This is a genomic window from Streptomyces sp. NPDC001822, from assembly GCF_042892135.1.
Classification (GTDB): Bacteria; Actinomycetota; Actinomycetes; order Streptomycetales; family Streptomycetaceae; genus Streptomyces.
In genome coordinates this window covers 1-225909 of record NZ_JBIATW010000011.1, presented here as the reverse complement: position 1 = coordinate 225909, position 225909 = coordinate 1, and the positions used below count along the sequence as shown (strand labels likewise).

At 71.2% G+C, this 225909-nt stretch carries 209 protein-coding genes, 4 tRNA genes, 2 pseudogenes and 1 riboswitch (1 of these 216 only partly in view); of the genes and pseudogenes, 87 read left to right on the top strand and 128 right to left on the bottom strand.

The genetic code is table 11. The annotated features are described in order from the left end of the window. A protein-coding gene (locus ACFYY2_RS24910; RefSeq protein ID WP_388746489.1) for a maleylpyruvate isomerase family mycothiol-dependent enzyme crosses the window boundary here: on the bottom strand, nucleotides 1–259 show its 5' end (the start). Its footprint begins 545 nt before the window's first position; 259 of the gene's 804 nt are visible here — the first part of the coding sequence; it begins with the start codon at nucleotides 257–259; its stop codon lies off the left edge, out of view. A 123-nt stretch (nucleotides 260–382) separates the two neighbouring features. Between ACFYY2_RS24910 and ACFYY2_RS24905 the strand changes: the two genes are divergently transcribed. Beyond that, the gene (locus ACFYY2_RS24905; RefSeq protein ID WP_388746487.1) at nucleotides 383–802 is read left to right on the top strand and encodes a hypothetical protein; all 420 of its coding nucleotides are present in this window, start codon (nucleotides 383–385) and stop codon (nucleotides 800–802) included. 317 nt (nucleotides 803–1119) lie between these two features. On the opposite strand, the gene ACFYY2_RS24900 is transcribed toward ACFYY2_RS24905, so the two are convergent. Next, nucleotides 1120–2523 carry a cystathionine beta-synthase gene (locus ACFYY2_RS24900; protein ID WP_388746612.1) on the bottom strand — a complete coding sequence of 468 codons (1404 nt, stop codon included), beginning with the start codon at nucleotides 2521–2523 and terminating at the stop codon, nucleotides 1120–1122. A 155-nt stretch (nucleotides 2524–2678) separates the two neighbouring features. Here ACFYY2_RS24900 and ACFYY2_RS24895 point away from each other — a divergent pair, with 155 nt between their 5' ends. The 3 genes from ACFYY2_RS24895 to ACFYY2_RS24885 all read left to right on the top strand — a co-directional run bounded on the left by ACFYY2_RS24895 (nucleotide 2679) and on the right by ACFYY2_RS24885 (nucleotide 6370). Then, the gene (locus ACFYY2_RS24895) at nucleotides 2679–3728 is read left to right on the top strand and encodes an SGNH/GDSL hydrolase family protein (RefSeq protein ID WP_388746609.1); all 1050 of its coding nucleotides are present in this window, start codon (nucleotides 2679–2681) and stop codon (nucleotides 3726–3728) included. Nucleotides 3729–3937: 209 nt separating this feature from the next. Further along, a complete protein-coding gene (locus ACFYY2_RS24890) occupies nucleotides 3938–5158 on the top strand; it encodes an acetyl-CoA C-acetyltransferase (protein WP_388746485.1) in 1221 nt (406 codons plus the stop codon). Nucleotides 5159–5530: 372 nt separating this feature from the next. Next, nucleotides 5531–6370 (top strand): hypothetical protein, encoded by an 840-nt coding sequence (locus tag ACFYY2_RS24885; RefSeq protein WP_388746483.1) that lies wholly within the window; start codon nucleotides 5531–5533, stop codon nucleotides 6368–6370. Here ACFYY2_RS24885 and ACFYY2_RS24880 read toward each other — a convergent pair. After that, the gene (locus ACFYY2_RS24880) at nucleotides 6367–6696 is read right to left on the bottom strand and encodes a hypothetical protein (protein WP_388746481.1); all 330 of its coding nucleotides are present in this window, start codon (nucleotides 6694–6696) and stop codon (nucleotides 6367–6369) included. The genes ACFYY2_RS24885 and ACFYY2_RS24880 overlap by 4 nt on opposite strands. Before the next feature lie 101 nt (nucleotides 6697–6797). Here ACFYY2_RS24880 and ACFYY2_RS24875 point away from each other — a divergent pair, with 101 nt between their 5' ends. Further along, nucleotides 6798–7028, top strand: coding sequence for a DUF4287 domain-containing protein (locus tag ACFYY2_RS24875; RefSeq protein ID WP_388746479.1), 231 nt, complete (start codon nucleotides 6798–6800; stop codon nucleotides 7026–7028). Nucleotides 7029–7106: 78 nt separating this feature from the next. Here ACFYY2_RS24875 and ACFYY2_RS24870 read toward each other — a convergent pair whose 3' ends face one another. Together ACFYY2_RS24870 and ACFYY2_RS24865 are read right to left on the bottom strand one after the other, a co-directional pair. Next, nucleotides 7107–7994: a Bax inhibitor-1/YccA family protein gene (locus ACFYY2_RS24870; RefSeq protein ID WP_388746477.1), complete on the bottom strand. Its 888-nt coding sequence runs from the start codon at nucleotides 7992–7994 to the stop codon at nucleotides 7107–7109. A gap of 145 nt (nucleotides 7995–8139) precedes the next feature. Beyond that, nucleotides 8140–8226 (bottom strand) — tRNA-Leu (locus ACFYY2_RS24865). A gap of 741 nt (nucleotides 8227–8967) precedes the next feature. Between ACFYY2_RS24865 and ACFYY2_RS24860 the strand changes: the two genes are divergently transcribed. Continuing rightward, entirely contained in the window at nucleotides 8968–9735 is a 768-nt protein-coding gene (locus ACFYY2_RS24860; RefSeq protein ID WP_388746475.1) for an ABC transporter ATP-binding protein, read from the top strand. Nucleotides 9736–9811: 76 nt separating this feature from the next. Continuing rightward, entirely contained in the window at nucleotides 9812–12346 is a 2535-nt protein-coding gene (locus ACFYY2_RS24855; RefSeq protein WP_388746473.1) for an ABC transporter permease, read from the top strand. 95 nt (nucleotides 12347–12441) lie between these two features. Here ACFYY2_RS24855 and ACFYY2_RS24850 read toward each other — a convergent pair whose 3' ends face one another. The 14 genes from ACFYY2_RS24850 to ACFYY2_RS24785 all read right to left on the bottom strand — a co-directional run bounded on the left by ACFYY2_RS24850 (nucleotide 12442) and on the right by ACFYY2_RS24785 (nucleotide 29400). Beyond that, a complete protein-coding gene (locus ACFYY2_RS24850) occupies nucleotides 12442–13746 on the bottom strand; it encodes a class I SAM-dependent methyltransferase (protein ID WP_388746471.1) in 1305 nt (434 codons plus the stop codon). A 254-nt stretch (nucleotides 13747–14000) separates the two neighbouring features. Further along, nucleotides 14001–15407, bottom strand: a complete 1407-nt coding sequence (locus tag ACFYY2_RS24845; RefSeq protein ID WP_388746469.1) for an NAD(P)/FAD-dependent oxidoreductase — start codon at nucleotides 15405–15407, stop codon at nucleotides 14001–14003. Nucleotides 15408–15855: 448 nt separating this feature from the next. After that, complete coding sequence (locus ACFYY2_RS24840; protein ID WP_388746468.1) at nucleotides 15856–16797, bottom strand: exopolyphosphatase; 942 nt, start codon at nucleotides 16795–16797, stop codon at nucleotides 15856–15858. Between the two features lie 34 nt (nucleotides 16798–16831). Further along, entirely contained in the window at nucleotides 16832–17365 is a 534-nt protein-coding gene (locus tag ACFYY2_RS24835) for a DUF501 domain-containing protein (RefSeq protein WP_388746606.1), read from the bottom strand. A gap of 94 nt (nucleotides 17366–17459) precedes the next feature. Further along, nucleotides 17460–17930, bottom strand: coding sequence for a septum formation initiator family protein (locus tag ACFYY2_RS24830; protein WP_388746466.1), 471 nt, complete (start codon nucleotides 17928–17930; stop codon nucleotides 17460–17462). A 93-nt stretch (nucleotides 17931–18023) separates the two neighbouring features. Continuing rightward, nucleotides 18024–19310: a phosphopyruvate hydratase gene (gene eno / locus ACFYY2_RS24825; protein WP_014155837.1), complete on the bottom strand. Its 1287-nt coding sequence runs from the start codon at nucleotides 19308–19310 to the stop codon at nucleotides 18024–18026. A gap of 325 nt (nucleotides 19311–19635) precedes the next feature. After that, on the bottom strand, nucleotides 19636–20310 hold the full coding sequence (locus tag ACFYY2_RS24820; RefSeq protein WP_388746463.1) for a transglycosylase family protein: 675 nt from the start codon (nucleotides 20308–20310) through the stop codon (nucleotides 19636–19638). Beyond that, a riboswitch (cyclic di-AMP (ydaO/yuaA leader) is annotated at nucleotides 20311–20482 on the bottom strand. It lies immediately after the preceding gene. A gap of 289 nt (nucleotides 20483–20771) precedes the next feature. Continuing rightward, on the bottom strand, nucleotides 20772–21731 hold the full coding sequence (locus ACFYY2_RS24815) for a transglycosylase family protein (RefSeq protein WP_388746461.1): 960 nt from the start codon (nucleotides 21729–21731) through the stop codon (nucleotides 20772–20774). A 105-nt stretch (nucleotides 21732–21836) separates the two neighbouring features. After that, nucleotides 21837–23135, bottom strand: a complete 1299-nt coding sequence (locus ACFYY2_RS24810) for a cytochrome P450 (RefSeq protein WP_388746459.1) — start codon at nucleotides 23133–23135, stop codon at nucleotides 21837–21839. Next, complete coding sequence (locus ACFYY2_RS24805) at nucleotides 23132–24118, bottom strand: nucleoside triphosphate pyrophosphohydrolase (protein ID WP_388746457.1); 987 nt, start codon at nucleotides 24116–24118, stop codon at nucleotides 23132–23134. Before ACFYY2_RS24805 ends, ACFYY2_RS24810 begins: the two co-directional genes overlap by 4 nt. A gap of 83 nt (nucleotides 24119–24201) precedes the next feature. After that, nucleotides 24202–24858, bottom strand: coding sequence for a SurA N-terminal domain-containing protein (locus tag ACFYY2_RS24800; RefSeq protein ID WP_388746455.1), 657 nt, complete (start codon nucleotides 24856–24858; stop codon nucleotides 24202–24204). A gap of 170 nt (nucleotides 24859–25028) precedes the next feature. After that, entirely contained in the window at nucleotides 25029–26585 is a 1557-nt protein-coding gene (locus ACFYY2_RS24795; RefSeq protein WP_388746453.1) for a serine/threonine-protein kinase, read from the bottom strand. Continuing rightward, entirely contained in the window at nucleotides 26582–27202 is a 621-nt protein-coding gene (locus tag ACFYY2_RS24790) for a hypothetical protein (protein ID WP_388746451.1), read from the bottom strand. The genes ACFYY2_RS24795 and ACFYY2_RS24790 overlap by 4 nt, the downstream gene beginning before the upstream one ends. Before the next feature lie 98 nt (nucleotides 27203–27300). Then, nucleotides 27301–29400, bottom strand: coding sequence for an N-6 DNA methylase (locus ACFYY2_RS24785; RefSeq protein ID WP_388746449.1), 2100 nt, complete (start codon nucleotides 29398–29400; stop codon nucleotides 27301–27303). A gap of 209 nt (nucleotides 29401–29609) precedes the next feature. Between ACFYY2_RS24785 and ACFYY2_RS24780 the strand changes: the two genes are divergently transcribed. Together ACFYY2_RS24780 and ACFYY2_RS24775 are read left to right on the top strand one after the other, a co-directional pair. Beyond that, complete coding sequence (locus ACFYY2_RS24780; RefSeq protein ID WP_388746447.1) at nucleotides 29610–30437, top strand: DUF4190 domain-containing protein; 828 nt, start codon at nucleotides 29610–29612, stop codon at nucleotides 30435–30437. 108 nt (nucleotides 30438–30545) lie between these two features. Then, entirely contained in the window at nucleotides 30546–31223 is a 678-nt protein-coding gene (locus tag ACFYY2_RS24775; protein WP_388746445.1) for a HEAT repeat domain-containing protein, read from the top strand. Between the two features lie 70 nt (nucleotides 31224–31293). Here the strand turns inward: ACFYY2_RS24775 and ACFYY2_RS24770 are convergent, their stop codons facing one another. From ACFYY2_RS24770 to ACFYY2_RS24755, 4 genes are read right to left on the bottom strand one after another with little or no spacing between them, the layout of a single operon-like run. Continuing rightward, nucleotides 31294–32040 (bottom strand): N-acetyltransferase, encoded by a 747-nt coding sequence (locus tag ACFYY2_RS24770; protein ID WP_388746443.1) that lies wholly within the window; start codon nucleotides 32038–32040, stop codon nucleotides 31294–31296. A gap of 60 nt (nucleotides 32041–32100) precedes the next feature. Next, nucleotides 32101–32427: a hypothetical protein gene (locus ACFYY2_RS24765; protein WP_388746441.1), complete on the bottom strand. Its 327-nt coding sequence runs from the start codon at nucleotides 32425–32427 to the stop codon at nucleotides 32101–32103. Nucleotides 32428–32476: 49 nt separating this feature from the next. Further along, nucleotides 32477–33214 (bottom strand): HNH endonuclease family protein, encoded by a 738-nt coding sequence (locus ACFYY2_RS24760; RefSeq protein ID WP_388746439.1) that lies wholly within the window; start codon nucleotides 33212–33214, stop codon nucleotides 32477–32479. Between the two features lie 57 nt (nucleotides 33215–33271). Then, a complete protein-coding gene (locus ACFYY2_RS24755) occupies nucleotides 33272–34138 on the bottom strand; it encodes a hypothetical protein (protein WP_388746437.1) in 867 nt (288 codons plus the stop codon). Between the two features lie 106 nt (nucleotides 34139–34244). On the opposite strand from ACFYY2_RS24755, the gene ACFYY2_RS24750 reads away from it, so the two are divergent. Beyond that, complete coding sequence (locus ACFYY2_RS24750) at nucleotides 34245–34826, top strand: TetR/AcrR family transcriptional regulator (protein ID WP_388746435.1); 582 nt, start codon at nucleotides 34245–34247, stop codon at nucleotides 34824–34826. A 40-nt stretch (nucleotides 34827–34866) separates the two neighbouring features. On the opposite strand, the gene ACFYY2_RS24745 is transcribed toward ACFYY2_RS24750, so the two are convergent. Together ACFYY2_RS24745 and ACFYY2_RS24740 are read right to left on the bottom strand one after the other, a co-directional pair. Further along, nucleotides 34867–35652, bottom strand: coding sequence for a GntR family transcriptional regulator (locus ACFYY2_RS24745; RefSeq protein WP_388746433.1), 786 nt, complete (start codon nucleotides 35650–35652; stop codon nucleotides 34867–34869). Next, on the bottom strand, nucleotides 35649–36185 hold the full coding sequence (locus ACFYY2_RS24740) for a GntR family transcriptional regulator (protein ID WP_388746431.1): 537 nt from the start codon (nucleotides 36183–36185) through the stop codon (nucleotides 35649–35651). The genes ACFYY2_RS24745 and ACFYY2_RS24740 overlap by 4 nt, the downstream gene beginning before the upstream one ends. 58 nt (nucleotides 36186–36243) lie before the next feature. Between ACFYY2_RS24740 and ACFYY2_RS24735 the strand changes: the two genes are divergently transcribed. Beyond that, complete coding sequence (locus ACFYY2_RS24735; RefSeq protein WP_388746429.1) at nucleotides 36244–36372, top strand: hypothetical protein; 129 nt, start codon at nucleotides 36244–36246, stop codon at nucleotides 36370–36372. 66 nt (nucleotides 36373–36438) lie between these two features. Here the strand turns inward: ACFYY2_RS24735 and mfd are convergent, their stop codons facing one another. Then, complete coding sequence (mfd, locus tag ACFYY2_RS24730) at nucleotides 36439–39969, bottom strand: transcription-repair coupling factor (protein WP_388746427.1); 3531 nt, start codon at nucleotides 39967–39969, stop codon at nucleotides 36439–36441. Between the two features lie 184 nt (nucleotides 39970–40153). Between mfd and ACFYY2_RS24725 the strand changes: the two genes are divergently transcribed. Together ACFYY2_RS24725 and ACFYY2_RS24720 are read left to right on the top strand one after the other, a co-directional pair. After that, nucleotides 40154–40399 (top strand): type II toxin-antitoxin system Phd/YefM family antitoxin, encoded by a 246-nt coding sequence (locus tag ACFYY2_RS24725; RefSeq protein WP_053929133.1) that lies wholly within the window; start codon nucleotides 40154–40156, stop codon nucleotides 40397–40399. Next, nucleotides 40396–40770: a type II toxin-antitoxin system VapC family toxin gene (locus ACFYY2_RS24720; RefSeq protein ID WP_388746425.1), complete on the top strand. Its 375-nt coding sequence runs from the start codon at nucleotides 40396–40398 to the stop codon at nucleotides 40768–40770. The genes ACFYY2_RS24725 and ACFYY2_RS24720 overlap by 4 nt, the downstream gene beginning before the upstream one ends. Before the next feature lie 88 nt (nucleotides 40771–40858). Here ACFYY2_RS24720 and ACFYY2_RS24715 read toward each other — a convergent pair whose 3' ends face one another. Beyond that, the gene (locus tag ACFYY2_RS24715) at nucleotides 40859–43441 is read right to left on the bottom strand and encodes an ABC transporter permease (RefSeq protein WP_388746423.1); all 2583 of its coding nucleotides are present in this window, start codon (nucleotides 43439–43441) and stop codon (nucleotides 40859–40861) included. Next, a complete protein-coding gene (locus ACFYY2_RS24710; RefSeq protein WP_388746421.1) occupies nucleotides 43438–44226 on the bottom strand; it encodes an ABC transporter ATP-binding protein in 789 nt (262 codons plus the stop codon). Before ACFYY2_RS24710 ends, ACFYY2_RS24715 begins: the two co-directional genes overlap by 4 nt. Before the next feature lie 362 nt (nucleotides 44227–44588). Here ACFYY2_RS24710 and ACFYY2_RS24705 point away from each other — a divergent pair, with 362 nt between their 5' ends. The 3 genes from ACFYY2_RS24705 (at nucleotide 44589) to ACFYY2_RS24695 (ending at nucleotide 48448) form a co-directional block, all read left to right on the top strand. Beyond that, nucleotides 44589–46181: an MFS transporter gene (locus ACFYY2_RS24705; RefSeq protein WP_388746604.1), complete on the top strand. Its 1593-nt coding sequence runs from the start codon at nucleotides 44589–44591 to the stop codon at nucleotides 46179–46181. 144 nt (nucleotides 46182–46325) lie between these two features. Beyond that, the gene (locus tag ACFYY2_RS24700; protein WP_388746419.1) at nucleotides 46326–46844 is read left to right on the top strand and encodes a DUF485 domain-containing protein; all 519 of its coding nucleotides are present in this window, start codon (nucleotides 46326–46328) and stop codon (nucleotides 46842–46844) included. 26 nt (nucleotides 46845–46870) lie between these two features. Then, nucleotides 46871–48448 carry a cation acetate symporter gene (locus ACFYY2_RS24695; protein WP_388746602.1) on the top strand — a complete coding sequence of 526 codons (1578 nt, stop codon included), beginning with the start codon at nucleotides 46871–46873 and terminating at the stop codon, nucleotides 48446–48448. Nucleotides 48449–48476: 28 nt separating this feature from the next. On the opposite strand, the gene ACFYY2_RS24690 is transcribed toward ACFYY2_RS24695, so the two are convergent. From ACFYY2_RS24690 to ACFYY2_RS24680, 3 genes are all read right to left on the bottom strand, one after another. Next, nucleotides 48477–49376 carry a cellulose-binding protein gene (locus tag ACFYY2_RS24690; protein ID WP_388746417.1) on the bottom strand — a complete coding sequence of 300 codons (900 nt, stop codon included), beginning with the start codon at nucleotides 49374–49376 and terminating at the stop codon, nucleotides 48477–48479. 198 nt (nucleotides 49377–49574) lie between these two features. Continuing rightward, the gene (locus ACFYY2_RS24685) at nucleotides 49575–51923 is read right to left on the bottom strand and encodes an SUKH-4 family immunity protein (RefSeq protein ID WP_388746415.1); all 2349 of its coding nucleotides are present in this window, start codon (nucleotides 51921–51923) and stop codon (nucleotides 49575–49577) included. A 5-nt stretch (nucleotides 51924–51928) separates the two neighbouring features. Further along, entirely contained in the window at nucleotides 51929–52906 is a 978-nt protein-coding gene (locus ACFYY2_RS24680; RefSeq protein WP_388746413.1) for an SMI1/KNR4 family protein, read from the bottom strand. Between the two features lie 237 nt (nucleotides 52907–53143). On the opposite strand from ACFYY2_RS24680, the gene ACFYY2_RS24675 reads away from it, so the two are divergent. Both ACFYY2_RS24675 and ACFYY2_RS24670 read left to right on the top strand, forming a co-directional pair. Further along, nucleotides 53144–53668 carry a YwqJ-related putative deaminase gene (locus ACFYY2_RS24675; protein ID WP_388746411.1) on the top strand — a complete coding sequence of 175 codons (525 nt, stop codon included), beginning with the start codon at nucleotides 53144–53146 and terminating at the stop codon, nucleotides 53666–53668. Nucleotides 53669–53678: 10 nt separating this feature from the next. Then, a complete protein-coding gene (locus ACFYY2_RS24670) occupies nucleotides 53679–54197 on the top strand; it encodes an SUKH-3 domain-containing protein (protein WP_388746410.1) in 519 nt (172 codons plus the stop codon). Between the two features lie 93 nt (nucleotides 54198–54290). On the opposite strand, the gene ACFYY2_RS24665 is transcribed toward ACFYY2_RS24670, so the two are convergent. Beyond that, nucleotides 54291–55607, bottom strand: a complete 1317-nt coding sequence (locus tag ACFYY2_RS24665; RefSeq protein WP_388746408.1) for a sensor histidine kinase — start codon at nucleotides 55605–55607, stop codon at nucleotides 54291–54293. Nucleotides 55608–55762: 155 nt separating this feature from the next. On the opposite strand from ACFYY2_RS24665, the gene ACFYY2_RS24660 reads away from it, so the two are divergent. The 7 genes from ACFYY2_RS24660 to ACFYY2_RS24630 all read left to right on the top strand — a co-directional run bounded on the left by ACFYY2_RS24660 (nucleotide 55763) and on the right by ACFYY2_RS24630 (nucleotide 61434). Next, entirely contained in the window at nucleotides 55763–56626 is an 864-nt protein-coding gene (locus ACFYY2_RS24660) for a hypothetical protein (RefSeq protein ID WP_388746406.1), read from the top strand. A 15-nt stretch (nucleotides 56627–56641) separates the two neighbouring features. Further along, nucleotides 56642–56713: transfer RNA gene (locus ACFYY2_RS24655), tRNA-Gln, on the top strand. A 108-nt stretch (nucleotides 56714–56821) separates the two neighbouring features. Then, nucleotides 56822–58267: a bifunctional UDP-N-acetylglucosamine diphosphorylase/glucosamine-1-phosphate N-acetyltransferase GlmU gene (glmU, locus tag ACFYY2_RS24650; RefSeq protein WP_388746404.1), complete on the top strand. Its 1446-nt coding sequence runs from the start codon at nucleotides 56822–56824 to the stop codon at nucleotides 58265–58267. 120 nt (nucleotides 58268–58387) lie between these two features. Continuing rightward, nucleotides 58388–59365, top strand: coding sequence for a ribose-phosphate diphosphokinase (locus ACFYY2_RS24645; RefSeq protein ID WP_388746402.1), 978 nt, complete (start codon nucleotides 58388–58390; stop codon nucleotides 59363–59365). Between the two features lie 210 nt (nucleotides 59366–59575). After that, nucleotides 59576–60169 (top strand): 50S ribosomal protein L25/general stress protein Ctc, encoded by a 594-nt coding sequence (locus ACFYY2_RS24640; protein ID WP_388746400.1) that lies wholly within the window; start codon nucleotides 59576–59578, stop codon nucleotides 60167–60169. Between the two features lie 125 nt (nucleotides 60170–60294). Further along, a complete protein-coding gene (gene pth / locus ACFYY2_RS24635) occupies nucleotides 60295–60888 on the top strand; it encodes an aminoacyl-tRNA hydrolase (protein ID WP_388746398.1) in 594 nt (197 codons plus the stop codon). Between the two features lie 75 nt (nucleotides 60889–60963). After that, nucleotides 60964–61434, top strand: a complete 471-nt coding sequence (locus tag ACFYY2_RS24630) for a hypothetical protein (protein WP_388746396.1) — start codon at nucleotides 60964–60966, stop codon at nucleotides 61432–61434. 33 nt (nucleotides 61435–61467) lie between these two features. Here the strand turns inward: ACFYY2_RS24630 and ppc are convergent, their stop codons facing one another. Continuing rightward, nucleotides 61468–64197, bottom strand: coding sequence for a phosphoenolpyruvate carboxylase (ppc, locus tag ACFYY2_RS24625; protein ID WP_388746394.1), 2730 nt, complete (start codon nucleotides 64195–64197; stop codon nucleotides 61468–61470). A gap of 327 nt (nucleotides 64198–64524) precedes the next feature. On the opposite strand from ppc, the gene ACFYY2_RS24620 reads away from it, so the two are divergent. From ACFYY2_RS24620 to ACFYY2_RS24610, 3 genes are all read left to right on the top strand, one after another. Further along, a complete protein-coding gene (locus ACFYY2_RS24620; protein ID WP_388746392.1) occupies nucleotides 64525–65511 on the top strand; it encodes an acyl-CoA desaturase in 987 nt (328 codons plus the stop codon). Continuing rightward, nucleotides 65508–66194, top strand: coding sequence for a TetR/AcrR family transcriptional regulator (locus ACFYY2_RS24615; protein ID WP_329038119.1), 687 nt, complete (start codon nucleotides 65508–65510; stop codon nucleotides 66192–66194). Before ACFYY2_RS24620 ends, ACFYY2_RS24615 begins: the two co-directional genes overlap by 4 nt. 103 nt (nucleotides 66195–66297) lie before the next feature. Further along, nucleotides 66298–66900: a Uma2 family endonuclease gene (locus tag ACFYY2_RS24610; protein ID WP_388746600.1), complete on the top strand. Its 603-nt coding sequence runs from the start codon at nucleotides 66298–66300 to the stop codon at nucleotides 66898–66900. Between the two features lie 16 nt (nucleotides 66901–66916). Here the strand turns inward: ACFYY2_RS24610 and ACFYY2_RS24605 are convergent, their stop codons facing one another. Then, nucleotides 66917–67714, bottom strand: coding sequence for a trans-aconitate 2-methyltransferase (locus ACFYY2_RS24605; protein ID WP_388746390.1), 798 nt, complete (start codon nucleotides 67712–67714; stop codon nucleotides 66917–66919). An 88-nt stretch (nucleotides 67715–67802) separates the two neighbouring features. On the opposite strand from ACFYY2_RS24605, the gene ACFYY2_RS24600 reads away from it, so the two are divergent. Beyond that, a complete protein-coding gene (locus tag ACFYY2_RS24600) occupies nucleotides 67803–68300 on the top strand; it encodes a MarR family winged helix-turn-helix transcriptional regulator (RefSeq protein WP_388746388.1) in 498 nt (165 codons plus the stop codon). Here the strand turns inward: ACFYY2_RS24600 and ACFYY2_RS24595 are convergent. After that, entirely contained in the window at nucleotides 68256–69041 is a 786-nt protein-coding gene (locus ACFYY2_RS24595; protein WP_388746386.1) for a LuxR C-terminal-related transcriptional regulator, read from the bottom strand. The two genes, ACFYY2_RS24600 and ACFYY2_RS24595, sit on opposite strands and share 45 nt — an antisense overlap. A 270-nt stretch (nucleotides 69042–69311) precedes the next feature. Here ACFYY2_RS24595 and ACFYY2_RS24590 point away from each other — a divergent pair. After that, nucleotides 69312–69749 (top strand): annotated as a pseudogene (locus ACFYY2_RS24590) (GNAT family N-acetyltransferase); the annotation flags it as partial. On the opposite strand, the gene galK reads toward ACFYY2_RS24590, so the two are convergent. The 3 genes from galK to galT are packed head-to-tail and all read right to left on the bottom strand — an operon-like array spanning nucleotide 69739 to nucleotide 72928. Continuing rightward, complete coding sequence (galK, locus tag ACFYY2_RS24585; protein WP_388746384.1) at nucleotides 69739–70911, bottom strand: galactokinase; 1173 nt, start codon at nucleotides 70909–70911, stop codon at nucleotides 69739–69741. The pseudogene ACFYY2_RS24590 and the gene galK overlap by 11 nt on opposite strands. Then, complete coding sequence (galE, locus tag ACFYY2_RS24580) at nucleotides 70908–71888, bottom strand: UDP-glucose 4-epimerase GalE (protein ID WP_388746382.1); 981 nt, start codon at nucleotides 71886–71888, stop codon at nucleotides 70908–70910. The genes galK and galE overlap by 4 nt, the downstream gene beginning before the upstream one ends. Further along, the gene (galT, locus tag ACFYY2_RS24575) at nucleotides 71885–72928 is read right to left on the bottom strand and encodes a galactose-1-phosphate uridylyltransferase (RefSeq protein WP_388746380.1); all 1044 of its coding nucleotides are present in this window, start codon (nucleotides 72926–72928) and stop codon (nucleotides 71885–71887) included. The genes galE and galT overlap by 4 nt, the downstream gene beginning before the upstream one ends. Before the next feature lie 239 nt (nucleotides 72929–73167). Between galT and ACFYY2_RS24570 the strand changes: the two genes are divergently transcribed. Further along, nucleotides 73168–74838 carry a sodium:solute symporter family protein gene (locus ACFYY2_RS24570; protein WP_388746378.1) on the top strand — a complete coding sequence of 557 codons (1671 nt, stop codon included), beginning with the start codon at nucleotides 73168–73170 and terminating at the stop codon, nucleotides 74836–74838. 15 nt (nucleotides 74839–74853) lie between these two features. Next, nucleotides 74854–75150, top strand: coding sequence for a hypothetical protein (locus ACFYY2_RS24565; protein WP_388746376.1), 297 nt, complete (start codon nucleotides 74854–74856; stop codon nucleotides 75148–75150). Between the two features lie 53 nt (nucleotides 75151–75203). Here the strand turns inward: ACFYY2_RS24565 and ACFYY2_RS24560 are convergent, their stop codons facing one another. The 4 genes from ACFYY2_RS24560 to ACFYY2_RS24545 all read right to left on the bottom strand — a co-directional run bounded on the left by ACFYY2_RS24560 (nucleotide 75204) and on the right by ACFYY2_RS24545 (nucleotide 82225). Continuing rightward, entirely contained in the window at nucleotides 75204–75896 is a 693-nt protein-coding gene (locus tag ACFYY2_RS24560; RefSeq protein ID WP_384060034.1) for a LuxR C-terminal-related transcriptional regulator, read from the bottom strand. Nucleotides 75897–76142: 246 nt separating this feature from the next. Then, on the bottom strand, nucleotides 76143–78014 hold the full coding sequence (locus tag ACFYY2_RS24555) for a PQQ-binding-like beta-propeller repeat protein (protein ID WP_388746374.1): 1872 nt from the start codon (nucleotides 78012–78014) through the stop codon (nucleotides 76143–76145). 55 nt (nucleotides 78015–78069) lie between these two features. After that, nucleotides 78070–79953, bottom strand: coding sequence for a PQQ-binding-like beta-propeller repeat protein (locus ACFYY2_RS24550; RefSeq protein WP_388746372.1), 1884 nt, complete (start codon nucleotides 79951–79953; stop codon nucleotides 78070–78072). 454 nt (nucleotides 79954–80407) lie between these two features. Further along, nucleotides 80408–82225 carry an ABC-F family ATP-binding cassette domain-containing protein gene (locus ACFYY2_RS24545; protein ID WP_388746370.1) on the bottom strand — a complete coding sequence of 606 codons (1818 nt, stop codon included), beginning with the start codon at nucleotides 82223–82225 and terminating at the stop codon, nucleotides 80408–80410. Nucleotides 82226–82372: 147 nt separating this feature from the next. Here ACFYY2_RS24545 and ACFYY2_RS24540 point away from each other — a divergent pair, with 147 nt between their 5' ends. From ACFYY2_RS24540 to ACFYY2_RS24530, 3 genes are all read left to right on the top strand, one after another. Continuing rightward, nucleotides 82373–83062 carry a lipoprotein gene (locus ACFYY2_RS24540; protein WP_388746368.1) on the top strand — a complete coding sequence of 230 codons (690 nt, stop codon included), beginning with the start codon at nucleotides 82373–82375 and terminating at the stop codon, nucleotides 83060–83062. 87 nt (nucleotides 83063–83149) lie between these two features. After that, nucleotides 83150–83401, top strand: coding sequence for a type II toxin-antitoxin system Phd/YefM family antitoxin (locus ACFYY2_RS24535; RefSeq protein ID WP_388746366.1), 252 nt, complete (start codon nucleotides 83150–83152; stop codon nucleotides 83399–83401). Continuing rightward, the gene (locus tag ACFYY2_RS24530; RefSeq protein WP_388746364.1) at nucleotides 83398–83658 is read left to right on the top strand and encodes a Txe/YoeB family addiction module toxin; all 261 of its coding nucleotides are present in this window, start codon (nucleotides 83398–83400) and stop codon (nucleotides 83656–83658) included. Before ACFYY2_RS24535 ends, ACFYY2_RS24530 begins: the two co-directional genes overlap by 4 nt. Nucleotides 83659–83743: 85 nt before the next feature. Here the strand turns inward: ACFYY2_RS24530 and ACFYY2_RS24525 are convergent, their stop codons facing one another. The 6 genes from ACFYY2_RS24525 to rsmI form a co-directional block, all read right to left on the bottom strand. After that, nucleotides 83744–84652, bottom strand: coding sequence for a 4-(cytidine 5'-diphospho)-2-C-methyl-D-erythritol kinase (locus ACFYY2_RS24525; protein ID WP_388746362.1), 909 nt, complete (start codon nucleotides 84650–84652; stop codon nucleotides 83744–83746). After that, complete coding sequence (gene rsmA, locus ACFYY2_RS24520) at nucleotides 84649–85569, bottom strand: 16S rRNA (adenine(1518)-N(6)/adenine(1519)-N(6))-dimethyltransferase RsmA (protein ID WP_388746360.1); 921 nt, start codon at nucleotides 85567–85569, stop codon at nucleotides 84649–84651. Before rsmA ends, ACFYY2_RS24525 begins: the two co-directional genes overlap by 4 nt. 9 nt (nucleotides 85570–85578) lie before the next feature. Beyond that, entirely contained in the window at nucleotides 85579–86157 is a 579-nt protein-coding gene (locus ACFYY2_RS24515) for a ubiquitin-like domain-containing protein (protein WP_388746358.1), read from the bottom strand. A 173-nt stretch (nucleotides 86158–86330) separates the two neighbouring features. Then, nucleotides 86331–87197, bottom strand: a complete 867-nt coding sequence (locus ACFYY2_RS24510) for a TatD family hydrolase (protein ID WP_388746356.1) — start codon at nucleotides 87195–87197, stop codon at nucleotides 86331–86333. A 34-nt stretch (nucleotides 87198–87231) separates the two neighbouring features. Continuing rightward, the gene (locus ACFYY2_RS24505) at nucleotides 87232–87624 is read right to left on the bottom strand and encodes a hypothetical protein (RefSeq protein ID WP_388746354.1); all 393 of its coding nucleotides are present in this window, start codon (nucleotides 87622–87624) and stop codon (nucleotides 87232–87234) included. A gap of 170 nt (nucleotides 87625–87794) precedes the next feature. After that, nucleotides 87795–88691 carry a 16S rRNA (cytidine(1402)-2'-O)-methyltransferase gene (gene rsmI, locus ACFYY2_RS24500; RefSeq protein ID WP_388746352.1) on the bottom strand — a complete coding sequence of 299 codons (897 nt, stop codon included), beginning with the start codon at nucleotides 88689–88691 and terminating at the stop codon, nucleotides 87795–87797. Between the two features lie 53 nt (nucleotides 88692–88744). Here rsmI and ACFYY2_RS24495 point away from each other — a divergent pair, with 53 nt between their 5' ends. Further along, on the top strand, nucleotides 88745–90511 hold the full coding sequence (locus ACFYY2_RS24495; protein WP_388746350.1) for a dolichyl-phosphate-mannose--protein mannosyltransferase: 1767 nt from the start codon (nucleotides 88745–88747) through the stop codon (nucleotides 90509–90511). A gap of 139 nt (nucleotides 90512–90650) precedes the next feature. On the opposite strand, the gene ACFYY2_RS24490 is transcribed toward ACFYY2_RS24495, so the two are convergent. Further along, on the bottom strand, nucleotides 90651–91799 hold the full coding sequence (locus ACFYY2_RS24490) for a glycosyltransferase (protein ID WP_388746348.1): 1149 nt from the start codon (nucleotides 91797–91799) through the stop codon (nucleotides 90651–90653). Nucleotides 91800–92010: 211 nt separating this feature from the next. On the opposite strand from ACFYY2_RS24490, the gene ACFYY2_RS24485 reads away from it, so the two are divergent. Then, entirely contained in the window at nucleotides 92011–93636 is a 1626-nt protein-coding gene (locus tag ACFYY2_RS24485) for a penicillin-binding transpeptidase domain-containing protein (protein WP_388746346.1), read from the top strand. A 131-nt stretch (nucleotides 93637–93767) separates the two neighbouring features. Further along, entirely contained in the window at nucleotides 93768–94619 is an 852-nt protein-coding gene (locus ACFYY2_RS24480; protein ID WP_388746598.1) for an EamA family transporter, read from the top strand. Nucleotides 94620–94666: 47 nt separating this feature from the next. Here the strand turns inward: ACFYY2_RS24480 and ACFYY2_RS24475 are convergent, their stop codons facing one another. The 6 genes from ACFYY2_RS24475 to ACFYY2_RS24450 form a co-directional block, all read right to left on the bottom strand. Beyond that, nucleotides 94667–95155 carry a GNAT family N-acetyltransferase gene (locus ACFYY2_RS24475; RefSeq protein ID WP_388746344.1) on the bottom strand — a complete coding sequence of 163 codons (489 nt, stop codon included), beginning with the start codon at nucleotides 95153–95155 and terminating at the stop codon, nucleotides 94667–94669. 40 nt (nucleotides 95156–95195) lie between these two features. After that, entirely contained in the window at nucleotides 95196–95984 is a 789-nt protein-coding gene (locus tag ACFYY2_RS24470) for an SDR family NAD(P)-dependent oxidoreductase (protein ID WP_388746341.1), read from the bottom strand. Then, nucleotides 95981–97141, bottom strand: coding sequence for a serine hydrolase domain-containing protein (locus ACFYY2_RS24465; RefSeq protein ID WP_388746596.1), 1161 nt, complete (start codon nucleotides 97139–97141; stop codon nucleotides 95981–95983). Before ACFYY2_RS24465 ends, ACFYY2_RS24470 begins: the two co-directional genes overlap by 4 nt. Before the next feature lie 77 nt (nucleotides 97142–97218). Further along, nucleotides 97219–97989, bottom strand: coding sequence for an energy-coupling factor ABC transporter ATP-binding protein (locus ACFYY2_RS24460; RefSeq protein ID WP_388746339.1), 771 nt, complete (start codon nucleotides 97987–97989; stop codon nucleotides 97219–97221). Further along, on the bottom strand, nucleotides 97986–98747 hold the full coding sequence (gene cbiQ / locus ACFYY2_RS24455) for a cobalt ECF transporter T component CbiQ (RefSeq protein ID WP_388746337.1): 762 nt from the start codon (nucleotides 98745–98747) through the stop codon (nucleotides 97986–97988). Before cbiQ ends, ACFYY2_RS24460 begins: the two co-directional genes overlap by 4 nt. Before the next feature lies 1 nt (nucleotide 98748). Continuing rightward, nucleotides 98749–99804: an energy-coupling factor ABC transporter permease gene (locus ACFYY2_RS24450; protein WP_388746335.1), complete on the bottom strand. Its 1056-nt coding sequence runs from the start codon at nucleotides 99802–99804 to the stop codon at nucleotides 98749–98751. A gap of 177 nt (nucleotides 99805–99981) precedes the next feature. Here ACFYY2_RS24450 and ACFYY2_RS24445 point away from each other — a divergent pair, with 177 nt between their 5' ends. Beyond that, nucleotides 99982–100362, top strand: coding sequence for an SsgA family sporulation/cell division regulator (locus ACFYY2_RS24445; protein WP_388746333.1), 381 nt, complete (start codon nucleotides 99982–99984; stop codon nucleotides 100360–100362). Nucleotides 100363–100510: 148 nt separating this feature from the next. Here the strand turns inward: ACFYY2_RS24445 and ACFYY2_RS24440 are convergent, their stop codons facing one another. Then, complete coding sequence (locus ACFYY2_RS24440; protein WP_388746331.1) at nucleotides 100511–102724, bottom strand: MMPL family transporter; 2214 nt, start codon at nucleotides 102722–102724, stop codon at nucleotides 100511–100513. A 121-nt stretch (nucleotides 102725–102845) separates the two neighbouring features. After that, nucleotides 102846–103418 (bottom strand): TetR/AcrR family transcriptional regulator, encoded by a 573-nt coding sequence (locus ACFYY2_RS24435; RefSeq protein ID WP_388746329.1) that lies wholly within the window; start codon nucleotides 103416–103418, stop codon nucleotides 102846–102848. A gap of 183 nt (nucleotides 103419–103601) precedes the next feature. On the opposite strand from ACFYY2_RS24435, the gene ACFYY2_RS24430 reads away from it, so the two are divergent. Then, complete coding sequence (locus ACFYY2_RS24430) at nucleotides 103602–107051, top strand: S41 family peptidase (RefSeq protein ID WP_388746327.1); 3450 nt, start codon at nucleotides 103602–103604, stop codon at nucleotides 107049–107051. A 189-nt stretch (nucleotides 107052–107240) separates the two neighbouring features. Here ACFYY2_RS24430 and ACFYY2_RS24425 read toward each other — a convergent pair whose 3' ends face one another. The 4 genes from ACFYY2_RS24425 to ACFYY2_RS24410 all read right to left on the bottom strand — a co-directional run bounded on the left by ACFYY2_RS24425 (nucleotide 107241) and on the right by ACFYY2_RS24410 (nucleotide 110900). Further along, on the bottom strand, nucleotides 107241–107453 hold the full coding sequence (locus tag ACFYY2_RS24425) for a hypothetical protein (RefSeq protein ID WP_388746325.1): 213 nt from the start codon (nucleotides 107451–107453) through the stop codon (nucleotides 107241–107243). A gap of 89 nt (nucleotides 107454–107542) precedes the next feature. After that, nucleotides 107543–108424: an SDR family oxidoreductase gene (locus ACFYY2_RS24420; protein WP_388746323.1), complete on the bottom strand. Its 882-nt coding sequence runs from the start codon at nucleotides 108422–108424 to the stop codon at nucleotides 107543–107545. Next, nucleotides 108421–109383, bottom strand: a complete 963-nt coding sequence (locus ACFYY2_RS24415) for an alpha/beta fold hydrolase (protein WP_388746321.1) — start codon at nucleotides 109381–109383, stop codon at nucleotides 108421–108423. Before ACFYY2_RS24415 ends, ACFYY2_RS24420 begins: the two co-directional genes overlap by 4 nt. Beyond that, the gene (locus ACFYY2_RS24410; protein ID WP_388746319.1) at nucleotides 109380–110900 is read right to left on the bottom strand and encodes a flavin-containing monooxygenase; all 1521 of its coding nucleotides are present in this window, start codon (nucleotides 110898–110900) and stop codon (nucleotides 109380–109382) included. The genes ACFYY2_RS24415 and ACFYY2_RS24410 overlap by 4 nt, the downstream gene beginning before the upstream one ends. Nucleotides 110901–111069: 169 nt before the next feature. Between ACFYY2_RS24410 and ACFYY2_RS24405 the strand changes: the two genes are divergently transcribed. Then, entirely contained in the window at nucleotides 111070–111690 is a 621-nt protein-coding gene (locus ACFYY2_RS24405; RefSeq protein WP_388746594.1) for a MerR family transcriptional regulator, read from the top strand. Nucleotides 111691–111727: 37 nt separating this feature from the next. Here ACFYY2_RS24405 and ACFYY2_RS24400 read toward each other — a convergent pair whose 3' ends face one another. Next, the gene (locus ACFYY2_RS24400) at nucleotides 111728–112543 is read right to left on the bottom strand and encodes an exodeoxyribonuclease III (RefSeq protein ID WP_388746317.1); all 816 of its coding nucleotides are present in this window, start codon (nucleotides 112541–112543) and stop codon (nucleotides 111728–111730) included. Between the two features lie 49 nt (nucleotides 112544–112592). Here ACFYY2_RS24400 and ACFYY2_RS24395 point away from each other — a divergent pair, with 49 nt between their 5' ends. Beyond that, entirely contained in the window at nucleotides 112593–113090 is a 498-nt protein-coding gene (locus ACFYY2_RS24395) for a GNAT family N-acetyltransferase (RefSeq protein ID WP_388746315.1), read from the top strand. Here ACFYY2_RS24395 and ACFYY2_RS24390 read toward each other — a convergent pair. The 9 genes from ACFYY2_RS24390 to galU all read right to left on the bottom strand — a co-directional run bounded on the left by ACFYY2_RS24390 (nucleotide 113078) and on the right by galU (nucleotide 120593). After that, the gene (locus ACFYY2_RS24390) at nucleotides 113078–113872 is read right to left on the bottom strand and encodes an SAM-dependent methyltransferase (protein ID WP_388746313.1); all 795 of its coding nucleotides are present in this window, start codon (nucleotides 113870–113872) and stop codon (nucleotides 113078–113080) included. The genes ACFYY2_RS24395 and ACFYY2_RS24390 overlap by 13 nt on opposite strands. A gap of 175 nt (nucleotides 113873–114047) precedes the next feature. Next, nucleotides 114048–114965 carry a DUF6891 domain-containing protein gene (locus ACFYY2_RS24385; RefSeq protein WP_388746311.1) on the bottom strand — a complete coding sequence of 306 codons (918 nt, stop codon included), beginning with the start codon at nucleotides 114963–114965 and terminating at the stop codon, nucleotides 114048–114050. A 187-nt stretch (nucleotides 114966–115152) separates the two neighbouring features. Next, nucleotides 115153–115226: transfer RNA gene (locus tag ACFYY2_RS24380), tRNA-Ala, on the bottom strand. 85 nt (nucleotides 115227–115311) lie between these two features. Beyond that, nucleotides 115312–116397 carry a gephyrin-like molybdotransferase receptor GlpR gene (glpR, locus tag ACFYY2_RS24375; protein WP_388746309.1) on the bottom strand — a complete coding sequence of 362 codons (1086 nt, stop codon included), beginning with the start codon at nucleotides 116395–116397 and terminating at the stop codon, nucleotides 115312–115314. Between the two features lie 167 nt (nucleotides 116398–116564). Next, complete coding sequence (locus ACFYY2_RS24370; RefSeq protein WP_388746307.1) at nucleotides 116565–117197, bottom strand: GNAT family N-acetyltransferase; 633 nt, start codon at nucleotides 117195–117197, stop codon at nucleotides 116565–116567. A gap of 17 nt (nucleotides 117198–117214) precedes the next feature. Beyond that, nucleotides 117215–117754: a molybdenum cofactor biosynthesis protein B gene (locus ACFYY2_RS24365; protein ID WP_388746305.1), complete on the bottom strand. Its 540-nt coding sequence runs from the start codon at nucleotides 117752–117754 to the stop codon at nucleotides 117215–117217. Further along, nucleotides 117751–118251 carry a cyclic pyranopterin monophosphate synthase MoaC gene (gene moaC / locus ACFYY2_RS24360; RefSeq protein ID WP_388746303.1) on the bottom strand — a complete coding sequence of 167 codons (501 nt, stop codon included), beginning with the start codon at nucleotides 118249–118251 and terminating at the stop codon, nucleotides 117751–117753. The genes ACFYY2_RS24365 and moaC overlap by 4 nt, the downstream gene beginning before the upstream one ends. 124 nt (nucleotides 118252–118375) lie before the next feature. Continuing rightward, nucleotides 118376–119686 carry a gephyrin-like molybdotransferase Glp gene (gene glp / locus ACFYY2_RS24355; protein WP_388746301.1) on the bottom strand — a complete coding sequence of 437 codons (1311 nt, stop codon included), beginning with the start codon at nucleotides 119684–119686 and terminating at the stop codon, nucleotides 118376–118378. Between the two features lie 4 nt (nucleotides 119687–119690). Then, complete coding sequence (gene galU / locus ACFYY2_RS24350; protein ID WP_388746299.1) at nucleotides 119691–120593, bottom strand: UTP--glucose-1-phosphate uridylyltransferase GalU; 903 nt, start codon at nucleotides 120591–120593, stop codon at nucleotides 119691–119693. A gap of 106 nt (nucleotides 120594–120699) precedes the next feature. On the opposite strand from galU, the gene ACFYY2_RS24345 reads away from it, so the two are divergent. Next, nucleotides 120700–121281 (top strand): 5-formyltetrahydrofolate cyclo-ligase, encoded by a 582-nt coding sequence (locus tag ACFYY2_RS24345; RefSeq protein WP_388746297.1) that lies wholly within the window; start codon nucleotides 120700–120702, stop codon nucleotides 121279–121281. On the opposite strand, the gene ACFYY2_RS24340 is transcribed toward ACFYY2_RS24345, so the two are convergent. Then, nucleotides 121278–124028, bottom strand: coding sequence for a penicillin acylase family protein (locus ACFYY2_RS24340; RefSeq protein ID WP_388746295.1), 2751 nt, complete (start codon nucleotides 124026–124028; stop codon nucleotides 121278–121280). The two genes, ACFYY2_RS24345 and ACFYY2_RS24340, sit on opposite strands and share 4 nt — an antisense overlap. Before the next feature lie 244 nt (nucleotides 124029–124272). Between ACFYY2_RS24340 and ACFYY2_RS24335 the strand changes: the two genes are divergently transcribed. The 5 genes from ACFYY2_RS24335 (at nucleotide 124273) to ACFYY2_RS24315 (ending at nucleotide 129839) form a co-directional block, all read left to right on the top strand. Further along, complete coding sequence (locus ACFYY2_RS24335; RefSeq protein WP_388746592.1) at nucleotides 124273–125859, top strand: potassium/proton antiporter; 1587 nt, start codon at nucleotides 124273–124275, stop codon at nucleotides 125857–125859. A 403-nt stretch (nucleotides 125860–126262) separates the two neighbouring features. Beyond that, complete coding sequence (locus tag ACFYY2_RS24330; protein WP_388746293.1) at nucleotides 126263–127543, top strand: MFS transporter; 1281 nt, start codon at nucleotides 126263–126265, stop codon at nucleotides 127541–127543. A gap of 66 nt (nucleotides 127544–127609) precedes the next feature. Next, entirely contained in the window at nucleotides 127610–127957 is a 348-nt protein-coding gene (locus ACFYY2_RS24325; RefSeq protein WP_388746291.1) for an FmdB family zinc ribbon protein, read from the top strand. A 114-nt stretch (nucleotides 127958–128071) separates the two neighbouring features. Continuing rightward, a complete protein-coding gene (locus ACFYY2_RS24320) occupies nucleotides 128072–128920 on the top strand; it encodes an S-methyl-5'-thioadenosine phosphorylase (protein WP_388746289.1) in 849 nt (282 codons plus the stop codon). Between the two features lie 613 nt (nucleotides 128921–129533). Continuing rightward, the gene (locus ACFYY2_RS24315) at nucleotides 129534–129839 is read left to right on the top strand and encodes an RcpC/CpaB family pilus assembly protein (RefSeq protein ID WP_388746287.1); all 306 of its coding nucleotides are present in this window, start codon (nucleotides 129534–129536) and stop codon (nucleotides 129837–129839) included. A 51-nt stretch (nucleotides 129840–129890) separates the two neighbouring features. Here the strand turns inward: ACFYY2_RS24315 and ACFYY2_RS24310 are convergent, their stop codons facing one another. The 6 genes from ACFYY2_RS24310 to ACFYY2_RS24285 are packed head-to-tail and all read right to left on the bottom strand — an operon-like array spanning nucleotide 129891 to nucleotide 135316. Continuing rightward, on the bottom strand, nucleotides 129891–130118 hold the full coding sequence (locus ACFYY2_RS24310; protein WP_388746285.1) for a hypothetical protein: 228 nt from the start codon (nucleotides 130116–130118) through the stop codon (nucleotides 129891–129893). Between the two features lie 22 nt (nucleotides 130119–130140). Then, on the bottom strand, nucleotides 130141–130542 hold the full coding sequence (locus tag ACFYY2_RS24305; protein ID WP_388746283.1) for a hypothetical protein: 402 nt from the start codon (nucleotides 130540–130542) through the stop codon (nucleotides 130141–130143). Continuing rightward, nucleotides 130539–131228 carry a ubiquinol-cytochrome c reductase iron-sulfur subunit gene (locus ACFYY2_RS24300; protein WP_388746281.1) on the bottom strand — a complete coding sequence of 230 codons (690 nt, stop codon included), beginning with the start codon at nucleotides 131226–131228 and terminating at the stop codon, nucleotides 130539–130541. Before ACFYY2_RS24300 ends, ACFYY2_RS24305 begins: the two co-directional genes overlap by 4 nt. Then, nucleotides 131225–131827: a 4Fe-4S dicluster domain-containing protein gene (locus ACFYY2_RS24295; protein ID WP_329038244.1), complete on the bottom strand. Its 603-nt coding sequence runs from the start codon at nucleotides 131825–131827 to the stop codon at nucleotides 131225–131227. The genes ACFYY2_RS24300 and ACFYY2_RS24295 overlap by 4 nt, the downstream gene beginning before the upstream one ends. A 7-nt stretch (nucleotides 131828–131834) precedes the next feature. Further along, nucleotides 131835–134159 (bottom strand): molybdopterin oxidoreductase family protein, encoded by a 2325-nt coding sequence (locus ACFYY2_RS24290; protein WP_388746279.1) that lies wholly within the window; start codon nucleotides 134157–134159, stop codon nucleotides 131835–131837. Further along, on the bottom strand, nucleotides 134156–135316 hold the full coding sequence (locus ACFYY2_RS24285) for an MFS transporter (RefSeq protein ID WP_388746277.1): 1161 nt from the start codon (nucleotides 135314–135316) through the stop codon (nucleotides 134156–134158). Before ACFYY2_RS24285 ends, ACFYY2_RS24290 begins: the two co-directional genes overlap by 4 nt. A 304-nt stretch (nucleotides 135317–135620) precedes the next feature. Here ACFYY2_RS24285 and ACFYY2_RS24280 point away from each other — a divergent pair, with 304 nt between their 5' ends. The 3 genes from ACFYY2_RS24280 (at nucleotide 135621) to ACFYY2_RS24270 (ending at nucleotide 137817) form a co-directional block, all read left to right on the top strand. Then, nucleotides 135621–136694 carry a P1 family peptidase gene (locus tag ACFYY2_RS24280; protein WP_388746275.1) on the top strand — a complete coding sequence of 358 codons (1074 nt, stop codon included), beginning with the start codon at nucleotides 135621–135623 and terminating at the stop codon, nucleotides 136692–136694. 123 nt (nucleotides 136695–136817) lie between these two features. Continuing rightward, a complete protein-coding gene (locus ACFYY2_RS24275; RefSeq protein ID WP_388746273.1) occupies nucleotides 136818–137570 on the top strand; it encodes a DUF6227 family protein in 753 nt (250 codons plus the stop codon). 31 nt (nucleotides 137571–137601) lie between these two features. Beyond that, nucleotides 137602–137817, top strand: coding sequence for a hypothetical protein (locus tag ACFYY2_RS24270; RefSeq protein WP_388746271.1), 216 nt, complete (start codon nucleotides 137602–137604; stop codon nucleotides 137815–137817). 146 nt (nucleotides 137818–137963) lie between these two features. Here the strand turns inward: ACFYY2_RS24270 and ACFYY2_RS24265 are convergent, their stop codons facing one another. Then, nucleotides 137964–138965 (bottom strand): RNA polymerase sigma factor RpoD/SigA, encoded by a 1002-nt coding sequence (locus tag ACFYY2_RS24265; protein ID WP_388746269.1) that lies wholly within the window; start codon nucleotides 138963–138965, stop codon nucleotides 137964–137966. A gap of 147 nt (nucleotides 138966–139112) precedes the next feature. On the opposite strand from ACFYY2_RS24265, the gene ACFYY2_RS24260 reads away from it, so the two are divergent. Next, a complete protein-coding gene (locus ACFYY2_RS24260; protein ID WP_388746267.1) occupies nucleotides 139113–139694 on the top strand; it encodes a GNAT family N-acetyltransferase in 582 nt (193 codons plus the stop codon). On the opposite strand, the gene ACFYY2_RS24255 is transcribed toward ACFYY2_RS24260, so the two are convergent. Beyond that, nucleotides 139642–140424 (bottom strand): dioxygenase, encoded by a 783-nt coding sequence (locus ACFYY2_RS24255; RefSeq protein ID WP_388746265.1) that lies wholly within the window; start codon nucleotides 140422–140424, stop codon nucleotides 139642–139644. The two genes, ACFYY2_RS24260 and ACFYY2_RS24255, sit on opposite strands and share 53 nt — an antisense overlap. Before the next feature lie 202 nt (nucleotides 140425–140626). On the opposite strand from ACFYY2_RS24255, the gene ACFYY2_RS24250 reads away from it, so the two are divergent. After that, entirely contained in the window at nucleotides 140627–141139 is a 513-nt protein-coding gene (locus ACFYY2_RS24250; protein ID WP_388746263.1) for a MarR family winged helix-turn-helix transcriptional regulator, read from the top strand. A gap of 126 nt (nucleotides 141140–141265) precedes the next feature. Here the strand turns inward: ACFYY2_RS24250 and ACFYY2_RS24245 are convergent, their stop codons facing one another. Both ACFYY2_RS24245 and ACFYY2_RS24240 read right to left on the bottom strand, forming a co-directional pair. Next, the gene (locus tag ACFYY2_RS24245; RefSeq protein ID WP_388746261.1) at nucleotides 141266–142786 is read right to left on the bottom strand and encodes an MFS transporter; all 1521 of its coding nucleotides are present in this window, start codon (nucleotides 142784–142786) and stop codon (nucleotides 141266–141268) included. A gap of 235 nt (nucleotides 142787–143021) precedes the next feature. Further along, nucleotides 143022–143684 (bottom strand): TetR/AcrR family transcriptional regulator, encoded by a 663-nt coding sequence (locus ACFYY2_RS24240; RefSeq protein WP_388746259.1) that lies wholly within the window; start codon nucleotides 143682–143684, stop codon nucleotides 143022–143024. A gap of 273 nt (nucleotides 143685–143957) precedes the next feature. Between ACFYY2_RS24240 and ACFYY2_RS24235 the strand changes: the two genes are divergently transcribed. Continuing rightward, on the top strand, nucleotides 143958–145235 hold the full coding sequence (locus ACFYY2_RS24235) for a M6 family metalloprotease domain-containing protein (RefSeq protein WP_388746257.1): 1278 nt from the start codon (nucleotides 143958–143960) through the stop codon (nucleotides 145233–145235). A gap of 108 nt (nucleotides 145236–145343) precedes the next feature. Here ACFYY2_RS24235 and ACFYY2_RS24230 read toward each other — a convergent pair whose 3' ends face one another. Next, the gene (locus ACFYY2_RS24230; RefSeq protein ID WP_388746255.1) at nucleotides 145344–147125 is read right to left on the bottom strand and encodes a class I adenylate-forming enzyme family protein; all 1782 of its coding nucleotides are present in this window, start codon (nucleotides 147123–147125) and stop codon (nucleotides 145344–145346) included. Nucleotides 147126–147352: 227 nt separating this feature from the next. On the opposite strand from ACFYY2_RS24230, the gene ACFYY2_RS24225 reads away from it, so the two are divergent. Continuing rightward, nucleotides 147353–147425, top strand: a tRNA-Arg gene (locus ACFYY2_RS24225). 71 nt (nucleotides 147426–147496) lie between these two features. Here the strand turns inward: ACFYY2_RS24225 and ACFYY2_RS24220 are convergent. Beyond that, nucleotides 147497–147748, bottom strand: a pseudogene (locus tag ACFYY2_RS24220) (tyrosine-type recombinase/integrase); the annotation flags it as partial. 136 nt (nucleotides 147749–147884) lie between these two features. Between ACFYY2_RS24220 and ACFYY2_RS24215 the strand changes: the two are divergent. Continuing rightward, nucleotides 147885–148055, top strand: coding sequence for a hypothetical protein (locus tag ACFYY2_RS24215; RefSeq protein ID WP_388746253.1), 171 nt, complete (start codon nucleotides 147885–147887; stop codon nucleotides 148053–148055). Between the two features lie 189 nt (nucleotides 148056–148244). Here ACFYY2_RS24215 and ACFYY2_RS24210 read toward each other — a convergent pair whose 3' ends face one another. Continuing rightward, on the bottom strand, nucleotides 148245–148712 hold the full coding sequence (locus ACFYY2_RS24210; RefSeq protein ID WP_388746590.1) for a DUF4240 domain-containing protein: 468 nt from the start codon (nucleotides 148710–148712) through the stop codon (nucleotides 148245–148247). A 271-nt stretch (nucleotides 148713–148983) separates the two neighbouring features. Then, nucleotides 148984–149409, bottom strand: a complete 426-nt coding sequence (locus tag ACFYY2_RS24205; RefSeq protein WP_388746251.1) for an arsenate reductase ArsC — start codon at nucleotides 149407–149409, stop codon at nucleotides 148984–148986. Between the two features lie 94 nt (nucleotides 149410–149503). On the opposite strand from ACFYY2_RS24205, the gene ACFYY2_RS24200 reads away from it, so the two are divergent. Then, nucleotides 149504–149812, top strand: coding sequence for an ArsR/SmtB family transcription factor (locus ACFYY2_RS24200; protein WP_388746249.1), 309 nt, complete (start codon nucleotides 149504–149506; stop codon nucleotides 149810–149812). Beyond that, nucleotides 149809–150948: an ACR3 family arsenite efflux transporter gene (gene arsB / locus ACFYY2_RS24195; RefSeq protein WP_388746247.1), complete on the top strand. Its 1140-nt coding sequence runs from the start codon at nucleotides 149809–149811 to the stop codon at nucleotides 150946–150948. Before ACFYY2_RS24200 ends, arsB begins: the two co-directional genes overlap by 4 nt. A gap of 117 nt (nucleotides 150949–151065) precedes the next feature. Here the strand turns inward: arsB and ACFYY2_RS24190 are convergent, their stop codons facing one another. Continuing rightward, a complete protein-coding gene (locus ACFYY2_RS24190; protein ID WP_388746245.1) occupies nucleotides 151066–151431 on the bottom strand; it encodes an ArsR/SmtB family transcription factor in 366 nt (121 codons plus the stop codon). A 104-nt stretch (nucleotides 151432–151535) separates the two neighbouring features. Between ACFYY2_RS24190 and ACFYY2_RS24185 the strand changes: the two genes are divergently transcribed. Further along, complete coding sequence (locus ACFYY2_RS24185) at nucleotides 151536–152966, top strand: FAD-dependent oxidoreductase (protein ID WP_388746243.1); 1431 nt, start codon at nucleotides 151536–151538, stop codon at nucleotides 152964–152966. A 59-nt stretch (nucleotides 152967–153025) separates the two neighbouring features. After that, nucleotides 153026–153508: an ArsI/CadI family heavy metal resistance metalloenzyme gene (locus tag ACFYY2_RS24180; protein ID WP_388746241.1), complete on the top strand. Its 483-nt coding sequence runs from the start codon at nucleotides 153026–153028 to the stop codon at nucleotides 153506–153508. A 194-nt stretch (nucleotides 153509–153702) separates the two neighbouring features. On the opposite strand, the gene ACFYY2_RS24175 is transcribed toward ACFYY2_RS24180, so the two are convergent. The 6 genes from ACFYY2_RS24175 to ACFYY2_RS24150 all read right to left on the bottom strand — a co-directional run bounded on the left by ACFYY2_RS24175 (nucleotide 153703) and on the right by ACFYY2_RS24150 (nucleotide 162763). Next, nucleotides 153703–154467, bottom strand: a complete 765-nt coding sequence (locus ACFYY2_RS24175; protein ID WP_388746239.1) for a hypothetical protein — start codon at nucleotides 154465–154467, stop codon at nucleotides 153703–153705. Then, the gene (locus tag ACFYY2_RS24170; protein WP_388746237.1) at nucleotides 154464–155375 is read right to left on the bottom strand and encodes a hypothetical protein; all 912 of its coding nucleotides are present in this window, start codon (nucleotides 155373–155375) and stop codon (nucleotides 154464–154466) included. The genes ACFYY2_RS24175 and ACFYY2_RS24170 overlap by 4 nt, the downstream gene beginning before the upstream one ends. A gap of 614 nt (nucleotides 155376–155989) precedes the next feature. After that, a complete protein-coding gene (locus ACFYY2_RS24165; protein ID WP_388746235.1) occupies nucleotides 155990–156937 on the bottom strand; it encodes an aminoglycoside phosphotransferase family protein in 948 nt (315 codons plus the stop codon). 50 nt (nucleotides 156938–156987) lie between these two features. Continuing rightward, nucleotides 156988–157917: an adhesin gene (locus ACFYY2_RS24160; protein ID WP_388746233.1), complete on the bottom strand. Its 930-nt coding sequence runs from the start codon at nucleotides 157915–157917 to the stop codon at nucleotides 156988–156990. A 71-nt stretch (nucleotides 157918–157988) separates the two neighbouring features. Beyond that, nucleotides 157989–159812, bottom strand: a complete 1824-nt coding sequence (locus ACFYY2_RS24155; RefSeq protein WP_388746231.1) for an MFS transporter — start codon at nucleotides 159810–159812, stop codon at nucleotides 157989–157991. Nucleotides 159813–159997: 185 nt separating this feature from the next. After that, the gene (locus tag ACFYY2_RS24150) at nucleotides 159998–162763 is read right to left on the bottom strand and encodes a D-alanyl-D-alanine carboxypeptidase (RefSeq protein WP_388746229.1); all 2766 of its coding nucleotides are present in this window, start codon (nucleotides 162761–162763) and stop codon (nucleotides 159998–160000) included. Nucleotides 162764–162958: 195 nt separating this feature from the next. On the opposite strand from ACFYY2_RS24150, the gene ACFYY2_RS24145 reads away from it, so the two are divergent. The 4 genes from ACFYY2_RS24145 (at nucleotide 162959) to ACFYY2_RS24130 (ending at nucleotide 167381) form a co-directional block, all read left to right on the top strand. Then, a complete protein-coding gene (locus ACFYY2_RS24145) occupies nucleotides 162959–163678 on the top strand; it encodes a GPP34 family phosphoprotein (protein ID WP_388746227.1) in 720 nt (239 codons plus the stop codon). A 218-nt stretch (nucleotides 163679–163896) separates the two neighbouring features. Then, nucleotides 163897–164754 carry a helix-turn-helix domain-containing protein gene (locus ACFYY2_RS24140; protein WP_388746225.1) on the top strand — a complete coding sequence of 286 codons (858 nt, stop codon included), beginning with the start codon at nucleotides 163897–163899 and terminating at the stop codon, nucleotides 164752–164754. Between the two features lie 271 nt (nucleotides 164755–165025). After that, nucleotides 165026–165232 carry a DUF397 domain-containing protein gene (locus ACFYY2_RS24135; RefSeq protein ID WP_388746223.1) on the top strand — a complete coding sequence of 69 codons (207 nt, stop codon included), beginning with the start codon at nucleotides 165026–165028 and terminating at the stop codon, nucleotides 165230–165232. A 565-nt stretch (nucleotides 165233–165797) separates the two neighbouring features. Further along, nucleotides 165798–167381, top strand: a complete 1584-nt coding sequence (locus tag ACFYY2_RS24130; protein ID WP_388746221.1) for a sodium:solute symporter family protein — start codon at nucleotides 165798–165800, stop codon at nucleotides 167379–167381. Between the two features lie 100 nt (nucleotides 167382–167481). Here ACFYY2_RS24130 and ACFYY2_RS24125 read toward each other — a convergent pair whose 3' ends face one another. Together ACFYY2_RS24125 and ACFYY2_RS24120 are read right to left on the bottom strand one after the other, a co-directional pair. Beyond that, nucleotides 167482–168597 carry an ADP-ribosylglycohydrolase family protein gene (locus tag ACFYY2_RS24125; protein ID WP_388746219.1) on the bottom strand — a complete coding sequence of 372 codons (1116 nt, stop codon included), beginning with the start codon at nucleotides 168595–168597 and terminating at the stop codon, nucleotides 167482–167484. Nucleotides 168598–168724: 127 nt separating this feature from the next. Then, on the bottom strand, nucleotides 168725–169012 hold the full coding sequence (locus ACFYY2_RS24120; RefSeq protein WP_388746217.1) for a hypothetical protein: 288 nt from the start codon (nucleotides 169010–169012) through the stop codon (nucleotides 168725–168727). Nucleotides 169013–169205: 193 nt separating this feature from the next. Between ACFYY2_RS24120 and ACFYY2_RS24115 the strand changes: the two genes are divergently transcribed. Beyond that, entirely contained in the window at nucleotides 169206–170033 is an 828-nt protein-coding gene (locus ACFYY2_RS24115; RefSeq protein WP_388746215.1) for a helix-turn-helix domain-containing protein, read from the top strand. Then, nucleotides 170030–170230 (top strand): DUF397 domain-containing protein, encoded by a 201-nt coding sequence (locus ACFYY2_RS24110; protein WP_388746211.1) that lies wholly within the window; start codon nucleotides 170030–170032, stop codon nucleotides 170228–170230. Before ACFYY2_RS24115 ends, ACFYY2_RS24110 begins: the two co-directional genes overlap by 4 nt. Nucleotides 170231–170303: 73 nt before the next feature. On the opposite strand, the gene ACFYY2_RS24105 is transcribed toward ACFYY2_RS24110, so the two are convergent. Further along, nucleotides 170304–172880 carry a bifunctional FO biosynthesis protein CofGH gene (locus ACFYY2_RS24105; protein WP_388746206.1) on the bottom strand — a complete coding sequence of 859 codons (2577 nt, stop codon included), beginning with the start codon at nucleotides 172878–172880 and terminating at the stop codon, nucleotides 170304–170306. A 120-nt stretch (nucleotides 172881–173000) separates the two neighbouring features. Between ACFYY2_RS24105 and ACFYY2_RS24100 the strand changes: the two genes are divergently transcribed. After that, on the top strand, nucleotides 173001–173693 hold the full coding sequence (locus ACFYY2_RS24100; RefSeq protein ID WP_388746588.1) for an HAD family hydrolase: 693 nt from the start codon (nucleotides 173001–173003) through the stop codon (nucleotides 173691–173693). 78 nt (nucleotides 173694–173771) lie between these two features. Here the strand turns inward: ACFYY2_RS24100 and ACFYY2_RS24095 are convergent, their stop codons facing one another. From ACFYY2_RS24095 to ACFYY2_RS24075, 5 genes are all read right to left on the bottom strand, one after another. Next, nucleotides 173772–175256 carry a peptidoglycan D,D-transpeptidase FtsI family protein gene (locus ACFYY2_RS24095; protein WP_388746202.1) on the bottom strand — a complete coding sequence of 495 codons (1485 nt, stop codon included), beginning with the start codon at nucleotides 175254–175256 and terminating at the stop codon, nucleotides 173772–173774. A 126-nt stretch (nucleotides 175257–175382) separates the two neighbouring features. Beyond that, nucleotides 175383–176228 (bottom strand): LLM class F420-dependent oxidoreductase, encoded by an 846-nt coding sequence (locus tag ACFYY2_RS24090; protein ID WP_388746197.1) that lies wholly within the window; start codon nucleotides 176226–176228, stop codon nucleotides 175383–175385. A gap of 190 nt (nucleotides 176229–176418) precedes the next feature. After that, entirely contained in the window at nucleotides 176419–177987 is a 1569-nt protein-coding gene (locus ACFYY2_RS24085; RefSeq protein ID WP_388746193.1) for an APC family permease, read from the bottom strand. Between the two features lie 318 nt (nucleotides 177988–178305). After that, a complete protein-coding gene (locus tag ACFYY2_RS24080) occupies nucleotides 178306–180219 on the bottom strand; it encodes an AMP-dependent synthetase/ligase (RefSeq protein ID WP_388746189.1) in 1914 nt (637 codons plus the stop codon). Between the two features lie 207 nt (nucleotides 180220–180426). After that, nucleotides 180427–181704 carry an acetyl-CoA C-acetyltransferase gene (locus ACFYY2_RS24075; protein WP_388746185.1) on the bottom strand — a complete coding sequence of 426 codons (1278 nt, stop codon included), beginning with the start codon at nucleotides 181702–181704 and terminating at the stop codon, nucleotides 180427–180429. A gap of 75 nt (nucleotides 181705–181779) precedes the next feature. Between ACFYY2_RS24075 and ACFYY2_RS24070 the strand changes: the two genes are divergently transcribed. Then, entirely contained in the window at nucleotides 181780–183102 is a 1323-nt protein-coding gene (locus ACFYY2_RS24070; RefSeq protein WP_388746181.1) for a 3-oxoacyl-ACP reductase, read from the top strand. 3 nt (nucleotides 183103–183105) lie between these two features. Then, nucleotides 183106–183978, top strand: a complete 873-nt coding sequence (locus ACFYY2_RS24065) for a MaoC/PaaZ C-terminal domain-containing protein (protein ID WP_388746178.1) — start codon at nucleotides 183106–183108, stop codon at nucleotides 183976–183978. A gap of 65 nt (nucleotides 183979–184043) precedes the next feature. Here the strand turns inward: ACFYY2_RS24065 and ACFYY2_RS24060 are convergent, their stop codons facing one another. From ACFYY2_RS24060 to ACFYY2_RS24035, 6 genes are all read right to left on the bottom strand, one after another. Beyond that, on the bottom strand, nucleotides 184044–184664 hold the full coding sequence (locus ACFYY2_RS24060) for a TetR/AcrR family transcriptional regulator (protein WP_388746586.1): 621 nt from the start codon (nucleotides 184662–184664) through the stop codon (nucleotides 184044–184046). 196 nt (nucleotides 184665–184860) lie between these two features. Beyond that, nucleotides 184861–186216, bottom strand: a complete 1356-nt coding sequence (locus ACFYY2_RS24055; protein ID WP_388746175.1) for a dicarboxylate/amino acid:cation symporter — start codon at nucleotides 186214–186216, stop codon at nucleotides 184861–184863. A 386-nt stretch (nucleotides 186217–186602) separates the two neighbouring features. Further along, nucleotides 186603–186899 carry a DUF4229 domain-containing protein gene (locus ACFYY2_RS24050; protein ID WP_388746173.1) on the bottom strand — a complete coding sequence of 99 codons (297 nt, stop codon included), beginning with the start codon at nucleotides 186897–186899 and terminating at the stop codon, nucleotides 186603–186605. 154 nt (nucleotides 186900–187053) lie between these two features. After that, nucleotides 187054–187581: a GNAT family N-acetyltransferase gene (locus ACFYY2_RS24045; protein WP_388746171.1), complete on the bottom strand. Its 528-nt coding sequence runs from the start codon at nucleotides 187579–187581 to the stop codon at nucleotides 187054–187056. A 130-nt stretch (nucleotides 187582–187711) separates the two neighbouring features. After that, a complete protein-coding gene (gene mqnE, locus ACFYY2_RS24040) occupies nucleotides 187712–188875 on the bottom strand; it encodes an aminofutalosine synthase MqnE (RefSeq protein ID WP_329038325.1) in 1164 nt (387 codons plus the stop codon). Between the two features lie 107 nt (nucleotides 188876–188982). Continuing rightward, entirely contained in the window at nucleotides 188983–189438 is a 456-nt protein-coding gene (locus tag ACFYY2_RS24035; RefSeq protein WP_388746168.1) for an Lrp/AsnC family transcriptional regulator, read from the bottom strand. 122 nt (nucleotides 189439–189560) lie between these two features. On the opposite strand from ACFYY2_RS24035, the gene ACFYY2_RS24030 reads away from it, so the two are divergent. Then, nucleotides 189561–189710 carry a hypothetical protein gene (locus ACFYY2_RS24030; RefSeq protein WP_388746166.1) on the top strand — a complete coding sequence of 50 codons (150 nt, stop codon included), beginning with the start codon at nucleotides 189561–189563 and terminating at the stop codon, nucleotides 189708–189710. Between the two features lie 10 nt (nucleotides 189711–189720). On the opposite strand, the gene ACFYY2_RS24025 is transcribed toward ACFYY2_RS24030, so the two are convergent. Continuing rightward, nucleotides 189721–190386, bottom strand: coding sequence for a UbiX family flavin prenyltransferase (locus ACFYY2_RS24025; RefSeq protein WP_388746164.1), 666 nt, complete (start codon nucleotides 190384–190386; stop codon nucleotides 189721–189723). Nucleotides 190387–190549: 163 nt separating this feature from the next. Between ACFYY2_RS24025 and ACFYY2_RS24020 the strand changes: the two genes are divergently transcribed. Continuing rightward, on the top strand, nucleotides 190550–191152 hold the full coding sequence (locus ACFYY2_RS24020; protein WP_388746162.1) for a rhomboid family intramembrane serine protease: 603 nt from the start codon (nucleotides 190550–190552) through the stop codon (nucleotides 191150–191152). Here ACFYY2_RS24020 and mqnP read toward each other — a convergent pair. Next, nucleotides 191142–192059, bottom strand: coding sequence for a menaquinone biosynthesis prenyltransferase MqnP (gene mqnP, locus ACFYY2_RS24015; protein ID WP_388746160.1), 918 nt, complete (start codon nucleotides 192057–192059; stop codon nucleotides 191142–191144). The genes ACFYY2_RS24020 and mqnP overlap by 11 nt on opposite strands. Beyond that, on the bottom strand, nucleotides 192056–193513 hold the full coding sequence (locus ACFYY2_RS24010; protein WP_388746157.1) for a menaquinone biosynthesis decarboxylase: 1458 nt from the start codon (nucleotides 193511–193513) through the stop codon (nucleotides 192056–192058). Before ACFYY2_RS24010 ends, mqnP begins: the two co-directional genes overlap by 4 nt. Nucleotides 193514–193600: 87 nt before the next feature. Between ACFYY2_RS24010 and ACFYY2_RS24005 the strand changes: the two genes are divergently transcribed. Then, nucleotides 193601–194008: a PLD nuclease N-terminal domain-containing protein gene (locus ACFYY2_RS24005; protein ID WP_388746155.1), complete on the top strand. Its 408-nt coding sequence runs from the start codon at nucleotides 193601–193603 to the stop codon at nucleotides 194006–194008. Between the two features lie 26 nt (nucleotides 194009–194034). On the opposite strand, the gene ACFYY2_RS24000 is transcribed toward ACFYY2_RS24005, so the two are convergent. Next, a complete protein-coding gene (locus tag ACFYY2_RS24000) occupies nucleotides 194035–194475 on the bottom strand; it encodes a MarR family winged helix-turn-helix transcriptional regulator (RefSeq protein WP_388746153.1) in 441 nt (146 codons plus the stop codon). 179 nt (nucleotides 194476–194654) lie between these two features. On the opposite strand from ACFYY2_RS24000, the gene ACFYY2_RS23995 reads away from it, so the two are divergent. Next, the gene (locus ACFYY2_RS23995) at nucleotides 194655–195350 is read left to right on the top strand and encodes a type 1 glutamine amidotransferase domain-containing protein (protein ID WP_388746150.1); all 696 of its coding nucleotides are present in this window, start codon (nucleotides 194655–194657) and stop codon (nucleotides 195348–195350) included. Nucleotides 195351–195486: 136 nt separating this feature from the next. Here the strand turns inward: ACFYY2_RS23995 and ccsB are convergent, their stop codons facing one another. The 7 genes from ccsB to hemL form a co-directional block, all read right to left on the bottom strand. Further along, nucleotides 195487–196569: a c-type cytochrome biogenesis protein CcsB gene (gene ccsB, locus ACFYY2_RS23990; RefSeq protein ID WP_388746148.1), complete on the bottom strand. Its 1083-nt coding sequence runs from the start codon at nucleotides 196567–196569 to the stop codon at nucleotides 195487–195489. Continuing rightward, nucleotides 196566–198272: a cytochrome c biogenesis protein ResB gene (locus ACFYY2_RS23985; RefSeq protein ID WP_388746146.1), complete on the bottom strand. Its 1707-nt coding sequence runs from the start codon at nucleotides 198270–198272 to the stop codon at nucleotides 196566–196568. The genes ccsB and ACFYY2_RS23985 overlap by 4 nt, the downstream gene beginning before the upstream one ends. Before the next feature lie 4 nt (nucleotides 198273–198276). Beyond that, nucleotides 198277–199038 carry a cytochrome c biogenesis CcdA family protein gene (locus tag ACFYY2_RS23980; RefSeq protein ID WP_388746584.1) on the bottom strand — a complete coding sequence of 254 codons (762 nt, stop codon included), beginning with the start codon at nucleotides 199036–199038 and terminating at the stop codon, nucleotides 198277–198279. Nucleotides 199039–199046: 8 nt separating this feature from the next. Continuing rightward, a complete protein-coding gene (locus ACFYY2_RS23975) occupies nucleotides 199047–199652 on the bottom strand; it encodes a TlpA family protein disulfide reductase (RefSeq protein WP_388746144.1) in 606 nt (201 codons plus the stop codon). Between the two features lie 67 nt (nucleotides 199653–199719). Continuing rightward, nucleotides 199720–200979, bottom strand: a complete 1260-nt coding sequence (locus ACFYY2_RS23970; protein ID WP_388746141.1) for a hypothetical protein — start codon at nucleotides 200977–200979, stop codon at nucleotides 199720–199722. Nucleotides 200980–201165: 186 nt separating this feature from the next. After that, complete coding sequence (locus ACFYY2_RS23965) at nucleotides 201166–201855, bottom strand: histidine phosphatase family protein (RefSeq protein ID WP_388746139.1); 690 nt, start codon at nucleotides 201853–201855, stop codon at nucleotides 201166–201168. Continuing rightward, the gene (gene hemL, locus ACFYY2_RS23960; protein ID WP_388746136.1) at nucleotides 201852–203159 is read right to left on the bottom strand and encodes a glutamate-1-semialdehyde 2,1-aminomutase; all 1308 of its coding nucleotides are present in this window, start codon (nucleotides 203157–203159) and stop codon (nucleotides 201852–201854) included. The genes ACFYY2_RS23965 and hemL overlap by 4 nt, the downstream gene beginning before the upstream one ends. A gap of 292 nt (nucleotides 203160–203451) precedes the next feature. Between hemL and ACFYY2_RS23955 the strand changes: the two genes are divergently transcribed. Next, a complete protein-coding gene (locus ACFYY2_RS23955; RefSeq protein ID WP_388746134.1) occupies nucleotides 203452–204048 on the top strand; it encodes a hypothetical protein in 597 nt (198 codons plus the stop codon). Between the two features lie 60 nt (nucleotides 204049–204108). Here ACFYY2_RS23955 and ACFYY2_RS23950 read toward each other — a convergent pair whose 3' ends face one another. Next, nucleotides 204109–204462 carry a hypothetical protein gene (locus tag ACFYY2_RS23950; protein ID WP_388746132.1) on the bottom strand — a complete coding sequence of 118 codons (354 nt, stop codon included), beginning with the start codon at nucleotides 204460–204462 and terminating at the stop codon, nucleotides 204109–204111. 111 nt (nucleotides 204463–204573) lie between these two features. On the opposite strand from ACFYY2_RS23950, the gene ACFYY2_RS23945 reads away from it, so the two are divergent. From ACFYY2_RS23945 to ACFYY2_RS23935, 3 genes are all read left to right on the top strand, one after another. After that, nucleotides 204574–204927 (top strand): STAS domain-containing protein, encoded by a 354-nt coding sequence (locus ACFYY2_RS23945; RefSeq protein WP_388746130.1) that lies wholly within the window; start codon nucleotides 204574–204576, stop codon nucleotides 204925–204927. 184 nt (nucleotides 204928–205111) lie between these two features. Further along, the gene (locus tag ACFYY2_RS23940) at nucleotides 205112–205480 is read left to right on the top strand and encodes an ATP-binding protein (RefSeq protein ID WP_388746128.1); all 369 of its coding nucleotides are present in this window, start codon (nucleotides 205112–205114) and stop codon (nucleotides 205478–205480) included. Between the two features lie 90 nt (nucleotides 205481–205570). Continuing rightward, nucleotides 205571–205936 (top strand): STAS domain-containing protein, encoded by a 366-nt coding sequence (locus ACFYY2_RS23935; RefSeq protein WP_388746126.1) that lies wholly within the window; start codon nucleotides 205571–205573, stop codon nucleotides 205934–205936. A gap of 24 nt (nucleotides 205937–205960) precedes the next feature. Here the strand turns inward: ACFYY2_RS23935 and ACFYY2_RS23930 are convergent, their stop codons facing one another. From ACFYY2_RS23930 to ACFYY2_RS23915, 4 genes are all read right to left on the bottom strand, one after another. Continuing rightward, entirely contained in the window at nucleotides 205961–206365 is a 405-nt protein-coding gene (locus ACFYY2_RS23930) for an STAS domain-containing protein (RefSeq protein WP_388746124.1), read from the bottom strand. Then, a complete protein-coding gene (locus tag ACFYY2_RS23925; protein ID WP_388746122.1) occupies nucleotides 206362–207456 on the bottom strand; it encodes a B12-binding domain-containing protein in 1095 nt (364 codons plus the stop codon). Before ACFYY2_RS23925 ends, ACFYY2_RS23930 begins: the two co-directional genes overlap by 4 nt. Further along, a complete protein-coding gene (locus ACFYY2_RS23920; protein ID WP_388746121.1) occupies nucleotides 207453–209129 on the bottom strand; it encodes a PP2C family protein-serine/threonine phosphatase in 1677 nt (558 codons plus the stop codon). The genes ACFYY2_RS23925 and ACFYY2_RS23920 overlap by 4 nt, the downstream gene beginning before the upstream one ends. 275 nt (nucleotides 209130–209404) lie before the next feature. Then, nucleotides 209405–210586 carry a PP2C family protein-serine/threonine phosphatase gene (locus tag ACFYY2_RS23915; RefSeq protein WP_388746119.1) on the bottom strand — a complete coding sequence of 394 codons (1182 nt, stop codon included), beginning with the start codon at nucleotides 210584–210586 and terminating at the stop codon, nucleotides 209405–209407. Nucleotides 210587–210679: 93 nt separating this feature from the next. Here ACFYY2_RS23915 and ACFYY2_RS23910 point away from each other — a divergent pair, with 93 nt between their 5' ends. Then, nucleotides 210680–211180, top strand: a complete 501-nt coding sequence (locus ACFYY2_RS23910) for a MarR family winged helix-turn-helix transcriptional regulator (RefSeq protein WP_388746117.1) — start codon at nucleotides 210680–210682, stop codon at nucleotides 211178–211180. A gap of 33 nt (nucleotides 211181–211213) precedes the next feature. Here the strand turns inward: ACFYY2_RS23910 and ACFYY2_RS23905 are convergent, their stop codons facing one another. Continuing rightward, nucleotides 211214–212737 carry a SulP family inorganic anion transporter gene (locus ACFYY2_RS23905; RefSeq protein ID WP_388746115.1) on the bottom strand — a complete coding sequence of 508 codons (1524 nt, stop codon included), beginning with the start codon at nucleotides 212735–212737 and terminating at the stop codon, nucleotides 211214–211216. A gap of 361 nt (nucleotides 212738–213098) precedes the next feature. Between ACFYY2_RS23905 and ACFYY2_RS23900 the strand changes: the two genes are divergently transcribed. The 3 genes from ACFYY2_RS23900 (at nucleotide 213099) to ACFYY2_RS23890 (ending at nucleotide 214902) form a co-directional block, all read left to right on the top strand. Beyond that, the gene (locus ACFYY2_RS23900; protein ID WP_388746113.1) at nucleotides 213099–213509 is read left to right on the top strand and encodes a MerR family transcriptional regulator; all 411 of its coding nucleotides are present in this window, start codon (nucleotides 213099–213101) and stop codon (nucleotides 213507–213509) included. Between the two features lie 191 nt (nucleotides 213510–213700). Then, nucleotides 213701–214012, top strand: a complete 312-nt coding sequence (locus ACFYY2_RS23895; RefSeq protein ID WP_388746111.1) for a hypothetical protein — start codon at nucleotides 213701–213703, stop codon at nucleotides 214010–214012. Nucleotides 214013–214152: 140 nt separating this feature from the next. Then, nucleotides 214153–214902, top strand: coding sequence for a Mut7-C RNAse domain-containing protein (locus tag ACFYY2_RS23890; protein WP_388746109.1), 750 nt, complete (start codon nucleotides 214153–214155; stop codon nucleotides 214900–214902). Nucleotides 214903–214986: 84 nt separating this feature from the next. Here the strand turns inward: ACFYY2_RS23890 and ACFYY2_RS23885 are convergent, their stop codons facing one another. Further along, nucleotides 214987–215532: a hypothetical protein gene (locus ACFYY2_RS23885; RefSeq protein WP_388746107.1), complete on the bottom strand. Its 546-nt coding sequence runs from the start codon at nucleotides 215530–215532 to the stop codon at nucleotides 214987–214989. 158 nt (nucleotides 215533–215690) lie between these two features. Here ACFYY2_RS23885 and ACFYY2_RS23880 point away from each other — a divergent pair, with 158 nt between their 5' ends. Continuing rightward, a complete protein-coding gene (locus ACFYY2_RS23880) occupies nucleotides 215691–216026 on the top strand; it encodes a YnfA family protein (RefSeq protein WP_388746105.1) in 336 nt (111 codons plus the stop codon). An 88-nt stretch (nucleotides 216027–216114) separates the two neighbouring features. Further along, a complete protein-coding gene (locus ACFYY2_RS23875; RefSeq protein WP_388746103.1) occupies nucleotides 216115–216873 on the top strand; it encodes an SDR family NAD(P)-dependent oxidoreductase in 759 nt (252 codons plus the stop codon). A gap of 98 nt (nucleotides 216874–216971) precedes the next feature. Here ACFYY2_RS23875 and ACFYY2_RS23870 read toward each other — a convergent pair whose 3' ends face one another. Then, nucleotides 216972–218165, bottom strand: a complete 1194-nt coding sequence (locus ACFYY2_RS23870; protein ID WP_388746101.1) for an RtcB family protein — start codon at nucleotides 218163–218165, stop codon at nucleotides 216972–216974. Nucleotides 218166–218337: 172 nt separating this feature from the next. Here ACFYY2_RS23870 and ACFYY2_RS23865 point away from each other — a divergent pair, with 172 nt between their 5' ends. The 3 genes from ACFYY2_RS23865 (at nucleotide 218338) to ACFYY2_RS23855 (ending at nucleotide 221741) form a co-directional block, all read left to right on the top strand. After that, nucleotides 218338–219126, top strand: a complete 789-nt coding sequence (locus tag ACFYY2_RS23865; RefSeq protein ID WP_388746099.1) for a DUF3558 domain-containing protein — start codon at nucleotides 218338–218340, stop codon at nucleotides 219124–219126. 205 nt (nucleotides 219127–219331) lie between these two features. Beyond that, a complete protein-coding gene (locus ACFYY2_RS23860) occupies nucleotides 219332–220171 on the top strand; it encodes a DUF3558 domain-containing protein (RefSeq protein ID WP_388746097.1) in 840 nt (279 codons plus the stop codon). Between the two features lie 181 nt (nucleotides 220172–220352). Then, on the top strand, nucleotides 220353–221741 hold the full coding sequence (locus ACFYY2_RS23855) for a DUF2637 domain-containing protein (protein WP_388746095.1): 1389 nt from the start codon (nucleotides 220353–220355) through the stop codon (nucleotides 221739–221741). Between the two features lie 67 nt (nucleotides 221742–221808). Here ACFYY2_RS23855 and lysS read toward each other — a convergent pair whose 3' ends face one another. Continuing rightward, nucleotides 221809–223569, bottom strand: coding sequence for a lysine--tRNA ligase (lysS, locus tag ACFYY2_RS23850; RefSeq protein ID WP_388746093.1), 1761 nt, complete (start codon nucleotides 223567–223569; stop codon nucleotides 221809–221811). A gap of 147 nt (nucleotides 223570–223716) precedes the next feature. Between lysS and argS the strand changes: the two genes are divergently transcribed. Further along, nucleotides 223717–225486 carry an arginine--tRNA ligase gene (argS, locus tag ACFYY2_RS23845; protein WP_388746091.1) on the top strand — a complete coding sequence of 590 codons (1770 nt, stop codon included), beginning with the start codon at nucleotides 223717–223719 and terminating at the stop codon, nucleotides 225484–225486. A 69-nt stretch (nucleotides 225487–225555) separates the two neighbouring features. On the opposite strand, the gene ACFYY2_RS23840 is transcribed toward argS, so the two are convergent. Then, nucleotides 225556–225909: phospholipase D-like domain-containing protein (locus ACFYY2_RS23840; protein WP_388746089.1), on the bottom strand; the 354-nt coding region annotated here is incomplete at its 5' end.

The window sequence follows — 225909 nt, the reverse complement described above, 5'->3', positions numbered from 1 at the left end:
GAGCGGGGTGGGTCCGCCGGGCCCACCGGATCCGCCGCGACGCCACCCAGGGGCGGGGCACTTCCTCGTACTGGCCGACGGTGTGCGCGAGCATGTCCCGGACCGTCCAGCCGGCGCACGGGCTCGGCCGCCGCCAGTGCTCGTCGGACACCTCACGGTACGTCGACAGCGTCGCCCGGAGCTCCGCCTCGTTGACCTCGCGGGCCCGGGCCCCCGACGTACGCCGGATCGCGCGGGCGACCGGTGCGGTGACGGACATGACACGCCTCCCAGGTCCCCGCATCCACGCTACGCCGACGCCTCACGCCCCGCCTCGCGCGGGAGCCGGAACAGGGGGGCTAACCCCACTGACCCGGGCGGGCCGGGTTCGTACGGTGGGCGTATGGCAGCCCGTGACCCCGAACTCCGGCGTGAGCTCGACGCGACCTTGCAGGCCCGGAGCGAACTGGGGCCCGAATACGAGTCCGCGCTCGTCGACTCGTTCCTCGACAAGGTCGAGCAGCGGCTCGACGAGACGCTCGACCGGCGGGTGCGGCGGCACCTGGCCGAGCAGCAGACGACGGCGGCCCGGGTCGGCCCGCGGTCCGAGCGCCCGGAGGGGTCCTTCGGTGAGCGGTTCGGCTTCGGGGTCGTCTCGCTGGTGCTGGCCGTCCCGCTGTCCGCGATCGGTGTCGTGCACGCCGGGAGCGGCGGCCTCGTGGTGGCCTGGCTGGGAATCGTCGCGGTCAACGCCGTCCACGCCGCCCGCACATGGCCGTGGTTCCGGGGCGAGCGGCGGACCGCGCCGGGCTGGGACGACTGAGGGGCTCGCGGTCAGCCGGGCGGCGCGAGGGCCCGCCGGCGTCCGCGCAGGGGTATGTCGCGGGGACCGCCGCACCCCCGGTCGCCCGGAGGGCGGGACGACGGCGGTCCCCGCGAGGGACGCGGTCCCGGGTCAGGGCCGGGGGTCGCGTCCTGGCGACGGTGGAGGTCCGGGAGCCGCTCCGTAGTCCGTGTCGCCGTATCTGGTGCCTGCGGGTCTCCCCGCCGACACCCATGACTCTGCCGGAGCCGTGTTAAGCCGGTGCTGCGCCGACGTGTCGCGCTCGTACCGTTTTCGCGAACCAGGAGAACCCGCTGTTACGGCTTCGGGGCCGCGTCCTTCGCGAGGAAGGCCAGCACGTCCTGCCGGCTCACCACGCCCTTCGGCTTGCCCTCGACGAGGACGATCGCCGCATCCGCACCGTCCGTACCGCTGAGCACGGCCATCAGGTCCTCGACCGGCTCACCGGAGCCGACCTGGGGCAGCGGGGCCGACATGTGCTTCTCCAGCGGGTCGGACAGCGTCGCCCGCTGGGTGAACAGGGCGTCCAGCAGCTGCCGCTCCACCACGGAACCGATGACCTCGGCGGCCATCACGTCCGGGTGGCCCGCACCGGGCTTCACGATCGGCATCTGGGAGACGCCGTACTCCCGGAGCACGTCGATGGCCTCGCCGACCGTCTCCTCCGGGTGCATGTGGACGAGCGAGGGGAGCGGCCCCTCCTTGAAGTCGAGCACGGCCCCGACCCGGGCGGACGGGCCGGCGTCCTCCAGGAAGCCGTAGTCGGCCATCCACTCGTCGTTGAAGATCTTGCTCATGTAACCGCGGCCGCTGTCCGGGAGCAGGACGACCACCACGTCGTCGGGACCGAGGCGCGAGGCCACCTCCAGCGCCGCGACGACGGCCATGCCGCAGGAACCGCCGACGAGGAGGCCCTCCTCCTTGGCGAGGCGCCGCGTCATCTGGAAGGAGTCCTTGTCCGAGACCGCGACGATCTCGTCGGTGACCGTGCGGTCGTAGGCGCTCGGCCAGAAGTCCTCGCCGACCCCCTCCACGAGGTACGGGCGCCCGGAGCCGCCGGAGTAGACCGAGCCCTCCGGGTCTGCGCCGACGACCTGCACACGGCCGTCGCTGATCTCCTTGAGATAGCGGCCCGTGCCGGAGATCGTGCCGCCGGTGCCGACACCCGCGACGAAGTGGGTGATCCGCCCCTCGGTCTGCTCCCAGAGCTCGGGACCCGTGGTCTCGTAGTGCGAGCGCGGGTTGTTGGGGTTGGAGTACTGGTCGGGCTTCCAGGCCCCCGGCGTCTCACGGACCAGCCGGTCGGACACGTTGTAGTACGAGTCCGGGTGCTCCGGGTCGACGGCGGTGGGGCAGACGACGACCTCGGCACCGTAGGCACGGAGCACGTTGATCTTGTCCGTGGACACCTTGTCCGGGCAGACGAAGACGCACTTGTAGCCCTTCTGCTGGGCGACGATCGCGAGGCCCACACCGGTGTTGCCACTGGTGGGCTCGACGATCGTGCCGCCGGGCTTCAGCTCACCGCTCTGCTCGGCGGCCTCGATCATGCGCAGCGCGATGCGGTCCTTCACCGACCCGCCGGGGTTGAAGTACTCGACCTTGGCCAGGACCGTCGCCTGAATGCCTGCGGTCACATTGCGCAGCCTGACCAGCGGGGTGTTGCCGACAAGACTGATCATCGAATCGTGGAATTGCACCGTGTACTCCGGGATCTCCGAGATGGTCAAGCAAGACTATGCGTACGTGCGGGAGATTGGGCCAGGCGATTGGGCCGGGCCCCCTACGGGGCAGTTAGTCCTGTGAACGGCTGTGCGGCATGGAGGAGGTGGACCGGACTGTGTCGAGAGCGAGGGTGGCACGGCGGATCGCAGCGGGTGCGGCCTACGGCGGCGGGAGCGTCGGGCTGATCGGTGCGGCGACGGTGGGTCTGGTGCTGGCGGAGGTCCAACTGGCGAAACGGCGGGTGGGCGGGGGAACCGCGCCCGTCCCGCCGAGTGCGGACGGGCGGTACGGCGTGGCGTTCGCCGGCCCCGCCGATCCGCTGCGCTTCGTCATGCTCGGCGACTCGACGGCGGCCGGACAGGGGGTGCGCAGAGCGGGCCAGACACCGGGCGCGCTGCTGGCGTCCGGACTCGCGGCGGTCGCCGAACGGCCGGTCGACCTGCGGAACGCGGCACTTCCGGGCGCACGGTCCGACGACCTGGAGCGTCAGGTGTCGCTCGTGCTCGCCGATCCGTCCGGTGTACCGGACGTGTGCGCGATCATAATCGGCGCGAACGACGTGACCCACCGGATGCCCGCGACGCAGTCGGTGCGCTGTCTCAGCACCGCCGTACGCCGACTGCGCACGGCGGGCGCGGAAGTGGTCGTGGGGACGTGCCCCGACCTGGGCACGATCGAGCCGGTCTACCAGCCGCTGCGCTGGCTGGCCCGGCGGGTCAGCCGGCAGCTCGCGGCGGCCCAGACGATCGGCGCGGTGGAACAGGGCGGCCGGACGGTCTCGCTGGGCGACCTGCTCGGTCCCGAGTTCGAGGCGAACCCCAGGGAGCTCTTCGGCCCCGACAACTACCACCCGTCCGCCGAGGGCTACGCGACGGCGGCGATGGCGATGCTGCCCACCCTGTGCGCGGCGCTGGGGCTGTGGCCCGAGTCCGACCACCTCGACGGCTCGCGCCGGGAGGGCATGCTGCCGGTGGCGAAGGCGGCCTCGCGGGCGGCCCGGGAAGCCGGTACCGAGGTGACGGGCGCGCGCGCACCCTGGGCCCTCCTCAAGCACCGCAGGCGCAGGCGCCTCCCCGCCCACACCGAGCCGGTACGACACGAGGGCACGGGCAAGGGATCGGACACCGCCGGGAAGTGGCTGCCGGGTCACGGATCCGGTGCCACGTGGCGCAGGGCCTGAACGCGCGGCCCCGACGGGGCGCACGGAGACCGGTGCCGGTGCCGGCACCGACTCCCGGGCGCTCGGCCGGGAACATTGCGGGCGACTGAGCGGTTGCTTAGAAAAGAGGCCCGCATCACATCGCCTGTCGGGTGACCTCGGCTGTACGTCCGGGTAACTTCCAAGGCAGCCCAGCCTTTCCAGCCTTCCAGCCCTCATGGAGCCGCGTGATGCCCGAAGCCGTGATCGTCTCTGCTGCCCGTTCGCCCATCGGCCGGGCCTTCAAGGGGTCCCTGAAGGATCTGCGCGCGGACGACCTGACCGCGACCATCATCCAGACCGCGCTGGCCAAGGTCCCGGAGCTGGACCCCAAGGACATCGACGACCTGATGCTCGGCTGCGGCCTCCCCGGCGGCGAGCAGGGCAACAACCTGGGCCGCATCATCGCCGTACAGATGGGGATGGACCACCTCCCCGGCTGTACGGTCACCCGCTACTGCTCCTCCTCGCTGCAGACGAGCCGCATGGCGCTGCACGCCATCAAGGCCGGCGAGGGTGACGTCTTCATCTCCGCCGGTGTCGAGATGGTGTCCCGCTTCGTGAAGGGCAACTCGGACAGCCTCCCGGACACGCACAACCCGCTGTTCGCCGACGCCGAGGCCCGCACCGCGGCCCGCGCCGAGGAGTCGGGGGCGAGCTGGACCGACCCGCGCGAGGAGGGCCTGGTCCCGGACGCGTACATCTCGATGGGGCAGACCGCCGAGAACCTGGCGAGGACCAAGGGCGTCACCCGCCAGGACATGGACGAGTTCGGCGTGCGGTCCCAGAACCTCGCTGAGGAAGCCATCAAGAACGGCTTCTGGGAGCGCGAGATCACCCCTGTGACGACGCCGGACGGCACGGTCGTCTCGAAGGACGACGGCCCGCGCGCCGGGGTCACCCTGGAGGGCGTGCAGGGCCTCAAGCCGGTGTTCCGTCCCGACGGTCTCGTCACCGCGGGGAACTGCTGCCCCCTCAACGACGGCGCCGCCGCCCTGGTGATCATGTCCGACACGAAGGCCCACGAGCTGGGTCTGACCCCGCTGGCCCGCATCGTCTCGACCGGCGTCTCGGGCCTGTCTCCCGAGATCATGGGCTACGGCCCGGTCGAGGCCAGCAAGCAGGCGCTCAAGCGCGCCGGGCTGACCATCGACGACATCGACCTCGCCGAGATCAACGAGGCGTTCGCGGCCCAGGTCATCCCGTCCTACCGGGACCTCGGCCTGCCGCTGGACAAGGTCAACGTCAACGGCGGCGCGATCGCCGTGGGCCACCCCTTCGGCATGACGGGCGCCCGGATCACGGGCACGCTGATCAACAGCCTGCAGTTCCACGACAAGCAGTTCGGGCTGGAGACGATGTGCGTGGGCGGCGGCCAGGGCATGGCCATGGTCATCGAGCGGCTGAGCTGAGCCGGAGCGGAGGGTAGGGGGTGCCCGAGGTACGAGGGCGGCACCTGCCCGCAGCGCAGGCGAAGCTCAGCGCGACCACGGATACCGGCGGCTGAGCTGAGCCGGAGCGGCTGCGGCGCGAGGCCCTGGTCCCGCAGCGGGACCGCCTGAACCGGCACGAGCCCCGATCGTGACCGAATCTCCCCCAGGATGTGATCTGCGTCCCGGGGGAGAGTCGTTTACCCAGGTCACACCAGCCACAGCCCTAAACCTCGGGCCCAAAGACCTGTCCATTTCGTGACGTAATGCACTGACAGCAGGCAGAGGTACAGGACAAGCTGATGTAGGAAGTCGGGGGTGTCGATTGAAACCGGGAGTATGTCAGTGAGCGCCATGCCGTTTGCCCTGTTGCTGACCACCGCCGCTGCCACGGCCGTCGGCGCCGCCGCTCTGCACGCCGCTCACGGGCTGCGCAAGCAGGTGACGGCCCTGCGCACCGAGCTCGCGGAGGGGCGGGCACTCCACGCCTCCCTGCCCGGACAGCAGGACCGCAGCAGCAACACCCCCGCGGAGGAGATACGCACCGCCGTCGCGGAGGCGCTCGCCGAGGAACGGGAGCGCGAGCTCGCGGAGGCCCGCGCCTTCTGGGCGGCACAGGAGGCCCGCGACGCGGCCGACGCCCCGTCCCTGCTGGGCGGGCTCGGCGACGACATCCCGTTCTTCATGCCGCGGCAGACCGACTTCGTGGGCCTGGAGGCGATGGACCTCGACGCCGACGACGCCCTGGACGAGCTGACCGGTCTCGCCGATCTGCCCGGGACCGCCGGTGTCGCCGAGTACGCGGAATTCGCCGAGGACTCGCCCGAGCTGGCCGCGGCCCGTCGCCGCCACCCCTCGCACCCGGATTTCGTCCCCGTGCAGACACCCGTCGTCACCGACCATGAGCGTACCGTCAACCGCCTGGAGCGGCTCGCCGATACCGGCACGGAGCTCACCGACGTGCGGCCCGGCCCTCTCGGGACCCTCGACGTGTACGTCTTCGCCGACGGCACCACGCTGTGCATGACCCCCGGCCACCGGGAGACGGCGGAGCGGCTGGCCGACTCGCTGCGTTCCGGCGAGCAGCCGGTGCTGCTGGGCGGTTCCGGTGTCTCCGGCGCCTACGCTCTGACCTTCTCGTGCGGCGAGGAGAACGTCTACATCCTGGCCGACCGCGTCATCGCCTCGTTCTAACGGGGCCCGGGTGAGAACGCCCGTACCGACGCCTCCTCGACACGGCTCACGGCCTCGTCCAGCTCCTGGGACGGGGCCGTTTCCAGTGCCACCGCCAGGTCGCGGCCCGCGACCGCGAGTTGGTCCCCCACGGCGAATATCCCGGCGTCAGGCATGACCCGGGCCTCCAGGTCCGGCGCCTCGGCGCGCTGCGCCCACGCCGACAGCTCCCGGGCCGTGGCCAGGGCTTCGGCGGCCACACCCTGCTGCAGCCGGCTCTGCGGAGTGCTCCGCAGCCGGTCGGCGAAGCGGTCCACGGCGGTGATCAGAGGAGTCGTATCGAGCACGCCGTGACCCTACGCGCCCCCACCGGATGGTTGCCAACACGGCGCCGCTCGGGCACGGTGTCGGGCAAGGACCAGTTACGCGCTCTGCGTCGGAGGCGCCGATGTCTCAAGTCTTCTCCGAAGAAACCCACCGCAACCTGCTCTCCCGGATTCCTCATTGCACCGGTCGTGACATCGCCGACTGGCTCCGCACCGTCGAAGACGGCCCCTCCCTCGTCCGCTTCGAGGAGAAGGTCAGCTGGCTGCGGAGCGAACACGACCTCACCTACGGCCACGCCAAGGCGATCATCCACGAGTACGACCTGAGACGAGCGGCCAGGAAGTTCCGCTGAGGCTCCACTCCTCCCCGTGACGGCGGACGGCCCGCAGGCGAGTCGCCTGCGGGCCGTCCGTCGTCGTGCGTCTGCGGGTCAGTCGTTCCCGTTGAGGATGGAGAGCAGACGCAGCATCTCCAGGTAGATCCACACCAGGGTCAGCGTGAGGCCGAAGGCCGCCAGCCAGGACTCCTCGCGCGGTGCGCCGAAGGCGATGCCGTCCTCGACCTGCTTGAAGTCGAGAGCCAGGAAGCACGCGCCGAGGATGATCCCGACGACACCGAAGAGGATGCCGAGACCGCCGCTGCGGAAGCCCAGGCCGTCGCCGCCGCCGAACACGCTGAACAGCAGGTTGACCACCAGCAGGAGCACGAAGCCCATGGCCGCGGCCATCACGAAGCCGTAGAAGCGGCGGGTGACACGGATCCAGCGCATCTTGTAGGCGATCAGGACGCCGGCGAAGACACACATGGTGCCGATCACCGCCTGGATCACCGTGCCGGGGCTGATGTAGGTGCTGACCGTGCTGGAGATCACTCCGAGGAAGACACCCTCGAAGGCCGCGTAGGCCAGGATCAGCGCAGGGGACGCCTTGCGCTTGAAGGACTGGATCATCGCGAAGACGAACGCCACCAGGGCGGCGCCGATCGCGATGCCGTACGACTTGCCGAGGTTGGCCTCGTCGACGGGCAGCAGGGCCCATGAGAGCGCGGCGGTGAGCACGACGGTGCCCAGCGACATCGCGGTGCGCGTGACGACGTCGTCGATCGTCATCACGCCGGTGCTCGGCGGCGCCTGCGGCGTGCCGTGCTGGGTGTCCTGCTGGGCGTAGGGGTTCGTGGCGTACGGGTTGGCCGCCGTGCCCTGCGCGTACGGGTTGGCACCCGCTGCGGGGGCCCCGGCCTGCGGTGCCGCGTTGAAGCCCGCGTAACCGTTGTCGCGGCTGAAGCCCCGTCGCGAGAAGACCGGGTTGCTGCTCCTCATCTCACTCCTCCATGGCCACCCTGCGTGGCCTTGCCACAAGAGTAATGGGTAGGCAAAACAAAGGCCCTAGTGCCAGAGGAGGATCTTTCAGGCAAGTTCACAGGTTAACCATCACGCGGTCGCCCGGGTCCCACCGGCGATGCCGTGGTGCCCGGAGCCGGACTCGAACCGGCACGCCCCCGAGGAGGCAGCGAGGTTTAAGCTCGCCGTGTCTGCATTCCACCACCCGGGCGTGGGCGCGCGGCTCCGCGTTGGCACAAGACCCTATCCGGGGGTGTCCCTCGAACAGCGGAACATCCGCTCGATGTTGTCTTATTTTATTGATCGTTTGAGGGTCCGTCAGACACCACCCACCGCGTCAGCACACGCCCGGACGGGGCGAGTGGGACGAACCCCGGCAAACGGGAATGACGGAAAGTCGCCGCACCCGTACGGCCCACGCGCCACGGGCCCGCGCCACCGTTCGCCAGGGCCCGCCACCTCACCCCCGCACGGCGTCACCGACCCACCGCCCGACCGCCCTCCAGCTCGGCGTTTCCGGGCCCTCCGGCTCCGCACCAGGACGCGGAACGCGGCGCTCCCGCCCGGCGTCGGAACGACGGGTCCGTCGCCCCCCGGCCGCCCCGTCCGGCCGGCCGGGGGCGGGCGGCGGGACGGCGGAGGGGACCGCGCAGGCACCGTGGACGGGCGGCCGGCACCCCCGCCCGTCACCCTGGGTGACCGACGGGGCCGGGGGGCGGGCCCCGGCCGAGGACGCCGCGGCCCGCCCCGTACCGCGCCGGCCGGCCGTCCCTCCCCGTCGTACGGGCGACGCCGGTCAGGGTCGGTCTCCTACCTCAGGAGTACGCCACCGGACGGCGGATGCGACTCAAGAGGGCCCCGGGAACGGGCACGGGGACTGACGACCCGGCCCGATCCGGCGGAGAGGATGGGCAGGTCCCCCGAACAAGCCGTCCGAACATGGAGTACCCCTGTGACCACCACCAGCGTTCACCGCACCACCGCGGTCGCCGCCCGCGCCACGGAGCTGTCGAAGGTCTACGGCGAGGGCGAGACCCAGGTGGTCGCCCTGGACCGGGTGACCGTGGACTTCCCGCAGGGCGAGTTCACGGCGATCATGGGCCCCTCCGGTTCGGGCAAGTCCACGCTGATGCACTGCGTGGCCGGCCTCGACAGCTTCAGCAGCGGATCCGTGCGCATCGGCGAGACCGAGCTCGGCACCCTGAAGGACAAGCAGCTCACCCAGCTGCGCCGGGACAAGATCGGCTTCATCTTCCAGGCGTTCAACCTGCTGCCCACGCTGACCGCTCTGGAGAACATCACCCTCCCGATGGACATCGCGGGGCGTAAGCCCGACGCGGCCTGGCTGCAGAAGGTCATCGACATGGTGGGCCTCTCCGACCGGCTCAAGCACCGCCCCACGGAGCTCTCCGGCGGTCAGCAGCAGCGCGTCGCCGTCGCCCGCGCCCTCGCCTCCCGGCCGGAGATCATCTTCGGTGACGAGCCGACCGGGAACCTCGACTCCCGCTCCGGCGCCGAGGTGCTCGGCTTCCTGCGCAACTCGGTGCGCGAGCTCGGGCAGACCGTCGTGATGGTGACCCACGACCCGGTGGCCGCCTCCTACGCCGACCGGGTGGTGTTCCTCGCGGACGGCGCCGTCGTCGACCAGATGCTGAACCCCACGGCCGACGGCGTACTCGACCGGATGAAGGCGTTCGACGCGAAGGGCCGGACCAGCTGAGGCGGGCGGCCGCCGCACCCCGGCCGCCGCTCCCCCGCCCCGACCCCCTCCGGCACCCATCACAGGACACCCACACATGTTCCGTACCGCCCTGCGCAATGTGCTCGCGCACAAGGCCAGGCTGCTGATGACCGTGCTCGCCGTCATGCTCGGCGTAGCCTTCGTCTCCGGCACCCTGGTCTTCACCGACACCCTCGGCAACGCCTTCCGCAACCAGTCGGCCAAGAACTACGACGACGTCGCCGTCGCGGTCTCCACCTACGCCGACGGGCGCGACGAGGACGCCCACGGCATCGACGACGCCACCATGGAGAAGATCCGGGCTCTGGACGGCGTCGCCTCCGCGACCGGGCGGGTCTCCGGCTTCGCCGGCGTCGCCGACCCGGACGGAAAGCTCATCGGCAACGGCTGGTCCAACACCGGCGCCAACTTCTCCCCCGGCAAGAACGGCAAGGACGGCGCGTACACCTTCACCGACGGCACGGGCCCGCTGAGGAACGGCCAGATCGCACTGGACCGGGAGACGGCGAACAAGGGCGAGTACCGCGTGGGCGACCCCGTGCGGGTGGCCACGAACGGCCCGGTGAAGGAGTTCACCCTCTCCGGCGTCTTCACCACCGAGGACGGCGCGGTCAACGCGGGCGGCAGCCTGGTGCTGTTCGACACCGCGACGGCCCAGACGCTCTACCTCAAGCCCGGTGTCTTCAAGGACGCCACCGTGACCGCCACGCCCGGCAGCTCCGACAAGGCGATCCTGGACGCGATCAAGCCGCTGCTCCCCGAGGACGCGACCGCGCAGACCGGCAGTGCCCTCGCCCACGAGGAGGCCGAGCACATCGAGGAGGGGCTCGCCGGCCTGAACGCCATGCTCCTGGCCTTCGCGGGCATCGCGCTGTTCGTCGGCGTCTTCCTCATCGCCAACACCTTCACCATGCTGGTCGCCCAGCGGACCCGTGAACTCGCCCTGATGCGTGCCATCGGCGCCTCCCGCCGTCAGATCAAGCGCTCGGTCCTGATCGAGGCGGCCGTCGTCGGCACTCTCGCCTCCGTCATCGGGTTCGTCCTCGGTGTCGGTCTCGCCACCGGGCTGCGCTCCGCGACGAGCCTCATCGGCGGCAAGATCCCGGCGGGTCCGCTCATCATCTCGCCCGTGGCGGTCGGTGCCGCCTTCGGCGTCGGCATCCTGATCACCGTGCTGGCGGCCTGGCTGCCCGCCCGCCGGGCCGCGAAGATCGCCCCGGTCGCGGCGATGAGCAGCGTGCACGCCGTCGCCACCACCAAGTCCCTGATCGTGCGGAACTCGATCGGCGCGGTCATCGCCCTGATCGGCGCGGCCGGGATCGTCGGCGGCGCCGCGACCGGCGGCGAGGACGGCCGCTATCTCGTCGCGGCCGGCGCCTTCCTGGCCCTCATCGGCATCATCGTGCTGATCCCGCTCCTCTCCCGCCCGGCCGTCGCCGCCGTGCGGCCCCTGCTGCGGAAGCTGTTCGGCGTGTCCGGGAAGCTGGCCGCGCAGAACGCGGTCCGCAACCCCCGCCGTACCGGGGCCACCGCCTCCGCGCTCGCCATCGGCCTGACCCTGGTCACCGGCATCTCAGTGCTCGGTGTGACACTCGGCCAGGCGGTCGACAAGATGACGACGGACAACATCAGGGCCGACTACATGGTCTCGATGGCCAGTGGCGACTCGCTCGACGAGTCGGCGCTCACCGCCCTGTCGAAGGCCGACGGCGTCACCGCCCTGTCACCTCAGCAGTCGGTGTACTTCCAGATCGACGGGGAGTTCCACTCCGCCTCGGGCGTCACCCCGGGCGACGTGGAGAAGGTCTTCTCGCTGAAGACGGTGTCCGGTTCGCTGAGCTCGCTGAAGGACGGCGAGGTCGCCGTCGGGTCGAAGACCGCCCGGTCGAACGGGTGGAAGACCGGCGACACCCTGCCGGTGACCTTCGACGACAAGAAGAAGGCCACGGTCAGGATCGGCGCCCTCTACGAGGAGAACGAGTTCCTCTCGCCCTTCGTGGTCCCGAAGGCGTTCGCCGACGAGCACAGCTCCACCTCCCGCCCCGACATCCGCGAGATCTGGATCAAGACGGACGGCGGAGCGAGCAAGGCCAACGAGCAGGCCGTAGTGAACGCGCTGGGCGACAACCCGGCGATGAGCGTCATGGACCAGCAGGACATCCGCGACACCTTCGGCGGCTTCGTGAACACCGCGCTTAACATCATGTACGGGCTGCTCGCCATGGCCCTCCTGATCGCGGTCCTCGGGGTCGTCAACACCCTCGCGATGTCGGTCTTCGAGCGGCAGCAGGAGATCGGGATGCTCCGCGCCATCGGTCTCGACCGGGGACGCGTGAAGCGGATGATCCGTCTGGAGGCCGTCGTCATCTCGGTCTTCGGCGCGGTGATCGGCGTCGGGCTCGGCGTCTTCCTCGGCTGGGCGATCGGCCGGACGCTGGCCGAGCAGATCCCCGGCTACGCCCTCGTGATCCCCTGGGACCGCATCGCCCTGTTCCTGGTGCTCGCCGGTCTGGTGGGTGTGCTGGCCTCCCTGTGGCCGGCCCGCAGCGGCGCGAGGCTCAACATGCTGACGGCGATCAAGACGGAGTAGGTGTGACGCGAGGAGGGCCGGTGTCCGCGATCGCGGGTACCGGCCCTCCTCGCGTTCCGGGGGTCAGCCGTGTCCGGGGTCGGCCGTTGGCGGGGTCAGCCGTTGGCGGATGCCGTCCAGTCGCGGGTCCGCAGCGGCAGGGCGGACCCGCCACCCTCCTCCGGGCGAACCGCGAGGATCTGGTTGACACCGATCTTGTTGCGCTCGAAGGACAGCGCGGAAGCGGCCATGTAGAGCCGCCACACCCTGGCCCGCCCGGGCGAGGTGGCCCGGACGGCCTCCTTCCAGTGCTTCTCCAGGTTGGCCACCCACTGGCGCAGCGTCAGTGCGTAGTGCTCACGGATCGCCTCGACGTCGCGGGCCTCGAAGCCGGCCTGCTCCAGGGTGTCGACCGTGCGCCCCACCGGGGCGAGTTCACCGTCGGGGAAGACGTAGGCGTCGATGAACTCGTCGATCCGGTACTCCGACTCGTCCTTCTCCGGACGGCGGGCGATCTGGTGGTTCAGCAGCCGGCCGCCGGGCACGAGGAGGGCGTAGAGGTCGTCGGCGTACTCCCGGAACCGGACCGAACCCACGTGCTCCGCCATGCCGATCGAGGAGATGGCGTCGTACGGACCGTCCCTGACGTCCCGGTAGTCCTGGACCCTGATCTCGATCAGGTCGGCGAGGCCCTCCTCCGCGATGCGCTTGCGGGCGAAGGCCGCCTGCTCGGTGGAGAGTGTCACGCCCGTGACCCGGGCGCCGTACTCCCGGGCCGCGTGGATGGCCATCGAACCCCAGCCGCAGCCGACGTCGAGGAGCCGGTCGCCCTTCTTGAGGGCCAGCTTGCGGCAGACGAGGTCGAGTTTGTCGCGCTGCGCCTCCTCCAGGGAGGCACCGTCCCGCCAGTAGGCGCAGGAGTACACCATGGACGGGCCGAGGACCATCGCGTAGAAGTCGTTGCCCACGTCGTAGTGGTGGCTGATCGCCCTCTTGTCGCGGCGTCTGGTGTGCAGCGCGCCGGAGCGGCGGCGGACCTCCTCGGCGGGCGGGGGCGGCGGCGGCCAGGGGCCGGCCAGCTGGACGAGGCCCCGTGCGAAGGCCCGCACCCCGGCGTCCCGGGCGGGGTGGACGCCGTCCTTCGCGTCCGCGCCGCGTTCCCAGAGCAGCGAGGCCACGGCGCCGAGGGCGGCGTACAGGTCCCCGTCGACGTCGATCTCACCGGCCACCCAGGCGCGGGCCAGGCCCAGTTCGCCCGGCTTCCAGAGGAGCCTCCGCAGGGCACGACGGTGGCGCAGGACGAACACGGGCGCGCCCGGCGGCCCGGATTCGCTGCCGTCCCAGGCCCGGATCCGGACGGGCAGGGGTTCTCCCAGCAACTCTTCGGCGAGAGCGGTCAGCCGCGATGCGGCATCGGCCATGGCGCACACCTCCGTGGTGGTGTTTCCGAACGTGCCTAAATTCGCATATACGCACCCGAACCGGGCCGCGACACCTCGGGGCCGCGGCGAGGTACACCGGCGTCAACGCCGCGTGGCCCCTACGCCATCCCTCCCCCGCGCAACGGAACGGCAAAATACCTGCACTTACCATCTACTTGCCCGGGGGGCCGGGCACGCCGAAGGGGCCGCCCGCACCACGGATGGCGGACGGCCCCTTCGGTTTCGTGCCGGGGTCAGGAGGCCTTGGCCTTCTCACCCTCAGACTTACTCTTGTCGCCGTCGGCCTTGGCGGCGACGGGCGCGGGGCTCGGCTTGGCGGCCTCGTAGAACTCCTCGCGGGGAGTCTCCATGGCGCCGAGCGAGACGACCTCGCGCTTCAGGAACATCGCCAGCGTCCAGTCGGCGAAGATCCGGATCTTGCGGTTCCAGGTCGGCATGGCCATGCCGTGGTAGCCGCGGTGCATGTACCAGGCGAGACGGCCCTTGACCTTGATCTTCACCTTGCCCATGACGATCATCGCGACGCCCTTGTGCAGGCCGAGTCCGGCGACCGCACCCTTGTTGGCGTGGCTGTACTCCTTCTGCGGGAAGCCCCGCATGCCGGAGATGACGTTGTCACCGAGGACCTTCGCCTGACGCAGCGCGTGCTGGGCGTTCGGCGGGCACCAGGCGTTCGGGTTGCCGGCGCGGCGGCCGACCATGTCCGGCACCTGGGCGTTGTCGCCCGCGGCCCAGATGTAGTCGGTGCCCTGCACCTGGAGCTTCTCCGAGGTGTCCACGTGACCACGCGGGCCGAGCGGCAGGCCGAAGCGGGCCAGCGCCGGGTTCGGCTTCACACCGGCCGTCCACACGATCGTGCTGGAGTCGACCTCCAGGCCGTTCTTCAGGACGACGTGGCCGTCGACGCAGGAGTCCATCGAGGTCGAGAGGTAGACCTCGACACCGCGGCTCTCCAGGTGCTCCTTGCCGTACGCGCCCAGCTTCGGGCCGACCTCGGGAAGGATCTTGTCGGCGGCGTCGACCAGGATGAAGCGCATGTCCTCGCGCTTCACGCTGGAGTAGTACTTGGCCGCGTCCCGGGCCATGTCCTCGACCTCGCCGATGGTCTCCGCGCCGGCGAAGCCGCCGCCCACGAAGACGAACGTCAGCGCCTTGCGGCGGACGTCCTCATCGGTCGTCGAGTCGGCCTTGTCCAGCTGCTCGAGGACGTGGTTGCGCAGCCCGATGGACTCCTCGATGCCCTTCATGCCGATGCCCTGCTCGGCGAGGCCGGGGATCGGGAAGGTGCGGGAGACCGCGCCCATCGCGATGACCAGGTAGTCGAAGGGCAGCTCGTAGGCCTCGCCGACGAGCGGCGCGACCGTGGCGACCTTGCGGTCCTGATCGATGGTCGTGACTCGGCCGGTGAGGACCTCGGCCTTGGGCAGCACGCGTCGCAGCGGGACGACGACATGCCGAGGCGAGATGCTGCCGGCAGCAGCTTCGGGGAGGAAGGGCTGGTACGTCATGTACGAGCGAGGGTCGACGACCGTGACGGTCGCCTCTCCATACCGCATCTTCTTCAGAATGCGACGAGCTGCGTACAGGCCTACGTACCCACCGCCTACAACGAGGATCCTGGGACGCTCCGTGGTGCTCATGCCATCGAGTATCCACCCCCCTCGGGAGGCATGCTCGTGAGCCCCTTCACAAGGTATGCGCGACCCTCTGCTACACTTCGCCGCCCACGTGACCCAGGTCATGGTCCACCTGGGGAACCAGGAATCGCGGGCGAACGTTGTTCACCGCTTGTGAGCTGGCCCTTGAGCCGCCGGAGCCGGGCGGACACCTGCCCCGGACACACCCCGGCCACACCTCCGCAACATCCCCGCCCGGCGCCTGCGGGTCCCTCCGAGCGGTCCGTACGGCCCCTCGGACGAAGAACTTCGCCCACCGGGGCCGAATTCCTTGTGAAGAAGTTCACGAACTTCGTCGCGGCACTGCGCGGAAGGCCTCCCCGGACGAGCCCGGAGACGCCTTCCGCAGCTCAGAGGTGCAGGCGGGAATGCGTATGAGCGGCATCTCACCGCACCCCCGGCGGCACGGTGATCACGCCGCCGACCAGGCGATCCCGTCCAGGATGTCGTGTTCGCTGACGACGACCTCAGCGGCACCGCTGCGTTCCATCACCGCGAGCAGCGCGAGCGCGCCCGAGGCGATCACGTCGACCCGGCCGGGATGCATCGCGGGGATCGCCGCGCGCTCCTCGTGCGTCGAGGCGAGCAGCCGTTCCGTGATCTCCCGGACCTGCGCGGCCGACACCCGGGAGTGGTGGATGGCCTCGGAGTCGTACTCCTCCAGGCCGAGGGCGATCGCCGCGACCGTGGTCACCGTCCCGGCCAGGCCCACGAGCGTCGCGGCCGAGGCGATCGGCACCGTCTCCTCGACCGTGTCCAGGGCGGCGTCGAGATCGGCCCGGATCGCCGCGACCCGGTCCGGCGTGGGCGGGTCCACGACGGCCCCGTCCACCACGAGATGACGTTCGGTCATACGCACGCAGCCGATGTCCACGGACCGGGCCGCGCGGACCTCGTCGTCACCGACCACGAACTCCGTGGAACCGCCGCCGATGTCCACCACGAGGTACGGCTTGTCCAGGTGGTCACTGCCCGTCAGTTCCTTCGTGGCGCCGTCGAAGGAGAGTTGCGCCTCCTGGTCACCGCTGATGACCTCGGGCTCGATGCCCAGGATGTCCAGGACGCCCCGGACGAACACGTCGCTGTTCTCCGCGTCGCGGGACGCGGACGTGGCGACGAAGCGGGTCCGCTCGGCGCCGAGCTCCTTGATCACGGCCGCGTACTCGCGGCACGCGTCGAAGGTGCGCTCCAGGGCTTCGGGGGCCAGCCGCCCGGTGCGGTCGACACCCTGCCCGAGCCGGACGATCCGCATGCGCCGGTCGAGCTCGGTGAACCGCCCGGTGGACGGCTCCACGTCGGCGACGAGCAGACGGATGGAGTTGGTACCGCAGTCGATGGCGGCAACGCGGGTCATGGGGCTCCTGTGGTTGGACGGGTACCGCGCGGGATCAGGACGCGCCGGCGTCGCCGCACGGCGTGACGCAGGGGCCCTTCGCCCACCACTCCGGCAGCATGGCGATCGCCTCGTCGCCCAGCGGGTTGACCCCGGGGCCGGCCGCCAGCGAGTGGCCGACCAGGACGTGCAGGCACTTCACGCGGTCGGGCATGCCGCCCGCGCTCGGGAAGCCCTCCAGGACCTCGATGGCGTCACGCCGGGCGAGGTAGTCCTCGTGGGCCGCGCGGTAGGCGGCGGCCAGCTCGGGGTCCTCCGCCAGGCGCGCGGTCATCTCCTTCATGACCCCGTTGGCCTCCAGCGTGCCGATCGCGGAGGCGGCACGCGGGCACGAGAGGTAGTACGTCGTCGGGAACGGCGTGCCGTCCTCCAGGCGGGGCTGGGTCTCGACCACGTCCGGATTGCCGCAGGGGCAGCGGTGCGCGATGGCGCGCAGACCGCGCGGCGGGCGGCCGAGCTGGAGCTCGAACGCGGCGATGTCCGCAGCGGTGGGCGTGGTGGATGGGGTCTGCGGAGGGGGCGTGTCCATGCCTGCCTTGAATGTCATCGGTCGGTCTGTATGTATCGGCGCGGGTGCGGGGCACGGTGCGTGCGCCCGGACCAGGGCCGCTGCGGGGGCGGGGTCATTCGCGGTCGGCGCTGTCGACGCCGTCCCAGAGGTTGGAGTGCCAGGGCCGCCCGGTCGCCCCCGGATCGCCGCGGCGCACCTCGCCCGCGTCGGGGTCGATCACCGTGAAGGCGGTCTCCCCCGGCACCACGTAGTGGAGGTGCTCGCGGGCCAGACGGCGGATGTACGCGTCGTCCTTGAGCCGCGCCTTCTCGTCGCGCAGCTCCTCGGTCCGCTGGCGCGCCTCCCTCGACAGCCTCTCCTGATCGGCGATCTGGTCGCGCTGGGAGATGTACTGCCGCATGGGGTACGCCAGGGCCACCACCAGGGAGCAGACGATCAGCGCCAGGAACGCCGCCCGCCCGGTGAGCCTGGAGCGGCGGGCCTGGCGGCGGTTCTGGGACCGGTAGACGCGGGCCGCCGTCTGCTCACCGAGCAGCCGCAGCCTGGTCGCGGTGGAGAACCGGTCGCGGTCCTTCCCGGCCATGTCTCACGCCTCCCGTTACGCACGTACGTCCCCGCACACGGTACGGGACCGGATGCGGGGACGGACGGAGGCTGGTGCTCCGGACTCGGGCCGTCAGCCCTCGAAGCGGAACCGCGGGAACGCCGAACGGCCCGCGTACACCGCGGCGTCGTCGAGGATCTCCTCGATGCGCAGCAGCTGGTTGTACTTGGCGACGCGGTCCGAACGGGCCGGGGCACCGGTCTTGATCTGGCCGCAGTTCACCGCGACCGCGAGGTCGGCGATGGTGACGTCCTCGGTCTCACCGGAGCGGTGCGACATCATGCACTTGAAGCCGTTGCGCTGGGCGAGCTCGACGGCGTCCAGGGTCTCGGTCAGCGAACCGATCTGGTTGACCTTGACGAGCAGGGCGTTGGCCGAGCCCTCCTCGATGCCCCGGGCCAGGCGCTCCGGGTTGGTCACGAAGAGGTCGTCGCCGACGATCTGCACCTTGGAGCCCAGCTTGTCGGTGATGACCTTCCAGCCGGCCCAGTCGTCCTCGTACAGCGGGTCCTCGATGGAGACCAGCGGGTACGCGGAGACGAGCTCCTCGTAGTACTCGGTCATCTCTGCGGCCGAGCGGGACTTGCCCTCGAACTCGTAGACGCCGTCCTTGTAGAACTCGGACGCGGCGACGTCGAGCGCGAGCGCGATGTCGCGGCCCGGGACGTAACCGGCCTCCTTGACGGCCTCCAGGATGAGGTCGAGGGCGGCGCGGTTGGACTCGAGGTTGGGGGCGAAGCCGCCCTCGTCGCCGAGACCGGTGGAGAGGCCCTTGGTCTTCAGGACCTTCTTCAGCGTGTGGTAGATCTCCGCGCCCCAGCGAAGGGCCTCGGAGAAGGACTCGGCGCCGATCGGCGCGATCATGAACTCCTGGATGTCCACGTTGGAGTCGGCGTGCGAGCCGCCGTTCAGGATGTTCATCATCGGAACGGGCAGCAGGTGCGCGTTCGGGCCGCCGAGGTAGCGGAACAGCGGGAGGTCGGAGGCCTCGGACGCGGCGTGCGCCACGGCCAGCGAGACACCGAGGATGGCGTTGGCGCCGAGGGAGCCCTTGTTCTCGGTGGCGTCCAGGTCGAACATCGCCTGGTCGATGAGGCGCTGCTCGGTGGCGTCGTAACCGACGAGCTCCGGGCCGATCTGCTCGATCACGGCGAGGACGGCCTTCTCGACGCCCTTGCCCTGGTAGCGGTTGGGGTCGCCGTCGCGAAGCTCAATGGCCTCGAACGCACCGGTGGAGGCGCCGGACGGAACAGCAGCACGTCCCGTGCTGCCGTCGTCGAGGCCAACCTCGACCTCGACCGTGGGGTTGCCCCGGGAGTCGAGGATTTCCCTGGCTACGACGACGTCGATGGACGGCACGAGGCATCTCCTTCTGGGATATGACACTGGATGTGCAGGGTCACTGTGGCCTTGCGCCACGAGCCTAACCGGCTCGGCCCGCTCCGTCGGCCGTCCGCCCGTCCCCTGGGACGAAAAAGGGCCCAAGGACCTGCATTACGGGCAAATCTCCAGATATTTACTGGTCAGTAACTACAACAGTTGAACGCTTCCCCCCGCAGGAGTCCCCACGGGCCCCGCCGAGGAGGCACCCGGGAACCCCGGGCACGGCCCGGCCCGGCGCGCAGGGGGGTGGGCGCGCCGGGCCGGGCCGTCGGGGCGGAGGAGGACCCCGTACCGCTCGTGACTACTTCAGGTGGAGCTGCTGGCCCGGGAAGATCAGGTCGGCCTTCTCGACGATGTCGTCGTTCAGCTTGAACAGCTTCTGCCAGCCGCCCTTGACCTTCTCCGCCTCGGCGATGCTGCTGAGGGTGTCGCCGGGCTTCACCTTGTACTCGCCGTCGCCCTTCTCGACCTTCTGGCCGGTCGGGGTGGTGACGGTCTCGCGCTTCTCGCTGCGCGAGACGGGCTGCTCGGCCTTGCGCTCCGGCTGCGCCTTCGTCTCGGCCTTCGGCGCGGAGCCGGTGTCCACACCCGGGTCCACACCGTCGTTGGTCAGGCCGCCGGCGCCGGCACAGGCCCAGGCGCCCGGGCCCTGCAGGTCGAGGAGCTTCTCGGCGACGGCGATCTGCTGGTCCTTGGTGGCCAGGTCGGCGCGGGCCGCGTACTGCGTACCACCGGCGGCCGCCCAGCTGGAGGCCGAGAACTGCAGGCCGCCGTAGTAGCCGTTGCCGGTGTTGATGGACCAGTTGCCACCGGACTCGCACTGGGCGACGGCGTCCCAGGTCGCGACGGAGGCGGCGGAAGCACCGGTCGCGCCCATCAGCGGCACGGCCACGGCCGCACCGGCGACGCCCGCCAGGGTGGCTATGCGGACGGCCTTGGACGGGCGGCGGTGCTTGCCCTTGCTGGAAAGCAGCATGGTTCTCCTCACCGACGCCTACGAGGTGAGCTGTCGGGTTCGGGCCTGTGAGTTGCCCGGCCGACCGCACTCGCGGACGACTTCACCCCCAGCCGGTCCTCAGCCGTCTTCCGACAGCCGGGCTCCGGCACTTACCTGGGTCCCCCGCTCCTGCCTACGGCGCTTTACGCGTCGTTCCCCCCGACCGACGGCAGGATTCGGCGTGACGGTCGAAGGTGCCCGCGGTGCGAGCGGCTCCGACCGTAATCACACACAACCCCTACATTCAAAAATGGGCATAGCGGTCAATCGTCGCGTTACCGCTCGGCCCGGCGATCCGTTCGCGCAGGTCGGAGCGGATATGGACAGACCGGGCGTACATGACACGCGAGTTGAAGCAAAGAGACCCATGTCTCACTTACACATAAGTGGACATAGGCCTCTGAACTACCCCTGATTTCGGGGTGTTTTCCCGCTTTTGATCAGTTGGCGGCCGGGGTCTCCGCCTGCGCCCCGCCCGCGTCCGCACCGAGGGCGAGGCCGAGGTCCAGACTCTGGCCGGGAAGGATCAGGTCGGGGTCGGAGCCGAGCTCGTCCTTGTTGGCCTCGTAGAGAGCGGGCCAGCCGCCGGGGAGCTCCTCCGTGTCGGCGATCGCCCAGAGGTTGTCGCCCTCCTGGACGGTGTAGGTCCCCTCCGCGCTCTGACGCCCCTCGGCGGCACCGCGCGAGGCGTGCCTGCCCGACTCGCGGCCCTCGGCCGCCGAGGAGGACGACTCCTCGGCCGTCTCGGGGGCGGGTGTGCCGCGGTGCTTCCCGGCCTTCGTCCCCTCCTGCTTCGAGGCTGCGGAGGTCTCGGACGCCTCGGGCGACGGCGTGGCGGAGGACGAAGCGCCGGACGCGTCCGCCTTCCCGCCCTTGCCCGTCGCGCCGCCGGACTTGGCCTTCCCTGCCTTGCCCTTCGCGTCCGCCTCGTCCGGCACCTCGGCGGAGGGGGTCGCGGACGGGGTCGCGGTGCCCGTCGCCTCGGCGGACGGCCCGTCGCCCGGGTCCACACCCGGCAGCGTTCCGTCGAGTGCGAGCCCGGAGATCACCGAGCAGCTGGGCCACGCCTGGGGGCCCTTGTCGTCCAGCACCTTCTCGGCGATGGCGATCTGCTGCGAGCGGCTCGCGAGGTCGGCTCGGGACGCGTACGCCGTGCCGCCGTAGGCCGACCAGGTGGCCTCGGAGAACTGCAGGCCTCCGTAGTAGCCGTTGCCGAGGTCGGCGCTCCATATGCCACCGCTCTCGCACTCGGCGACGCGGTCCCACGTCGAGGCGTCTGCGGCCTGTGCGCCGCCGGCGCCGAGCAGCGGGATGGCAATCGCCGATCCTGTGACGCCTGCGGCGACGACGATGGCGGGTGCCTGACGAGGGCGACGGTGTCTGCCGTTCGCGGAGCCCATGGGATTGCCTTCCGTGTGACTGACATGTGACGGGTGAGTCGAACGGTGAACCTAGCCGTACTCGAACGTGTGTCACAAGTCGATGCAGCGGAGATCACGTGAAAGTCACGGAGTTGACAGAATGTCACCTTCCGGCGCCGTATGGCCGGGAACGAACTCCACAGGGAGTGTGCGCAGTCCACGCATGATGAGTCCACCGCGCCATCGCAAATCGGCATGTTCGGCAGCGAGCCGCAGGTCAGGGAGCCGTTTCAGCAGGGTCGCCAGGGCGACCCGCCCCTCCAGACGGGCCAGCGGCGCACCCAGGCAGTAGTGGATGCCGTGCCCGTAACCGAGGTGCTGGTTGTCACTCCGAGCGAGATCCAGGGTGTCCGCATTCTGGAATCGCCCGGGGTCGCGGTCGGCCGCGGCGAGCACCACGAGGACGGGGTCGCCCGCCGCGATGACCTGTCCTCCCAGCGCCACGGGTTCGGTGGCGTAGCGCCATGTGGCGAGCTCCACCGGCCCGTCGTAGCGCAGCAGCTCCTCGACGCCCGTGGCGAGCAGTCCGGTCTCCCCCGCCTCCAGCGAGCGCTCCAGGCGCTCGCGCTGCGCCGGGTTGCGCAGCAGCGCGTAGATCCCGTTGCCGATCAGGTTGACGGTGGTCTCGAAACCGGCGAAGAGAAGGATGAAGGCCATCGCCGCGGCCTCGTTCTCGGTGAGGTGCTCACCGTGGTCACTGGCCTTGATCAGGCCGGAGATGAGATCGTCGCCGGGATTCTCCCTTTTGCGGTGGATGAGTTCGGCGAGGTAACCGCGCATCTTCTTGACCGACCTGGCCACCCCGCCCCGGGGGCCGCCACCGTGGCGGATCATCATGCCCGCCCAGTCCCGGAAGTCGTCCTGGTCCTCCCGGGGCACCCCCAGCAGGTCGCAGATCGCGTAGATGGGCAGCGGGAAGGCGAAGTCGTGGATGAGGTCCGCCTTCCCCTCCTCGATGAAGGCGTCGATGAGGGAGTCCGTCAGTTCCTGCACGCGCGGCGCGAACTCGGCGACCCGGCGCGGCGTGAACGCCTTGGACACGAGCCGGCGCAGCCGGGTGTGGTCCGGCGGATCGATGTTCAGCAGATGCGTCATCAGCTCCGCCTTGCGCTCACCCGGGATGCCCGTCTTCCCCTTGGCGTTCGCCGGCCCGGCGTGGTGGGCCGGGTTCTTGGAGAGCCGGGTGTCCGCGAGGGCCTGCCGGGCATCCGCGTACCGGGTCACCAGCCAGGCCTCCACTCCGCTCGGCAGCGCCGTGCGGTGCACGGGACTGTTCTCGCGCAGCCAGGCGTAGGCGGGGTACGGGTCGGTGGCGAACTCCCAGGTGAAGAGCTCGGGTCCGGCGTCGGGGCCGGAAGGGGTCGCGGGGCAGCCGTCACTCACTCCTGGACGCCGTCCGCCGCGCCGTCGAGCCCTTCGGCGGCCCTGATGGCGTCACGGTAGGCGCGCGCTGCGGCGCGCAGGGCGGCCTCCGGATCGACACCGTCGCGTTCCGCCCGCACGGCGAGGGCGAGCAGCTGGTAACCGATCCCGTCGCCCTCGGGGAGGCCGGCGTCGAGTCCCGCCGCGCGGACCCTGCTGCCCAGCTTGGCGGCGAGCGCCAGGCCGGGCTGACCGAGCGGCACGCCGTCGGTGACGGAGGCGCGCTGCTTCTCGATGGCCTTCGTGCGCAGCCAGTGGGCGCGGACGTCCTCCGGGGTCTCGGCGGTCTCGTCGCCGAACACGTGCGGATGGCGGTGGATCAGCTTCTCGACGATCGTCGCCGCGACGTCGTCGATCCCGAACGGCTCCTGGGCGTCCTCCTCGGCGATGCGGGCGTGGAAGACGACCTGGAGCAGCACGTCGCCGAGTTCCTCCCGCAGTTCCCCGCGGTCGCCGTCCTCGATGGCCTCGACCAGCTCGTACGCCTCCTCGATGGCGTACTTCGCCAGGCCCTCGTGGGTCTTCTGCGACGTCCACGGGCATGCGAGACGGATCCGGTCCATCACCTGGACCAGGTCCAGGAGCCGCGCCCCGGGCAGGTCGTACGAACCTGGCAGCAGCTCCAGGTCCGGCATCCGCACCCGGCCCGAGCCGCCCAGCCGGGCGAGCCCGTCCGTGAGGGCCTGATCGCCCTCGCCACCGACCATCACCACCACGGTCCGGCCGCCCGCGCAGTCGTCCACCAGCTCCCCGGCCGACGGCGAGGCGTGCTCGGCGGCGACCCCCGCCTCCCGCAGGTACGGCAGCTGCGGGTGGTCGGACTCGGGGCACAGCACCCGGTCGGCGGCCCGCAGCGTCTGCCAGGCGGGCCAGGACAGCAGACCGGGGGCGACCCGGTGGCTGGCGGTGAGCAGGACGATACGGCCGGGGTCTTCAGCGTTCACACCTCGAACCTACCCCCGGCCGGGGGCACCCCTCGTCCGGACCGGGTGTGAGACCCGCCCCGCCAGGACGAGGTGTCCCGGGGTCAGGCGCCCGCCGCGGGCTCCTGGCCCGGGAAGGTGGTGACCTGCTTGATCCACGCCGTCTTGTACGTGCTGAGCTGCACCTTCTTGTCGTCCCAACTGCCGTAGCGCGGGTTGACGTCGATGTGCAGCGCCTTCGACGCCTCGGTGAGCGCCTTGCTCACGGCCTGCTGGCCGGCCGGAGTCTGCAGGTCGGCGCCGAGCGCACGGGCCAGCTTCGGGAGCTGGACCTCCTTGCGCAGGTCCTCCTCGATCTGGCCGGGGGCGACCCAGCGCTGTTCCAGCATCACCGTACGCAGGCCCTCGTCCCCGCCGGACTGCGCCGCGGCCGCCGCGTGGATCTCCTGGACCTCCTTGCGGCTGACGGTCACCCCGGCGTCCTTCGCGGCCCGGTCCAGGACCCGCCCGAAGATGAGGCTGTGCAGCTTGGCCCGGTTCAGCTGCCCGGTCTTCTTGACCAGTTCCTCGGACTGTCCGGCGCTCTGCTGCGCCGTGCGCACGTCGGCCGCCTGCGCCTGGACGGTCGCCACGTCGATCCGGTCGCCGCCCACGACGGCCGCGGCACCCGGATGGGCCTCGCTGCCGCAGGCGGTCAGAAGGGGTGCCGCGAGGAGCGTTGCGGCGGAGAGGGCGAGCGCGGTACGACGGCGGCGGTGCAAAGGAGCCTCCCGGGGAGAGTTTGTGCATCAGTGCACAAAGCCTTGCGGTGATCGATGTTAGGCAGTGGACGTGATTCGGGCCACTGCTTCGACCAACGATTTCCGGACCGGTCAGTGTGGGGTCGGGGACGAAAACCCGCCCGCGTCGCCACGTCGGACGGCAGCGCGCCTCAGAACGACCCGCGCACGTCCTGATGGTGGGTGAGTTGCCGGCGGAGCTCCGTGGGCAGCGGGTGGTGCGGGCCGTAGGCACGCTCCGTGTCGTACAGCAGAGCCTGCAGCTGGGCGCGGCCCGCCGAGTGGTCCCCCATGCCGAGCAGCAGGTGGCCGATGCGCTGCCGGATGTCGAACGCCCGCCCGGGACCTGTGGAGTTGGCGTAGCCGTTCTCGTAGTACGGCAGGAGCGCCCGGTATTCGGCGAGAGCCGCCGCGGCCTCGCCCAGCTGCTCCAGGCACTGTGCCGCGTCGTAACGGAACTGGAGCGTCCCGGCGTCGCCGGGGCCGGCCTCCGCCATGCGGTCGTCGGCGAGGCGGCGCAGCTCGGGGAGGGCGCGGCGGTACTGCCCGTCGTCCATCAGCGTGGCGGCGTACTGCTTGCGCAGGATCCGCACGACCGGGGAGTGCTCGCCGTGTTCCGCCGCGGCGGCGGGCAGGATGCCGCCGAGGATGTCGACGGCCTGGGTGATCCGGCCCTCGCCGAGGAGCCGCTTCACCTCGTCGACGGCCTGCGCGACGTCCGGCCGCGAGGGTGGCTCGAAGGTCGTGGGGGGCGCCTGCTGCGCGGGGACGGGGGCCGGGGCCGGGGTGGCCGCCCGGTCGGGCCAGGGCGCGTGCGGGCGGAGGAACGGGCGGGTCGGGTCGAGCGGCCCCGAGGGCTGCCCGCCCGAGGGCAGCAGGGGCCGCAGGGACTCGTAGACCTCCTGGGCGGAGGCGGGGCGGTGCTGCGGGTCCTTGGAGAGCAGCCGCAGGACGAGGGCTTCCAGTGCCTCGGGGACCTCGGGCCTGAGCCGGCGGACCGGGAGCGGCGGCTCGTAGAGATGGCGGTGGAGCACCCCGAGGGCGGTGGAACCGGCGAACGGCACGTCACCGCTGAGGAGTTCGTGGAGGAGGGCCCCGAGGGCGTACAGGTCGGTGTACGGGCCGACGGCGCCGCCCATCGCCTGCTCGGGGGCCATGTAGGCCGGGGAGCCGATGGGTGAACCCGTGTGCGTGAGGCGGGTGGTGTCGGTGTCCATGACGGAGGCGATGCCGAGGTCGAGCACCGTGAGGGTGCCGTCGGGCTTGATCATGGCGTTCCGCGGCTTCAGGTCGCGGTGCACGATCGGGACCGCGTGCACGGCCGAGAGCACCGCGCAGAGCTGGGCCGCGACGGCGACCGCCCAGGTCCACGGGTAGGGGTCGTGCTCGGCGAGGTGGTCGGCGAGGTCGGCCCCCTCGACGTACTGCATGACGAGGTAGAGGTCGTCGCCGTCGCTCCCCGCGTCGTGGACGGTGACGAGACCCGGGTGGTCGACCTGCGCGGTGACCCGGCACTCGCGGACGAACCTGCGCCGCAGGTCGTCTGCGGCCTCACTGTCGGAGGGACCCGCGACCCGGTCGGGGCGCAGCAGTTTCACCGCGACCCTGCGGTCGAGCCGCTGGTCGTACGCCGTCCACACCTGGCCCATGCCGCCCTGGCCGAGAATGGTCGCCAGCTCGTAACGGCCCGCGATGACACGGCCGTTCACCTGCCGTCACCCTCCTTGCGGAGGTAGTCGCTGAGCTCGTCGAGCTCGGCGCGCACCTGGTCGAGGCGCGGAGGGGTGGCGAGCCTCGGCGGATCCGCCAGGGGCGGCGGAACGGCGGAGGACCGCTGCTGGGCGGGCGGGCGTACGGAGTCGGCCGGGGGCGGCGGGTAGCCGTACCCGGGGGTGGGCCTGGCGGGCGGGACGGCGGGGACGTGCGGCACGCCGTGGGCCGCGTACGGCGCCGGGCCGCCGGGGATCGCCTGCTGGGGGCCGTAGTGCCGGATCTCCGCGTAGAGGTAGTAGGTGATCGTGCCGATCACGGTGCAGAGCAGCCAGCCGAGGAACACGAGCGCCTGCGCATCCGTCAGTTCCTCCTCGCTGTCGGGCGTGGAGACGATGTACGCGAACATGCCCGCGTTGAGCGCGATGACCACCGCCATCAGCGTCCAGTCCAGCCCCTTGCGGGTGACGGTGGCCAGCCGCAGCAGCGCTGCCCAGGACAGGAACCCGCAGCTCATGAGCGTGAGTGCCACGAAGAGCACGCGCAGCGCGGTCAGCGTCGCCGAGGACGGCCGCCGCTTGGGTAGCTGCGGCGGCGGATAGCCGTAGCCGTGCATGTGCTGCTCCCGGGAGGGTCTGAGTCGGACGTTGCTGCGAGCGTATACACCGACACGGACAACCGGTCCCGGGTTGTGCACAACCGTTGTGCTTCAGGTCACTTCGGGGCCACCGTCCCGTCCGTGAGCCCGTCGTACATCCCCTGGACCAGCTGCCCGCCGAGCCGTCCCGCCGTGCGCAGCGCCTCCTCGAAGGCGGCCAGGGCGCTGAACTGCGCGCCGTACTTACGCTGTTCGTCCAGCGGAAGGCGCGGTACCTGGAGGCGGCGGGCGTCGAGCCGCGTCGCCGTGGAGGCGTAGCTGCTGGCCTGCCGGTTGTTGGCGGTCCCGCGCAGGAAGCCGGCGAGGAACCAGGGGTCCAGGGCGGCCGGATCGGGGCGCAGCAGCTGGAGGTTGCGGCCGAGCGCGGCCCCCGCAGTGGCGTCGTCGACGACCCGGGCCACCGCGCCGCCGCCGAGCACGGGCACCACCACGTCGCCCGTCTCCAGCAGCACCGGCTCGTCCTGGGGGCTGCTCGCGGGGGCCGTGGGCGTCCCGCTGGGGGCCGTGCCGGCGAGGACGTCGTGCTCGGTGAGGACCGCCACCCGGCCGGTCGCCGCGCCCGTGCCCGTGCGCAGGTGCAGGGCGCCGGCGCGGGCCAGTTCGCCGACCGTGGTGTGAGGCCGCCTGGCGGCCTCGCCGGGCACAGCGGGGGCCGGGGCGAGCCGGGAGACCAGTTTCAGGGTGTCCTGCAGGCGCTCCCGTACGGCCGCCAGCTCCGCCGCGCCGCCGCCGGACGCCGCGGGCGGGAGGTGACGGGCGGGGGTCAGGTCGACGTCGTCGTCGAGCAGTTCGATGACGGGGACGGCGCGGCTCGCCCCCGGGCGCCCCTCGAAGGCCCCCCGGCGGCCGGCCGCGTCGAAGCGCTTCCAGGCGTCGTGGACCTCCGCGCGCAGTGCGGGCCAGTCGAGCCGGTCGCGGCCCGACGCGGCGCCCGGCGCCTCGGGGTCGGCGGTGTCCACGACCAGCAGTTCGGGCGCGGGCCTCGACTCGGCACCCGGCTTGCGGAGCACCCAGAGATGAAGGGGGATGCCGTACGGGGGCGCGGCTCCGGCCGGGAGGGCGATGACGGCGCGCAGCGCTCCGCGGCGCAGCAGGTCGGCGCGGATGCGGCGGCCCGAGCGGCGGGACGCGGAGGCGGGGGGCATCAGCAGCACGGCGGTGCCGCCCTCGCGGAGACGGGCGAGTGCGTGCTGCACCCAGGCGAGTTCCGACTCGGTGCGGGCCGGGAACCCGTACTCCCAGCGCGGGTCGTAGGCGAGCTCGTCATGGCCCCAGTTGCGTTCGTTGAACGGCGGGTGGCAGAGCACGGCGTCCACCGTCAGCCGCGCGAACGCGTCCGTACGCAGGGTGTCGCCGGTCCGCACCTCGATGGCGGGCTCACCGGCCCCGCTCGTCGGTGCCTGGAGAGCGAGCCGGAGCGCGGTGAGCGCCGCGAGGTCGGCGTCCGCCTCCTGCGCGTACAGCGCCGTGGGCCGGCCGACCGCGCGCAGCAGGGCGCCGGTTCCGGCAGCGGGGTCGAGGACCGTGCGCGTGACCCGCTTCCCGCCGTGCGGCTTCTCCGCTTCGGCGAGGGAGGCCATGAGGTCGGCGAGCCCCGGGGGCGTGAGCGTGTACTGACGCGGGTTGGCGTCGAGCTGGCGGCCGAAGAGGAAGTCGAAGGCCTGCCGTACGCCGGTCTCCGCGGCCAGCTCGGCGACGCCGCGCAGGAGCGGGACGGACGGCAGAAGCGCGGAGGCCGTGGGCGTGGGCACGACGTGACCCGGCCCGAAACGGTCGGCCAGCACCCGGTCCAGGGCGTCCGGGAGCACTCCCGCCATACGGGCGTCCGAGACCGCGGTGATCTCCAGCCACGCGGTGGGCCTGTCCCGGACCAGGATCAGGGCACTGCCGGCGTGGACGAGAGCGGTGACGGCGCCGCCGGGGTGCCCGGCCAGCTGCTGCCAGACCTTTTCGCGCAGCGGGACCCGGGCGAGTTTGCCCTGGTCCCGCAGCCACTGCTCGACCTGGTGAAGGGCGAACGAAGGACTCGCCTCGGTGCCACCGACAGGCTTCGGGAAGTCGTCGTGACGGCGGCGCCAGTTGCTGACGGCGGCGCGGCCCACACCCGCGAGCCGGGCGATTCCGGCCGCGGTCACCTCTGTCGAGCTCTCCGGCACTGGCCTGTCTCCCGTTCCACGCACGTCGGTGTCGCCCGTTGTGGGTGAGCATACCGATCACACGCACACAGCGGTTCACGCATGAGACGACTCGAAACAATGGATCACGTGTTGACCCGGTTCACAGGCTCTGCTCTTATTGACCCATCGCACAACGGGGCGGCGCTTCTCGCCGCTCACATCCCCGTCATTCGCCGAAGGGCACACCCATGTCTCAGTACACGCAGTCGCCTCAGCCCCAGCAGCCGTACGCCCCCGCCCAGGCTCCCGGCACGCGGCCCGCCCGCAACGGGCTCGGTGTCGCCGCCCTCGTCCTCGGCATCATCGGGACGGTCTCCGGTCTGGTGCCGCTGCTCTTCTGGCTGGCGGGCATCCTCGGAGTCATCGCCCTGATCCTGGGCCTCGCGGCACGGGGCCGCGCCAAGCGCGGGGAGGCGACCAACAAGGGCGTGGCGACGTTCGGCGCGGTGCTCGGCCTGGTCTCGCTCATCCTGTCGGTGGTCGGAGGCGTCCTGACGTTCAAGGCCGTGGACGACGTGGTGAAGGACATCAACAAGGAGGTGTCGGGGAGCGCGGCCTCCGCGAAGCCGGGGACGGCCACGGGTGGCACGGGTGGCGCGGAGAAGGACACCGCCGAGGAGAAGGCCGTGAGCCTGGACGAAGCGGACACGGCCGTGTACGACGACGGCCTGGAGGTCACGGTCGGACCCGCGAACGCCTACACGCCGGACGCGATCGCAGCCGGACACACCAAGGGCAACAGCGCGTACAAGGTGACCGTCGTCCTGGAGAACAAGGGCAAGGAGAAGTTCGACGCGAGTCTGGCCACCGTGGACGCCCGCGCCGGCAAGGACGGCGTCAACGCCGAGCAGATCTTCGACGGCAAGGTCGGCAAGGGCTTCAGCGGAACGGTCCTCCCGGGCAAGAAGATCACCGCACAGTTCGCCTTCGACGCACCGGCGGACGCGAAGAACCTCACCGTCGAGGTCAGCCCGGGCCTCGAATGGGACGCCGACCAGTGGGACCTGAAGCTCTGACACACCGTGGGCCGCGCACGACGGCCCACGCACGACGGCGCACGGTCCACGGCTCCACGAGGCAGGCAGGCGCCCGGAGATGCGGGCGCCTCCCCGGGGGAGGGCACCATGCCTCTTCCGGAGCACGACACCAGGCCGCGGCAGCAGGTCGGCAGGTCCAACCTCAGGAGAGCAGGAAAGACGTTGTCGCTTACCAGGGAGACAGTGGTCGCGCAGCTGGGCGACAAGGCGTCGGCCAAGCGCCGTTCCGCCGCGAGGCGACTGGGCAGGTCGCCGGACGTGACGGCCGGCCCGGCGCTGCTCGACGCGCTCCGCCGCGAGACCGGCGACCCCCGCACCTGGGAAACGCAGTACGAGATGGTCATGGCCCTCGGGGCGTGCGCCTACGGGCCCGCCGTCGGATTCCTGTCGGAACTGGCCCGGCGGCCCACCGAACACACCGCACTCCACGTGGCCGTCGGCGATGCGCTCCTCCGGCTGCGCGGCCCTGGAGAAGGCGCCGCCGCACTGGAATGGTGCCTGGGACACCGGAACCCCGCGCTTGCCGACGGTGCCCTTCGGGCCGTCGCCGCCCTCGCACCGCCCCTGGACGCCACGACCGTCGACCGGGTCCTGGACTTCCTCGACCCGCTCGATCGGTTCGACGGCCTGCGCTACTGGGCCGCGGTCGCCGCACGGGACTGGCCCGGTGACCGGGTCCGCGCGTTCCTCGACTCGTGCGCGGCAGGCCCCAGGGCGGACGTGGCCGACGCCGCGGCCGCCGCCCTGGAGCGCCGGCGACGATGACCCTCGGGCGACCGCGTGAACGGGTCCCCGGCCGGCCGCCGTGCCGGCCTCGGCAGGCCCGCCCCCGGGCTCACGTCCGGTGGCGCACCCACACGTTCGGTTCGACGTACACCGCGTAGCCGTGCCGGACCGAGCACAGCACCGGCACCAGGGCTCCCGGCACGTCCACGGGGCCCTCGGTGTCGAACGGCAGCCCCGTCCAGGCGCGCCACCGGTCGAGCGGTGCGCTCACGGTCATCGACGTCGGCGCGACCGAGTCGATGACCCCGCCCGCCCGCACATGAACCCGCAGCCAGGGATCCACCGGCAGGCCGTCCCCGTCCCGGGTCAGCCGGGCGTACTCCTCCATCGGCGTCGCCGGGTCCGTGTGCTTGGCGCTCGGCCGCACCGGGGCCACGACCTCGCGGAAGCCGAGCCGCCGGGCGTTCTCCCGCATGGCGGCCAGCATCCGCCCGGACACGCCCCGGCCCTGCAGCCCCGTGGCCACCGCGATCTCGATGGCGCTGACCGTGTCCGGGGTACGCCCGTGCCGCAGGTCGGAGAACGCCCACAGCAGCACCTGGTCCCAGCCGCTCGCGGGCAGGGAGCCCCGTCCCGGGACGTCCAGGGCGAAGGGCACGCTGTAGGCCCGGGACACCACGGAGCCGTCGGGACCGGTGGCGACCAGCACGTACTCGGGGAACTCGACGGCCAGGCGGGGGAAGTTCGCCCAGCCCACCAGGTCCTCCAGCACGAAGACCGGCCAGGTGACGGGCATCCCGTCGATCGCGCCCGCCAGCTCGGGTCGCTCGGCGAGCGTGGTGATCTTCAGGTCCATGGGCGTCACGGTAGGCGCCGGGCACCGGCCGGCCAAGCGAATTCACCGACGCCGCACACGTCATGCGCAGGTGGTGGCAACGCGCACCGCGGTCGGCACGAGCGTCAGCAGCACCACGGCCGGCCAGTACGCGCGCGGGTCGAGCGCCGCCCTCCGGCGCACCGGGCCGTTGGCGAGCCACCAGCTGATCCCGAAGACCGCGACCACCGGCACGACGATCACCAGCCAGAGCAGCATGCCGTCGTTCTCCGTGGGTTCGCGCCGGGTCCAGCCGGCGTCGGCGAGCGGCCCGTTCGTCAGGAAGTACCAGACCAGCCACACCGGGACGATGCCCGGCACGCCGAGCGCCAGGTTGGCCCCCGCGGCCGTCAGCCGCCATCTCCACATCCGCCCAGTATCCACAGGGCGGCATCCGGGCCCGCCGTGCGCACGGGGCTCAACGCGCCGGGGCGTCCGTCGGGTTGCCGCCCGCGAGCAGCTTCTCCTGCGGGCAGGTCCTCAGCACGTCCGTCATGGCGTCCTGCTCCGCCTGCGTCACCCACAGTCCGTACTTCTTCTTCACCGAGACCTGCCCCGCGACATACGCGCAGCGGTAGTCCTTGTTGGGCGGCAGCCAGGTCGCGGTGTCCCCGTCGCCCTTGCGCCGGTTGGTGGAGGAGTCGGCCGCCACCAGATTCAGCGGATCGTTGGCGAACGCACGCCGTTTGCCGTCGCTCCACTTCTGGGCGCCCTTCTGCCAGGCGTCGGACAGGGCGACGAGATGGTCTATGTCCACCTTGCTGCGTCCGCGCTGGAACTGGATGCGGGTCCCGGTGTACGGGTCCGGGTCCAGGACCCCGCTGAGCACCGTGCAGCCGTCGGAGTCCCGGGAGACGTCGTCGAGCTGGTCTGCGAGGATGTCGTCACGGGTGCCGCAGCCGTTGTGGTCGGTGTCGGCCCAGGCGGACCCGAACTCGCTGCGGTCGTAACCGGTCTTCGGCGCCCGGCCCTTGACCGTGAGGCCCTCGACCGCCTGCAGTGCGCTGCCGCCGGGGGCGGGTGCCGCTTCGGACCGCGCGGGGTCGGGCAGTTCGTCGAGGGAGTCACACCCGGTCAGGACCAGAGAACCCGTCAGGGCCACGGTCACGAGGGCGAGGAGGCGGTTTCGGGGGCTCACTGTGTCAGATGGCTTCACAGCGAACCAGGTTAGGCGCCGGGCCGGAATCGCGGCACGGGGCGGGCCCGCGCAGGCTCACACCTTGCCGATGCCCAGCGTCGTCTCGGACGGCAGCAGCCCCGAGCCGAGCACCCCCACCCACACCGGCCCCAGCAGCTCCACGAGCCGATCCCGCTCATCGGCTGCGAGCGCCTCCCAGGGCTGCGCCGCGCTCTCGTCCGTACGGCGCTCGACCTCGGCGCGCAGCGCGCGGCCCTCGACCGTCGCCGTGCCGTCCGCCTCCACCAGCCCTCGCGCGGCGAGACGACCACGGGCCGACTCCCACTCCCCGGCGCTCCATCCCCGGCTCGCGAACACCTCGGGCCGGGCGGCGCCGACGGCCGCGAAGGAGACCAGCGACTCCACCGGGTCGAGGCCCGCCGCGACGAGCGCCGCCACGTGGCCGTCGCCCCGGTGCTCCCGCAGGATCGTTGCCGCGTGCCACAACACCAGGTGGGGCTCCTCCGGCCACGGCAGGGCGGCGGCCGCCGCCGCGAGGGGGCGCCCGGTCACGTCGGCGGCCAGCGCGGCCCGGCGGGCGAGCGCGGCGGCTCCGGCGAACCCGGGGCCGTCAACGGCGTCCCCGAACAGCGCCCGGTACGCCCGGCCGACGGCCCTCGTCCTGGCCGCGAGCACCTCGTCCGGCGTCGCGACGGACCAGCCGGCCGGCAGGTGGCCGCCGATCATCCGGGGGCTGAAGCTGTAGAAGGTCCCGGTCACCCGCTCGGCGTCCACCGCCCCGAGCGGTGCGGCGCGCCACGCGAAGTAGGAGGGCCACCGCTCGTCCGTCCCGTATCCCAGCGCGGCGGCTTCCTCGAAGGCCTCCGGTGCGTAGTAGACGACGGCGTGCAAGGGCTCCAGCAGGTGCCACATCTGACGCACCCGACCCGATTCGTCGGACATCTGCCGACCTCCCGCTCCCCGGTCCATCTTGTCAGTGACTAGATGTTCAGGGTGCACCTCTCCCCTTGAACTTGTCAATGACTAGATTGCGCGTACGGTACGTCCCATGACCAGCGAACGCGCCTACCACCACGGCGACCTGCGACGGACCCTGCTCGCCGCCGCCCTCGACGCCATCGCCGAGGACGGCCCCGACGCCCTGTCCCTGCGCGACCTGGCCCGCCGGGCGGGCGTCTCCCACGCCGCACCGGCCCACCACTTCAAGGACCGCACCGGCCTGCTCACCGCCGTCGCCGCCGAGGGCTACGCGCTCTTCGCGGACGCCCTGGCCGAGGCCCCCGACCTCAGGGAACGGGGCGTGGCCTACGTACGGTTCGCCGCCCGGCACCCCGCGCACTTCCAGGTGATGTTCCGCCCCGAGCTCCACCGCGCCGACGACCCCGGCCTGCTCGCCGCGAAGGCCCGCGCCACCGGGGAACTGCGCGCGGGGGTCGGCGACCTGCCCGAGGAGGCCCGGGGCGAGGACGCCCGGCTCGCGGGCATCGCCGCATGGTCCCTCGCCCACGGCTTCGCCACGCTGCTGCTGAGCGGCAACCTCTCCGACGCCCTGGAAGGCCGCACCCCGGAATCCGCCTTCCGCGCACTGGCAGGCGCGGTCTTCACGCGGCGCAGCGGCGACGCCGGGTGACATGGCGGGCCCGCCGGGTCACCGTATGCCCGAGGAGCTGTCAGGCGGAACCCGACGAGAACTCGTACTGCACCTCGTAGAGATGCCCCGCCTTCACCATGACCGTGGCCTCGATCGGCCGGTCGTGATCGCTGAAGACGACACGCAAGGTGCGCAGTACGGGAAGGTCGCCGGGGAGCCCGAGCAGCCGGTACTGCTCCTGCGTGGCCACACGCGCGGACACCCGGTCCACGCTGAGCCTGGGCGGGTAACCGAGCGAGGCCAGCAGAGTGGGTGTCCCGCCGGGAATCCGTCGCTGTCCGGTGATCGCGGTCTCGCGAGCAATCTCCAGCGGGTAGTACGACGCGACCAGTTCCGCCGGCTCGCCGTCGATCGACAGCACCTGACGCCGAAGGGCAGCGGCCTCTCCGCGCCGCAGGCCCAGCGCGTCGGCCACGTCCGTCGGAGGCACCGCCTCGGCGACCTCCACCAGCGCGCTGTGCGCACGGGCACCGGAGCGCGACGCCTCGGTCAACCAGCGGTACGGCTCACCGGAAGCCGCAGGCGCCATGTACGACGCGGGGCGCATCGTCCGCTGCCGATGATCACGCACGGTGACCGATGCCCCAGCCCTGCCGATCACCAGCCGCTCCTCCTTCAAGAGATGCAGCGCCTTCTGGACCGTGGCGTTCGACGCGCCGAACCGCTCCTTCAACCGCACCGTGGACGGAAGACTGACTCCGGGCTCCAGGTCCCCCGACATGATCTCGTCCCGCAGATCGGCCGCGATGCGCTCGTGGAGCGAGCGACGGTCTGCAGCCTCCTCTTCGTTTCCGGACACGCTCATCCGATCCTGATCTCGTACCTCAGCCGCTGACCACCCGGCGGCATGACCATCACGTCGGCCTGGACCGGCCGGTCGCGCGCGTCCAGCGTGAGCCGCAGCACCTCCAGGACGGGTCCGTCCGCATCCATGGCCAGAGCGGTCCGCTCGTCCGCCGTGGGCATGCGGGCGGCCACCTCCTCCACCACCCTGACGCCGACGTGACCGAGCTCCGCCAGGAGCCGCACGGCTCCTCCCCGGATCCTGGCAGTCCCTGCCAGCTTCGTGCCCCGTGCGATCCGAACCGGGTAGTAGCTGTCGGTCAACTCGCAGGGCACCCCGTCGAGGTACATGACCCTGCGCCGCTCGACGACCTGCCGGCCCTTCTCCAGACCGAGAAGCGCGGCCACCCGGTCCGGAGCGACCGCCTCACCCGCCCGCACGATCTCCTGCGTTCCCCGACGTCCGTCGACCGCCGCCTCGGCCGCCCACGCGTCACCGCCCTCGGAGGGCGCGAGGTAACGGGCCGACGTGGTGACCGGATCTCCCTGGGCCATGGTTCCTCCTCGTCGCCGCCCCGCCCTGTCGAGCACACGGTAGGTGAAGGCATCCGGAGTGAGCGAGGAGAGCAGTTCGGGCCGCGGGCTCTTCCTCGCTCAACGGGTGGCCGCGGAACTGGGCGTCGACCACCACGTCGTCGGCAAGACGGTCTGGGTCGCCTTCGACCGCCCCACCGTGCCGTAGGGCCAGGGAAGACGCGCGGGCCCCGCCGGACAGTCCGGCGGGGCCCGCGCGCGAAACGTCTCGGCCCTACGACCCCAGGATCGTCGTAAGGAACTCCCCGGTCCACGAGAGGAGTTCGCGGCCCACCACCGGCTTCCCGCCGATCCGGCCCGCGGTCGGGCGCGGCACCAGGATCTGCTGCGCGGCCGGCTTGAAGATCGTCTTCGGGTGCAGCCGCTTCAGCCGCAGCTCCTGCGACTCGCGCAGCTCCACCGGCGCGAAGCGGATGTTCGGGCCCTGGAGCACGATCTCGCCCACCCCGCAGGCCCGCGCGAGCATCCGCAGGCCCGCGACCAGCAGGAGGTTCTCCACCGGCTCCGGCAGCTTGCCGTAGCGGTCGGTGAGCTCCTCGCGCACCGCCCTGATGTCCTCCTCCGAGTTCGCGGAGGCGATGGAGCGGTACGCCTGCAGGCGCAGCCGCTCCCCGGGGGCGTAGTCGTGCGGGATGTGCGCGTCCACCGGCAGCTCGATCTTGACCTCCAGCGGCGGCTCCTCCTCGGCCGCGCCGTCCACGGCGGCCCGGTAGTCGGCCACCGCCTCGCCGACCATCCGGATGTACAGGTCGAAGCCGACCCCGGCGATGTGGCCGGACTGCTCGCCGCCCAGGAGGTTTCCGGCGCCGCGGATCTCCAGGTCCTTCATCGCCACGTACATGCCCGCGCCCATCTCGGTGTGCTGGGCGATCGTCGCCAGGCGCTCGTGCGCGGTCTCCGTCAGCGGCTTCTCCGGCGGGTACAGGAAGTAGGAGTACCCCCGGTCCCGGCCACGGCCGACACGGCCGCGCAGCTGGTGCAGCTGGGACAGGCCGAAGTTGTCGCCGCGCTCCACGATCAGCGTGTTGGCGTTGGAGATGTCGATGCCGGACTCGACGATCGTCGTCGAGACCAGCACGTCGAACCGCTTCTCCCAGAAGTCGACGACGACCTGCTCCAGCTGGCTCTCGCCCATCTGTCCGTGCGCCGTCGCGATCCGCGCCTCGGGCACGATCTCGCGCAGCCTGGCCGCCGCCCGGTCGATGGACTCGACCCGGTTGTGGATGTAGAACACCTGGCCCTCACGCAGGAGTTCGCGCCGCACGGCCGCGCCGATCTGCTTCTCCTCGTACGGCCCGACGAAGGTGAGGACGGGGTGCCGCTCCTCCGGGGGCGTCGTGATCGTCGACATCTCGCGGATGCCCGTGACGGCCATTTCGAGCGTACGGGGAATGGGCGTCGCCGACATGGTGAGCACGTCCACGTTGGCCCGGAGCTTCTTCAGCTGCTCTTTGTGCTCGACGCCGAAGCGCTGCTCCTCGTCGACGATGACCAGGCCCAGGTCCTTGAACTTCGTCTCCGACGAGAACAGCCGGTGCGTACCGATGACCAGGTCGACGGACCCGTCCTTCAGCCCCTCCAGCGTCGCCTTCGACTCGGTGTCCGACTGGAAGCGGCTCAGCGCCCGCACGTTGACGGGGAACTGGGCGTACCGCTCGGTGAAGGTGCCGAAGTGCTGCTGCACGAGGAGCGTCGTCGGCACGAGCACGGCGACCTGCTTGCCGTCCTGGACCGCCTTGAAGGCCGCCCGCACCGCGATCTCCGTCTTGCCGTAACCGACGTCGCCGCAGATCAGCCGGTCCATCGGGACGGACTTCTCCATGTCCTCCTTGACCTCGGCGATCGTGGACAGCTGGTCGGGCGTCTCGGCGTACGGGAAGGCGTCCTCCAGCTCGCGCTGCCACGGGGTGTCCGGGCCGAACGCATGCCCGGGAGCCGCCATGCGCGCGGAGTACAGCTTGATCAGGTCGGCGGCGATCTCCTTGACCGCCTTCTTGGCGCGCTGCTTCGTCTTCGTCCAGTCGGCGCCGCCGAGCCGGTGCAGGGTGGGCGCCTCACCGCCGACGTACTTCGTGACCTGCTCCAGCTGGTCGGTCGGGATGTACAGCCGGTCACCGGGCTGCCCGCGCTTGGCGGGGGCGTACTCGACGAGCAGGTACTCGCGGGTCGCGCCCTGCACGGCGCGCTGCACCATCTCGATGTAGCGGCCCACGCCGTGCTGCTCGTGGACGATGTAGTCGCCGGTCTGCAGGGTGAGCGGGTCGACGGACTTGCGGCGCTTGGCCGGCATCCGCCCCAGGTCCTTCGTGGCCGTGCGCTGCCCGGTCAGGTCCGTCTCCGTCAGCACGGCGAGCTTCAGACCGGGGTCGACGAAACCGTGGTCGATGGCACCGCACGAGACGTGGACGAGCGAGGGCGCGATCTCCGTCAGGTTCGCGTCGAGCCGCGCCGCGATGCCCTCCCCGCCGAGGACCTCGACCGTGCGGGAGGCGGGGCCCTGGCCCTCGGTGACGTACACCGTGCGCCACCCCTCGGCCAGCCACCCCTTGGTGTCGGCGAGCGCCCGGGCGGTGTCGCCCCGGTACGCCTCCGGGGCGTGCATCCCGAGCTTCAGGGTGTCCCCGTCCAGCTCCTCGTCGGCGGCGAAGGGGGAGGTGGACCACCACATCATGCCCAGCTCGCGGGCCCGGTCGCGGACGTCCGCGATACCCCGCAGCGAGGCCGCGCCGACGTCGATCGGGGCCTCGCCGCCGCCCGCCGTGGCCGCCCAGGACGCCTGGAGGAACTCCTGGCTGGTCGCGACGAGGTCCGCCGCCCTGGTCCGCACCCGCTCGGGGTCGCAGACCAGCGCCATCGAGCCCTTCGGCAGGACGTCGATCAGCAGCTCCATCTCGTCGACGAGCACCGGGGCCAGGGACTCCATGCCCTCGACGGCGATCCCCTCGGCGATCTTCCCCAGCAGCTCGCCCAGCTCCGGGTGCGCCTCCGCGAGGGCTGCCGCCCGCTCGCGTACGTCATCCGTGAGCAGCAGCTCCCGGCACGGCGGGGCCCACAGCCCGTGCTCGGCGACCTCCAGGGAGCGCTGGTCGGCGATCTTGAAGTAGCGGATCTCCTCGACGTCGTCGCCCCAGAACTCCACCCGCAGCGGGTGCTCCTCGGTCGGCGGGAAGACGTCCAGGATGCCGCCGCGCACGGCGAACTCGCCCCGCTTCTCGACCAGCTCCACACGGGCGTACGCCGCCGCCGCGAGCGCCTCCACGACCTCGCCCAGATCCGCGCTCTGTCCGTTGCGCAGCGCCACCGGTTCCAGGTCGCCGAGCCCCTTGACCTGCGGCTGGAGCACGGACCGGACCGGTGCGACGATCACCTTGACCGGGCCGGTCTCCGGGTCGTCCGCCCGAGGGTGCGCCAGTCGGCGCAGCACGGCGATACGGCGGCCGACCGTGTCGGAGCGGGGCGAGAGCCGCTCGTGGGGCAGGGTCTCCCAGGAGGGGAACTCCGCCACGCTGTCGGGGGGCAGCAGGGTCCGCAGCGCGGCGGCCAGGTCCTCGGCCTCGCGCCCGGTCGCGGTGACGGCGAGCACGGTCCGGCCGGCCTCGCGGGCCAGCGCGGCGACGGCGAAGGGGCGGGCGGCGGGCGGGCCGACCAGGTCGACATGGGCCCGGTGGCCGTCGGAGGCGGCCTTCACCGCTTCGGAGAGCGCCGGGTCGGTGACGACGACGTCCAGCAGACCGTGCAGGCTCATGAAGGGATTCCGTCCGGTGTGGCGAGTGAGCAACGCGAAGGGCCCGACACGTGGGACGGGCCGGGGTCTCCAGCGTACGACGCCGGTATGTCACCCGCGCGAGGGAATGGCGTTGTCCGTACGGCGGCAGCGGGACTAGCCTTAGTCCAGCAGCTAGTCCATTTCCGGCCCGAGCGAGGCGATCATGGAAGCAGCCCGGCAGTACAACGTGCACGAGGCGAAGACGCACTTCTCCCGGATACTGCAGCAGGTCGAGACCGGCGAGGAGGTCGTCATCAGCCGGGCCGGCGAGCCCATCGCGAAGGTCGTGCCCCTGAGGTCCAAGGTCAACCGGACGGACTACGGCGCCCTCCGCGGACAGATCCACATCCCGGACGACTTCGATGAACTGCCGGACGACATCGCCGAGGCATTCGGGATGCGCGGATGAAGCTCCTCCTCGACACCCATGTCGCCCTCTGGTGGCTGAACGCCTCACCGGAGCTGTCCGACGACCTGAAGGTCATCCTGCGCACCGAGGCAGATGTGTACCTCAGCGCCGCGACCCCCTGGGAGATCGCGATCAAGCAGGAGCTCGGGAAGCTGAAAGGCGAAGCAGATCTCGCCGAACGCGCCCGGGACCTGCAGTTCAAGGGGCTGCCCATCACCGCGGAACACGGCGTCAAGGCCGGCCGCCTCCCGCCGCTCCACCGCGACCCCTTCGACCGCATCCTCGTCGCCCAGGCCCAGACCGAGGGGCTGACGGTCGTCACCCGCGACAAGTGGATCCCCCAGTACGACGTGCCGGTCATGCACGCCTGACCGGAGCGGCGCGGACGGAGGCGAACCGGCCCCGGGACGTTTGGAGGAACGTCCCGGGGCCGGTTCGGTCATCCTACGGCGGGCTCCGTCACCCGTCCGTGGCGATGGCGTTCAGGACGTTCATCCGGCCCGCCCGGAAGGCCGGGACCAAGGCGGCGAACAGTCCGACGAAGGCCGAGGCGACGAACACCGTGAGGATCGTCGGCCACGGGATCTCCAGGACCCCGAGCCCTTCGAGAGCCAGCAGCTTCTGGGCCGAGGTGCCCCAGCCCATGCCCAGGCCGAGTCCGAGCAGGGCACCGAAGAGGGCGATGACCACGGACTCCAGCCGGATCATCCGGCGCAGCTGGCGGCGGGAGAGGCCGATCGCCCGCATCAGGCCGATCTCGCGGGTCCGCTCGACGACCGACAGGGCCAGGGTGTTCACCACACCCAGCACCGCCACGATGATCGCCAGGGCGAGCAGGCCGTAGACGATGTTCAGCAGCTGGCCGATCTGGTCCTTCAGGTCCTCCTTGAAGTCGGCCTGGTTCTGCACCTTGTACTGCGGGTAGGGGGCGAGGGCGCTCTTGAGCGCGGCGTACGCCTCCTTCTCCTTGCCGTCCTCGGCCGAGGCGAACATGATCATGTTCGTGGGCATCCTGTCGGCGGAGACGTAGCGCTCGGCGGTCGTGACGTTGATGTACATCGCGCCCTTGTCGACGTTCGTCTCGTCCGAGGTGATCGCGGCGACCTTCAGCTTCGCGGTCTCACCGGCCTTGAACGCGACGGTGATCTCGTCCCCGGCCTTGATCTTGTGGAGCGCGGCGTAGTCCGAGCCGACCGACATCGAGTCCGCGCCGTACGCCTTCGCCAGGTCGCCGGCCACGGTCTTGCGCCGCAGGTCCTGCGGGTACGTCGGGTCCGCCGCGGTGACGTCCTCGTCGACGGTCGAGCCGTCGGGGTTGGTGAGCTTCGCGGAGAGGACCTTGTAGTCGGTGACGTGCGCGATGCCCGGCACCTTCTCCATGGCCTGCGCGGCCTGCGGCACGATCAGCTGGCCGGTGTTCGACTGGACGATGAAGTCCGTGCCGACCGACTTGTCGAGCTCGTCGGTGGCCGAGGCGACCATGGAGGAGCCGACGACCGAGAGGCAGGCGACCAGGGCCAGGCCGATCATCAGGGCGGCGCCCGTCGCTCCCGTACGGCGCGGGTTGCGCAGTGCGTTGCGCTCCGCCAGCCGGCCGACCGGGCCGAACAGCCGCAGGACGACGGCACCGAGCACCCGTACGATCCCGCCGGCGAGCAGCGGGCCGATCACGATGAAGCCGATCAGGGTGAGGACCACGCCGAGGCCGAGGTAGAGCGAGCCCTCGGTCGCGTCGTCGACCCGGGTCGTCGCCCAGAGGCCGGCGGCGCCCGCACCGGTGAGGACGAGCCCCAGGGCCGCACGGACCCAGCCGGACCTGGCGTCGGCGGGGGTCCCGGCGTCGCGCAGCGCGGCCATCGGGGAGACCTTGCCGGCCCGGCGGGCCGGGATGTAGGCGGCGAGGACGGTGACGACGATGCCGAGCACCAGCCCGATCACCGGCGTCGTCCAGGCGATGGTGAGGTCCCTGGTCGACAGTTCCATGCCCATGGCGCCCATGAGCTTCATCAGCCCGACGGCGAGGCCGATGCCCGCCCCGACACCCAGGACCGATCCGACGATGCCCAGGAGGACCGCCTCGATGAGCACGGACCGGTTGACCTGCTTGCGGCTGGAGCCGATGGCCCGCATCAGGCCGATCTCGCGGGTGCGCTGGGCGACGAGCATCGAGAAGGTGTTGACGATCAGGAAGATGCCGACGAGGAACGCGATCCCGGCGAACCCGAGCATCGCGTACTTCATGACGTCCAGGAACGAGCCCATGGAGTCCTTGTTGTCCGCCGCGCTCTCCTTCTGGGTCCGGAGCTTGTACGCCCCCTGGTCGCCCAGGACCGCGCCGACGTTCCGCTTCAACTGCTCGTCGCTCACACCGGGTTCGGCGGTGACGGCGATGTGCGTGAACACGCCGGGGGCGCCCAGGAGCTTCTGCTGGGCGGTGGCCGTGTCGAGGTAGACGACGGCCGCACCGGGGTTGGTCACGGTGAACGAGGCGATGCCGGTGACCTTCGCCCGGATGTCCCCGGTGACGGCGATGGTGCGCACCTCGTCACCGATCTCCAGGTGGTGCTTCTCCGCCGTGTCCGCGTCGATCATCGCCTCGGTGGGGCCGCGCGGGGCGTGGCCGGAGGTGATCTCCATGGACCGCAGGTCGTTCTCGGTCCAGTTGCCCGCGATGGTCGGGGCGCCGGTGTCCGAACCGAGGTTCTTGTCGTGGCTGTCGACCAGTGTGACGGCCATGCTCGTGACGGCGCCCTCGGCCTTCTTCACACCGTCGGCGCCCGCGACCTCGGCCACGACGGACTGCGGCAGTGCCGCGGGCTTGCCGTTCTCCGGGATGTCGTCGGCGCCGCCGGCCGCCTTGGGACTGACCGTCACATCGGCGGAGGTCGCGGCGAAGAGCTTGTCGAAGGTGGTGTTCATGGTGTCGGTGAAGACGAGCGTGCCGCACACGAACGCCACCGACAGCAGGACCGCGACGGCCGACAGCGCCATCCGCCCCTTGTGCGCCAGGAAGTTGCGCATCGAGGTCTTCCACACGGTCATGACGTCCGCCCGCGCGCGTCGAAGTCCTTCATGCGGTCGAGGACCTGCTCGGCCGTGGGGTTCTGCATCTCGTCGACGATCGACCCGTCCGCGAGGTACAGCACCCGGTCCGCGTACGAGGCGGCCACCGGGTCGTGGGTGACCATGACGATGGTCTGGCCCAGTTCGTCCACGGACTTGCGCAGGAACGACAGCACCTCGGCGCCGGCCCGTGAGTCGAGGTTCCCGGTCGGCTCGTCGCCGAAGATGATCTCGGGCCGGGCCGCGAGCGCCCTGGCCACCGCGACGCGCTGCTGCTGGCCGCCGGAGAGCTGGGTGGGCCGGTGCTTCAGCCGCTCGGCGAGACCGACGGTCTCCACGACCTGCCGCAGCCACTCCGCGTCCGGCTTCCGGCCGGCGATGTCCATCGGCAGCGTGATGTTCTCGATCGCGTTGAGCGTCGGGAGCAGGTTGAACGCCTGGAAGATGAACCCGATCCGGTCCCGGCGCAGCTGGGTGAGCTTCTTGTCCTTGAGGCCGGTGATCTCGGTGTCGGCCAGGTGGATCTGACCGGAGGTCACCGTGTCCAGGCCCGCGAGGCAGTGCATCAGGGTCGACTTGCCCGAACCGGACGGACCCATGATCGCGGTGAACTGCCCCCGGGCGATGTCCACGTCGACGTGGTCGAGGGCCACCACCCTGGTCTCCCCCGCCCCGTACGCCTTGACGACCTGGCGCGCCCGCGCGGCGACGGCCGTGCGCCCTCCGGTGTCCCCGTGCCTGGGAATGGTCACAGCCGTTGTCACGGTTTCTCTCCTATGTCGGTCAATGCCTGGACGTCTCGGTGTACGTGTCGAGTCTCGTGTGCGGGGGCCTCGCGCGCCCTGGTGCCCGGCGCAGTCTTCGCCTGGGGGTTTTCCCCACCCCTCCCCCTGCGGCGGGCCACATCAGCGATGCAAGAACACGTTAAGGAACGGGGTCCGCCGCTCTCGTCCTCCGGCGGGAGGAACGATCCCTGGGCCGCAGTACGGAGCTCCCCCTAGGGGTCCGGGTCCCGCGGACGAGCCCCGGGTAGGGGTGGTCTCACCCCTCGGCCCGCGTCTGCCCTTCCCGCGCCACTGGTGGGACAGTGGCCCCCAGGAGATACGTGCATAGGGAAGGGACCCCGGTGGGCGGCACGGAGAGCGTCGGCGGTACGGACAGCCCGGAAGCGGTACGCGGCACGGCCCCCCGGGGCGTGCCGGATTCCGACCGGGCCCGCCGCCCGGTCGCGGCGGCCCTCATGCTGGGCATGGGTCTCGCCGCCATCGACGGCACCATCGTCGCCACCGCCGTCCCCCAGATCGTCGGCGACCTCGGCGGCTTCTCCGTCTTCTCCTGGCTCTTCTCCGGCTATCTGCTGGCGGTGACCGTCACGCTGCCGGTGTACGGGAAACTCTCCGACACCTTCGGCCGCAAGCCCGTCCTGATCGCCGGCATCGTCCTGTTCCTCGCCGGTTCTCTTCTGTGCGCCGCGGCCTGGAACATGGCGGCCCTGATCGCCTTCCGCGTCGTCCAGGGCCTCGGCGGCGGCGCCCTCCAGGGCACGGTGCAGACCATCGCCGCCGACCTGTACCCGCTGAAGGAACGCCCGAAGATCCAGGCGAAGCTGTCCACGGTCTGGGCCACGTCCGCCGTGGCGGGGCCGGCGGCAGGCGGACTGCTCGCCGCGTACGCCGACTGGCGCTGGATCTTCCTGATCAACCTGCCGGTCGGCGCCGTCGCCCTCTGGCTGGTGGTCCGTCACCTCCACGAACCGGCCCGGCCGCGCCCCGCGGTCCGTCCCCGCGTCGACTGGGCGGGCGCGCTCGCCGTCTTCGCCACCGGTGCGCTCCTGCTGACCGCCCTGGTCCAGGGAGGAGTCGCCTGGCCGTGGCTCTCGGCGCCCTCGCTCGGCCTGCTGGCGGGGAGCGCCGCACTGGCCGCCCTGACCGTCGTCATCGAGCGGCGCGCCGCCGAACCGGTCATCCCCGGCTGGGTCTGGCGGCGCCGCACCATCGCCTCGGTGAACCTCGCCCTCGGCGCGATGGGGCTGCTGATGGTCGCGCCGACCGTCTTCCTGCCGACCTACGCCCAGTCCGTCCTCGGGCTCGGCCCGATCGCCGCCGGGTTCGTCCTGTCCGTGATGACCCTGAGCTGGCCCGTCTCCGCCGCCCTGTCCGACCGGGTCTACAACCGCATCGGCTTCCGCCGCACCGCGATCACCGGCATGTCCGGCGCCCTGCTGGTCCTCCTCTGCTTCCCGCTGCTCCCCTACCCCGGCTCCGCCTGGCAGCCCGCCCTGCTGATGCTGCTGCTCGGGGCGACGCTCGGCCTGTTCCAGCTCCCGCTGATCGTCGGCGTCCAGTCGACGGTCGGGTGGACGGAGCGCGGGACGACGACGGCCTCCGTGCTCTTCTGCCGCCAGGTCGGGCAGAGCCTGGGCGCGGCCCTCTTCGGCGCCGTCGCGAACGGGGTGCTCGCCTCCCGGCTGTCCGACGCCCCCGTCCCGGGTCTGCCCGGCGACCTGGACGCCGTCTCGCACGCTCTGGAGAATCCGGCAGCCCTCTCCGCCGCCGCGACGGACTACCTGCGCAGAGCCGTCGACACCGCCGTCGACCACGTGTTCACGGGCGCCGCGGTCGCCGCGGCCCTCGCCCTGCTGGTGCTCGTCGTCGTGGCTCCGCGCCGCTTTCCCGTGCTGGCCGAGCACGAGAGCGCTCCCCCGGCGCCCAAGGACTAGACAACTGGCGAGTTACCGAAGGTAGTTCGCCCGTAACCCTCCCCCTTCGCGATACCCGCGAGTAACGTACGCGCTCCCGACAGCGCACCCGCGCTCCTGCCTTGCAGCCCGTCCCCGGGCCCGAGCCATGCAAGGAGCACCGCCTTGCCGTACGACGCGCAGCCGCCCCCGTACCCGCCCCGGCGTCCCCCGCACCCGCGCCCCCACCGGCCACCGCCGCCGCCCCGGCGGCCGCCCTACCCCGGCGACTACCTGCTGCCCTGGCAGAGTTCACCACCCCCGCGGCCGCCCCGGCACCGGCCGCCCGCCCCGCGCCGGACATCCGCCCCCGGCCACCACGGCGACCTCCGCCGGCTCCGCACCGCCTACCGCCTGCTGCGCCGCGTCTCGACCCTCACCGCGCTCGGCTACTTCACCCTCTTCCTCCTGCTCTCCGGCTACGCCCCCGCCCTCATGACCCGCCCCGTGGGCGGCAGCGGACTCACCACCGGCCTCCTCCTCGGCCTCTGCCAGCTCCCCGTGGCCCTCGCCGCCATCGCCGTGTACGAGTGGACGGCGCGGCGCACCGTCGACCCCCTCTGCGCCGGACTGCGCGAACGGGCCGCCGGCGACAGCAGGGGCACCTGGCCGGCCGCGGGACGCGGGACGGGAGCGGGCCGGTGAACGGGTTCGACGAGTCCGCCCAGACGATGTCCCTGACCGCCTTCATCGCCGTCGCCAGCGTCACCCTGCTGCTCTGCGTCATGACCGGACCCGACCGCGACGACCTCGACGAGTACTACACCGGCTACCGCTCGCTGTCCCCCCTGCGCAACGGCCTCGCCGTCGCCGGCGACTACCTCTCCGCCGCCACGGTCCTCGGCACCACCGGGGTCATCGCCCTCACCGGCCACGACGGCCTCGTCCTCGCCCTCAGCACGGCGCTCTCCCTCGTCCTGCTGATGTTCCTGCTGGCCGAACCCCTGCGCAACGCGGGCCGGTTCACCATGGGGGACATGCTCACCCGCCGGACCCCCGGCCGGGCCGCGCGCATCGCCTCCTGCACGGTCACCCTCGCCGCGCTGCTGCCGCTCATGGTCGTCCAGCTCGCCGGCAGCGGAAACCTGCTGTCCTTCATCCTCGGCTTCGACAGCTCCGGATTCCGCACCGGAGCCATCATCACCCTCGGCGTCGTCATGACCGGCTACGCGGCCATCGGCGGCATGAAGGGCACCGCCCTCATCCAGATCGTCAAGACCGTCGTCCTGCTCGGGGCCGGGCTCCTCGTCTCCGTCCTCGTCCTCGACCGCTTCGACTGGGACACCGGCGCGCTCCTGCGCGCAGCGGAGACCGGCAGCGGCGCGGGCGCCGCCTATCTGCACGCCGGACTGCAGTTCGGCGGCAACGACCTCGACATGATCAGCTCCGAACTGACCGTCGTCCTCGGCGCCGCCTGCCTGCCGCACATCACCATGCGGATGACCGGGGTCCGCGACGCCCGGGCCGTCCGCCGCTCCATGTCCTGGGCGGTCTGCGTCGTCGTGGGCCTCTGCCTCCTGCTCACCGTCATCGGCTTCGGCGCCGCGGCCCTCGTCGGGCACGACCGCATCACCGCCGCGGGCGCCCAGGGAAACAGCGCGATCCTCCAGGTGTCCGGAGCCGTCGCGGGAGGCGGGGAGACCGGCGCGCTCGTCGTCACCACCATGACCACGGCGATCTTCCTCACCCTGCTGGCCTCCGTCGCCGGAATGATCCTGGCGTGCGCCAACTCCCTCGCCCACGACCTGTTCCACCACGGAGTGCGCGCCCGCACCCCCATGGACACCCGCACCGAACTGGTCACCGCACGGGGCTCGGCCGTCGCCGTCGGCACCCTGGCCGTCACCCTCGCCGTCCTCGCCCGCCACTGGAACGTCCAGGCCCTGGTGACCCTGTCCTTCTGCATCGGCGCGTCCGCCATCGCCCCGGCCCTCGTCTACAGCATGTTCTGGCGCCGCTACACCCGCACCGGCCTGCTCTGGACCCTCCTCGGCGGCACGGCGTGCGTCCTCGTCCTCATCACCGGCACCGACCTGGTCTCCGGATCACCCGGATCCGTCTTCCCCCACCGCGACTTCAACTGGTTCCCGCTCACCACGACCGGCCTGGTCTCCATCCCCTTCGGCTTCCTCGCCGGCTGGCTCGGGAGCGTACGGGGCCGCGACGACGACAGCGCCGCACAGCGCCGCCGGTACGAAGCGGTCGAGCCCTGGATCCTGGCCGGAGCCCCGCCCGCCGGACGCCGGTGAAAGCCCCCGCCCCGGGCGCGCCCCCGCGTCAGTCCCGCGCCGGGCCCGCCGTCACACGCCCGGTCAGCGCCGCCAGCGAATTGCGCACGTGCGTCATGTGCGCCTGGACCTCCTCGCGGCTCTCCAGGTGTTCCCGCAGCACCCGGTCCGTCTCCCGGCCCACTCGCTCCTCCGCCGCCCTCGCCTCCGACAGCAGCTCCGCGGCCCGCGCCTGCGCGTCCTCCTGGCGGTGCCGGGCCGCCTCCTCCGCCTCCGCCGACCGCCTGCGCCCCTGCGCGAGCAGCGCCTCCCCGCGCGCCGCCAGCTCGGCCTCGCGCTCCGCCGCCGCGGCCTCGGCGGCCGCGATCTCCGCGTCCAACGCCTTGCCCCGCTCGATGTGCTCCTGCTCCTGGTGCGCCAGCACACCGGCGGTACGGCGGCGCGTCTCCGCCATCTCCGCGTCCGCCGTGCCCCGCACCTCACCGGCCTCCCGGCGCGCGTCCTCCACCAACGACCCGGCCCGGTCCCGCGCCGCGGCCAGCCCCTCCTCCGCACCGGCGTCCGCAGCCGCCCGCACCTCACCGGAACGTTCCCGCGCCGCCTCGCGGGCCACCCGCCCCGCCTCGTCCGCCGCGTCCCGCAGCGCCTGCGCCTCCTCCAGCGCCGCACCCCGGGCCGCCTCCGCCTCGGCCTCCGCCAGGGCCAGGATCCGCTGCGCCCGCTCCCCCAGCGACACGTACGTCTGCGGCGCCAGCGCGGCCACCACCTCACGCAGCCGGGCCGACTCGGCGGCCAGTTCCTCCGCCAGTCCGGTCAGCCGCGAGATCCGGTCCAGGGCCGCGTCCCGCTCCGCCGACAGCGAGGCCACCGCCCGGTCCACCTGCTCAGGGCTGTAGCCACGCCCCCGTACGCCGACAAAACCGTGCGCGGACACCGGTCCACCACTCATCCCTGAAGCCCTCTTCCCGCTCTCCGACTCCCCGACCATGAAGCAATACGTCAAGGATGCGGTAATTGGCCCGGAAGTCGGAATCGATCAGCTCCATTCAGGACGGAAGCGGCCGACATCACAAAGCGCACACGAAAGGCGCCCGTCCCCGACTGGGGCCGGACGCCTCACGCACACAACAGGCCAGAACCGATCAGATCAGAGCAGGCCGTCCCACATCTGCTCCAGCAGAACCGACCACCAGCTCTCCGGCGACGCCAGCGCCGCCGGATCCAGCGCCACCAACTGCGCCTGGAAATCGACCGTCCAACGGCCCGCCTGCTCCGGATTCAAGCCGAACCGGAGACGCCACATCCGCCCCAGCAGCGCCATCGACCGCACGAACTCCGGCAGCCCCGTGTTCACGAACTGCGGCGGCACCGGCTGACCACCCGGGCCCGCCTCCACGGGCACGGCCACGATGTTCGCCGTCCCGTACTGCACACAGACCGCCCGGCCGAAGTCCGAACCCATCACCAGATACGAACCCGCGTCCGACGCCGCCGGCACCCCCCGCTGCGCCGCGAGTTCCGCCAGCGTCGGCACCACCGGATGCCCCGGCTGCGCCCAGAAGAACGGCCCGAAGTCAGCGGGCAGCCCCGCCCAGACCAGCGTCCGCGCCACGACCTCCGGCACCCCCTGACGGGACACCGCACGCTGGTCGAACCGCAGCACACCGCTCGGTCCGAACGCCCCGTGCATCTCCTCCGCCAGCGCCTCCGGCGGCAACGCCGGCGCCGGCGGCACCTGCGGCAGCGGCGCCCGCACCGGAGCGGGCCGCGCCGGCCCGTCCGCCACCTGGTGCAACTCGCCCTGATGCGTCAGCAGATGCTGCATCCCCTGCTGCCGGCTCGCATGATCGGTGCCGTACGGCGCCACACTCGTGATCCGCACCTGCGGCCACGTCTCCCGGATCATCCGCGCGCAGTAACCACCCGGCAGCTCACAGGACTCGAGCTCCGTGTGCAGCTCGATGACCTGCTGCGGCGGCACGTTCATCCCGCGCAGCTCGTGCAGCATCCGCCATTCCGGATGCGGGGTGCCCGGCTCCGAACGCCGGATCAGCTGCTGCTCGCTGCCGTCGGCCGCACGGAACCTCAGCACGGCCTGGTAGCCCGGACCGACCATGGGCCGGCCCGTCGGCTGCTGCGGATACCCGTACGCCCCGGGCGGCGGCGGGGTGTGCGGGCCCGGAACACCGGGAGCACCCGGAACACCGGGAGGACCCGGAGGACCCGGCGGCTGCGGCGCACCCGGGCCCGCCAGCATCGTCGCGGCATGGTGCGCCCCACCGCCCGGAGGCGGTGTCGCACCCGGCGGCGGGCCGGGAGGCGCGGGCGGCTGCGGGACACCGGGCGGACCGGGAGGCCCCGGAGGGCGCGGCGCGCTCGGGCCACCGACGCCCGCGAACACCGTCGCGGCATGGTGCGCCCCGCCGCCCGCGGGCGGCGGGGAACCCGGAGGACCGGGAGGCGCGGGCGGCTGCGGCGCACCCGGAGGCGGCGTCGCACCGGGCGGACCCGGCTGCGAGACCAGCTGCGTCGGTGCGTAACCGCCCGGTGCACCCGGACCCGGCGGCGGCGGAACGGCACCCGGCCGCACCCCGGGCGTGCCCGGCGCCCCCGGGGGCGGCGGAGTCGTCGCCCCCGCACCGCGCGCACCCCTCGGGGGCACCACGGCCTTGCTCGTCGCGGCGTCCGCGATGTCCCCGGGCCCCGGCCCGGCCGGCGCCGCGGGAGCACCGGGCCCGGCCGTCCCCGGCGGCGGAGCCTGCGGATCCAGCCCGGGGACCACCGCGGTCGCCGGCAGCCCGCTGCCCCCCGACATCAACGCCGTCGGTGCCTCCGCGGAGACGACCGGAGGCGGAGTCCCGTCGTCGTCGGAACCCGACAGCGGCGGCGCGAACACCGTCGCGGGCAACGGCACCCCGGCCCCGTCGCCCCGCGCGTTCGTGTCCGTGCCCGCCCACGGGGTGGCCCCGGCCGGCACACCGTCCTGAGCCGTCGGCTCGTGGTCCTCCTCACCGCCGGCAGCCGGCCACGCGGCCCCGCTCCCGGCGCCCGCGGCTCCGGCGCCCGCGGAAGGGGCGGCGGCAGCGGCGGGCGAAGACTCCTCCGCACCCGCACGCCGGTCCGGAATCCCGAGCTTGTCCGCCGCCTCCTGCAGCCACTCCGGCGGACTCAGCAGGAACGACGTCTGATTCAGATCGATGCGCCGCGGCGGCTCCGGAACATCCCCCGCCCCGGACGGGACCCCGTACTCCTCCTCGTACCGCCGTATCACCTCGCCCACGGGCAGCCCCGGCCACAGCGTCGCCTCACCGCTGTCCCGGGCGATCACCAGACGCTGGCGACCACCGTCCGACACGGGACCCTCGGCCCGGTCCTCGGCCCACACCACGAAACCCAGCTCGAACTCACGGACCCGGACCTCACGGTGCTGATACGGGGGCACATCACCGTTGACCCACTCATCCGCACGCTCCTGCGCCTGCGCGAACGTCACCACCGCGCTCACCCCTCCACCGGGACGGCCCGCGCGAAGCCGCCGTCCACCATCAGGTTCGCCACCGTCTCCAACTCCGGCGGACTGCCCGCGAGACGCTGCAGGAAGGCGTCGAAGTCCTCACCGCACGGCAGCAGAAGCCGGTCCACCCGCTCCTGCACACCCCAGCCGTCCCGGTCCCGCGCATCGTCGTACGGGCAGAACCACACGGACCCCGCCCCGGAGCCCCGCACCTTCAACGCCAGAATGCCGCCCTGGACGAAACCCACGCCCAGGAAATCCTTCGTGAAGTGGTCCCGCAGACACTTGTTCACGTACACCAGGTCGTTCACGGCCGCCTCCTCGCGCACCGTGAAGAACGGCTGGTCCACCAGCAGCCCCAGCTCCGCGTCCAGCGCCACACCCACCGGGGCCGACCCGCCGGCCGCCTTCAGGAACGACCGGTACGCACCCGGAAGGCGGTAGCCCAGATCCTCCTCGACACCCAGGATCTGCTGCTCGCCCACCGCCACCGACCCCTTGGGAAGCCGGAAATGAGCCGGACGCGTCTCCTGCAGCGGCCGCGTACCCCGACGGTCCTGGTCCACCGAAGCCGTCGCCAGACCACCGTGATGACGCAGCAGCGCCTTCACCTCGATCGGCACCAGCTCCATCCGCCGGCCACCCGCCACGTGGTGCCACGTCCAGCCGTGCGGCGTCGCCACCGCCGGGATGGTCTCCCACAGCTCGTGACCGCTCGCCGCCGACGCCGCGTTCGCCGAGACGTAGTCCGTCAGCCGCAACTCGTCGACACCGAACCCCGGAGGCGGATCCGCGATCTCCGCGGCCGCACGCGCGTACGGCGAGAGCACCGGATAGCCGTCCCCGTCCACACGGACACCCTTCGGGTGCCGGGACGCCCGGACCGGATCCGGGAAGTGAACGACCTGTCCCGCATAAGCCGCGTTCGGTGGCGCGGCTTGCTGCCCGAGCCGACCTGAAGTCATGGCGGTTGCCCCCTGCTGCGTCCGGTGTTCCGCACAGCCTATGCGGTGACGCAACACGGCCCCCCGCCCCCGCACCACCACTCACCGAACGTCACCGGCGCGTGACGGACACGCGACAACACGGCCACCGAGCCGCGACACGCAGACACGTTTCCCCGCCCCAGCTTCCCCACCACCCTGCACATTTGGCAGGCTGTCCCCCGCAACTCGGGGGATTGCACGGGAGGGACGATCGTCATGCACACAGCACAAGCAGTCACATCCGGAGATCCGCGACTCAGTTGGAGCACCACCGAACCCAGCCGCGCACCCCGACTCCAGCACCGCCGCGACGGCATCCTGCCCGCGGTGGCCGCGGCCCTGTCCGTACGCGGAGAAACCCTCACCTGCACCGCGGGCAAGGGGGACCAGCCACCTGCCCTGCACCCACTCGTGCAGGACTTCCTCGACACCCTCACCAGCATCCAGCGCGAACGCTTCACCGGACGCTGCCCCGAGGCCATACTCCTGTCACGGCAACTCAACGCCGCCGACGAGAGCCGCTCCAAAAGAGCCCAGCGCAAACCCCTCACCAACGGTGAGGCCCGCCGCGCGCTCAAACACGGCCGGCTCACCGCCCGCCACATCCGCGAGGACGGCGACCCCCTCCACGGCAGCTACGCACCCCCCTGCCGCTCCTGCACGGCGATGCTCGCCCACTTCGGTGTGCGCCCCGTCGACCTCGCCGGCACAGGCACGGCGACCACGGCCGAGAAGGGCTGAACACACCACCATGCACGACCGCACCGGCCTGCCCGCCCAACAGCAGCACGCGCCCACCACCCGCTTCTCGCTCAACGTCGACACGGCACTGCGCAACGCCGGATGGCTGCCCGGACGCTGGGACATCCGGCAGGCCGAGGAATGGGCGGACGCCCTGCGCTCCCACGCCTCCCCCGCAGGCCACCAGCACGCCGTCTTCCCCGCCGCAGTCGAGGCCTGGGCCGAATTCGGCGGCCTCCGCATCACCGCGATCGCCCCCGGCCGGCAGATCGCCGCCGCCACCGTGGCCATCGACCCGCTCAACGGACTCCACCTCGCCCGCACCCTCGGCGACCTCGGCCGCGCACTGGAGACCGAAGTCGCACCCCTCGGCGACGAGGGCGACGGCCAGGCGGTCCTCGCCATCGACAGCGAAGGACGCGTCTACTCCATCGACCACACCGGCGACTGGTACCTCGGCTCCGACATCGACCGGGCCCTCGAAGCCCTCATCACCGGCGCACAGCCCACCCGCCTCACCCCCGGCTGAGCCCCGAACACCCCACCCGGCCCGGGCACCCCCCACCCGGGCCCCGGAACCGTCCCGGAACACCGGCCCCGGACCTGCCCCCGCACGACCGCCTCACGCCACCCCGGCGTCCGGCAGCACCGCCGACACCCGGAAACCCCCCGCGTCCGTCGGCCCCGACACGAACACACCCCCGAGCCCCAGCACCCGCTCCCGCATCCCCACCAGACCGTTGCCCCCGCTCGGCAGCCCCGCATCCGCCGCCGCCCCGTCCGACGGACCGTTCTCCACCTGCATCGCCACCTCCGCACCCCGATGCGCCAGCCGCACCCACGTCCTCGCACCCGCCGCATGCTTGTGCACGTTCGTCAGCGCCTCCTGCACCACCCGGTACGCCGTCTGCTCCACCTCCGGCGCATACGGCCGCAGCTCCCCCTCCACCGACAGCTCCACCGTCATCCCCGCCTCACGGGACTGCGCCACCAGCGCCTCCACCTCGCACAGGCGCGGCCCCTCCTCCACCACGGCAGCCGCAGCGGCCGCCGCCGCCCGGCCCACCGAAGCCAGCGGCACGGCCCCCGCCGGCGACGCGATCAGCGCGTCACCGCTCCGCAGCACCCCGAGCATCTCCCGCAGCTCCGTCAGCGCCTGCCGGCCCATGTCACCCACCAGCGCCGCGTTGCGCACCGCCTTCGCCGGATCCTTCGGAGCCACCGCCTGCAGCGCCGCGGCGTGCACCACCATCAGGCTCACCCGGTGGGCGACGACGTCGTGCATCTCCCGGGCGATCCGCGTCCGCTCCTCCGTACGCGCCCACTCCGCCCGCTCCTCGGCCCGGTCCGCCAGCAGCGACAGCTCCCGCTCCAGCGAGTCCGCGCGCTCCCGGAGGCTCTCCATCAGCCTGCGCCTGGCCCCGATGTACAGGCCGAAGAGCACCGACGGCGCCGTCAGCCCCAGGGACATGAACAGGGACACGACCGGGACGTACCAGACCCCCGGCCCGAAGTCCGCATCGGCGTCCACCGTCTGCCGCAGCCGCACGTACGACACGATGAAGGTGCCGACCAGCGTCATCCCCGTCAGCACGACGGTGATCCTGCGCGGCACGTCCGAGGCCGCCAGCGTGTAGAGCCCGACGATCGCCATCAGGAAGCCCATCTCGGCGGGCGTCGTCGCGATCGACACCAGCACCACCGCGATCGGCCACCGCCTGCGCAGCACCAGCACCGACCCGGCGAGCAGGCCGAACAGCACCCCGAAGGGCACCGGAAGCCCGGTGTCCCCGGCGAACGACACCCCCTCCAGCGCGCACTCCAGCGCCGAGACCAGCGCGAGTCCCACGTCCAGTGCGACGCTCCGTCGCCGCCCCCACCACCAGTAGCCGCGGGTGGTCGGGCCCGCCGCTTCCCGGTCTGCCCCCGTTACGGTCATGGCATCCAGCCTACGGGCGGCCGCATCCCATTTTCCGGAGAGTCCGCCACCACGGAAAGTCACTGGTCGTACCGCGAAGGCCGGCACATCCCACGATCCGGTGAACCGGGCCCCCTTCCATGCCGGACGTCCGCATTCCGGACGAATCTCTTCGTATGACACATGCCAGTGACAAGTACGCGGACTTCGAGGGGTTGCGGGAGCAAGCCGTCGCGCTGCGGCGGGCGGGGCTCAGCCGCCGTCAGATCCGGGACCGCCTGCACGTCGACAACAACGACATCCTCAACCGCCTGCTGGAGGGCGAGCCGGCGCCGGAGTGGACGAAGCGCCCGCGCGCGAAGGACGACCTGCGCGCGAAGGCCCGGGAACTGCGGCTCCGGGGGATGACCTACGACGCGATCCAGGTGGAGCTGGGGTGCTCGAAGAGCTCGATCTCGCTGTGGGTGCGGGACCTGCCGAGGCCGGAGCGCGGCCGAAGCGCCGTCGAACAGGCAAAGCTCGCCGGGCGCATGCGCTGGGATCACGAACTGGCCGTGCGCGACAGCGAACGACAGCGGACGAAGACCACCGCTCGGGCCGAGATCGGGGACCTCACCGACCGAGAACTCCTTCTGATCGGCGTAGGGCTCTATTGGGCCGAGGGAACGAAGGACAAGCCGTACGACCGCCGGGAGAACCTCACGTTCGTCAACAGCGATCCGGGCATGATCAAGACCTACCTGGCCTGGTTGGCCGTGGTGGGGGTCACGCGCGACCGCATCTGCTTCCGGGTCATGATCCACCGGACGGCAGACGTCGTGGCTGCGGAACGCTTCTGGGCGGAGCTCGTGGGCATCGAAGCCTCCGCCCTCCAGAAGACGACGCTGAAGAAGCACAACCCCAGAACGGTGCGGAAGAACACCGGCGAGTCCTACCGCGGGTGTCTGGTGATCCGTGTTTCTCAGGGTGCGGAGTTGTACCGTCGAGTTGAGGGCTGGTGGCGCGGAATCGTGGAACGGGCCCAACTCCACCTCAGGTAGGGTCTGACGCAGTGATCCGCCGTGGGGTAGCGGCATCCCGCAGGCCTTTGGAGCCTTGAGACGCTGGTTCGAATCCAGCCGGCGGAGCTCACGCATCGGGCCCCGACCTCACAGGTCGGGGCCCGCGTTCGTTTCGGGCATTTACGCCCCCGGTATCCTGCGGGGGTCCACCACCCGAAGCCGAAGGGCACATCCGTGAGCGCCAACAGCCTGGCCGTCGTCGTCCTCGCAGCGGGTGAGGGCACCCGTATGAAGTCGAAGACCCCCAAGGTCCTGCACGAGATCTCCGGACGCTCCCTCGTCGGGCATGTCGTCGCCGCCGCCGGCCGGCTGAACCCCGAACACCTCGTCGTGGTCGTCGGCCACGCCGGCGAGCAGGTCACCGCGCATCTGTCCGCCGGGGACACCCCTGTGCGCACCGCCTTCCAGGCCGAGCAGAACGGCACCGGCCACGCGGTCCGCATGGGGCTCGAAGAGCTCGGCGGGACCGTCGACGGCACCGTGATCGTCCTGTGCGGGGACACGCCGCTGCTCTCCGGCGAGACCCTCTCCGTGCTGGCCGCCACCCATGCCGCCGACGCCAACGCGGTCACCGTGCTGACCGCCGAGGTCCCGGACTCGACCGGTTACGGCCGGATCGTCCGCGACCCGGCCACCGGGGCGGTCAGGGAGATCGTCGAGCACAAGGACGCGACCGACGCGCAGCGCGCGATCCGGGAGATCAACTCCGGGGTCTTCGCGTTCGACGGCCGTCTGCTGAGCGAGGCCCTGGGCAAGGTGCGCACGGACAACAGCCAGGGCGAGGAGTACCTCACCGACGTGCTGTCGATCCTGCGCGAGGCCGGCCACCGCGTGGGGGCCTCGGTCACGGGTGACCACCGGGAGATCCTGGGCATCAACAACCGGCTCCAGCTGGCCGAGGCGCGCCGGCTGCTCAACGAGCGCCTGCTGGAGCGCGCGATGCTGGCGGGTGTGACGGTCGTGGAGCCGGCGTCGACGCTGATCGACGCGACGGTGACGTACGAGCGGGACGCGATCGTGCACCCGGGGACGCAGCTGCTGGGGACGACGCACCTGGCGGAGGACGCGGAGGTGGGTCCGAACTCGCGGCTGAAGGACACGGTCGTGCACGCGGGCGCGCGGGTGGACAACACGGTGGCGGACGGGGCCGAGGTGGGTCCGGGGGCGACGGTGGGTCCGTTCGCCTATCTGCGGCCGGGCACGCGCATGGGCGCGAAGTCCAAGGCGGGTACGTACGTCGAGATGAAGAACGCGACGATCGGCGAGGGCACGAAGGTGCCGCACCTGAGTTACGTGGGTGACGCGACGATCGGTGACCACACCAACATCGGCGCGGCGAGCGTCTTCGTGAACTACGACGGGGTGGCCAAGCACCACACCACGATCGGGTCCCACTGCCGGACCGGGTCGGACAATATGTTTGTGGCGCCCGTCACGGTCGGGGACGGCGTTTACACCGCGGCCGGTTCGGTCATCACCAAGGACGTGCCGTCCGGTTCGCTGGCCGTGGCCCGGGGCCAGCAGCGGAATATCGAGGGCTGGGTGGCCCGGAAGCGTCCCGGGAGCGCGGCGGCCAGGGCGGCTGAGGCGGCCGCACCGGAGTCCGGCGGCGAAAGCTGACCGGAAACAGGCGCACCCACGTCTGGCGTACCGTGATAGATGCTCACCCATTTCGGCTGGCTCGTCGCACATCGGGACACATGCGCGCGGAGCCGGATACACGTCTGAGGAGACTGTGCTGTGACCGGGATCAAGACGACCGGCGAGAAGAAGCTGATGCTCTTCTCCGGCCGCGCCCACCCCGAGCTGGCCGAGGAGGTCGCACATCAACTGGGTGTCGGTCTCGTGCCGACGAAGGCCTTCGATTTCGCCAACGGTGAGATCTACGTGCGTTTCCAGGAGTCGGCCCGTGGGGCCGACTGCTTCCTGATCCAGAGCCACACGGCTCCGATCAACAAGTGGATCATGGAGCAGCTGATCATGCTGGACGCGCTCAAGCGCGCCTCGGCCCGGTCGGTGACGGTGATCGTGCCGTTCTACGGTTACGCCCGCCAGGACAAGAAGCACCGCGGTCGTGAGCCGATCTCGGCCCGTCTGGTGGCGGACCTGATGAAGACGGCGGGTGCGGACCGCGTCCTCACGGTCGATCTGCACACGGACCAGATCCAGGGCTTCTTCGACGGCCCGGTGGACCACCTGTTCGCGCTGCCGATCCTGGCGGACTACGTGGGCGCGAAGGTGGACCGGTCGAAGCTGACGATCGTGTCGCCGGACGCCGGACGCGTGCGGGTCGCGGACCGCTGGTGCGACCGGCTGGACGCGCCGCTGGCGATCGTGCACAAGCGCCGCGACAAGGACGTGCCGAACCAGGTCAGCGTCCACGAGGTCGTGGGCAACGTCGAGGGCCGGGTGTGCGTGCTGGTCGACGACATGATCGACACGGGTGGCACGATCTGTGCGGCCGCGGACGCGCTGTTCGCGCACGGTGCGGAGGACGTCATAGTGACGGCGACGCACGGTGTGCTGTCGGGTCCGGCCGCGGACCGTCTGAAGAACTCGAAGGTCAGCGAGTTCGTGTTCACGGACACGCTGCCGACTCCGGGTGAGCTGGAGATCGACAAGATCACGGTGCTGTCGATCGCGCCGACGATCGCGCGTGCGGTGCGCGAGGTGTTCGAGGACGGTTCGGTGACGAGCCTCTTCGAGGAGAACGAGTGACCGCCTCCGGGTGACCGCCTCCGGGTGACCACTTGATCCACTTTGGGTACGGCCTCCCGGCCGGGTAGACTCTTGGAGTTGCTCGGCGAGGGAGGCCGTTCTCATGTCTCGGACATGGGCCGGTGGTCCGTTATCGACGCGCTCTTCGTAGCAGGCCTGTCGTGGGCCGGGTGACCAACGGTTTCTTTCGTCACCTACGAGGAGTGCAGCATGGCTGAGATCAAGCTCGACGCAACGGTCCGTACGGAGTTCGGCAAGGGCGCCGCCCGTCGCACCCGTCGCGCCAACCTGGTTCCCGGAGTCGTCTACGGCCACGGTGCTGAGCCGGTTCACATCAACCTGCCGGGCCACGAGCTGCTTCTCGCGCTGCGTACCGCCAACGTCCTGATCGGTCTGGAGATCGACGGCAAGGACGCCCTGGTGATCCCGAAGGCCGTGCAGCGCAACGCCCTCAAGGGCAACATCGAGCACGTCGACCTGCTCACCGTGAAGCGCGGCGAGAAGGTCAACGTCGAGATCGCGGTGCACGCCGAGGGCGACCTGGCCCCGGGCGCCAACCTGCTGGAGTTCGTGCAGAACACGCTCCTGGTCGAGGCCGAGGCCACCCACATCCCCGAGTCGGTCACGGTTTCCGTGGCGGGCCTGGACGCCGGTGCCTCGATCCTCGCGAAGGACATCGAGCTGCCGAAGGGCGCCACGCTGGCCGGTGACGAGGACGCCATCGTGCTGCAGGTCGTCGCCGCGCAGGCCGAGGAGCCGGCCGCCGACGCCGAGGCCACCGAGGACGCGGCTGCCGAGGCCTGAGCCTCGCCCCACCTGTTCGGCTGAGTGACGGGGTGGCGGTTCCCTTCCGGGGTGCCGCCGCCCCGTTTCCCTGTATCCAAGCCGTATCGACCGGCTTGTCGGCACCGCGAGGAGAGCGAGCTGTGATGTCCGATCCCACCGACCCGTGGCTGATCGTGGGCCTCGGCAATCCGGGCCCCGACTATGCGGCGAATCGCCACAACGTCGGTTTCATGGTCGCCGATCTGCTGGCGGAGCGGATCGGCGGGAAGTTCAAGCGGGCGCAGAAGGCGCAGGCGCAGGTGCTCGAGGGGCGGATGGGTCCGCCCGGGCCCGCGAGCCGGCGGGTGGTGCTGGCGAAGCCGATGTCGTACATGAACCTGTCGGGCGGGCCGGTGACGGCGTTGCGTGACTTCTACAAGGTGCCGCTGGATCACGTCGTGGCGGTGCATGACGAGCTGGACGTCGATTTCGGGATGCTGCGGCTGAAGCTGGGCGGTGGCGACAACGGCCACAACGGGTTGAAGTCGATGACGAAGTCGATGGGCGCGGACTACCACCGGGTGCGGTTCGGGATCGGCCGGCCGCCGGGCCGGATGCAGGTGGCGGACTTCGTGCTGAAGGACTTCTCGTCGACGGAGCGCAAGGAGCTCGCGTTCCTGGTGGACCGGTCGGCGGATGCGGTGGAGTCGTTGCTGGCGGAGGGGCTGGAGCGGGCCCAGTCCGCGTACAACTCCTGACATTCGTGGTGCTACCCGGTCCTTTTCCGGCCGCAGGTTGACCTTGGGCAGGGCTCTGCCCAAGGATCTGCCTCCATGAAGCGGAAGTCCTCCCCCCGGGTGCTGGCCCATGGCCGTTCGTTCGCCGCGGGCTGCGTCGTCCTGTTGCTGCTGGTCGCGGGCGGGTGGTCGTCGTGGAACACCGCGCATCACATCGTGCTGGCCAAGGGCCGTGAGCACGGGGCCGTGGTGGTGACGGGGTGCGGTGAGGACACGTGCACGGGGTCGTTCTCGCCGGACGCGGATTCGCGGAGGCGTGGCGGGGTGACGATCGACAAGTCGGTCGCGGTGCGCAAGGGCGACCGTTTTCCCGTGGTGGTGAAGCCGGGTTCGGATGCTGTCGTGCGGACGGGTGTGCCCGGCTTTCTGCATGCCTGGGTGCCGTTCGGCGGCGCGTTGCTGCTGTCGTCCCTGCTGATCGGTGGCGGTCTGCGGATGACGCGGACGGCCTGGGTCACGGGGATCGCGGGTGCGGCCCAGCTGACGGCGACGTTCGTCGCCCTCTGAGGGGCCGCACCCGCGCGGTTCTCCGGGTGCGGGTCAGCCGGTGTTGCGGAGTCCGGCGGCCACGCCGTTGACGGTGAGCAGGAGGGCGCGGGAGAGCAGCGGGTCGGCTTCCTCGCCGCGTTCGGCCGCCTGGCGCTGGCGGGCGAGGAGCGATACCTGGAGGTAGGAGATCGGGTCCAGGTAGGCGTCGCGGATGGCGAAGGTCTGCTGGAGCACCGGGTTGGTGCCGAGGAGTTCCTTGCCGCCGGTGACCTTGAGGACTTCCTGCACGGTGAGTTCGTGCTCGGCCCGGATGACGTCGAAGACGTGCTTGAGCTCGTCGGGCACGAGGGTGTCGACGTAGTGCCGGGCGATGCGCAGGTCGGTCTTGGCGAGGGTCATCTCGACGTTGGAGAGGAAGTTCTGGAAGAAGTGCCACTGTTCGTGCATTTCGTCCAGGACGGTGTCGAGGCCGGCTTCGCGCAGTGCCTTGAGGCCGGAGCCGACGCCGAACCAGCCGGGGACGATCTGCCGTGACTGGGTCCAGCCGAAGACCCAGGGGATGGCGCGCAGGCCGTCGAGCGAGACGCCGGAGCCGGGGCGGCGGGAGGGCCGCGAGCCGAGGTGCAGGTCGGCGAGCTGGTCCACCGGGGTGGAGGCGAGGAAGTACGCGGGCAGGTCCGGGTCCTCGACGAGCTTGCGGTAGGCCTGGTGGGCGGCGTCGGAGACGGTGTCCATGGCCGCGTCCCAGCGGGCGAGGGCTTCGTCGGACTGGCGGGGCGCGGTGTGGAGCGCGGAGGCCTGGAGGGTGGCCGCGACGGTCAGTTCGAGGTTCTCCCGGGCGAGGGCGGGGATGAGGTACTTGTCGGAGATGACCTCGCCCTGCTCGGTCACCTTGATCTCGCCTTCGAGCGTGCCCCAGGGCTGCGCGAGGATCGCGTCGTGCGAGGGGCCGCCACCGCGGCCGACGGTGCCGCCGCGGCCGTGGAAGAGGCGCAGGCGGACGCCGTAGCGGTGGGCGACGTCGCGGAGGCGGCGCTGGGCGCGGTGGATCTCCCACTGGGAGGTGGTGATGCCGCCGAACTTGGAGGAGTCGGAGTAGCCGAGCATGACCTCCTGGACGTCGCCGCGGAGCGACACGAGCCGGCGGTAGGAGGGGTCGGCGAGCATCTCGTCGAGGATGACGTCGGCGGCCTTGAGCTCGTCGGTGGTCTCCAGGAGCGGCACGATGCCGATCTTGGCCCAGCCGCCGTGCAGGTCGAGGAGGCCGGCTTCGCGGGCGAGGACGGCGGCGGCGAAGACGTCGTCGGCGCCCTGGCACATCGAGATGATGTAGGACTCGATGACCTCGGGGCCGAAGCGCTCGAAGGCCTGGCCGATGGTGTGGAAGACCCCGAGGGTCTTCTCCCCCGCGGCGTCCAGCGGGGCCGGGGTCGGGGCGAGGGGGCGACGGGAGCGGAGTTCCTTGGCGAGGAGCTTCTGCCGGTAGTCGCGGGGCATGTCGGTGTAGCGCCAGGACTCCTCGCCGAGGCGGTCGAAGAGCTGTCCGAGCGCGTGGTGGTGGGCGTCGGCGTGTTCGCGGACGTCCATGGTGGCGAGCTGGAGGCCGAACGCGGTGAGCGTGCGGATGGTGCGGTCCATGCGGCCGTCGGCGAAGAGCCCGCCGCGGTGCTCGCGCAGGGACGTCTGGATGAGCGCCAGGTCGGCGATGAGCTCGGAGGTGCCGAGGTAGTCGCAGCCGGGGCGGTGGGGGGTGCCGTTGGCGAGGCGTTCGCGGGTGTTGACGAGCTTCTGGCGGACGCAGGTGGCCTTGAGGCGGTAGGGCTCCTCGGCGTTCAGCCGCTTGTAGCGTGGGCTGATCTCGGGGAGGCGCTCCAGGTCGGTCTGGAGTGAGGTGAGGAGCTCGTCGGTGGCTCCGGTGTAGCGGATGGAGTTGGAGAGCAGTCCGCGCAGCTGGTCGACCAGTTCGAGGGCGTCGGTGATGCCGTGCTCGTGCTGGAGGATGAGGACGTCCCAGGTGACGGTGGGTGTCACGTTGGGGTTGCCGTCGCGGTCGCCGCCGATCCAGGTGCCGAAGGTGAGCGGGCGGGTGCCGGCGGGGAGTTCGACGCCGACGCGCTCCAGTTCCGCGGCCAGGTCCTCCAGGACGTCGCCCACGGCGTTGGCGTGGAGTTCGTCGAGGTAGTAGATGGCGTTGCGGGCCTCGTCGGCGGGCTCCGGGCGGACGACGCGGAGTTCGTCGGTCTGCCAGATGAGGTCGATGTTCTCGGCCAGCCGGATGTCCTGGCGGCGGCGGTCGGCCTCGATGACGGGGGTTTCGAGGAGTTCGGCGATGCGGCGGAGCTTGTTGAGCACGGAGCGGCGGGCGGCTTCGGTGGGATGTGCGGTGAAGACGGGCCGTACGTTGAGGTTCTTGACGGTCTGGCGCAGGTGCTCGGGGTCGGCGTCCTTGAGGCGGTCCGCGGTGCGGGCGAGGAGCCCGCCCTCGGCGGCGCGGCGGTCGCGCATCTCGTGGGCGCGGTGGACCTGCTCGGTGACGTTGGCGAGGTGGAAGTAGGTGGAGAAGGCGCGCACGAGCTGTGCGGCGGTCTCCAGGTCCGTGTCGCCGAGAAGCTCGGCCGCGGCCTCGCCGTCGGTGCGGGTCAGGGCGCGGACGCGCTCGACGAGGTCGAGGAGCTCCTGGCCTTCCTGGCGTACGAGGGTTTCGCCCAGCAGGTCTCCGAGGCGGCGGATGTCCGCGCGGAGCTCGGTGTTGGCGGCAGGGGTCTGGTCGGCACTGCTCACAGTGTGCGGCTCCTTGCAGTGGTTGAGCACGTCTGTCAGGGGGGCCGGGGCGCTGGTGGTGCTGACGGCTCGCCCCGGGTATGCAGAGTGCGGACCGCGCTGTCCGACGCCCCCAGGATAGGTGTCCGGGGGTTCGGCGTGCTCGCTGCCCTGCGGGGCGGTCCCGTTCGGGGGTACACGAGAGCGGGGGGCCCTGTCGCACAAGGGTTGCCACGGCGGCGCTCTCGTGTCGCGGGCCTCTTCGCTGCCATACTTACGTTGCCGTAGGTTACGGAAGCGTAGCCCGCTCATTCCGTCATATTTCCTCACCTCACGGGGGACTCCCCAATGCCCACCAGCCCCGATGTGCTCGACGACGGCCTGCCGACGGCGGCAGGCGACACCGCAATCCCCTCCGCCACGCTCGGCGGCGACAAGAAGCGTTCGGTGGAGCAGATCGCACTGCTCCTGTTCATCGTGGTGCCGTTCGCCGCCCTGGTCGCGGCGGTGCCGCTGGCCTGGGGGCGCGGTGTCAGCTGGCTCGACCTCGGTCTGCTGGTCGCCATGTACTACTGGGGCTGCCACGGCGTGACGATCGGTTTCCACCGCTACTTCACCCACGGATCGTTCAAGGCGAAGCGTCCGCTCGTCATCGTCATGGCCGTCGCCGGCTCGATGGCGGTGGAGGGCCCGCTCGTGCGCTGGGTGGCCGACCACCGCAAGCACCACCGGTTCTCCGACGCCGAGGGCGACCCGCACTCGCCGTGGAGGTTCGGCGAGAACCTGCCGGCGCTGATGAAGGGCCTGTGGTGGGCCCACATCGGCTGGATGTTCAACGAGGAGCAGACCCCGCAGCAGAAGTACGCCCCCGACCTCGTCCGGGACCCGGCGCTCCGCGCGATCTCGCGTCACTTCCTGAGCTTCACGATCCTGTCGCTGGCGATCCCGCCGCTGGTGGGCGGGCTGGTCACGATGTCGTGGTGGGGTGCGTTCACGGCGTTCTTCTGGGGTTCGCTGGTCCGCGTCGCACTCCTGCACCACGTGACGTGGTCGATCAACTCGATCTGCCACGCGGTCGGCAAGCGGCCGTTCAAGTCCCGCGACCGGTCGGGGAACGTGTGGTGGCTGGCCGTCCTGTCGTGCGGCGAGTCGTGGCACAACCTGCACCACGCGGACCCGACGAGCGCGCGTCACGGGGTGCTGCGCGGCCAGATCGACTCCAGTGCGCGGCTGATCCGCTGGTTCGAGCAGCTGGGCTGGGCACGCGACGTGCGGTGGCCCGATGCCTCCCGTATCGCCTCCCGACGCAAGTCCGCGGCCGCCGACCCGGCATGATTGACGACGTGGCGACCGACTCAAGCACCAGCGGCGAGAAGAGCATGCCTGCCCCCACCCGGCGGACCCGCAGGGTCCGGATGACGGGGAAGGAGCGCCGCGAGCAACTGCTCGACATCGGCCGCACCCTGTTCGCCGACAAGGGCTTCGAGGGCACTTCGGTGGAGGAGATCGCGGCACGCGCCGGGGTCTCCAAGCCGGTGGTGTACGAGCACTTCGGCGGCAAGGAGGGCCTGTACGCCGTCGTGGTCGACCGCGAGATGCGCCAGTTGCTGGACCTGGTGACGGGGGCGCTCACGGCAGGTCATCCGCGTGAGCTGCTGGAGCAGGCGGCGTTCGCGCTGCTCGACTACATCGAGAAGTACACGGACGGTTTCCGGATCCTGGTCCGCGACTCCCCGGTCGCGCAGTCCACGGGCACGTTCGCCTCGCTGATCAGTGACATCGCCACGCAGGTCGAGGACATCCTGGGCCTGGAGTTCAAGGCCCGGGGCTTCGACCCGAAGCTCGCGCCGCTGTACGCGCAGGCCCTGGTCGGGATGGTGGCGCTGACCGGGCAGTGGTGGCTGGACGTGCGGAAGCCGAAGAAGGCCGAGGTCGCCGCCCATCTGGTGAATCTGGCGTGGCACGGGCTGGAGAACCTGGAGTCGAAGCCGCGGCTGATAGGGCACCGGAAGAGCTGAGCCCGGACGCTGCTCCCGGCACGTCACCCGTTGTGATGACGCCTGTGGATTGCCGGCCGTAGTGTGGTCGGCAGGGCACAGAATCCCGTCCATGGGAGGAACCATGACCGCCGAGCCGACCACCGCGCACAGTTCCCGCTGGCCGGTGCCCCCGCAGGACGGATACACCGTGGACGACCTGTTCACGTTGCCCGATCTCCCGCCGCACACGGAATTGCTCGACGGGAGCCTGATCTTCGCGAGTCCGCAGCGCCGCTTCCATTCCAAGACCATTGACCTGCTGGTGAACGGGCTGCGCAGCAGCGTTCCGAAGGACCTGAAGGTCGAACGTGAGATGACGGTGGTGCTGGACCGGCGCAACGGCCCGGAACCCGATGTATCCGTTGTGCGTGCCTCAGCCGCCACCGGTCTCGAGCAGACCCGTTTCCAGGCCGCCGACGTCCTCCTCGCCGTCGAGGTGGTCTCGCCCGACTCCGAGGCCCGCGACCGCGAGACCAAGCCGAACAAGTACGCGACCGCCGGAATCGAACACTTCTGGCTGGTCGAGATGGCCGGAAGCGACCAGCACCCGGCGGTGCGGGTGTACGAGCTGGATCCGGTGACGAAGGCGTACGCCCTGACCGGAATCCATCACGACCGGCTCAAGACAGGGGTCCCGTTCTCCGTCGACCTCGACATCTCGGCGGAGGCCCTGGACGCCCTCTGACGTCCTGCCGGGTCACTCACCCGGCGGTGCGGGCGACGGCGAAGATCCGGCGGAACGGGAAGACCGTGCCGTGCGGGCCGGCCGGGTAGGCGGTGCGCAGCAGGTCGCGGTATTCGCCGAGGAAGGTGTCGTGGGCCTCGGGGTCGTCGGCGAGGGCGTCGAGGAGGGGGCGCAGGCCGGTGCCCTTCACCCAGTCGAGGACGGCGTCCTCGCCCTGGAGCAGGTGCAGGTAGGTGGTCTCCCAGACGTCGACGGTGCGGCCGGGTGCGGTGAGGTGTCCGAGGTAGTCCGTGGGGGTGAGTACGGCGTCGGCGTGGCGCAGGAGGCCGCCGAGGCGGCCGGCCCAGCGCGGGGATCCGGCGAGTTCGCGCATGAGGGTGTGGCTCGGGGCGTCGAAGTTGCCGGGGACCTGGAAGGCGAGGGTGCCGCCGGGGGCGAGGGCGCCGAGCCAGTGGGGGAAGCGGGCGGTGTGGCCGGGCACCCACTGGAGCAGGGCGTTGGAGACGATGAGGTCGTAGGTCTCGGCGGGCTCCCAGGTGGCGGCGTCGGCTTCGGCGAAGTCGAGGAGGGGGCCGGTGTGGGCGCGGGCGCGTTCGAGCATGTGGGGCGAGCTGTCGTAGCCGGTGACGCGGGCGCCGGGCCAGCGTGCGGCGAGAAGTGCGGTGACGTTGCCGGCGCCGCACCCGAGGTCGGCGATGCGGGGTGCGGGTTCGTGCGGCAGGGGTCCGACGCGGGCCAGGAGGTCGTGGAAGGGGCGGGTGCGGTGGTCGGCGTGCCGGAGGTACTGGCTCGGGTCCCAGGTCGGCGAGGTCATGGTGCCAGGATCACAAGCTCAATCTCTTGATGTCAAGACACTTGAATTCAAGAGACTTCATGTCGAGGGACCCTCTACACTGATCGACATGGAGGACGAGGTCGACCGACTGGTCGCTGCATGGCGCCGCGAGCGCCCGGACCTCGACGTGGAACCGCTCGAGGTGCTGAGCCGCGTCTCACGCCTGGCCCGTCACCTGGACCGGGCCCGCAGGATCGCCTTCGCCGAGCACCAGCTGGAGCCCTGGGAATTCGACGTCCTGACCTCGCTGCGCCGCGCGGGTGCGCCGTACCAGCTCTCCCCCGGTCAGCTCCTCACCCAGACCCTGGTCACCTCGGGCACGATGACGAACCGCATCGACCGGCTGACCAAGAAGAACCTCGTGGAGCGGCTGCCGGACCCCAGCGACCGGCGCGGTGTCCTCGTCCGGCTCACCGACCGGGGCCGCGACAAGGCGGACCAGTCGCTGGCCGGGCTGCTCGACCAGGAGCGGGCGATCCTGGGCGAGCTCTCCCGTCGGCAGCGGTCCGAACTGGCCGGACTACTGCGCCAGTTGACCGCCCCGTTCGACAACATCCCCGGTTAGGGCCGCCGGGCCGACCCCGGCCCGCCTCGCCAGAGCCACCGCGGCGAGGGTCGAGTGCACCCCGAGCTTCCCCAGCACGTTCTGCATGTGCGTGCGCACCGTGTGCGGGGAGAGGAAGAGCCGCTCCGCGACGGCCTTGCGCCCCAGGCCGGCCACCATGCAGCGCAGCACCTCGCGCTCGCGCGGCGTCAGCGACTCCACGAGCTGTTCGGACTCGGTCCGGTGCTTGCGCTCCGCGGTGAGTTCCCGCAGGACACCGGTCAGCAGCGCGGCCGGCAGATGCGTCTCGTCCCGCAGCACGCCCCGGATGACCGTCAGCAGACGCTGCAGAGAACAGTCCTTGGCGACCCAGCCGGACGCACCCGCCTGCAGTGCCGCCGCGGCGCGGCGCGGGTCGTCCTTCTCGGCGAGCACCACCGTGCGGATGTGCGGATGGGTCGAGCGGACCCCGCCAACGAGCGATATGCCGTCACCACCGCCTGCGTCGCCCTCGGCGCGCGGAGCGGGGATCGTCCGGACGCCGCCCGGAGCGAGTATGCCCAGCTCGGCGTCGACCAGCATCACGTCGTAACGGCGGCCTTCCGCGGCCGCGCGTTCCAGACAGCGCAGTGCGGCGGGACCACTGCCCGCCGCCGACACGTCGACGTCCGGCTCCGCCGCGAGCGCCGCGGCGAGGGACTCGGCAAAGATGCGGTGGTCGTCGACCACCAGAACCCGGATACGCGCCACAGACACCCCCATGCTGTGTGAGCTCCTGGGGCGCCCCCGTCCATGGCCGGCCCCGACGGGGACGGACCGCTTCGGATGCGGCGCCCGGAACACTCCGGTGGCCTTCGGCGCACGGCCGCCGCCGTGTGCCGGCCGCCACCCGCCCCGGGCGTCGCATCCGACCGTCTCGTCCCCTGAAACGACACCGGCCCCCACCGGTGCTGAGCATCAGCGTACGGGGGGCGGTGGGCGGCGGTAGGAGATTCGCGGAACTGATCGCTCAAGGTGTTTAGGGTGTGATTCATGTTCCGTCTTGAGACAGAAGTAGACAAGGAACGTCGCGTTCTGCTGGGCCGTCGGCTGCACGACGACAACTGGGACGGCTCACCGGAACTGCGTGCCCTGCACACGACCCCCGCCGAACACGAAGTGCCCCTGGAGGTCTGGCTCCTGGACGAGGAGGGAGGCCTGGCCGGCGGACTGAGCGGACGGACCTGGGCCTACTGGCTCCACGTGGACCTGCTGTGGGTGGACGGCCGCCACCGCGGCCTCGGCCTCGGCTCGCAGCTGCTCGCCGAGGCGGAACGCCTGGCCCGCGACGACCGGGCGTGCACCCGCTCCCGGCTGGAGACCTGGGACTTCCAGGCCCCCGCGTTCTACCGGAAGCAGGGGTACGAGGTGGTCGGGGAGATCCCCGACTACCCGCCCGGCGTCGCCGAGTTCATCCTGGTCAAGCAGCTGGAGCGACCCGCCGGGCCCCCGCCGAAGGAACGGCGGGGAAGATTCCGGGGGTGGCGTAGCCGGCCGAGGTGAAGGCCTCCGACACCGCCTTGGCGACGGTGTCCGCCATCGCCTCCTCCACCAGCACGATCGCGGAGCCGCCGAAGCCACCTCCGGTCATCCGGGCCCCGAGCGCGCCGGCCGCGTTCGCCGAGGAGACGACGAGGTCCAGCTCCGGGCAGGAGACCCGCAGGTCGTCGCGGAGCGATACGTGGCCCGCGTTGAGCACCGGTCCCGCCGCGCGCACGTCCCCGGCGTCGAGCAGCGCGATGACCTGCTCCACCCGGTGGTTGTCGCTGACGACGTGGCGGACGTAGCGCACGACCGACTCGTCCTCGCCTGCCGCCAGGGTGGCGAGCGCGGCGTCCAGGTCCTCGAAGGGCAGGTCGCGAAGGGTCTCGATGCCCAGTGCCCGGGCACCCGCCTCGCAACCGGCCCGGCGTTCCGCGTAGGCCCCGTCGCCGAGGGCGTGCTTGACGCGGGTGTCGACGACCAGCAGCTGGAGGCCGTGCGCGGTCAGGTCGAAGGGGACCTGACGCATGCCGAGGTCGCGCGTGTCGAGGTGCAGCGCGTGCCCCTCGGTGCAGCAGGCCGAGGCCATCTGGTCCATGACTCCGCAGGGCACGCCGACGAAGTCGTTCTCGGCGCGCTGGCCGAGCACCGCGATCTCCGGTGCGCTCAGGCCGAGTTCGAACAGGTCGTTGAGGGCGAGGGCCGTGACGACCTCCAGGGCCGCCGACGAGGACAGGCCCGCGCCGACCGGGACGGTGGAGGTGAGCTGGATGTCCGCGCCGGTGATCCGGTGCCCGGCCTCGCGCAGCGCCCAGACCACACCGGCCGGGTAGGCGGCCCAGCCGTGACCGGAGTGCGGGGCCAGTTCCTCGACGCGCAGGGAGACGACTCCGCCCGGCACGTCGGTGGAGTGCAGGCGCAGCCGTCCGTCGGTGCGGCGGGCGACCGCGGCGCGGGCGTGGTGCGGGAGGGCGAGCGGCATGACGAAGCCGCCGTTGAAGTCGGTGTACTCACCGATCAGGTTCACTCGTCCGGGTGCCGCCCAGACACCGTCGGGTGCGGTCCCGTACAGCTCGGCGAAGGAGGCCGTCAGCTCGGCGTTGTCGGTCATGGTGCGGTGGGTTCCTCTCGGCGGGCGAACGTCCACGCGTCGGCGACGATGGCGGCCAGGTCGGCGCGCGACGGCTGCCAGCCGAGCCGCTCCCTGGCGGTGGCGGCGGAGGCGACCAGGACGGCCGGGTCGCCGGCGCGCCGGGGCGCGGGGGTCTCGGGGACCGGGTGGCCGGTCACCTTGCGGACGGTCTCGATGACCTCGCGCACGGAGAAACCGTTGCCGTTGCCGAGGTTGCAGATGAGGTGCTCGCCCGCGGTAGCCGCTCCCAGGGCCAGCAGGTGGGCCTCGGCGAGGTCGGCGACGTGGATGTAGTCGCGTACGCAGGTGCCGTCCGGGGTCGGGTAGTCGTCGCCGTACACGGAGATCGACTCGCGCCGGCCGAGGGCGACCTGGAGCACCAGTGGGATGAGGTGCGACTCCGGGTCGTGGCGTTCGCCGCAACTGCCGTGGGCACCGGCGACGTTGAAGTACCGGAGGGAGACGGCGGCCAGCCCGTGGGCCCGGGCCTCACCGCTGATCATGTGGTCCACGGCGAGCTTGGAGGCGCCGTAGGGGTTGGTGGGGGCGGTCGGGTCGGTCTCCGTGATGGGGCTGGAGACGGGCTCGCCGTAGGTCGCGGCAGTGGAGGAGAAGACGAGCGTGCGCACGCCCGCGTCGCGCATGGCGGCGAGCAGGGCGGTGGTCCCGCCGACGTTGTTGACCCAGTACTTCTCGGGATCGACGACGGACTCGCCGACCTGGGAGAACGCGGCGAAGTGCAGGACTCCGTCGTAGGAGGGGTCCAGCCACTTGGCGGCGTCCTGAATGCGGCCCTCGATGAACTCCGCGCCCTCGGGGACGCCCTCCCGGAAGCCGGTCGACAGGTCGTCGAGGACGGTGACGGCGTGCCCCGCCTCCAGCAGGTGCGCCGTCACGACACTGCCGACGTATCCCGCCCCGCCCGTCACCAGGTACTTCTTGCCGGTGCTGCTCACTCGCTCGCTACCTCTCGCAGTCGCTGGGCCGCGGCCTCCGGCGGCACGTCGTTGATGAACACGCTCATGCCGGACTCCGAGCCCGCGAGGAACTTCAGTTTGCCGGAGGTCCGCCGGATGGTGAAAAGTTCGAGATGCAGCCCGAACTCCTCGCGGTCCGGGGCCCGGAAGGGTGCCTGGTGCCAGGCCGAGATGTACGGGGTCGGCGGCTCCCCGGGCCCGAAGATCCGGTCGAACCGCCTCAGGAGTTCCAGATAGACCTGTGGGAACTCCGTGCGCGCGCCCTCGTCGAGTTCCCGCAGGTCGGGGACGCGGCGGCGCGGGTGGAGGTGGACCTCGTAGGGCCAGTGCGCGGCGTACGGCACGAAGGCGACCCAGTGCTCGCTCTCCAGGACGACGCGGTCCCCGTCGGCCAGCTCCCGTGCGACGACGTCGTCGAAGAGGTTGCGGCCGGTCTCGGCGCGGTGGCTCCGGACCGAGCGCAGCATCAGCTCGGTGCGCGGGGTGACGAAGGGGTAGCCGTAGATCTGGCCGTGCGGGTGGCCGAGGGTCACACCGATCTCGGCGCCCCGGTTCTCGAAGCAGAAGACCTGGGCGACCTGGGGGAGCTCGGCGAGGTCGGCGGTCCGGTCGGTCCAGGCGTCGAGGACGAGGGCCGCCTGGTCCTCGGTGAGGCCGGCGAAGGACACGTCGTGGTCGGAGGTGAAGCAGACGACCTCGCAGCGGCCGGAGTCACCGGCGAGGGAGGGGAAGCGGTTCTCGAACACGGCGACGTCGTAGTCGGTGTCGGGGATCTCGCTGTGCCGGCCGTCGCGCGAGGGGCAGAGCGGGCACTCGTCCGCCGGCGGGTGGTAGGTGCGTCCCTGCCGGTGCGAGGCGATGGCCACCGAGTCGCCGAGGAGCGGATCGCGGCGGATCTCGGAGGACGTCGACACGGGGTCCAGCGGCCGCGGGTCGACGGCGTCGCGGACGGTGTCGTCCGCGGAGTCGTAGTAGATCAGCTCACGGCCGTCGGCGAGGGTCGTAACCGTCTTCTTCACCAGGCTCCTCCATGTAACGCCCTCTAAACAGAACCGCACATAACTAATCACAAGTAAACATGCTCCGTCAATGTCTCCAGAACGTGTGAATGAACCGCGTTCACGCGGGGCTCAAACGGGGCATTTCACCTCTTCCGATCACGATCAAACAAAGAACGGCAACCAAACTGTTCATTTTCTGAACACATGGGCGTAGGTTCCGACGGGTTCAGTTCGCGCAACGAAGCGAGTAACCCCCCATGCACTATCTGGCCGAAGGGCTCCGACTCCCCACGAACGGGCTCGACTACACAATCCTGGCGATCTACTTCGTCGTGGTGCTCGGCATCGGCTTCGCCGCCCGGGCCAGCGTGAAGACGAGCCTCGACTTCTTCCTGTCCGGCCGGTCACTGCCCGCCTGGGTGACGGGTCTGGCCTTCGTCGCGGCGAATCTCGGCGCCACCGAGATCCTCGGCATGGCGGCGACCGGCGCGCAGTACGGCGTCGCGGTCGTCCACTGGTACTGGATCGGCGCCATCCCCGCCATGGTCTTCCTCGGCCTGGTGATGATGCCCTTCTACTACCGGTCGAAGGTCCGCTCCGTACCGGAGTTCCTGCTGCACCGCTTCGACAAGTCGGCGCACCTGCTGAGCTCCATACTCTTCGCCTTCTCGGCGATCCTGATCGCGGGCGTGAACCTCTACGCCCTGTCGATCGTCGTGGAGGCGCTCCTGGGCTGGCCGCAGTGGGTGGCGATCGTCGTCGCGGGGCTCTTCGTCCTCGTCTACATCACCATCGGCGGCCTCTCCTCCGCGATCTACAACGAGGTGCTGCAGTTCTTCGTCATCCTCGCGGCGCTGATCCCGCTGACCCTGCTGGGCCTCAAGCGCGTCGGCGGCTGGGACGGGCTGAGCGGCTCCCTGGAGAAGCAGCACGGCGCGGACTTCATGACCGCCTGGGGCGGCACCGGCATCGGTGACGCCAACCCGCTGGGCGCCAACTGGCTGACGATCATCCTCGGCCTGGGCTTCGTCCTCTCCTTCGGCTACTGGACCACCAACTTCGCCGAGGTGCAGCGCGCCCTGTCCGCGAAGAACCTCTCGGCCGCCCAGCGCACCCCGCTGATCGCCGCCTTCCCGAAGATCTTCATCGTCTTCGCCGTGATGATCCCGGGTCTCGTCGCGGCCGTGCTGGTGCCGAAGATCGGGACGCCCGGCTCCGACCTCACGTACAACGACGCCATCCCGCTGCTCATGCAGGAGCTCCTGCCCAACGGTGTGCTCGGCATCGCGGTGACCGGTCTGCTCGCCGCGTTCATGGCCGGCATGGCCGCCAACGTGTCGTCGTTCAACACGGTGTTCACCACGGACATCTGGCAGCGGTACGTCAAGAAGGACCAGCCCGACGCGTACTACCTGCGCTTCGGACGGCTGATCACAGCGGTGGGTGTGCTGGCCTCGATCGGCACCGCGTTCATCGCCGCCAGCTTCTCCAACATCATGACGTACCTGCAGACGCTGTTCTCGTTCTTCAACGTCCCGCTCTTCGTCGTCTTCATCATCGGCATGTTCTGGAAGCGCGCCTCGATGAAGTCCGGCGTCTGGGGCCTGCTGGCAGGCACCACGGCCGCGATGGTCAACTACTTCGTCATCTACAAGCAGGGCATCATCGACATCCCGTCCGACCAGGGAGCCAACTTCGTCTCCGCGATCGTCGGATTCGTCGCCGGCGCGGTCGTCATGGTCGCCGTCACCCTCTTCACCGCTCCCAAGCCCGAGGCCGAACTGGCCGGTCTGGTCTACGGAACGGAGTCCCCAGACGCCGACGAGGCTCCCGAGGCGGGCGACGACGCCTGGTACCGCAAGCCCGCACTGCTCGGCTGGGGCGCCCTCGTCCTCGCCGCCCTGTGCTACCTGCCCTACTCGCTCTGATCGGAGGCACTCACCATGTCCGACGCACACGAAGCACACAAGGAAGTCTCCGAGCTGGAGCGCACGTCCGCGACCGCGGCCCGGCTCTTCGACATCCGGCGGATCATCGGCGGCCTCTTCGTGATCTACGGAGTGATCGTCACCATCGCCGGCATCAGCCCGTCGGAGGCCGACCTGAAGAAGGCCGAGGGCGTGCACATCAACCTCTGGACCGGCCTGGCCATGCTGGCGCTCGGCCTGTTCTTCCTCATCTGGATGAAGCTGCGTCCCACGCAGGTGCCGGACGAGACCCCCGGCACCCCGGAGAACTGACCGTCGGGCCGCAGACCCGGCCCGCACCGCGCAGGGGCCGGACCGTCACGCGATCACGCGAGGCCGTCCGGCCCCTGCGGCGTCCCCGCCGCCCGGTCCAGCAGCCCCGTGCGCGCCGCGAGCGCCGCGGCCTCCAGCCGGGACCCGACGCCCAGCTTCATCAGCACCCGCTGCACATGGGTCCGCGCGGTGCTCGGCGCGATCCCCATCCCGGCCGCGATCAGCCGCGTGTCCTCGCCCTCGGCGACCCGCACCAGCACCTCGACCTCGCGCGGGGTGAGCATCCGCAGCAGCCGCTGGCCCTCGTCGTCCGGCTGGACCGCGGGGTGGAGCAGCTCGGCGAACGCACCGCGCAGCAACTGCGGGGCGACCGCGGCCTCCCCCGCACGGGCCTTGATCATCGCGCGTTCCACGCCCTCTATGCGCTCGTCGTGGCGGACGTACCCGGCGGCCCCGGCGGCGAAGGCCGCCGCGATGCCCCGCGGACTCGGCACCGGCCCGAGGACCACCACGGCCACCTGCGGGCGCTCCCGGCCGATCCGCACGATCGGGTCGAACGCACCGGGTTCGGCGGGCGCCGCCGTGCCGAACAGGCAGACCTCGGGCGCCCTGCTGACGACCAGTTCGGCGGCCCCGGCGGTCGGCGCCGCCGCCGCGAGCACCCGGTGCCCGCGCAGTTTCAAGGCGGAGGCGAGTGCCTCGGCCAGCAGACGGTGGTCATCGACCACCATGAGCCGAACGCCCATCGAGTTCTGCCCCCATGTGTACAGCGCGTATCGCTGTGTAGCCCTAGAACAGGCCCCCCGGCCTCTGACCCGGCAAGTTACACGCTTGTTCGACGCCGCGCCCCCTCTACCGGGCAGAAGCCCCCCAGAATGCCGAATTCTGAGTCATTCAGGGCTACTTGCCGGACGAAAAACGACCGGCCCTGCCGGTCGAATGATCAACCGGCAGGGCCGTCAGCGCTGACCCGGGCGGGTCGGGCGGTGCTGTCAGACGGTGCTGAAGGACACGACGAGGTACTGCTTGTCGTCCGCGCTCGCGTTCTTGCTGGGCTCACTGATCATCTTCTCGGAGATGAACAGCCGGCCCTTCTCGTAGATGAACTCGGAGTAGTCGCTGGAGAAGCTCGTCTCCGCGTCGCGTACCGCCTCGTCGTCCGGGTTGACCATCAGCACCGTCTCCTCGAAGGTCGAGCCGTCGATGGAGACGATCTGGCCGCCCTTGTCGTAGGGGGGCTTCTTGTACGCGATGACGTTCGAACCGTCCATGCGCAGCGGGGTCAGCGTGTAGCTGTCGCCCGCATCCGCCCTGCCGCCGACGAGCTTGCCGGTGGTCAGGTCGAAGGCGACGATCTCGTTCGTGTCGCCGTACTCCCCGCCGCCCTCGTGCTCCTCGGTCGGCACGTAGAGCCTGTTGTTGCCGACGGCCAGCGAACGGCACGTCTCGACCTCGGTGGAACCGCACTCGGCGGCGTACTTGCCCGCGTCGGCGGAGATCCTGACGATGAGCTTGCCGGTGGCCGCGTCGATGGAGAAGAAGTCCGAGATGCCGCTGCCGTCACCGGCGGTGTCGCCGACGTCGGCCGCGACGACGAGCGGCTTGGTGGAGACGATGCTCGCATACTCCACGCCGGCCGGCATGGCGTACGAGGAGAGCGGGGCGCCGGTCGCCGGGTTCAGGGCCTGGATGGTCAGCTGCGCCTCGTCGTAACTGCCGCACCTGCGCACGACGGCGAGGGCCTCGCCGCCGGCGTATCCCCGGTCGGAGCAGTTGTTCACGTCCGTCTTCGGCTTCCAGAGCTCGGCACCGTCGGCGAGGTTGAACGCGGCGCCGCCGCTGGTGCCGCCGGCCGCCACCGTCGATCCGCTCAGGGTGACCTCGTTGAAGCGGATGGGCTCGTCACCGTTGGAGTCGGAGGTGACTGACTTGTTCCACATCAGCTTTCCGCCGGCCAGGTCGAGCGCCCCGATCTGGTTGCAGGACGGGTACTTGTCCGCGGCGGAGGGCTTGCCCTCCTGGAAGGCGATCGCGGTCCTGAAGTCCTTGCTCATGTGCCGCGAGGCGGCGCAGACCTGCCCGGGCAGGGGGATCGACCAGAGCTTGGTGCCCTTGTCCAGGTCGTAGCCGACGACCTCGTACACGCCGGTCTTCACGTACACCTTGTCGGTGATCCACGAGCCGTCTACGACCGTGGTGTCCGTGACCTTGGGGTGGGGAAGCTGGAAGCCGATCCTGGACTTCGTGTCCGAGGGCGCCTTCTCCGTGCCGCCGGACAGGCCGTCGCCGCCCTTGCCCTCGCCGCCGTCGGGGCCCGCCGAGGCGGGACCCTCCTTCCTGCCGCCCTCGTCACCGCCGCTGGAGGCGTAGATGACCCCGCCGCCGACGATCAGCGCGATGGCGACGACCGCCGCGACGACGATCTGCATACGGGTGTTGAACTTCTTGCCGCCGCCCTGCTGCTGAACCGCGTACTGCGGGTGCATCGGCGCGGTCGGGTAGCCGTACCCCTGCTGAGGGGGCACGCCGGGATGTCCCTGCGGGAAGCCGTAACCGGGCTGCGTCGGCGGCTGCCCCGGGAGCGGTGCCTGCGGGTAGCCGTAGGCGGGGTTCTGCGGCGGCTGCGGTGCGCCGAAACCGCCGGCGGGCGGGGGTGTCTGCGGCGTCCCGAAGCCACCGGGCGGCGGCGGGGGGCTGCCGTAGCCACCGGCCGGCGGCGTGGGGGGCGAGGGCGGGGGCTGCTTGGCGAAACCGTCGGAGGGCGGCGGGGAGGGCGCGCCGAAACCGCCGGGCGGCGGGTCCTGCGGGGCACCGAACCCGCCCTGGGGCGGTTCTTCGGAGGGGGGCTGGGGCGGCTGGGTCATGGCGTACGTACCTCAGGGGAGTCCGTGGGGAAGGGGCTGCGGTTGCCGACGGCCGTCACCTGCCGAAGGCCATCATGGTCGTCTGCTCCTTCTCCTCCTCGTCGCTGCTCGCGCTGACGCGGTCGCTGACGACGAACGAACGGCCGCCCGCGTAGACGACCTTGGACGTGAAGAAGTTCTCGATCCGGGTGGTGGAGTCCGGGTGCTGGAGCACGACCTTCGGCGCGCCGCCGGTGGGCGCGATCGTCGCGATGGCCCCGCCCTTGTCGTAGGAGGGCTCCAGATAGACCAGCACGTCGCCGCCCTCCATGCGCAGCGGCTTCATGGTGCGCTCCGCCGGCGCCGCGGCCTTCCACTTGGGCCTGCCGGTGTTCAGGTCGAACGCGACGACCTTGTTGGTGCGGCCGGTGCCGCTGGTGTCGTCCTCGGTCATCATGTAGAAGGTGTTGGCGTCGGCGGCGAGGCCCGCGCAGCCTTCGAGCTGCTCACCGAAGATCGCGAAGTCGTGACCGCAGTCGACGGAGAACTTGTCCTCCTTGTCACCGACCAGCTGCGAGCGGAGCGTTCCGTTCTCCTTCAGCGCGAGGATGGACCACTTCTTCTCGTCCCGCTGGGTCAGCGAGACGACGAGCGGGCTCACCGAGTAGACCTTGTCGACCTCCCAGCCGCGCTTGGGCTGGTAGGTCCACTTGGGCTTCCCGGTGGCCGGGTCGACCTCCTGGACCTGCTGCTGCGGGTTGTCCGCGTCGGAGGTGCGGCAGGCGGACGCGGCGATCAGCTTGGGGCCGCCGGCGAACGCGAACGGCTGGCAGTTCCCCGAGGGCTTGCCGAACAGCTGCGAACCGTCGCTCACCCGGTAGCCGTTGGAGTTGCCGGTGCGGCCGACGGTGACCGTGTCGCCGCTGATCGCCAGACCGATGTCGGACATCAGGTCCCAGGTGCCGTTCTTCTTGACGGACTTCTTCCAGCCGGCCTTGCCCGTGTTGAGGTCGATCATCCGGAGCTCGGAGCAGTCGGCCTTGTCCGTCGTGCCGTTCTTCACCCCGATGACGATCTTGCCGTCGGCGGTGGCCGTCGCCGGAGCCGCGCACATGTCGGCGGGCAGCGGGAGCGTCCACTTCTCCTTGCCGTCGGCCACCGAATAGCCGACGACCGAGCGGTACATGCCCTTGACGAGGGTGTCCCCCACGATCCACGGGCCGTACACGTCCGCGCCGTTGCGCGGCAGGTCGATGCCGTTCGCCGTCAGCCAGAGGACCTTGGCCTCACCCGGCTTGCGCCCGGCGTTGAGGTTGTCGTCCGCCTCCCGGCCGTCCCCCTTGCCGTCGCCCTGGTCGACGCTCGGCGAGGCGCTCGGGCCGACCGGCGGTTCGCTGGGCCCGGCGACGGGCTTCTTCTCGCCGTCATCGCCGCTCGTGGCGAAGAAGACGCCTCCGCCGACGACGAGGAGCACGGCGATCGCCGCACCGATGATGACGGCGGGCCTGCCCTTGAAGGGGCCGCCGCCGGAGCCGCCGGGGGCGGGCGCACCGGGGTAATGCTGCTGTGGATGGCCGTAACCGGCGGTCGGCTGCTGACCGTAGGGTCCGGGCTGCTGACCGTAGGCTCCGGGCTGCTGTGCGTACGGCCCGGCGGGCGCGCCGTAGGGACCGGGCTGCTGTGCGTAGGGGCCCGGGGCCTGGCCGGGTGCCTGCGGATAGCCGTATCCGGGCTGCGAGCCGGGTGCCTGCGGGTAGCCGTAGCCCGGCTGCCCGGCCGGCGGGGCGGGAGGCGTCTGCGGCGGTGCGGCGGCCGGGGGCGGTGTCTGCGGCGGAGCGGGAGGCATCGGCGGCGGCGCCGCGGGGGGTGATTGCGGCTGGGGCGGCTGAGGAGTGTCCTGCGGCTCCCGCGGTGCCCCGAAGCCCCCCTGCGGCGGTTGCTGGCTGGGCGGCTGCGTCATCAGCACGTCCCCCTTCGTGCGGTCCGGTGCCCGGTTCGTTCTCCCCCGCGATTCCGCTGGGCTGAATTCCCCTCGGAAAGGAGCGAATCGGGCATGGATCCCGCGGCGTCACGACAGTCGAGCGGGGCTTCTTTGTACCACCCGGTCGATATCGAACAGCGGAACGGTCCAGCCCCGTTCCCAAGGGAGAACCGGCCTGTGATGCCGTCGTTACGCACGTCTGCGCGGACGACCGGCGCCCGTTCGACTGACGGGACGTCACATTCACGCGACGACCGCTTACTTCGCGGCATCACCGCAGGTCGACCGGCCGCTTTGTCACCGTGGTGCCGCTATCACCCTTATTCGGAGCGGGTGTTCATCCGCCGAAGACCGAGAGCGCCTTCGCAGCCTTCGGCGGAACCCACTCGCGTCTGCCGTGGCCCCCGCACAACCGTCCGGGGTGCCGCCGGGATCACGCGTCCTCGGCCAGCTCCAGCCAGCGCATCTCCAGCACGTCGCGTTCCGCCACGAGTGCGCGCAGTTCGGCGTCGAGCTCGGCGACCTTCCCGAAGTCCGTGGCGTGGTCGGCGATCTGCGCGTGCAGCGACGTCTCCTTCGTCGACATCTTCTCGAGCTGCCTCTCGACCTTCTGCAGCTCCTTCTTCGCGGCGCGCGCGGCCTGCGGCGAGAGGGTCTCGGCTGGAGCCGCCTTCGCCGCGGGGAACCCGGCGGCGGAGGCGGGGGTGGCCGTCTCCTCCATGCGCTGCCGGCGCTCGATGTACTCGTCGATGCCGCGCGGAAGCATCCGCAGGGCACGGTCCCCGAGGAGGGCCATCACCTTGTCCGTGGTCCGCTCGATGAAGAAGCGGTCGTGGGAGATCACGATCATCGACCCGGGCCAGCCGTCGAGGAGGTCCTCCAGCTGGGTCAGGGTCTCGATGTCCAGGTCGTTGGTGGGCTCGTCGAGGAAGAGGACGTTGGGCTCGTCCATCAGCAGGCGCAGGATCTGCAGCCGCCGCCGCTCACCACCGGACAGGTCACCGACCGGCGTCCACTGCTTCTCCTTGGCGAAGCCGAACTGCTCGCAGAGCTGCCCGGCCGTCATCTCGCGGCCCTTGCCGAGGTCGACGCGGTCGCGCACCTGCTGGACGGCTTCGAGCACCCGGAGCTTCGGGTCGAGCTCCGCGACCTCCTGCGAGAGGTAGGCCAGCTTGACCGTCTTGCCGACGACGATCTTCCCGTCGGCGGGCTGGACGTCGCCCTGGCTGCGGGACGCCTCCGCGAGCGCCCTGAGCAGCGAGGTCTTGCCCGCGCCGTTGACACCGACGAGGCCGATGCGGTCGCCGGGGCCGAGCTGCCAGGTGAGGCGGGTGAGCAGCGTCTTGGGTCCGGCCTGGACGGTCACGTCCTCCAGGTCGAACACCGTCTTGCCGAGCCGGGCGTTGGCGAACTTCATCAGCTCGCTGGTGTCGCGCGGGGGCGGCACGTCGGCGATCAGCTCGTTGGCGGCCTCGATGCGGTAGCGCGGCTTGGAGGTGCGCGCGGGGGCGCCCCGGCGCAGCCAGGCGAGCTCCTTGCGCATCAGGTTCTGCCGCTTGGACTCCTCGGTCGCGGCGATGCGCTCCCGCTCGGCCCGGGCGAACACGTAGTCGCTGTAGCCGCCCTCGTACTCGTGGACGGAGCCCCGCTGGACGTCCCACATGCGGGTGCAGACCTGGTCCAGGAACCACCGGTCGTGGGTGACGCAGACGAGGGCGGAGCGCCGGGCCCGCAGGTGTCCGGCCAGCCAGGAGATGCCCTCGACGTCGAGGTGGTTGGTGGGCTCGTCGAGGACGATCAGGTCCGGCTCGCCGATGAGCAGCTTGGCCAGCGCGATGCGTCGGCGCTCGCCACCGGAGAGCGGGGCGATGACGGTGTCCAGGCCGTGCTCGAAGCCGGGGAGCGCGAGGCCGCCGAAGAGACCGGTCAGCACGTCCCGGATCTTGGCGCTGCCCGCCCACTCGTGGTCGGCGAGGTCGCCGATCACCTCGTGCCGGATGGTGGCCTTCGGGTCCAGCGAGTCGTGCTGGGTGAGGACACCGAGGCGCAGCCCGCCGTTGTGGGTGACGCGGCCGCTGTCGGCCTCCTCCAGCTTGGCGAGCATCCGGATGAGCGTCGTCTTGCCGTCGCCGTTGCGGCCGACGACGCCGATCCGGTCGCCCTCGGACACCCCGAGGGATACACCGTCGAGCAGGGCACGGGTGCCGTACACCTTGCTGACCTGCTCGACATTGACCAGATTGACGGCCATTTCACTCCTGCCTGGGGGGTCCCTGTTCCGGGGACCGCTCGACGTACCAGAGTAGTCGCCGCGAGGGGTGCGATAGCGTGCGGCGATCGATCATGGGGAGTAACCCCAGGTCGGAGCGGTACGGAACATCTCTGGGGTGGGGACTTCATGATGCGCGACACGATGCGGACCTGGATACCGGCGGTCCTGGCGGCGGCGGTGCTGACCGGCTGCTCCTCGCCGTCCGACGGCGGTACGGACACGGACACCGGGACCGGGACCGGGACCGCCACCGCCACCGCCACCGCCACCGGGAAGAACGGGGACAGCGCGCCCGCGGAGGCCGCGGAGAGCGCACCCGCGAAGAAGGGCGGCTCCCTCGGCGGTGCGGGCACCGCGTGCGAACTCCCGGTCACCTTCGACCTGGCGGCGGGCTGGAAGCCGCAGGCGGTGGAGGTGGAGCCCGGCTCCGACCTGGCGGCCCTCGGGCAGCAGGGCTCGGCCACGATGGTCTGCGAGATCGACGCCAAGCCGGCCGGGAACATCGGCTACCTGCGGGTGTGGCGGGGCAGGGCCTCCGAGGACGACCCCCGGTCGGCCCTGGAGGATTTCGTGGCCGGCGACGAACACGCCACCGAGGCCGCCTACGAGGAGATGGAGGCGGGGGCGGTGGCGGCCGTGGAGGTCACCTACACGGTCCACGCCGAAGCACTGGACGAGCGGAAGCCGGAGCGCGCCTTCGCGGTCGCCACCCCGGAGGGCCCGGTCGTGGTGCACCTCGGCGGGCTGGACTCCACGGAGCACCGGCAGATGCTGCCGGCGTACGAGCTGGCGAAGAGCACCCTGAAGCTGAGCTGACGGGAGCTGGGCTGACAGGCTGCGACTCCGACAATATGTACGGTATTCTGTACGTACAGGATACCGTACAGACGTGAGGAGGCCACCGTGCGGACCATGACGTACACCGAGTCAAGGGCGAAGTACGCCGAGACGCTCAACGCCGTCGTCGACGACCGCGAGGAAGTTGTCGTCACACGCGCCGGTCACGACCCGGTGGTGATAGTCGCGCTCGACGAGTACGAGTCCCTCAAGGAGACCGCCTATCTGCTGCGAAGCCCCGAGAACGCCCGCCGCCTGCTGGCTTCGATAGACCGTCTGGAATCCGGTGGGGGCACCGTGCGGGAGCTGGCGGAGTGAAGTTCGTCTGGGACGAGGCGGCCTGGGAGGACTACGTCTGGTGGCAGGCTCAGGACCGGAAGATCCTCCGGCGGATCAACAGCCTGCTCCAGGATGTCGCCCGGAACGGCAACGAAGGCATCGGCAAGCCTGAGCCCCTGAAACACGGCTTCCAGGGATTCTGGTCCCGCCGCATCACCGCGGAACACCGCCTGATCTACAAGGTGGTCGACGACGAGGTCCGCATCGCCGCCTGCCGCTACCACTACGGCTCCTGACCGCAGCCCGGGCGCCGGTGTGCACGTCGGTCAGCGGTGCGGTGCGGCACTCCGGTGAACGGTGCGGCACTCCGGTGACCAGGTTTCAGGCGGCACCGGCCCCGACGACCGTGGCCCCGGGGGCCGGCGAGAGCGCCACCCGGGCGCTTCGGCAGGTGCCCGACGCCAGCAGTGCGTCGGCCACCTTGTGCGCCGTCTCCTCGTCCGCGACGAGGAACGCCGTGGTCGGGCCGGAGCCCGAGACCAGGGCGGCCAGGGCGCCCGCCCCCGTGCCGGCGGCGAGGGTGTCCGCCAGCGCGGGGCGCAGGGAGAGCGCCGCGGGCTGGAGGTCGTTGCCGAGGGCGTCCGCCAGCGCGGTGGCGTCACCCGTGCGCAGGGCGTCCAGCAGCGCGGGCGACGCGGTCGGCTCGGGTACGTCGGTGCCGGCGGTGAGGCGGTCGAACTCGCCGTACACGGCCGGGGTGGAGAGCCCGCCGTCGGCGACGGCGAAGACCCAGTGGAAGGTGCCGCCGACCTCGACGGCGGTCAGCCGCTCGCCCCGGCCGGTCCCGAGTGCCGCTCCGCCGGTCAGGCTGAACGGCACGTCGCTGCCCAGCTCGGCGCAGATCTCCAGGAGTTCCTCCCGGGTCGCTCCGGTGGACCACAGGGCGTCGCAGGCCAGCAGCGCGGCGGCGCCGTCGGCGCTGCCGCCCGCCATGCCACCGGCGACGGGGATGTCCTTGGCGATGTGGATGTGGACGTCGGGTGCGATGCCGTGCCGGGCCGCCAGGGCGATCGCGGCCCGCGCCGCGAGGTTCGTGGCGTCGAGCGGCACCTGGCCGGCGTCCGGCCCGGAGCACGTGACGCGCAGCGCGTCGGCCGGGGTCACGGTGACCTCGTCGTACAGGCCGACCGCGAGGAAGACGTTGGCGAGGTCGTGGAAACCGTCGGGCCGGGGTGCGCCGACGGCGAGCTGGGCGTTGACCTTGGCGGCCACGCGGACGGTGACGCTCACTCGCTGCTCCCAGAAGGCTCGGTCCCCGAAGGCTCGGTCACCGACGGCTTGTTGCCCGACGGCTTGTTCTCGGCGATGGCGGCGAACTCCTCGACGGTGAGCGCCTCGCCGCGGGCCTGCGGTGAGATGCCCGCCGCGACCAGGGCCTCCTCGGCCGCCGGGGCGGAGCCCGCCCAGCCGGCCAGGGCCGCGCGCAGTGTCTTGCGGCGCTGGGCGAAGGCGGCGTCCACGACGGCGAAGACCTCGGCCCTGCTCGCGGTGGTGCGGATCGGCTGGGTGCGCCGGACCAGGGACACCAGCCCGGAGTCGACGTTCGGGGCGGGCCAGAACACCGTGCGGCCGATGGAGCCGGCGCGCTTGACGTCGGCGTACCAGTTGGCCTTCACCGAGGGGACGCCGTAGACCTTGTTGCCCGGCCGGGCGGCCAGCCGGTCGGCGACCTCGGCCTGCACCATCACGAGCGTCCGCTCGATGGTGGGGAAGCGCTCCAGCATGGTGAGCAGCACCGGCACGGCGACGTTGTAGGGCAGGTTCGCGACGAGTGCGGTCGGCGCCGGGCCCGGCAGCTCCGTCACGAGCATCGCGTCCGAGTGGACCAGGTCGAACCGGCCCGCCCGGTCCGGCAGGCGGGCGGCGACGGTGGCCGGCAGGGCGCCCGCGAGCACGTCGTCGATCTCCACGGCGACGACCCGGTCGGCCGCCTCCAGGAGGGCCAGGGTCAGCGAACCCAGACCGGGCCCGACCTCGACCACCACGTCGTCGGGCCGCACCTCGGCGGTCCGTACGATCCTGCGGACCGTGTTGGCGTCGATGACGAAGTTCTGGCCGCGCTGCTTCGTGGGGCGTACGCCCAGCGCTGCGGCCAGCTCGCGGATGTCTGCGGGGCCCAGGAGGGCGTCGGGCTCTGTGGTGCTCACCCGTTAAGCCTACGGCCGCCGCGGGGCCCGGAGACCGCCGCCCGGCCCGGGCCCGCGCGCCTCCCGCCGGACGACGACCTCGTCCCCGTCGTCGAGTCCGGTGCCCGGCTCCGGGGCGACGACGTCACGGGTGCCGACGACGACGCCCTCGGAGTCGAGGAGTTCCCCGACGTCGTCGGCGAAGGTGTGCAGGGTGCGCGACGTCCCGTCGACACGGACCTGGACGGCCTTGTCCAGAGCGAGGAACGCGGTGGTTCCGCCGGCCAGGACCGCGACGACGAGGGCCCGCGGGACGAGCCGCCGCAGGCCCTCCGGGGCGCCTCGCCGGGCCGCCCGGTGCCCGCCGCGCCGGCGTACGGCGGGCGTTTCCCGTGTGGCCGCCGGGCGGGGCACCAGCGGCGTGTCCAGCATGGTCGGGTCGTGCACCTGAGTGCGGGCCGGCCACAGCGCGGCGACGATCGTCCGCTCCTCGTGGAAGGCGCGCGACGGGAGCGGGCGCGGCGGCGCGGGTGCGGGGGCCCGGGGCGGGGACTGCGCCGTGCGCCGACTGCCGCGCGGTGCGCGGTGACTGCCCTGCGAATGCCCCACGACGCTCCAGAAGTTCCGGCCTGCCGACCCCGTTGCGCGGGCACGATAACCGAGGAGAGGTCACCCTCCAAAGTCGTACGATTACCCAACGTGTCGCGGACGGTCATCCGGTGCCGCCCGGTGTGCCGCCCGGTGTGCCGCCGGGTGGCGCGCGGCGGGCGGCCGGACCGCGGTCAGAAGTCGAACGCCCGCGCGGTGTTGTCGTAGACAGCGGCGGCCAGGGTGTCCTCGTCGGTCCCCCGCACCTCGGCCATCGCGCGCAGCGTGACCGGAATGAGGTACGGCGCGTTGGGCCGGCCGCGGTAGGGGGCGGGCGTGAGGAACGGCGCGTCGGTCTCGACGAGCACCAGTTCGGCCGGAGCGACGGTCAGCGCGTCCCGCAGCGGCTGCGCGTTCTTGAAGGTGACGTTGCCGGCGAACGACATGAAGTATCCGGCCGCCGCGCAGATCCGGGCCATCTCGGCGTCCCCGGAGTAGCAGTGGAAGACCGTCCGCTCCGGTGCCCCCGCGTCGGCGAGGATGCGCAGCACGTCCGCATGGGCCTCCCGGTCGTGGATGACCAGGGCCTTGCCGTGCCGCTTGGCGATCTCGATGTGCGCCCGGAAGGACTCCTCCTGGGCGGCCATGCCCTCGGGCCCCGTACGGAAGTAGTCCAGGCCGGTCTCACCGACGGCGCGGACGTGTGCGAGGGCGGCCAGCGCGTCGATCTCGGCGAGCGCCTCGTCGAGAGCCGCCTTCCCGCCGGGCTCCCGCGCACCCTGGCGGGACGTCCCCTCGGGATCCCCGTGCACGATGCGGGGCGCCTCGTTGGGGTGCAGGGCGACGGAGGCGTGGACGGACGGGTGGACGGCGGCGGTCTCGGCGGCCCAGCGCGAGCCCTTCACGTCGCAGCCCACCTGGACGACCGCGGTGACGTTGACCGCCGCGGCGCGGGCCAGGCCCTCCTCGACGGTTCCGTCCTGCATGTCCAGATGGGTGTGCGAATCGGCGACCGGAACCCTCAGGGGTTCGGGGAGCGGCGGGGCTTCGGTACGGCTCATGCCCCCGACTCTACGAGGGCGCGGGCCGTCCCTCTCACCGGCGGTGGAAGGGGCGCAGCAGGTCGGACAGGTGCCAGTGGTGCGTCTCGGGCCCAGGGGCCCGCACGGCCGCGACGGCCAGCTCCTCGTCGGGCTCCGCGCCGTCGGCGTCACGCGGACGCGGCGCCTGCTGGGCCCGGAGCAGCTGCTGGACCGAGGAGACCCGGCCGGCGCGCATGATCCGGACCACGTGGCCGCCGCAGTTGGCGCAGGAGGGGGTGGACAGCGGCGAGGGCACCCGCTCCCCGTCCGCCTTGTAGACCACGAAGGCGTTGCCCGAGCCGTCGACGTGGTGCTCTATCTGGTAGGCCTGTTCCCAGCCGTGCCCGCACCTCATGCAGGCGAACGCGTACGCCTCGTGCACGGTGGTTGCTGCGATCTCACTCATGCCTGCTCCCTTGTCAGCGGAGAAGCACTCCGGACAAGCACTCCGGATGGTGCGTTCCACCCTCAAGTGGACGCCTCCACGAGCGGCGACGCACCAGGTCTGCCGAGTGTTGGAACGGTTTTGGCCGATCCATGGACAAAGGGGCCGGAACGCGGTTCGGGCTTTACATTTCAGGCTAGTCCCTTGCCCTCCGCCTGGCCGGTCCGAGCCGCGTTCTTTGCCGCGACCACCGCATCGAACACCTCGCGCTTGGGCAGCCCGGCCTCGGCGGCGACCGCCGCGATGGCCTCCTTGCGCCGCTCCCCCGCCTCCTCGCGCACCTGCACCCTGCGCACCAGCTCGGCAGCGTCCAGCCCCTCGTTCCCCGAGTCCGTCGCGCCCTCGACCACGACGGTGATCTCGCCGCGCACGCCTTCGGCCGCCCAGACCGCCAGATCGCCCAGGGAGCCGCGCTTCACTTCCTCGTACGTCTTGGTCAGCTCGCGGCACACGGCCGCCCTGCGCTCGGCGCCGAACACCTCGGCCATCGCGGCCAGGGTGTCGTCCAGCCGGTGCGGGGCCTCGAAGAAGACCATCGTGCGGCGCTCGTCCGCGACCTCGCGCAGCTTCCCGAGCCGCTCCCCCGCCTTGCGCGGCAGGAAACCCTCGAAGCAGAAGCGGTCCACGGGCAGGGCCGACAGCGCGAGCGCGGTCAGCACCGCCGACGGGCCCGGCACGGCGGTGACCTTGATGTCCCGCTCCACGGCGGCGGCCACGAGCCGGTAACCGGGATCGGAGACCGACGGCATGCCCGCGTCGGTGACCAGCAGGACGCGCGCGCCGCCGGCCAGCGCCTCGACGAGCTCCGGCGTACGCGCCGACTCGTTGCCCTCGAAGTAGGAGACGACACGCCCCGTCGTGTGGATGCCCAGCGCCTGGGTCAGCCGGCGCAGCCGCCGGGTGTCCTCGGCGGCCACGACGTCGGCCGTCTCCAGCTCGGCGGCGAGCCGTGGCGGGGCGTCCGCCACGTCGCCGATGGGGGTCCCTGCGAGTACGAGCGTTCCAGTCGATCCAGTCACATCGGCCATCCTCCCAGCACGCGCGGCACCACTCGCACAGAAGCGTTCCCTACGATGGCGCGGTGACGAGTACTGCGCCCGAAGCCCAGCAGGGCCACGACGCCGGGGATCACGCCGGCGACCAGCCGCCTTCCTGGCAGCAGCGGCTGCGCCGCTTCGGCCATTCCCCACGGCCGGAGACGGGGCTGCGCGAGCGCCTGGTCCCGCCGTACACCCGCCCGGGCGGCCAGTTCTGGAGCGTCCTCGCGGTGCCTCCCGCCCTGGCCGGCCGCCTGGTGCGCTGGTCCGCCTGGGGCGGTCCGCTGCTGGTGGCGCTGGTCGCCGGGGTGCTGCGGTTCTGGAACCTGGGCAGCCCCAAGGCGGTGATATTCGACGAGACGTACTACGCCAAGGACGCCTGGGCGCTCGTCAACCAGGGATACGAGGGCGCCTGGCCCAAGGACATCGACAAGAAGATCCTCGCGGACCCGTCCTCGGTCGCCGTCCCGGTGGACCCGGGCTACGTCGTCCATCCCCCGGTGGGCAAGTGGATCATCGGGTTCGGCGAGCAGATCTTCGGGTTCACCCCGTTCGGCTGGCGCTTCATGGTGGCACTGCTCGGCACCCTCTCGGTCCTGATGCTGTGCCGCATCGGCCGCCGCCTGTTCCGCTCGACCTTCCTGGGCTGCCTGGCCGGCACGCTGCTGGCCGTGGACGGGCTCCACTTCGTGATGAGCCGCACCGCGCTGCTCGACCTGGTGCTCATGTTCTTCGTGCTGGCGGCCTTCGGCTGCCTCCTCGTCGACCGGGACTGGTCCCGCCGCAGGCTGGCCGCCGCGCTCCCGGAGGACGAGGACGGACTCCTGCGGCCGGACGCCCACGTTGCCGAAACGCTCCGCCTCGGCTGGCGGCCGTGGCGGCTCGCGGCCGGGCTGATGCTCGGTCTGGCCTTCGCCACGAAGTGGAACGGGCTGTACATCCTGGCCGCCTTCGCCGTGATGGCGGTGCTCTGGGACGTCGGCGCCCGGCGCACGGCGGGTGCCGTGCAGCCGTACCGGGCCGTGATCCTCAGGGACCTGCTCCCGGCGTTCGTCTCCACGGTGCCGGTCGCGATCGGCACGTACGTCCTGTCGTGGACGGGCTGGATCGTCACGGACAAGGGGTACTACCGCAACTGGGCGGCCACCCAGGGCAAGGGCGGTGGCTGGGCGTGGCTGCCCGACTGGCTGCGCAGCCTCTGGCACTACGAGTACCAGGTCTACGAGTTCCACATCGGCCTGACGTCCGGCCACACCTACCAGTCCAACCCGTGGAGCTGGCTCGTGCTGGGCCGCCCCGTCTCGTACTTCTACGAGGAGCAGACGGGCTGCACCGCCTCCGCGAGCGGCAAGTGCGCCCGCGAGGTCCTGGCACTGGGCACCCCGCTCCTGTGGTGGGCGGCGTGCGTGGCCCTGCTGTACGTCCTGTGGCGCTGGTTCTTCCGCCGCGACTGGCGGGCCGGCGCGATCGCGTGCGGCGTGGCGGCGGGCTGGCTGCCCTGGCTCCACTACCAGGAGCGGACGATCTTCCTCTTCTACGCGGTGGTGTTCGTCCCGTTCCTGTGCCTCGCGGTCACGATGATGATCGGTGCCCTGCTGGGCCCGGCGGCCGGCACCGGCACCGGGCACCGCATGGGCCTCACCAAGGCGGACCCCACGGGCGAACGCAGACGCACACTGGGCGCGATCGCGGCGGGCGTCCTGGTGCTGCTGATCATCTGGAACTTCATCTACTTCTGGCCGATCTACACGGGCACGTCGATCCCGGACGACGCCTGGCGCGACCGGATGTGGCTGGACACCTGGGTCTAGCCGCGACGACGCGGGGCCGGCCGCGACGACGGACGGGCCCGGCACCTGATGGTGCCGGGCCCGTCGTGGCCGCAGCAGCGGCCGTGGTACCTCACGCGCTTCACGACGGCCCGCTGACGGCCCGTCGTGGACCGGTCTGTCAGCCGGCCGACGCGACGAGCCGCGCGGCAACCTCGGCCGCGGTCGGCATCGCGGCGATCTCGTCGCGCAGGCGCTGTGCCCCGGCGGTGAAGGCGGCGTCGGACAGGATCCGCTGGACGGCGGCGGTGACGGCCTCGTTGGTCGCCTCGGCGCCCTCCGGCAGGACGACTCCGGCTCCGGCGGCCTCCAGTCGCTCGGCCCAGCGCAGCTGGGTGGACCGGTCCGGCAGGACGACGGCGGGGATGCCACGGGCCGCCGCACCGAAGGTCGTGCCCGAACCGCCGTGGTGCACGATGACCGACACGCCGTCGAGCAGCTCGGCGGCGGGGACGAAGGTGACGAGCTCCACCCGGGCCGGGTCCAGGCCGAATCCGTCGAGCGGCACCTCGTCACCCGAGGTCGTCGCCACCAGGTCCACGTCCAGGGCGCTGAGCGACCTGAGCAGCGAGCCGAGCCGGTCGAGTTCGCTCAGGCCGGTGCTGAAGCTGACCAGCACGCGCGGCCGGCCGGTGAGCTCCGCCCGCTGCACGGCCGGCGTCCCCTCGGGGGCCTGATGGGGGCTCGGCCGCATCGGAATGCGCTCCAGCCCCGGGACCTCGCCCCCGCCCTGCAGGCTCGGCGGGCAGATGTCCACCATCCAGGTGCCGGACATGGAGTGAGCCGGTGCGTCCAGGCCGCGTTCGAGGTAACGGGAACTCACCGAGGCGGTGAGCGCTTCCTGATAGTCCGGTTCCAGCGCCGGGTCGATGGCCATGACGGCGGAGGGCACCTTGAGCGTGGCGGCGACCAGCGGCCCCACGAAGTCGCAGTACTCCGACACGATCATGTCGGGCGCCCATGCGCGCGCGGCGTCGAGCGCGTCGTCCGTGGCGAGGTCGAGGCGGACCCCGGCGAAGAACTCCGCGAGGAACTGGGGCGACTCGCCCAACAGCCCCTCCATGCCGATCCGTTCGAGCGCTCCGCCGACGAGCGCCTCCTTCTCCGGGCCCACAGGGAGCAGCTCCAAGCCCTCGGACTCGACGATGCCCGCCATCGATGCGGCCGAGCAGACCGCGACGACATGCCCTTGCTTCCGCAGCTCACGCGCGACCGGCAGAGTGGGCAGGAAGTGCCCCAGCAGGGGGGTGCTAAACACGAGGATACGCATATGTGCACATTACATCATTAGTTGTTGTGTCAAATTTCCCCCCACGACCGGCGACTCCGGCCACGATGCCGGACCTCCGATGCCAGAAAGCGCTCTCCCGACGCGTCGCAGTCCTGTAACAACCGCCTCTGGCCTCACTGCCGCCACGTAGAGTTCCAGGGAAAGCCTTGTTGAACACGTTCAATAAGGACTCCTGGGGAGGGGACGGACCATGCGTGGTGGAGCGAAGGTCGCCGTGATCGGCGGGGTGTTCGTGCTGGTGACCGGAGGGCTCGGTTACGGCGCGTACAGCGTGGTGCTGGGCGGCGGAGGCGCCGGGACCGCGTCCGCGTCGTCCGAGGTGAAGACCGGGCCGCCGGGCAGGGAGGAGATAGAGACGACCGCGAAGGACTTCCTCGCGGCGTGGGCTTCCGGCGACGGGGCCGCCGCCTCACTGCTCACGAACAACGAGGCCGCCGCCGAGCCGCTGTTGACCGGCTTCGCCGAGGAGGCCCACGTCACGAAGGCGGTCATCACCCCCGGCCCGGCGGTCGGCGCGAAGGTGCCGTACACGGTGAAGGCGACGGTGTCCTACGAGGGGAGGACCAAGCCCTGGTCGTACGCCTCCGAACTGACCGTGGTGCGGGGCCTGACCACCGGCAAGGCGCTCGTCGACTGGAAGCCCGCGGTGATCCATCCGCAGCTCACCGAGGGCGCGACCCTGAGGACGGGAGAGTCGGCCACCGCCGCGATCGAGGCGGTGGACCACAACGGCAAGGTGCTGGACAAGGAGACGTATCCGTCGCTCGGGCCGATCCTGGACAGCCTGCGCGAGAAGTACGGCGACAGCACCGGCGGTTCCCCCGGCATCGAGACCTGGATCGAACCCGAGGGCGGGTCCGCGGCGAACACCACGCTCCTGACGCTCGCCGAGGGGAAGCCGGGCAAGCTGCAGACCACACTCGACGCCGGCGCCCAGGCCGCGGCGGAGAAGGCGGTCAAGAAGTTCAGCCAGGCCTCCGTGGTCGCCGTGAGGCCCTCCACGGGCTCGATCCGCGCGGTCGCCAACAACCCGGCGACCGGCTTCAACGCCGCGATGCAGGGCACCCAGGCACCCGGCTCGACGCTGAAGATAGTCACCGCCGCGATGCTCTTGGAGAAGGGGCTCGTCTCGGCGAACCGGCCGGCGGAGTGCCCCAAGGAAGCGCTGTACCAGGGACGTACGTTCCACAACCTCGACCACTTCCAGCTTCCCGCATCCACCAACTTCACCACCAGCTTCGCCCGTTCCTGCAACACCGCCTTCATCAAGCTGATCGACGACACCAAAGATGACGCGGCCCTCCCCAAGGAGGCCCGGGACGTCTTCGGGATCGGGCTGGACTGGAAGACGGGCATCGCCTCCTTCGACGGCAAGGTGCCGGACGAGACCGGCGGTGAGGCGGCGGCCCAGTACATCGGCCAGGGCACCGTCCAGATGAACGCCCTCAACATCGCGTCCATCACCGCCACCGCCCGCACCGGCACCTTCCGCCAGCCGCTGATCGTCCCGCAGTCCCTGGACGACCGTCAGATCGCCACCGCCTCCCGCTCGTTGCCGCAGAGCGTCACCGGTCAGCTGAACGACATGATGCGGGCCACCGCGTCCTGGGGCACCGGAAAGACCGCGATGGCCTCGGTGGGCGGCGACAAGGGCGCCAAGACGGGCTCGGCTGAGGTCGACGGCCAGGGCACGTCCAACAGCTGGTTCACCGGCTTCAGCGACGACCTCGCCGCCGCGGCGGTCGTCCAGTCGGGCGGTCACGGCGGGGACGCCGCCGGCCCGGTCGTGGCCGCGGTGCTGCGCGCGGGGTCGTAGCCCCCCGAGGGGGCGGCGCACGACGGCGGAAGGGGCGCTCGGGCCCGGGTGACGTTCTGCACAGGCGCCGGAATCGCTGTGGTGTACACGCGGACCCGTTCAGTAGCGTGCCGGGCATGAGCACCCACGACGTGACCCCGCTGGTGGCGGCGGCGGTGCTGGCCGCCGCGATCACGCACGCGAGCTGGAACGCCATCGCCCACGCCATACGCGACCAGTTGCTCTCCTTCACCCTGATCTCCGGTGGCGGCGCGCTGATCGGGGCCGTACTCGTCTGCTTCGCACCACTGCCCGCTGCCGGCGCCTGGCCGTATCTGCTCGTCTCCGCGGGCCTGCACGTGGCGTACATGCTGCTGCTGATGCGCTCGTTCACCCTGGGCGACTTCGGCCAGATGTATCCGATCGCCCGGGGCACGGCCCCGCTGGTCGTGACGGTGCTCGCGGCCGTGTTCGTCGGCGAGCGTCCCGACGGCTGGGCGACGGCGGGCGTGGCGGTGGCCTCGGCGGGGCTCGTCGGGCTGGCGCTGTGGGGGATCCGCGGCTCCGGCCGCCGCCCCCACTGGCCCGCGATCCTGGCGGCCCTGGCGACCGGCCTGGCCATCGCCGGGTACACGACGGTCGACGGGGTCGGGGTGCGCGCCTCGGGGACACCGGTCGGTTACATCGGCTGGCTCATGATCGCCGAGGGCGTGGCCATCCCCGTGTACGCGGGCCTGCGCCGCCGGGGCGGACTCCTGCCCGCTCTGCGGCCGTTCATGGCCCGGGGGCTGCTGGGCGCGGCGCTCTCGGTCGCCGCGTACGGGCTCGTCCTGTGGGCGCAGACCAGGGCACCGCTCGCCCCGATCGCCGCGCTCCGCGAGTCCTCGATCATCGTGGGTGCCGCGATAGGGACGCTGTTCTTCAAGGAGAAGTTCGGCGGCCCCCGGATCGCGGCCGCCGGGCTGATGGTGGTCGGCATCGGGCTGATGCTTCACACGAGTTGACCCGCTCCCACCCGCTCGCCCCGCCCGGTCCCGTCACCGGCCCCCCGTCACGCGGACACGGCGGCGGAGGCGGCCAGTTCCACGACCACCTCGTCGTCCTCGGCCTCGCCCGTCGGCAGGAAGCCGAGCGAGGTCCAGAGCGCCGCTGCACCCGTGTTGGCCGGGTCGTACGACAGCCGGATCACCTCGCAGCCGTCCCGTCGCGCCAGCCAGGCGGCGAGCGTGCGCGCGGCGGCCCGCCCGATCCCCGCGCCCTGCTCGGGGCCGTCGATCAGCACGCCGCCGATCCAGTACGAACCGTCCTCGTCCCGCGCCCACATGACGTGGCCGAGCGGGAGTTCGCCGGCGTACACCGCGAACGAGTGCCAGGTGTCCTCCCGCGACGTGAGGAGCAGATAGCGGGCGGCGAGGGCGGGGGCGAAGTCCCGCTGGGCGTCGAGCGGCGCGACGTCGGCGACCGCGCGCCAGTTGTCGTCGGTCACCTCGCGCAGGGTGACGCCTCGCCCGGTCCGGTCGGCACAGCCGTAATCGATCATCCCGGGAGAGTAGGGCGCGGGCCGCACCTCCGCCAGCGGATTACTCCTCGCCCGTCATGGCCTTGCGGAAGCCGGTGTTGACGCCGAGGAGACCGCCGTCGACCCGCAGTGTCGTGCCGGTGATCCACGCCGCGTCCCGGGACGCGAGGAAGGCGACGGCGGACGCGATGTCGTCCGGTTCGCCGATCCGTCCGAGCGGGTAGAGCGCGGCGGCCCGCTTCAGCTCTGCGTCGCGGCCCGCCCAGGCGTCGGTACGGATCGTGCCCGGCGCGACGAGGTTGACGCGGACACCCCGCGGTCCCGCGTGGCCCGCGAGCGTACGGGTCAGGCTCGCCAGGCCCGCCTTGGCGGCGCTGTAGGCGTGCCCGCCGAAGTCCTGCTCGCCGTTGACGGAGCCGATCGTGACGATGGCCCCGCGGCCGGACGCGACCAGGTGCGGCAGCGCGGCCCGGGAACAGCGGTAGGGGCCGCTCAGGGTGATGTCGAGGGTGTGTTCCCAGGACGCGTCGTCCTCGTCCTCGAAGAGCGCGGCGTCGTCGTGGTTGGCGTAGGCGTTGTTGACCAGGACGTCGAGCCGGCCGAAGGCGGCGACCGCGTGAGCGACGGCCGCCTCGACCGCCGTGCGGTCGCCGACGTCGCAGGCCAGGGATTCGGCGGTGCCGCCCGCCTCGCGTATCCCGTCCGCCGTGCGTTCGGCGCGGCCGGCGTCCAGGTCGGTGACCAGAACGGCCGCGCCCTCCGAGGCGAGCCGGCGCGCGGAGGCGGCCCCGATGCCCTGTCCCGCGCCGGTGAGGAGAACCGCGTACCCGTGGAAGCGTGGAGGTGTCATAGCGCCGACCGTACTGCCCTGACCAGGGCCTGGGCACGGGGGTCGGCGGTGACTCCCTTCTGCAGACCGTTCGTCACATATCCCAGCGCGATGCCCGATTCGGGATCGGCGAAGCCGAGTGAACCACCGCGTCCGGGGTGGCCGAACGATCCGGGGCCCAGGAGCGGCGCGGCCGGACCGTGGAGCATGTAGCCGAGTCCGAAGCGGGTGCTGACGACGAGCACCCGGTCCGGTCCCGCCGACTCCTCGGTGCGCGCCAGGGTGAGGGTGGCGGGGGCGAACAGCCGCTGCCCGTCGACCTCCCCGATCATCGCGGCGTAGCAGCGGGCGAGGCCGCGCGCGGTGGCGACACCGTTGGAGGCGGGGAGTTCGGCCGCGCGGTAGGCGGGGTCGTTCTCGTCGGGGAAGGGGTCGATCGCCCCGAAGGCGCGGCGGGTGAGCGAGGAGGGATCGGCATAGGCGTCGACGACGGAGCGCTTGGGGCGCACCCGCAGGGTTCCGCCCCCTTCCGCGGGCGGGGCTTCGACGGGCCCGATCCGCCCGATCCGGTGTGCCTCGTCCGCCGGGAGTCCGAACCAGAAGTCGAGGCCGAGCGGACGGGCGATCTCCTCGGCGACCCAGCGTCCGATGGTGCGCCCGGTGACTCTGCGGACCAGTTCGGCGACGAGCCAGCTGAACGTCTGGGCGTGGTAGCCGTGGCCGGCGCCCGGCTCCCACAGGGGTTCCTGGGCGGCGACGGAGCGCGGCCCGGACGCCTGGTCGGCCGCCTGCGCGGGGGTGAGCGGCACGTCGAGCGCGGCGAGCCCGGCGCGGTGGGCGAGGAGATGGCGCACGAGGACGCGCTCCTTGCCCTTCGCCTTGAACTCGGGCCAGTAGGTGCCGACGGGGGCGTCCAGGTCCACCTGGCCGCGCTGGTGCAGCATCAGCGGCACGGCGGCGGCGACGCCCTTGCCCGCCGAGCGGACGATCTGGACGGTGTCCACGGCCCAGGGTTCGGTGCCGTCCACATCCCTCGTGCCGGCCCACAGGTCGACGACCTTGCGGCCGTGGCGGTAGACGGCGACGGCCGCTCCCCGCTCCCCGCGCTGCTCGAAGTTACGGACGAAAGCGTCCCGTACCGCCTCGAATCCCGGCGCCACCGTGCCCCGTACGTCCACGCCTGCTCCCGCGCTCCCGCTCATCCCTCCATGGTGCATCCCGCCGCAGGTGAAGCGGGGGGCGGGTCACCATCTGTTCACGCGTGCGGAACGGACACGGAACGCGGGTCGAACCCGAAGGGCAGCTCCAGCCGGTGCCTGCGCATGAGCGCGTCGTCGCACAGCAGGTCCTGCGTACGGTCGTCGGCGGTGATCACCCCGTCGCTGAGGATCACGGCCCGGGGGCAGAGTTCGAGGGCATACGGCAGGTCGTGGGTGACCATGAGGACGGTGACGTCCAGGGAGCGCAGGATGTCCGCGAGTTCACGGCGGGAGGCCGGGTCCAGGTTGGAGGACGGCTCGTCCAGGACGAGGATCTCCGGCTCCATCGCCAGCACGGTGGCGACCGCGACCCGGCGGCGCTGGCCGAAGGAGAGGTGGTGCGGGGGCCGCGCCGCGAACTCCTCCATGCCCACCCGCTTCAGGGCGGTCATGACCCGGTCCTCCAGCTCGGGGCCGCGCATCCCGGCCGCGGCCGGGCCGAAGCCGACGTCCTCGCGCACGGTCGGCATGAAGAGCTGGTCGTCGGGGTCCTGGAAGACGATGCCGACGCGGCGCCTGATCTCCGCCAGGTTCTTCTTGTCCACGGGCATCCCGGCGACCCGGACGGTTCCGGCGCCCGCGTCGAGAATGCCGTTGAGGTGGAGGACGAGCGTGGTCTTGCCCGCGCCGTTGGGGCCGAGCAGGGCGACGCGCTCGCCGCGGGCCACGGTCAGGTCGACGCCGAACAGGGCCTGGTGGCCGTCGGGGTAGGCGTAGGCGAGGCCGCTGACCTCGAGGGACGGGGCGGGGGTGGTGGTCGGGCTCATACGGTCCATCCCAGCAGACACACGACGAGGGCGAGCAGGGGGAGTGCCGCCGCGTGCGCCCACTGGGTCCGGGAGGCGGTCACCTCGTCGATGACCGGCATGCTGCCGGTGTAGCCGCGGCTGACCATCGCGAGGTGGACGCGCTCGCCTCGCTCGTAGGACCTGATGAACAGGGCGCCCGCCGTCTTGGCCAGGACACCCCAGTGCCGTATCCCGCGCGCCTCGAAGCCCCGGGAGCGCCGGGCGATCGACATCCGGCGCAGCTCGTCGGTGATGACGTCGCCGTACCGGATCATGAAGGACGCGATCTGGACGAGCAGGGGCGGCAGCCGCAGTCGCTGGAGGCCGAGCAGCAGGGAGCGCAGTTCGGTGGTGGACGCCAGGATCACCGAGGCGGCGACGCCCAGGGTGCCCTTCGCGAGGACGTTCCAGGCGCCCCAGAGTCCGGGCACGCTGACGGAGACGCCGAGCAGTTCGGTCTGCTCGCCGGGCACGACGAAGGGCATGAGCAGCGCGAACGCCACGAACGGCACCTCGATGACCAGCCTCCGCAGCAGGAACCCGGCGGGGATCCGGGCCACGGTGGCGACGGCGGCGAGCAGGGCCGCGTAGAGCGCGAAGGCCCAGACGGCCTCGCGCGGGGTGGAGACGACGACCACGACGAAGCAGACCACCGCGGCGAGTTTGCAGTGCGGGGGGAGGTCGTGGACGGGCGAGTGCCCGTGCCGGTAGAGCTTGTGCGCGTGCCCGGCTCCCATGTCAGACGGACTCGGCGGTGCGGGCCACGGGCGCGTCGGGCGTACGGCGGCGGCGCACCGCCCAGAACACTCCGCTGCCGACGGCGACGGTGACGCCCACGCCGATCACTCCGGCGAGGCCTCCGGAGACCCGGGGGTCGCCGATGTCCTTGACGCCGTAGTCGGCGAGCGGGGAGCCTGCGGCGTCGTGCTCCTGGACCTTCTCGTCGATGCCCTTGTCGGCGGCGACCTTCTCCAGGCCGTCGGGGCTGGCGGAGGCGTAGAAGGAGACGAAGCCGGCGAGGACGAGCGCGGCGGCCAGCCCGGTGGCCCAGACCTTGCGGGTCGACCGGGCGGCGGGGACGGGCACGGGGGCGGCGGCCGGGGCGTCGACGAGTTCGCCGCCGACCCGGAGCTTCAGCGGGGCCGAGAGGCCGCGGGCCCCGTGCACCAGGTCGGGACGGACCGCGAGAACGGCGCCCACGGTCAGCGCGGTGATCACCGCCTCGCCGATGCCGATCAGGACGTGGACGCCGACCATCGCCGTCAGGACCTTGCCCACGGGCACGTCGGTGGTGCCGCCGATCGCGTAGATCAGGGTGAAGACGGCGGCAGCGGCGGGCACGGAGACCAGCGCGGCGACGAAGGACGCGGTGGTCGTCGAGCGCCGGGTGCGGGGCAGCACGCGGGTCAGCCCGCGGAAGAGCGCGTAGGCGACGACGGTGGTGACGACGCCCATGACCGTGATGTTCACGCCGAGCGCGGTGAGACCGCCGTCGGCGAAGAGGACGCCCTGCATGAGGAGGACGACCGCTATGCAGAGCACTCCCGTGTAGGGGCCGACCAGGATCGCCGCGAGCGCCCCGCCCAGGAGGTGCCCGCTGGTCCCGGCCGCGACCGGGAAGTTCAGCATCTGCACGGCGAAGATGAACGCGGCGACGAGCCCGGCCAGCGGGGCCGTGCGCTCTCCCCCGAGTTCACGGCGGGCACCGCGGAGACTGACGGCGACCGCACCCGCGGCGACGACGCCCGCGACGGCGGAGACGGGTGCGTTGATGAATCCGTCGGGTACATGCATGGAGTGGCTCCGCTTTCGGGCGTTACGTCGGGCGGGGTCGGGAACCGCTCAATGATAGAGCCCTGTTGCAAAGAGCTCGCAAGAGCGCAGGGGCGTCAACTGTCCGCCCCCAACGTGCCCAAATGGGAAAATATGGGACATTGGGGGGAGAGATCTTCACACAGGAGGAGCCGGCCCATGTCCCTCGTGATCCAACAGCACATACGCGCCCGGCTCATCACCGACGGCCCCGACCCCCGGCCGGTCCCCGTGGAACTGCGCTACGACTCGGACGAACCGAAGACGGTCCGGATGCGCCTCCCCGGCGGAGTCGACTGGACCTTCGGCATCGATCTCATCGAACGCGGGCTGCGCGCCCCCGTCACTCGCGGCGACATCCGCATCTGGCCGTGCGGCCGGGCCCAGCTGGTCCTGGAGCTGCACTCGGCCGACGGCGTCGCCGTCTTCCAGATCGACAACGCCCCGCTGATCCGCTTCCTGGCCCGGACCCGCGCCCGCACCGGGACACGCAGGACGGCCGCCCCGTCCGCCGGCCCCGCCAGCCGCGCCCGCGCCTGAGCGCCTCCGCGCGCGACGAGAGCCCCCGCGCCGCGTGCACGGAGGCTCTCAGGCCGCTCCGGCCCCCCGTCCCCACAGGTGACCGGCGCACCGGAGCCGCGTTCCGCTCGGACGCGGGCCCCGGGGTCCGTAAGGCCCGGTCCACGCGTCAGACGCGGACCAGCTCCCGCGCCCCGCCGCCCTCGGACGGGCCGGCGGCGAGGTCCTTGCGCAGGCCCTCACCCTCCACGTCGACGTTGGGCAGGATCCGGTCCAGCCAGCGGGGCAGCCACCAGGCGCGCCTGCCGAGCAGGGCGAGCACCGCGGGCACGATGGCCATCCGGACCACGAAGGCGTCGAAGAAGACGGCGATGGCGAGCGAGAAGCCGATCATCTTGATCATCGACTCGCTGGAGCCGATGAAGCCGGCGAAGACGGCCATCATGATCACCGCCGCGGCCGTGACGACCCGGGCCCCGTGCCGGAAGCCCGTCACGATCGCCTGGCCGGGCGACTCACCGTGGACGTACGCCTCCCGCATGCGCGTGACCAGGAAGACCTCGTAGTCCATCGCGAGACCGAAGACCACGCCGACCATGAAGATCGGCATCATGCTCATGATCGGACCGGTCTGCTCGACACCGAGGAGCGAGCCGAACCAGCCCCACTGGAAGACCGCGACGACCGCACCCAGCGCCGCCACGACCGAGAGCAGGAAGCCCAGGGCCGCCTTCAGCGGAACCAGCAGCGAGCGGAAGACCACCATCAGGAGCAGGAAGGCCAGGCCGACGACGAGCGCCAGGTAGGGCAGCAGGGCTGCGTTCATCTTCTCGGAGAAGTCGATGTTCATCGCCGTGGCACCGGTGACCAGCACCTCGGCCCCCGTGTCGTCCTTGATCTCTCCGCCCGCGTCACGGATGGCGTGGACGAGGTCCTCGGTCTCCGTGGAGCTCGGCCGGTCCTTCGGGATGACGGTGATGGTCGCGGCGTCACCGGCCTTGTTGAAGGTGGCCGGCGTGACGGCTGCGACGTGGCCGATGCCCTCGATCTCCTGCGAGACCCGGTCGACGGCGGTCCTGCCGTCCGAGGCGTCCTTCGTGTCCACCACGACCAGCAGCGGACCGTTGAAGCCCGGGCCGAAGCCGTCGGACAGCATGTCGTACGCCTGGCGCTGCGTGGTGCTCTTCGGCTGCGAGCCGTCGTCCGGCAGGCCCATCTCCAGCGAGGTGGCCGGCAGGGCGACGGCACCGAGGCCGATGACACCCACCAGCAGCACCCACACCGGCCGGCGCAGCACGAAGCGTGCCCAGCGGGTGCCCATGTTCGGCTTCGCCTCGGGCTTGTTCTCCGCCTCGGCGGCCTTGCGCGCCCTGCGCCCCATGACCCGCTTGCCCGCGAAGCCCAGCAGCGCCGGGACGAGCGTCAGCGCGATGAGTACGGCGATCGCGACGGTGCCGGCCGCGGCGAAGCCCATCTTCGACAGCATGGGGATGTTGACGACGGCCAGGCCGACCAGGGCGATGACGACCGTCAGACCGGCGAAGACCACGGCGGACCCGGCAGTGCCCACGGCCCGCCCGGCGGCCTCCTCCCGCTCCCGTCCCTCGGCCAGTTCGGCGCGGTAGCGGGAGACGATGAAGAGCGCGTAGTCGATGCCGACCGCGAGGCCGATCATCATGGCGAGCGTGGAGGTGGTGGAGCCGAGGTCGAGCACGTTGGCCAGGGCGGTGATCAGCGAGACGCCGATCCCGACGCCGATGAGCGCGGTGAGCAGCGGCAGCCCCGCGGCGATCAGCGACCCGAAGGTGATCACCAGCACCACCGCGGCGATGGCGACGCCGATGATCTCGGTGGCGCCGGTCTCCGGCATCACCTGGAGCGCGTCACCGCCGATCTCCACGGTCATTCCGCTGTTCTGCGCGGCCTCGCCCGCGTCCTTGAGCGCGTCCCGCGTCCCGTCGGTCAGTTCCATCGAGCTGACCTTGTAGGACACCGAGATGTAGGCGGTGGAGCCGTCCTGGCTGACGGCCTTGGCGGCGAAGGGGTCGGCGACCGAGGCGATCTGGTCCGAACCGGACTTCAGCTCGCCGACGATGTCCTTGATCTCGGCCTTGTTGGCCGACGCGGTCACCTTCTCGCCCTCGGGGGCCTTGAAGACGACACGGGCGGTCGCACCGTCGGCACTGCCGCCGGGGAAACGTTTCTCCAGCAGATCGAAGGCCCGCTGGGCCTCCGTGCCGGGGATCGAGAAGGAGCTGGAGGTGGCGGTCGACGCGGAGGCGGCACCGAAACCGGCCAGCGCCAGCAGCGCCACCCAGACCAGTGCGACGTAACGGCGTCGCCGGAAGGCGAGCCGTCCCAGTTTGTAAAGGAATGTGGCCACGGAGGGTGTACTCCCGGTCGGGTCGTTGAGTGGAAAAGGGCGTGAGGAACCAGCCCGACGACGAGAGCGGCCGTGTCAGGTGGAGCGTCGGGGAGAGGGCCGTACGGGGGGAGCGGGGACGTCAGACGCCGAGGGCGGGGAACACCACGGATTCGACGTAGTCGGTGAGGAACGCCTGGTCGACGGGCTGGTGGTCGACCAGCTCCCGAGCGGCGAAGGCGCCGATCATCATGTGGGGCACGTAGGGAAGCGCCGGGTTGTCCGCACGCACTTCCCCCCTGTCCACGGCTCGCTGGAGCAGCGCCCCGAGACCGGTCATCTCCGGCTCGATCAGCAGTTCCCGCAGGGCCTGGAACAGATCGGGGTTGTTGTGGATGGCATGGGTCAGACCCCGCAGCAGTGCGGAGTTCTTCTCCATCTGGCAGTCGTCCGTACGCGTCATCACGGCGAGGAAGTCGCCGCGCAGCGATCCGGTGTCGACATCGGCGAGGTGCACCGGCTTGTCGTTGCGGAGCGCTTTGACGACCAGCTCGGGCTTGCTCCCCCACTGGCGGTAGAGGGTGGCCTTGCTGGAACGGGTGCGGGAGGCGATGGCGTCCATGGTCAGGGCTTCGTAGCCGACCTCGCCGAGCAGGTCGAGCACGGCGGTGTACAGCTCGCTCTCGCGCTCCGGCGTGAGCCTGCTGCCTGCCATGTGCCGACCTCCTCCCTCGTCTTGTGTGCCTGCTGGATCGTACGTCAGCCGATGATCAATTCGGCGAACGAAACTGTTTCGTACACCTTGAACATACTCCCCCCTCCTAGCGAAACGAAACAGTTTCGCTTGTGCGCTGCACCACAAGTTGCCGCGGGCCACTCGCGCGGAAAGCATTGGAGGGTGAGTGACGACGCCGCGTATCTCCGCTTCCCGCACCTCCACGAGGACTTGCTCTGCTTCGCGGCGGAGGACGACCTCTGGGTCGCCCCTCTGGCCCCGGAGGGGCGGAGACCGGGCCGGGCGTGGCGGCTGACCGTCGACCGGACGAGGGTCAGTCATCCCCGCTTCTCCCCCGACGGCAGCCGGATCGCCTACACGACCTGGCGCACGCTCGATCCGGAGATCCATGTCGTACCCGTCGACGGCGGGCCCGCCCGCAGACTCACCTACTGGGGCTCGACCGACGCCCGTGTCTGCGGCTGGAGCCCCGACCGCGGCGACGACTCCTGCCAGATCCTCGCGGTGTCCTCGCACGGCCAGCCGTTCTCCTACTTCTCGTGGGCCTACAGCGTCCCCACCGACGGCAGCCCCGGCGGCAAACTCCCGTGGGGGCCGGTGTCCGACATCGCGGTCGCCGACGTCGACGGAGAGCGGCGCACCCTGCTGCTCACCGGCAAGCCCCCGCACGAGCCGGCGGCCTGGAAGCGCTACCGCGGCGGGGCGACGGGCCGCCTGTGGCTGCACGGGGAGAGGCTGCTGCCCGACATCGGCGGACACCTCGACGCGCCCATGTTCGTCGGGCGCCGCATCGCCTTCCTGTCCGACCACGAGGGCGTCGGCAACCTGTACTCCTGTCTGATGGACGGCACGGACCTGCGCCGTCACACCGACCACGACGCCTTCTACGCCCGGCACGCCTCCAGCGACGGCCGCCGGGTCGTCTACCAGTGCGCGGGTGATCTGTGGCTGGTCGACGACCTGGAATCGCCGGACGCGAGACCGCGCAGGCTGGAGGTCAGGCTCGGCGGGCCGCGGACCGGGCGGCGCCCCTACCAGGTGCCCGCTGCCGCCCACGTCGACGCGCTGTCCGTGGACGAGACGGGCCGGGCGAGCGCCGTCTCCGTGCGCGGCAGCCTGTACTGGCTCACCCACCGCGACGGCCCGGCCCGCACCATCACCGACACCCCGGGGGTACGCGCCCGGCTGCCCGAGATGCTCGGCAGCAGCGGCCAGGTCGCCTACGTGACGGACGCCGACGGCGACGACGCCGTCGAGATCGCCTCGCTCCCCCGGGCCAGCGGCGACCGTCCGCCCCGACGGCTCGCCGCCGGGCGCCTGGGGAGGGTCCTGGAGATCGTCTCCGACCCGGACGGCGAGCGGCTGGCCGTCGCCTCGAACGACGGCAGACTCCTCCTTCTGGACACTGCGGACGACTCCCTGGACCCGGCCGAGCCGGAGGACCGCCCCCGCCTGCGGCCGGCCGACGGAACCGAGAGGATCGCGATGGCCGGGGACGCCGTGGAGGCCGGGACGCCCGAAGAAGGCGGGGCGGCCGAAGAGGACGAGGAAGTGGCGGAGCGCGGGGCGGCCGAAGAGGTCGAGGGAGACCTCACCGAGCTCATCCGCTCCGTCAACGGGCCGGTGCGCGACCTGGCGTTCTCCCCCGACGGCAACTGGCTGACCTGGTCGCACCCCGGCGTCGGCCGCTCGCTCCGGCAGATCAAGCTGGCGCGGATCACCGGCCCCGGGGCCCCGGTGATCGTGGACGTCACCAACGGCCGTTTCGAGGACGAGAACCCGGTCTTCACCGGTGACGGCCGGTACCTCGCCTTCCTCTCGTGGCGCGGATTCGACCCGGTGTACGACGTCCACACCGGCGACCTCTCCTTCCCCCTGGGCTGCCGGCCCTATCTGGTCCCGCTCTCCTCGGCCACCCCGTCCCCCTTCGCGCTGCTGCCCGACGGCCGGCCCGCGGCGGGCGGCCTGGACCCGGTGGACATCCCCGAGGGCGCGGTCGAGGGGCCGACGGTCACCGTGGAGTTCGAGGGCCTGGAGAACCGGGTGACCCCGTTCCCCGTGGCGGCCTCGAAGTACTCCGCGCTGGAGCCCGTGAGCGGCGGCGGTCTCGTCTGGCTGCGCTGGCCGATCTCCGGCGCCCTGGGCGAGACCTTCGCCAACCCGTCCGACATGTCGGGCCGCCCGACGCTGGAGCACTTCAACATCGCCAAGGCCCGCAGGACCGAACTCGTGGGCCACCTCGACTGGTTCGCGATCAGTGGTGACGCCTCTCGGCTGGTCGTCATGGACGACGGCGAGCTGCGGGCCGTGCCGTCCAACGAGCCCGGGGACAACGACTCGACGGTCTTCATCGACCTGCGCCGCATCCTGCACGAGGTCGACCCGGCGGCGGAGTGGCGCCAGGCCTACGGCGAGGCCGGGCGGCTCACCCGGGCCTACTTCTGGGAACCGGACATGTGCGGCATCGACTGGGACGGCGTGCTGGACCAGTACCGCCCGCTGGTCGAACGGGTCTCCTCCCCCGACGAGTTCGCCGACCTGCTGCGCGAGGTCCTGGGCGAGCTGGGCACCTCGCACGCCTACGTCTCGCCCGCACGCCGCAACGAGGGCCCCCCGCACTACCAGCGGGCGATCGGCCTGCTGGGCGCCAACCTCGGCTGCCGGGACGGCGACTGGACCGTGCTGCGGATCCTGCCCGGCGACTCCTCCGACTCCAAGGCGCGTTCACCGCTCGCCGGTACGGGCATCCGGGAGGGCTTCGTCCTCACCCACGTCGACGGCAGGCCGGTCGACCCGGTGGCCGGCCCGTACCCGCTGCTGACGGCGGCGGGCGGCACCACCGTGGAGCTGACGTTCCGCCCGCCGGCCGGCGAGTGCGGCGGCCGGCCCCGCCGCATCGCGGTCGTCCCCCTCGTCGACGAACGCCCCCTGCGCTACCAGGACTGGGTGGCCAAGCGGCGAGAGGTCGTACGGGACCTGAGCCACGGCAAGTGCGGATACCTGCACATCCCCGACCTGGGCGGATCGGGCTGGGCCCAGTTCAACCGGGACCTGCGGCTGGAGGTCTCGCGTCCCGCACTGATCGTGGACGTGCGGGGCAACGCGGGCGGCAACATCAGCGAGCTGGTCCTGGAGAAGCTCACCCGCACCATCCTCGGCTGGGACCTGACCCGCAACGCCCAGGCGGTGTCGTACGCGTCCAACGCCCCCCGGGGCCCGGTCGTGGCCCTCGCCGACGAGGCGACGTCCTCCGACGGGGACATGATCACGGCCGCGTTCCGCCTGCTGAAGCTGGGACCGGTGGTCGGTCAGCGCACCTGGGGCGGCGTGGTCGGCATGACCGGCCGCCACCGGCTCGGCGACGGCACGGTGATCACCGTGCCCATGAACGCGGCCTGGTTCGACACGTACGGCTGGTCCGTCGAGAACTACGGCGTCGAGCCCGACCTGGAGGCCCTGCGCACCCCGCTGGACTGGGCCGAGGGCCGGCACGCCGTGCTGGACGACGCGGTCAGGGTGGCCCTGGACCTGCTGGCCGCCCACCCGGCGGCCACACCGCCCACCTACGGATCCGTCCCGGACCTGCGCCGCCCGCCGCTCCCCCCGAGGTGATGCGGAGGCCGGGGCGGCCGGCGGGACTCCCGCAGGCCGCCCCGGCCTCCGGAGCACAGGACGCCCCCGGCCTTCTGACCGGGCGGACGCACGAGAACCCCCACAGAAACGGACGCGACGCACGAGAAGGGGTGCACCCGGAACCCGGGTGCACCCCGACCAACCGCAGACGCTCAGCGGCGTCGGCCGTCAGCGCTCAGAACGCTCACGCGTCCGGTCCGCCGCATCCTGCGCCCGGTTCCGGTCGCCGGGCCGACGGCCCTGCGCCTGGTCCGCGGCGCGGCCCGGGGCGTTGGACGAGCGCTCGCGCGCCTCGTCACGCTTGCCGCCGCCGGCCTTCTGCTGCTTGGCCTGGTCGGCGAGCTCCTGGGCCTTGTCCTTGAACTGGTCTGCGATGCCCATGCTGTTCACTCCTATGTGGGTGCGTGGGGTTGACCCCGGTGGGGCCTCGCTCAGACTTACACACCCGGACATTCATCGCATTTCGATCATCATCGCCGGACTCGGGCCCGCTGATCGGCCTCTCCGCCGGCCCCGACGAGCCCCTTGCCCACACCGTCGAGCCGGGGCCCGAACCGCTTCATCTCGCGCTGTCCGACGGTCCCTATGAGCGTCGGGAGGTAGCCGCGGACCGACTGCATCCCGCGCAGCCACCACTGGGCGTACACGTGCGCGGAGCGCCGCTCGATCCCGGCGACGATCCGGTCGACGGCGGGTCCCAGCGGATACGTGCGGTTCGTGGGCCACGGCAGCCGCTGCCTCAACTCCCGCATGACGTCGTCCTCGTCGGCGCCGCGCACCATGTCCGTGTCGGTCCACGACAGGTAGCCGACGCCGACCTTCACGCCCCGGTGACCGACCTCGCCGCGCAGACAGTGGGCGAACGCCTCCACACCCGACTTGGACGCGCAGTACGCGCTCATCATCGGCGCCGGGGTGATCGCGGCCAGTGACGCTATCTGCAGGAAGTATCCGCGGCTCTCCATGAGCACGGGCAGGAAAGCCCGCGCCGTCACCGCACCCCCTATGAGGTTGACCTCCACCACCCGGCGCCACGCCTCCGGGTCCGAGTCGACGAGCGGCCCGCCGGTGGCGACACCGGCGTTGGCGACGACGATGTCGACCTTGCCGAAGCGCTCCTGGACCTCCGCGGCGACCTGGCTCATCGCCACGTGGTCGGTGACGTCCGCGAACCAGTGGCCGCTCTCCGAGTGCAGCCGCTCCGAGACCTTCTTCAGCTCGTCGGGCTCCAGGCCGACCAGTGCCAGCGTGGCACCCCGCGCCGAGAGTTTGCGGGCCAGCAGCTCGCCCACCCCCCGTGCCGCGCCCGTGACGACGACGACCTGTCCTTCGAGACTCCGCCTGCCGCTCATGCGACCTCCTCCTCGCTCACGGCTGCCGCCGTGCTGCCCGCACCTTCCACAGTGACGTACGTGGCCACGAGCTCGCGCAGCTTCGCCGTGACCACCTCGGGCGCCTCCATCGGCGTCATGTGCCCCATGCCCGTCAGCACCGTGAGCCCGAGGCTGTGCGGCAGGGACACTTCGATGGCCCGCGCGTGCACCGGCGGCGTCAGCCGGTCGTCGGCGCCCGCGATCACCGCGGTCGGCAGCAGCAACTCCCGCACCCCGGCGTCGAGGTCGAGCTCCGCGAGCACGTGACCCCAGGCGACCCGCACAGCACGCGGACACGCATGCACGATCCTGGCACAGGCATCCACGCGTTCCGGGGCCGAACCGCGCCCCATCGTGGCGTACTTGAGGATCGCCTTCGATACGGCCGTGACCGGTCCGAGCGGAGCGCGCGCACCGAGGACCGCGGCGGTGATCCGGGTGCGCAGCGCTCCCGCCCGCATCGGCAGCACCAGCGACTCGGCGGTCAGCCGCGAGCTCCCGGTACTGCACAGCAGAACGGCCGCTCCGTGCTCCCGGACGGCCCGCCGGCCACCGGCCGCCATCAGCGTCATCCCGCCCATGGAGTGGCCGCCGAGCACGGCCTTCTGCCCGGGGGCGAGCGTGGCCCGCAGCACCGCCTCCAGGTCGTCGGCCAGCGCGTGCGTGCTGTAGCCGCCGGCCCCCGGCTCGGGCGTACGGCCGTGCCCCCGCTGGTCGTAGACGACGACGCGGTGGTCCACCGACAGGTCGCGCACCTGCGCGTCCCAGAAGCGGGTGTTGCAGGTCCAGCCGTGCGCCAGGACGACGGCGGGTGCGCCGTCGGGGCCGTGCAGCTCGACGTTGACGCGCGCGCCGTCGGCCGAGACGACGGTCAGTTCGCGCACGGGCACGGGCGGGGCCTCCGCCCGCGCCGTCGTCCTCGTCGTCGTACCGCTCATCGTGCTGCCTCCTCGGTCACGGCCCGCGCCGTGGAGTGGGTGAGTGGTGTGCGGACGACCTCGTACTCCCCGAGGTCCACCGAGCGTGTGGCCCGGCGGAATTCGGCCGTGGTCCCCGGCCAGACCGTGGTGTTGCGGCCGGTGGAGTCCAGGTACCAGCTGGTGCAGCCGCCGGTGTTCCAGACGGTGCGCTTCATCCGGTCCTGGACCCGGCGGTTCCACGCCCCGACGGCGGAGGGGCGCGCGTCGAGGGCCGCGCGCCCGCCCAGGACGTCGAGCTGGCGCAGGTAGTCGGCCATGTAGTTCAGCTGGGACTCGATCATGAGGATCATGGAGGAGTTCCCGAGGCCCGTGTTGGGGCCGATGATCGTCATCCAGTTGGGGAAGCCGGCGGCGGTCGCGCCCCGCAGTGCCTGCATCCCGTCCTTCCACGCCTCGGTGAGCGTGATGCCGTCGGCGCCGACGACGCGCTCGGCGATCGGCATGTCCGTCACGTGGAAGCCGGTGCCGAGGATGATCACGTCGGCCTCGGCCTCGGTGCCGTCCGCGGCGACCACGGTGGAGCCGCGCACCTCGGTGAGTCCGGAGGCGACGATGTCGACGTTGGGCTGCGCGAGCGCCGGGTAGTAGGCGCTGGAGAGCAGGATGCGCTTGCAGCCGATGCGGTACGACGGGGTCAGCTTGGCCCGGAGGGCGGGGTCCTTGATCGCCCGCGCCATGTTGGCCTTGGCTATCGACTCGACGAGGCCCAGCTGGTCCGGGTGCTTCGTGAAGGCGCCCACCTGCAGCTCCCGGATGCCCCAGAGCAGTCCGCGGCGGGCGGTGCCTGTGAAGGGGAGCGCGCGGTGCAGCCACTTCTCGGGCCCGCTGATGGCGCGGTCCATGCGCGGCATGACCCAGGGCGGGGTCCGCTGGAAGAGGGTGAGCCGGCCCACCCGGGGCTGGATCTCCGGGACGATCTGGATGGCCGAGGCACCGGTGCCGATCACGGCGACGCGTTTGCCGCTCAGGTCGTAGTCGTGGTCCCACCGCGCCGAGTGGAAGACCCTCCCCGGGAAGTCCGCGAGCCCGGGGATGTCCGGCAGCTTCGGGTCGGAGAGCGGGCCGGTGGCGGAGACGACGACGTCGGCGGTGACGGTGGAGCCGTCGGCGCTCTCGATCGTCCAGTGCAGTTCGTCGTTGTCCCAGCGCATGACCGTGACTTCACGGTTGAGCCTGATGTGCGGGCGCAGCCCGAAGGTGTCGGCCACGTGCTCCAGGTAGGCGCGGATGTGCTCCTGCCCGGAGAAGGTGCGCGGCCAGTCGGGATTGGGCGCGAAGGAGAAGGAGTACAGGTGGGAGGGTACGTCGCAGGCACAACCCGGGTAGCTGTTGTCGCGCCACGTACCGCCGACGGAGCCGGCCCGTTCGAGGACCAGGAAGTCGGTGACGCCCTCGCGGCGGAGCCGGACCGCGGCCCCGAGGCCCCCGAATCCGGATCCGATCACCGCCACTCGTACGTGCTCGTGCTGGGCCATGCTGCCGCCTCCCCGCGGTACGTGACACGACTCTGCCAGCAATCACTGGCATTGTTGGGAGGGTAGAGCAGCCGCGTACTGATGGGTAGGGGGCGGGGCAAGGAAAGTTACCGGCGGTACAACATAGGGTGCGGGTGTGGCTGAAGGACGCGAGCACCGCGAGTACCGCATGGAGGAGCTGGCCCGGGAGGCCGGCATCACCGTGCGCACCCTGCGCTTCTACCGGGAGCGCGGCCTGATCCAGCCGCCCCGGCGCGAGGGCCGTATCGCCTGGTACGACGACCACCACCTGGCCCGGCTCCGCACGATCACCGGCCTGCTGGAACGCGGCCACACCCTCAACGGCATCGCCGACCTGGCCGCCACCTTCGACAGCGGCAAGGACGTCGCCGAGGTGCTGGGCCTGGGCGAACCGACCGAGGAGACCCCGGTCAGGCTCACCCCCGAGCAACTCGCCGACTACTTCATGGACCAGGCCACGGCGGAGAACCTCGCCGGGGCCCTGGAGCTGGGCTATCTGGCCACCGACGGCGACGAGATCGTCCACATCAGCCGCCGCCTGCTGGACGCCTCGGCGGAACTCGTCCGGGCCGGGGTCCCGCTCTCCGCCGTGCTCTCCTCGGGCCGCCGGGTCCGCGAGCACGCCGACGCCCTGGCCGACCTGTTCGTACGCGTGCTGCGCACCCACACCGCGCACTCCGAGCCGGACCAGCTGCGCACCCTGGCCCAGGCGGTGGTGGACGCCGAGCTCTCGATGGCCCTGGACCGCCGCCTGCGCGACGACGGCTGAGCAGCGGCGGGCGGGCCCCGGCGGCGCCCGCCGATCCCTACCGCTCGTACGTGACGGTCACCGGCGCGTGGTCGCTCCACCGCTCGCCGTGCGTGGCGGCGCGCTCCACCCAGGCCTTGACCGCTCGCCCGGCGAGCCCCGGGGTCGCCACCTGGTAGTCGATCCGCCAGCCCGCGTCGTTGTCGAAGGCCCGGCCGCGGTAGGACCACCACGAGTAGGGGCCCTCCTCGTCCGGGTGCTGGGCGCGGACCACGTCCACGTACCCCGCCTCGTCGAACACCCGGGTCAGCCACTCCCGCTCCTCGGGGAGGAAGCCGGAGCTCTTCCTGTTGGCCTTCCAGTTCTTGAGGTCGGCCTCCCGGTGGGCGATGTTCCAGTCGCCGCACACGACCACCTCGCGCCCCTCGGCGGCCGCACGCCCCCGGAGCCCCTGCAGGTAGGGCAGGAAGGCGGCCATGAAGCGCTCCTTCTCCTCCTGCTTCTCCGTGCCGACCTCACCGGACGGCAGGTACAGACTCGCGACCGTCACGCCCGGGAGGTCCACCTCCACATAGCGTCCGCTCGCGTCGAACTCCTCGGCGCCCGGCACACCGAATCCGCCGAAGCCGGTCTGCACACGCTCGGGCGCGTGCCGCGTCAGCACCGAGACGCCCGCGCGCCCCTTGGCGGCGGCCGGCACGTGCACGACGTGCCAGCCCTCCGGCTCACGCACCTCTTCGGGGAGCTGCTGCGCCTCCGCCCTGACTTCCTGGAGGCAGACCACATCGGCCTCGGTCTGCGCCAGCCACTCGACGAAGCCCTTCTTGGCGGCGGCACGGAGCCCGTTGACATTCACGGAGGTAACAGTCAGCATCCGGATACAGTACCTACATCTCCTCGCGCATAGCTGTACTATGACTCGCATGTTTATCCAGCCTCGGCCGTACGACCACCCGGACGCCGTCAAGCTCAACGACCAGGTGCAGCTCGAATACGCCGCGCGCTACGGCGACGGGGGCGACGTCACACCCCTCGAAGCCGCCATGTTCGACCCGCCCCGCGGGCTGTACCTGCTCGCCTACGACGAAGAGAGCCGCCCCGTGGCCACCGGCGGCTGGCGAAGCCAGGACCGGAACCCCGAGGGCTACTCCGACGGCGACGCCGAGATCAAGCGGATGTTCGTGATCCCCGAGGGACGCGGCCGGGGGCTGGCCCGCCGCATCCTCGCCGCGCTGGAGGCCGACGCACGGGCCGCCGGCCGCACGCGCATGGTCCTGGAGACCGGCAACCGGCAGCCCGAGGCGATCGCGCTGTACACGTCGAGTGGCTACACGCCCTGCGCCAAGTTCGGCCACTACCGCACGTACGACACCAGCGTCTGCATGAGCAAGCCCCTCACCGGCCCCGCTCAGACCGCCTGAGGCACCTGCGCCACACCCACGTAGAACCCGCTCCGCTCGTACTCCGGCGCGGGTCCCTCCCGGTACCACTCGGGCGCCGTGACCAGGCCGGGCTCCACGAGGTCCAGCCCCTCGAAGAACGGCTCGACCTCCTCACGCGTACGCATCCTGAGCGCGATGGCACCCTTCCGGTACGCGGACTCGGTCTCCCGCTTCAGCTCCGGGTGCTGATCGGCGGTGCCGTGCGAGAGGACCAGGAAACTCCCCGGCGCCAGCGCACCCGTCAGCGTGCGGGTGATGCCGTACGGATCGTGGTCGTCCGGCAGGAAGTGCATCAGCGCGATCAGCGACAGCGCGACCGGCCGCCCGAAGTCCAGGAACTTCGCCGCGCGTTCGAGGATGGCCTCGGGCTCGCGCACGTCCGCGTGCATGTAGTCCGTCGCACCCTCGGGACTGCTCACCAGGAGCGCCTCGGCGTGGCGCAGGACGATGGGGTCGTTGTCCGCGTAGACCACACGGGACCCCGGCGTGACGGCCTGGACGATCTGGTGGAGGTTCGGCGCGGTGGGGATGCCCGTGCCGATGTCCAGGAACTGGTCGACGCCCCGGCCCGCCAGCCAGGCGGACGCCCGGTGCATGAAGGCCCGGTTCCGCCCCGCGTTCGCCCGGGCCTCGGCGGGCAGCTTCTCCGCGACCTCCTGATCGACCGGGTAGTTGTCCTTGCCGCCCAGCAACCAGTCGTAGACGCGCGCCGGATGAGGCTTGCCGGTGTCGATGCGGGAGCCGGGTATGTCGGCTGTCACAGGACGCTCCTCCGTAAGGAACCACGAACAGGCACCCCGCACCTGGCCTGCGCGACCCTCAACAGCGGTGACCACAGGGGCGGGTGAGCGAGGACGGCCCAGGTTACCGGCTGGTCGCCCCGACGGAAGCCGCACCTCCGCCAGGCCGCGACCCGCACCCGCTCCCCTGCGGTCCCTAACCGACCAGGCGGCGGCGCCAGTCCAGAGGAGTGACGGTCACGGCCCGGCCCGGGTCGCCGTCCCACTCGGCGGTGAGGCCGGCCGCTCCGAGGGCGGCGACGACCTCACGGCCGACGGCTGCGGTGGTCTCGGACGACTCGTCGAAGCCACCGTAGAGAAGCGTCAGGCCCTGGCCCGCTACGGCGGAATCCGTGCACTGGGTGTGGAAGTAGACGAAGCCGCGCGTCTCGGGCCCGGCTTCCGCGCCGATCTCGGACTGTCCGCAGGAGCGGCAGCAGGTGAAGTGCTCGCGGGCGGTGATACCGGCCTCCTGGAGGGCGGCGAACGCGCGGGTGAGCCGCTCGGGGTGGGTCTCGCCCTGCCACGCGGCCTGCTCCGCCACGCGCTCCAGCCACATCCGGTCGGCCAGCGCCGCCGCCTGCTCACGCGAGACGGGCCGGCGGTCCTCGGTGACCAGGTAGTCCTCGGCGATTTCGGCCAGCTCGGCACGGGAGGCGTATCCGGCGAGCAGCACCTCGCGTACGCGCTTCTCCAGCACTTCACCCTCGTCCCCACCGAGGTCGAGGGGCGGCACCTCGCGGATGGGGCCCATATCCAGCGGTGACCAGGCCGGGCCGGCGTCCCAGCCGACCTCCTGACGGGCCCAGCCGGTGAGCGTCGCGATCACGGCCTCGGGACTGTCCACCAGCGCCTGGAAGTGCCGGTCGGCGGCACCGGCGCGGTGCTCCAGCGTGTAGTCGCCCCCGGCCTCGTGCCAGACCTGGGCGAAGACGTCCGGCAGGTCGGGTATCCGCTGGAGCACCAGGAAGTGGTCCTCGTCACCGCCCAGACGCCGGACCAGCCCGGCCAGCTCCCCTTCGGACACGCGGACGTGCCGCTCCCCCTGCTCCGTCTTCACCACGGTCTCAAGCATGCGCAGACTCTGGCACACGCCTCTGACAGCGGCCCTCACGGACGCCGCACACGCTCAGGAAGCCCTCTGGAGACCCGGACCGCGCGCAACACCACGGGCAGGAGCCGCATTTGCCTTGAGAAGCTCACTTCAGAACCACGCCAAAGAGCCCCTGCCGGGTTTCCCTGGCAGGGGCTCTGAGCTGCGGTGGACCTGTGGGGATTTGAACCCCAGACCCCCTCGATGCGAACGAGGTGCGCTACCAGACTGCGCCACAGGCCCTTGCAACGAGTGAAACTCTAGCACCCCGGAAGGGGTGCTCGGAAATCCGTATCCCGGCAGGTCACCGAGCCGGATGCCCGAGGCGTCACTCGTTGGCCGCGCGGGGCCGGTCTCCGTCGTCGTACTGGTCGAAGAGCGGTGTCCGGCCCCGGTCCCTCGCGCGGCGGGGCTGGCCGGGACGGCGGCGCGGGCGCGCCTCGGCGTCGGGCTCCGCGGTGTCCGGGCGGCTGGGCTCGGCCGGGCTGGAGCGGGCGGCGCTCCAGGTCTCCGGGTCGCCGACCTCCACCCCGCCCGTGGCGCGCGGGGCGACGGGGGCGGTGACGTAGGTGGGCAGCGGGACCGGCACGGGCTCCCAGCTGTCACCCTGGGCCGGACCGCGCTCGCGCTGCTGGTCGACCCACTCGGCGTGGTCCGTCTGCTCAACGAGGGCGCGGCGGCCCGCCTCCTGCGGGGAGACGGTGGGAGCGGGGGCGGACGCTTCGGGCTCCTCGTCCGGCTCGGCGGGAGCCGACGCCGCGGGCTGGTGCCTGCGGGGGCGGTTCTCGCGGAGCCGTTGCGCGGCGACCTCGGCACGGCGACGGTCCATGGTGAAGACGAACCGCCGTCGCTCCTGGGCCCGCAGATGCACGATGTACGTGCTCAGCAGCACGGCCGGCACGGCGGGCGCCCACAGGAAGCGGAGCCCGCCCACGGCGGCGACGACCGCGCCGAGCGTGAAGGCCATGAAGAGCATGGTGGTCGTGCGCCGTCGGCGCGCGAGGACCTGGGAGCGCTGACGCCGCTCCCGCTCCGATTCCGCACCGGAGGGGCGCCGTCGCCGGACCTGCGCCGGTGGCCGGTCCTGCTCGGTGCGTTCGGGCGCCGGGTCGCGCAACCGGGCTTCCGTATGTGCCGGGGGCGCGGAAAAAGCCCGGACGTCGACGGACTCCATACGGTCCGTGACGGCATCCGGGTCCACGTCGCCAGGCGCCTCCTCGGCCCCGCGTTCCCGCAGCTCCTTGGCGTAACGGCGCTCCATGGCCGCGCGTCCGGACAGCAGCCGGATGGCGGTGCTGAAGCGCTCCGTGGGACGCGCCTCGTTGAGCTCGTCCTGCCTGCGGAGCCACATCGGTACCAAGTAGGCGGCCCATGCCCCGACGATGACTGCGTAGATGAGGCCGCTGCTGCTCACATCTCACACCGTAGAGGGGTTTGCGCGACAGCATCCGCCAATTGGCCCGGTGTGTCGCACGATCAGGCTCATATGACGGACTTTTTTTGCGATTCTTCGGAGCGACAGTCGACGCAAGTCGGGTCGATTGTCGTCAGTCAGCGATCAAATTCGAACACTTATTTTATTTAACCGGGTGCGTGCGGCGTGTCCCCGGGCGGTTGCGGTGCGCCCGCCCGCACCCTGCGCCAACGCCGCAGCAGGCCGTCGGGCACCTCCTCCGCGGTGAGGGCGAAGATCAGGTGGTCCCGCCACGCACCGTCGATGTGGAGATAGCGCGGCCGCAGTCCTTCCGAGCGGAATCCGAGTTTCTCCACGACCCGTCTGCTGGGGGTGTTCTCGGGCCGAATGCACACCTCGATGCGGTGCAGTCCGACCGTGCGGAAGCAGTGGTCGACGGCGAGCGCCACCGCGGTGGGCATGACACCGCGTCCCGCCACGCTCCGGTCCACCCAGTAGCCGACATGGCCCGAGCACATCGAGCCCCAGGTGATGCCCGCCACCGTCAACTGCCCCACGAGGCGGCCCTCGTACTCGATCGCGAAGGGCAGCATCCGGCCGGCGTTCGCCTCGGCGCGCAGGTGGCGGATCATCTGACGGTAGGTGGGGCGCTGCGCCACCGGGCCGCCGGGGGCCGGCGGCGGGACGGTCGCCTCCCAGGGGCGCAGCCAGTCGCGGTTGCGCCGGTTCACCTCGCGCCAGATGCTCTGGTCGCGCAGCTTTATCGGGCGGAGGGTGACGGCGCCGTCGGTCAGGATCACCGGCCAGGTCCGGACGTTCAGCTCGGGCTCCCGGGTCGGGGGTGATCGCCGCCGCGCAGTTGGTCGACGGCGTGCACCAGAAGCCTGCCCAGGACGGCGATCCCGTCGCGGACGCCCCCGGTGGAGCCTGGCAGGTTCACGATCAGGGTGCCGTCCGCGATGCCCGCGAGACCCCGGGACAGCGCGGCGGTCGGCACCTTGTCCCGGCCCTCGGCGCGGATGGCCTCGGCGATGCCGGGGACCTCCCGGCCGATGACCGCGCGGGTGGCCTCGGGGGTGAGGTCCGTGGGCGAGATGCCGGTCCCGCCGGTCGTCACGATCACGTCGTAGCCGGCGGCCACGCCCGCGCGGAGGGCCGCCTCGACGGGGTCGCCGTCGGGTACGACCTGCGGACCGTCGACGGCGAATCCCATACCGGCGAGCCCCTCGGCGACGAGAGGGCCGCCCTTGTCGGCGTAGACGCCGGCGGACGCGCGGTTGGAGGCGGTCACGACGAGCGCGGCGTACGGCGCGGTCAGGGCTCCGCCGATGTCCGCCGGGCTGCCGGGCGCCGTCATGCGTCCGTCCCCTCCGCTGCGGGGCGCCGGTAGTCCCCGGACTTGCCGCCCGACTTCGCCTCGACCCTGATGTCCGTGATCACCGCGCTCTTGTCGACCGCCTTGATCATGTCGATCACGGTGAGCGCGGCGACCGACACGGCGGTCAGGGCCTCCATCTCGACGCCCGTACGGTCCGTCGTCTTCACGGTGGCCGCGATCTCCACCGCGTCGTCGGCGACCGAGAGGTCGACCTTGACACCGGAGACCGCGAGCGGGTGGCACAGCGGGATCAGGTCGGGCGTGCGCTTCGCGCCCATGATCCCGGCGATCCGAGCGGTGGCGAGCGCGTCACCCTTGGGGACGCCCTCGCCCCTGAGGAGTTCGACGACACGGGGCGACACGAGGACCCGGCCGCTCGCACGGGCGACGCGTGCGGTCACGTCCTTCTCCGATACGTCGACCATGCGGGCCGCGCCCGCCTCGTCGATGTGCGTCAGGCTGTTCTGCGTACTCAACTCACTCCGCCTAGCGGTAGGGCGCCGGTTGCCCGCCCGGCCCGCGTCGGGGACGCGGGGCGGGCGTCCGGGGGTTTCCCCGGTAAGGCACAGCGCCAGATACCGTACCGCCACCGCGACGACGTCAGCGGAGGAGGATGACCTCGGCCTCCGCGCCGGGCTCGGCGGAGGTGACGTCCTCGGGCAGCACGATCAGCGCGTCCGCCTGCGCCAGGGCCGCGATCAGATGCGATCCGGCCCCTCCGACCGGAGTGACGGTGCCCGCCTGGGCGTCGTAGGTCCCACGCAGGAACTGCCGCTTGCCGGCCGGCGAGGAGAGCGGTCCGTCGGCGCTGAGCACGGCCCGGACCTTCGGCCGGTGCACGTCCTTCAGCCCCATCAGCGTCAGGATCGCCGGGCGGACGAACAGTTCGAAGGAGACGTACGAGGAGACCGGGTTGCCGGGCAGTGCCAGCAGCGGCGTGTGGTCGGGGCCGATCGAGCCGAATCCCTGGGGCTTGCCCGGCTGCATGGCGAGCTTGCGGAAGTCGATGCCGCCGCCGGCCTCGTCCTCGTCGCCCACCGAGGACAGCGCCTCCTTGACCACGTCGTACGCGCCGACGCTCACGCCCCCCGTGGTGACGACGATGTCGGCGCGGATCAGCTGGTCCTCGATCGTGGCCCGCAGCGTCTCCGCGTCGTCGGCGACCGCCGGGACGCGATAGGCGATGGCGCCCGCCTCCCGGGCCGCCGCCGTCAGCGCGAAGCTGTTGGAGTCGTAGATACGGCCGCCGGTCAGCTCCTCGCCCGGCTGTGCCAGTTCGCTGCCGGTGGAGAGCACGACGACCCGCGGGCGGGGCCGCACGCGCACCGTCGAGCGGCCGATCGCGGCGAGCAGTCCGATCTGCGGCGGCCCGACGACCGAACCCGCGCGCAGCGCCAGGTCCCCGGGCCGCACGTCGCTGCCCTTGGCCCGGACGTGGGCCCGCGGCTTGACGGGCCGGTGGATCCGAACCTCTCCGCCGGCACCCTCGGGTGCGTCGCTGTGGGCGCGCATGGTCTCGGCCGGGCCGCCGCCGGTGCCGCCGTCGGTCCACTCCACCGGGACGACCGCTTCGGCACCGGCAGGCAGCGGGGCGCCGGTCATGATGCGGGCGGCCTCACCGGGGCCGACGGACCGGCCGTCGGCAAGGCCTCCGTCGCCCGCGGCGACGTCACCGATGACCGTGAGGACGGCGGGGAACTCCTCACTGGCACCCTCGACGTCGGAGATCCGGACGGCGTATCCGTCCATCGAGCTGTTGTCGAAGGGAGGCAGGGCCACCTCCACCACGACGTCCTCGACCAGGACACAGCCCTGGGCCTCGGGCAGTTGCAGCTCGATGGGTTCGAGCGGCCTCACCGCGGCGAGAATGTCGTCCAGGTGCTCGTCCACCGACCAGATCGTGCTGCTCAAGCTGTTACAACTCCTCGTCGACGTAACTCCGCAGCCAGGTCCGGAAGTCCGGGCCCAGGTCCTCACGTTCGCACGCGAGTCTCACAATGGCACGCAGATAGTCGCCGCGGTCGCCGGTGTCATAACGGCGGCCCTTGAAGACGACGCCGTGCACGGGGCCGCCGACCTTCTCGTCCTCGGCCAGCAGCTGGAGCGCGTCGGTGAGCTGGATCTCGCCGCCGCGGCCCGGCTCGGTGTGGCGCAGTATGCCGAAGATCGCCGGGTCCAGGACATAGCGGCCGATGACGGCGAGGTTGCTGGGCGCCTCGGCCGGATCGGGCTTCTCGACCAGACCCGTGACACGCACGACGTCGCCGTCGGTGGTGCCCTCGGTGGCCGCGCAGCCGTACATGTGGATCTGCGACGGCTCGACCTCCATGAGCGCCACGACGCTGCCGCCCTCGCGCTCCTGCACCTCCACCATGCGCGCGAGCAGGGGGTCGCGCGGGTCGATGAGGTCGTCACCGAGGAGGACGGCGAACGGCTGGTCGCCGACGTGCGGCGCGGCGCAGAGCACGGCGTGGCCGAGTCCGCGGGGGTCGCCCTGGCGCACGTAGTGCATGGTCGCCAGGTCGCTGGACTCCTGTACCCGGGAGAGCCGTTCGGCGTCACCCTTGCGGGTCAGTGCCGACTCCAGCTCGTAGTTCCGGTCGAAGTGGTCCTCAAGGGGACGCTTGTTGCGGCCGGTGATCATCAGCACGTCGGAGAGCCCCGCGGCCACCGCCTCCTCGACGACATACTGGATCGCCGGCTTGTCGACGACAGGCAGCATCTCCTTGGGAGTGGCCTTGGTGGCCGGCAGGAACCGGGTGCCGAGACCTGCAGCTGGAATGACAGCTTTGCTGATCCTGGGGTGCGACTGAGTCATACCAAGCACTTTAACCGGTGCGAATGGGTGGAAGATGAGCACCCGGTTAACTTTGCCCTCATATATACATATGAACGAGCTATGTGAGTACCCGTTGAAACCTGACATGTCACGAAAGACACGTCTACGACGTGAACTGCTCGCCGCGCGCAGGCTGCTGACTTCCGAAGACGTGGAAAACGCCGCTTCGGTTCTCGCCTCGACCGCCCTGGTTCTTCCCGGACTCGCCGGAGCACGGACCGTGGCGGCCTACGTCTCCGTCGGGCGGGAGCCCGGCACCCGCGTCCTCCTGGACATGCTGCGCGCCCGCGGTGTACGCGTCCTGCTCCCGGTTCTCATGGCGGACAACGACCTGGACTGGGGCCTCTTCGAGGGCACGGACCGCCTCGTCCCAGCCGGCCGGGGGCTGCTGGAGCCGAGCGGCCCGCGCCTCGGCCCCGGGGCGGTCCTGGAAGCCGAGGCGGTCCTGCTGCCCGGACTCGCCGTCGACGGGCGCGGGATGCGGCTGGGCCGCGGCGGGGGCAGCTACGACCGGGTACTGGCCAGGCTGTCGGCCGCCGGGGCGCATCCCGCCCTGGTGGTCCTCCTCTACGACGACGAGGTGGTCGCGCGGGTCCCGGAGGAACCGCACGACCACCCCGTGGACGCCGTGGTCACGCCGGCCGGAGCGCGGCGCTTCGCGCGCTAGGACTTCCTGAGCGTCAGGGTGTCGACGGTCGAGCCGTCCACACCGTCCTTCGTGTAGGACCAGTCGAGCAGGTCCCCGTCGGCCCACTTGTCCGTCTGGTCGGTGTAGTGGGAGCTGAAGGCGTGGCCGGACGCACCGGTCAGGTTGATCCAGCGGGACTTGTCCCAGTCCCCCACGTTGACGACCATCCGCATCGACGGCACCCAGATGACGCCGTAGCCGCCCGCCGCGTTCCAGCCGGAGGCGTTGACGGCGGCCTCGCCGCCACCGAGGTCCCAGGGACCGCGGTTGAGGGCCCGCTGCAGAAGGCCGGGGCCCTCCTTGCCGAGGGTCTGGTTGCGCAGCGTCAGCTGGTGCAGCCGGCCCCAGCTCCAGGTGCTGACGTCCTTGCCGAGCTTGGCGGTCAGCTCCCAGCGGGCGTCCTTCATGGCACGGGCGAAGAGCTCGTCGCGGTTGTCGATCGCCTGCTCGCGCCCCTTGGCCGGGACCTTCCACCAGTCGTTGTCCTGGTCGTCCAGGATGTTCTCGACGACCTCGTACCAGCGGTCGCCGCCGTCCGGCTGCGCCGCGTCCGGAGCGCGCTGACCGCATTCCCGTACGAGCTTGCCCTCGTCGTCGACCGGTCCGGAGCCCGCGACGGGCTCGACGTAGATGCAGTCGCCCTTGGCCCGCATCTCCTTGGGCAGCTTGTTGCCGAAGGCCAGCTTGAGGATGTTGCGCCAGACGCCGTTGAAGTACGCGGCCGCCGCCGAGTCCGACTCCTGGGTGTAGTCCCAGCCCTCCAGCAGCTTCTGCGTCTCGCGGACGCTCTCGTCGGAGATCCCGATCTTCAGCAGCTTCGGCACGAGCTCCGCGGCGATGGCGCTGTGGTTGTCCATCTGCAGCTGCTGCATGTCGTCGGTGGAGATCTTCTCGCCGGTCTTGATCTTGTCGGCGATCAGGTCGTTGATCCGCTGGCTGCGCGCCCCGTAGCCCCAGTCCTTGGTGAGCAAGTGGGGGTACTTGTCCTCGTCGATGACGGCCTGGTTGGCGGTGACGATGTAGCCGCGCTCCGGGTCGTACTCGTAGGGCAGCTCGTCGAAGGGGATGGGGTCCTTCTCCCAGCCGTAGTCCGACGTCCAGCCGGGGCTGGGGTGCGTGCCGTCGCCCTTGAGGCGGACCGGGATCCTGCCGGGCGCCTGGTAGCCGATGTGGCCCTTGGTGTCCGCGTAGATGAGGTTCTGCGACGGCACCTCGAAGTGCTCCGCCGCCTTGCGGAAGCCGGTGAAGTCCTTGGCCCGGTTGAGCTCGAAGACCGCGTCCATGGAGTGGCCGGGTTCCAGCGCCGTCCACTTCAGCGCGACCGCGTAGCCGTCACCGCGGTCGGGAGCGGAGTTGCCGACGGGGGCCTTCTTGCCGACCTTCTTCAGCTCGTTGCTGCGGTCGGAGAGGAGCGGACCGTTGTTGGTCTCGCGGACGGTGATCTTCCGGCTCTTGCCGCCGGCGACCTTGATGGTCTCCTCGCGGGTCTCGAAGGGCTTGGTCTTGCCGTCGTACTGGTAGCCGTCGGCGGAGACCTTCTCCAGGAAGAGGTCCGTGACGTCGGCGCCGAGGTTCGTGAAGCCCCAGGCGATGTCCTGGTTGTGGCCGATGATCACACCGGGCATCCCGGAGAACGTGTACCCGGCGGTGTCGTACTGGCAGGTCTTCGAGACCTGACGGCAGTGCAGCCCCATCTGGTACCAGAGCGAGGGCAGCTGCGGCGCCAGGTGCGGGTCGTTGGCCAGCAGGGGGTTCCCGGTCGTCGTGTACTTCCCGGCGACGACCCAGGAGTTCGACCCGATGCCGTTGCCGTTCGGTCCGAGCAGTGCCGGGATCTCGTCGAGGGTGTCGGAGAGCGCGGAGAGCTGTGTGGTCACACCCTCGGTCGCGCCCTGCACGGTCTGGGACCCGATGCCGTCCGACGGCTCGGCCTCCGGGTCGAACTTCCCGGTGACCGGGTCGATGGCGCCCTGGTCGACGATCGGCTTGTTCTTCTTGTACGGGTAGTCCGGGTAGAGGTCCTCGATCTCCTTCTCGCTGAGCCTGCTGGTCATCAGCGAGCGGTCGATCTCGTCCTGCATGTTGCCGCGCAGGTCCCAGGCCATCGCCTTCAGCCACGCGACCGAGTCGACCGGGGTCCACTCGGTGGGCTTGTAGTCGTTGGTCAGCCCGAGCGCGGCGTACTCGACGGAGAGGTCCTTGCCGTCCTTGCCCGCCAGGTACGCGTTCACCCCGTCCGCGTAGGCCTGGAGGTTCTTCTTCGTGTCCTCGTCCAGGACCGTGTCGTACTCCTCCTGCGCGACCTTGCGCCAGCCCAGCGTGCGCAGGAAGGAGTCGGTCTCGACCTGCCCGGAGCCGAACATCTCGGAGAGCCGCCCCGACGTCATGTGACGGCGTACGTCCATCTCCCAGAACCGGTCCTGGGCCTGGACGAAGCCCTGGGCGCGGAAGAGGTCGCTGTCGGTGTCCGCGTAGATCTGCGGGATCCCGTAGTCGTCGCGCTTGACGTCGACGTCACCGGACAGGCCCTTGAGGTCGATCGATCCGGTGGTCTGCGGGTACGAGGCACGGACCGTGGAGACGGACCAGAACGCGCCGTAGCCGACACCCGCGACGAGCGCCAGCACCAGGACGATCACGAGCAGGCGGGCGCGTCGCCCCTTCTTCTTCCCACCGGCCGGCTTCGTATCGACAGGCTGGGGAGGCGCGGTTGTGTTGGCGGGCATCGCTGTCCTTCGAGGGGCAGGGTGGTCCTGGGCGTGCTGGAGCAACCATAGGCGCCCCGCAGAAGCCACTCGGACGCGGTATGGGGATGCATCCATTTGCGCACCGCTTCGCACGGACACTCGAAGGCGTCAAGAAAGCGTTAAAGATTAGGTAAGGTAACGAAGTAGTGGCCTCCGGAGGCCGATCCGGAAGGCGCACGCAGGGAAGGAACGGACCCTGACTGTCCACGCGCTCAATGAACTTCTGCTCGTCTGCTCGGTCGTGCTGCTGGTCGCCGTCGCGGCCGTGCGCATCTCGTCCCGCAGCGGGCTCCCCAGCCTGCTCCTGTACCTCGGCATCGGTATCGCCATGGGCCAGGACGGCATCTTCGACGTCAAGTTCGACAACGCCGAGCTGACCCAGGTGATCGGCTACGCCGCCCTGGTCGTCATCCTGGCCGAGGGCGGTCTCGGCACGAAGTGGAAAGAAGTGAAACCCGCGCTGCCGGCCGCTGCCGTGCTGTCGACGGTCGGCGTGGGCATCAGCGTGGGCGTCACCGCGAGCGCGGCGCACTACCTCGTCGGCCTCGACTGGCGGCAGGCGCTGATCATCGGCGCCGTCGTCTCCTCCACGGACGCGGCGGCCGTCTTCTCCGTACTGCGCAGGGTCCCGCTCCCCGCACGGATCACCGGTGTCCTGGAGGCCGAATCCGGCTTCAACGACGCCCCCGTGGTCATCCTCGTGGTGGCGTTCTCGACCGCCGGCCCGGTGGAGCACTGGTACGTGCTCGTCGGCGAGATAGCCCTGGAGTTGGCGATCGGCGCGGCCATCGGCCTCGCGGTCGGCTGGCTCGGCTCCTTCGGGCTGCGCCACGTGGCGCTCCCCGCCTCCGGCCTCTACCCGATCGCCGTGATGGCCATCGCGGTGACCGCGTACGCGGCCGGCGCCATGGCCCACGGCAGCGGGTTCCTGGCCGTCTACCTGGCCGCGATGGTCCTCGGCAACTCCAAGCTCCCGCACTGGCCGGCCACCCGCGGCTTCGCGGACGGGCTCGGCTGGCTCGCCCAGATCGGCATGTTCGTCCTGCTCGGCCTGCTGGTCACCCCGCACGACCTCATCGACGACTTCTGGCCCGCGGTGGTCGTGGGACTCGTCCTGACGGCGGTGGCCAGGCCGCTGTCCGTCTTCATCAGCCTGGCACCCTTCCGGCTGCCACGGCGCGAGAAGGCGCTGATGTCCTGGGCCGGGCTGCGCGGAGCCGTTCCCATCATCCTGGCGACCATTCCCATGGTGTCCGGGATCGAGGGCAGCACGCGGGTCTTCAACATCGTCTTCGTGCTCGTCATCGTCTATACGCTCATCCAGGGGCCGACCCTCCCGTGGCTGGCGAAGGCCCTGAAGATCGCCGAGGACCCCTCCGAGACCGCGGACCTCGGCATCGAGTCCGCTCCCCTGGAGCGGCTGCGCGGCCATCTGCTGTCGGTCGCGGTGCCGGGCAAGTCCAAGATGCACGGCGTGGAGGTCGCGGAGCTCCGGCTGCCGGCCGGGGCGGCGGTCACCCTCGTCGTCCGGGACGAGAAGAGCTTCGTGCCCGCGCCCTCGACCGTGCTGCGCCGGGGGGACGAACTGCTCGTGGTCGCCACCGACCCGGTGCGCGACGCCACGGAAGCCCGGCTGCGCGCGGTGGGCGAGGGCGGCAAGCTGGCCGGCTGGCTGGGGACGGGCGGTGCCGACCGCCGCACCGGTGGCCCGGGGGACCTGCCGCACATCGCGAGACTGGCCAAGAGGCTCGGCATGAGCGGTGACGACCGGCGCGGTGAGCGGGCGGGCGGGCGGCGGACCCACCGCTGACCGGTGGCCGGCCCCGCACATGCGGGCGCAATCACAGGTCCACCGGCAGGGAAACCTGTAAGATGAAGGACTGGATCTCGTGATCCGTACGATTCGAACTTGATCGACCCGCTCCGGTCGGCCCACTCCTGTCGGCCGAATGAAGCCGGGCGACATGAATCCGGTCGACCGGCTTCGATCGACCGACCCTGATCGACAACACTGATCGACCAACTCTGCCTGACGCAGAGCTGGCGCGACCGTATGGCGGTCGTGGCGCCTTCGCCTCTGGAGCGAGCGCCCGGCATCTACCGCAGTCCCGCGCGAAGAGGACAGCTCTCGGCAGCCCCCGTGAGCCCTCGCACCCAGGTGCGGGGGCTCGTCCCCGGGCGCACGGCCACCAGGCGGCAGAAAGGCAAGGACCGTGGCGTCCACGGTCTCCGACCGCCCCGGTTACGGGCAGTTGCTGCGCACCCCGCGTGCGTGGACCTTCCTCCTCCCGGGCTTCGCCGCCCGGCAGCCCTTCGCGATGCTGACCATCGGCATCGTCCTCCTGGTTCAGCACACCACCGGCTCGTACGGCAGTGCGGGCGCGGTGGCCGCCGTCTCCGGCGTCTCGATGGCCGTGTTCGCACCGCAGAGCGGCCGGCTGGCCGACCGGTTCGGCCAGCGTGTCGTGCTCCTGCCGGGCGTCGTGGTGCACGCCGCCTCCGTCGGCGCGCTCACCGCACTCGCCCTGGCGGACGCACCGCTGTGGGCGCTGTTCCTGGCCGCCGTCCCCACCGGGGCGTCCATCCCGCAGGTCGGGCCCATGGTGCGGGCCCGCTGGGCCGCGCTGCTGGGCGCCGCCCCGGGGCGTCCCGCCTCGCCCCTGATGGCGACGGCCGCCGCCTTCGAGTCCGTGACGGACGAGTTCACCTTCGTCATCGGTCCCGTCCTCGCGACGGCACTGTGCACCGGGGTGCACCCGGCGGCCGGACTGGTCGCGGAGGCGGCACTGACGCTGTTCGGCGGCATCCTGTTCGCCGCGCAGCGAGCCACCCAGCCCACGCCCAGGGACACCACGACGGCGACGGAACCGCACCGTTCGGCACTCTCCGTGCCCGGCGTACGCGTCCTCGCGATCAGTTTCCTCGGCATCGGAGCCGTCTTCGGCGGCATGCAGGTCTCCCTGACGGCCTTCTCCGAGGAGATCGGCCGCCCGGGCGTGAACGGGCTGCTGTACGGGGTCTTCGCGGCCGGCAACATGCTGGCCGGCATCGCCTGCGGGGCGATCGCCTGGAAGAGCAGCCCCCGCCGCCGGCTGATCGTCGGCTACGTCGCTCTGACCCTGACCGCGTCCGGCCTCTGGGCCGTGCACTCGGCCCCGCTGCTGGCGGGACTCGGACTGCTCGTCGGACTCTGCATCGCCCCGGCCCTGATCAGCGGCTACACGCTGGTCGAGGCCCTGGTCCCGGCATCGGCCAGGACCGAGGCGTTCACCTGGCTCACGGGTGCCGTGGCGCTCGGCCAGGCGGCCGCCGTCACCGTGGCCGGGCGGCTCGCCGACGCCCACGGCGCGAGCACCGGTTTCCTGGTCCCGCTGGCCGGTACCGCACTGGCCCTGGCGACCCTGCTGGCCCTGCGGACGCGGCTGGCCCCGCGGTCCCCGGGACTCACGGTGGCGCGTGGGATCGGTCACCGCGAGCCGGTCACGGTGGACTGATCGCTCGGAATACGTCAGTATGGAACGTCGTTAGCACTCACTGAGTGAGAGTGCCAGGAGGAGCAAGTGCCGACCTATCAGTACCAGTGCACCCAATGCGGCGAAGGCCTCGAGGCGGTGCAGAAGTTCACCGATGATGCCCTGACCGTGTGCCCGAACTGCGAAGGACGCCTCAAGAAGGTGTTCTCGGCGGTCGGCATCGTGTTCAAGGGTTCCGGTTTCTACCGGAACGACAGCCGCGGCTCCTCGTCGAGCAGCACGCCGTCCACGTCGTCCCCGGCCAAGGCGTCCGGTTCGACCGGTTCGACGAGCGGATCGTCGTCGACGTCCGGCTCGGAGTCGAAGCCGGCCGCGACAGCGGCGTCCTCGGCTTCCTCCTCGGCCTCGTCGTCGAGCGGTACGTCGGCGGCCTGACACCGCGCGCGACACCACACGTTTCACAGGGACCCCGCCGGTCGACTCGGCGGGGTCCCTGTCGTGCGTACACCGTTGGTGTGACCGTCCTCGGTACCCCGTTAGTGTGACCGCATGGTCAACGCAGACACGGCTACAGCGGACATCGGCGTCATCGGCGGCTCGGGGCTCTACTCCTTCCTGGAGAACGTGACCGAGGTCCGGGTCGACACCCCGTACGGAGCGCCGAGCGACTCCCTCTTCCTGGGCGAGATCGCGGGCCGCCGGGTGGCGTTCCTCCCGCGGCACGGCCGCGGCCACCACCTGCCGCCGCACCGCATCAACTACCGGGCCAATCTCTGGGCCCTGCGCTCCGTAGGGGTGCGCCAGGTGCTCGGCCCCTGCGCCGTCGGCGGCCTGGTCCCGGAGTACGGACCGGGCACCCTGCTCGTACCGGACCAGCTGGTCGACCGCACCAAGACCCGCGTCCAGACCTTCTACGACGGCGAGACCCGCGCCGACGGGGTCCAGTCGAACGTCGTGCACCTCGCGTTCGCCGACCCGTACTGCCCGGCAGGCCGCAAGGCGGCCCTCGCCGCGGCGCGCGGACGCGACTGGGAACCGGTGGACGGCGGCACCCTCGTCGTGGTCGAGGGGCCCCGCTTCTCGACCCGGGCCGAGTCGCGCTGGCACGCGGCGATGGGCTGGTCGGTCGTCGGTATGACGGGCCATCCGGAAGCCGTGCTCGCCCGCGAACTGGGCCTCTGCTACACGACGACGACGCTGGTCACGGACCTCGACGCGGGGGCGGAGGCCGGTGACGGTGTCAGCCACGCGGAGGTGCTGAAGGTGTTCGCGGCCAACGTGGACCGGCTGCGGACGGTGCTCTTCGACGCGGTGGCGGCGCTCCCGGCGACCGAGGACCGCGACTGCGTCTGCGTGCACGCCCTGGACGGGCTCGACACGGGCATCGAGCTGCCGTAGCGCGGGTCCCGGCGCGGTACGGGCGCGGTGCTTGCTCGCGGGGTCCAGGGGGCTCGGCGCTCGCGGGCCCGGCGCGGCAAGGGTCCGGCGCGGTAAGGGCCCGGCGCGGTAAGGGCGCCGCGCTACGAGGCGCTTGTGGCAACCACATGGCAACCACACGCACCGGAGCCAACCCGTGCGGGTGGCCGCGTTTTCCACAACGTGTGGGCTGTCCACAGGGTCGAGCGGGAAATCCACCGACGGTGGATCGTGAGGGGAGTCGGGCGGGCACACCGCCGGGCTCCCCTCACGGTTGTCCGCGTGGGCTCGCTCACGGGTCGCGCGCGGACTTCCCTCACGCCAGGTGGTGTTGGCCATGTTCCCGTCGGTCCCCGATACACGTCCCGCGCCTCCCGCCCCCTGCGGGATCCCGCCCTTCCCACCCCTGCGCCTGCGCGGCGGCGGCAGGAGACGCGTCCGGCGGGCTCTGCGCGCCAGGCGCCGCGCGCTCGCGGTGGGTTTCGCGCTGGCTTCGGCCGTCCTCGCCGTGTCGCAACCGGGCGGGGACAAGGGGACGGCGGCAGCCGCCGGGGCTGCTCAGCGGGAACCGGTGCGCAGGCAGACGGTTCAACTCGTGTCCGCTCCGGTGCGGATCGCCGACGCGGCGACGGTCGGACTGCTGAGGCCGGGGGACCACGTCGACGTCATCGCGGCCGTCGGCGGGGACGCGGAGGCGAAGGTGGTGGCCCGCGACGCGCGCGTGGCGCAGGTCCCGCACGGCACGGGTGGGGGGTGGCCGTCGGCCGACGGGGCGGAGGCCGTTCCGACCGGGGACGGCGGCGCCCTGGTGGTCCTGTCCGTGGGACGGGAGACCGCGAGGAACCTGGCCGGTGCGGGGGCCGTGGGCCGGCTCGCGGTGGCGGTGACCCATGCCGGATAGCGGCGGCTTCGCGCCGGTTCACGGCGAAGTACCTCGCGCGGCAAGCCGTGCTCAGACGTGGTGAGGCGGCTTCTCGTCAAGGAATCGCGCGAGGTCGGCGGCGCTGTCACCGGCAGGAGCCCGCTCGCCCCACCCCCGGTCCGTGTCGTCCGAGGACTGCCGGTCCAGCGGATCATCGAAGATCAGAGCCGACGGCTTGGGCCGGGGCTCCCGCGGCGGCTGTTCCTGCGAGTGCTGCGGCTTCGCTTCTCGCGGTCCGGAGGTGGGGGCGGTACTCATACGTCCAGGGTACGGCGGACGCTCAGCGGTCCTTCGGGTCGAGCAGCCACAGCCCCAGGACGACGAGGAACGACAGGCACAGGAATCCCGCGCCCCACCAGGCCGTGCCGGTGTCACCCTCCATCCATACGTTCACGACCTCCGTCAACGCCCACAGCTGGCCCACGACGACGCTCAGGGCCAGCACCAGCCGTGCCGTCAGCTTCGCCGAGCGCTCGGGTTCCTGCTCCGCACCCGCCCCGGGCCCCGGGCCCGTGTGACGTACCCGGGGATCGACGTAGCCGCTGGTGGGGCGGATCTGGGCGTAACGCTCGTGCAGGGGACGGTTCAGTTCGGCGTGCGCGCTGCCCGGGTGGTAGTCGGGAGGCGTCGCGGGACGGCTCTGCGGCCGCGGCGGCTCGACCGGGTCCAGGGGCTCCGTCATGCCCGCCCCCCGGATGCCCCGGCAGCGGAGGGCGAAGCCCCTGGCGGCGCCTCGGCTCCCCCGGTGCCCGGGCAGCCGATGCGGGCGGCGAGATCCGGGCGGCCGTCGCCGAGCTGACGGCACAGCCCCTCCTCGATGCTCTCCCCGGACCGGGTGGTGCCGACGGCCCAGATACTGCCGTCCTCCAGCTCGGTCAGCGCGACCTTGGGCAGCCCGCGGGGCGGCGGGCCTGCTGTGACCTCACCGGTGCGCGCGTCGAACACCCCCTCGTGGCAGGGGCAGTAGAGCTCGCCCTCCGAGCCGCGTTCCTTGCGCCAGAGCACGGCACAGGCCAGATGGGTGCAGACGGCGGAGTAGCCCACGAGGGTGCCGTCGTCCATCCGCACGGCGACCGCCCGGTCCTCGTCACCGGGATACCGGAAGGCGAGCGACTGGCCGGGCAGAAGTCGTGCCGCGATCTGCTTCGGCGCCGGCGCCTTGCCGTCCTCCGTCTCCCCCTGCCGGTGCAGGATGCCGCCCGCCACCCCCAGTCCGCCGACGGCGAGGCCGCCGGAGACCGTGGCGACGATCCGGAGATAGTCGCGGCGGGTGGTGAGCGAGTCCGCGGCGATCCTGTCGTGCAGCGCCTCGCGTGGGTCGCCGCCGGAGTTGTCGCGGCCCGGCTGCTCCTGCTCGGTGACGCTCATGGGCGGACGTCCTTCCCGTTGATCTCGACGACGGGCAGTCCGCCCGGCACCGGCCACCGGACCCGCTCGGCCGGCACGACCATGGCCACGCCCGTGCGGACCTCGCTCTCGCCGAACACGAAGGTGTCGGCGACCTGCACCCCGGGGCGCTCCGCCTGGAGCTCTTCGACGGTGCCGTAGAACAGGGCGCCGGTCGGGCAGACGGTGGCGCACATGGGCGCCAGGCCGTAGGCGGTGCGGTCGTAGCAGAGGTTGCACTTCATCTGCAGCTTCGCCTGGAGGTCGATCTTCGGCACACCGAAGGGGCAGGCGTTGACGCAGTTGGCGCATCCGATGCAGCGGGTGGTGTCGGCCTGCTGCACGACCCCGTCGGCGGTGACCAGGATCGCGTCGGCCGGGCAGACCTCGGCACAGGGGGCCACCGGGTCCTCGCAGTGCATGCAGACCGTGGGAAGGGAGGCGACGGAGGAACCCTCGTCGGTGTAGTCGAGGTGGATCATCGACTTGCCGCGGTGGGAGTCGCACTCCCGGCAGGCGGAGACACAGGCCTGACAGCCGATGCAGCGCCCCGGGTCGATGAAGATCGTTCTGCCCATCATCGGCGCGTCAGCTCCTCTCCGAGGTCCCGCGGCCCTGGGGGGCCGTGGGCGGCAACGGGTCGGTACGGGAGACCTGCGTCTCCGGATAGGCGACGTGGCCCGGCGCGACCGGAGGCGCCGGTACCTCGTCGATCGCCGCCGCGTGCTCGATGCGGCAGGCGCAGACCTTGTACTCGGGGATCTTGGAGCGGGGGTCGAGTGCGTCGATGGTGAGCACGTTGGCGGAGGTGGGGGCCGGCCAGTGGTACGGGATGAACACGGTGTCGGGGCGGATCGCCTCGGTCACCAGGGCGGGGAAGACCTCGCTGCCGCGCCGGGTGACGACTCGGACGGGTTCACCGTTGCGGAAGCCGTGCGAGGGGTGCACCTCGGCCCACGGCCGCGGGGTCTGTTCGACGAGGGCCCCCAGCCGGCGGGTCTGGTTGCCGGAGAGGAAGTGAGCGACCGTGCGTCCGGTGGTCAGCGACATGGGGTGCTCGTCGTCGTACGGGTCGGCCGGCGGATGCCATTCGACGACCTGCATATGGACCTTGCCGTCCGCGTGGTATGTCGTGCCGTCCTCGAACAGCCGGGGCGTGCCCGGATGGTCGGTGGACGGACAGGGCCAGGCGATTCCGCCGGTCTCCTCCAGGCGTTCGTAGGTGATGCCGGAGTAGTCGATGACGGTGCCGGCCGAGGCCCTGCGCAACTCGTCGAAGACCTCGCGCGAGCTGCCGAAGGCGAACTTGTCCCCGGCTCCGAGCCGCCGGGCGAGCTCGCACATCACCCACGTGTCGGTGCGCACGCCGGAGGGCGGTTCCTGCGCCTTGTTGTGTTTGACCACCCGCGCCTCGGCGTTGGCCATCACCCCTTCGTCCTCCGCCCAGACGGTGACCGGGAAGACGACGTGCGCGTTGGCCGCGGTCTCGGACAGGAAGAAGTCGAACTGGGCGTGGAACTCGGTGGTGTCGTAACCGTCCTTGACCACTGCGTAGTTGGGCAGCGAGACGAAGGGGTTGTTGCAGATGCCGATCAGGCCGCGGATCTCGCGGCGCTGCATCTGCCAGACCATTTCCATCATCGAGGTGCCTGCCGCCGGGAGTTCGGACTCCTCGATCCCCCAGATCTCGCAGATCTGCCGGCGGTGCTCCTCGTTCAGGATCGAGCGGCCGCCGGGGAGGAGGTCGGACTTCTGGCCGTGCTCGCGGCCCCCCTGCCCGTTCCCCTGCCCGGTCAGGGTGCCGTACCCGGCGCCGGGCTTGCCGAGGTGGCCGGTCGCGGCGCAGAGGTTGATCACGGTGAGACAGTTCTCGACGCCCTGGGTGTGGTGCTCGATGCCCCGGGCGTGGAAGGCCATCGCCTTGGGGGCGCGGGCGAAGGCGCGGGCGACCTGGACGACCTGTTCCGCGGGGACGCCGCAGATCTCCGCGGCGCGGGAGGGCGGGTAGTGGGCGGCATTGGCCTTGACCTCCTCCCAGCCGCCGGCGTGCGCGGCGAGGAAGGCCTCGTCGGTCAGGCCCTCCTCGATCACCACGTTCAGCACGGCGTTGAAGAAGGCGGAGTCGGTGCCGGGCTTGAGGGCGACGTGGATGTCGGCCGTGCGTGCGACGGCGGTCTCGCGCGGGTCGACGACGATGAGGGTGGCACCCCGGTCCCGGGCCCCCCAGACGTACTGCGTCAGCACCGGGAAGCACTCCCCGACGTTGGCCCCGGCGAGCAGCAGGCAGTCGGTGAGCAGGATGTCGGAGAACGGGTTGCCGGCCCGGTCGATGTTGAAGGCGAGCTTGTTGGCGCCCGCGGCGCTGACCATGCAGAGGCGGCCGTTGTAGTCGACGTGCCGGGTCCCGAGCGCGACCCGGGCGAATTTCCCGACCAGGTACGTCTTCTCGGAGAAGAGGCTGGCGCCGCCGAGGATCCCGAAGGCGTCGTTGCCGTGGTCACGCTGGATGCGCTTGATCTCGGACACGGTGAAGTCCAGCGCCTCGTCCCACGAGACCTCGCGCAGCGCCTCGTCACGGGAACGCCGCATGAGCGGTGCGGTGAGCCGGTCGGGGTGGTTGACCTGCTGGTAGGCGTTGATGCCCTTGGGGCAGAGCCGCATGCGGTTGATGTCGTGGTTGCGGGGCTCTACGCCGAAGACCTTGCCCCCGTGGTCGACGCGGAGGTACATCCCGCACTGGACACCGCAGAAGCAGCAGTGCGTCGGGACGAGCGTCTCGCCGTTCTGGTCGGCGTGCCACCGGTCGGCCGGGATGCCGCCCGCGTCCCGGAAGCCCCGTGTGCCCGGCGGCGCGAGGGCGGGGTCGAGGGGAACGACCGTGCGGCGGTCGGCAGCGCGAGGGTCCGCTGTCACTTGAAGCCTTTCTTGACCTGGGTGAGATAGGCGTTGCCGCGCAGGACCCGCTTACAGCGCGGGCAGTACTCGGCCCACTCGTCGAAGCGGAGGTCCAGGTCGCGCATGGTGGCGCGCAGGTTCTCGACGTACGGGCCGGTGTCGATCGGCTCCTCGCAGCGGCGGCAGGCGAAGACCTCGTCGTCCTGTCGTCCGGTGTACTTGAAGAGCTGCATGCCGACCGCCGCCGGGCGCTGCACGATGTGGAAGAACTTCCCGAAGGGGATGTAGATGAGGGTGAAGACCACCGAGACCATGTGCAGGACGGCGAGGAACTCGTAGCCGCCGCCGTGCAGGAAGATCGAGGAGAAGGTCAGCAGCAGGCCGGTCACCGAGATGATGATCAGGGCGAGCAGCGGGACCATGTCGTAGGCGAAACGCTGCCCGGTGATCGCGCCGCGGTCCTTCATCCTCCGCCACAGGAAGTAGGAGGCGCCGGGGATGACGAGTACGGCGGCGAGATCCAGGCCGTGGAACAGCACCCAGCCGACGAAGTCCAGCGAGTCGAAGCCGAGGATCTTGAAGCCCCAGACGCGCATCTCGTAACCGGGCCCGGAGCCGCTGCCCGAGGTGAAGGTGAACCAGCCCCAGGTCAGCGGGAAGGTGATCAGCGCGGCCAGGACGCATCCCCAGAAGATGAGTTGATGGGCCGCCCAGCGGGCGTGGGAGCGGGCCCCGAGGAACTTCTGGAATCCGAGGTAGGTCGCGGCCATCTTCGGCAGGGCGGTCGGGGCCCTGCGGAAGTTCTCGGCCGAGAACAGGCTGCCCCAGCCCTTCTCGAAGAGCCGCCGGGCGCCGGGGGCGGAGATCCAGACCGTGTAGCGGTAGGCGACCCCGAAGGCGAGGAAGACCGTGGCCACGGCATAGGGCAACAGCGCCGAGTCGAAGTCGTGCAGCAGCCGGCTGCCGAGCATGATCGCGAGGATCAGCAGTCCGGAGACGACCGCCCCGACGATGCCGGCGCGGCCGGACACGGATCGCGGGAGGGCATCGGCCGCCCGCGCCAGGAGGGACGGGCCCCGGCCGGGCTGTCTTCCGGCCGCCCCGCCGGGAGAGCCGGTGCGCGCACCGGGATCGTGCCGCTCGGCTTCGCTGGGGACTTCAGCTGGCTCGGTCACCCGGCCACCGTAGGTCCGTTATGTGCTATTGGACGCTCTATGGGCATCCAGAGGGTGGGCACGTCGCCCAGGTGGCCCGCGCTCCGGCATCCCGGCACGCCCCTCCGTGCCCACTGGTCGCCCGCTGTACGTTCGCCGGTGGACGGACCCGGCGGCGGAGAGTCCGCACGTCCGCACGCCGCACCACCACAGGCTCGCACCACCGCACGCCGCACCACAGGCTCGCACCACCGCACGTCCGCACCACCGCACCACCGCACCACCGCACCGACGAGGGGTCCCGATGACCGACCGAGGAGTGCCGATGACCGACGACCACCTGCCCGTTCCCGGCCCGCTGGACGCCCTGACGGATGTGGCCGGCATCCGCGTCGGTCATGCCCGCGCGCCGGGCGCGCGTGCGCTGAGCGGAACCACCGTCGTCCTGGCTCCGCAGGGCGGGGCCGTGGCAGCCGTGGATGTCCGGGGCGGCGGACCCGGCACCCGGGAGACGGACGCCCTCGACCCGCGCAACCTCGTGCAGCGGGTCGACGCGATCGTCCTCACGGGAGGCAGCGCCTACGGACTCGACGCGGCGTCCGGGGTGATGGCCTGGCTGGAGGAGCAGGGGCGCGGTGTACGCGTCGGAGCCGACCCCGCGCAGGTGGTGCCGGTGGTGCCCACCGCCTGCCTCTTCGATCTCGGCCGGGGCGGTGACTGGCGGGCCCGTCCCGACGCCTCGACCGGACGGGCCGCGGTGGAGGCGGCAGCCTCCTCCGAGCCGGGCTCACCGGTGCCCGAGGGCTCGGTGGGCGCGGGGACGGGCGCCGTCGCCGGGAGGCTGAAGGGCGGCGTGGGCACGGCGAGCCTGCGCCTGGCCACCGGCGCCACGGTCGCCGCGCTGGCCGTGGTCAACGCGGCCGGCTCCGTGCTCGATCCGCGGACCGGTGTGCTCTACGGCGAATACGGCACGGGGGAACCGCCCGCACACCCCGACCCCGCGGTACACGCGGCAGCGCGACGCCGGCTGGCGGAGATCCAGGAGGCGGCGCGCGACGGTGCGCAGGGGGATCTTCCGTTCAACACCACGATCGCCGTCGTCGCCACCGACGCCGCGCTCACCCGGGCCCAGGCGCAGAAGCTCGCGGGCGTGGCGCACGACGGCCTCGCGCGCGCCGTCCGGCCCGTTCACCTGCTCACCGACGGGGACACGGTCTTCACTCTGGCCACCGGTCGGGTGCCACTGCCACCGGATCCCGTGGCCGTCCTCAACGAGTTGCTCGCGGCCGGCGCGGATGTCCTGGCCCGCGCCATCGTCAAGGCGATCCGGGCGGCCCGGGGCGCCGACGGCCCCGGGGGCTCCTTCCCCTCGTACGGCGAGCTCTACGGACCGTCCTGAAGGGCTGTGGGAACTTTCTGCGCGCGCGGTACGTTTTTTGCGAACCCCGGTCACGATGTCAGACCCAGGGACTACGTTATGCACGCATCGGGTAACACGCGGCGACGGCCTGGAGAGAGCACCTTGAGCGATCCGTACGAGACAACCGAGCAGCACCTCGAGCGACTCCTGCGATGCGCCCTCAACTCCTTCGATCTGTCCGACACCACGGTCGACCGGCTCGGCACGGCCCTGGCGCACAGCAGTTCCCTCTACTCCTCCCATCACAGCGCCGCCCTGCACCGCGAGACCTACCGGCACACCTATCTCCTCTCCGACGGCACCGCGCTCACCCTGTGGGAGCTGGTGCACGGAGGCGGCAGGGCCAACCCGGGCACCTCGGTCCGCCACGAGCTGTACGACGACGAGGGCGACGCCCGTGTCGCCGCCGCGCGGCTCGCGGGCAGCTTCTGGGACTCCGCCTCGGCACTGGGCGACGACAGCCTGCGGGAGGACCTCGAAGTCCTCACCCTGCTGATGAGCGTCCCCCCGGCCCCCGCGCCCCGGATGTACGCGCAGGACGACTCGGCGGACCATGCCCGCCGTGTCCTCCGCCGCGCGGAGAACGGCGACCGGCCGGGCCCCGCGACCGCCGGGCGGCTGCGGGCCGCCTTCGCCCACCACATCACCCAGATCTTCGGCCGCCAGTTCCACGTCGACGGACGGGACGCGGGCTTCACCCTCTACGAACACGCCTTCCTGCTCCTGGACGGCACGGAGACGAGCCTGTGGGAGGTCGAGCACACGGCCACTCCCGACGGCCGCCACATGTGCGAGGTCTACGACGACGAGCAGTCCGCGCGCCGGGCCATGGAGAACCGCACCCGGATCTGCTGAGTCCAGGCGGCAGGTCGAGCCGTACAGGCTGGTGAGCACGGACCGGCGCTTCCTCACCCGCTCGATGTCCCGGGCGCAGCCCGGGCCGCCGGTCGACGTGACGTTCCGGGCCCCGGTGGAGTTCGTGCGGGCGCGGCTGCCCGCCGGGCTCGGCGTCCCGGAGCCCTCGGGCGAGCACGGCTGCCGCCTGCGCGTGGCATGCCCGGACTCGGACATGGGGTCGCGGAGCGGACGTCGAGGCGGTTGAGCGGACCTCAAGGCCTCGGAACGGACATGGATGAGCCCCGGCGCCGGGGGGGGGTGGGCGCCGGGGCTCAGCTCATGGGACCGGAAGGGAGACCGGTCGTCGGGCCGGTGCGAACCGGCTTGATGGGGAGATTACGGGGTATCGGCTCACGCCGCAGCGTCAAAGCCCGTGTCGTGAGCCATTCGCTTCAATTCGAGTAGTGCGTGCTTCTCGATCTGGCGGATCCGCTCTCGTGTCAGACCGTGCTGCTTGCCGACCTCGGTGAGGGTCCGCTCCCGGCCGTCCTCGATTCCGTAACGCATCCGGATGATCGAAGCGGTGCGGTTGTCGAGCTTGCCGATCAGGTCCTCGAGCTCCTCGCTGCGCAGCAGCGTCATCACGGACTGCTCGGGCGAGACGGCGGAGGTGTCCTCCAGCAGGTCACCGAACTGCGTGTCCCCGTCGTCGTCCACGGACATGTTCAGGCTGACCGGGTCACGAGCCCAGTCCAGGACGTTGCTGACCCGCTCGGCCTTGGTGTCCAGCTCGGCCGCGATCTCCGTGTGGTCCGGGTCGCGCCCGTGCTCACGGTTGAACTCGCGCTGCACTCGCCGGATCCTGCCGAGCTCCTCCACGAGGTGCACGGGGAGGCGGATGGTGCGGGACTGATCGGCGATGGACCGGGTGATGGCCTGCCGGATCCACCAGGTGGCGTAGGTGGAGAACTTGAAGCCCTTGGCGTAGTCGAACTTCTCGACCGCGCGCACCAGGCCCGCGTTCCCCTCCTGGATCAGGTCGAGGAGGGGCAGGCCCGCCCTCGGGTAGCGCCTGGCCACGGCAACGACGAGCCGGAGGTTGGACCGGATGAACACGTCCTTGGCGCGCTCGCTCTCGGCGACCAGCGCCTGGAGCTCCTCACGCGTCGCTCCGCCGGCATCGCTCTCCACCTCGCCGTCGAGGATCTGCTGGGCGAAGACGCCCGCCTCGATCGTCTGGGAGAGCTCGACCTCCTTGGCGGCGTCGAGCAGAGGTGTGCGGGCGATCTCGTCCAGGTACATGCCGACCAGGTCGCGATCGGCGATTTCCCCGCCCACGGCGCGAACACTGCTTGCCCGGTCGGTCCCGCCGGTGCTGGCGGACGAACGACGAGCGACGGCACGGGTTGCCATGCGAGCTCCCTTACTGAGTAGGTCGCGACACCCTTTCGGGTGCCCTGCATCCGATGGAAACAACGACTGGAATCCGGACAGAATTCCCACCGGGACCATTCACTTTTGAGATCATGCAGTACCCTGTCCGCCCCCACGGGAGGACACATGGTGCGGATACCCGCAGAAGTGCTGGTCAGGCCTGGCGTCGAGGCTGACCTCGCGCCCCTCACGGACATCTACAACCATTACGTCCGTGAGACCGCCCTCACATTCGACACGAAGCCCTTCGCTCCCGAGGACCGGCTGCCCTGGCTGCGCTCCCATCCGGAAGACGGCCCTCACCGGCTCCTGGTTGCCCAGGACCCCCGTACCGGTGACAACGCCCGTCGGCTCCTCGGTTATGCCACCAGCAGCCCGTACCGGCCCAAGGCCGCCTACGGCACCTCCGTCGAGGTGAGCGTCTACTGCGCGCCGGGCACGACCGGCCGCGGCATCGGCACCCTCCTCTACAAGGCCCTGTTCGAGGCCCTGGCGGACGAGGACCTGCACCGCGCCTACGCCGCGATCGCGCAGCCCAACGAGGCGTCGGTCAGGCTGCACGACACCTTCGGCTTCCGCCACGTCGGTACGTACACCGAGGTGGGCCGGAAGTTCGGGCGCTACTGGGACGTCTCCTGGTACGAGAAGCCGCTGCTCAGCCGAACTGGACCGAGCGCTTCGCCAGCCCCATCCAGAAACCGTCGATGACACTGCGCCCCTGGTCGAGCTCGTCCTCGGCGGCCCCGAGCGTGACGAACAGCGGGGCGAAGTGCTCGGTGCGCGGATGGGCCAGCTTCCCGGCCGGAGACTTGCGCTCGAAGTCGAGCAGGGCGTCCACGTCCTGCGCGCGGAGCGCCCGGTCGCCCCAGTCGTCGAACTCCGCCGACCAGCCGGGAGTGCCGCCGCCCTGGTGCCGCAGTGCGGCCAGGTTGTGCGTGAAGAAGCCGCTGCCGACGATGAGCACGCCCTCGTCGCGCAGGGGGGCGAGCTTCCGGCCGATGTCCATCAGCTTCCGCGGGTCGAGCGTCGGCATGGAGATCTGGAGCACCGGGACACCGGCGTCCGGGAACATCTCGACCAGAGGGACGTACGCCCCGTGGTCGAGGCCTCGGTCCGGGATGTCCTGGACGGGCGTCCCTGCGGCGCGCAGCAGCTTGCGGACGTCCTCGGCGAGCTTCGGGGCGCCCGGTGCGGCGTACTGCACCCGGTAGTAGTGCTCGGGGAACCCCCAGAAGTCGTAGACGAGGGGCACCGCCTCGGTGGCGCCGATGGCGAGCGGGGCCTCCTCCCAGTGCGCGGAGACCATCAGGACGGCCTTGGGGCGGGGGAGCCCAGCAGACCAGGCCGCGAGCTCGCCGGGCCACACGGGGTCGTCGGCGAGTGGCGGGGCTCCGTGCGAGAGGTAGAGGGCGGGCATCCGGTCCGCGGCGACTGTCATGGCACTCCCATTCCTCTGCCGGCCGGGGTAGGTGTGTTCTCCACAACCACCGGTGACGGGTAACTGCGGCCGGCGCCGGGGACTCGGCAGATCGACTCATCGAATCGACATCGTGAGGATCCAAAGACATCTTGAATCTTCAAGTTCCTACTCCCGCATACCCTAGTCCCATCTAGTTAAACTTTCAAGGAAAGGTCGTACAGTGGAGCCCATGACCACGGCACCCACCGGCGGGCCCCACTGGCTCACCGACGAAGAACAGGGCGTGTGGCGCGCCTACCTCCATGCCACCACGCTCATGGAGGACCACCTCGACCGCCAGCTGCAGCGGGACGCCGGGATGCCGCACATCTACTACGGGCTGCTCGTCCAGCTCTCCCAGGCGCCCCGTCGGCGCATGCGCATGACCGAGCTGGCGAAGGACGCCAAGATCACCCGCTCCCGGCTCTCGCACGCCGTCGCCCGGCTGGAGAAGAACGGCTGGGTCCGCCGCGAGGAGTGCCCCTCGGACAAGCGCGGCCAGAACGCCGTACTCACCGACGAGGGCCACGTGATGCTCGCCCGCTCGGCACCGGGGCACGTCGATGCCGTACGCCAGGCGATGTTCGCCCGCCTCACCCCGGAACAGGTGACGAGTCTCGGCGAGATCATGCAGGTCATCGCCACCGGCCTCCAGCCCGAGGGCGCGAACGCGGATCTGCCCTGGCTCCGCTGAGCGGGACCAGGGCAGATCAGGGGTTGTGACAGCCGCGGGACTACACCCCGCGGCCGGAGACCGGGGCCGGTGTGCGACGACCCCGGTCAGTGTGCGAGGACCGGAGTCCGTGCGCGACGCCCTGCGTCAGTGCGCGACGACCGGGATCTTGAACTCGTCGTCGAGGCCGCTCGCGCCCTCGCCCGAGGCACCGGGCTTCCCCGCACCCGGGCGTCCGGTGTTGATCAGCACCACCGCGATCGCCGAGGCGACGACGAGGATTCCGACCGCCCACCAGATCGCGCTCGCGAAACCGGCAACGGTGGCCTGCAGCTGCAGCACCTTCGGGTCCGTGGCACCCGCGACGTGATCGACGATGTAGGCACTGGTGGCGCCCGCGGCGATCGTGTTCAGCAGCGCCGTGCCGATGGCGCCGCCGACCTGTTGCGAGGTGTTCACCATCGCGGAGGCCACACCGGCGTCACGCGGCTCGATGCCGTGCGTGGCCAGCGACATGGCCGGCATGAAGGCCGAGCCCATGCCCAGGCCGAGCAGCAGCTCCGCCGGCAGGATGACACCCGCGTACGAGGTGCCGATGTCCAGCTGGGTCAGCAGCAGCATGCCGGTGGCGGCCACCAGGAATCCGGGGCCCATCAGCATCCTCGGCGGAACCCTCGTCATCAGACGCGCGCCGATCTGCGTGGACCCGGTGATCATGCCCGCGATCATCGGCAGGAAGGCGAAGCCGGTCTTGACCGGGCTGTAGCCCTTGACCAGCTGCAGGTAGTAGGTGAGGAAGAGGAACAGCCCGAACATCGCGATGATGGCGAGACCCAGCGAGAGGTAGACACCACCGCGGTTACGGTCCATCACGACGCGCAGGGGCAGCAGCGGCGACTTCACGCGCGCCTCGGTGAGCACGAACGCGGACAGCAGCACACCGGCGGCGACGAACATACCGATGGTCAGCGAGTCCGACCAGCCGGCCGACTCGGCGCGGGTGAAGCCGTACACCAGCGAGACGAGGCCCAGCGTCGACAGGACCACACCAGGGATGTCGAGCGCGGCGCGGTTCCGGCTGCCGGAGGGCTCGCGGATGACCAGGTAGGCACCCGCGGCGGCGGCGATCGCGAACGGGACGTTGACGAAGAAAGTCCAGCGCCAGTTGAGGTACTCGGTCAGGAACCCACCGAGGATCAGGCCGACCGCGCCACCGCCACCGGCGATGGCACCGTAGATACCGAAGGCCTTGGCCCGCTCCTTGGCGTCGGTGAACATCACCGCGAGCAGGGAGAGGGCGGACGGCGCGAGCAGCGCGCCGAACAGGCCCTGCAGGGCACGCGAACCGAACAGCATGCCCTCACCCTGGGCCACACCGCCCAGTGCGGAGGCGGCGGCGAAGCCGAGCAGGCCCACCACGAAGGTGCGCTTACGGCCCCAGAGGTCGGCTATCCGGCCGCCGAAGAGCAGGAGCCCGCCGAACGCGAGCGCGTACGCGGTGATGACCCACTGCTTGTTGCCGTCGGAGATGCCCAGGTCCGTCTGGGCCGAGGGCAGCGCGATGTTCACGATGGTCGAGTCGAGCACGACCATCAGCTGGGCGAGGGCGATGAACGCCAGCGCTTTCCAGCGATTGGGATCTGGCAGGGCGTCGAGTGTTTTCGACATGGATGTGGCCACCTAAGGACGCGAAGGGTCGTGAAGTCGTGAAGTGCTGATGCCGGCGACGGGACACCGCGAACGGGCCGCTTGCGTAGCCGGAAAAAAGGCGGGAGGTGCCGTCGGCCCGACCTGCCGGTCGGAGCACGGCCCGCTTCATAGGGGTGGTGTCGGCCTCTGTGGGCGCGCGGGTGGTGTCGGCCTCTGTGGGCTCGTCGTCTGTGCGTTCTCCGGTGCGCGGGCGTCAGCGCCCGCTGCGCAGGTCCTCCAAGGTGGCCGCCGTACCGGGCAGCTCGGACCGGGCCGGGGACTCCAGCCCGTCCAGGAAGATCTGCAGATGGCGGTGGGTGAACCGGTCGATACCCGGGCAGGCGATGCCGGGCAGTGGCCGGGTGAGCTGGGAGAGGGCGACGAGTACGTCACCGACGGCGATGTCGGTGCGCAGCCTCCCTGCGGTCATGGCGCGCTCCACGAGCCCTTCGACGGCCTCTTCGAGGCGACGGCGCTCGGCGAGCAGGTCGGGGTGTTCGTGGTCGAAGGCACCCGTCAGCATCGGGCAGAGGGCACCGATCCGCTCGTCCGCCGCGTCGTGCACGAAACGGCTGAGCGCTGCGAACGGGTCGGACTCGGCCGCGGCGGCCTCCTCCGCACGATCGGTCGTGCGGGAGGTGACGGCGAGTACGACCTCGTGGATCAGGGCGACGCGGTCGGGGAAGTTGCGGTAGAGCGTGGCGTTTCCGACACCCGCACGCCGCGCGACGTCGTCGAGCGGAACGTGCGGCCCGAACTCGACGAACATCTCACGGGCGGCCGCGACGATCCGCTCCCTGTTGCGCAGTGCGTCGGCCCGCGGGCGGGGCGTACGGCGGCCTGCGGTGAAGGCGGCGGGTTCGACTGCGGTCTTCACGACGGCGGCCCTTCGTCCGGATACAAGGCGATCCCTGGAACACAACCGGGGAACGATCCCCCGCTTGGCGGGGACACAGGTTCAAACGGGGAAACGGTCCCCGGTTATTTCCCGCTCCTTTGTGACCTGCGCCACACGTCTCAGGGGAATGGGCCCGCGCCGAAAAACCCTCCATCGGCGCACCCAACGAGCGGTACCCCACGACCCGGCGGAGGCTGAGCGCCAGAGCGCAGCCAGGGCCGGCCGGCTGCCGCGGACCCGAAGGCGACGCCCATGCAGCAGCCCCGCCACCGGATACGCGCCTGGCGTCGGCCCCTCGCGCTCGCCGGAGCGACGGCACTGGTCATCGCCACGATGGCATCCGCCAGCTCCACCCTCCCCATCGCCGGCCGCGCCTCCGCGGGACCGGTGGCCGCGCCGCGGGGTCCCGGTCTGGCACCGTGTCGAATATCCACGGCCATGGGCGTGCAGATGTCGGAGGGCATACCGACACCGCCCGGCTACGCACGTTCCACCGGCCGGATCAGGGCCCTGAACCTGATGATCGACTTCCCCGACGCACAGGCGACGGAACCCGCCGCCGACCGGCTGGCGGAGTTCTTCCCCCAGACCAGCGAATGGTTCAGCACCAGCTCCTACGGCCGGCTGACCTACGTCCCGGAAGCTCCCGTGGCCGACTGGCTGCGGATGCCGCTGCCGTTCGCCGAGTACGGCATCGAGCGGGGATCACCCTACGAACCGGGATACCGCGAACTCGTCAGGGACCTCGTGAGCGCCGCCGACCCGAAGGTCGACTTCTCGGCCTACAACCTGGTCAACGTGCTGGTCACGCCGAACGCAGGACCCTCGGCCCTGGACACCGTCCTGTCGGTCACCTTCTCCGGCAACGACGACGCCCCCTTCGCCGACGGAGTCCCGCTCGCCAACACATCCTTCGTGTACAGCCGCCAGGACGACGGTTCGGGCTCGTACCCGGAGACCGGCTACCGGGTCCTGCCCCACGAGAACGGCCACGTCTTCGGGCTGCCCGACCTCTACACGCCGGAGGGCGGGGGCTCCGTGGGGCACTGGGACATCATGTCCGAGGACTGGGGTGCCAACAACGACCTCCTGGGCTGGCACAAGTGGAAACTCGGCTGGCTGGACGACGACCAGGTCGGCTGCGCCGCCATGTCGGGAACCAGCGAGCACACACTCGGACCGCTGGCCACGGCGGGCGGCCCCAAGCTGGCCTTTGTACCCCTGACCGCGCAGTCCGGTTACGCGGTGGAGGTGCGGACCCCGGAGGGCAACGACGAGGCGGTCTGCCGGCCCGGCGTGCTGATCTACAAGGTGAGTTCGGACGTGGACACCGGCCAGGGCCCCGTCTCGGTCGCCGACAGCACCGAGGACAGCGGCGGCTGCACCCGGCGCCCCAATGTGCACGCCGAACTCTCCGACGCCCCGTTCGAACCGGGCGAGACGTTCACCGACCGGGCCAACAACATACGGATCTCCGTGATCGCGAAGGACGAGGACGGGAACTACCGGGTGCGGATCACCCGGCCCTGAACACGCACGGGTTCGCCTGCGAGCGCTGCTCCCTCGGGGCTCGGTGCTCAGGCCTCGGGCCGTAGACCTCAGGCCCCGGACCTCGGGCCCCGACCTCAGACCCCGACCTCAGGCTTCGGGCCTCTCGCCTCGGGCCTGCTCGTCAACCAGCCCACGCACCCCACGTACCTCACGCAGCTCACGCAGCTCACGCAGCTCACGCTTGAGGATCTTGCCCGTGGCGTTCCGGGGCAGCGGATCCCTCGACACCAGCGCACGGGCAGGGACCTTGAACGGGGCCAGGCTCCGGCCGACGTGCGCCCGCAGCGCGTCCGCCGTGACCGTCGTACCGGGCCGCGGCCGGACGACCGCCGCCACCTCCTCCCCCAGCACCGGATGCGGTACGCCGAACACCGCCGCGTCCTCCACGTCGGGGTGATCGTGCAGGACGGCCTCGACCTCCACGCAGTGGACGTTCTCGCCGCCCCTGACGACCACGTCCTTGATGCGGTCGACGACGGCCACCAGCCCGTCGCGCAGGACGGCGAGGTCACCGGTACGGAACCAGCCGCCCGAGAACGCCCCGGCCGTCGCGGCCTCGTCGCGCCAGTACCCGCGGGCGAGCGACTGGCCCCGCAGCCACAGCTCGCCGACCTCACCGTCCGGGACCGGCTCCCCCGCGGGGTCGGCGACCATCACCTCGGTCGCCGGTGTGGGCGTGCCGACGGAATCGGGATGCGCGCGATAGAGGGCGCCGAAGTTGGCCAGCACACCACCGCTGGTCTCGGTCAGGCCGTACCCGTTGCGCGGCTCGATCCGCTCGCCGTACAGCGCCGACAGCCGGCCGACCAGGTCGGGCGGTGCCGCAGCCCCGCCGGTGTTCAGCCCCTTCAGGCTCTCCAGGCCGTCACCCGCGTCTTCGGCCGCCGTCAGCAACTGGAGCGCGGTGGCCGGAACCCCCGCGTAGTGCGTGATCCCGTGCCTGCGGATCAGGCGCAGGGCCTCGTCGGCGTCCCACTTCGGCATCAGGACGAGCGTGCCTCCCGCCGACATGGCCGAGTAGAGGCTGGTGAACGCGGCGACGTGGAAGAAGGGGAAGGTCATCAGCGTCACCGGCGCGGGCCCCTGGCCGGGGACGACTCCCCGGGCGAGCGCGGAGACGGCAGCCTGATAGCGCGGGTTGAGGGCGGCTCCGGCCTGGGCGAGGTGAGTGGCCACGGCGCCCTTGGGACGGCCGGTGGTACCGGAGGTGTAGATGATCGTCGAGTCGTCCTCCGGCCGGATCTCCACCTCGGGAGGCGCCTCCATCGGGTCGGGCTCCGGAAGGTCCGCGTACCGCTCGGCCCCCTCGGGCAGCTCGCCGGCTCCGAGGTCGTCATGGAAGACGACGACCCGCACCCCGGCCTTATGGGCCCAGGCGGCCACCTTCGGCAGCTGCTCCCCGTCGACGAGCAGGGCGCGCGGATCACAGTCGTCCAGGGCGTAGGCGTACTCGGCCTCGGTCCACCACGCGTTGAGCGGCACGGCGACGAGACCGGCCAACTGCACCGCCCAGAAGGCCACCTGCCACTCCGGGTGATTCCGCATGGCCACCACGGCCCGGTCACCGGGGCGCAGTCCGTACGTCTCGGTGAACCGCCGCGCCAGCGCGGAGGCAGCGGCGAAGAACTCGCCGTACGACCAGACCCGTTCACCCGCCAGCAGGAACGGCTGATCGCCGAACGCCCAGGTGGCCTCCACGAACTCCCGCAGTGTGCGCGGCCCGTTGGCGTAGACGAGGGGCCCGTGCTCGGCACGGACCACGGCGAAGGGAGCCCCGGGAGCGGTCAGGGACCTCTCGATGCGGGCGCGGGCCGCGGGATCGGCGGCGGGAGCGGAAGGAAGGGGGCGGCTCGGATCGGGGTGCGGCACGTACGGCCCCTCCACGGCAGGCTCAGCGATCCGGCGACGCTATGACCCGCGCCTGGCGGGCGTCAACCGCGCCCCACGCCGAACGCACCCCGGGGCCACTCCTCGCCTGATCCCCCCTCCGGGTTGCCGGCTCGTGGCGCGCGGGAGGGGAACCCCAGGTGAGGACCTCACCTCACCCGCTACACTGACGGCGGTGGCCCAGTCCTCGCGGACCGGGATCATCGAACGCCTTCGTAGCTCAGGGGATAGAGCACCGCTCTCCTAAAGCGGGTGTCGCAGGTTCGAATCCTGCCGGGGGCACAAGGGAAGAGGCCACCTACGGATATCCGTAGGTGGCCTTTTGACATCCACGTCTGACATCAACGCCGCGGTCACTCACGGCCGGGCCGCCTCTTGAGCAGGCGGTCCATGTGGCTGATCGCCTCACGCTGGGTGTCGTGGACGACTTGGGTGTACACGTCCATCGTGATGCTGATCTGGCAGTGCCCGAGGATCTCCATCACGACGCGAGGAGCCACCCCAACCACGGTGAGGATCGTGGCGCAGCCGTGCCGAGCATCGTGCAAGCGGATCACCCGGAGGCCGACGGATTCGGCAACCCGGGTGAAGGAGCGGTAGACGTTCGAATCGGATCAGTCACGGTGGGTGGCCCCCATGCGCCGACCCGACAAGGATGAGGTCACGTACTCACCCCTGTCCCGCCGAACAGCAGAGCCCCACCTGACCCTCGCTAAGTACAGTGACCGGCAAGGGGGCATCATGTCTGACCAGGGTCGGGGCGACGAATCCGACTACACCCGGGCTCAAGGATGGGCTCGGTTGATGACCGTGATCGCACTGGTCTGCTCACTGGGAGTCGTCGCACTTGGGATCGTCGCAGCCTTCGGCCTGAAGTTCTTCCTTTACGTCGTGGAAGCGCTCAGCGGATAGCCAGCTGCTCACCGCTCCAGCTGGAGCTACGGATCAGAACTGTCCCGTGCCGCTGCCGTGCCGACCAGCGTCGAAGCAGCGGGGAACCCCGGGCGCCGGACACCAAAAGGCGGGACGCCCGAGAACGGCCTCGGCCGATTCGCTGTCAGGGGGGCCGTTCGCCTGCGGTGGGTGTGGGGTTCGAAGCCCTCAGTCCCGCAGGTCCGGCCAACCGTCACGGTTGGAGTAGCTCTCGAAGCAGTACCGGGTCGAGCGGTCCCACCGCTCGCCGGTGGCCAGCTCGTACGCCTTGTCCGGCACGTACAGCAGCCACTCGCCGTCACAGTCGCTTGAGGTGTAGGGCGCGAACTTGTCGTCGTCGAAGAACACGCTCTCCCACACGCCCTGTCCCGCGGCCACCACAGCACAGCGCGAGTACAGGAACACGTCGGACGACTGCGGGAACGGGCTGCCGAGCCGGGCCGTCAGGTCGGCCACCGGCAGGGTGCCGAACCTCTCTTGATCCAAGCGGTAGAGGGCCTCCGCGAGGCGCTCCGCGAAACCGATGACGTCGGGGACTGGGCGGCGGCCCAGCTCCTCAGCGAGGCGATGGCAACTCTCTTCAGTTGCTTTGCCGTTCAGGGTGGCAATCAGCGGCCAGAAGGCGGCCCATGTCATTCTCACTGGCGCAGAATGCCAGGCCGGTCCGACATCCACGCCGGTCCGGCATCCACGGCCGACATCAACAACGGCGGACGGGGGCGGTCACACCCGGCTGTCGACAGCAGCCATGAGCAGCACCCCACCCACGACCAGGACGCCACAACCGAACTGCCAAAGCTTCCGCGGGCTCGGCCCCCGCCCCCGGGCCGAACGTCCTCAAGGATGATGCTCCGTCAACGGCCAGCGCCCACAGCGGGGTTACCACTGCTCCATCCCCCTGTCCGGGCTACGCGGGATTGCGTCCGGGGGCGATCTCGGCGATCAAGTTCTCGACAAGGGCCCTGATCTCGTCGCGGATCGGGCGGACCGCTTCCACGCCCTGGCCGGCGGGGTCCTCCAGCTCCCAGTCGAGGTAGAGCTTGCCGGGGAAGACGGGGCAGGTGTCGCCGCAGCCCATCGTGATGCACACGTCGGACTGGCGGACCGCGTCGACGGTGAGGATCTTCGGGGTCTCGGCGGCGATGTCGATGCCGACCTCGGCCATCGCATCGACGGCCGCGGGGTTGACGGAGGCGCCAGGGTCCGAGCCGGCGGAGCGGACCTCGACGCGGTCCCCGGCCAGATGGGTCAGCCAGGCGGCGGCCATCTGGGAGCGGCCGGCGTTGTGGACGCAGACGAACAGGACGGACGGCTTGCCGGAGGACTCGGCCATGATGATCGCTCTCTCTCGTCGCACGGCGGACTCACCCGCCAATCACTTCACCCCCCACTGATATCAGCAAGCGATGATGTGACAGTATCAGCGCATGCCGACATCAGTAGATCCTGATCTGATCCGGGTGCTGGGCGATCCGCTCCGCCTCCGGATCGTGACCCTGCTGGCGCGCGAGACGCTCTGCACGACGCATCTGATCGAGGAGACCGGCGCGAAGCAGACCAACCTGTCCAACCACATGAAGGTTCTGCGCGAGGCGGGCGTGGTGGACACCGAGCCCTGCGGCCGCTTCACCTACTACAAGCTCAGGCCCGAGGTCCTGGCCGGGATCTCGGAGCAGTTCGCCGCCCTGGCCGACTCCGCCCGTACCGCTTCCGAGAACAAGAGGGCCTGCCCGTGACCTTCACGGAGCCCTCCGCCTCCCGCGCTCCGGCCGGCGGCGGGGACGACTCGATCGTCAAGAAGCTCTCGACCCTCGACCGCTACCTCGCGGTGTGGATCCTGCTCGCCATGGCCGTCGGTCTGGGCCTGGGCCGCATGGTCCCGGGGATGAACGACGCGCTCGCGAAGATCGAGATCGGCGGGATCTCCCTGCCGATCTCGCTCGGCCTGCTGGTGATGATGTACCCGGTCCTCGCCAAGGTCCGCTACGACCGGCTCGACCGCGTGACCAGCGACCGCAAGCTGCTCGTCTCCTCACTGGCCGTCAACTGGATCGCCGGACCGGCGGTGATGTTCGCCCTGGCGTGGATCTTCCTGCCCGACCTGCCCGAGTACCGCACGGGCCTGATCATCGTCGGACTGGCCCGCTGCATCGCCATGGTCATCATCTGGAACGACCTCGCCTGCGGCGACCGCGAGGCCGCGGCCGTACTCGTCGCCCTCAACTCGGTGTTCCAGGTACTCGCGTTCGGCCTGCTGGGCTGGTTCTACCTCGACCTGCTGCCCCGCTGGATGAACCTCGGCGACGGCCAGGGCCTGGACGTGCCCGTCCCGCACATCGCACTGAACGTCGTCGTCTTCCTCGGCATCCCCCTGCTCGCCGGCTTCCTCACCCGCCGCGTCGGTGAACGGAGGATGGGCCGCAGCGGCTACGAGGCGAAGTTCCTGCCGAGGATCGGTCCCTGGGCACTGTACGGACTGCTGTTCACCATCGTCGTGCTGTTCGCCCTGCAGGGGAAGACGATCACTTCGCAGCCCTGGGACGTCGTGCGGATCGCACTGCCGCTCCTGGTCTACTTCGCGATCATGTTCTTCGGGACGTTCCTCCTCGGCAAGGGCCTCGGCCTCGCCTACGACCGCACCGCGACCCTGGCGTTCACCGCGGCGGGCAACAACTTCGAGCTGGCCATCGCCGTCGCCATCGCCACCTTCGGCGTCACCTCCGGCCAGGCCCTCTCCGGTGTCGTCGGACCGCTCATCGAGGTGCCCGTCCTGATCGGCCTCGTCCACGTCGCCCTCGCCTGGCGCAAGAAGTTCACCCCCCACGCCGTCACCACCCCCGGAGCCCTCGCCACCCCCGGAGGGGAAAGCTGACGCGCTGCCGGGCCGACGGCGCCACACCGGCCCGGCGCCTCCCCGCCCTCCGGGCGTACCCGGCGAACGACCGCCCACCCGGCTGCACCGGCTGACCCGCAGGCACGGGGCCGTGGGTCAGCCGCGCAGGTCGAGCATGGCGGCCATGGCCGCCACTACGGACGGCGCGACCCGGTAGTAGACCCAGGTCCCACGTCGCTCCGAGGTCAGCAGGCCGGACTCGCGCAGCTTCTTCAGGTGGTGGGAGACGGTCGGCTGGGAGACACCGACGTCCTGGATGTCGCACACGCACGCCTCGCCGCCGGCATGCGAGGCGACCCTGGAGAACAACCGCAGCCGCACCGGGTCGGACAAGGCCTTGAACATCACGGCCATCTTCTCCGCGTCGTCCTGCGACAGCTCTCCGGCGGCGATCGGCGGACAGCACGGCACCGCGATTCCGGGGTCCAGAACCGGCAGCTCCACCATCTCTGACTTCGACATCCATCTATGTTGACACCCGTCGATACGAGTGGCAAGCTCCGAATATAGACATCGATCGAAACAGCGACGCGGCACGGTCGCCCGTCCCGGAGGAGATCACCGCCATGACCACCACTCCAGACCTTCCGGTCGTCGTCATCGGTGCCGGCCCCGCCGGGCTGGCGGCCGCCGCCCACCTCGTCGGGCGCGGCATCGAACCGCTGGTCCTGGAAGCCGGTCCGAGCGCGGCCACCGCGGTGCGGGACTGGTCGCACGTACGGCTCTTCTCCCCCTGGGGCGAGCTGACCGACCCGGCCGCCGAGAAGCTCCTGGCGCCGACCGGCTGGGCCAGGCCCGCCGCGGACCTCTGCCCCACGGGTGGAGACTGGGCCGAGCAGTACCTCCAGCCGCTCGCCGACGTCCTCGGGGACAAGGTCCGCTACGGCACCACCGTCACCGGCGTCTCGCGCCTGGGCCGCGACCGGGTCGTCGACGCCGACCGGGACCAGCAGCCCTTCACCATCCGCCTCACACGCACCGACGGCACCGACGGCACCGACGGCACCGACGGCACCGACGGCACCGACGAGCGAATCCTGGCCCGGGCCGTGATCGACGCCTCCGGCACCTGGTCCACCCCCGCCCCGATCGGCGCCGACGGACTGCCCGCCCTGGGTGAGCGCACCGCCTCCGCCCGCATCTCCTACCGCACCCCCGACCTCAAGGACCCCGTCGTCCGCGCCCGTTACGCGGGAAGGCGCACCGCCGTCATCGGCTCCGGGGCCTCCGCGTTCACCGCCCTGGCCACCCTCGCCGACCTCGCGAGGAGTGAGCCCGGAACGCACTCCGTATGGATCGTGCGCCGCGGCATCAGCGGCTCCACCTTCGGCGGCGGCAGTGCCGACCAGCTCCCCGCCCGCGGCGAACTGGGTCTGGCCGCCAAGGCCGCCGTCGACGACGGGTACGCCGACGCCGTCACCGGCTTCCGCACCGAGGCCGTCGAGCCCACCGGCGACCACCGCCTGACCCTCGTCGGCGAGGACGGCCGGCGCCTCGACCCGGTGGACGAGATCATCGTCCTGACCGGCCTGCGACCTGATCTGTCCTTCCTCTCCGAGCTCCGCCTCGCCCTGGACGAGCGCCTGCAGGCACCGGTGGACCTCGCCCCGCTCATCGACCCGAACCAGCACTCCTGCGGCACCGTCCCCCCGCACGGCCACCGCGAACTGTCCCACCCCGAACAGGGCGTCTACCTGGTCGGCATGAAGTCCTACGGCCGCGCCCCCACCTTCCTTGCCATGACCGGTTACGAACAGGTCCGCTCCGTCGCGGCCGCCATCGCGGGCGACACCGAAGGCGCCGACCGCGTCGAACTCGCCCTCCCCGAAACCGGTGTCTGCGGAGGAGCCGGACTCTTCGACGACCCGGCGGCCGGACAGGCCGACGGAGAGGGCTGCTGCGCTCCGGCTCCCGCCCTCGTACGGACCGGCACCGGAGTCCCCGTGCCGGTCGCAGCCGCACAGGACGCGGCGTCCGGAGGGTGCTGCGGGTCCTGAACCACCGCGCCCCCGCCGGCCCGGCCGGGACGCGTCCGCTCCGCGTCAGGAGGAATGTCATGTCACGCATACAGCTCGCTCTGCGCGTCCCCGACCTCCAGGCCTCGATCGCCTTCTACAGCAAGCTCTTCGCGACCGAACCGGCCAAACTCCGCGACGGCTACGCCAACTTCGCCATCGCCGACCCACCGCTCAAACTGGTCCTCATCCAGGGCACAGCGGGCACGGGCACAGCCACCGGCACGCGGATGGACCACCTCGGCATCGAGGTCGACACCACCCGGGAAGTCCGCTCCGCCACCTCCCGCCTCCGGGACGACGGCCTGGCGACCGCCATCGAGAACGACACCACCTGCTGTTACGCCCTCCAGGACAAGGTCTGGGTTCATGGCCCCGGCCAGGAGCCGTGGGAGGTCTACGTCGTCAAGGCGGACGCCGACTCGATGGCCGAACGGAAGAAGAGCAGCACGTGTTGCACGGTCCCGGCCGTCACCGAAGCGGGCCCGCCCGCGCCGGCCGGGGCCGGCGGCTGCTGCGCCTGACCGACGTTCACGCGACCAACGTCGACGTGACCAACGTCGACGCGATCAACGTCCACGCCCGCGCGCCCGCGACCGGATCGGGGGACCGGTCGCGGCCCCGCGCCGTACCCGCTCCCCGTGCGCCGGACGCGTCGGATCACCGACCGGGCCCTGGTCCACGACCCGGATCGTCACCTCCACAGCTCCGGCCGTGTCTACGCCAGCAGACCGACGAGCCGTTCACGGACGTCGTCCTCACCCGCCTCGGGGTCCGGCACCAGCCTCGCCCGGTCGCCGGGGTCGCGGACGAGGAAGTGCAGCCGTCCACCACTGCGGGCCAGCACCAGATCCCTGCTGCTGCCCGCGGTCTCGGCCGATCCCCGCGCCGTGTAGTCGGTGACGGTCACCAGCGCCGAGCGCTCCGCGGCGGCGAGTACGGCCTCGGTGTCCGCCTGGTCTCCGGAATCCGCCGCCGGGCCCCGCGGCAGCCACTCGGTGAGGGCGTCCAGGGCCTCGTCGACCTTGTACAGCCCCAGCTGGTGCACGCCGAGCGCGTCGATGCGGACCATGAGAGAGATCCGCTCGGGTTGCGGGAGCAGCAGGATCCTCCACGGCTCACCCGGACCCGACCCGGTCGTACGGGCGTCGAGCACCTTGCGGGCCCTCTGCTGGAACGCCACGGCGATCCCCAGGTCCCCCTGCACCCGGACCTGCTCGCCCGTGTCACCCGCCAGCAGCAGCTGCCGGGCGGCCAGTGAGCGGACGGCCTCGGCGATCACCTCGTCCGACGGCCTGGCCTCCAGGAAGTCCACGATCGCGTCCACGGCGGTCAGCTCCGCGACGGTGTACGCGCCGAGCAGCACCGGTCCCGTGTCGACCAGGTTCACCACCGCCGACACCAGCCCAGCAGGGGCGGACGCCGCACCCACGTCCGGCTGCGCCGCGGGGGCAGCGGCATCGCGCTGATCGTCGTCGCTCATGACGGTCCTCCGGGCTGCAACAGGTCCACCACAGGTGTCACGCGACTCCCACGGAGCACCGCGGCGCAGCTCGGTGAGAGTGTCTCGGTCACCCACACCTCCGAGTTGCCGAAGAGCCCGCGGCCCGCCCTGTCCGGGAGCGACTGCCCCAGCTCGCCGGCCAGGTCCTCCCGGTCCGGAGGCGGGAAACGGGCCGCCAGGTCCTCGGAGACGGCGGTGGCGTCGTCGGACTCCTCGATCCGGCGCAGTGCCTGGGTCAGCATCCGTGCGACCGGAGGGGTCAGGGCCGTCGGCACTGCGAGGACGGGCGCCAGGTACAGCGGGCGCCGTTCGGTCATCCGGGACAGTCCCCAGGGGCCGACGTTGCTGCGCGTGACGCGGTAGACGACGTAGTCCACGAGGTGGCGGAGGTCGCCCGGACTCGGCAGCTTCCGCCCGCCGAAAGCGGCCGGTGTCTTCTCCAACTGCACCCAGGTGCCCTGGGCGGTGCGCCCGTGCAGCTTCTCCCGCACCACGTCCCCGCGCATCCCGATGTCGGGATACACCGCCTTGTCGATGTCACGGTGGTGGCTGGACAGGCGCTCGTGACTCACCTCGGCGAACCGCCAGTCCTCGTACAGCCGTGGTTCGTCCACCAGCACGTGGCCGCCGCACAGGACGTCGTGCAACTGGGGCACCTGCAGTCCGTGGCGCTCCAGGTCCGAGAGGATCGCCGCCTCCTCGGGGCTGAGGCGGCGCGTGGCCGCGACCAGGCCCTTGCGGTAGACCCCGGCCCGCGCCGTGATCTCGATCATGAGGCGGACCCGGGTGCGCACCTGCTCCGCCCGCCGGTCGCTCGCGCTGTCCGGAACAGCCCTGCCGGGCCGTCTCGGGTGGGTGATCGATGCCAGTGCGTGCTTTCGCTCCACCTCGCCAGTACAGCACGGCAGGCCTGGGCCCGCACCAGACCGGAACCCCGGTCGAGGCGCCGGGCGCCCGCAAGCTCAAATGGTCCTCAAGGTTCTCGGTTCGGGCTTCCACCTGCGGCGATGGGGTGCCATGGTCATCTCCACCCGGAGCGCGGTCCTGCGCCGCGGGCTACAGCCGTCCGACAGCCAAGGAGACGCACATGCTCGGAGAAATGGGCACCGCCATGATGATCGCCGTTGCCGTCACCTTCGTCGCCTTCGCAGTTGTCACCGTGGTCGCCGCCCGGTGGATCAGCGCGCGAATGCGGTAGGCCTCCCGGTACGCCGGGTCCCGGCGTACCGGGCCGCCGCACCCCACCGGCCCTGCTGACAGCAGCTGCCACGACGCCCTACGCCGTTGACCGGTCGGGCGGGAACCGCGAGTGGACCATTCCCGAGGCCGCCTCCCACCTCTTCCTCTTCGCGCCCTCGGGTGACGGCTGGCGGCTCGCCCAGGACCTGACCGACTCCGCGTCCGAGTGACTGTGGCGTGCCTCGGCCGGCACGCGGCTGTCCCGGGTGCGTGAGCGGGCGGGCGTCCGGGGTCTGCCGAAGCCGCCCGGGACGCCCCCCGGTCACCGCTCAGCTCCTCCCCCGTCCGCCGGGATCCCGTCCGTCAGGACCCCGTCCGTCAAGATCTCGCCGATCACGTGCCGTGCCGTGCCCGCCATCACGGGGTTCGACGTCCGGTAGTACGAGAGCTCCATGAGCGCGATCGACAGCGCCCAGCCCCGGCCCCGAGCCCACGCCGCCGCGTCCACAGCCGCCCCCGCCGCCCCACCCGCCTGCGTCGCCGTCGCCGTCGCCGCACGGAAGGTCCGTCGCGGTCCGGGCGGCAGCAGGTACCAGGCCGCGATCAGGTCCACCGCCGGGTCGGCCAGGCCCATGCAGCCGAAGTCGATGACCGCGCCGAGCCTGCCACCGTCGACCAGGACGTTGCCGGGCTGGAGATCACCGTGGACCCACACCGCCGGGCCCCTCGGGCCGGGCGCGCGCAGGGCCCGGGCCCAGATACCGGCCGCAGCGGCGGTGTCGATCACCCCGTGCAGGGTCCGCAGGGCGTCGCGGGTGGCCGCGTCCCGGGCGGCCAGGGACTCGGCGCGGTAGGCCGGCGGTGCGCCCCCGGGGTCAACCGCGCGCAGTGCCCGCACGAACTCCGCCAGGTCCCAGGCGAGTTCGGTGCCGCCGGAACCCGCCGCCGGGTTCGTGCCGTCGAGCCAGCGGCACACCGACCAGGACCACGGGTACCCCTGGCCCGGAACACCCAGGCCCAGGGGCGCGGGTACGGCGTGAGGGAGGTGCGGGGCGAGACGCGGCAGCCAGCGGTGCTCGGTCGCCGCGTCCCGCGAGCCGCCCTCCACACGGGGCAGCCGTACGGCCATGTCCGGGCCCAGCCGGTAGATGGCGTTGACCGTCCCGTGGGAGGTGACGGGCACGACGTCCAGGTCGGCCCAGGCGGGGAACTGCGCTGCCAGCAGGCGTCGTACGAGTGCCGTGTCGGTCTTCGTCTCGTTGGCGTGCATCCGGCCGATGCAAACCGCCCCGTCACGGCCCCGTCAAGCGGTATCCGGCGTCAGCGGCAGGACGCCTTGATCTGCGCGGCGGCGTGGTGGGCGCCGACCAGTGCCTCGTCACCCCAGTCACGGCCCCGGTCGAGCAACTGGACCGCGAAGGTGTCGCCCTTGACGGGGTAGCTCCGCACGTCGACGGCGCTGCCCCGGTGTTCCGGCTGGCGCACGGCGAAGCCCGTGTAGGCCGAGTCCGCGTCGTGCGGGTCGGAGAGCACCCGGTACGCGGTCGGGTTGCCCGCCACGTCGCGGTCGCGGACGCTGCGCGGCACGAAGACCGTCAGCGCGCACTCGCGGAAGCCGTCGCCGAGGTGCCAGGACCAGACCGCGCTGCTCCCCCGGTCCTCGGCCGGGCTTCCCGACATCGGGACGGCGCTGAACCGGCCGTCGCAGGTGGTCCCCTCGAAGCCGCCCGACTCGACCGTGTACCACCCCGCGTCGCCGTTCTCGAACCGCCCGCGCTCCGCGTAGTCCCCCGACGTGCAGCCGGGTCCCGCCCATTCGGAGAAGCGGTAGTCGCCCGGCTCCGCGGACGGCACCGGGCTCCCCGCCGTCGGATCGGCGGGCGGCCCGCCGTCCCCGGGCCCGGGCTCGGTGGGCGCGCCCGTGTCCCCCGGCCCGATGCGGGTCGGGGCCCCACCGGCACCGATCGGTACGGGTACGGCGCCGGCCCGGCCCACCGCCTCGGGGCGCCCGGGCCCCTCCCCCGCGGCGAGCAGCGACACAGCGGTGGCCAGGCCGCCCGCGGCCATCACCACTCCCGCCGCCAGCAGGGCCTTTCGGCGCCTGGTGAGCAGGGAGACCCGGCCCCTCACCGTCTCCTGCGCGATCCAGGAACTGCTCTCACGGGGCGAACGGGACACGGACCCGCACTCCGGGCAGACCATGCCCGGCAGCGGACCGACACGTTCGCCGCCGCAATGTTGGCACTTCATGGCAGCACACCTTGCCAGTGCGGGGCCCCCGGAGCGAGGGTTCCCGCACTATTTGCAGGCGTCGTCCTTCGTCAGCGCAGCTCCTCCGGGCACGGGGTGCCCGGCTGCAGCTGGTAGGGGGCGGCCAGGCGGTAGACACCGGGGCGCGGTGCCAGCAGTTCGGTCCACTCGTCACCGTCCCCGTCCTCGTCGACCTTGATCAGGCAGCCGTGGGCGTTCACGAAGTCCTTGGGCGCGTCCTCGTCGTCGGCCGACCGCTTCTTGGACGCCTCCGTCTCCTGCGGGCGCTCCACGCTCTTTCCCTTGTCGTCGACGACGGCGAGCCAGCGGGAGTAGGGAATGCGGATCAGGACGCGGCCGGCGGACTGCACCCGGATCGTCAGCTCGTCGTCGCCGGCGTGCTCCACCGTCGCGGGCGGGTCGGCGAGCGGCACCGGGTCCAGGACCCGGAACAGCTTCCAGTTGGCGTCGCTCCAGACCGCCTTCAGATACGGCTGGCCCTTCTCGACGAGCCCCGCCTCCTGCTCCGCCCCGCTGGAGTCCGGCTTGCCCGTCGGCAGCACCACGTAGTGCACGGCCCAGCGGTCGAGCCACTCGCGGTAGTTCACCGCGTCGAGGGTGTCGTCGTAGAAGAGCGGGTTGCGCTTCATGTCGGCCTGCCGGTTCCAGCCCCGGGCCAGATTCACGTACGGCGCGAGCGCGGACGCCTCCCGGTGGCTGCTGGCGGGGACCACCTCGACCCGGCCCCGCTCCGCTCCGGCCTTCTGGAGCTGGTTGACCAGCGGCGCGAGTTCGCGGTTCCAGGAGGCGGTGGGGGCGGTGCGGACGATGTCGTCGACGCCCTTGAAACCGATCCAGAAGTTCAGCCCCACGAAGACGATCAGCAGCGCGTACCAGTGCCGGCTGCGGGGGGAGGTGTACGGCAGCGCCGCGAGCAGGACGACTCCGGCGAACAGCATCGCCATGCGCGACACGTTCGAGCCGATCTGGGAGTCGACCACGTAGGTCAGCAGGGTCCCGACGCCGTACACGGCGGCGGCCGTGCGCACGGTGCGCCAGTCCCGGGGCACCAGGAGGAACACCAGGACGGAGAAGACGAACGGCAGGGACAGGGTCCCGAACGACATCGGCTGCGTGCCGGAGAAGGGGAACAGCCACGCGGACAGGACGACGACCACCACGGGGGGCAGGCCGATCGCGTAGGCCCCGGGGCGTCGTTTGTTCAGGAAGAGCGCCGCGGCGACCACACCGAGGAAGAGTCCGGCGACCGGGCTGCCCGCCGTCGCCAGGGCGGCGAGCGGGGCTGCCACGACGGCCTTCGCCCAGCGCCGGTAACGCCACCGGTGGGGCCAGCAGAAGACGGCGGCGACCGCCCCGAGCGCGAACATCATGCCGAGCCCGAACGTCACCCGCCCGGAGAGGGCGTTGCACAGGTAGGCGAAGACCCCGGCGAGCGCACAGGCGAGCGGGTTGCGGACGGCGGGTACCCGCACCAGGATCAGCGCGGTCAGGGCCGACGACACCGTGCCGACGACCATCATCGTCGTCCGCACGCCGAGCACCGACATCAGGTACGGCGACACCACGCTGTACGAGACGGGGTGCATGCCCCCGTACCAGGCGAGGTTGTACGCGGTCCCGGGGTGGCGCCCGACGAACTCCGCCCAGGCGTCCTGGGCGGCGATGTCCCCGCCGCTGTTCGCGAAGAAGAGGAACCAGAGCAGATGCACGGCCGCCGCGACGACGGTCGTGGTCAGGACCGGGTGGCGCCGCAGCCGGCTCCGTACCGACGTGTGCGGCCCGTCACCGTCCCCTGCGGGCTGGGCCGGGATCCGGACGGTCAGGCGGTCGACGGGCGGGCTGTGGTCAGCCCTCGTCGGCTCAGCGGTGGTCACTGCGACTCTCCCCGTCCTTGCCCGGGCCTGCCGAACCGTCGATCACGGCCTCATCCGTACTCGGGGGGACGCGTCCCGGCGCCACTCCGTTGCCTTCGGGACGCTAGCACGCGGCTTTTTCACCGCGCTGCCCCGCGTCGGACGGCCTCCGCCCCGTGGTGCGGGGCGGAGGCCGTCCGGACCGGTCAGCCGATGCGGGTGAGCTTGTCGCCGAAGCCCGGTTCCGTCATCGCGTCCTGGAGTGCCACGGGCGCCGTGACCTTGCCCGCGCCGGTGCCGACCGTCACCTGTCCGACGACCGTGCCGGCCTTCGCCGCCTGCTGGATCGGCTCGCCGGTGGCGCTCAGGTCGAGCTTCACTTCGAGGCCGCCCCAGCCGACCGCCTTCAGGTCCTTGGTGGCGACCACGGGGGTGTGGACCCCGAAGCCGTTGTCGACGTAGCCGACGACCTGGCCCTTCTTGACGACGGTGGCGGAGTCGACGCCCTTCTGCGCGGCCTGGATCAGCTTGAGGCTGTTCTGTATGGCGCGCTGCAGCTTCGCGTCCAGGGTGCTGTCCACCTCTGCACCCATCACGGCGCCGATGATCCGGCGGGTCTTGCCGTCGACGACCGTCTCGGCGGTCCAGACGAGGTTGCCTCCGGCGGGGGTCGACGAACCGGTCTTGATGCCGCTCACGCCGGGTTCCAGCAGGATGTTGTTGTTGTTGTAGATCGTCTTGCCGATGCCCGGGATGTCGGCCTGCGGCATGTTGACGATCTCGCGGAAGACGTCGTTCTGCGTGACCGCCCTGGCCAGCTTGAGCTGGTCGGCCGGGGTGGACCGGGTGGTGGACTCGAGACCGCTCGGGTCGGTGTAGACCGAGTTCGCCATCCCGAGGTCCTTCGCCGCCGCGTTCATCTTCTCGACGAACGCCTTCTCGGTGGTGGCGTCCCAACGGGCAAGCAGCCGCGCCACGTTGTTGCCGGAGGGGATCATCAGAAGCTGGAGCATCTGACGCTCCGTGTACTTCTGCCCCTCCTTGATCGACGCGGTCGACTCGTCCGGCCGGTTGGCCTCCTCGCCGGCCTTCGCGTCTACCTCGATCTCCTCGCCGTCCTGCTTCCCGGTGATCGGGTGGCCCTTGAGGATCACGTACGCGGTCATGATCTTGGCGACGCTCGCGATGGGCGCGGACTTCTCCTTGCCGTACGAGCCGATCGCACCGACGCCCTCGACCTCGACGGCGCCCTGCCCCTCCTCCGGCCACGGCATGTCCAGCTTGTCGCCCCCGAAGGTGAAGGTCGGGTCGGCGGACAGTGTCAGCGCCGGGTCGGGCAGCGGGCGCACCGCCTGCGCGATCGCAAAGATGATCAGCGCGAGCAGGAGCAGCGGCGTCCAGATCTTGACCCGCCGCACCGCCGTGCGGACAGGGGTCTCCGCGGGCGGCGGGGTGTTCGTCAGCTCGGCCAGCAGGTCGAGCGGCGGCTTCGGCGGCATGGGCTGCTGCCTGGTCCGCTCGGCCTCGGTCAGCGCGGGCCTAGTGCCGGCCGGGGCGGCGGACCCCGACGAGATGTCCGGCGTGACGGTGGGACCGACCACGGGAGGAGCGGGGCGCACGTCGTCGGAGCGCAGCGGTACGAACCTGCTGGTCCGCTCCGCGGGGGTCTCGGGGGCCTTGAAGGGCTGGGGCGCCGCGGGCGTCCCGGTGCCGGCCGCGGAACCGCCCGGGGCGGGCTTGTTCCCGGCCTCCTTCTTCGACGGAAGCTTCAGCGCCGTCGTGGGCTGGTCGACCCGGTCGACGCGAGGCGCCTTGAAGACGGTGGTCGGATGATCGATTCCTCGCTCGCCACCTGCGGAATCGGCCTTCTCGGCCTTCCCCGGCTTGCCGCCCTCCTCCGGCTCCTCCGACTTCCCGGCTTCGTCCGACTTCCCGGCTTCGTCCGACTTCCCGGCCGTCTCCGGCTTCTCCGGCTTCTCGGCCGGGGAGGATTCTTCCCGGCTCTTCGGGACGCGGGGCGCGTCCGCCTTCTCGGCCTCTACGTCGGCCTCGGCTGCGGGCTCGTCTTCGGCCTCAGGCTCGGCAGCGGCTGCGGCGCTCCCGGAGTCGTCGGCATCGGAATCGGCACCTGAGTCGATGCCGGAGTCGGCGGGCGCCTTGTCGTCACCCGCTGCGGACGCTTCGTCCTCAGCGTCCGTGGCATCCGCGGCATCCGTCCGCTTCGCGTTCACGGCCTCGGCGTCGCCGCCGGTGGAGCCCTCCCCGCCTGCGGCTTCGTCGTCGGTCCCGTTCGAGACCCACGCCGCCACGGCGGCGCGCAGCCGGGCGTCGGTCGGGGCGGGACCGGCGGATTCGGCGTCGGACTCCGAAGCGGCGCCCCCCGTCTTCGCCTCGGACTTCGCCTCTGCCTCGGTCTTCGCCTTCGCCTCGGTCTCGTCGTCGGACGTGCCGGACGACGCACCGGACGAATCCGGAGCACCGGCATCCGTCGCGTCCGGCTCCGCCGTGCCGGAATCCGGAGTGTCCGACGCCGCCGCGTCCGTACGCGCCGTGGACGGCTCGGCAGCCTCTCCGGCCCCCTCCTCCGCCTCGGCGGCCTCCTCGGCCTCCCTGCGGGCCGCAGGAGCCTCCGCGGAGCCCTTCGAAGCCTCAAGCGACTCCTCGGACTCCCCGTCGCCCTCGGACTGGGGCGCTGCGGGCGCGGAACCCGCGGCCGGCACGTCTTCCGACGGGTCGGCGTCCGCGGAACGCGGCACGCGGAAGACCGCCGTCTTGCTGTCGGTCCGGCTGTCGGTCCTGCCGTCGGTCCGGCCGTCCGTCTCGCCGTCCGTCCCCGCGCCCGTCGTGCCGCCCCGGGTGGTGCCGCCCGCCGCGGCGACCGGTTCACGGAACACGGCGAGACGCGGATCGCGCTCCTCAGTCGTCCCCGACGACTTCCGCTGCTCCGACTTGTCGGGGGACTCGCCCGCCACCGGATTACCTCCTTGATGAGCGCGGGGTCATGCCCGCACTGTCCGAACCATCTACCAGTGTCCTGTGTGAACCTTTGGCCGAACCGCTAGACGAGAACGACATACCTAACGGTTCCCTCACAAAGCACCCAGGCACCCTCGACAGACCAATGTGAGAGGGGTCACCCTGTCACTCATCCACGCGGGGAGGCATGGATGGGCAGGAGCCGCAGAACGATTCCGGAGGAGCTTCTGCTGCTCGCTCTGGACCCGACCACGGGTACCACAGCGCAGCCGCAGTCGCTCGACCTCGGCCTGGCCGGGGCACAGCTAGTAGAGCTGGCTCTGGCAGGACGGATAGCCCCTGACGGGGATCGTATAGCCGTGGTGATGCCACGGCCGACAGGAGATCCGACTCTGGACTCCGCACTGGAGCTGCTGCGCCGTCGTGGCAGTCCGGTTCGGGCGGTCCACTGGATCGGCGGGCCCCGTTTGGGACTTCGCCAGATCTACCTCGCTCATCTGGAGCGGTGCGGCATGGTGCATGCCGTGGCGGGCCAGATGTGCGGAGTGCTGCCGACGACTCGCTACCAGGCGACGGACACGGCGATCAGCCGCGACATCAGAGCACGGCTGGACAGTGCGATCCGTACCGGTGTACCGCCGGACCCGCGGACCGCGGCGCTCGCCGCACTGGCCCACGCGGTCGGACTCGGCAAGCACCTCTACCCCGGGAACGAGGGGCGCTCGTCGCGCTCCCGGCTCCGGGACCTGATCAGGCACGACCCGATGGGCGGACTCGTGGCGCATGCCGTGATGGACGTCCAGAACGGCGCGGCCGTCCAGCCGCGCCGTAATCAGCAGACGGCGGGCGTGCCGTTGCAGCCGCAAGCGCAGGCGAGTCGCGGCAGCATGGCGCACACCTCCGTGCACTGACCGCGCGCACCCCTCGCGCGGACAACCGAACACTGCCGTACCGACGTCCCCATGACCCGGTCCGGGAGCCGCACCACGCGCGGGGCAGCCGGGTCCACCGGCTGCCCCGCGCGCTTTGGTGTGGCCGTTTCCCAGCGCGCCCGGGTGCGCGGGTGGCAATCTGCTGAGCAGTAGATACGCACAGCTAGAACAGCTGCATAGCCGGAGGTGCCGTTTCCGTGCCGACCAACGTCAATCCCACCGTCAGGCGACGCCGGTTGGGCCAGGAGTTGCGCCGTCTGCGCGAGATCAAGGGCATGACGGCCGAGGAGGTGGCGGAGCGGCTGCTGGTCTCGCAGTCGAAGATCAGCCGCCTGGAGAACGGCCGCCGGTCCATCAGCCAGCGTGACGTCCGCGATCTGTGCGGCGTGTACGAGGTCGAGGACCACCGCGTCGTCGACTCGCTGATGCAGATGGCCAAGGACTCGCGGCAGCAGGGCTGGTGGCACGCGTTCGGCGACATCCCCTACAGCGTGTACATCGGTCTGGAGACGGATGCCGAGTCCCTCCGGGTGTACGAGCCCCAGGTCGTCCCGGGACTCCTCCAGACCCGGGGCTACGCGGAGGCACTGATCACCGGGGCCCTGCCCGAGGCGCCGCCGGCCGACATCGAGAAGCGGGTCAACGTCCGTGCCCGCCGCCAGGACCGCGTCAACGCCCCCGAACACCCGCTGCGCCTCTGGGCCGTCATCGACGAGTCCGCCCTGCGCCGCCGGGTCGGCGGGAAGCAGGTGATGATCGAACAGCTCGAGCACCTCATCGAGCAGTCGCAGCTGCCCCACGTGACGGTGCAGGTCCTGCCCTTCGACATGGGTGCGCACCCGGGCATCAGCGGGCAGTACGCCATCCTGGAATTCCCGGACGCCGCGGACTCCAGCGTCGTGTACATCGAGGGGGTCACCAGCGATCTCTACCTGGAGAAGGCGAACGACGTACAGCGCTACAGCGTCATGTACGAACACTTGCGGGCACAGGCGCTGAATGTGGACCAGACCCGTCAATTCATCGGCGACATCGTGAAGGAGTACACGCGCTGATTCGGCCGCATCGGCCGCCGGAAAACGCCGTTCAGCCGCGGAAGCGACACGTCCGCGATACCACCTGATGTGCGAGAAATGCCGCGATATAAGCGAGGTGGGGGCGGGACGATACACCGCCACCACCTCGCACGGAAGCCCCGAACGGAATATGCCATCCGGTCGAGTGAACGGCCCCACCACCGGAGGATGTTGGCGAGTAGCGTCGATCACGCCAACAGGAACGAAGTTGGTGCCCCTCACACATCAACTCACGGACACCGGAGTGAACATGGCTATTCTTCAGGGTGCTACGGAAAACTGGACGAAGTCGTCGTACTCCGGCGGCAACGGAGCCTGCGTCGAGGTGAAGTCACCCGTCACCCAGGCCATCGCCGTGCGTGACTCGAAGGCCCCCGAAGGCCCTTCGATCAGCTTCGTGTCCGGGGCATGGAACACCTTCGTCCGCGACGTCGCCTCGGGTTCGATCAACGCCTGATCGACCCACCGCCCCGCGCACCGCAATCGGGTCCGCATCCGGGTCCGTATCCGGTCGCGTCCAGTCCTCACGCGCGGCCCTCAGGAGCCCTCTCGACCGGCTTCGCCGTCCTGGCCGAGGGGGCCCTCGCCCGCACAGGACCCGGCGCCGCCGACGTGTCCCCTGCGCGGGGGCGTCGGTGGTGCGCCCGGCCGGTGTCAACAGCGCCCGGGCGTCGCGTGGTTCAGCTCTCCCTCTTCTCCGGCCGCACGGGACCCGCATCCCGTGCGGCCGTTCTGCGTTCTCGGGCATTCCTGCATGGCGTGGGTCTCCGCACAGCCTGACGAAGTGCCCGCTCATCGTGTGGCCGTGGTCACGTTCACGACAACGCCCCACAAGGTCAAGAACGAGTAAAATCGTTCGACTTACTGATCCGTGTTCACATCCCTGATCGCGGGGACCTTGACCGAGGCCCCGGACAGGCGGTTCAATCCCCGAAGTCCCCGTTCCCGCACGGGGCCACCGCTGAACGGCCGTACTGACGAAGTGCGTTCCCGTTCACAAGGCGGACCCCTGGAGGGGGCACATGAACAGTCTCGACTGGGCCGTGCTCATCGGATACTTCGGTGTGATGGTCGCGATCGGACTCTGGTCGCACAAGCGCGTGGACAACGTCAGCGACTTCTTCACGGCCGGCGGCAAGATGCCCTGGTGGCTGTCGGGCATCTCGCACCACATGTCCGGCTACAGCGCGGTGATGTTCACCGGCTACGCCGGAATCGCCTACCAGTACGGCGTCACGTCGTTCGTGACCTGGTCCCTGCCGATCGCGATCGGTATCGGCATCGGGGCGAAGCTCTTCGCGCCCCGGCTCAACCGGCTGCGCTCCCGGCTGCACGTCGCGTCGCCGCTCGAATATCTGAAGAACCGCTACAACATCCAGACGCAGCAGGCCCTGGCCTGGTCGGGTCTGCTGCTGAAGATCGTGGACGTCGGCGCCAAGTGGGCCGCCATCGCGACCCTGCTCTCCGTCTTCACGGGCATGAGCCTGACCCAGGGCATCTTCATCACGGGCACCATCACCGCCGTGTACTGCACGGTCGGCGGACTGTGGGCCGACGCCCTCACCGAGCTGGGGCAGTTCGTCATCCAGCTCTTCGCGGGTCTGACGATGCTGTTCATCGCGATGAGCGAGCTGGGCGGCTTCAGCTCCCTGTGGACCGTCTGGGACAAGCTGCCCGAGGGCCACACCGACCCGACGGCGGGTCCGTACACCGTGACGTTCCTGCTCGCCTATCTCTTCATCAAGACATTCGAGTACAACGGCGGCATGTGGAACCAGGCCCAGCGCTACATGGCCACGGACTCCGCCCGGTCGGCGACCCGCTCGGCCCGCCTCTCGGCCCTGCTGTGGCTGGTCTGGCCCGCGGTGCTCTTCTTCCCGATGTGGGTCGCCCCGCTGCTCGTCGAGGCCAAGAAGCCCGACGCGTCGGACAGTTACGCCCTGATGACCGAGCAGCTGCTGCCGCACGGGCTGCTCGGCCTGGTCGTCGTCGGGTTCTTCAGCCACACGATGGCCATGTGCTCCTCCGACGCCAACGCCATCTCCGCCGTCTTCACCCGGGACATCGCGCCCGTCCTCTCCAAGGCCGCCCGGACCTGGAGCAACCGCAGTGGCCTGCTCGCCGCCCGGCTGTCCACGCTCGCCTTCCTCGGACTGTCGATGGCCCTGGCGACCCAGATCAACTCGCCGACGTTCAAGGACATCATCACGGTCGTCATCAAGTGGGTGGCGGGCCTGATGGGCCCGATCGCGATCCCCTTCATGCTCGGCCTGCTGCGCGGGTTCCGCCGGTCCGGCCCGACGGCGGCGCTCACCAGCTGGGCGGCGGGCCTGCTCGCCTTCTTCTTCACCAACTACAACCTCGACGGTTCGGTGAAGACGGACGTCGCGCTGCAGTACCAGGTGGCGCTGCCCCTGGCCATCTCGCTGGTGCTCTACATCGTCATCGGCTTCATCAAGCCCGAGGACACCCCGGAGCGCGACGCCCTCATCGAGGTGATCAACACGGACGGCGGCGGTCCCGCGGGCACAGCCGCCACCGCAGGCGTCCCCGCGCAGAAGACGGGCCCGGAGGGGACCGGCGTTCCCGAGGGCGCGAGGGACTGACGGCCCTCCCGCGACACGTGGCTCAACGGGGCAAGGGACGGCGGGCGGGCGCGGCGGCGTCCGCCCGCCTCCGGCGTCCCGGGGGACGCCCCCGCCCGTCTCAGTCCCTCGGGTAGCGGGCCACCCAGCCGGGAGCGACCGCGGTCGGGCTGTGCAGGGCGGGCCCCTGGGTCATCTCCATCGCGAAGTCGTCGGCGAGTTCCAGGAGGGTGGAGCGCCCCTCCAGTTCGGCCAGCCAGGCGGGCGGCAGCGCCGTCTCACCGTGCAGCGCCCCCAGCAGCGCCCCGCAGACGGAGCCGGTGGCCGCGGAGGGGCCGGAGTGGTTCACGGCCAGCCGCAGCCCGTGCCGCACGTCCTCGCCGACCAGCGCGCAGTACAGCCCGACCGCCAGGACCTCCTCCGCCGAGTCGGTGTCACCGAGCGCCTCTATGAGCGCGGGCCCGGGAATCCCCTGCCGTACGGAGCCGAGTGCCTGGCGGAGCGCGTCGGTCACCTGCTCGTTGCCCGGCCGCTCGGCCAGCAGCGCGAGCGTGTGCTGCACGGACCCGTCCAGGGTCTCCCCCCGGGCGAGTCCGTGCACGAGCAGGGCGAGCGCGCCTGCGGAGAGCTGGGCGGTGGCGTGCCCGTGGGTCTGGGCGGCGCACTCGACGGCGAGCTGGAGGACGAGCTGCGGCTCCCAGCCGACGAGCAGGCCGAACGGAGCGGACCGGGTGAGCGCGGCGGAATCGCGTGCGGACGGGTTCTTGGGCACGGTCAGGGTGCCCATGGTGGCGTCCCCGAAGCCGATCAGGCATTCACGGGTCGGGGCACGGCGGGCGTAGAGCCACTCCTCCCTGGCCAGCCAGCCGTTGTCCTTGCGGCGCTCGTCCGGCCCCCAGGCGCTCTGCGTGGCCGCCCAGCGCAGGTGCGCGCGGTACACGTCGGTGGGCGGGTGCCAGGCGCCGGTGTCCCGGCGGACCTGCGCCCTGATGAGCCCGTCGACGGTGAAGAGGGTCAGCTGGGTGACCGCGGTGACGGCACCGCGCCGTCCGTGCGCGGGGACGAAGTCCACGACCCCGTCGACCCCGTGGGCGGCGCGGATCTCCTCCAGGGTCAGGCGGGCGACACCGGCCCCTATGGCGTCTCCGATGGCACCGCCGAGCAGGGCGCCGCGCACCCGGCTGCGAAAGTCCTGTTGTTCGGCACGGCCCCAGACAGCTGTGGTCCCAGTGCTCACCGCGCCCCTTCCTCAACGAATACCGGCGTGCGACCGCGCAAGCACTGTAATCGAACGGAATGGGGTGTCTCAGGGGTCGAACGGAATGTACTCAGTAACTCCTCAGATCCCTTTTGAAAGCCATTCCTCAGGGTTTTCCGGATGTCCTCCCTTCTCTGCAGTGCGCGACGCGCAGTACGTCCCGCAATGATTCGGCGGTCCGTGTGAGGGCGAACCGCACCGCCGCCTCCCCGGCGGCCGTGTCCGCGAGAACGGCCTCCGCGCCGCCGAGTACCGCTTCCGCGCAGGAGAGGAGTTCCGCCTCGACCTCGTCGGCGAGGCTGGACAGCATGCCGCCGGGCCGGTCGGTGCTCAGATAACAGGGCTTGCCCTCGGGGGAGTTCCAGGGCAGCAGGCGAAGGGGGGATTCGTCCACGGGCATGCCTCACAGGTGTCGGCGACGGCGGGGTGCGCTCCGGTGGCGGTGCCGTGCGGTGCGGTGCCGCCGGCGTCCACGTGACTCCTACCACCGAGTGATGCTCACCTTTCGTGTTCCGATGATCACCCTCTGCGCGTAGCCTCGGAAGGGGCGCCCGATTGCCGGCGCACGGGACAACGGGAGGACCGCGATGACCGCTCAGCCGGCCGACGTGGACGAGGAGTCGGGGCGCGCCGCTCTGGGCCGTGCCCTGAGGTATCTGCGGGAGCGGTCGGGGAAGTCCCTGGGCCGCCTCGCGGAGGAGACGCGGTACGACAAGAGCTATCTGTACCGGCTGGAGACCGGTCAGCGGCTGTCCAAGCTCGCGGTGATGGAGGACCTGGACCGGCATTACGAGTCCGACGGCCTGCTGGTCCAGTTGTGGAAGGCCGCTCGCCGGGAGGTGTTCAAGGACAAGTACAAGGAGTTCATGCGCCTGGAGCCGACCGCCCGGATCATGCACGTGTTCACCCTCGGGATCCCGGGCCTGCTGCAGACGGAGGACGTCGCCCGCACCTCGTTGTCCGGCGCCCAGGCAACGGAGGCGGACGCCGAGCTGGTGGAGGAACAGGTCGTCGCGCGGATGGGACGGCAGCAGCTGCTGCACCGCAGGCCGGCCCCGTCGGTCCGGATCATCATCGACGAATACGCCTTGCGCCGCCCCGTGCCGGACGCCAAGGTGTGGCAGGACCAGCTGACACATCTGGTCGACACGGCCGAACTGCCCTCACTGGTCCTCCAGGTGCTGCCGTTCTCGGCGGGAGCCCACCACCTGATGGACGGCTCGCTGACGCTGCTCTGGCAGGAGGACGGGGCGTCGGTCGCCTACACGGAGGGCAACGGATGCGCCGAGCTCATCGAGGAACCGGCAGCGGTCACGCGCTACCGGCTGTCCTACGATCGCCTCCGGGACCGGGCGCTGCCCCCGCCGGAGTCCATCGGGTTCATCAGGGGCGTCCTGGAGGAGCAGACATCATGAGCCGTATCCCCGACCTCTCCACCACGGCCTGGCGCAAGTCCAGCTACAGCGACGGTGGAGCCAACAACTGCCTCGAAGTCGCGGACGGCTTTCCGGGGCTCGTGCCCGTCCGCGACAGCAAGGCACCCGCCGGACCCGCCCTCCTCGTGAGCGCCCCCGCCTGGACGGACTTCGTCACCTTCGTCGCCGGGCTCTGAACCGGCGGCCCGCACGGCTGCCGGACGGCCCTCCCCGTCCGACGGGTGGCGCGGACGGGGAGAGCGAGGACGGTCAGCCCGGCAGGACCGGAAGCAGTTCCGGCAGGTGTCCGTCCGACGCGGCCGCGGCGTCGACGCGCTCCTGGGGCACCTCGCCGTACAGCGTCGTGCGGGGCTTCGCCGGGCGGCCGGCGAGGTCGGCGATGGCCACGAGGTCCTGGACCGACCGGTAGGAGCCGTAACTCGATCCGGCCATACGGGAGATGGTCTCCTCCATCAGGGTCCCGCCGAGGTCGTTCGCGCCCGAGCGCAGCATCTCGGCCGCGCCCTCCGCCCCCAGCTTCACCCAGCTGGTCTGGATGTTGGTGATGTGCGGGTGGAGCAGCAGCCGGGCCATCGCCGTCACGGCGCGGTTGTCCCGGTCGGTGGGGCCGGGGCGGGCGATGCCGGCGAGGTACACCGGGGCGTTGGTGTGGATGAAGGGCAGGGTGACGAACTCGGTGAAGCCGCCGGTCTCCTGCTGGAGCCGGGCCAGCGTCCTGAAGTGGCCGAGCCAGTGGCGGGGCTGGTCGACATGGCCGTACATCATCGTGGACGAGGAGCGCAGGCCCGTCTCGTGCGCGGTCCTGATGACCTCCAGCCAGGTGGCGGTGGGCAGCTTTCCCTTGGTGAGGACCCAGCGGACCTCGTCGTCGAGGATCTCGGCGGCCGTACCGGGGATCGAGTCGAGCCCGGCCTCCTTGGCCGAGGTCAGCCAGTCACGGATCGACAGGCCGGTGCGGGTCGCGCCGTTGACGACCTCCATCGGCGAGAAGGCGTGGACGTGCATCCCGGGCACGCGCTCCTTCACGGCGCGCGCGATGTCGAAGTACGCCGTGCCGGGCAGATCGGGGTGGATGCCGCCCTGCATGCAGACCTCGACCGCGCCGACGTCCCAGGCCTGCGCGGCACGGTCGGCGACCTGGTCGAGCGAGAGGGTGTAGGCGTCGGCGTCCGTGCGGCGCTGGGCGAAGGCGCAGAAGCGGCAGCCGGTGTAGCAGACGTTGGTGAAGTTGATGTTCCTGGTGACGACGTAGGTGACGTCGTCACCGACCACGTCACGGCGCAGGGTGTCCGCGATCCGGCACAGCTCGTCGAGCGCCGGCCCGTCCGCGTGGAGCAGGGCGAGGGCCTGGTCGTCGGTGAGCTTCGTGGGGTCGTCGGCGGCCTGGCTCAGCGCCTGGCGTACGTCGGCGTCGATGCGCGACGGGACCATGCCGGGCGCCGCGGCCTCGCGCAGGGCCTCCCAGTCGCCGTACACCTCGTCGAAGTCGTCGCGCCGGTCCCCGGTGCGGCCGTCGGTGTCGATGGTGCGGTGCAGGTCGGTGCGTCCCGAGGCGTTGAAGCCCTCGTCGGGCTCCTGCCAGGGCAGCCCCACCGGGATCGCGCCCTCCTTCGCCAGCCCCGTCTCCGGGTCGGCGAGCGCCCGCACGTGCGGGAGGAGACGCGGGTCGAGCCACGGCTCACCGCGCTGGATGAACTCGGGGTAGATGGTGAGGCGTTCCCGGAGCGTGAAGCCGGACTCGGCGGTGCGGGCGGCCAGTTCGTCGATGTGCGGCCAGGGACGTTCGGGGTTGACGTGGTCCGGGGTCAGCGGCGAGACGCCGCCCCAGTCGTCGATGCCCGCCCCGATCAGCAGGGCGTATTCGGCGTCCACGAGGTTCGGCGGGGCCTGGATGCGGGCCGAGGGGCCGAGGATGTGGCGGGCGACGGCGATCGCGGCGGCCAGCTCCTCCAGTTCGGCGTCCGGCATGCCGCGCATCGCGGTGTCCGGCTTGGCACGGAAGTTCTGGACGATGACCTCCTGGACGCCGTGGTAGGCCCGGGCGGTCTTGCGCAGTTCGAAGAGGGAGTCGGCGCGCTCCTCGTAGGACTCGCCGATGCCGATCAGGATGCCCGTGGTGAACGGCACGTTGGAGCGCCCGGCGTCCTGGAGCACCCGCAGCCGGACCGCCGGCTCCTTGTCCGGGGAGCCGTAGTGGGGGCCGCCCTTCACGGACCACAGCCGGGTCGCCGTCGTCTCCAGCATCATGCCCATGGACGGGGCGACCGGCTTCAGCCGCTGCAGGTCCGTCCACGTCATCACCCCCGGGTTCAGGTGCGGCAGCAGCCCCGTCTCCTCCAGCACCCGGATGGCCATGGCCCGTACGTAGGCCAGGGTGTCGTCGTAGCCCTCCGCCTCCAGCCACTCCCGCGCTTCGGGCCAGCGGTCCTCAGGCCGGTCCCCGAGCGTGAACAGCGCTTCCTTGCAGCCCATGTCGGCACCCTTGCGGGCGATGTCGAGGACCTCGTCCGGGGAGAGGAACATGCCGTGGCCCGCCTTGCGGAGCTTGCCGGGCACGGTCACGAAGGTGCAGTAGTGGCACGTGTCCCGGCAGAGCCGCGTCAAGGGGATGAAGACCTTGCGGGAATAGGTGATCACTCCGGGACGCCCCGCGGCTTCCAGCCCGGCGTCGCGCACCCGGGCGGCGGACGCGGCGAGATCGGTGAGGTCCTCCCCCCGCGCCTGCAGCAGTACGGCGGCCTCCGCCACGTCGAGGGCGACACCGTCGCGCGCCCGCCTCAGGGCGCGCCGCATGGCGTTGGTCGTGGGGCGCTGGGGATCGGTCATGGACCGAGCATACGAGCGCGGCACCCGGTCCGGACCGGGGCCTCTGCCCGATGGAACCACCCGCCCGCTGCTGGCGCCTTGGCCGGTATGTCCCACTTGACCCGTAGGCTCGGAGGGGTGATGGAAACGATCGTCTTCGACATCGGAGAGACCCTCGTCCGCGACGACCGCCACTGGGCCTCCTGGGCCGACTGGCTCGGGGTCCCGCCGCACACCGTCAGCGCCCTGGTGGGCGCCGCGGTCGTACAGGGCCGCGACCGCACCGACGCGCTGCGCATCCTGCGGCCCGACATGGACGTCGAAGAGGCGGCCCACGCCCGCACGGCGGCCGGGCGCGGCGAGCACCTCGACGAGACCGACCTCTACCCCGACGTCCGTCCGGCACTCGCCGAACTGCGCGCGCTCGGCCTGCGGGTGGTGATCGCGGGCGACCGGTCGGTACGCGCCGGGCAGTTGCTGCGGGCCCTGGACCTGCCGGCCGACCTGGTCGTCACGTCACAGGAGTGGGGGGTGGACAAACCCGACCGGGAGTTCTTCGACCGCGTGCTGGAGGTGTCGGGCGCGGCCCCGGAGGCCACGCTCTACGTCGGCGACCACCCTGCCGACGACCTGTTCCCCGCGAAGTCCTCGGGACTGCGGACGGCCCACATCCGCCGCGGCCCCTACGGGCACTGGTGGGCGGACCACCCGGACGTCCTGGACACGGCGGACTGGCGCATCGACTCCCTGACGGAGCTCCCCGCCCTGCTGGGTGCCCAGGAGCGGCGCACCCGCCTGGTCCTGGCCCCGCGCCCCGAGGAGCCGGGGGCCTGAGCCGGACCCCGTGCCCGGAACACGTCCGCCCGCCCGGTGCTGACCGGGCGGGCGGACGAACGCGTCGGACGGGCGGGGCTACTTCCCCAGCACCGCCTTCATCACGCTGCGGGCGATCGGGGCGCCGAGGCGGCCACCCGAGATGTCGGAGCGGGAGATGTCCATCGCCGTCGGGTCGATGAAGACCGCGACCGCGACGGCCCGGCCGTCGGGGTTCTTGCCGTACGAGACGAACCAGCCGTACGGCACCTCCTTGGTCACGTCGTTGCCGCGCTGCGCCGTGCCGGTCTTTCCGCCCACCGTCACACCGTCGATCAGGGCGCGCTGGGCGCTGCCCTCCTTGGCGGTGAACTCCATCATCTCCTGGACCTTCTTGGCCGTCTCCTCGGAGACCGCCTGGCTCATCAGCTTCGGCTCGTGCTGCTCCAGCGTGGAGACGTCCGGCCCCTCCAGCTTGTCGACGATGTAGGGCTGCATCAGCTTGCCGTTGTTGGCGAGGGCGGCCGTCACCATCGCCATCTGCATCGGGGTGCTCGTGAGGCTTCCCTGCCCCATGCCGGTGAGAGCCGTGCCGGGCTTGTCCAGCTCCGCCGGGTAGAGGCTCTTGGTGGCGAGCATGTCGCCGAACTCCTCCGAGTAGACGTCCTCGTTGAAGCCGAACTTCTCCGCCGTCTCCCGCATCTTGTCGTCGCCGAGCTTGGACGCCATGTCGAGGAAGACGTTGTTGCAGGAGTACTGCATGGCCGTCTTCAGCGAGGCCTTGTTGCACACGGCGTCACCGGCCTCGCTGCCGATCTTGTTCGAGGACAGCGGCAGCGGATACGGCGAGACGGCGTCGGTCCTGGCGTCGACGTCGCTGACGATGCCGTGCTCCAGGGCCGCCGTGGCGGTGAGGATCTTGAAGGTGGATCCGGGCGGGAAGGTCTCCCGCAGCGGGCGGTTCGCCAGCGGCTTGCTCTTGGCGTCCACCAGCGCCTGGAACCTGTCGCCCTCCTTGAAGGAGTTGCCCGCGAAGACCGAGGGGTCGTACGAGGGGGTCGACACCAGCGCCAGCACCTTGCCGGTCGCGGGGTCGAGCGCGACGACCGCGCCACGGGCGTCGAGGTCGCTCAGTCCCTTGTAGGCCGCTTCCTGCGCCTTGGGGTCGATCGTCGTGATGACGTTGCCGCCGTGCCGGGGCTCACCGGTGAGGATGTCCTTGGCGTGCCGGAAGGCGAACCGCTCGTCCTGGCCGCTGAGGATGCTGTCGTACGTCTTTTCCAGGAGTGACATGCCCTGGGCCTGGGACGCGTAGCCGGTGACGGGGGCGTACATCGGGCCGTTCTTGAAGGTGCGCTGGTACTTGAAGTCGGTACCCGAGACCTCCTTGGACCCGGTGATCGCCTTGCCGCCCACGATGATGTCGCCCCGCGGCGTCGCGAACTGGGTGATCTTCACCCTGCGGTTGAACTCGTGCCCGGCCAGTTCCTCACTCTTGGCGAACTGGAGCCAGTTGGTACGGATCAGCAGAGCCAGCATCAGGATTCCGCAGAAGATGGCTATGTGCCGCAAGGGTCTGTTCATCGAGCTCCCGCTCCCCGGCAGCCGGGCACACGCGCGCAGGCCGCTCCATCGATGTCCGTAAGCAAAAGATGCGATTCCGGCGCCCGTGGTTGCACTCCGGGTGGCGCTCCACGCCGCCGGCCGTCACTACAGGTGCGCCGCATAGGCGTCCAGTGCCCGCAGGACCTCGGGCTCATCCGCCGGGGGCAGCTGCAGGACGACCTCCTCGACACCCAGGTCCGCGTAGTACGCCAGCTTGCCGGGGGTCGGCACGACGGCGTACGGCACCACCTGGAGGTGCTTCGGGTCACGGCCCGCGTCCTCCCACGCCGTGCGCAGCGCGGGAATCGACTCCGCCAGACCGCGCCCGCCGATCGGCAGCCAGCCGTCCGCGTCCCGGGCGATCTGCGCGAAGAGCTTGGGGCCCGCCGCCCCGCCGATCAGGGTGCGGGGGCCGTTCACCGGCCCGCGCGGCCGCTGCACGGGCTTCGGATAGGCGTGGCTGGCCCGGACGGAGCCGAACTCCCCGTCGTACGCGGTGGGTTCGTCCGCCCACAGGGCTCGCATCAGGGCCAGCCGGTCGCTGCCGAGCGCGCGCCGAGTCGACCACTCCACACCGTGGTCCGCCGCCTCCTCCACGTTCCAGCCGAAGCCGACGCCGAGCGTGAAGCGGCCACCCGAGAGGTGGTCGAGCGTGGCGGCCTGCTTCGCCAGGTCGATGGGGTCGTGCTGCGCGACCAGCGTGATGCCGGTGCCGAGGGCCAGCCGCTCGGTGACGGCCGCCGCCTGCCCCAGTGCGACGAAGGGGTCGAGGGTGCGCCCGTATTCGGCCGGCAGGTCGCCGCCCGCCGGGTAGGGCGTGTCCCGGCTCACCGGGATGTGGGTGTGTTCGGGCAGGTAGAGCCCGTCGAATCCCCGCTGCTCCAGCTCGCGCGCGAGCCGGACCGGCGTGATCGTCTCGTCGGTGAGGAAGATCGTTGTGGCGATCCGCATGCGAGGCACCTCCGTCGTCGTCCGTGACGGCTCCAAGGTATGCGGTACGACGGGTGGTTGAGCCCACTCCGAAAAGATCTTGGCCGGGTTTCACGCACAACTCGCCGCACACAGGCTCCTGGAGCGGAAAACTCAGGGTGTCCTGAGTCGCAGTTCGTCCGGCTCTTCGTCATCGGGGACGGCTGAGCGCTCAGTCGTTCACCACGAGCGCCGGGGTCTCCTTCGTCAGCACCTCGCCGCGGAAGAAGGCGGGCGCGCGGCGCCGCATCACCTCCATCAGCACCAGCCCGAGGAACAGCAGCCCGACGCCGATGACGAAGACGGAGCCGACGCCGAGGACCGAGGAGCCCGAACCGTAGGCCGGGTCCCACATGTCGTACAGGGTCTTGCCGAAGACGGCCGTCAGAAGGACGCCGCCGACTACGGGGAACAGCCCCTTGAAGACGAGATCGCGTGCGGACCGGGTGAGTTCGGCACGGAAGTACCAGGCGCAGGCGAAGGCCGTCAGGGCGTAGTAGAAGCAGATCATCAGGCCGAGGGCGTAGATGGTGTCGACCAGGACGTGCTCGCTGACCAGGGTCATCACCGTGTAGAACCCGCCGGTCGCGACGCCGGCGACGACGGTGGCCCGCCCCGGGGTCCTGAACCGCGGGTGGACCTTCGCGTACGAGGCGGGGAGCGCCTCGTACGACGCCATGGCCAGGACCGTGCGCGCCACCGGGATGAACGTCGTCTGGAGGCTCGCGGCGGCCGAGGCGAGCACCGCCAGGAAGAGCAGGATGCCGAGGCCGGGGCCCATGACGGGGCCCGCGAGGGCGGCGAAGACGTTGTCGGAGGTACCGGGGTTCGCCAGGCCGAGCCCGGTGTCCCCGGCGCCCACGGCCATCTGCGCGGCGATGCCGGTGGCCAGGTAGGAGCCGACCAGGACGACCATCGCGACGAGGGCGGCGCGGCCGGGCGTCCTCTCGCTGCCGATGGTCTCCTCGTTGGTCGTGAGACAGGTGTCCCAGCCCCAGAACATGAAGATCGAGAGGGACAGCCCCGCCGTGAAGGCGGCGAACGACTGGACGGCGAACGGGTTCAGCCAGGACCACGAGAAGTCCGGCGACGTGGCGGCGAAGTCGCCGCTGCCCGCCTTCCGCACGGCCATGACGACGAACAGCGCGAGGACGACGAGTTGCAGCGCCACGAGCGTGTACTGGATGCCCTTGGTCGCCGTCATGCCCCGATAGCTGATCGCCGTCGCCACGGCGATCAGGAGCAGGCAGGTCAGGATGTGCACCGGCTTGCTGTCGTCGAGGGCGGCGACCGGGCCACTCCCGGAGATCTCGCCCGCCAGCAGCCAGAAGTACGAGGTCGCGACGCCCGCGAGGTTCGACAGGACGATGATCGTCGCGATGACCAGGCCCCATCCGCACATCCACCCGAGGCGGGGACCGAACGCCTTGACCGTCCAGGTGAACGAGGTGCCGCAGTCGGGCACCGCCTTGTTCAGCTCCCGGTAGGCGAAGGCGACCAGCAGCATCGGGAGGAACCCGGCCAGGAACACGGCGGGCATGTGCACGCCGACCTCCCCGGCGGTGGAGCCCAGCGTGGAGGTGAGGCAGTACACCGGGGCGACGGTGGAGATGCCGAGGACGGCACTGCCCATCAGCCCGACGGAGTCCCCGCCGAGGCCCTTCTCGCGTACGCCGCCGTCGGCAGGGGCGGTTCCCCGTGCCGTGTCTCCGGCCCGTGGCCGCGCGTCCAGCTGAGTCATGGGGAGGACGTTATGCGCTGCGATATCCATATCCGGAGGCTGAGACTTCAACGTCTCACCCTTGCATTGCTTCACCTTTTGCGGCCTTGCGATCGCCTCACCATAGGTCGTTTTGACGTTTCACCTTTGAATGCAAGACCGAATGACCGACCGGCGAGTATGCGGGAACCGCACCTCAGTCCATTTTGTCCGGGTTCAGATTTTTCCGGTGCTTCGTGGGACAGGCTCCGGTGCTCCGTGGAACAGGCCTCGGGCGGCGGCCCCCTCCGGGCCCGCCGCCCCACGCCGGGGCGCTCCTCCGCGCGGCCCGGCGCACGGTCACCTACGGCGGTAGAGCTCCTCGATCTCCGCGTCGAAGTCCCGCACGATCGCGTCCCTCCTCAGCTTCAGCGAAGGCGTGAGATGACCGCTCTCCTCGGTGAACTCCCCCGGCAACACGGTGAACTTGCGGATCGACTCCGCCCGCGAGACCAGCCGGTTGGCCTCGTCGACCGCCCGCTGCAGTGCCGTGCGCAGATCCTCGTCCCGGACCAGCTCACGCAGGGGAACGCCTTCCTTCCCGCGCATCCGGCGCCAGTGCGCGAGACCGTCCGGCTCCAGGGTGAGCAGGGCGCTGACGAACGGGCGGTTGTCGCCGACCACCATGCACTGGCCGACCAGCGGATGGGCGCGCAGCCAGTCCTCCAGCGGGGCCGGGGTGACGTTCTTGCCGCCCGACGTGATGATGATGTCCTTCTTGCGGCCGGTGATCGTGAGGTAGCCGTCCTCGTCCAGGGCGCCGAGGTCGCCGGTCGGGAACCACGCGCCGTCCGCGTGCGGGACGGCAGAGCCGCGCTCGGTGTCCCAGTAGCCCCCGAAGACCTGGCCGCCGCTGAGCAGGACCTCCCCGTCGTCCGCGATCCGCACGGCGGTGCCCGGCAGGGGCCAGCCCACCGTGCCCAGCCGGGGCCTCAGGGGCGGGGTGACCGTGGCCGCCGCCGTCGTCTCGGTCAGGCCGTAACCCTCGAATATCTGGATGCCGGCCCCCGCGTAGAACGCCGCGAGCCGGCGGCCCAGCGGGGAGCCGCCGCAGATCGCGTAGCGGACATGACCGCCCAGGGCCGCGCGGATGCGGCGGTAGACCAGCGGATCGTAGAGGGCTCGGGCGGCGCGCAGCCCGGGGCCGGGGCCGGGGCCCGTGCCGTGTTCGGCGGCCTCGACGGCCTCTCCGTAGCGCCGTGCGATACGGGCGGCGCGGTCGAAGGACGAGGCACGGCCCATCTTCTCCGCCGTCGCGCGGCCGGTGTTGAAGACCTTCTCCAGGACGTAGGGGATGGCCAGCAGGAAGGACGGCTTGAATCCGGCGAGGTCGGCGAGCAGGTCCTCGGTCGAGATGGACGGCGCGTGGCCGAGCCGGACCCGCGCGCGCAGGCAGCCGATCGCCACCATCCGCCCGAAGACATGGGACAGGGGGAGGAACAGCAGGGTCGAGGCGGGGTACTTCGAGACCGACCTGAAGACCGGGTGGAGCAGCTCGATGGCGTTGTCGACCTCGGCGAAGAAGTTCGCGTGGGTCAGGACGCAGCCCTTGGGCCGGCCCGTCGTGCCGGACGTGTAGATCAGCGTGGCGGGGCTCTGTGGCCCCAGGGCGGCACGCCGGGCGGTGACGGCCGCGTCGGGGACGTCCTTGCCGAGCGCCTTCAGCCGCCCGACGGCCCCCGTGTCGAACTGCCAGAGGTGGGCGAGATCGCCCAGTTGCCGGCGCTCCTGGCTGACCAGCCGTCCCTGCTCCTTCGTCTCCACGGCGCAGGCCACCGCTCCGGAGTCCTGGAGGATCCAGCGCGTCTGGAAGGCGGACGACGTCGGATAGACGGGCACCGTGACCAGCCCGGCCGCCCAGGCCGCGAAGTCGAGCAGCGTCCACTCGTAGGTCGTGCGGGCCATGATCGCGACCCGGTCACCGCTCTGGAGGCCTTCGGCGATCAGGCCCTTGGCGACGGCCAGGACCTCCGCCGCGAACGCTTCGGCGGTCACGTCCTGCCAGCCGCCGTCCCCCTGCTTGCGGCTGAGGACGGGTTCCGCCGGGGCCTCGCGGGCGTTGTCGAAGGGGATCTCCGCGAGGGAGCCGCTCAGCACCGTCGGCGCGAACAGCGGCACGGACACTTCCCGTACGGTGCCGTCGGCCGCCCTGACCTTGGTCGGCTCGACCAGGACGGGCTCGGCGGTTACGGCGGCGGGGGCAGGCGTGGACACGAGCGGCTCCTCGACATGGGGTTCGGCGCCGGGCCCCGTCCCTGGGGCGGGCACCGAGCGGCTGCTGGATGCGCGGGGGTCGTTCACGTGCGGGGCGTTCGCGGTCAGGGGCGTCGGCTGTGCGGGCGTTCACGGTGCGGGGCGCGGGCGCGGGCCGCACCGTCCTCAGGAGCGGGGCGGCGGCTCGCCTCACCGGGGGCGGCTCGTTCAGGGGCGTTCCAGGATGGCGGTGACCCCCTGGCCGCCGGCGGCGCAGACCGAGATCAGTCCCCTGCCGGGCGCGTCCCGCTCCGCGAGGAGCTTGGCGAGGGTCGCCACGATCCGGGCACCGGTCGCGGCGAAGGGGTGGCCGGTGGCGAGTGACGACCCGGCCACGTTCAGCCTGTCCCGGTCGACGGGCGCCAGTCCCCGCTCCTCCCACGAGGCGAGCGTCGCGAGGACCTGGGAGGCGAACGCCTCGTGGATCTCGACGAGGTCGAAGTCGCCCATGGCCAGCCCCGCACGCTCCAGCATGCGCGGCACGGCGTACGCGGGTGCCATCAGCAGCCCCTCCTCGCCGTTCACGTAGTCCACGGCCGCCGTCTCGTACAGCGACAGGTAGGCCAGCGGTTCCAGGCCGCGCGCCTCAGCCCACTCCTCGCTCGCCAGGAGCACGGCGGCCGCACCGTCGGTGAGCGGCGTCGAATTCCCGGCGGTCATCGTCGCGTCGGGGTGACCGGCGCCGAACACCGGTTTCAGGGTGGCGAGTTTCTCCACCGTGGATCCCGGGCGCAGGTTCTGGTCGCGTTCCAGGCCCAGAAAGGGCACGACGAGGTCGTCCAGGAAGCCGCGCTCGTAGGCCGCGGCGAGCCGCTGGTGGCTGGCGGCCGCCAGCAGGTCCTGGTCCTCGCGGGACACGCCCCACTTCTGGGCGGTGACGGCCGCGTGCTCACCCATCGAAAGTCCGGTACGGGGCTCGGCGTTGCGCGGGATGTCCGGGACGAGGTGACTGGGGCGCACAGCGGCCAGGGCCTTGAGCCGCGCGCCCGCGGACTTCGCGCGCCGGGCGTCCAACAGAATGCGGCGCAACCGGTCGTTGACCCCGAGCGGCGCGTCGCTGGTGGTGTCCGCGCCTCCGGCGACGGCCGAGTCGACCGCGCCGAGGGCGATCTTGTTGGCTGCGGCGATGACGGCCTGCAGCCCGGTGCCGCAGGCCTGCTGGATGTCGTACGCCGGTGTGCGGGGGTCCAGTGCGCTGCCCAGGACGGTCTCGCGGGCCAGGTTGAAGTCACGGCTGTGCTTGAGCACCGCGCCGGCGACGAACTCGCCGACCCGCTGCCCCCGGAGGCCGAACCGGTCGACGAGCCCGTCCAGTGCGGCGGTCAGCATCTGCTGGTTGGACGCGTGCGCGTAGGGGCCGTCGGAGCGGGCGAACGGGATGCGGCTGCCGCCGAGGACCGCGACCCGGCGCGGCTGGGGAAGCGGGAGGGGAATCAACTCGACCAACTCATCTCGACCTACTCCTGACCCTTGAGTAACCTTACTCAACGGTAAATCTACGACCGAGCAGGAGTCTGGACAATGGCCGACCGCTATCTGCACTTCACCGGCACGGCAGCCGGCCGCTTCCTGACCCGCAGGACCGGGCTGCCCGCGCCGGTGGCGCTGCGTCGCTGGTCCGTCGGAACCCCGTCCCTGGAAGGGCCGTTGCTGCACCTCACCGCCGGTGAATCCGCCTGCCCCGGGCAGTTCGCCCCGGTGCTGGCGGCGACCGGACTGAAGGTCACCGGGAGCGCCGAACGGCCGGCCGGCATCGTCCTGGACGCGACCGGGGTCAGCACGGCCGCCGGGCTCGCCCGCGTGCACGCGGCCCTCCACCCCGTCATACGGTCGCTCGCCGGAAACGGCCGTGTCGTCGTGCTCGGCACCACTCCCTCCCCGGACGACCACCATCAGGCGGCGGCCCAGCAGGCGCTCGAAGGCTTCGTGCGCTCGCTCGGCAAGGAGATCGGCAGGGGCTCCACCGCCCAACTGGTCAGGCTCGCCCCGGGAGCCGGCGCCGCATCGGCCGAGTCCACCCTGCGCTTCCTGCTGTCACCACGCTCGGCGTACGTCAGCGGCCAGGTCGTCCAGCTCACCGCCGACGCGCCCGGCGAGACGGCCGACCCCGCGGCACCCCTGTCGGGCCGCACCGCCCTGGTCACCGGCGCCGCCCGCGGCATCGGGGCGGCCGTCGCCTCCGTGCTCGCCAGGGACGGCGCGCGGGTGATCTGCCTGGACGTGCCGCAGGTGCGCGAGGAACTGGTCCGCACCGCCGACCGGCTCGGGGCCGCCTCCCTGCCGCTGGACATCACCGCACCCGACGCGGCCGAGCGGATCGCCGCGGCGGCACCCGGCGGCCTGGACGCCCTCGTCCACAACGCGGGCATCACCCGAGACCGGCGGCTCGCCAACATGGCGGCCGACCGCTGGGCCTCCGTCGTCGACGTCAACCTGGACAGCGTCCTGCGTACCACGGACGCCCTGCTGGAGTCGGGCACCGTGAACCGCGGCGGCCGGATCGTCGCCACCGCCTCCATCGCCGGGATCGCCGGGAACACCGGCCAGACCAACTACGCGGCCGCCAAGGCGGGAATCATCGGCATGGTCCGTTCACTCGCCCCGCGCGCGGCCGCCGGCCACGGAGTCACGGTGAACGCGGTCGCGCCCGGTTTCATCGAGACGAGGATGACGGCCGCCGTGCCGCTGTTCATCCGGGAGGCGGGCCGCAGGATGAACTCCCTCTCGCAGGGCGGCCTTCCGGTCGATGTCGCCGAGACCGTCGCATGGCTCGCCCACCCCGGGTCCGGCGCCCTCAACGGCCAGGTCGTACGCGTCTGCGGCCAGAGCCTGCTGGGGGCCTGACCGATGACCGGCCTCGGCCTCTCCCTGGTGCGCGGAGCCGTCACCTCGCCCTTCAAGCGGGCCGGGCGGCCCGGCCAGGCACTGCCCGCCGGACGCGTGGTGCTCGCACCCTCCCCCACCGCCCCCGGGCCCCTCGCCGCGTACAACAGGGTCTGCGGCTTCGCCGGGCCGGGTCCGCTGCCGCTCACCTATCCGCACGTCCTCGGCTTCCCGTCGGCGATGCGGGTCATGACCCGCCGCGACTTCCCGCTCCCGGTGCTCGGCCTGGTGCACACCTGGATCGAGATCACCGGGCACCGGGAGCTCCAGCCCGACGATGCCCTCCAACTCACCGTCCACGCAGCTGCCCTGATGCCTCATCGGCGCGGCACCGAGGTCACTGTGGTGACGGAGGCCCGTCTCGGCGACGCCCTCGTCTGGGAGTCCCGCAGCGGTTACCTGTCCCGGCACCCGACCGGCGAGGCGGGCCCACCGGACCCCCCGTCGCCCTCCGGCGGCACCCAGCAGGCTCCGGCGCCCGGTCCCGCCGTGGCCGGGCTGCCCGCAGTGGCCGAGTGGCACCTTCCCACCGGCCTGGGGCGGCGGTACGGCGCCGCGTCGGGCGACCGGAACCCCATCCACCTCCACCCCTTGACGGCCCGGCTGTTCGGCTTCCCCCGGCACATCGCGCACGGCATGTGGACCGTCGCCCGCTGCCTGGCCCAGGAGAGCGGACACGGCCCCGGGGACTCCGGCCGGATCCGTTCCGTCCGGGCCGACTTCAGGGCCCCCGTGCTGCTGCCCGCCACCGTCACGTACGCCGCGTCCGGGCCGGACTTCGAGGTGCGCGACGGCAGCCGCGTCCACCTCACCGGGCGGCTGAGCCGTCGGGACTGAGGCCGGAACGGGCGGCCTGCCCGTCAGGACCGAGACGGGCCGGCTCCCCCGCCGGGCCGGCCCCCTCAGTCGGTCCTGGACTGCCAGCCGCGCCCGTGCATGAGGTTCTCCAGGCCGGCCCACGAGAAGTTCATCAGGGTCGACGCGGCCTCCTTGGCCGAGACCCCGGGCGTGACGTTGGCCCACCCGGCAAGCGCTTCTGCGGCCCCCACGAGTGCCTGCGCGAGCCCCGCCACGTCACGGTCGGGCAGGGCCGGATCATGGTGCGCCTCGCGCGCCGCCGCCCCGATCAGACCCGTCACGAACGCAACGATCTCCTTGCGCAGCGCCCCGACCTCGCTGACGAACGGCTCCCCGTGGGAGCTCGCCTGCTGGTGCAGCACGGACCAGCCGTCGGGGTTCTCCGCGGTGTGCGTGAAGAACGCCCTCAGCCCCGCCCACAGCTGCCGGTCCGCCGGAAGCCCCGGCTCGACCGCCGCCGTCACGGCCTCCACCAGCGCCTTCGACTCGCGCCGGATGCACGCGGTGAAGAGCTCCTCCTTGGAATTGAGGTAGAGATAGACCAACGGCTTGGAGACCCCGGCCAGTTCGGCGATCTCGTCCATCGAGGCGGCGCGGTATCCACGCTGCCCGAAGGTCTGCACGGCCGCGTCCATCATCTGCTGCTCACGCACCGCGCGCGGCATCCGTTTGCTCTTCACTGCACTCACGTCAGACATCCCCTCCGCCCCCACTGCGCTACTCCCCGGGCAAGACTACGGCGCCCCGCGGGCGCCCACCGCGCCCCGCTGATGCGATCCGGCCCCCGTGGCCGGTTGCCCGCACGTCGACTTGCCGTCCTCCCGCACGCACCGCGTGCTGTGCGGTGAGGGTCGTGACGCTCTAGGCGGCGACGGGGACGCCGGCGGGCCTGGCGTCCTCGACCTCGGCCTCGTCGACCGGGGAGGCCGACGCGGAGTTGTACGCGTCGTGGTCCAGGATCTTCTCGCGGGCCGAGACGATGACCGGAACCAGCGCCTGCCCCGCCACGTTCGTGGCGGTGCGCATCATGTCCAGGATCGGGTCGATGGCGAGCAGCAGGCCCACGCCCTCCAGCGGAAGGCCCAGCGTCGACAGCGTCAGGGTCAGCATCACCGTGGCGCCGGTGAGGCCGGCGGTGGCCGCCGAGCCGATCACCGAGACGAACGCGATCAGGAGGTAGTCGCCGATCCCGAGCTGGACGTCGAAGATCTGCGCGATGAAGATCGCCGCCAGCGCCGGGTAGATCGCGGCGCAGCCGTCCATCTTGGTCGTGGCGCCGAAGGGAACGGCGAAGGAGGCGTACTCCTTCGGGACGCCCAGGCGCTCGGTGACCCTCTGGGTGACCGGCATCGTGCCGACCGAGGAGCGGGAGACGAAGGCGAGCTGGATCGCGGGCCAGGCACCCTTGAAGAACTGCAGCGGGCTGACCTTGGCGACCGTGGCGAGGAGCAGCGGGTAGACGCCGAACATCACCAGGGCGCAGCCGATGTAGACGTCGGCGGTGAAGGTCGCGTACTTGCCGATCAGGTCCCAGCCGTACGTGGCGATCGCGTAGCCGATGAGGCCGACGGTGCCGAGCGGGGCGAGGCGGATGACCCACCACAGGGCCTTCTGGAGGAGTTCCAGGACCGACTCGCTGATGGCGAGGATCGGCTTGGCCTTCTCGCCGAGCTGGAGGGCGGCGATACCGGCGACGGCCGCCATGAAGACGATCTGGAGGACGTTCAGCTCGGTGAACGGCGTGATGATGTCGGTCGGGATGATGCCGGTCAGGAAGTCCAGCCAGGAGCCCGCGTGTTCGGGCTCCTGGGCCTTGCTCAGGTCGAGGTTCGCACCGGTACCCGGGTTGGTGATCAGACCGATCGCGAGGCCGATGGCGACCGCGATCAGCGAGGTGATCATGAACCACAGGAGCGTACGGGTGGCCAGCCGCGCGGCGTTGTTGACCTTGCGCAGGTTGGTGATCGACACCAGGATCGCGAAGAAGACGAGCGGCGCGACGGCCAGCTTCAGCAGCTGGACGAAGATGCCGCCGACCCTGTCGAGCGTGGTGACGAGCCAGCCGACGTCCTGGCTGCGGGCGAGCCACCCGAGCAGGACGCCGAGGACCAGACCGGCGACGATCTGGGCCCAGAAGGGGACGCTGGGTATGCGGAAGCCGGAACCGGACGGCCGGTCGGCCTCGGTCTCGGCGGTGGGTGCGGGATTCGCGGACACGGACACACTCCAGATGTGACGCGACGGGCGTACGGGGGACGGACGTACGGTCGTGCAGGGGGACGGGGGTGCGGCGCCCGCGTCAGAGGCGGCGCCGCTGCATGATGCCGGTTCAGACGTTGCGGCAACAGACCGCGGACATACAGCGGCAGAGATCGACGTGCAGGCGCACCACGAGCGGGACGCCCAGGGCGTGGCGGGTGCGCACGGCAGTCATCATGGCGAACACGTTAACACCTCAACTTTGAGGACCTCAAAGGTAGGCTTCTTGATCATTTAGATCGCGCGGAGGTCCGGACACGACGAAACCCCGGTGCGGGAGCGGCTGCTCCGGCCCGGGGCTTCGTCGTGACGGGGTTCGCGGTGTGAGGAACCTTACGCGGTGCTTACCTGGCGACCGAGTCCTCGCGGGAGCGGTTCGCCTCCAGCCGGGCCTTGGTGCGGTCGACCTTCGAGACGAGCTGCTCGGACATCTCGTCGCGCTGCTTGCGCAGCAGGACGTAGCTGAGGGGCGCCGAGAGCAGCAGACCGAGGAGGATGACCCAGACGGCGTTCGAGCCGCCGACACCCGAGGGCAGCACACCGAAGTGGACCGCGACACCCGCGACGAAGAAGCAGCCCACGAAGATCAGCACGCGCATCCCGGTGTAGCGGATCGTTGCGCTCGGCTTGGCAGCGGGCACGGCTGGCCTTCTCTCTTCGTACGACGTCCGCGGTCGTGCGGTCCATGGTTCTGCCCGACCAGTGAAGCATGCCCCGAATTCGATCAGTTCGCAGGGCTCCCCGGCACGCCCGGCGACTCCGACGCGGACCGCTTCACCGGCCGGCGGACAGCCCTCAGCGGAACAGCGGGAGCAGCATGATGATGTCGTCGCGGAAGTCGTCCTCGGCGACACGGATGGCGTCCGGAATCCGGCCGACCTCCTTGTATCCGCAGGAGGCGTAGAAGCGGTCGGCCCCGGTGCCGCCGCGGCAGGTGAGCCGCACCGCGCGGATGCCGTCGATCGCGCGGGCGGCGTCGGCCGCGGCGGCCATCAGCTCACGCCCGAAGCCCTTGCCCTGGTGCCGGGGGTGCACCATCACCGTGTAGACGCCTATCCAGTGCTGCATCAGCCGGTGGGTGTTGTGGGTGAGGAAGGCGGTGGCGGCCACGGTGCCGTCCTCGTCCCGCCCGACGACGAGGTGGGTGCGCCCCTCGGCCATGCCGGCCAGGTGCTTGACCAGCTCCGGCCGGACCGCGTCGGCGGTGACGGGCGGCACGAAGCCGACGGCTCCGCCGGCGTTCGTCACGTCGACCCAGAGCGCGGTGATGTCGTCCCGCAGGGCCCGGTCGAACGCGGGGTTCACTGAAAATGTAAGCGCCATAAAAGCAGATTAACCATTACGAGCGAGGCCTTCAACCGGCGTCCACCCCGCGAGAAAGCCCCGGCCGGGGACGGCGGACCGGGGCTTTCGGTGCGGTGGGACACAGGACGCCCGCGAGGGGCGCACGGCGTCAGACGCGCATGGGCTGCGGGGTCTCGCGCCGGTCGGCGTCCGGTCCCGGGTATTCGCGCAGGATCTCGTACCGCGTGTTGCGCTCCACGGGGCGGAAGCCCGCGTCGCGGATCAGGTCCAGCAGGTCCTCACGGCCGAGCTTGTTCGGCGTGCCGTAGTCGTCCGCATCGTGCGTGATCTTGTACTCGACGACCGAGCCGTCCATGTCGTCGGCGCCGTGCTGGAGCGCGAGCTGCGCGGTCTGCACGCCGTGCATCACCCAGAACACCTTGACGTGCGGGACGTTGTCGAAGAGCAGCCGCGAGACCGCGAAGGTCTTGAGCGCCTCGGCACCGGTCGCCATCGACGTCCGCGCCTGGAGGGTGTTGCGGACCTTGCCGTCCTTCATGTCGACGAAGTCGTGCTGGTAGCGCAGCGGGATGAAGACCTGGAAGCCGCCGGTCTCGTCCTGCATCTCCCGCAGCCGCAGCACGTGGTCGACGCGGTGACGGGGCTCCTCGATGTGCCCGTACAGCATCGTCGCCGGGGTCTTGAGCCCCTTCTCGTGCGCGAGGCGGTGGATGCGCGACCAATCCTCCCAGTGGGTGTTGTGGTCGACGATGTGCTGGCGGACCTCCCAGTCGAAGATCTCCGCGCCGCCGCCGGTCAGGGACTCGAGACCGGCGTCGATCAGCTCGTCGAGGATCTCGGAGGCCGAGAGCCCGGAGATCGTCTCGAAGTGGTGGATCTCCGTCGCCGTGAACGCCTTGAGCGCGACCTCGGGCAGCGCCTCCTTGAGCGCGCTGAGCGAACGGGGGTAGTAGCGCCACGGCAGGGTGGGGTGCAGACCGTTGACGATGTGCAGCTCGGTGAGGTTCTCGCCCTGCATCGCCTTCGCGAGCCGGACGGCCTCCTCGATGCGCATCGTGTACGCGTCCTTCTCGCCCGGCTTGCGCTGGAACGAGCAGTACGCGCAGGACGCGGTGCACACGTTCGTCATGTTGAGGTGGCGGTTGACGTTGAAGTGGACGACGTCGCCGTTCTTCCTCGTGCGCACCTCGTGCGCCAGCCCGCCGAGCCATGCGAGGTCGTCGGACTCGTAGAGCGCGATCCCGTCCTCGCGGGTCAGCCGCTCGCCGGCCCGGACCTTCTCCTCCAGCTCGCGCTTGAGTCCCGCGTCCACCTGGGCGCCTCCGTATGTCTCTGCGTCACCGACATGTCAGTGCGTTACCGATCCGGCAGCCAACCGTACTCCCCCGCGTTTCGGGCGGAAGCACCCCCGTCCCCGGGTCAGTCCTCGTCGGGGAGCTCGCCGACCCGGTTCTCCCACTTGGTGGAGAGCACGACGGTCGTACGGGTCCTGGAGACCCCCTTCGTGCCGCTCAGCCTGCGGATCGTCTTCTCCAGACCGTCGACGTCGCCGACCCGGACCTTGAGCATGAACGAGTCGTCCCCGGCGATGAACCAGCAGTCCTCGATCTCGGCGAGGTCCTTCAGCCGGTGCGCGACGTCCTCGTGGTCGGCGGCGTCGGAGAGCGAGATCCCGATCAGCGCGGTGACCCCCAGTCCGAGCGAGGCGGAGTCGACGGTCGCCCGGTAACCGGTGATGACACCGGCGGTTTCCAGCCGGTTGATGCGGTCGGTGACGCTGGGCCCGGAGAGCCCGACGAGCCGCCCCAGCTCGGCATACGAGGCCCTGCCGTTCTCCCTGAGGGCCTGGATGAGCTGCCTGTCCACCGCGTCCATATGACTGAAACCTTCCATTGCTCAGCAGTCCTGCGAGCTTACGTGTAGAATCTAAGGCACAACAGGGGTTACGGCCTGGAAATCTCTTCCGTAGCCCGAGAAACGCTTACGAATCTTCAGGAGTGATCTTCACCGTGTACACGATCGAGATGGCCTACGCCCGAATGCGCGAGCTGCAGGACCTGGCCAACCGCTCGCGTGCCCACCAGCCCGCCGCCGCCCGTCGTGTCGACCGGACCCGCACCCCGCGGGTCGGCAGGAAGCAGCGCTGACCCCACCGGATCAGCCCCGGGAGCCGCCACCGAGCTCCCCCTCCCACCGGCGGTAGAGCTGGTGCGGCACCCCCGCCGCGTCCAGCACCCGCCCGGCGACGAAGTCCACCAGATCCTGGATGTGCGTCGCCCCCGCGTAGAAACCCGGAGAGGCGGGCAGCACCACGGCGCCCGCCTCGTCCAGCGCGACCATCTGCTTCAGCGTCGAACCGCTCAGAGGGGTCTCGCGCACCGCCACGACCAGCTTCCGCCGCTCCTTGAGCGTCACGCTCGCGGCCCGCTGCAGCAGGTCCTTCGAGAGCCCCAGCGCCACCCCGGCCACACACGCGGTCGAGGCCGGCACGATGAGCATCCCCTTCGCCGGGTACGACCCGGACGAGGGCCCGGCCGCCAGGTCACCGGCCGCCCAGTGGCGCACGGCCCCGACGTCGGGCCGGAAGGTGTCCGGCTTCCCGTCCGCCCCCCGCGCCAGCCAGGTGCGCAGGTCGTCCCGCCAGTGCGCGTCGCGGAAGGCGATCCCCGTCTCGTCCAGGAGCGTCAGCCGGGAGGACCGGCTGACCACCAGGTCGACGCTCTCGCCCGCGTCCAGCAGCCCGCGCAGCACCGAGGCCGCGAAGGGCGTGCCCGATGCTCCCGACACCCCGACAATCCAAGGCCTGCGCTGCTGTTGAGTCACTGAAGTCCCGGCCGTCACACCGCCGAGCCTATCCGGCACAGGGCCTCACGTCCGGGTCAGGTCGATGCGGGACGCACCGCGGCCGCCGTCCAGGAACCGGGCCGGGGTCCTCGTACGTTGACGTTGCAGCGACGGGAGCACCAGCCATGGACAGGGGGTGACCATGACGGACACACGCACGAGCGGCACCGCGCGGGCCGTCGCGGCCGGCGCGGTCATGCTCGCCTGGGTCGCGCTGCTGTGGGTGCTGGAAGGCATCGACGTCGCGACGGGCCACTCACTCGACACCTACGGCGTCAGCCCACGCGAGCCCGCCGAGCTGGCCGACGTCGTGCCGGCCGCCTTCCTGCACGGCGGCTGGGAACACGTGGCGTCCAACAGCGTCCCGCTGCTGGTCCTCGGCTTCATCGCCGCGCTCGGCGGCATAGGCAGGTTCGCCGCGGTGGTCCTCGTCGTGATCGTGACCAGCGGTCTCGGCGTATGGCTCACGGCACCGCAGAACACGGTCACCCTCGGGGCGTCCGGCGTGGTCTTCGGGCTGTTCGGCTATCTCCTGGTCCGCGGCTTCGTCGACCGCCGCCCGCTGGACATCGTGGTCGGCGTGCTCATAGCCGCGGTCTACGGCTCGCTGCTCTGGGGCGTGCTGCCGACGGACTCCGGCATCAGCTGGCAGGGCCACCTCTTCGGGCTGACGGGCGGGGTGGCGGCGGCCTTCCTCTTCCGCCGCCCCCGACGGCCGCGGGGCCCGGACCACGTCACGGTGTGAGGCCGCGCGCCAGCAGATCGAGCAGCGCGCAGGCGAACAGCGCGATCCCGATGAAACCGTTGACCGAGAAGAAGGCCCGGTTGAGCCTCGACAGGTCGTGCGGCCGCACGACGCGGTGCTCGTACACGAAGGCCACGGCCACGATCAGCATGCCGATCCAGTAGAAGGCCTCCGCATCGGTCGCCAGCCCGAACCACACCAGCAGACCGGTCGTGACCGCGTGGCAGACCCGCGCGCCCCACAGGGCCGCCGGGATGCCGAAACGGGCCGGGAAGGAGAGCACCCCGTGGGCCCGGTCGGCCTGCACGTCCTGGCAGGCGAAGATCAGGTCGAAGCCGCCGATCCAGATCCCGACGGCCAGCCCCAGGATCACCGCGTCCCACGACCAGCTCCCGGTCACCGCCAGCCAGGCACCGATCGGGCCGATCGCCTGCGCGAGGCCGAGGATCGCGTGCGGGAAGTTCGTGAACCGCTTGCCGTACGGATAGACGATCATCGGCACGACCGCGACCGGCGCCAGCGCCAGGCAGAGGGGGTTGAGCAGCGCGGCGGCACCGAGGAAGGCGACGAGCGCCACGAGTGCCCCGGTCCACGCCGACCTGACCGACACCGCCCCGGTGACCAGCTCCCGGCCCGCGGTGCGCGGGTTACGGGCGTCGATCTCCCGGTCGATGATCCGGTTGGCCGCCATCGCGAAGGTCCGCAATCCGACCATCGCGACGGTCACGAGCAGCAGCGTGGCCCAGTGGATGCTCTCGTCCAGCTGGAACATCGCGGTCAGCGCGGCGATGTAGGCGAAGGGCAGCGCGAAGACCGAGTGCTCGATCATCACCAGCCGCAGGAACGCGCGTGGCTTGCTGCGCGGCTGCGGTACAGCGCCGGCCGAGGCTGAGGCTGAGGCGCTCACAGGCCGTACTCCTTCCATCGGCGGTCGACCTTCGCCGCCGTCTCCGGGTGGGACTCGACCATCTCCGGCCAGCCCCCGTCCCGCGTGTACCCCTCCTCGGGCAGTTTGCGCGTCGCGTCGATGCCCGCCTTGCCACCCCAGAACTGCTGGTAGGAGGCGTGGTCGAGATGGTCGACCGGGCCTTCGGTGACCGTCAGGTCCCGCGCGTAGTCGGTGTTGCCGAGGGCCCGCCAGGCGACCTCGTGCAGGTCGTGGACGTCGCAGTCGGAGTCCACGACCACGATCAGCTTGGTCAGCGACATCATGTGCGCCCCCCAGATGGCGCTCATGACCTTCTGGGCGTGCTTGGGGTACTTCTTGTCGATCGAGACGATCGCGCAGTTGTGGAAGCCGCCGGCCTCGGGCAGGTGGTAGTCCACGATGTCCGGGACGATGATCTTGAGCAGGGGCAGGAAGAACCTTTCGGTGGCCCTCCCCAGCGGCCCGTCCTCGGTGGGCGGCCTGCCGACCACGATCGACTGCAGCAGCGGCCGCTTGCGCATCGTCACACAGTCGATCTTCAGCGCGGGGAAGGGTTCCTGCGGGGTGTAGAAGCCGGTGTGGTCGCCGAACGGGCCCTCCGGCAGCATCTCGCCCGGCTCCAGCCAGCCCTCGATCACGACCTCCGCCTGCGCCGGGACCTGGAGCGGGACGGTCTTGCAGTCGACCATCTCGATCCGCTTGCCCTGGACGAATCCGGCGAAGAGGTACTCGTCGATGTCCCCGGGCAGCGGCGCGGTCGACGCGTAGGTGACGGCGGGCGGGGCACCGAAGGCGATGGCGACGGGCAGCTTCTCACCGCGCCGCGCGGCGACCTGGTAGTGGTTGCGGCTGTCCTTGTGGATCTGCCAGTGCATCCCGATGGTGCGCTTGTCGTGGCGCTGCAGCCGGTAGAGCCCCAGATTGCGGATGCCCGTCTCGGGGTCCTTGGTGTGCGTGAGCCCCAGGTTGAAGAAGGAGCCGCCGTCCTCGGGCCAGGTGAACAGCGCGGGCAGCCGGTCGAGGTCCACGTCGTCGCCGGTCAGGACGACCTCCTGGACGGGGGCGCTCTCGGACTTCACCTTCTTCGGCGGCAGGTGGGTCACCGCGCCGAGCTTCCCGAACGCCTCGCGGACGCCGACGAAGCCCTGCGGCAGTTCCGGCTTGAGCAGGCCGCCGATCCTGTCGCTGATCTCGGCGTACGACTTCAGCCCGAGCGCCTTGAGGAGCCTGCGGTCGGTCCCGTAGACGTTCATGGCCAGGGGCATCGACGAGCCCTTGACGTTCTCGAAGAGCAGGGCGGGCCCGCCCGCCTTGTTCACCCGGTCGACGATCTCGCCGACCTCCAGATACGGGTCGACCTCGGCCTTGATGCGCTTGAGATCGCCCTCGCGCTCCAGAGCCCGGAGCAGGGAGCGAAGATCGTCGTAAGCCATAACGTCCAGTATCTGCCACCCGCTACCCTGGGCCCGTCACCGGGGGCGGGACAGCGCCTCCCCATCTCATCTCGGGGGACCTCCACGATGCTCAGGGCCTTGATCTATCTGCTGCCGCTGGCGCTGACGATCTACGCGTTCATCGACTGCCTGAACACCCCGGAGGACGAGGCGAAGCACCTGCCGAAGGTGGCCTGGATCTTCATCATCCTGCTGTTCTGGATCGTCGGTCCGATCGTCTGGCTCGCCGCGGGCAAGCTGCGCACGCCGCCCACCGGGGGCCGCACACCCTCCGAGTGGCATCGCTCCCACCGCACCACGTGGGTGGCGCCCGACGACAACCCGGACTTCCTCAAGTCGCTGAGGGAGGAGAACAAGAAGGACGAGTCCCTCCTCAAGGACTGGGAGGCGGACCTTCGCCGGCGCGAGGAGGAGATCAAGCGCCGGGAGAGCGGCAAGGCCCCCGAGGACCCGGCGCCTCCCGCCGGCGCGTGAACCCCTGCCCGCGCGGGTTCACCGCTTCATGACGAGAGCAGCTGCCCCAGCCGGTTCAGCAGGGGCAGCAGGGCCGTGCGCTCCTGGGCCGTGAGCGCCTCCAGAGCGCCGTGCACCGCCCGCATCTCGGTGCGGATCCGGTGCGCCAGCTCGGTCCCCTCCGCCGTGCGGGAGGCCACCTTCGAGCGGCGGTCGCCGGGCGCCGGGGTGCGCGTCACCAGACCGCGGACCTCCATCCGGCCGATCAGACCGGTGGCGTTGGACGCGTCGCACACCAGGTGACCGGCCAGGGCGCTCATGGGCATGGGGTCGTTCAGGGCGATCAGCGCCCGTGCCTGCGAGGAGCTGAGGCCGTGCCGCCCGGCGACGACGGTGAGGTCGTCGTAGTGGCCCCGGACGACGACCGCGAGGGGCTCCAGCAGCTCGTCCGGATCAGGGACGGCGCGGGGTGCCGGTTCCGTCGTCATGTTCGGTCATCCTTCGATCGGGTACGCGTGGTCCGGGCACCGGCCGGTCCGGTGCGCCACGCCCCGCATTCGTTTGACATGCTCAAATTTTGGCCGTTACATGATCACTATTGCTTGAGCATATCAAGCTCTTCATGTGTCGTACGTCCGCGCTCGCACCTCGTAGGGAGCACCCCCCCATGCCCTCCGTACTCTTCGTCCTCACCGGTGCCGACCACTGGACCCTCAACGACGGCAGCGCCCACCCCACCGGGTTCTGGGCCGAGGAACTCGCCGCCCCGCACCGCGTCTTCACCCAGGCCGGCTTCGACATCACCGTGGCCACCCCCGGCGGGGTCGCCCCCACCGTGGACACCGCGAGCCTGGCCGCCGAGGCCAACGGCGGCCAGGAACAGGCCGACGCCATCGCCTCCTACCTCGCCTCGATCGACGAGACGCTGCGCATCCCGGCCCGGCTGGAGGACGTCGTCCCCACGTCCTACGACATCGTGTTCTACCCCGGCGGCCACGGGCCCATGGAGGACCTGGCCGTCAGCGAGGTGTCCGGGCGCCTGCTCACCGCGGCGCTCGACTCGGGTGCCCAGGTGGCCGTCCTGTGCCACGCCCCCGCCGCACTGCTGGCCGCCCGCCGGGACAACGGCGACTGGCCGTTCGCCGGTTACCGCATGACCGGGTTCAGCAACGCCGAGGAGACCCAGGCCGGCTTCGCCGCGAAGGCGCCCTGGCTGCTGGAGAACCGGCTCGTCGAGCTCGGCGCCGACTACGGCGCGGCCGAGCCGTGGGCGGTGCACACCGTGCACGACCGCAACCTGCACACCGGCCAGAACCCGGCCTCGTCCGAGCAGTTGGCCCGCGAGATCGTGGCGGCGCTGTGAGCGCCGGTACCGCCGTGGAGACCTCCGGCCGCCGCAGGGCGGTCCTGGACACACCCCCCGGCTGAGACCCCGTACGCCGACGAGGGCGCGACCGCGTCGATGCGGTCGCGCCCTCGTGGTGTGCCCGGCCGTGCCGTCAGACTCCCGCGTAGGAGTGCTTGCCGGTCACGAAGATGTTCACGCCGTAGTAGTTGAAGAGCCAGCAGCCGAACGCGATGAGCGCCAGGTAGGCCGCCTTGCGCCCCTTCCAGCCGGCCGTCGCGCGGGCGTGCAGGTAACAGGCGTACGCGACCCAGGTGATGAAGGACCACACCTCCTTGGGGTCCCAGCCCCAGTACCGGCCCCACGCGTCGCCCGCCCAGATCGCGCCCGCGATGATCGTGAAGGTCCACAGCGGGAAGACGGCGGCGTTGATGCGGTACGAGAAGGTGTCCAGGGACTTCGCCGCGGGGAGCCGATCCAGCACGGAGGAGGCGAACCTGCCGGGGGTCCCGCCGTTCGCGATCTTGTTCTCGTAGCTGTCGCGGAACAGGTAGAGCAGCGTGCCGACGGCCCCGAGGTAGAACACGGCACCGCAGATGATGGCGGTGGAGACGTGGATCCACAGCCAGTAGGAGTGCAGCGCCGGCACGAGCTGGTCGCTGTCGGTGTAGAGCGTGGTGGTCGCGATGCCGAGGTCCAGCAGGACCGTGGTCACCAGCAGCAGGCCGATCCAGCGCACGTTCTTCCGCAGGACCAGCAGGATGAGGTACGCGCCGACCGCCACCGTGGAGAAGGTGATGGAGAACTCGTACATGTTGCCCCAGGGGGCGCGCCGCACCGACATGGCGCGCGCCACGACCCCGCCGGCCTGCACGGCGAAGGCGACGACGGTCAGGGAGACCGCGATCCGCCCCCACAGGTCGCCCTTGAACGTGCCGCCCGCGGCGCCGGGTCCGTCCGGCACGTCACGGGACCCGGCGGCCGAGCGCGTCACGACCTTGGGGCGCTCCAGCACCGCGGTGGTGCCGCCCTGCTGACCGATCACGACCTTCGGGGCGGTACCGGCGCCGGCCGGACCGCTCAGCGCGGCCGCGGTACGGCCGACCTTGCTGCGGCTGCCGAACACCCACTCCGCGATGTGTGCGAAGAAGGCCAGGGTGTAGACGGCCATCGACGAATAGATCAGCACATTGCTGGTGTGTGCCAGATTCTCGTTGGTTGCGGCGGCGAGACTCACTTCTCAGCCCCTTCGGCAGGTTCTTCGGCAGGTTGTCCGGAAGGTCGTCCGGGCTCGGGATCGGGATCGGGCGCGCTCGGCGCCGTGTCGTGCAGCGCGGCCGCCAGGCCGGCCAGTTCCTCGGGCAGCTTCGCGGACTCGCTGCGGCCGAGGCCGGCCATCTCCACGACGGTGACGCCGTCCGCCCCGCGCACGGCCCGCACCCACACGCGGCGCCGCTGGATGAACAGCGATCCGGCGAGGCCGAGGATGGCCGCCACGGCGCCGGTCAGGGCCCAGCCGCTGGCGGGCTGACGCGAGATCTGGAAGCTCGCCCACTCCTCGACGCTCTCGAAGGTGATCGAGCCGGCGCCGTCGGGGAGCTTCATGGTCTCGCCGGGACGCAGGCGCTTCTTGAGCTTGTCCCCGTTGCTGTCCTTGAATTCCTTCATCTTGGACGTGTCGAGCTGGTAGACGTTCTGCGGCAGCCCGGAGTCGACGCCGAGGCTGCCGTGGTAGCCGTTGAGCGCGAGGACCGGATAGTCGGCGCCGGGGTACTGCGAGAACATCGTGCCCTTGCCGTCACCGGCGAACGTCGGGACGAAGAACGCCTGGAACCCCAGCTGGGTCTTCTTGCCGCTCTTGTCCTTGTAGCCGTCCATCACCTTGATCGCGCCGGTCGAGGTGACGTTGTTGTCAATGGGCAGCAGGGGTACCGCGTTGCGGTAGACCTCCTTGCCCCTGCCGTCCTTGACGGAGATGACCGGGGCGTAGCCGTGCGCGTTGAGGTAGACCTTCGTGCCGTCGACGACGAGCGGCTTGTTGACCTCGATGACCTTCTTCTTCGGGGCGCCGTCGGCGCCCTCGGAGTAGGTCACGCGGGCTTCGTACGTCCGGGGCGTGCCGCGCTGCGGGCCGCTGCGCTCGTACGTGCCGACGAACTCGTCCAGGTCGAAACTGAAGGGGGTGAGGTCGTCGTTGTCGAAGAGCGAGCCCGACTTGAAGTCGTCGTACTGGGTGATCGTGTTGGCGAAGCCGTCGCCCTCGACCACCAGCTTGCCGCCCTCGGACTTGAAGAGCTGTCCGCCGGCGAACGCGACCAGCATGACGATCAGGGCGATGTGGAAGAGCAGGTTGCCCGTCTCGCGCAGGTAGCCCTTCTCCGCCGCGACCGCCTCGCCGACGGTGTGCGAGCGGAAGCGCCGCTTGCGGAGGATCGCGAGGGCCGCCTCGCGGACCTGCTCCGGGGCCGCCTCGGTGCGCCAGGTGGTGTACGCGGGCAGCCGGGTCAGGGTCCTGGGGGCGCCCGGCGGGCGGCCGCGCAGCTGGCCGACGAACTGGCCGGTGCGCGGGACGATGCAGCCGATCAGCGAGACGAACAGCAGGATGTAGATCGCGGAGAACCACACGGAGCTGTAGACGTCGAAGAACTGCAGCTTCTCGTAGAGCGGGCTGACGGTGGAGTGGGCCTCCTTGAAGGTCTGCACCTTCAGTTCGTCCACGCTGTTCTGCGGGATCAGCGACCCGGGGACGGCGCCGAGCGACAGCAGGAAGAGCAGGATCAGCGCGACCCGCATCGAGGTGAGCTGCCGCCAGAACCACCGGGCCCAGCCGATGACGCCCATCGAGGGTACGGAGCCGGCGGGTTCCTCGCTCGGGGCGGTGGAGAGCTGTGCCCCGGCCTCGCCGAGGCCGCGCTCGTCCGTGGTGTGCGTGTTGCTCATGGACTCAGATCCCCACAGTGAAGCCGTTGGACCAGACCTGCATCTCCTGGATGAGCACGTCCCACGCGCCCGTCAGCAGGAGTACTCCGGTCACGATCATCATGCCGCCGCCGATGCGCATGACCCATGCGTAGTGGCGCTTGACCCAGCCGAACGCGCCGAGCGCCCGGCGGAAGGCGACCGCCGCCAGGACGAAGGGGACGCCGAGCCCGAGGCAGTACGCCACGGACAGGACCGCCCCCCGGCCGGCCGTCGCCTGCGTAAACGCGAGCGAGTTGACGGAGGCGAGTGTCGGGCCCAGACAGGGCGTCCAGCCGATCCCGAAGAGGGCGCCGAGCAGCGGTGCGCCCGCCAGCCCGGTCACCGGCCTCCGGTGGATGCGGAACTCGCGCTGCGTCATCCACGGCATGAGGCCCATGAAGAAGACGCCCATGAGGATCATCAGGCCGCCGAGGACCTTGGTGAGGGTCCCGCTGTATCCCTGGAGCGTCTGGCCGAAGAAGCCGAAGAGCGCGCCGCCGGACACGAACACGGCGGTGAAGCCGAGGACGAAGAGCGAGGCCCCGGCGACGGTCCGGCCCCGCCGGCTGTCGGCCAGGTCGGCGCCGCTCACCCCGGTGACGTAGCTGAGGTAACCGGGCACCAGCGGAAGGACGCACGGCGAGAAGAAGGAGACGAGCCCGCCGAGCAGCGCGAGGGGCAACGCCACTATGAGGGCGCCGCTGAGGACCGTCTCGTTTCCGCCGGTGGCCGCGGCCAGCCCGATCGCCGGGATCACTTCTCTGCGACCAGCGGGTCGATCATCTCGCGCAGCTTCGCGGCGTCGAGCGCGGCGAGCGAGCGGGCGGCGATCCTGCCCTCCCGGTCGACGACCACGGTCGACGGGATGGCCTGCGGGTTCAGTGTGCCCTTGGGGAAGCGCAGGAGGAGCTTCCCGGTCGGGTCGTAGAGGCTCGGGTAGGTGACCCCGAAGTCCTCCTCGAAGCTGACCGCGAGGGACTTCTGCGGGTCGCGGGTGTTGACGCCGACGAACTGCACGCCCTGCGCCCCGGTCTCCTCGGACACCTTCTGGAAGTGCTTGGCCTCGGCGCGGCAGGGGCCGCACCACGAGCCCCAGAAGTTGAGGACGACGACCTTGCCCTTGTAGTCGGCGATGTCGAGGGGCTTGCCCTCCAGCGTCGTGCCGTCGAGCTTCGGCGCGTCGGTGCGGTCCGCCTCGGCGACGGTCGAGATCCCGCCACTGCCGGTCACGAAGTTCGTGTTGCCACCGCCGCCCGCCCTGGTGCCGTCACCACTGCACGCGGACAGGGTCAGCGCGCCTGCCGCGGCGAGGGCGGCGAGCAGGGTGAAGCGGCGTCGGGATGCGCGGCCAGAGCTCATGTGAAAAGTTTCGCATGGCAGTTCCGGGGATCTTGCGCACCCCCCTCGGTGCCCGTAAAGCCCCTTGTCAGGCCTGTTTAAAGAAGGCGTTCCAGCCGCCGTCGGGCGCCTCGCCGACCTGGAGCGTACGAAGCTTTTCGAGCACCACCGGGTCCTGCACGTCGAGCCAGTCGACGAACTGCCGGAAGGAGACCAGGCGCACGTCCGGCTTGCCCGCGATGTGCTTGAGCGCTTCCTCGACGGCGTCCATATAGATGCCGCCGTTCCACTCCTCGAAGTGGTTGCCGATGTAGAAGGGCGCGCGATTCGTCTCATAGGCGCGGTCGAACCCGGCGATGTACGCCTCGGTGGCCTGGGTGCGCCAGCCCGGATAGCGCGAGGGCATCCCGTTCGTCGAATTCACCGACTGGTTGGCGAGGATGTTGTAGTCCATGGACAGGACTTCGAAGGTGTGACCGGGAAACGGGATGCCCTGCAGCGGAAGGTCCCAGACCCCCTGGCGCTTCTCGGGCCACATCTGCGTTCCGCCGGGTGAACTCGCGTCGTAGCGCCAGCCCAGCTGCTTGGCGGTGGGCAGCAGATTGTCCTGGCCGAGAAGGCACGGAGTGCGGCCGCCGACGAGTTCCTTGCGGTAGTCGAAAGGCAGCGGATCGAGGTCCGTCCATCCGGTGTTCGTCCGCCATTCGGTGACGAAGGAGACGGCCTGGTCGATCTCGCTCCGCCATTGCCCGGCGGTCCAGTTCCCGACGGATCCCGAACCCCCGCAGAAATGCCCGTTGAAGTGGGTGCCGATCTCGTGCCCTTCGAGCCAGGCCTGACGGACGTACTTCAGTGTCTGCTTGACGTGGTCGTCGGTGAGATAGCCGATGTCGGAGGCGCCCCTGGGGTTGTTCGGCGGGCGGTAGAGGGATTTCTTCGACTCGGGCAGCACATAGAGCCCGGAGAGGAAGAAGGTCATCGCCGCGTCGTGTTCCCTGGCGAGATCGAGAAAGCGCGGGAAGAGTCCGTTGCCGACCTCGCCGGCCCCGTCCCAGGAGAAGATCACGAACTGCGGGGGCGTCTGCCCCGGTTCGAGGCGCACCGGTGCGGCGGGCTGCTTCGGCTGCTTTCCGGTGTCCGCCGTCGATCCGTCACCGATGAGCCTGATGTCGGCCTCGGGAGGAGGGCCTCCGGCGTTGCCGTGCGCCCCCTTGCCGCCCTTGCCGCTTTTCGTGGGTTCCGGCCGGGCGCCGTCCGACGACCCGAGGGAGCCGCAACCGGTCATCGAGAGTGCGGCTGCGGCTCCGAGTCCTGCCCCGAGCAGGCCCCTTCGGTTGATTTCACGCATAGCGTCCCCATCTGCGGTCGTATTACCTCAAGGTCATACAAACTGGCGATGGCTTAGATGGGGAAAGCAACACGGCGGTTCCGCCGATAATCACAAAAGTTATTACGTGAACGAACCCTTACGGATGCTGCACAGGATCACCCGATCGGGGCCGCGCACCGCTCCCGGTGCGCGGCCGGTGGAGCGCTACGCCCCGAACGCCTTGGACTTCCCCTTGACCGGCTTCGCGCCCGCGAGCAGGTGCTTCGGAACCAGGTCACGCGCCGGCTCGGTGTAGCCGACCGACACGATCTTGTCACCCTGGTAGGTGAAGCTCGTCAGGGAGGCCAGGGTGCACTCGCGCTTGCGCGGGTCGTGCCACAGCCTGCGGCCCTCCACGAAGCTCCGCACGATCCAGATCGGCAGCTGGTGACTGACGCAGACCGCCTCGTGCCCGCGCGCGGCGTCCCGCGCCGCGTCCAGGGCGCCCATCATCCGTACGACCTGCTCGATGTACGGCTCGCCCCAGGACGGCTTGAACGGGTTGGTGAGGTGCTTCCAGTTCTCGGGCTTGCGCAGCGCGCCGTCGCCGACCCCGAAGGTCTTGCCCTCGAAGACGTTGGCGGCCTCGATGAGACGATCGTCCGTGGCGAGGTCCAGGCCGTGCGACGCCGCGACGGGCGTGGCCGTCTCCTGGGCACGCTCCAGCGGGGAGGCCACGACGTGGGTGATGTCGCGCTTCTCCAGGTGCTCGGCGACCCGGTCGGCCATCCGGCGGCCCAGGTCGGACAGGCTGTAGCCGGAGCGGCGGCCGTAGAGCACGCCGTCCGGGTTGTGCACCTCGCCGTGCCGCATGAGGTGGACGACGGTGATGTCCTGGTCCGGGTACTCGCTCATGCCGTGGCCTCCGATGCCGCGCGCGCGGCGGCCGGCAGGGCGGCCGCGACCCGCTCCAGGGCTCGCTCGTCGTGGGCGGTCGAGACGAACCACGACTCGAAGGCGGAGGGCGGGAGGTACACGCCCTGCTCCAGCATCGAGTGGAAGAAGGCCGTGAAGCGGAAGGCCTCCTGCTTCTTCGCGCCCTCGTAGTCGCGGACCGGCTCGTCGGTGAAGAACACCGAGAACATGTTGCTCGCCGCCGACACCGTGTGCGCGACGCCCTCCTTGGTGAACGCGTCGCCGACCAGGGAGCGCAGCTCCGCGGAGACCGCGTCGACCTTCGCGTACGCCGCGTCGTCGAGCAGCCGGAGCTGGGCGAGACCCGCCGCCGTGGCCACCGGGTTCCCGGAGAGCGTTCCGGCCTGGTAGACGGGACCGGCGGGTGCCAGGTGGGCCATCACATCGGCACGGCCGCCGAAGGCCGCGGCCGGGAAGCCACCGCCCATCACCTTGCCGAAGGTCATCAGGTCGGGCCGCACGCCGTCGATGCCGTACCAGCCGGCCTTCGAGGTACGGAACCCCGTCATCACCTCGTCGGAGATGTACAGCGCGCCCCCGGCCGCGCAGATCTCCTTCAGCCCGGCGTTGAAGCCGTCCAGGGGCGGCACGACCCCCATGTTGCCCGGAGACGCCTCGGTGATCACACACGCGATCTCGCCCGGATGCGCGGCGAACGCGGCGCGCACGGCCTCCAGGTCGTTGTACGGCAGCACGATGGTGTCGCCGGCCTGCGCCCCGGTCACGCCGGGCGTGTCGGGCAGTCCGAACGTGGCGACCCCGGAGCCGGCCGCGGCCAGCAGCGCGTCGACGTGCCCGTGGTAGCACCCGGCGAACTTCACGACCTTGGCCCGCCCCGTGAATCCGCGGGCGAGCCGGATCGCCGACATCGTCGCCTCGGTGCCGGACGACACCAGCCGCACCTGCTCGACCGGCTCGACGCGCGCCACGATCTCCTCGGCGAGCGCGACCTCGCCCTCACCGGGCGTACCGAACGAGGTGCCCCGGGCCACCGCGTCCTGGACGGCCGCGACGACCTCGGGGTGCGCGTGGCCGAGGATCATCGGCCCCCACGAACACACGAGGTCGACGTACTCACGGCCGTCGGCGTCGGTGAGGTACGGACCCGTGCCGGACACCATGAACCGGGGCGTACCGCCCACGGCCCGGAAGGCGCGCACGGGAGAGTTCACGCCGCCGGGGGTCACGAGCGACGCACGGTCGAAAAGCGTCTGTGAAACTGGGGCTTCGTATGAATACGCCACTTTGGTCCTGATCTGCGATTCGGGGGTTCGGGGCCCGGCCGGATTTTCCCGGCCGCCGGTGAGCAGGGAGCACGCCCTCCCCGTATGAGGCTCGTACAACGAAAGGGCGTCAGTCTCCTCGCGTCTGCGAAACTGGGGCGTCATAGGGAAAGCTCACACGTGCCATGGTGTCAGAGGCGCGCACGGTCTCGCGGACAGGTGTTTCACGGCCCGCCCGCGGGGGAGGTCACTGACGATGATCGGGTTGCGCGGCGGGGCTGTGTCTCCTAAGAAGTAGTCGGGTGGATGAGATATGCATCGCGGTGGCGGAGTGGGCGAAGGGACCGACGACCTGGGGCCCGAGCCTGCCCGGCGAGGGCGGCACCGGCGCAAGGCCGAACGCGAGGCCGAGCGCGCACGGGACGTACCGGCGGGTGGCGTCGACGGTCCGGGGATCAGGAGCAGTGGACGGGTGGGGGTGACCTACAAGTACTTCGGTGCCCCGGACGGGGCCACCGCGGCACGCGTGCCCATCTCGATGCGCCCCGAGGAACTGGGCGGCGACGAGCTGGGCATGGGCGGCATGTTCAGCAAGATCAAGCCCGAGACGGTCGCGGCGATGGTCCTCACCGGCATACAGGGCATACCCCTGCACAAGGTCCCGCCGCTGGAACTGGTGGTGCTCCACCCCGACTACGCGGTGGTCAAGCTGCCCATGACGGTGGTCGACCCGCTGCGGGACGTCGGCGAGGAGTCCGTCGGCGCGGCGGCCTTCATCTGGTCCACCGTCCCGGACCGCGGCGGGCCGCGTGACGCGTTCAACGTCTACCAGCTGCTCCACGAGTGGCAGGACTTCTCCCACCGCCTGCACGACGCGGGACACCAGGCCTACTGCCTGGTGTGGCCCTGACCCGCGTCTCCGCCCGGAGGGCCGGCCCCCTCGGAGGCCGGCGGTGTGCACGGCGTCACGTCAGTGGTAGCTGAAGTCACCCACGGTCCAGGCGTCCACGTCCTCGATCGCGACCCGGTACATGCCGCCGGTCTCCGGGATGCCGACCGTGCCCTGGAGGATGCGGGCGACGTGGAAGTGCAGGTGGGTCGGCGGCCCGTCCCTTCCCGTGCGTTCGGTGAAGACGGCGGAGAACTCGCCGAGGTGGGCCGAGTCCGTCAGGACCTCGGAGACGCGGCGGCTCCACACCTCCTCGGGGGCCAGCCGGCCCGTGATGACGGCACCGTTGGTGACCACGGTGAGGGACATCTGATTGCTGCGCCCGGACTCCACCAGTGCGGCGATGTCAACGAGCAGCTCGTCAGGCTTCGACATGGCAGCGGATTCTATGCACCGCCGCGGCGGCGCCCCCCGCCGGGACACCGGCCGCGTCCCGCCCGGCGGGAGGCGGAGGCGCACTCCGGACGATGTAGGAGGATGAGGCCCATGACGGGAGACGAGAAGCGGGTGGTCGTCGAGACCGCACCGAACGGGGCCGTGCTGATCCGGGTCCTCGGCAGTCTGGACGGGTGGGCGGGTTCCACGGACCTGGCCGACGCGCTGACGGGTGCCGCCGACGGCGGCGGAAGCCGCACGGTGGTGGATCTCTCCGGGGTGGAGTTCGCCGACTCCGCGGGGCTGCACACCCTTCTGGACGGCCGCCGGCTGCACGGCGAGGCGGGCATACCCCTGGTCCTGGCGGGGCCGATGCCCCCGGCCGTGCACCGCCTGCTGGAGGTCACGGGCACGCTCGGCGCCTTCCAGGTCGCGGACTCGGTGGAATCGGCGTTCACGTGGTGACCGGGCACGCTTTCCGCGGCCGTTTCGCCGGCGCCTGGTGTGAGCGGAGGCCCGCCGGGCAGGCGGAGAGTGCATGAACGGGGAACAGGAAAAGCCAGTGGACGGCATGGACTCGGGCAGCGGCCCGGGAGACGCCGTCGGAAGCGCTGGACCGCCGGAGGCGGCAGGACACGAGGCGGTCCCCGTGCCCCGGAACGCCGCGGGGGCCCGCGACACCGTCACGCGCCTCCTGGCGTCCCGGGCCCTCGGACCCGCCGGGAGCCTGGCAGAGGTCGTCGTGGCCGACGCGCTCCTGGTGACCTCCGAGCTGGTGACGAACGCCTTCCGGCACGGGGGCGGGCTCACCGGCTTCACGGCCGAACTCACCGACGAGGGCCTGCTGCTGGCCGTGGCCGACGCCAGCCCCGAGGTGCCGGTCACGTCCCCCCACCCCCCGCGGACGGCCCACGTGGGCGGCTACGGCTGGCCACTCGTCTGCCGGCTGGCGAAGCGGGTGTCCATCACCTTCCACCCCGGCGGCAAGCGCATCGTCGCGCTGATCGCCCTGCCCTGACCCGCGGGCACGTCGACGCCGGTTCCCCGTCCCGGGCCTCCGGCCCCCGCCCTGTCGATCCCGCCGGGCGCTCTTGGCATACTCGGCGCCATGTCCAGTACGCCCCCGCCCGGTCACGGCCCCGTGCCGCCGCAGGCTTCCGTGGCCGCGGAGTTCGAGAGCGACGGCTGCTGGGTCGTCCAGGCGCGCGGAGACCTCGACAGCGACACGGTCGACCCGCTGTTCATCGCCATGTGGGAGGCCGCGGCCAGTCACGACGTGGTCGTCCTGGACGCCACGGCCGTCACCTTCGCCGACTCCTCGTTCCTGAGCCTGCTCATCCAGGTGCACCAGCAGACACGGCTGCGCATAGCCGCCCCGGGAACCGCGCTGCGGCGACTGCTCAGCACAGCGGGCGTCGACCACCTGCTGGAGCGCTACGGCAGCCTTGAGGAGGCGCTGGCCGCTCCGCGCTGAACCGGCCCCCGGCCGCGGGGGCGTTCAGCCCGAGGGCGTGCGGGGCGGAGCGGGCCGGGCCCCTTCGTCCGCGTGTGCCTGTTCGGGCTGCTCGCCCGTCACACCCGTCTCGAAGATCCGCCGGATGCCCGTCACCGTCAGGATCCGTTCGAGGAACGGCGGCGGGTCCTCCAGGTGGAGACGCACACCGCGCTCGCTGGTGCTCCGGTGGATCTGGAGCAGGGTGGACACCCCCATCGAGTCGCACAGCCGCAGCTCCGCGCAGTCCAGATGAAGGGCGTCCGGACCATGGGTGTCCAGGCACGCCTCGGCCCGCGCGGCGAGTTCGCCGCTGGTGTCGTAGTCCAGGTCACCGCCGATGCGCAGCCGCACGGTGCCGGGTCCGGTCTCGACGGTCACCGTGAGGAGCGGGTGGGGCAGGACGGTCATGCGGGAACTCCGGAGGTCTGACCGGCCGCCGGGGTGGCGTCCAGCAGGAGACGGGCGTGGTCGAGCAGCCGTACGCAGCGGGGGAAGTCCTGGAGTTCGGCCGCGAGGACGTCCAGGGCGGGGCGCAGGGACACGGCCGGGACGCCGCGGGCGGTGAGGATGCCCGCGGTCCAGGTCAGGAAGGTCGTGAGCAGTTCGTCGTCGTCCGTGTAGAGGCCGACCGCGAGATGGTCCACGATGTGCGCGATGTCCTCCGCCGTGTGCTCCCGCTGTCGGTCCGTGTAGGACCGCATCGCCGGAAAGAGGCTCTCCATCCGGAGCACGACCTCCCGGACGAGCTGTCCCTGGTTGCGGGCGACGTAGGTGTACTCCTGGTCGGCCAGGTGGGGCAGGTCGTCCACCTGTGTGCGGCCGACGGCGAGGTCCGGGGCGGGGATTCCGTCCGCCAGCTGCCGGGCGGCGGTGCGCGCGTCGGGGGCCCAGGCGTTGGCGCCCAGGAGGCGCGCGTAGCGACCGCCGGGCCCGAAGGCCGCACCGCCGGCGAGGACGGGGACCCCGACCGCCTGGCAGGCGGTGATCGCCGCGTGCGCGGTGGGCAGCCGGGTGGGCAGGGACGAGGAGAGCGCGACGATCTCCGCACCGCTGGTGTGCAGATGGGCGATCAGGTGCGGGGTGGGGACCTGGGCACCGAGGAAGTCGACCCGCCAGCCGCGCAGCGACAGGACCTCCGCGAGCAGCCGGGCCGGGAGCACGTGCCATTCCTTGTCCACGCAGGCCACCGTGATCCTGCCGAGCCGCGGGACGGAGCGGGTGGACGGATGGTGGGCGAGGGCCGCGATGACCCGTTCGGCTATCGCGCTCGCGGCGTGCTCCTCCGCGACGGTGAGACGGTTCGCCGCCCACTCGGTGCCGACCTTCTCCTGGACCGGGGCGATCACGTCCAGCAGGGCGGACTCGGCGTCCAGGCCGCTGTCCAGCGCGGTGAAGACGATGCCCGCGGCGGCGTGCTCGTCGCGTTCGGTCACGGCGGTCCACAGCCGGTCCCGCAGTCCCTGGAGGTCGTCCGCAACGGTGGTCACACAGGTGTTCATGCGGTGTACCTGCCCCGCGTGTGGCCGTTCACCGCGCTCAGGTGCGTGGTGCGCGGCGCGGTGATCGCCACGAGGGCCATGTCGTCGTGCCTGCCGTCGCGCAGCCACTGGGACGCGAGCATCTGGATGCGCTCCACCACGGCCTCGCCGGGCATGCCCGCGCATCCCGACAGCGCGCGGGCGAGGCGCGCCTCGCCGAAGAGCTCGTCGCCCATCGGACCGCCCCGGGCCTCGGTGACCCCGTCGGTGTAGAGCAGGCAGGTCTCGCCGGGCTGCAGGTGGACCTCCACGGTGCCGGCCTCGATGCGCGGCAGGGCGCCGACCAGCGTGCCGTGCGTGATGACCTCCTCGACCGAGCCGTCGTTGCGCACGACCAGCGGGGCCGGATGACCGGCCGACGTGAGCCGCAGCCGCACCTGGTTCTCCGTACGCATGACGGAGGCGAGCACCAGGGTGGCGAAACGGGTGTGGTGCGAGTTCAGCAGCGCTCCGTTGAGGAGCTGCAGCATCTTCACGTGGTCGTCGGCCATGGGGGTCAGGGCCTGCAGCGTGTTGCGGATCTTGCCGGTGAGCACGGCGGCGTCCAGCCCCTTGCCGCAGACGTCGCCCAGGACCACGAGGGACGGCTCCGCGTCCGTGCCACCGGGGTGTACGTCGTAGAAGTCGCCGCCCACCCGCTCCCGCGCTCCGGCCGGCTGGTAGCCGCCCGCGAACTCGACGCCGTGCACCCGGTGGAGGCGGGGCGGCAGCAGGTCCCGCATCAGGGTCTGGGTGATGTCGCTCTGTTCGGCGTAGAGACGGGCCGCGGAGAGCGCGGCTCCGGCGCGGGCGGCGAACTGCCGGGCGAAGAGCTCCTCACTCTCGCTGAACTCCGCCCGCCCGTTGCTGCGCAGCAGGATCAGGGCGCCCGCGGGCACCCCGTGACCGGGCAGCGGGGTGACCGCGACCGACCCGATCGTCCCCGTGAAGTCCTCGGGAAGCATCCACGCGGGCAGGGCGGCCGGGTCGATCCAGCGCGACGGCACGGGCGGGAAGCCCTGGAGCGCCTCGCTGAGACCGGGTACGAGCGACGGGTCGTCCGCCACCAGGACCCGGGTGGCCTCCTGGCCCGCGACGGCGTGCGCGACGGGCATGGCGCGCCCGGAGGCGGGCGTGACGACGACCGCGGCGTCGGCGAGGTACTGGGCGGCGAGACGCGCGGTGGCCAGCATGCACCGCTCGCTGTTCAGGGAGGCCATCAGCACGTTGGACGCCTCGGCGAGGAACGTGGCCCGCTCGCGCTCCGTGGTGAGCGCCGCCTCCGCCAGCCGCTGGTCGGTGTCGTCGACCAGCCACCACACGACGTGCCCGTGGATGCCCCACGAGGGATGGGCCTCGAAGCTCTGGTCCCCGATGTGTCCCCGGACGGAGGCGGCGGCGCCTTCCCCGCCCTTCCCTCCCGGAACCGCCCCGGCCGCGGCGAAGTCGGCGTGCGCCCGCGCCAGCCAGGCGGGCGCCGTCTCCGCCATGCCGGATCCCGGCACCACGGCGTCCATCAGCGACGAGGCTGCCGCGTTGGTCTCGACGACGGTGCCGCACCGGTCGGCGACGACCACGGGGTAGGGGGCGGTGACCCACACACCGCTCGCGGGCTGCTCGTGGCTGATCGTGGCGGTTTCCTTAGGAGGAGCCATGAGGGGGGGCCCGCCGGGAGCGAGCCGCACCACCTTCCAACTGGACGAATATTACTTTCCCTTCGGCAACCATTGCCCAGACAGGCCGCGAATAGCAACCCGGCCTCCGCTCCCGTCCCCCTCCCGGGTGCCTGACCGGCGGGTTACCCGTGACCCGGGACCGAAACCTTCACCTCTCCCGCACGAAACCGGCACCGGGCACCCCGGGGACGGACGGTGATCGGGTGGCCGGGCACCTCGGCGGTGATCGGGGAGACCGGGTGTCGCGGCCCCCTTCAGGCGGAGGCGGGGCGCCCGTGCCAGTCCAGGCACAGCACCAGCGCGTCGTCCACGGTCGGCCCGGAACCGCGATGTCCCAGCGCCCTCTCCAGAAGCGCCCTCGGCACCTGCGTCGCGGGCAGCAGGCGGGTCTCGGCCATCGCCCTGACCAGCGCGTGCAGGCTGTACTTCTCACCCGCGGGCGACAGGGCGTCATAGACACCGTCGCTGATGAAGAACAGCCGGTCACCGGGTTCCACGGTGAAGTGCTGCGGCGTGTAGACCGTGTCCTCGAACATCCCGAGCGGCATCTGGGCGTCCAGTTCGACCGCCTCGACGGTCCCCCGGCGCATGCGCCAGATGCGCGGCGACCCCGCGTCGATGATCTCCACGTCGCCGGTCCGGAGCTCGAAGCGGAGCAGCAGCGTGGCCAGGTACCGGCTCCCCCGGTGCTGGCCGTAGAGGGCCTGGTCGGCCAGGTACGCCTGGTCCGCCAGGCTGAGGCCCGCGCGGCGCGCGTTGCGCAGGGCGTTGACCGCGAGGTTGGTGAGCAGCGCCGCCTCGATGCCCTCGCCCATTCCGTTGTTGACGGTCAGGGTGAGCTCGTCGGCGGAGGCCGACCAGTCGAAGTTGTCGCCGTGGATGGCGTAGGCCGGCTCCAGCTGGGCGCCGATGCTGTACTCGGGGCGGGAGCACGACCGGCCCGGCAGCAGCTGCCACTGCATCTCGGCGGCGAGGGTCAGCCGCTCGGCCCGCCGGGCCTGCAGGAACAGGTCGGTGTCCCGTTCCGCGACCACGATCTCGTGCGCCAGGGCGTCGGCGCAGACCTGGAGGTCCGCCACCACGGCCGCGTCGGGACCCGTACCGTCGTCGGACAGTGTGACGCTCAGCACGCCCTGCCGGTCGCCGCGGACACTGACCGGCAGGTGCACGGTTACAGTGGACGCACCGGGGTCGCGCACACAGTGCGGCTCCTGTGCTCCGAAGGCCCGGCCGGGGTCGCTGCTGTGGACCGGCACCGGGCTGCGGGTGTGAGGCAGGACACCGACCGGCTGGAGCTTCGTCATCGCGTAGTCGGCGACGAGCAGTTCCACCTGTGAGGCGCCGTGACGGCTCCGGATCGCGGCCTGAAGCACGTCGAAGATCTGGTGCGGGGCGGCCTCGCGAAGTACACGCTCGACGCCGCTGGGTCTGTCCACCTGTACGGCCCTGCTTTCGTTGACATATTTTCATCACGCGACTGTTCACATCGACCAGCCGGAACGGGCATATGCCCCACACGGGAGTGTCACATGCGCGAGGAGCCCATCCAGCTCGACCGATACGCCCCGGGAGAGGCGCCCGAGGTCAGGCAGGTCCTCGAACTCCTCGAGGTCGCCTGGGAACGCGGCCGCCACACCCTCACGACCTCGCCGGTCTCCGCCGCACAGATCCGCGTGATGTACATCATCGAGCGCGAGCCGGGCATCAACCTGCGGACGCTCGGCCGGTACCTGGACGCGGCCGCGCCCTCCGTCAGCCGGCTGTGCGACCGGCTGCAGGCGGCGGGATTCGTGCGCAGGACCCCCCGCCCCGATGACCGCCGGGAGATGCTGCTGGAGCTCACCGACGCGGGCACGGCACACCTGCGCGACGTACGCCGCCGGCGCGAACAGGGCCTGCACCAGGCGCTGAAGCGCATGACCCCCGCGGACCGCGAGGCACTCACCACCGGGCTGGCGGCGTTCTGCGAGGCCGCCGCCGAACCCTTCCTGCCGGCCACCGAGCCGTCGCGGCGCCGGCAGACCGTCTGAGGCCCGCGGACGGGCGGGCGCCGGGCCGGCCGCTCAGCCCGCGCTCGTCAGTTCGCCGCTCAGGGTCCCGTGCAGACGGGCACTCCGCTCGTTGAGGCCGACGAGCTCCACCCTCTTCCCCCGCTGTTGGTACTTCGTCGTGACCGCGTCCAGGCTCGCGACGGCCGAGGCGTCCCAGATGTGCGCGCCGGACAGGTCGATGACGACCTCGTCGGGATCGGTGGCGTAGGCGAACCGGCCGACCAGGTCGTTGGACGAGGCGAAGAAGAGCTCGCCCGTGACGGAGTAGACGACCTGTCCGCCGTCCGGGTCCACGACCGCGGTGACGTCGGCGACGCGGGCGACCCGCCGGGCGAAGATGACCATCGCGGCCACGGAGCCGACGACGACCCCGACGGCGAGGTTCTCGGTGGTGACGACACAGACCACCGTGATCACCATGACCGCTGTCTCACCGGAGGGCATCCGCCGGAGCGTCCGGGGCGCGACGGAGTGCCAGTCGAAGGTCGCGAAGCAGACCATGACCATGACCGCGACGAGGGCGGCCATCGGGATGCGGGAGACGAGCGGCCCGAACGCGATGCAGAGCACCATCAGGAAGACACCGGCGAGGAAGGTGGACAGCCGGGTGCGGGCACCGGAGACCTTCACGTTGATCATGGTCTGGCCGATCATGGCGCACCCGCCCATACCGCCGAAGAGCCCGGTCACGATGTTGGCGACGCCCTGGCCGACGGACTCCCGGGTCTTGCTGGACCGGGTGTCCGTGATCTCGTCGACCAGCGTGGCCGTCATCAGGGACTCCATCAGCCCGACCAGCGCCATGGCCAGCGCGTAGGGGGCGACGGTGGTCAGCGTGTCCAGGGTGAAGGGCACGTCCGGGAGGCCGGGCACCGGCAGGGCCGAGGGCAGCTCCCCCTTGTCCCCGACCGTCGGTACGGCGATGCCCGCGGCGACGGTGATCGCGGTCAGGACGACGATGGAGACGAGCGGGGCGGGTACCGCCCTGGTGATCCTGGGGAAGAACACCATCAGGACCAGGCCGCCGGCGACCAGCGGGTACACGGGCCAGGGAACGTCGCTCAGCTCGGGGACCTGCCCCATGAAGACCAGGATCGCCAGGGCGTTGACGAAGCCGACCATCACGCTGCGCGGCACGAACCGCATCAGCTTCGCGACACCGAGCGCCCCGAGGACGATCTGGAAGACCCCGCCGAGGAGGACGCCCGCCACCAGGTAGCCGAAGCCGTGTTCCCGGTTGAGCGGGGCGATGACGAGCGCGACGGCGCCCGTCGCGGCCGAGATCATCGCCGGCCTGCCACCGACGACGGAGATGACGACGGCCATCGTGAACGCGGAGAACAGACCGACCGCCGGATCGACACCCGCGATGACCGAGAAGGAGATGGCCTCGGGGATCAGGGCCAGGCCCACGACGAGCCCGGCCAGGACCTCGGTGCGGAAGACCTGGGGGGACAGCCGGGCGGGCCGGAAGCCCTTCGGCCGGGCGACCGGGAAGGACGGCGGGAGGAAGCGCAAGGGGGCCTGACCTGTCATGGGTTCGGGCGCGTCCGGCGGGCCGGGGGCGCACGGGGCGGCGAGGGGCCGGACGGGACCGGCACGGACGTACGGTCGAGTCCGTGGCGGCGGACGGACGGCCGGCAGGAGGAGGCGTGCGGCCGTCGTCGGTGCGGGTCCGCGCTCCGGATCCCGGAACTCCGGGCCGTCGGACCGGCGGCTCCCGGCGAGCCCCAGGGGGCGGCCGGCCTCCGTGCTCCGGCCGGGGACGTCATCGGCCCTGCCCGTCGGCACCGGGCAACTCTACCCTGACGTAAGGGTAGAGATTGACGCTAGGGTGGGGCCCGAAGCGCCGTCCTCCCTCGGTCACGGCGGGAGCCGGCAGGACACAGGGGGCACCGTGGGCGGCGCACACATGCAGATCGGCGAGGTCGCCACGCGTACCGAGCTGTCGCTGCGCACCATCCGCCACTACGAGGAGACCGGGCTCGTCGCACCCTCGGCCCGGTCGCGGGGCGGGTTCCGGCTCTACACCGAGGCGGACGTGGCCCGGCTCATGGTCATCCGCCGGATGAAGCCGCTCGGTTTCAGCCTCGACGAGATGCGGGACCTGCTGGAGGCGGTGGACCGCCTCGACGCCGAGCAAGGACCGACGGCCCAGGAGCGCGACGTACTCCTGGAGCGCGTCCGGTCCTACGAACGGTCCGCGTCCGAGCAGGTCGCGAAGCTGCGCGTGCAGCTGGCGCGGGCCGAGGAGTTCGCCCAGACCCTGCGCACGCGCCTGGACCGCGACGGCGCCACGGAAGACTGACGGACCCGGGAGCTCACAGTCCGGGCGGCCGACCGGCCTCACGGGCCCGGTGGGCCGAAACGCCGGATTGCTCACGTTTCGCCTGGTAAGGAGATCATTCTTCGGCCATTCATTGGCCGAAGAATGATCTCCAGCCGCACAGCGTGGTCTGCCGATGCAAGGAGCAGCGACTCCGAGGAGGCACCCCCGGCATGGACGACCTGCTGTTGGCCCTGGCAGTCCCGGCCGTGGTCCTCGCCAGTGGGGTGTACGCGGTGTGCGACTGCCGCCGCACGCGCCGGAACCCGCCCCTGCCGTACACCCGCCGGGCGGCCCGGGCCGCCGCGCACGATGTGCTGAGCAGGGCGGAGGCCGTCGTCGGCGGCGCGTACAACACCCTCGGCGGGCTCTACACCGACCCGGCGGCCCCGCACCCGGCGCAGGACACCCCGGTCGTCACCGGCCGTCGGGCCGCCGGGCCGGATCCCGGCCCCTCACGACCGGCACCCGCCCGAAGGCCGTAGCCCCCCGGGTTCCAGGGGAAACGGCCCGCCGAACACCTTCGCCCCACGGGCCTGCGGCGCCGGCACGGCCGGTCCCGGGCTGCCGTCGGCGGTGCCGTAACTCCGTCGCCGCCCCGGCCGCGCGATGACATCCTGAGCAGGTGAACGGACCAGAGATCACCCTCGAAGTGGCCACGGAACTCGGGCTCTTCGTCGCCCACGACCGCCGCCACGGACGCACAGCCGTCACCACGGACGGATCGTCCACCCTGGGACACGTGGTGGAGTCCCTCGGTGTCCCGCTCACCGAGGCCGGACAGCTGCTCGTCGACGGCCGCCCCGTGCCCACCTCGCACATCCCGGCCGCCGGCGAACTGGTCGAGGTACGGGCCGTCCAGCGCCCCCAGCAGGTGCCGGGGGCGCCGCTGCGCTTCCTGCTCGACGTGCATCTGGGCACGCTCGCACGCAGGCTGCGGCTGCTCGGTGTGGACGCCGCCTACGAGAGCGAGGACATCGGCGACCCGGCCCTGGCCGCCCTCTCCGCCGCCGAGCGGCGGGTCCTCCTCTCCCGTGACCGGGGGCTGCTGCGCCGCCGCGAGATCTGGGCGGGGGCGTACGTCTACAGCGACCGGCCCGAGGAGCAACTGCGCGACGTCCTGGGCCGCTTCGCCCCGGCACTCGCCCCCTGGACCCGCTGCACCGCATGCAACGGGGACCTCGCGGCGGCCGACAAGGACGCGGTGAGCGCCCTCCTGGAGCAGGGCACCCAGGCGTCCTACGACGTCTTCGCACAGTGCACGGCCTGCGGTCGGGTCTACTGGCGCGGTGCCCACCACTCGCGCCTGGAGGACATCGTGGCGGACGCGGTGCGCGAGTTCGGCGGCGCGGGCAGCCAGGCACCCACCGCCTGAGCCGGCGCGGAGGTCCGGGCCCGCGTCGGGCGGCGCCGGGTGCGGAAGCGCACGGGCGCACGGACCGGGACCCGGACCCGGACCTCAGAAGACGTACGCGTCGCCGGTCGAGGGGGCCAGTACCTCATGGGTGCTGTTGCGGGGATTCCGGTCGCTCGCACCGCCGTTCCACACCGTGTCCACGCGCACCACGACCTCGGCCGGCCGGCCGGTGAGGCCGAGCACGACCGTGGTGCGCCGCGCCGTGCCCGCCACGGGAAGCGCCCCGGTCCCGCACAGCACCGTCCGGCTGCCGCTGCGCAGGCAGCCCTGGGGCAGCCGCTGACCCGGGGCGAGCGGCACGGAGAATCGCAGGCGCACGGTCACGTCCTCCAGGGGCGAGGGCCCCCGGTTGCCGGTCCGGAGCAGGACCCCGAGCGTGCGGTCCTGGACGGACACATGACCGTGGTGGGAGACGTCCGCCTCCGGCGCGATCCCCTCCGGCGCGATCCCCTTCGTCGCGATCCCCTTCGGCGCGATCCCCTTCGGCGCGGGTTCCGCCACGGCGGACAGCCCCGGTCCCAGCACCACGGTCATCGCCAGCGCCGCCACGGCGGGCTTCGTCAGCAGAGCTCTACGTGTCACTCGCATGGGAGGAAGATACAGATTGGCGGCAATCATCCCTATATAAGGACCGGTTCGCCACCACTCCCCACCCGCACGGCCCACGACCGCACCCGCCTCACCCCCCGCTCCCGCCACCGGGCAGTGCGGGCCTTGGCCGCTCCCCCGCATGACACGCTGACCGCATGCTCACCGCCCGCTCCATCGCCCTCTTCGTCGTGGCCGCCCTGTTCGAAATCGGAGGGGCCTGGCTCGTGTGGCAGGGCGTACGCGAGCACCGCGGCTGGATCTGGATCGGCGCGGGAGTCCTCGCCCTCGGCGCGTACGGCTTCGTGGCCACGCTCCAGCCGGACGGCGACTTCGGCCGCATCCTGGCCGCGTACGGAGGTGTGTTCGTCGCGGGATCGATCGCCTGGGGCGTGGTGGCCGACGGATACCGCCCGGACCGCTGGGACGTGACCGGCGCGCTGGTATGCCTGGCCGGCATGGCGTTGATCATGTACGCCCCGCGCGGCCACTGACCGGGCCGCCACCCCGGGCCGCCACCGCCCCGGGCCGGAACCCCCCGCCTATCCTTTCCCCGTACCGATCAGCTTCCGAGGAGTTCGCATGGCCGCCACCCCCATCGCCGTCATCACCGGTGCGAGCAGCGGCATCGGCGCCGCGACCGCCAGGCAGCTGGCCGCCGCCGGATACCGCGTGGTGCTCACCGCCCGCCGCAAGGACCGCATCGAGGCGCTCGCCGCCGAGCTCACCGAAGCGGGCCACCAGGCGACCGCCTACTCCCTCGACGTGACGGACCGCGCCGCCGTCGACGAGTTCGCCACCGCGTTCCGTTCCCTGGCCGTCCTGGTCAACAACGCGGGCGGGGCGCTCGGTGCCGACCCCGTGGCCACCGGTGACCCGGCCGACTGGCGGCAGATGTACGAGACGAACGTCATCGGCACGCTCAACGTCACCCAGGCGCTGCTGCCCGCACTCACGGCGAGCGGCGACGGCACGGTCGTGATCCTCTCCTCGACGGCCGCGCTCGCCGCCTACGAGGGCGGTGGCGGTTACGTCGCCGCCAAGCACGGCGAGCACGTCCTGGCCGAGACCCTCCGTCTGGAGATCGTGGGCACCCCGGTCCGCGTGATCGAGGTCGCGCCCGGCATGGTCAAGACGGAGGAGTTCGCGACCACCCGCTTCCGCGGCGACGCCGAGAAGGCCGCCAAGGTCTACGCGGGCGTCGACGCGCCCCTCTCCGCCGACGACGTGGCCGACACGATCACCTGGGCCGTCACGCGCCCCAGCCACGTCAACATCGACCTCCTGGTGGTGCGCCCCCGAGCCCAGGCCTCCAACTCCAAGGTCCACCGGACCCACTGACGCGCGGGACCGGGACCGGAGGGACACGGCGGCACGAAGGAGCCCCGGACCTCGCGCGTGCGCGGAGTCCGGGGCTCACACCTGTGCCGCTCCGGGCCTCAGCCCTTCACACACACGACCTGCTTGAGCTTCGCGACGACCTCGACCAGATCGCGCTGCTGGTCGATGACCTGCTCGATCGGCTTGTACGCGGCCGGGATCTCGTCGACCACGCCGGAGTCCTTGCGGCACTCCACGCCCCGCGTCTGGTCCTCCAGGTCCTTCGTCGAGAACATCCTCTTGGCCGCGTTCCGGCTCATCCGCCGGCCCGCCCCGTGCGAGGCGGAGTTGAACGACTTCTCGTTCCCGAGCCCCTTCACGATGTACGAACCGGTCCCCATCGACCCGGGAATGATCCCGAACTCGCCGGAGCCCGCGCGAATCGCGCCCTTCCTCGTGACCAGCAGGTCCATGCCGTCGTACCGCTCCTCCGCCACGTAGTTGTGGTGGCAGGAGATCACCGGCTCGAACATCACCCGGGCCTTCCGGAATTCCTTGCGGACCACGTCCTGGAAGAGGCCCATCATGATCGAGCGGTTGTACGCGGCGTACTCCTGCGCCCAGAAGAGGTCGTTCCGGTAGGCCGCCATCTGCGGGGTGTCCGAGACGAAAACCGCCAGGTCACGGTCGACGAGGCCCTGGTTGTGCGGGAGTTTCTGGGCCTGCCCGATGTGGAAGTCGGCGAGTTCCTTGCCGATGTTCCGGGACCCGGAGTGCAGCATCAGCCACACCGATCCGGCCTCGTCGAGGCAGAACTCGATGAAATGGTTTCCGCTTCCCAGCGTCCCCATCTGCTTGGTCGCCCGCCCCTGCCGGAATTTGACGGCCTCGGCGATCCCGTCGAATCGCGACCAGAAGTCGTCCCATCCGGCGGTCGGGAAACCGTGCAGCTTTCCGGGGTCGACGGTGTCGTCGTGCATCCCCCGGCCCACCGGAATGGCCTGCTCGATCTTCGACCGCAGCCGGGAGAGGTCACCCGGCAGGTCGTTGGCGGTCAGCGACGTCTTCACCGCCGACATCCCGCAGCCGATGTCGACGCCCACCGCGGCCGGGCAGACCGCGCCGTGCATCGCGATCACCGAGCCGACGGTCGCGCCCTTGCCGAAGTGGACGTCCGGCATGACCGCGAGGCCCTTGATCCAGGGCAGGGTGGACACGTTCCGCAGCTGCCGCATCGCGACGTCCTCGACCGACGCGGGGTCCGCCCACATCCGGATCGGAACCTGCGCGCCCGGCATCTCTACATACGACATAACCCCTCGATTCCCCCGAAAAAGACTGAAAGCGCAAAACCGGTGCCGAGGTCGGCATAACGGTCGGCCGACCGGCATTCACAGCGGCGCGTGCGATAGACATTGTGTCCATCGGCCGCCATCGGGCGGCAACCCGTTTTCGTACCGAAGGGAGCCTGGGACCGTGCGACACATGGCGTACGTACCCGGCGTCGCGCTCCTCGCAGCGCTCGTCGCCGGCTGCAGCGCCGGCTCCGGCGCCGACGACCCCGCCGCCGACAGCAAGCCAGGCACCCCGCCGGTCTCGGCCGCACCTCCGGGGAAGTACCGCACCCTGCCGGAATCCTGCCGCGCCGTGCCGCGCTCCACCCTCAAGGACCTGCTGCCCGGCGCGGCGGAGCTCCCCGAGGACCAACAGGAGAAGATCTACGAGGGCACCGCCGTCGTCACCTACGACACCGACCGCAAGGTCGGCTGCCGCTGGAAGGCGGACGCCCCGGACGCCTCCCGGAATCTGTCCATCGACTTCGAGCGCGTCGTGTCCTACGACCCGGCGGTCAGCGACGACGACCGCGCCCGTGAGGTGTACGCGAAGAAGGAGGACGCCGCCGGGCTTCCCGCCTCCGGCGGCGTGACGCCCAGCGGCTCCGCGACCGGGTCCCCCAGCGGCAGCCCGTCCTCCTCCGACGGCACGTCCCCGGCCTCGCCCGACGCCACCACCGGCCAGGACGGCGACGCGGACCTCGGGCCCAGGCTGCTCGGCGGGCTCGGGGACGCGGCGTTCCTCGACGACGCGCTCACGCGGACGGGTTCCACCGCGCAGCACCGCACCGTCAGCGTGGTATTCCGCACATCGAACGTCATCGTGACCGTGAACTACACCGAGCAGCCGGCCCGCGTGACCGAGGTCCCCGACAGCCGGGAACTGCAGGAGAAGGCCCAGGCCCTGGCACGGAATCTGGCCGAGACCCTGAGCGAGTGACCGGACGCCGAACGGCTCCGGACGTGGCCCCCGCCGCGCTCCGGGGTCCTCGGCCGAAGGCGGCATCCGGTCCCGGTCCGTCGTACCGTGGCCCCCGGCCCGCCTACGACAGGACCGTCCGGGGCAGCCGGCCGCAGCAGTGACCGCCGTACCGACGCAACCGCCCGCACGACCGAGACCGCCGTGCCGTCCGAGTGAAGGAACCATGCACCGATCAGCTCCGCGACTGTCCCGCATACTCGCCTGCGCCGCCGTTCCGGTGATGCTCGTCGTCGCCGGCTGCTCGTCGGACTCCGGCGATTCGAAGGACACCGACTCGTCCACCTCTCCGAGCACGCAGCAGTCCGCGCCGTCCGTCGAGCCCGCGAAGTTCGGCTCGCTGCCCGACGCCTGCGGATCGATCAGCAGGAAGACGATCGAGGACCTGGTCCCCAAGGCCAAGAGCAAGGGCGGCACCCCGGACCGGTCCAGCGACACCGCGACCCGCGGCGGCTGCGCGTGGAACGGCCTGGACGACAAGGGCGTGAAGGGCTCGCAGTACCGCTGGCTCGACGTCTCCTTCACCCGCTTCGACTCGGACCAGTCGCTGGGCAGCGGCGCGAAGCGCGCCACCGCCGAGTACACCAAGCAGATCGCCAAGTCGCAGGCCACCGAGGGCGCGAAGAAGGTCGCCGCCAACCCCGCCACGGGCATCGGCGAGCAGGCGACCGCCGTCGTGTACACCCTCACCAAGACCAGCGAGGACTTCGAGTACGCCACGGTCGTGGCCCGTACCGCGAACGTCGTCGTCAGCGTCACCTACAACGGTGCCGGATACGCCGGCGCGAAGAAGCCCGCCGCCGCCGACATCCTCAAGGGCGCGCAGACGGCCGTCAAGGAAGCCGTGTCCAAGGTCGGCACCGACGCCGGCACCGGGAAGTCCTCCGCCACGCCGTCCGCCAAGGCGACGGGCAAGGCCACGCCGTCCGCCAAGGCGACCGCGAAGACCACGGCACCCGCCAAGGCGTCCTCGAAGACGACGGCCACGTCCAGGCCCAAGTCGTGACCTGAGAGATGTGGGGGCGCCAACTCCCCTGCACAGAGACGGCTTTACGCAGCCCGGTACCCCCGCTGGTACCGGGCTGCGGGCCCTCCCCGCGCAACAAGCCGAGCCGGCATGTGCCAGGCTGTGCCCGCGCCGGGTGCCGAAGTGGCACCGGTTCGTCGAAGTCGGGAGGGGATCGCGGATGGCCGCCATGCAGCTGACCCGCGCGCACCGCGTACTCATCGGGGTCGTCGTCGCCGGCGCCGTGCTCATCGCCGCGATCGGTTTCGCCGGCTCGTACGCCGCCGTACGCGAACTCGCGGAGGAGAAGGGCTTCGGCCAGTTCTCCCTGGTCTTCCCGATCGGCATCGACGCGGGAATCTGCGTCCTGCTCGCGCTCGACCTCCTGCTGACGTGGATGCGCATCCCCTTCCCGCTGCTGCGCCAGACCGCCTGGCTGCTCACGGCGGCGACGATCGCCTTCAACGGCGCGGCCGCGTGGCCCGACCCGCTGGGCACCGGCATGCACGCGGTGATCCCGATCCTCTTCGTCGTCGCCGTCGAGGCCGCACGGCACGCCGTGGGCCGGATCGCGGACATCACCGCCGACAAGCACATGGAGGGCGTCCGGCTCACCCGCTGGCTCCTGTCGCCCGTGCCCACCTTCAAGCTGTGGCGCCGCATGAAGCTGTGGGAGCTGCGCAGTTACGAGCAGGTCATCAAGCTCGAACAGGACCGGCTGATCTACCAGGCCCGCCTCCAGGCCCGTTTCGGCCGCAACTGGCGCCGCAAGGCGCCCATCGAGTCGATGATGCCGCTGCGCCTGGCGAAGTACGGCGTCCCGCTCGCCGACACCGCCCAGGCCGGCCTCGCCGCCGCCGGCATCGAGCCGGTCCTGCTGGCGCCCTCCCCCGCGGCCGTGGCGACCGAGCAGCACCCCCAACTGCCGTACGTCCCACAGGAGCAGGAGCCCCGCGAGCTCCAGGAGCAGGACCCCCGCGAGCAGACGGCGCCTCAGCGGGAGGCGGCGCCGCAGGAGCGGCACGACCAGCCGCAGCAGCACCCCCACGAGGGCCCCGGCTCGCACGAGAGCCCCTGGTTCGCGGCTCCCCAGGTACCCGACGACGCCTACGAGAGCGCCTACAACCCGACGTACGTCGAAGGCCTCGAACCCACCCCCGTGATGATCCCCTCGGGCCCCGGAGGCCGCACCCGCCCACTGGGCAACGTCGGCACCATCGGCGCCTTCCCGCACCCCCGCTCGGCGGAACCGCAGCAGGTGCCGCCCCAGGAGCAGCCGCGGGGCCCCGAGGATCAGCACACCCCGCAGCAGGGCCCGCCGGCCGGGCAGCAGGAGGCCGAAACGGCCGAATGGGCCGAGGCCGAGATCGAGTTCAGCGAGATCGCGTACGACGTGTTCACCGCGTACACGAACCAGCACCAGGACTACCCGAGCGCCGAGGTGCTCGACATCCACCTCTCGGACGGCCACAACGTCCGCCACCCGCGCAGCGCCGCCCTGCTCCGCAAGCTGCTGCCCGGCTTCAAGCAGCGCTTCGACAGCGAGATGGCCGCCGACCACATCGCGTAGGCCGGGAACGGGCACAGCACGACGGGCGGGCCGCTGAGCGGCCCGCCCGTTCTCACGCCAAGAACCGTTACGCCCCGAGCAGCTTCCGCACCCGGTCCGCCCCGACGGCGAGCAGCAGCGTGGGCAGGCGCGGGCCGGTGTCCCGGCTCACCAGCAGCCGGTACAGCAGCGCGAAGAACGACCGCTGGGCCACCTTGAGTTCGGGCGTCGGCTTCGCGTCCGGCTCCAGGCCCTCCAGCACCTTCGGCACGCCGTAGACGAGCGTGGTCAGCCCGTCCAGCGACCAGTGCGAGTCCAGCCCCTCCAGCAGCAGCCGCAGCGACTCGCGGCCCCGCTCGTCCAGCGACCCGAGGAGCTCCTTGTCCGCCTCGTCACGGACGACGGTGCGCGCCTCGGCCGGGACCTGGGTCGTGATCCAGTTCTCGGCGCGGTCGAGGCGGGGACGCGCCTCGTCGAGCGCGGTCAGCGGGTCGGCCGGGTCGAGCTCGCTGAGGATCCGCAGCGTCTGGTCCTCGGCACCGGCCGTGATGTCGGCGACCGAGGCAAGCGTCCGGTAGGGCAGCGGGCGCGGCGTGGCGGGGAGCGCCCCCGCGGCCGTACCGACCGCACGCGCGTACGCCGCCGCGTCGGCGGCCAGCACGGTCCCGTCGGCGACCTTGCGGGCCAGCGAGTCCCACTCGTCGTAGAGCCGCTGGATCTCCTGGTCGAATGCGATCTTGAAGGACTGGTTCGGCTTACGGCGCGCGTACAGCCAGCGCAGCAGCGGCGCCTCCATGATCTTCAGCGCGTCGGCCGGGGTCGGCACGCCGCCCTTGCTGGAGGACATCTTGGCCATGCCGGAGATCCCGACGAACGCGTACATCGGCCCGATCGGCTGGACGCCGCCGAAGATCTCGCGCACGATCTGGCCGCCGACGACGAACGAGGAGCCCGGCGAGGAGTGGTCCACGCCGCTGGGCTCGAAGATCACACCCTCGTAGGCCCAGCGCATCGGCCAGTCGACCTTCCAGACCAGCTTGCCGCGGTTGAACTCGTTCAGCCGGACCGTCTCGGCGAAGCCGCACTCCGAGCAGGTGTAGTTCAGCTCGGTGGTGTCGTCGTCGTACGAGGTGACGACCGTGAGGTCCTTCCCGCAGTTGCCGCAGTAGGGCTTGTACGGGAAGTAGCCGGCGGAGCCCGAGCCGCCGTCGTCCTCGTCCGCCGCGCCGGAGCCCTCGGCGGCCTCCAGCTCGGCCTCGTCGACCTTCTTCTGCTGCGGCTTCTTCCCGCCCTTCGCGTCCCCCGCGCCGTCCTTCTTGGTGCGGTAGCGGTCGAGGACGGCGTCGATGTCGGCGCGGTGCCTCATCGCGTGCAGGATCTGCTCGCGATACGCACCCGCCAGGTACTGCTCGGTCTGGCTGATGCCGTCGTACTCGACACCCAGCTCGTCCAGGGCGGCCGTCATGGCGGCCTTGAAGTGCTCGGCCCAGTTCGGGTACGCCGAGCCGGCCGGGGCGGGCACCGAGGTCAGCGGCTTGCCGATGTGCGCCTGCCAGGACGCGTCGACACCCTCGACGCCGTTCGGGACCTTGCGGTAGCGGTCGTAGTCGTCCCAGGAGATCAGGTGGCGCACGGTGTACCCGCGGCGGCGGATCTCGTCGGCGACCAGGTGCGGGGTCATGACCTCCCGGAGGTTGCCCAGGTGGATCGGGCCCGACGGGGACAGCCCGGACGCGACGACGACCGGTTTGCCAGGCGCACGCCGCTCCGATTCGGCGATGACATCGTCCGCGAAGCGGGAGACCCAGTCGGTCTCGGTGCTGCTCTGACTCGAAGCCACGGTCGGCACGTCCTTCTCTCGTGTAGGACTCGTAGGGGCGACCCCCATCAGGGGCACACCCATTCTCCCAGGTACCACCCGCAGCGCGAAAACGGCTTTGCACCCCGTGGGATACTGGACTGATCCTTTGTCCTCTACCGAAACGGCAGCCGTCTCATGGCTTCGGTCCCCTCTCTCGCTTCCACGCTCCAGCAGCAGCTGGCGGACGCCCTGACGGCAGCACTGCCGGAGGCCGGCACCGCGGACCCGCTGCTGCGCCGAAGCGACCGGGCCGACTTCCAGGCCAACGGGATCCTCGCGCTCGCCAAGAAGGTCAAGGGCAACCCCCGCGAGCTGGCCGACAAGGTCACGGCCTCCCTGCCGGCGGGTGAGCTGATCAAGGACATCGAGGTCTCCGGCCCCGGCTTCCTGAACATCACGCTCACCGACCGCGCGATCACCGGGACGCTCGCCGCGCGCGCCGCCGACACCGGCCGCCTCGGGGTCCCGGTGAACCCCGCCGCGGGCACGACCGTGATCGACTACGCCCAGCCCAACGTGGCCAAGGAGATGCACGTCGGCCACCTCCGGTCCGCCGTCATCGGTGACGCCATGGTCCAGATCCTGGAGTTCACCGGCGAGAACGTCGTCCGGCGCCACCACATCGGCGACTGGGGCACGCAGTTCGGCATGCTCATCCAGTACCTCTTCGAGCACCCGGGCGAGCTGGAGCACGAGGGCGGCCGGGCCGACGGCGAAGCGGCGATGTCCTCGCTGAACCGCGTCTACAAGGCCTCGCGGGCCCTGTTCGACTCCGACGAGGAGTTCAAGGCGCGTTCCCGCGACCGGGTCGTGGCGCTCCAGGCCGGCGACCCCGAGACGCTGGCGCTCTGGCAGGGCTTCGTCGACGAGTCGAAGATCTACTTCTACTCCGTCTTCAACAAGCTCGACATGGAGATCGCCGACCCCGACATCGTCGGCGAGTCCGGTTACAACGACATGCTCGAGGAGACCTGCCGGATCCTGGAGGAGACCGGCGTCGCCGTCCGCTCCGAGGGCGCGCTCTGCGTGTTCTTCGACGACGTGAAGGGCCCGGACGGCAACCCGGTCCCGCTGATCGTCAAGAAGACGAACGGCGGCTACGGCTACGCGGCCACCGACCTGTCCGCGATCCGCGACCGGGTGCAGAACCTCAAGGCCGAAACCCTGGTCTACGTCGTGGACGCCCGGCAGTCCCTGCACTTCAAGATGGTCTTCGAGACCGCCCGCCGCGCCGGCTGGCTGAACGACGACGTGAAGGCGCACCAGCTGGCCTTCGGCACGGTCCTCGGCAAGGACGGCAAGCCGTTCAAGACCCGTGAGGGCACCACAGTCCGGCTGGAGGACCTGCTGGACGAGGCGGTCGCCCGGGCCACGGCGGTCGTCCGCGAGAAGGCCGCGAACGTCGGCCTCTCCGAGGACGAGATCGTCGAGAACGGCCGGTACGTCGGAGTCGGCGCGGTGAAGTACGCCGACCTGTCCACCTCCGCCGTCCGCGACTACAAGTTCGACCTGGACCAGATGGTCTCGCTGAACGGCGACACGTCCGTCTACCTCCAGTACGCCTACGCCCGGATCCGCTCCATCATGCGGAAGAAGGGCGAGGCCGAGCCCGTCGCGCACCCCGAGCTGGAACTCGCCCCGGCCGAGCGGACGCTGGGCCTGCACCTGGACCAGTTCGGAGAGGTCCTGGCCGAGGTGGCCGAGGGATACGAGCCGCACAAGCTGGCCGCGTACCTCTACCAGCTCGCCTCGCACCTGACGACGTTCTACGCCCAGTGCCAGGTGCTCAGCCCGGACAACGCGCCCGAGGTCGTCGAGAACCGGCTGTTCCTCGTCGAGCTGACCGCCCGCACGCTGCACCAGGGCATGAAGCTGCTCGGCATCCGCACCCCCGAGCGGCTCTGAGCCTCAGGTACGCCGACGGCCCCGCACATCTCCCACGGTGTGCGGGGCCGTCGGCGCGTCCGGGCCGTCTCAGAGCCAGCGGCGGATCGGCAGGACGGCCAGTTCGCGCATTCGCTGAGCCGCTGAGCGGCGCCGCCACCTGGCGCCGTCGATCAGCACGCTGTGGTCCCGGTCCTCCTCGAAGTGTTCGTCCAGGGTCGCGGTGAAATCCGGGTCCAGCACGGCGAGCATCACTTCCTCGTCGTGGTCCAGGGAGCGGCGGTTGAAGTTCGTCGACCCGATGAGCGAGGCCACGCGGTCCACGGTGAGCGCCTTGGTGTGCATCATCGTGGGCTGGTACTGGTAGATCTTCACGCCGCAGGCGGTGAGGTCCTCGTAGTGGTGCTGTCCCGCCAGCTGGCACACCCGCTTGTCGGTGTGCGG

Bases quoted from the DNA above. Each gene is read 5' to 3' on its own strand.
- ACFYY2_RS24905 (WP_388746487.1), top strand. From the start codon at position 383: ATGGCAGCCCGTGACCCCGAACTCCGGCGTGAGCTCGACGCGACCTTG.
- ACFYY2_RS24890 (WP_388746485.1), top strand. From the start codon at position 3,938: ATGCCCGAAGCCGTGATCGTCTCTGCTGCCCGTTCGCCCATCGGCCGG.
- ACFYY2_RS24885 (WP_388746483.1), top strand. From the start codon at position 5,531: ATGCCGTTTGCCCTGTTGCTGACCACCGCCGCTGCCACGGCCGTCGGC.
- ACFYY2_RS24875 (WP_388746479.1), top strand. From the start codon at position 6,798: ATGTCTCAAGTCTTCTCCGAAGAAACCCACCGCAACCTGCTCTCCCGG.
- ACFYY2_RS24870 (WP_388746477.1), bottom strand. From the start codon at position 7,994: ATGAGGAGCAGCAACCCGGTCTTCTCGCGACGGGGCTTCAGCCGCGAC.
- ACFYY2_RS24855 (WP_388746473.1), top strand. From the start codon at position 9,812: ATGTTCCGTACCGCCCTGCGCAATGTGCTCGCGCACAAGGCCAGGCTG.
- ACFYY2_RS24850 (WP_388746471.1), bottom strand. From the start codon at position 13,746: ATGGCCGATGCCGCATCGCGGCTGACCGCTCTCGCCGAAGAGTTGCTG.
- ACFYY2_RS24845 (WP_388746469.1), bottom strand. From the start codon at position 15,407: ATGAGCACCACGGAGCGTCCCAGGATCCTCGTTGTAGGCGGTGGGTAC.
- ACFYY2_RS24840 (WP_388746468.1), bottom strand. From the start codon at position 16,797: ATGACCCGCGTTGCCGCCATCGACTGCGGTACCAACTCCATCCGTCTG.
- ACFYY2_RS24835 (WP_388746606.1), bottom strand. From the start codon at position 17,365: ATGGACACGCCCCCTCCGCAGACCCCATCCACCACGCCCACCGCTGCG.
- ACFYY2_RS24830 (WP_388746466.1), bottom strand. From the start codon at position 17,930: ATGGCCGGGAAGGACCGCGACCGGTTCTCCACCGCGACCAGGCTGCGG.
- ACFYY2_RS24820 (WP_388746463.1), bottom strand. From the start codon at position 20,310: ATGCTGCTTTCCAGCAAGGGCAAGCACCGCCGCCCGTCCAAGGCCGTC.
- ACFYY2_RS24815 (WP_388746461.1), bottom strand. From the start codon at position 21,731: ATGGGCTCCGCGAACGGCAGACACCGTCGCCCTCGTCAGGCACCCGCC.
- ACFYY2_RS24790 (WP_388746451.1), bottom strand. From the start codon at position 27,202: ATGCACGGCTACGGCTATCCGCCGCCGCAGCTACCCAAGCGGCGGCCG.
- ACFYY2_RS24780 (WP_388746447.1), top strand. From the start codon at position 29,610: ATGTCTCAGTACACGCAGTCGCCTCAGCCCCAGCAGCCGTACGCCCCC.
- ACFYY2_RS24775 (WP_388746445.1), top strand. From the start codon at position 30,546: ATGCCTCTTCCGGAGCACGACACCAGGCCGCGGCAGCAGGTCGGCAGG.
- ACFYY2_RS24770 (WP_388746443.1), bottom strand. From the start codon at position 32,040: ATGGACCTGAAGATCACCACGCTCGCCGAGCGACCCGAGCTGGCGGGC.
- ACFYY2_RS24765 (WP_388746441.1), bottom strand. From the start codon at position 32,427: ATGTGGAGATGGCGGCTGACGGCCGCGGGGGCCAACCTGGCGCTCGGC.
- ACFYY2_RS24755 (WP_388746437.1), bottom strand. From the start codon at position 34,138: ATGTCCGACGAATCGGGTCGGGTGCGTCAGATGTGGCACCTGCTGGAG.
- ACFYY2_RS24750 (WP_388746435.1), top strand. From the start codon at position 34,245: ATGACCAGCGAACGCGCCTACCACCACGGCGACCTGCGACGGACCCTG.
- ACFYY2_RS24745 (WP_388746433.1), bottom strand. From the start codon at position 35,652: ATGAGCGTGTCCGGAAACGAAGAGGAGGCTGCAGACCGTCGCTCGCTC.
- ACFYY2_RS24740 (WP_388746431.1), bottom strand. From the start codon at position 36,185: ATGGCCCAGGGAGATCCGGTCACCACGTCGGCCCGTTACCTCGCGCCC.
- mfd (WP_388746427.1), bottom strand. From the start codon at position 39,969: ATGAGCCTGCACGGTCTGCTGGACGTCGTCGTCACCGACCCGGCGCTC.
- ACFYY2_RS24725 (WP_053929133.1), top strand. From the start codon at position 40,154: ATGGAAGCAGCCCGGCAGTACAACGTGCACGAGGCGAAGACGCACTTC.
- ACFYY2_RS24720 (WP_388746425.1), top strand. From the start codon at position 40,396: ATGAAGCTCCTCCTCGACACCCATGTCGCCCTCTGGTGGCTGAACGCC.
- ACFYY2_RS24715 (WP_388746423.1), bottom strand. From the start codon at position 43,441: ATGACCGTGTGGAAGACCTCGATGCGCAACTTCCTGGCGCACAAGGGG.
- ACFYY2_RS24695 (WP_388746602.1), top strand. From the start codon at position 46,871: ATGTCCCTGACCGCCTTCATCGCCGTCGCCAGCGTCACCCTGCTGCTC.
- ACFYY2_RS24690 (WP_388746417.1), bottom strand. From the start codon at position 49,376: ATGAGTGGTGGACCGGTGTCCGCGCACGGTTTTGTCGGCGTACGGGGG.
- ACFYY2_RS24680 (WP_388746413.1), bottom strand. From the start codon at position 52,906: ATGACTTCAGGTCGGCTCGGGCAGCAAGCCGCGCCACCGAACGCGGCT.
- ACFYY2_RS24675 (WP_388746411.1), top strand. From the start codon at position 53,144: ATGCACACAGCACAAGCAGTCACATCCGGAGATCCGCGACTCAGTTGG.
- ACFYY2_RS24670 (WP_388746410.1), top strand. From the start codon at position 53,679: ATGCACGACCGCACCGGCCTGCCCGCCCAACAGCAGCACGCGCCCACC.
- ACFYY2_RS24665 (WP_388746408.1), bottom strand. From the start codon at position 55,607: ATGACCGTAACGGGGGCAGACCGGGAAGCGGCGGGCCCGACCACCCGC.
- ACFYY2_RS24660 (WP_388746406.1), top strand. From the start codon at position 55,763: ATGACACATGCCAGTGACAAGTACGCGGACTTCGAGGGGTTGCGGGAG.
- ACFYY2_RS24640 (WP_388746400.1), top strand. From the start codon at position 59,576: ATGGCTGAGATCAAGCTCGACGCAACGGTCCGTACGGAGTTCGGCAAG.
- pth (WP_388746398.1), top strand. From the start codon at position 60,295: ATGTCCGATCCCACCGACCCGTGGCTGATCGTGGGCCTCGGCAATCCG.
- ACFYY2_RS24630 (WP_388746396.1), top strand. From the start codon at position 60,964: ATGAAGCGGAAGTCCTCCCCCCGGGTGCTGGCCCATGGCCGTTCGTTC.
- ACFYY2_RS24620 (WP_388746392.1), top strand. From the start codon at position 64,525: ATGCCCACCAGCCCCGATGTGCTCGACGACGGCCTGCCGACGGCGGCA.
- ACFYY2_RS24615 (WP_329038119.1), top strand. From the start codon at position 65,508: ATGATTGACGACGTGGCGACCGACTCAAGCACCAGCGGCGAGAAGAGC.
- ACFYY2_RS24610 (WP_388746600.1), top strand. From the start codon at position 66,298: ATGACCGCCGAGCCGACCACCGCGCACAGTTCCCGCTGGCCGGTGCCC.
- ACFYY2_RS24605 (WP_388746390.1), bottom strand. From the start codon at position 67,714: ATGACCTCGCCGACCTGGGACCCGAGCCAGTACCTCCGGCACGCCGAC.
- ACFYY2_RS24600 (WP_388746388.1), top strand. From the start codon at position 67,803: ATGGAGGACGAGGTCGACCGACTGGTCGCTGCATGGCGCCGCGAGCGC.
- ACFYY2_RS24595 (WP_388746386.1), bottom strand. From the start codon at position 69,041: ATGGGGGTGTCTGTGGCGCGTATCCGGGTTCTGGTGGTCGACGACCAC.
- galK (WP_388746384.1), bottom strand. From the start codon at position 70,911: ATGACCGACAACGCCGAGCTGACGGCCTCCTTCGCCGAGCTGTACGGG.
- ACFYY2_RS24570 (WP_388746378.1), top strand. From the start codon at position 73,168: ATGCACTATCTGGCCGAAGGGCTCCGACTCCCCACGAACGGGCTCGAC.
- ACFYY2_RS24565 (WP_388746376.1), top strand. From the start codon at position 74,854: ATGTCCGACGCACACGAAGCACACAAGGAAGTCTCCGAGCTGGAGCGC.
- ACFYY2_RS24560 (WP_384060034.1), bottom strand. From the start codon at position 75,896: ATGGGCGTTCGGCTCATGGTGGTCGATGACCACCGTCTGCTGGCCGAG.
- ACFYY2_RS24555 (WP_388746374.1), bottom strand. From the start codon at position 78,014: ATGACCCAGCCGCCCCAGCCCCCCTCCGAAGAACCGCCCCAGGGCGGG.
- ACFYY2_RS24550 (WP_388746372.1), bottom strand. From the start codon at position 79,953: ATGACGCAGCCGCCCAGCCAGCAACCGCCGCAGGGGGGCTTCGGGGCA.
- ACFYY2_RS24545 (WP_388746370.1), bottom strand. From the start codon at position 82,225: ATGGCCGTCAATCTGGTCAATGTCGAGCAGGTCAGCAAGGTGTACGGC.
- ACFYY2_RS24540 (WP_388746368.1), top strand. From the start codon at position 82,373: ATGATGCGCGACACGATGCGGACCTGGATACCGGCGGTCCTGGCGGCG.
- ACFYY2_RS24510 (WP_388746356.1), bottom strand. From the start codon at position 87,197: ATGAGCCGTACCGAAGCCCCGCCGCTCCCCGAACCCCTGAGGGTTCCG.
- ACFYY2_RS24505 (WP_388746354.1), bottom strand. From the start codon at position 87,624: ATGAGTGAGATCGCAGCAACCACCGTGCACGAGGCGTACGCGTTCGCC.
- rsmI (WP_388746352.1), bottom strand. From the start codon at position 88,691: ATGGCCGATGTGACTGGATCGACTGGAACGCTCGTACTCGCAGGGACC.
- ACFYY2_RS24490 (WP_388746348.1), bottom strand. From the start codon at position 91,799: ATGCGTATCCTCGTGTTTAGCACCCCCCTGCTGGGGCACTTCCTGCCC.
- ACFYY2_RS24485 (WP_388746346.1), top strand. From the start codon at position 92,011: ATGCGTGGTGGAGCGAAGGTCGCCGTGATCGGCGGGGTGTTCGTGCTG.
- ACFYY2_RS24475 (WP_388746344.1), bottom strand. From the start codon at position 95,155: ATGATCGATTACGGCTGTGCCGACCGGACCGGGCGAGGCGTCACCCTG.
- ACFYY2_RS24470 (WP_388746341.1), bottom strand. From the start codon at position 95,984: ATGACACCTCCACGCTTCCACGGGTACGCGGTTCTCCTCACCGGCGCG.
- ACFYY2_RS24460 (WP_388746339.1), bottom strand. From the start codon at position 97,989: ATGAGCCCGACCACCACCCCCGCCCCGTCCCTCGAGGTCAGCGGCCTC.
- cbiQ (WP_388746337.1), bottom strand. From the start codon at position 98,747: ATGGGAGCCGGGCACGCGCACAAGCTCTACCGGCACGGGCACTCGCCC.
- ACFYY2_RS24450 (WP_388746335.1), bottom strand. From the start codon at position 99,804: ATGCATGTACCCGACGGATTCATCAACGCACCCGTCTCCGCCGTCGCG.
- ACFYY2_RS24445 (WP_388746333.1), top strand. From the start codon at position 99,982: ATGTCCCTCGTGATCCAACAGCACATACGCGCCCGGCTCATCACCGAC.
- ACFYY2_RS24435 (WP_388746329.1), bottom strand. From the start codon at position 103,418: ATGGCAGGCAGCAGGCTCACGCCGGAGCGCGAGAGCGAGCTGTACACC.
- ACFYY2_RS24425 (WP_388746325.1), bottom strand. From the start codon at position 107,453: ATGGGCATCGCAGACCAGTTCAAGGACAAGGCCCAGGAGCTCGCCGAC.
- ACFYY2_RS24420 (WP_388746323.1), bottom strand. From the start codon at position 108,424: ATGAGCGGCAGGCGGAGTCTCGAAGGACAGGTCGTCGTCGTCACGGGC.
- ACFYY2_RS24415 (WP_388746321.1), bottom strand. From the start codon at position 109,383: ATGAGCGGTACGACGACGAGGACGACGGCGCGGGCGGAGGCCCCGCCC.
- ACFYY2_RS24410 (WP_388746319.1), bottom strand. From the start codon at position 110,900: ATGGCCCAGCACGAGCACGTACGAGTGGCGGTGATCGGATCCGGATTC.
- ACFYY2_RS24405 (WP_388746594.1), top strand. From the start codon at position 111,070: ATGGAGGAGCTGGCCCGGGAGGCCGGCATCACCGTGCGCACCCTGCGC.
- ACFYY2_RS24400 (WP_388746317.1), bottom strand. From the start codon at position 112,543: ATGCTGACTGTTACCTCCGTGAATGTCAACGGGCTCCGTGCCGCCGCC.
- ACFYY2_RS24395 (WP_388746315.1), top strand. From the start codon at position 112,593: ATGTTTATCCAGCCTCGGCCGTACGACCACCCGGACGCCGTCAAGCTC.
- ACFYY2_RS24385 (WP_388746311.1), bottom strand. From the start codon at position 114,965: ATGCTTGAGACCGTGGTGAAGACGGAGCAGGGGGAGCGGCACGTCCGC.
- ACFYY2_RS24365 (WP_388746305.1), bottom strand. From the start codon at position 117,754: ATGACGGCGCCCGGCAGCCCGGCGGACATCGGCGGAGCCCTGACCGCG.
- galU (WP_388746299.1), bottom strand. From the start codon at position 120,593: ATGACTCAGTCGCACCCCAGGATCAGCAAAGCTGTCATTCCAGCTGCA.
- ACFYY2_RS24345 (WP_388746297.1), top strand. From the start codon at position 120,700: ATGTCACGAAAGACACGTCTACGACGTGAACTGCTCGCCGCGCGCAGG.
- ACFYY2_RS24340 (WP_388746295.1), bottom strand. From the start codon at position 124,028: ATGCCCGCCAACACAACCGCGCCTCCCCAGCCTGTCGATACGAAGCCG.
- ACFYY2_RS24320 (WP_388746289.1), top strand. From the start codon at position 128,072: ATGGTCAACGCAGACACGGCTACAGCGGACATCGGCGTCATCGGCGGC.
- ACFYY2_RS24310 (WP_388746285.1), bottom strand. From the start codon at position 130,118: ATGAGTACCGCCCCCACCTCCGGACCGCGAGAAGCGAAGCCGCAGCAC.
- ACFYY2_RS24305 (WP_388746283.1), bottom strand. From the start codon at position 130,542: ATGACGGAGCCCCTGGACCCGGTCGAGCCGCCGCGGCCGCAGAGCCGT.
- ACFYY2_RS24300 (WP_388746281.1), bottom strand. From the start codon at position 131,228: ATGAGCGTCACCGAGCAGGAGCAGCCGGGCCGCGACAACTCCGGCGGC.
- ACFYY2_RS24295 (WP_329038244.1), bottom strand. From the start codon at position 131,827: ATGATGGGCAGAACGATCTTCATCGACCCGGGGCGCTGCATCGGCTGT.
- ACFYY2_RS24280 (WP_388746275.1), top strand. From the start codon at position 135,621: ATGACCGACGACCACCTGCCCGTTCCCGGCCCGCTGGACGCCCTGACG.
- ACFYY2_RS24265 (WP_388746269.1), bottom strand. From the start codon at position 138,965: ATGGCAACCCGTGCCGTCGCTCGTCGTTCGTCCGCCAGCACCGGCGGG.
- ACFYY2_RS24260 (WP_388746267.1), top strand. From the start codon at position 139,113: ATGGTGCGGATACCCGCAGAAGTGCTGGTCAGGCCTGGCGTCGAGGCT.
- ACFYY2_RS24255 (WP_388746265.1), bottom strand. From the start codon at position 140,424: ATGACAGTCGCCGCGGACCGGATGCCCGCCCTCTACCTCTCGCACGGA.
- ACFYY2_RS24245 (WP_388746261.1), bottom strand. From the start codon at position 142,786: ATGTCGAAAACACTCGACGCCCTGCCAGATCCCAATCGCTGGAAAGCG.
- ACFYY2_RS24235 (WP_388746257.1), top strand. From the start codon at position 143,958: ATGCAGCAGCCCCGCCACCGGATACGCGCCTGGCGTCGGCCCCTCGCG.
- ACFYY2_RS24215 (WP_388746253.1), top strand. From the start codon at position 147,885: ATGTCTGACCAGGGTCGGGGCGACGAATCCGACTACACCCGGGCTCAA.
- ACFYY2_RS24210 (WP_388746590.1), bottom strand. From the start codon at position 148,712: ATGACATGGGCCGCCTTCTGGCCGCTGATTGCCACCCTGAACGGCAAA.
- ACFYY2_RS24205 (WP_388746251.1), bottom strand. From the start codon at position 149,409: ATGGCCGAGTCCTCCGGCAAGCCGTCCGTCCTGTTCGTCTGCGTCCAC.
- ACFYY2_RS24200 (WP_388746249.1), top strand. From the start codon at position 149,504: ATGCCGACATCAGTAGATCCTGATCTGATCCGGGTGCTGGGCGATCCG.
- ACFYY2_RS24190 (WP_388746245.1), bottom strand. From the start codon at position 151,431: ATGTCGAAGTCAGAGATGGTGGAGCTGCCGGTTCTGGACCCCGGAATC.
- ACFYY2_RS24185 (WP_388746243.1), top strand. From the start codon at position 151,536: ATGACCACCACTCCAGACCTTCCGGTCGTCGTCATCGGTGCCGGCCCC.
- ACFYY2_RS24180 (WP_388746241.1), top strand. From the start codon at position 153,026: ATGTCACGCATACAGCTCGCTCTGCGCGTCCCCGACCTCCAGGCCTCG.
- ACFYY2_RS24175 (WP_388746239.1), bottom strand. From the start codon at position 154,467: ATGAGCGACGACGATCAGCGCGATGCCGCTGCCCCCGCGGCGCAGCCG.
- ACFYY2_RS24165 (WP_388746235.1), bottom strand. From the start codon at position 156,937: ATGCACGCCAACGAGACGAAGACCGACACGGCACTCGTACGACGCCTG.
- ACFYY2_RS24160 (WP_388746233.1), bottom strand. From the start codon at position 157,917: ATGAAGTGCCAACATTGCGGCGGCGAACGTGTCGGTCCGCTGCCGGGC.
- ACFYY2_RS24145 (WP_388746227.1), top strand. From the start codon at position 162,959: ATGGGCAGGAGCCGCAGAACGATTCCGGAGGAGCTTCTGCTGCTCGCT.
- ACFYY2_RS24135 (WP_388746223.1), top strand. From the start codon at position 165,026: ATGGCTATTCTTCAGGGTGCTACGGAAAACTGGACGAAGTCGTCGTAC.
- ACFYY2_RS24130 (WP_388746221.1), top strand. From the start codon at position 165,798: ATGAACAGTCTCGACTGGGCCGTGCTCATCGGATACTTCGGTGTGATG.
- ACFYY2_RS24115 (WP_388746215.1), top strand. From the start codon at position 169,206: ATGACCGCTCAGCCGGCCGACGTGGACGAGGAGTCGGGGCGCGCCGCT.
- ACFYY2_RS24110 (WP_388746211.1), top strand. From the start codon at position 170,030: ATGAGCCGTATCCCCGACCTCTCCACCACGGCCTGGCGCAAGTCCAGC.
- ACFYY2_RS24105 (WP_388746206.1), bottom strand. From the start codon at position 172,880: ATGACCGATCCCCAGCGCCCCACGACCAACGCCATGCGGCGCGCCCTG.
- ACFYY2_RS24100 (WP_388746588.1), top strand. From the start codon at position 173,001: ATGGAAACGATCGTCTTCGACATCGGAGAGACCCTCGTCCGCGACGAC.
- ACFYY2_RS24095 (WP_388746202.1), bottom strand. From the start codon at position 175,256: ATGAACAGACCCTTGCGGCACATAGCCATCTTCTGCGGAATCCTGATG.
- ACFYY2_RS24090 (WP_388746197.1), bottom strand. From the start codon at position 176,228: ATGCGGATCGCCACAACGATCTTCCTCACCGACGAGACGATCACGCCG.
- ACFYY2_RS24085 (WP_388746193.1), bottom strand. From the start codon at position 177,987: ATGACTCAGCTGGACGCGCGGCCACGGGCCGGAGACACGGCACGGGGA.
- ACFYY2_RS24070 (WP_388746181.1), top strand. From the start codon at position 181,780: ATGGCCGACCGCTATCTGCACTTCACCGGCACGGCAGCCGGCCGCTTC.
- ACFYY2_RS24065 (WP_388746178.1), top strand. From the start codon at position 183,106: ATGACCGGCCTCGGCCTCTCCCTGGTGCGCGGAGCCGTCACCTCGCCC.
- ACFYY2_RS24060 (WP_388746586.1), bottom strand. From the start codon at position 184,664: ATGCCGCGCGCGGTGCGTGAGCAGCAGATGATGGACGCGGCCGTGCAG.
- ACFYY2_RS24045 (WP_388746171.1), bottom strand. From the start codon at position 187,581: ATGGCGCTTACATTTTCAGTGAACCCCGCGTTCGACCGGGCCCTGCGG.
- ACFYY2_RS24035 (WP_388746168.1), bottom strand. From the start codon at position 189,438: ATGGACGCGGTGGACAGGCAGCTCATCCAGGCCCTCAGGGAGAACGGC.
- ACFYY2_RS24020 (WP_388746162.1), top strand. From the start codon at position 190,550: ATGACGGACACACGCACGAGCGGCACCGCGCGGGCCGTCGCGGCCGGC.
- ACFYY2_RS24010 (WP_388746157.1), bottom strand. From the start codon at position 193,513: ATGGCTTACGACGATCTTCGCTCCCTGCTCCGGGCTCTGGAGCGCGAG.
- ACFYY2_RS24005 (WP_388746155.1), top strand. From the start codon at position 193,601: ATGCTCAGGGCCTTGATCTATCTGCTGCCGCTGGCGCTGACGATCTAC.
- ACFYY2_RS24000 (WP_388746153.1), bottom strand. From the start codon at position 194,475: ATGACGACGGAACCGGCACCCCGCGCCGTCCCTGATCCGGACGAGCTG.
- ACFYY2_RS23995 (WP_388746150.1), top strand. From the start codon at position 194,655: ATGCCCTCCGTACTCTTCGTCCTCACCGGTGCCGACCACTGGACCCTC.
- ACFYY2_RS23985 (WP_388746146.1), bottom strand. From the start codon at position 198,272: ATGAGCAACACGCACACCACGGACGAGCGCGGCCTCGGCGAGGCCGGG.
- ACFYY2_RS23975 (WP_388746144.1), bottom strand. From the start codon at position 199,652: ATGAGCTCTGGCCGCGCATCCCGACGCCGCTTCACCCTGCTCGCCGCC.
- ACFYY2_RS23970 (WP_388746141.1), bottom strand. From the start codon at position 200,979: ATGCGTGAAATCAACCGAAGGGGCCTGCTCGGGGCAGGACTCGGAGCC.
- ACFYY2_RS23965 (WP_388746139.1), bottom strand. From the start codon at position 201,855: ATGAGCGAGTACCCGGACCAGGACATCACCGTCGTCCACCTCATGCGG.
- ACFYY2_RS23955 (WP_388746134.1), top strand. From the start codon at position 203,452: ATGCATCGCGGTGGCGGAGTGGGCGAAGGGACCGACGACCTGGGGCCC.
- ACFYY2_RS23950 (WP_388746132.1), bottom strand. From the start codon at position 204,462: ATGTCGAAGCCTGACGAGCTGCTCGTTGACATCGCCGCACTGGTGGAG.
- ACFYY2_RS23945 (WP_388746130.1), top strand. From the start codon at position 204,574: ATGACGGGAGACGAGAAGCGGGTGGTCGTCGAGACCGCACCGAACGGG.
- ACFYY2_RS23935 (WP_388746126.1), top strand. From the start codon at position 205,571: ATGTCCAGTACGCCCCCGCCCGGTCACGGCCCCGTGCCGCCGCAGGCT.
- ACFYY2_RS23930 (WP_388746124.1), bottom strand. From the start codon at position 206,365: ATGACCGTCCTGCCCCACCCGCTCCTCACGGTGACCGTCGAGACCGGA.
- ACFYY2_RS23925 (WP_388746122.1), bottom strand. From the start codon at position 207,456: ATGAACACCTGTGTGACCACCGTTGCGGACGACCTCCAGGGACTGCGG.
- ACFYY2_RS23920 (WP_388746121.1), bottom strand. From the start codon at position 209,129: ATGGCTCCTCCTAAGGAAACCGCCACGATCAGCCACGAGCAGCCCGCG.
- ACFYY2_RS23910 (WP_388746117.1), top strand. From the start codon at position 210,680: ATGCGCGAGGAGCCCATCCAGCTCGACCGATACGCCCCGGGAGAGGCG.
- ACFYY2_RS23905 (WP_388746115.1), bottom strand. From the start codon at position 212,737: ATGACAGGTCAGGCCCCCTTGCGCTTCCTCCCGCCGTCCTTCCCGGTC.
- ACFYY2_RS23895 (WP_388746111.1), top strand. From the start codon at position 213,701: ATGGACGACCTGCTGTTGGCCCTGGCAGTCCCGGCCGTGGTCCTCGCC.
- ACFYY2_RS23885 (WP_388746107.1), bottom strand. From the start codon at position 215,532: ATGCGAGTGACACGTAGAGCTCTGCTGACGAAGCCCGCCGTGGCGGCG.
- ACFYY2_RS23880 (WP_388746105.1), top strand. From the start codon at position 215,691: ATGCTCACCGCCCGCTCCATCGCCCTCTTCGTCGTGGCCGCCCTGTTC.
- ACFYY2_RS23875 (WP_388746103.1), top strand. From the start codon at position 216,115: ATGGCCGCCACCCCCATCGCCGTCATCACCGGTGCGAGCAGCGGCATC.
- ACFYY2_RS23870 (WP_388746101.1), bottom strand. From the start codon at position 218,165: ATGTCGTATGTAGAGATGCCGGGCGCGCAGGTTCCGATCCGGATGTGG.
- ACFYY2_RS23865 (WP_388746099.1), top strand. From the start codon at position 218,338: ATGGCGTACGTACCCGGCGTCGCGCTCCTCGCAGCGCTCGTCGCCGGC.
- ACFYY2_RS23860 (WP_388746097.1), top strand. From the start codon at position 219,332: ATGCACCGATCAGCTCCGCGACTGTCCCGCATACTCGCCTGCGCCGCC.
- ACFYY2_RS23855 (WP_388746095.1), top strand. From the start codon at position 220,353: ATGGCCGCCATGCAGCTGACCCGCGCGCACCGCGTACTCATCGGGGTC.
- argS (WP_388746091.1), top strand. From the start codon at position 223,717: ATGGCTTCGGTCCCCTCTCTCGCTTCCACGCTCCAGCAGCAGCTGGCG.